This is a genomic window from Bremerella sp. P1 (assembly GCF_028748185.1).
Lineage (GTDB): Bacteria > Planctomycetota > Planctomycetia > Pirellulales > Pirellulaceae > Bremerella.
This window is the reverse complement of the sequence record NZ_CP118164.1, coordinates 5,649,821-5,880,506: the sequence shown is the minus strand read 5'-3', so window position 1 is coordinate 5,880,506 and position 230,686 is coordinate 5,649,821. Positions and strand designations below refer to the sequence as shown.

At 54.4% G+C, this 230,686-nt stretch carries 137 protein-coding genes, 2 tRNA genes and 5 pseudogenes (2 of these 144 cut by a window edge); 67 read left to right on the top strand and 77 right to left on the bottom strand.

What is annotated here, in order from left to right:
• Together PSR63_RS24080 and PSR63_RS24075 are read left to right on the top strand one after the other, a co-directional pair.
• Positions 1–1,844 carry the 3' portion of a serine/threonine-protein kinase gene (locus PSR63_RS24080; RefSeq protein WP_274328318.1) on the top strand. Its footprint begins 862 nt before the window's first position, so the window shows 1,844 of its 2,706 coding nt (coding positions 863–2,706); the start codon falls outside the window, past its left edge; it ends in the stop codon at positions 1,842–1,844.
• Positions 1,845–2,190: 346 nt separating this feature from the next.
• Positions 2,191–2,610, top strand: coding sequence for a PQQ-binding-like beta-propeller repeat protein (locus tag PSR63_RS24075; RefSeq protein WP_274328317.1), 420 nt, complete (start codon positions 2,191–2,193; stop codon positions 2,608–2,610).
• Positions 2,611–2,806: 196 nt separating this feature from the next.
• Here the strand turns inward: PSR63_RS24075 and PSR63_RS24070 are convergent, their stop codons facing one another.
• From PSR63_RS24070 to PSR63_RS24045, 6 genes are all read right to left on the bottom strand, one after another.
• Positions 2,807–3,139 carry a zinc ribbon domain-containing protein YjdM gene (locus PSR63_RS24070; protein WP_274328315.1) on the bottom strand — a complete coding sequence of 111 codons (333 nt, stop codon included), beginning with the start codon at positions 3,137–3,139 and terminating at the stop codon, positions 2,807–2,809.
• 65 nt (positions 3,140–3,204) lie between these two features.
• Positions 3,205–3,807 (bottom strand): carbonic anhydrase, encoded by a 603-nt coding sequence (locus PSR63_RS24065; protein ID WP_274328313.1) that lies wholly within the window; start codon positions 3,805–3,807, stop codon positions 3,205–3,207.
• Positions 3,808–3,841: 34 nt separating this feature from the next.
• Positions 3,842–5,776 carry a SulP family inorganic anion transporter gene (locus tag PSR63_RS24060; RefSeq protein ID WP_274328311.1) on the bottom strand — a complete coding sequence of 645 codons (1,935 nt, stop codon included), beginning with the start codon at positions 5,774–5,776 and terminating at the stop codon, positions 3,842–3,844.
• 20 nt (positions 5,777–5,796) lie between these two features.
• Positions 5,797–7,269, bottom strand: a complete 1,473-nt coding sequence (locus PSR63_RS24055; RefSeq protein WP_274328309.1) for a proton-conducting transporter transmembrane domain-containing protein — start codon at positions 7,267–7,269, stop codon at positions 5,797–5,799.
• Entirely contained in the window at positions 7,269–8,657 is a 1,389-nt protein-coding gene (locus tag PSR63_RS24050) for a proton-conducting transporter transmembrane domain-containing protein (RefSeq protein ID WP_274328307.1), read from the bottom strand. The genes PSR63_RS24055 and PSR63_RS24050 overlap by 1 nt, the downstream gene beginning before the upstream one ends.
• Positions 8,654–11,740, bottom strand: coding sequence for a DUF2309 domain-containing protein (locus PSR63_RS24045; RefSeq protein ID WP_274328306.1), 3,087 nt, complete (start codon positions 11,738–11,740; stop codon positions 8,654–8,656). Before PSR63_RS24045 ends, PSR63_RS24050 begins: the two co-directional genes overlap by 4 nt.
• Before the next feature lie 331 nt (positions 11,741–12,071).
• Between PSR63_RS24045 and PSR63_RS24040 the strand changes: the two genes are divergently transcribed.
• From PSR63_RS24040 to PSR63_RS24015, 6 genes are all read left to right on the top strand, one after another.
• Entirely contained in the window at positions 12,072–12,737 is a 666-nt protein-coding gene (locus tag PSR63_RS24040; protein WP_274328305.1) for a carbonic anhydrase, read from the top strand.
• 124 nt (positions 12,738–12,861) lie between these two features.
• On the top strand, positions 12,862–14,223 hold the full coding sequence (locus PSR63_RS24035; protein WP_274328303.1) for a sensor histidine kinase: 1,362 nt from the start codon (positions 12,862–12,864) through the stop codon (positions 14,221–14,223).
• Positions 14,224–14,227: 4 nt separating this feature from the next.
• Complete coding sequence (locus tag PSR63_RS24030; RefSeq protein ID WP_274328301.1) at positions 14,228–15,589, top strand: sigma-54-dependent transcriptional regulator; 1,362 nt, start codon at positions 14,228–14,230, stop codon at positions 15,587–15,589.
• Positions 15,590–16,681: 1,092 nt separating this feature from the next.
• On the top strand, positions 16,682–17,473 hold the full coding sequence (locus tag PSR63_RS24025; protein ID WP_274328299.1) for an IclR family transcriptional regulator: 792 nt from the start codon (positions 16,682–16,684) through the stop codon (positions 17,471–17,473).
• Positions 17,470–20,427 (top strand): PSD1 and planctomycete cytochrome C domain-containing protein, encoded by a 2,958-nt coding sequence (locus tag PSR63_RS24020; RefSeq protein ID WP_274328297.1) that lies wholly within the window; start codon positions 17,470–17,472, stop codon positions 20,425–20,427. Before PSR63_RS24025 ends, PSR63_RS24020 begins: the two co-directional genes overlap by 4 nt.
• A gap of 6 nt (positions 20,428–20,433) precedes the next feature.
• On the top strand, positions 20,434–21,855 hold the full coding sequence (locus tag PSR63_RS24015; RefSeq protein ID WP_274328295.1) for a DUF1501 domain-containing protein: 1,422 nt from the start codon (positions 20,434–20,436) through the stop codon (positions 21,853–21,855).
• Positions 21,856–22,126: 271 nt separating this feature from the next.
• Here PSR63_RS24015 and PSR63_RS24010 read toward each other — a convergent pair whose 3' ends face one another.
• Complete coding sequence (locus tag PSR63_RS24010) at positions 22,127–24,115, bottom strand: sulfatase (protein ID WP_274328293.1); 1,989 nt, start codon at positions 24,113–24,115, stop codon at positions 22,127–22,129.
• A gap of 483 nt (positions 24,116–24,598) precedes the next feature.
• Between PSR63_RS24010 and PSR63_RS24005 the strand changes: the two genes are divergently transcribed.
• From PSR63_RS24005 to PSR63_RS23995, 3 genes are all read left to right on the top strand, one after another.
• Positions 24,599–25,549, top strand: coding sequence for an NHL domain-containing protein (locus tag PSR63_RS24005; protein ID WP_274328292.1), 951 nt, complete (start codon positions 24,599–24,601; stop codon positions 25,547–25,549).
• A gap of 468 nt (positions 25,550–26,017) precedes the next feature.
• Positions 26,018–27,364: an SGNH/GDSL hydrolase family protein gene (locus PSR63_RS24000; RefSeq protein WP_274328291.1), complete on the top strand. Its 1,347-nt coding sequence runs from the start codon at positions 26,018–26,020 to the stop codon at positions 27,362–27,364.
• Between the two features lie 54 nt (positions 27,365–27,418).
• Positions 27,419–30,457, top strand: coding sequence for a PVC-type heme-binding CxxCH protein (locus tag PSR63_RS23995; RefSeq protein WP_274328289.1), 3,039 nt, complete (start codon positions 27,419–27,421; stop codon positions 30,455–30,457).
• A gap of 351 nt (positions 30,458–30,808) precedes the next feature.
• Here PSR63_RS23995 and PSR63_RS23990 read toward each other — a convergent pair whose 3' ends face one another.
• The 3 genes and pseudogenes from PSR63_RS23990 to PSR63_RS23980 all read right to left on the bottom strand — a co-directional run.
• A complete protein-coding gene (locus PSR63_RS23990; RefSeq protein WP_274328287.1) occupies positions 30,809–32,758 on the bottom strand; it encodes a GDSL-type esterase/lipase family protein in 1,950 nt (649 codons plus the stop codon).
• Positions 32,759–32,773: 15 nt separating this feature from the next.
• A complete protein-coding gene (locus PSR63_RS23985; RefSeq protein ID WP_274328285.1) occupies positions 32,774–34,855 on the bottom strand; it encodes a hypothetical protein in 2,082 nt (693 codons plus the stop codon).
• Positions 34,856–35,256: 401 nt separating this feature from the next.
• Positions 35,257–36,285 (bottom strand): annotated as a pseudogene (locus PSR63_RS23980) (DUF1501 domain-containing protein); the annotation flags it as partial.
• Between the two features lie 79 nt (positions 36,286–36,364).
• On the opposite strand from PSR63_RS23980, the gene PSR63_RS23975 reads away from it, so the two are divergent.
• A protein-coding gene (locus PSR63_RS23975) for an IS3 family transposase (RefSeq protein ID WP_274328283.1) occupies positions 36,365–37,539 on the top strand; the annotation gives its coding sequence in 2 pieces (ribosomal slippage) (positions 36,365–36,629 and positions 36,629–37,539; 1,176 coding nt in all).
• 9 nt (positions 37,540–37,548) lie between these two features.
• On the opposite strand, the gene PSR63_RS23970 is transcribed toward PSR63_RS23975, so the two are convergent.
• Positions 37,549–37,761: an RNA polymerase sigma factor gene (locus PSR63_RS23970; protein WP_274328282.1), complete on the bottom strand. Its 213-nt coding sequence runs from the start codon at positions 37,759–37,761 to the stop codon at positions 37,549–37,551.
• A 935-nt stretch (positions 37,762–38,696) separates the two neighbouring features.
• Between PSR63_RS23970 and PSR63_RS23965 the strand changes: the two genes are divergently transcribed.
• A complete protein-coding gene (locus PSR63_RS23965; RefSeq protein WP_274328280.1) occupies positions 38,697–46,688 on the top strand; it encodes a Calx-beta domain-containing protein in 7,992 nt (2,663 codons plus the stop codon).
• A 539-nt stretch (positions 46,689–47,227) separates the two neighbouring features.
• Here PSR63_RS23965 and PSR63_RS23960 read toward each other — a convergent pair.
• On the bottom strand, positions 47,228–47,563 hold the full coding sequence (locus tag PSR63_RS23960; protein WP_274328278.1) for a hypothetical protein: 336 nt from the start codon (positions 47,561–47,563) through the stop codon (positions 47,228–47,230).
• 234 nt (positions 47,564–47,797) lie between these two features.
• On the opposite strand from PSR63_RS23960, the gene PSR63_RS23955 reads away from it, so the two are divergent.
• A complete protein-coding gene (locus PSR63_RS23955; RefSeq protein WP_274328276.1) occupies positions 47,798–49,042 on the top strand; it encodes a hypothetical protein in 1,245 nt (414 codons plus the stop codon).
• A 17-nt stretch (positions 49,043–49,059) separates the two neighbouring features.
• Here PSR63_RS23955 and PSR63_RS23950 read toward each other — a convergent pair whose 3' ends face one another.
• From PSR63_RS23950 to PSR63_RS23910, 9 genes and pseudogenes are all read right to left on the bottom strand, one after another.
• Positions 49,060–52,524 (bottom strand): efflux RND transporter permease subunit, encoded by a 3,465-nt coding sequence (locus tag PSR63_RS23950; protein ID WP_274328274.1) that lies wholly within the window; start codon positions 52,522–52,524, stop codon positions 49,060–49,062.
• A 1-nt stretch (position 52,525) separates the two neighbouring features.
• The gene (locus PSR63_RS23945; RefSeq protein ID WP_274328272.1) at positions 52,526–54,577 is read right to left on the bottom strand and encodes an efflux RND transporter periplasmic adaptor subunit; all 2,052 of its coding nucleotides are present in this window, start codon (positions 54,575–54,577) and stop codon (positions 52,526–52,528) included.
• 122 nt (positions 54,578–54,699) lie between these two features.
• Positions 54,700–55,005 (bottom strand): hypothetical protein, encoded by a 306-nt coding sequence (locus PSR63_RS23940; protein WP_274328270.1) that lies wholly within the window; start codon positions 55,003–55,005, stop codon positions 54,700–54,702.
• Between the two features lie 115 nt (positions 55,006–55,120).
• Positions 55,121–55,576 carry a hypothetical protein gene (locus tag PSR63_RS23935; protein ID WP_274328268.1) on the bottom strand — a complete coding sequence of 152 codons (456 nt, stop codon included), beginning with the start codon at positions 55,574–55,576 and terminating at the stop codon, positions 55,121–55,123.
• A 113-nt stretch (positions 55,577–55,689) separates the two neighbouring features.
• Positions 55,690–57,144, bottom strand: coding sequence for a TolC family protein (locus PSR63_RS23930; protein WP_274328266.1), 1,455 nt, complete (start codon positions 57,142–57,144; stop codon positions 55,690–55,692).
• Between the two features lie 316 nt (positions 57,145–57,460).
• Positions 57,461–57,859: pseudogene (locus PSR63_RS23925) on the bottom strand (terminase TerL endonuclease subunit); the annotation flags it as partial.
• 15 nt (positions 57,860–57,874) lie between these two features.
• Positions 57,875–58,021 carry a hypothetical protein gene (locus PSR63_RS23920; RefSeq protein ID WP_274328264.1) on the bottom strand — a complete coding sequence of 49 codons (147 nt, stop codon included), beginning with the start codon at positions 58,019–58,021 and terminating at the stop codon, positions 57,875–57,877.
• A gap of 116 nt (positions 58,022–58,137) precedes the next feature.
• Positions 58,138–58,311 (bottom strand): hypothetical protein, encoded by a 174-nt coding sequence (locus PSR63_RS23915; protein ID WP_274328262.1) that lies wholly within the window; start codon positions 58,309–58,311, stop codon positions 58,138–58,140.
• Positions 58,304–58,795, bottom strand: a complete 492-nt coding sequence (locus PSR63_RS23910; protein WP_274328260.1) for an RNA polymerase sigma factor — start codon at positions 58,793–58,795, stop codon at positions 58,304–58,306. The genes PSR63_RS23915 and PSR63_RS23910 overlap by 8 nt, the downstream gene beginning before the upstream one ends.
• A gap of 1,184 nt (positions 58,796–59,979) precedes the next feature.
• Here PSR63_RS23910 and PSR63_RS23905 point away from each other — a divergent pair.
• The 3 genes from PSR63_RS23905 (at position 59,980) to PSR63_RS23900 (ending at position 63,235) form a co-directional block, all read left to right on the top strand.
• Entirely contained in the window at positions 59,980–61,344 is a 1,365-nt protein-coding gene (locus PSR63_RS23905) for a PQQ-binding-like beta-propeller repeat protein (RefSeq protein WP_274328258.1), read from the top strand.
• Between the two features lie 68 nt (positions 61,345–61,412).
• Entirely contained in the window at positions 61,413–61,967 is a 555-nt protein-coding gene (locus PSR63_RS28290; RefSeq protein ID WP_443111107.1) for a DUF427 domain-containing protein, read from the top strand.
• 8 nt (positions 61,968–61,975) lie between these two features.
• The gene (locus PSR63_RS23900; protein ID WP_274328256.1) at positions 61,976–63,235 is read left to right on the top strand and encodes an NAD(P)/FAD-dependent oxidoreductase; all 1,260 of its coding nucleotides are present in this window, start codon (positions 61,976–61,978) and stop codon (positions 63,233–63,235) included.
• Positions 63,236–63,278: 43 nt separating this feature from the next.
• On the opposite strand, the pseudogene PSR63_RS23895 reads toward PSR63_RS23900, so the two are convergent.
• From PSR63_RS23895 to PSR63_RS23870, 7 genes and pseudogenes are all read right to left on the bottom strand, one after another.
• Positions 63,279–64,871: pseudogene (locus tag PSR63_RS23895) on the bottom strand (MFS transporter).
• Between the two features lie 75 nt (positions 64,872–64,946).
• Entirely contained in the window at positions 64,947–65,972 is a 1,026-nt protein-coding gene (locus tag PSR63_RS23890) for a CBASS cGAMP-activated phospholipase (protein WP_274328254.1), read from the bottom strand.
• A gap of 56 nt (positions 65,973–66,028) precedes the next feature.
• Positions 66,029–67,069: an NAD(P)/FAD-dependent oxidoreductase gene (locus tag PSR63_RS23885; RefSeq protein WP_274328252.1), complete on the bottom strand. Its 1,041-nt coding sequence runs from the start codon at positions 67,067–67,069 to the stop codon at positions 66,029–66,031.
• Positions 67,070–67,351: 282 nt separating this feature from the next.
• Positions 67,352–67,627 (bottom strand): annotated as a pseudogene (locus PSR63_RS28285) (cyclic nucleotide-binding domain-containing protein); the annotation flags it as partial.
• A gap of 156 nt (positions 67,628–67,783) precedes the next feature.
• Entirely contained in the window at positions 67,784–68,392 is a 609-nt protein-coding gene (locus tag PSR63_RS23880; RefSeq protein WP_274328250.1) for a nitroreductase family protein, read from the bottom strand.
• 138 nt (positions 68,393–68,530) lie between these two features.
• Positions 68,531–70,312: an amidohydrolase gene (locus PSR63_RS23875; protein WP_274328248.1), complete on the bottom strand. Its 1,782-nt coding sequence runs from the start codon at positions 70,310–70,312 to the stop codon at positions 68,531–68,533.
• A gap of 148 nt (positions 70,313–70,460) precedes the next feature.
• Positions 70,461–71,186, bottom strand: a complete 726-nt coding sequence (locus PSR63_RS23870; RefSeq protein ID WP_274328246.1) for a hydrolase — start codon at positions 71,184–71,186, stop codon at positions 70,461–70,463.
• Between the two features lie 925 nt (positions 71,187–72,111).
• On the opposite strand from PSR63_RS23870, the gene PSR63_RS23865 reads away from it, so the two are divergent.
• Both PSR63_RS23865 and PSR63_RS23860 read left to right on the top strand, forming a co-directional pair.
• Positions 72,112–72,942: an AraC family transcriptional regulator gene (locus PSR63_RS23865; protein WP_274328244.1), complete on the top strand. Its 831-nt coding sequence runs from the start codon at positions 72,112–72,114 to the stop codon at positions 72,940–72,942.
• Positions 72,943–73,161: 219 nt separating this feature from the next.
• A complete protein-coding gene (locus PSR63_RS23860; RefSeq protein ID WP_274328242.1) occupies positions 73,162–74,466 on the top strand; it encodes an alginate export family protein in 1,305 nt (434 codons plus the stop codon).
• 63 nt (positions 74,467–74,529) lie between these two features.
• Here PSR63_RS23860 and PSR63_RS23855 read toward each other — a convergent pair whose 3' ends face one another.
• From PSR63_RS23855 to PSR63_RS23820, 8 genes are all read right to left on the bottom strand, one after another.
• Complete coding sequence (locus tag PSR63_RS23855; RefSeq protein ID WP_443111060.1) at positions 74,530–75,498, bottom strand: WD40 repeat domain-containing protein; 969 nt, start codon at positions 75,496–75,498, stop codon at positions 74,530–74,532.
• Between the two features lie 15 nt (positions 75,499–75,513).
• The gene (locus tag PSR63_RS23850; protein ID WP_274328238.1) at positions 75,514–76,848 is read right to left on the bottom strand and encodes a DUF1552 domain-containing protein; all 1,335 of its coding nucleotides are present in this window, start codon (positions 76,846–76,848) and stop codon (positions 75,514–75,516) included.
• 6 nt (positions 76,849–76,854) lie between these two features.
• On the bottom strand, positions 76,855–79,161 hold the full coding sequence (locus PSR63_RS23845; RefSeq protein ID WP_274328236.1) for a DUF1592 domain-containing protein: 2,307 nt from the start codon (positions 79,159–79,161) through the stop codon (positions 76,855–76,857).
• A gap of 455 nt (positions 79,162–79,616) precedes the next feature.
• Positions 79,617–80,177, bottom strand: a complete 561-nt coding sequence (locus PSR63_RS23840; RefSeq protein WP_274328234.1) for a hypothetical protein — start codon at positions 80,175–80,177, stop codon at positions 79,617–79,619.
• 46 nt (positions 80,178–80,223) lie between these two features.
• Positions 80,224–82,020 carry a sulfate adenylyltransferase subunit 1 gene (locus PSR63_RS23835; RefSeq protein ID WP_274328232.1) on the bottom strand — a complete coding sequence of 599 codons (1,797 nt, stop codon included), beginning with the start codon at positions 82,018–82,020 and terminating at the stop codon, positions 80,224–80,226.
• Positions 82,020–82,973, bottom strand: a complete 954-nt coding sequence (cysD, locus tag PSR63_RS23830) for a sulfate adenylyltransferase subunit CysD (protein WP_274328230.1) — start codon at positions 82,971–82,973, stop codon at positions 82,020–82,022. Before cysD ends, PSR63_RS23835 begins: the two co-directional genes overlap by 1 nt.
• 38 nt (positions 82,974–83,011) lie before the next feature.
• Entirely contained in the window at positions 83,012–85,501 is a 2,490-nt protein-coding gene (locus tag PSR63_RS23825) for a YbcC family protein (protein WP_274328228.1), read from the bottom strand.
• A gap of 44 nt (positions 85,502–85,545) precedes the next feature.
• The gene (locus PSR63_RS23820) at positions 85,546–87,141 is read right to left on the bottom strand and encodes a proton-conducting transporter transmembrane domain-containing protein (protein ID WP_274328226.1); all 1,596 of its coding nucleotides are present in this window, start codon (positions 87,139–87,141) and stop codon (positions 85,546–85,548) included.
• Between the two features lie 418 nt (positions 87,142–87,559).
• Between PSR63_RS23820 and PSR63_RS23815 the strand changes: the two genes are divergently transcribed.
• The 3 genes from PSR63_RS23815 to PSR63_RS23805 all read left to right on the top strand — a co-directional run bounded on the left by PSR63_RS23815 (position 87,560) and on the right by PSR63_RS23805 (position 91,671).
• Positions 87,560–87,820 (top strand): helix-turn-helix transcriptional regulator, encoded by a 261-nt coding sequence (locus tag PSR63_RS23815; protein WP_274334238.1) that lies wholly within the window; start codon positions 87,560–87,562, stop codon positions 87,818–87,820.
• Positions 87,821–88,210: 390 nt separating this feature from the next.
• A complete protein-coding gene (locus PSR63_RS23810) occupies positions 88,211–89,092 on the top strand; it encodes a hypothetical protein (RefSeq protein WP_274328224.1) in 882 nt (293 codons plus the stop codon).
• 278 nt (positions 89,093–89,370) lie between these two features.
• Entirely contained in the window at positions 89,371–91,671 is a 2,301-nt protein-coding gene (locus PSR63_RS23805; RefSeq protein WP_274328222.1) for a redoxin domain-containing protein, read from the top strand.
• A gap of 718 nt (positions 91,672–92,389) precedes the next feature.
• Here PSR63_RS23805 and PSR63_RS23800 read toward each other — a convergent pair.
• From PSR63_RS23800 to PSR63_RS23775, 6 genes are all read right to left on the bottom strand, one after another.
• Positions 92,390–93,472, bottom strand: coding sequence for a LacI family DNA-binding transcriptional regulator (locus PSR63_RS23800; protein ID WP_274328220.1), 1,083 nt, complete (start codon positions 93,470–93,472; stop codon positions 92,390–92,392).
• A 76-nt stretch (positions 93,473–93,548) separates the two neighbouring features.
• On the bottom strand, positions 93,549–95,417 hold the full coding sequence (locus PSR63_RS23795) for a sodium:solute symporter family transporter (protein WP_274328218.1): 1,869 nt from the start codon (positions 95,415–95,417) through the stop codon (positions 93,549–93,551).
• Positions 95,401–96,588 (bottom strand): AGE family epimerase/isomerase, encoded by a 1,188-nt coding sequence (locus PSR63_RS23790; RefSeq protein WP_274328217.1) that lies wholly within the window; start codon positions 96,586–96,588, stop codon positions 95,401–95,403. The genes PSR63_RS23795 and PSR63_RS23790 overlap by 17 nt, the downstream gene beginning before the upstream one ends.
• The gene (locus tag PSR63_RS23785; protein ID WP_274328216.1) at positions 96,585–99,137 is read right to left on the bottom strand and encodes a hypothetical protein; all 2,553 of its coding nucleotides are present in this window, start codon (positions 99,135–99,137) and stop codon (positions 96,585–96,587) included. The genes PSR63_RS23790 and PSR63_RS23785 overlap by 4 nt, the downstream gene beginning before the upstream one ends.
• Before the next feature lie 215 nt (positions 99,138–99,352).
• On the bottom strand, positions 99,353–99,757 hold the full coding sequence (locus PSR63_RS23780) for a hypothetical protein (protein WP_274328215.1): 405 nt from the start codon (positions 99,755–99,757) through the stop codon (positions 99,353–99,355).
• Positions 99,758–99,794: 37 nt separating this feature from the next.
• Entirely contained in the window at positions 99,795–100,781 is a 987-nt protein-coding gene (locus PSR63_RS23775; RefSeq protein ID WP_274328213.1) for a DUF1559 domain-containing protein, read from the bottom strand.
• Positions 100,782–102,135: 1,354 nt separating this feature from the next.
• Here PSR63_RS23775 and PSR63_RS28280 point away from each other — a divergent pair.
• Positions 102,136–102,606, top strand: a complete 471-nt coding sequence (locus tag PSR63_RS28280; protein WP_443111059.1) for a DUF3592 domain-containing protein — start codon at positions 102,136–102,138, stop codon at positions 102,604–102,606.
• Between the two features lie 16 nt (positions 102,607–102,622).
• On the opposite strand, the pseudogene PSR63_RS23770 reads toward PSR63_RS28280, so the two are convergent.
• Positions 102,623–102,859 (bottom strand): annotated as a pseudogene (locus PSR63_RS23770) (transposase); the annotation flags it as partial.
• A 580-nt stretch (positions 102,860–103,439) separates the two neighbouring features.
• Here PSR63_RS23770 and PSR63_RS23765 point away from each other — a divergent pair.
• A complete protein-coding gene (locus PSR63_RS23765) occupies positions 103,440–114,299 on the top strand; it encodes a Calx-beta domain-containing protein (protein ID WP_274328211.1) in 10,860 nt (3,619 codons plus the stop codon).
• A gap of 171 nt (positions 114,300–114,470) precedes the next feature.
• Here the strand turns inward: PSR63_RS23765 and PSR63_RS23760 are convergent, their stop codons facing one another.
• The 3 genes from PSR63_RS23760 to PSR63_RS28275 are packed head-to-tail and all read right to left on the bottom strand — an operon-like array spanning position 114,471 to position 117,020.
• Entirely contained in the window at positions 114,471–116,045 is a 1,575-nt protein-coding gene (locus PSR63_RS23760; protein ID WP_274328209.1) for a terminase large subunit, read from the bottom strand.
• Positions 116,046–116,065: 20 nt separating this feature from the next.
• Positions 116,066–116,530 (bottom strand): phage terminase small subunit P27 family, encoded by a 465-nt coding sequence (locus PSR63_RS23755; RefSeq protein WP_274328207.1) that lies wholly within the window; start codon positions 116,528–116,530, stop codon positions 116,066–116,068.
• Positions 116,517–117,020, bottom strand: coding sequence for an HNH endonuclease (locus PSR63_RS28275; RefSeq protein WP_443111058.1), 504 nt, complete (start codon positions 117,018–117,020; stop codon positions 116,517–116,519). The genes PSR63_RS23755 and PSR63_RS28275 overlap by 14 nt, the downstream gene beginning before the upstream one ends.
• Positions 117,021–117,122: 102 nt before the next feature.
• Here PSR63_RS28275 and PSR63_RS23750 point away from each other — a divergent pair, with 102 nt between their 5' ends.
• The 3 genes from PSR63_RS23750 (at position 117,123) to PSR63_RS23740 (ending at position 118,906) form a co-directional block, all read left to right on the top strand.
• Positions 117,123–117,956 (top strand): hypothetical protein, encoded by an 834-nt coding sequence (locus tag PSR63_RS23750; RefSeq protein WP_274328205.1) that lies wholly within the window; start codon positions 117,123–117,125, stop codon positions 117,954–117,956.
• Positions 117,957–118,081: 125 nt separating this feature from the next.
• Positions 118,082–118,441: a winged helix-turn-helix domain-containing protein gene (locus PSR63_RS23745; protein WP_274328203.1), complete on the top strand. Its 360-nt coding sequence runs from the start codon at positions 118,082–118,084 to the stop codon at positions 118,439–118,441.
• A 219-nt stretch (positions 118,442–118,660) separates the two neighbouring features.
• Positions 118,661–118,906, top strand: coding sequence for a hypothetical protein (locus PSR63_RS23740; protein WP_274328202.1), 246 nt, complete (start codon positions 118,661–118,663; stop codon positions 118,904–118,906).
• Between the two features lie 5 nt (positions 118,907–118,911).
• Here PSR63_RS23740 and PSR63_RS23735 read toward each other — a convergent pair whose 3' ends face one another.
• From PSR63_RS23735 to PSR63_RS23705, 7 genes are all read right to left on the bottom strand, one after another.
• Positions 118,912–120,225: a DNA modification methylase gene (locus tag PSR63_RS23735; protein WP_274328192.1), complete on the bottom strand. Its 1,314-nt coding sequence runs from the start codon at positions 120,223–120,225 to the stop codon at positions 118,912–118,914.
• 16 nt (positions 120,226–120,241) lie between these two features.
• Positions 120,242–120,376, bottom strand: a complete 135-nt coding sequence (locus tag PSR63_RS23730; protein ID WP_274328190.1) for a hypothetical protein — start codon at positions 120,374–120,376, stop codon at positions 120,242–120,244.
• Positions 120,377–120,759: 383 nt separating this feature from the next.
• Positions 120,760–123,429: a hypothetical protein gene (locus tag PSR63_RS23725; RefSeq protein WP_274328188.1), complete on the bottom strand. Its 2,670-nt coding sequence runs from the start codon at positions 123,427–123,429 to the stop codon at positions 120,760–120,762.
• A gap of 48 nt (positions 123,430–123,477) precedes the next feature.
• Complete coding sequence (locus PSR63_RS23720) at positions 123,478–123,771, bottom strand: hypothetical protein (RefSeq protein WP_274328186.1); 294 nt, start codon at positions 123,769–123,771, stop codon at positions 123,478–123,480.
• Between the two features lie 60 nt (positions 123,772–123,831).
• Positions 123,832–124,464 (bottom strand): hypothetical protein, encoded by a 633-nt coding sequence (locus tag PSR63_RS23715; RefSeq protein WP_274328185.1) that lies wholly within the window; start codon positions 124,462–124,464, stop codon positions 123,832–123,834.
• Between the two features lie 180 nt (positions 124,465–124,644).
• Positions 124,645–125,556, bottom strand: a complete 912-nt coding sequence (locus PSR63_RS23710) for a hypothetical protein (protein WP_274328184.1) — start codon at positions 125,554–125,556, stop codon at positions 124,645–124,647.
• Positions 125,510–126,724, bottom strand: coding sequence for a hypothetical protein (locus tag PSR63_RS23705; RefSeq protein WP_274328183.1), 1,215 nt, complete (start codon positions 126,722–126,724; stop codon positions 125,510–125,512). The genes PSR63_RS23710 and PSR63_RS23705 overlap by 47 nt, the downstream gene beginning before the upstream one ends.
• A gap of 667 nt (positions 126,725–127,391) precedes the next feature.
• Between PSR63_RS23705 and PSR63_RS23700 the strand changes: the two genes are divergently transcribed.
• The 3 genes from PSR63_RS23700 to PSR63_RS23690 are packed head-to-tail and all read left to right on the top strand — an operon-like array spanning position 127,392 to position 129,855.
• Positions 127,392–127,883 carry a DUF2924 domain-containing protein gene (locus PSR63_RS23700; RefSeq protein ID WP_274328181.1) on the top strand — a complete coding sequence of 164 codons (492 nt, stop codon included), beginning with the start codon at positions 127,392–127,394 and terminating at the stop codon, positions 127,881–127,883.
• The gene (locus PSR63_RS23695; protein WP_274328179.1) at positions 127,880–129,439 is read left to right on the top strand and encodes a recombinase family protein; all 1,560 of its coding nucleotides are present in this window, start codon (positions 127,880–127,882) and stop codon (positions 129,437–129,439) included. Before PSR63_RS23700 ends, PSR63_RS23695 begins: the two co-directional genes overlap by 4 nt.
• A complete protein-coding gene (locus tag PSR63_RS23690) occupies positions 129,433–129,855 on the top strand; it encodes a hypothetical protein (RefSeq protein ID WP_274328177.1) in 423 nt (140 codons plus the stop codon). Before PSR63_RS23695 ends, PSR63_RS23690 begins: the two co-directional genes overlap by 7 nt.
• Positions 129,856–129,937: 82 nt before the next feature.
• On the opposite strand, the gene PSR63_RS23685 is transcribed toward PSR63_RS23690, so the two are convergent.
• Together PSR63_RS23685 and PSR63_RS23680 are read right to left on the bottom strand one after the other, a co-directional pair.
• Positions 129,938–133,504, bottom strand: coding sequence for a WD40 repeat domain-containing serine/threonine protein kinase (locus tag PSR63_RS23685; RefSeq protein WP_274328175.1), 3,567 nt, complete (start codon positions 133,502–133,504; stop codon positions 129,938–129,940).
• 92 nt (positions 133,505–133,596) lie between these two features.
• The gene (locus tag PSR63_RS23680) at positions 133,597–135,894 is read right to left on the bottom strand and encodes a hypothetical protein (protein ID WP_274328173.1); all 2,298 of its coding nucleotides are present in this window, start codon (positions 135,892–135,894) and stop codon (positions 133,597–133,599) included.
• A 124-nt stretch (positions 135,895–136,018) separates the two neighbouring features.
• On the opposite strand from PSR63_RS23680, the gene PSR63_RS23675 reads away from it, so the two are divergent.
• Entirely contained in the window at positions 136,019–136,621 is a 603-nt protein-coding gene (locus tag PSR63_RS23675) for a sigma-70 family RNA polymerase sigma factor (RefSeq protein ID WP_274328172.1), read from the top strand.
• Positions 136,622–137,052: 431 nt separating this feature from the next.
• Here PSR63_RS23675 and PSR63_RS23670 read toward each other — a convergent pair.
• A tRNA-Met gene (locus PSR63_RS23670) sits at positions 137,053–137,126 on the bottom strand.
• Between the two features lie 294 nt (positions 137,127–137,420).
• Here PSR63_RS23670 and PSR63_RS23665 point away from each other — a divergent pair.
• Complete coding sequence (locus PSR63_RS23665) at positions 137,421–139,535, top strand: prenyltransferase/squalene oxidase repeat-containing protein (protein ID WP_274328170.1); 2,115 nt, start codon at positions 137,421–137,423, stop codon at positions 139,533–139,535.
• Between the two features lie 85 nt (positions 139,536–139,620).
• On the opposite strand, the gene PSR63_RS23660 is transcribed toward PSR63_RS23665, so the two are convergent.
• The 3 genes from PSR63_RS23660 to PSR63_RS23650 form a co-directional block, all read right to left on the bottom strand.
• Entirely contained in the window at positions 139,621–139,809 is a 189-nt protein-coding gene (locus tag PSR63_RS23660) for a YqaE/Pmp3 family membrane protein (RefSeq protein ID WP_274328168.1), read from the bottom strand.
• Positions 139,810–139,876: 67 nt separating this feature from the next.
• On the bottom strand, positions 139,877–140,347 hold the full coding sequence (locus PSR63_RS23655) for a PA2169 family four-helix-bundle protein (protein WP_274328166.1): 471 nt from the start codon (positions 140,345–140,347) through the stop codon (positions 139,877–139,879).
• Positions 140,348–140,633: 286 nt separating this feature from the next.
• Positions 140,634–141,062 carry a hypothetical protein gene (locus tag PSR63_RS23650; protein ID WP_274328164.1) on the bottom strand — a complete coding sequence of 143 codons (429 nt, stop codon included), beginning with the start codon at positions 141,060–141,062 and terminating at the stop codon, positions 140,634–140,636.
• Positions 141,063–141,431: 369 nt separating this feature from the next.
• On the opposite strand from PSR63_RS23650, the gene PSR63_RS23645 reads away from it, so the two are divergent.
• From PSR63_RS23645 to PSR63_RS23630, 4 genes are all read left to right on the top strand, one after another.
• Positions 141,432–141,587, top strand: coding sequence for a DUF3309 family protein (locus PSR63_RS23645; RefSeq protein WP_274328162.1), 156 nt, complete (start codon positions 141,432–141,434; stop codon positions 141,585–141,587).
• Between the two features lie 192 nt (positions 141,588–141,779).
• Positions 141,780–145,049 carry a response regulator gene (locus tag PSR63_RS23640; RefSeq protein ID WP_274328161.1) on the top strand — a complete coding sequence of 1,090 codons (3,270 nt, stop codon included), beginning with the start codon at positions 141,780–141,782 and terminating at the stop codon, positions 145,047–145,049.
• A 246-nt stretch (positions 145,050–145,295) separates the two neighbouring features.
• On the top strand, positions 145,296–145,466 hold the full coding sequence (locus PSR63_RS23635; RefSeq protein WP_274328160.1) for a DUF1328 domain-containing protein: 171 nt from the start codon (positions 145,296–145,298) through the stop codon (positions 145,464–145,466).
• Between the two features lie 164 nt (positions 145,467–145,630).
• Positions 145,631–146,131: a hypothetical protein gene (locus PSR63_RS23630; protein WP_274328159.1), complete on the top strand. Its 501-nt coding sequence runs from the start codon at positions 145,631–145,633 to the stop codon at positions 146,129–146,131.
• Here the strand turns inward: PSR63_RS23630 and PSR63_RS23625 are convergent.
• The gene (locus tag PSR63_RS23625; RefSeq protein WP_274328157.1) at positions 146,128–147,576 is read right to left on the bottom strand and encodes a sigma-54-dependent transcriptional regulator; all 1,449 of its coding nucleotides are present in this window, start codon (positions 147,574–147,576) and stop codon (positions 146,128–146,130) included. The two genes, PSR63_RS23630 and PSR63_RS23625, sit on opposite strands and share 4 nt — an antisense overlap.
• A 435-nt stretch (positions 147,577–148,011) precedes the next feature.
• Here PSR63_RS23625 and dps point away from each other — a divergent pair, with 435 nt between their 5' ends.
• Positions 148,012–148,482 (top strand): DNA starvation/stationary phase protection protein Dps, encoded by a 471-nt coding sequence (dps, locus tag PSR63_RS23620; protein ID WP_274328155.1) that lies wholly within the window; start codon positions 148,012–148,014, stop codon positions 148,480–148,482.
• A gap of 265 nt (positions 148,483–148,747) precedes the next feature.
• Positions 148,748–151,270, top strand: coding sequence for a WD40 repeat domain-containing serine/threonine protein kinase (locus PSR63_RS23615; protein ID WP_274328153.1), 2,523 nt, complete (start codon positions 148,748–148,750; stop codon positions 151,268–151,270).
• Between the two features lie 291 nt (positions 151,271–151,561).
• On the opposite strand, the gene PSR63_RS23610 is transcribed toward PSR63_RS23615, so the two are convergent.
• Positions 151,562–153,652, bottom strand: a complete 2,091-nt coding sequence (locus PSR63_RS23610; protein WP_274328151.1) for a vWA domain-containing protein — start codon at positions 153,650–153,652, stop codon at positions 151,562–151,564.
• Between the two features lie 106 nt (positions 153,653–153,758).
• Between PSR63_RS23610 and PSR63_RS23605 the strand changes: the two genes are divergently transcribed.
• Positions 153,759–157,391 (top strand): caspase family protein, encoded by a 3,633-nt coding sequence (locus tag PSR63_RS23605; protein WP_274328149.1) that lies wholly within the window; start codon positions 153,759–153,761, stop codon positions 157,389–157,391.
• A gap of 662 nt (positions 157,392–158,053) precedes the next feature.
• Here the strand turns inward: PSR63_RS23605 and PSR63_RS23600 are convergent.
• The 5 genes from PSR63_RS23600 to PSR63_RS23580 all read right to left on the bottom strand — a co-directional run bounded on the left by PSR63_RS23600 (position 158,054) and on the right by PSR63_RS23580 (position 163,799).
• Entirely contained in the window at positions 158,054–158,722 is a 669-nt protein-coding gene (locus PSR63_RS23600) for a transposase (protein WP_274326708.1), read from the bottom strand.
• A 37-nt stretch (positions 158,723–158,759) separates the two neighbouring features.
• Positions 158,760–158,930, bottom strand: coding sequence for a hypothetical protein (locus tag PSR63_RS23595; protein ID WP_274326707.1), 171 nt, complete (start codon positions 158,928–158,930; stop codon positions 158,760–158,762).
• Positions 158,931–159,041: 111 nt separating this feature from the next.
• On the bottom strand, positions 159,042–159,767 hold the full coding sequence (locus tag PSR63_RS23590) for a hypothetical protein (RefSeq protein WP_274328147.1): 726 nt from the start codon (positions 159,765–159,767) through the stop codon (positions 159,042–159,044).
• A 479-nt stretch (positions 159,768–160,246) separates the two neighbouring features.
• Complete coding sequence (gene recQ / locus PSR63_RS23585; RefSeq protein ID WP_274328146.1) at positions 160,247–162,439, bottom strand: DNA helicase RecQ; 2,193 nt, start codon at positions 162,437–162,439, stop codon at positions 160,247–160,249.
• A 199-nt stretch (positions 162,440–162,638) separates the two neighbouring features.
• Positions 162,639–163,799: an AraC family transcriptional regulator gene (locus tag PSR63_RS23580; RefSeq protein WP_274328145.1), complete on the bottom strand. Its 1,161-nt coding sequence runs from the start codon at positions 163,797–163,799 to the stop codon at positions 162,639–162,641.
• Positions 163,800–164,013: 214 nt separating this feature from the next.
• On the opposite strand from PSR63_RS23580, the gene PSR63_RS23575 reads away from it, so the two are divergent.
• A complete protein-coding gene (locus PSR63_RS23575) occupies positions 164,014–165,162 on the top strand; it encodes a Gfo/Idh/MocA family protein (RefSeq protein WP_274328144.1) in 1,149 nt (382 codons plus the stop codon).
• A 189-nt stretch (positions 165,163–165,351) separates the two neighbouring features.
• On the opposite strand, the gene PSR63_RS23570 is transcribed toward PSR63_RS23575, so the two are convergent.
• Positions 165,352–165,525, bottom strand: coding sequence for a hypothetical protein (locus PSR63_RS23570; protein WP_274328143.1), 174 nt, complete (start codon positions 165,523–165,525; stop codon positions 165,352–165,354).
• 241 nt (positions 165,526–165,766) lie between these two features.
• On the opposite strand from PSR63_RS23570, the gene PSR63_RS23565 reads away from it, so the two are divergent.
• From PSR63_RS23565 to PSR63_RS23555, 3 genes are all read left to right on the top strand, one after another.
• The gene (locus PSR63_RS23565) at positions 165,767–166,273 is read left to right on the top strand and encodes a shikimate kinase (protein ID WP_274328141.1); all 507 of its coding nucleotides are present in this window, start codon (positions 165,767–165,769) and stop codon (positions 166,271–166,273) included.
• A gap of 199 nt (positions 166,274–166,472) precedes the next feature.
• The gene (locus tag PSR63_RS23560) at positions 166,473–167,636 is read left to right on the top strand and encodes a TIGR03364 family FAD-dependent oxidoreductase (RefSeq protein ID WP_274328139.1); all 1,164 of its coding nucleotides are present in this window, start codon (positions 166,473–166,475) and stop codon (positions 167,634–167,636) included.
• 110 nt (positions 167,637–167,746) lie between these two features.
• The gene (locus PSR63_RS23555) at positions 167,747–169,609 is read left to right on the top strand and encodes a metallophosphoesterase (RefSeq protein WP_274328137.1); all 1,863 of its coding nucleotides are present in this window, start codon (positions 167,747–167,749) and stop codon (positions 169,607–169,609) included.
• On the opposite strand, the gene PSR63_RS23550 is transcribed toward PSR63_RS23555, so the two are convergent.
• The 3 genes from PSR63_RS23550 to PSR63_RS23540 are packed head-to-tail and all read right to left on the bottom strand — an operon-like array spanning position 169,600 to position 174,804.
• Positions 169,600–172,758 carry an efflux RND transporter permease subunit gene (locus PSR63_RS23550; RefSeq protein WP_274328135.1) on the bottom strand — a complete coding sequence of 1,053 codons (3,159 nt, stop codon included), beginning with the start codon at positions 172,756–172,758 and terminating at the stop codon, positions 169,600–169,602. The two genes, PSR63_RS23555 and PSR63_RS23550, sit on opposite strands and share 10 nt — an antisense overlap.
• An 8-nt stretch (positions 172,759–172,766) precedes the next feature.
• Entirely contained in the window at positions 172,767–174,101 is a 1,335-nt protein-coding gene (locus PSR63_RS23545) for an efflux RND transporter periplasmic adaptor subunit (protein WP_274328133.1), read from the bottom strand.
• Positions 174,070–174,804 (bottom strand): TetR/AcrR family transcriptional regulator, encoded by a 735-nt coding sequence (locus PSR63_RS23540; protein ID WP_274328132.1) that lies wholly within the window; start codon positions 174,802–174,804, stop codon positions 174,070–174,072. The genes PSR63_RS23545 and PSR63_RS23540 overlap by 32 nt, the downstream gene beginning before the upstream one ends.
• A 311-nt stretch (positions 174,805–175,115) precedes the next feature.
• Between PSR63_RS23540 and PSR63_RS23535 the strand changes: the two genes are divergently transcribed.
• On the top strand, positions 175,116–177,128 hold the full coding sequence (locus PSR63_RS23535) for an SHD1 domain-containing protein (RefSeq protein WP_274328130.1): 2,013 nt from the start codon (positions 175,116–175,118) through the stop codon (positions 177,126–177,128).
• Positions 177,129–177,134: 6 nt separating this feature from the next.
• On the opposite strand, the gene PSR63_RS23530 is transcribed toward PSR63_RS23535, so the two are convergent.
• Positions 177,135–177,872, bottom strand: coding sequence for an AraC family transcriptional regulator (locus PSR63_RS23530; protein WP_274328128.1), 738 nt, complete (start codon positions 177,870–177,872; stop codon positions 177,135–177,137).
• A 133-nt stretch (positions 177,873–178,005) separates the two neighbouring features.
• Here PSR63_RS23530 and PSR63_RS23525 point away from each other — a divergent pair, with 133 nt between their 5' ends.
• From PSR63_RS23525 to PSR63_RS23495, 7 genes are all read left to right on the top strand, one after another.
• Positions 178,006–178,953, top strand: coding sequence for a dihydrodipicolinate synthase family protein (locus PSR63_RS23525; RefSeq protein WP_274328126.1), 948 nt, complete (start codon positions 178,006–178,008; stop codon positions 178,951–178,953).
• 36 nt (positions 178,954–178,989) lie between these two features.
• A complete protein-coding gene (locus PSR63_RS23520; RefSeq protein WP_274328124.1) occupies positions 178,990–180,252 on the top strand; it encodes an NAD(P)/FAD-dependent oxidoreductase in 1,263 nt (420 codons plus the stop codon).
• 155 nt (positions 180,253–180,407) lie between these two features.
• Positions 180,408–181,919 (top strand): sulfatase family protein, encoded by a 1,512-nt coding sequence (locus tag PSR63_RS23515; protein ID WP_443111106.1) that lies wholly within the window; start codon positions 180,408–180,410, stop codon positions 181,917–181,919.
• Between the two features lie 225 nt (positions 181,920–182,144).
• Positions 182,145–184,766: a sodium:solute symporter family transporter gene (locus tag PSR63_RS23510; protein WP_274328122.1), complete on the top strand. Its 2,622-nt coding sequence runs from the start codon at positions 182,145–182,147 to the stop codon at positions 184,764–184,766.
• Positions 184,767–184,913: 147 nt separating this feature from the next.
• Positions 184,914–185,633: an AraC family transcriptional regulator gene (locus tag PSR63_RS23505; RefSeq protein WP_274328120.1), complete on the top strand. Its 720-nt coding sequence runs from the start codon at positions 184,914–184,916 to the stop codon at positions 185,631–185,633.
• Between the two features lie 139 nt (positions 185,634–185,772).
• Positions 185,773–189,330: a bifunctional proline dehydrogenase/L-glutamate gamma-semialdehyde dehydrogenase gene (locus PSR63_RS23500; RefSeq protein ID WP_274328118.1), complete on the top strand. Its 3,558-nt coding sequence runs from the start codon at positions 185,773–185,775 to the stop codon at positions 189,328–189,330.
• Between the two features lie 87 nt (positions 189,331–189,417).
• Positions 189,418–190,848, top strand: coding sequence for a sulfatase family protein (locus PSR63_RS23495; protein WP_274328117.1), 1,431 nt, complete (start codon positions 189,418–189,420; stop codon positions 190,846–190,848).
• 12 nt (positions 190,849–190,860) lie between these two features.
• Here the strand turns inward: PSR63_RS23495 and PSR63_RS23490 are convergent, their stop codons facing one another.
• A complete protein-coding gene (locus PSR63_RS23490) occupies positions 190,861–191,796 on the bottom strand; it encodes a GNAT family N-acetyltransferase (RefSeq protein ID WP_274328116.1) in 936 nt (311 codons plus the stop codon).
• 232 nt (positions 191,797–192,028) lie between these two features.
• On the opposite strand from PSR63_RS23490, the gene PSR63_RS23485 reads away from it, so the two are divergent.
• From PSR63_RS23485 to PSR63_RS23470, 4 genes are all read left to right on the top strand, one after another.
• A complete protein-coding gene (locus PSR63_RS23485) occupies positions 192,029–194,506 on the top strand; it encodes a PSD1 and planctomycete cytochrome C domain-containing protein (protein WP_274328115.1) in 2,478 nt (825 codons plus the stop codon).
• A gap of 9 nt (positions 194,507–194,515) precedes the next feature.
• Positions 194,516–195,922, top strand: a complete 1,407-nt coding sequence (locus PSR63_RS23480; RefSeq protein ID WP_274328113.1) for a DUF1501 domain-containing protein — start codon at positions 194,516–194,518, stop codon at positions 195,920–195,922.
• A gap of 193 nt (positions 195,923–196,115) precedes the next feature.
• Positions 196,116–200,159, top strand: coding sequence for a PVC-type heme-binding CxxCH protein (locus PSR63_RS23475; RefSeq protein WP_274328112.1), 4,044 nt, complete (start codon positions 196,116–196,118; stop codon positions 200,157–200,159).
• A gap of 153 nt (positions 200,160–200,312) precedes the next feature.
• On the top strand, positions 200,313–204,071 hold the full coding sequence (locus tag PSR63_RS23470; protein WP_274328110.1) for a family 16 glycoside hydrolase: 3,759 nt from the start codon (positions 200,313–200,315) through the stop codon (positions 204,069–204,071).
• Between the two features lie 11 nt (positions 204,072–204,082).
• On the opposite strand, the gene PSR63_RS23465 is transcribed toward PSR63_RS23470, so the two are convergent.
• Together PSR63_RS23465 and PSR63_RS23460 are read right to left on the bottom strand one after the other, a co-directional pair.
• The gene (locus tag PSR63_RS23465) at positions 204,083–204,511 is read right to left on the bottom strand and encodes a hypothetical protein (protein ID WP_274328108.1); all 429 of its coding nucleotides are present in this window, start codon (positions 204,509–204,511) and stop codon (positions 204,083–204,085) included.
• Between the two features lie 100 nt (positions 204,512–204,611).
• On the bottom strand, positions 204,612–205,541 hold the full coding sequence (locus tag PSR63_RS23460) for a DUF1559 domain-containing protein (protein ID WP_274328107.1): 930 nt from the start codon (positions 205,539–205,541) through the stop codon (positions 204,612–204,614).
• Between the two features lie 172 nt (positions 205,542–205,713).
• Between PSR63_RS23460 and PSR63_RS23455 the strand changes: the two genes are divergently transcribed.
• The 7 genes from PSR63_RS23455 to PSR63_RS23425 all read left to right on the top strand — a co-directional run bounded on the left by PSR63_RS23455 (position 205,714) and on the right by PSR63_RS23425 (position 219,926).
• Positions 205,714–206,286 carry a sigma-70 family RNA polymerase sigma factor gene (locus tag PSR63_RS23455; protein ID WP_274328106.1) on the top strand — a complete coding sequence of 191 codons (573 nt, stop codon included), beginning with the start codon at positions 205,714–205,716 and terminating at the stop codon, positions 206,284–206,286.
• On the top strand, positions 206,286–207,749 hold the full coding sequence (locus PSR63_RS23450) for a CBM96 family carbohydrate-binding protein (RefSeq protein ID WP_274328105.1): 1,464 nt from the start codon (positions 206,286–206,288) through the stop codon (positions 207,747–207,749). The genes PSR63_RS23455 and PSR63_RS23450 overlap by 1 nt, the downstream gene beginning before the upstream one ends.
• A 2-nt stretch (positions 207,750–207,751) precedes the next feature.
• Positions 207,752–210,265, top strand: coding sequence for a hypothetical protein (locus tag PSR63_RS23445; RefSeq protein ID WP_274328104.1), 2,514 nt, complete (start codon positions 207,752–207,754; stop codon positions 210,263–210,265).
• Positions 210,266–210,737: 472 nt separating this feature from the next.
• Entirely contained in the window at positions 210,738–213,491 is a 2,754-nt protein-coding gene (locus PSR63_RS23440) for a hybrid sensor histidine kinase/response regulator (protein ID WP_274328103.1), read from the top strand.
• Positions 213,492–213,696: 205 nt separating this feature from the next.
• Positions 213,697–216,432, top strand: coding sequence for an MGH1-like glycoside hydrolase domain-containing protein (locus PSR63_RS23435; RefSeq protein WP_274328102.1), 2,736 nt, complete (start codon positions 213,697–213,699; stop codon positions 216,430–216,432).
• A gap of 117 nt (positions 216,433–216,549) precedes the next feature.
• Positions 216,550–218,499: an MBL fold metallo-hydrolase gene (locus tag PSR63_RS23430; protein ID WP_274328101.1), complete on the top strand. Its 1,950-nt coding sequence runs from the start codon at positions 216,550–216,552 to the stop codon at positions 218,497–218,499.
• 47 nt (positions 218,500–218,546) lie between these two features.
• Positions 218,547–219,926, top strand: a complete 1,380-nt coding sequence (locus tag PSR63_RS23425) for a sulfatase-like hydrolase/transferase (RefSeq protein ID WP_274328100.1) — start codon at positions 218,547–218,549, stop codon at positions 219,924–219,926.
• 197 nt (positions 219,927–220,123) lie between these two features.
• Here the strand turns inward: PSR63_RS23425 and PSR63_RS23420 are convergent, their stop codons facing one another.
• Positions 220,124–222,592: a Calx-beta domain-containing protein gene (locus tag PSR63_RS23420; protein ID WP_274328099.1), complete on the bottom strand. Its 2,469-nt coding sequence runs from the start codon at positions 222,590–222,592 to the stop codon at positions 220,124–220,126.
• A gap of 258 nt (positions 222,593–222,850) precedes the next feature.
• Between PSR63_RS23420 and PSR63_RS23415 the strand changes: the two genes are divergently transcribed.
• Both PSR63_RS23415 and PSR63_RS23410 read left to right on the top strand, forming a co-directional pair.
• Positions 222,851–223,477 (top strand): tellurite resistance TerB family protein, encoded by a 627-nt coding sequence (locus PSR63_RS23415; protein ID WP_274328098.1) that lies wholly within the window; start codon positions 222,851–222,853, stop codon positions 223,475–223,477.
• Positions 223,477–224,079, top strand: a complete 603-nt coding sequence (locus PSR63_RS23410; RefSeq protein WP_274328097.1) for a methyltransferase — start codon at positions 223,477–223,479, stop codon at positions 224,077–224,079. Before PSR63_RS23415 ends, PSR63_RS23410 begins: the two co-directional genes overlap by 1 nt.
• A gap of 98 nt (positions 224,080–224,177) precedes the next feature.
• Here the strand turns inward: PSR63_RS23410 and PSR63_RS23405 are convergent.
• Positions 224,178–224,251, bottom strand: a tRNA-Met gene (locus PSR63_RS23405).
• Positions 224,252–224,509: 258 nt separating this feature from the next.
• Between PSR63_RS23405 and PSR63_RS23400 the strand changes: the two genes are divergently transcribed.
• Positions 224,510–227,035 carry a HEAT repeat domain-containing protein gene (locus PSR63_RS23400; protein WP_274328096.1) on the top strand — a complete coding sequence of 842 codons (2,526 nt, stop codon included), beginning with the start codon at positions 224,510–224,512 and terminating at the stop codon, positions 227,033–227,035.
• Between the two features lie 5 nt (positions 227,036–227,040).
• Here PSR63_RS23400 and PSR63_RS23395 read toward each other — a convergent pair whose 3' ends face one another.
• Positions 227,041–227,538, bottom strand: a complete 498-nt coding sequence (locus PSR63_RS23395; protein WP_274328095.1) for a DinB family protein — start codon at positions 227,536–227,538, stop codon at positions 227,041–227,043.
• Between the two features lie 202 nt (positions 227,539–227,740).
• On the opposite strand from PSR63_RS23395, the gene PSR63_RS23390 reads away from it, so the two are divergent.
• Positions 227,741–228,844 (top strand): glucose 1-dehydrogenase, encoded by a 1,104-nt coding sequence (locus PSR63_RS23390; protein ID WP_274328094.1) that lies wholly within the window; start codon positions 227,741–227,743, stop codon positions 228,842–228,844.
• Between the two features lie 215 nt (positions 228,845–229,059).
• Positions 229,060–230,686, top strand: the 5' portion of a protein-coding gene (locus PSR63_RS23385) for an FdhF/YdeP family oxidoreductase (RefSeq protein WP_274328093.1). Its footprint extends 557 nt past the window's final position; 1,627 of the gene's 2,184 nt are visible here — the first part of the coding sequence; the start codon lies at positions 229,060–229,062; the stop codon falls past the right edge of the window.

The window sequence follows — 230,686 nt, the reverse complement described above, 5'->3', positions numbered from 1 at the left end:
TGACGATGACAGGTGAGCTGATGGGTTCACCGATGTACATGTCTCCCGAGCAGATTACTGCCGGACGATTACCGTTGGATCATCGGACAGACATTTACTCAGTGGGGGCCTCACTTAACGAACTGTTGACGTTGCATCCTCCCTTTCCAGGACAACGGCGAGACCAAGTACTGTCGCAGGTGATCCACAAGGATCCACCCAGGCCACGCTCGATCAATCATCGAATCCCCAAAGACCTTGAGACGATCTGCCTGAAGGCGATGGAAAAGGACCCCGATCGCCGGTACCAAACCGCCGATTTGCTGGCCGAGGACCTGCGGAGGTTTGTCAATCGAAACGCTATTTTAGCGCGACGCACAACTCCCTTGGAGAAGGGAATTCGCTGGATTCGCAAGAACAAAGCGATTGCCATCTCGATCTGCGTGGCGTTCGCCATGTGTTTGGGATCCCTTACCTATGTCAAGCTCCATCAGCGGGCACATCAGCGTGAAGAGGCCCTCAATGCTGCACTCGAAAAAGCCTGGAGCGGACGGTTTGCCGAGGCAGGTACGGAGATCGATAAAGCGATCTCCTATGGCGCCGATCCAGAATGGCGGCCAGTGATCAATGCAATGGAAAGTCTGATGTTCGGCCAGACCTCGGACGCAGTCCGTCAACTTGAAACTATAGTCGATCGATCGGCCGATAATTACATCGCGAGATGGATGCTTGCCGACGCCTACTGGTACAACGGAGAAGGCGGGCCAACAGACGATCAACTCGAGCAACTTGAGGGTCGCGAACCTGACGACATTTGGGAACGCCTGTTTGCCGCCCAGGCTCTCGCTATGCATCAACCCGATCGTGCCGAGAATTTTCTGCGTGAAGCTCTTGACGAAAATCCCCAGTTCACCAGCGCGCGAATTTCGCTCGCAACCCTGCTCGTATTTCAGTCAATCGATTCGAATCAACCCAGTAAGGTTGACCAGGCCCTGAAGGAACTTAAGAAGGCCGATGTGTTTCTTGAAGATGAAAATTGGACATTGAGCTTTAGCCGATTGTATGCCCACAACACGGCAGCTCATTTTTGCCGACGCGACGGATTCCCTGGCTTAGCCAATCAACATTTGGAGCAAGCTAAAAAGGATGCTCTCTTCCTTGGCCAAGCTTACCCAGATGTGGTTGCCGCAAATGTGATGCGAATGAACTACTATCTTCTCATGGAAGATTTTGATGGCATGCATACCGTGATGCAGGACGTCATCGCGCACAAACACCGGGGCTGGGTTACCGATCCTTTTTGGGTAACGTGCTACACAGATCCTGACTGGGCACACCGGGAAGAGAAATGGCGGGGAGAAGATCTTTTCACTCTCGGCCTGAACACGCTGGAGCGAATGCCGATTCAGGGGGATGATCACGTAGCCTTTGCTCGAGTTCTATTTGACCTTGAGGCTGCAAAGAACCGCGAAGACGCGATCGAGGTGTACGATAACTATCTTGTTCGACGCACGAACGAATGGCCTTTTGATCCCGCGGCAATGATGTTGACCGGCCAAAACGCTCTAGTCCAGGGGAAGTATCAGCTCAGCCTGCGGAAGGCTGAACCAGCGGAGTTTCTGGAAAGAGTCACCCAGTCTCAGCGAGATCTCACAAGTGCCCGCATGGGATTAGGTCTTCATGAACTTTCCAAAGGCGACCGGCAAGCAGCCCTCAAGTTGTGGGAGGAAGCGACATCAGGAACGATGTATCATTGGACAACCTACCATTGGTCGGCCGCCTTCGCCAATCGATTGCGCGAAGACCCAGACTGGTTGCCCTGGCTACCGGCCAATGACCCGGTTTCGGTGGCATCTCCCGAGTGACCGAAGTCAGATATTTGTCTATCTCGCTCAAGCGAATCCAGCGCTCTCGCAAGCCGGCAGTCGGTTCTCTGCCATATTCAAGAGGATGCTGTTCGACGCATGTCCTCAACGGAGAACGAAAGAAGAAAAAGTCGCTCCTTGGCTTCAGGTTGACCCACCCCATATCGATCATTGTCCACAGTAAACTTAGGCTCGCCGGGGTAGATCGCCCCAATCAGTCTAATGGACCTGACCGTCTTGCCGGCTTCCAATGAAATCACCGCATCGTTAACCAGCCACGGTCCGTCGGGCAGAATGCAATCAGTTCTTAGCAATTTTTCCTTCCTCTTCCCTCGGAAGCCTACCCATGCCGCCAATTCGCTTACTTGCCGTATTCGCCTTAGCTCTTGTTTTCCCTGCCGAAAACATCGCCTCAGCCGAGAAGCTCGCCGATTGGCCGAAATGGCGGGGCCCAGACGATACGGGAAGTTCGCCGCTTGTCGGTTTGCCGATCGAGTGGAACGCTGAGAATGTGCTGTGGAAAACGGAGCTTTCCAGGAAAGGATGTTCAACCCCGATCGTTTGGCAAAACACGATTTATGTCAGCGCTCCGATCATCAGCAAAGACGCGCTGATTGCTCTGGACGCCAACGGCAAGCCATTATGGAATGTTCAGTTCGGTAGCGAGAACCTGCTTCAAGGCGCCGAAATATCTCCTTTAGATGCTCGACACCCTTGGTACGCATTCGATGATTCTTCCCATGGCAGGACCGATCAACTTGGCTAAGAATGCCATGCCCGACAAATAGGTCCACCTAGCGGTACCATTCGTCCTGAGGTACAGCACTATTGATCTCGCGCAAGCGCGAAGAGTCACAGCAAGTAGGGTTTTGTATTAGCATGGCCCTCACGGCACCACCGCATCAATCCTTTTCCTCTACTTGAGCTTTGACCACGACGCCAATGGCAGGCGAGGGAGAGGATCACGCTTTCTTGACGAACTCAGACTTCAAGGCCATCGCTCCAATACCATCGATCTTGCAGTCGATGTCGTGATCACCCTCGACGATACGGATGTTCTTTACCTTGGTACCGCCTTTTACTACGCCTCCCCTGAACTTCAGATCTTTAATAACGACTACGGTGTCACCAGTCTGAAGCACGTTTCCGTTTGCATCGCGTGTTTCATCGTTTTCAGTGGAAGCCGCCTCGTCGGGCTGCGACCACTCGTGGCCACAGGTGGGACACACGAGTAATGGACCGTCTTCGTATGTGAATTCGCCATCGCACTGAGGGCAGTTGGGGAGTTCGCTCATGAGCTGATTATTTGTTCATCCAAAAATGTTTTATCGATTTACACAACAACTGCGATAAAGATCGCTCAGATGATCGTGAAACAACTACGAGTAGGATCGTATGAACGAACACGTGCAGTGTCGTCATTGACGACCCAGGCGTGCAACCGCAACTTCCCTGCGTCAAGCTTGTTACGGATAAACGCATGAGAACAAAGATGCTCCAACTGAAACAGAGTGTGTTCACAGATCATGGTCTCAATAAGATCCTCGCCCAAATAGTCGGGATATGCTTGATTCACGGTCTTCAAAGTGGTCTGAAAGCAAGCTCGGATTCCACTTACGTCAGGAGTGTCAGGGTAGCGAATCCAGTTTCGGATCACGCCGCATTCAGTATGTCCACACACAATCACGTGTTTGATTTTGTATAGTGAAAATGCAAATTCGATGCTCGAAACTGATGAATTATCGCCAGCATCGCCTGCAGGACGAATCGACGCTGCTAAGTGCTGGACCACAAACAAACGACCTGGCTTCGCAAACGAAACATCATCGGGGCTACCTCCCTGATCTGCACAAGCAATCATCAATGTATCTCTCTCCGTGCTTTCCGCCGACGACAGAAAGTCATTCGCCGTGCCAAAATACTCGACCGGCAAATGGTGAACGGAGGAATCAAGCGGATTCATTACTGCATCCTATCGCATGATCCTAAATGAAGGGTCATGCTTCCCTCGATTCGTGTTGAGCAATTTCAATTGAATCTACGCAAGCATATATGTTTTTCTCGGTGAGCACTTCTTGCCGGATAAATTCGAGAAAGCTTTCGCAGAACTGTTGCGACAAAATGATTTCAATACGGATTAGCGAATTTCCTTCCGATGAATTGCATGGAACTATTGAAAAGATGCTCGCCCCAGATTGAGGAAGTCTCTCTTCGAGTCTAGGGAAGTACTCGGATTCCATCGTAAACGCAACACGTCGCATAATTTTAGGGCGTCGCTTTCGTGTCGCATGTACATTGTCGGAAAATGGTTCTAGAACGTTCAGCCCTCGAACTTCGAACTTCAGTCCTTCTTGCTCAAAATCTCGCTGGACCTCTTCCAGTTTCTCCATCACGCTATGGTCAATCAGCTTGGTCCCCGATACATCAACCACCAAGTTGCGTTGTTGAATCAGTCCAATCTGCTCAATCTGGCGTCGGAAGGGCAGCCAGTTGCTGAATACGGCGGATTCGCGAGCTACGATCACACTCGTGTTTTCGTCGATCTCCTGGACTTCGATATAGGGCTTGAACAATGATCGCAATGAGACGCCGTTGGCGATATGAATGACCATCTTGAGCAAGATCCCAACAGCGACACCTACCAGCAAGTCCGTAGCCAGAACGACCACCAAAGTCGTGACAAAGATGGCAAGTTGTTCCTTGCCGATTCGGTAAACATGTACGAATTCATTCGGGTGGGCTAGGCGATAGCCGGTGTAAATCAGCATCGCAGCCAAGGCCGCCAATGGAATCCTATGCAGATAGAAGGGAATCAAGGCAACACAAGCCAACAGAAACATTCCATGCCACATGTTGGCAAAACGTGTTCTTGCTCCATTATCGATGTTGGCCTTGGATCGAACGATCTCAGAAATCATTGGCAAACCGCCAATCAGAGACGCACATAGATTCCCAGCGCCTATCGCAATCAAGTCGCGATTCATCTTTGTCTTGCGTTTCCATGGGTCGAGTAGGTCGATCGCTTTCGCACTCAGCACCGATTCCAGGCTGCCGATAATGAAGAACATCAGAATCCACTTCCACGCCTTGCCTTGTGCCAGGACGGAGAACTCGGGAAACGTAATGTCATTGAACATCCCGAAGACTTTATCCGGCATCTTCACGAGGTACTGTTCACTAAGTTGGTATTTATGCCCCTGCAAGGTGTAGGAATGCTCGTGCAAGAGATCGAAACCCATGCCCATGGGTACGGCAACTAGAAGCACAACGACCGGTGCCGGAACCTTTTTCAAAAACGTTACGCGTTCGGTTACCAAGGGCCATAGGAACATAATCAGTAGACTAATGACACCGATCGCCGCGATGGCAGGATTTGCTTCCATTAGGTAATGCGGGATCTCACGAATCATTTCCATCGGCTCGCCTCCGGCCGAGACACCCAAGGCGACTGGAATCTGCTTGACGATGATGATGGCGCCAATTGCAGCCAACATGCCGTGAACAACGGAGACAGGGAAGAACTCGCCCAGGATTCCACCACGAAACAATCCGAACACAATTTGAAGCACACCTGCGGCAACCCCCACAGCGATGGCAGCCCGGTAGGCAGCCATGTCTGATTCTGTCCAACCGCCTGTCATACCATCACCACCGAAGTCCTGAACACAACCGATGGCGATCACGATCAATCCAGCCGCTGGCCCTTTGATCGTCAACTCGCTGTTACTGATAAACGGTGTTAGAACCGCGCCGACAATTGCAGTGAAGATGCCTGCAATGGGGGGAAATCCGCATGCGAGCGAGATCCCCAGACAAAGCGGAAGCGCAATCAGAAAGACCAAGAATCCCGAATTGAAGTCGTACTGTAAGTACTTGATGAACCCAGTCGCATTTCCGCGAGGAATTTCGTTGGCAGGTTTATCTTCAGGCATAATTCGACTCGAATAATTGATTAGGGAAGAGCGGAATGCACGGGAGAAACATGTTGTGAATTGTCGCTCGGGTTAACGCGCGCAGTAGGCGAGTGTTGTGTGAATTCATCGGTTCCTCGCAACTTGATCAATTCCGTCGCTGCGTGGTACCGAGATCGAACTCCGGGTTGAGGAAACACTCCCCCGCCGATGATCAATACCACCATGATCAAAATAGTTACGCGTTCGGCTGGCCGGCAGTTGAGTGACACCGTCGCCAAGTGACGTGTTCCGGTAAAGACGTGAAAGTAAGCCTTGACGACAGCAATGCCGTTCAGTGCGGCCACCAGAACCACCGCAAAACCGATCATCGGATAGATATCGACGACTCCCTCGACCAGCAACTCCGTTCCAATAAATCCAATCGTCCCGGGGAATCCAATCGATGCCAAGCCTGTCAGTAGAAACATGTTAGCCAGAAATGGAGTATGTTCGTAAAGCCCGTGAAATGCATCGAGCGAGAGGCGCCCCGTCCGTGCTTCGACGGATCGCAATGCCAGACCAAAGCCTAACAGCGAGATTCCCACGGAAAGCCAGACGCACAAAGCCCCTGTTAAGCCGATGGAGGTCGTCATTTCAAGCCCGACCAAGACTAGAGACGAATGGCTCAAAAACAGGTAGCAAAAGAATCGGCGCGAATCATGCTGAACCAAGGCCATGCCGGCAGCGTAAACGGCAGTCATCATGGACAAGATGGCGATACTTTGCAGAGCCCAGGCAGGGGCAATCGGAAACACCAGTCGCATCACAGCATAGGCACCTGCCATCGGAGTTACATACAGCAATGCCGTGCCAAAGGTTGCCTTCTCAAATAGGTCCGTCATCCAACAGTGCAACGGACAAATTCCGCTTCGAATCAAGGCCCCCGCAGTCAAAAGGCAACCGGCAAGAATGGGCGGATTGGCGGCGGATGCACTAGGTCCTACCAACGATTGCCCAACAACCAACAGGCCGACGAATAGCCCCATGTGTAGCGAGTATACTCGCGTCGATTGGTGGCGTTTGCGCAATTCAATCCAAGGCGGAACGACACCGACAGCCAGCAACAAAATTATCAACCAAGGATCGCGACAACCAAGCGTTGCGAGTAGCAAGGATTCCGAGAACAGCGTCCACCCGAAAGAAAAGCGATTCACCTTCGTTCGAAGGGTTGTCAGGATGGTCGTAAGATAGAGCAAAGCCCCCAGTGGGATAAGGGGCGCACTAAGTTCGTCCAATACAAACGCATCGCTTGCAAAGAACAATTGAAAGATATCCCAGTGATCGTGTGCTTCGAAGGAATGCAGCGTCGTAAAATCGATCCATTCACCGCAGGCACACAGGAGCGTTACGACAGCTATCGCAATGCTTACTTGCCGTGCGCGATCACGATCCTTCATCAACGACACCACAATCGCACCCACCAGCGGCAGCAGCACAGTCAAACCCAGCCAGGGCATGTGAAGTTCGGACATTACGCAACGTCCTCCAGCGAATCTCCGTATGGAGCTAGACGGTCCGACTCGCGTGATTCGCCACCGGAAAGGAAACTGGTCCAGCGTCGCTCCAGAGCATCGAAGGTGCGAAATGCGCTCATGAATGGAACGACGATCCAGCAATTAAGTAAAGCGTCGAGATAGCCACGTTCGAGAGCAAATCGATATAGCCAAATTTGACGAGAAGTCGCGACTGGAGACTCAACCGACCTATGGCCACTCAGGTGGCTACCTACGGCGTTTTCCAACATCCTGTAATCCTTCAGGACAGAAGGTGCGCGTAGCAGTTGCAGCGTTCTCAGACAGGCATGGCCAATCATATGGATCAGAGCTACATATTGTAGTCCGAGCCCAATCTCAACAGTGATGATGCCGACTTGGGTCAACGAAGCAAAGGCTAAGGCGTTCTTCACATCGCTTTGGGCACGGCTCGCAATGGCTCCAAAGATAGCCGTGGAGATTCCCAGCACGATGACCGCCACCCGCAGAGGAACTGAAACGTCCAATAGCGGACTCACACGCAGCAAAAGAAACACGCCCAGGTGAACCGACAATGCTCCGTAGAACACGGCACTCGATGGCGTAGGACCCTCCATCGCGCGGGGAATCCAGCCAGAAAACGGCACCATCCCCGACTTGCCAGCGGCAGCCAGTAGCAGGAGTAGACCAACCATGAGTGCCGACGTGGAATCGATTGCGGCGACACCGTCGGGCCAAGGGCCTGAGCCCATAAGCCCGTCAAAGTCGCCGGCTCCCGTCAAATGGTGCAGCGTCAATGCGGCAATCAAGAATGCAGCATCCGCAATACGATAGATTGCCCAGACCCGAAGTCCGTTGCGAACAGGAGCAGGACGCTCATGGAAGTACGCAACAAGTAACGCCGACGACAGACCAACCAGTTCCCAACCAAAGAACAATGTTTCGATGGTGCCAGCTAACGACGAGACGACCATTCCCAATAAGAATAGCGCATACAGCAAGAAGAAACGTCGATAGCCGCGATCTCGATGCAGATACACCGAAGCAAACGCACCAACCGTCCCACAAAGAACGAAGGACAAAATCGCAAACGGGACGGACAGCCTATCGAAGACAAACTTAAGATGAAAATGAAAATGTTCCTGCGGGATGGAAACCCAGTTTCCAAGTTCAATTGGCACATGACGCGATCCCGAGGCGAGCATGACTCCCAGAATGCCGACCGCAGCCAACAAGCCCGTGACGACACTGGTTTTGGTCAGTCTCGATTGGACGAACTCACTTAGTCGGATCCCCATCAGCAGAGGCAGCGCCAGGGCCGCAACTAATACCGTTGGACTGACGACGACCACAACTCCCAGGACAAATAGGACAAACTCAACGGTCATTGCCGCTCCACCACTTCCGCAATTGAATAAAACGGCAAGTTCTCGCGAAATCCTCGATAGCATTCTACGGAGGAGGATGCCTCAGGCAGGTAGCCACTGCCGGATTCATACGGTTCAAATTGCCCATCTCTATAGACTTGAACCATCGATTGTTTCGGGTCGATGACTGCCAAATTGATCCAACCGCCACGGCATAATCGCCCGATGGTCGAATTGCTTTGCATGATCGAAAGGAGAGCCTCGGGAGTTGATTCAATCACAAACAATATTCTCAGCGGTTCGTGAATCTCAACCATTTGACGGTAAAGACCGGTCCTCAAATCACTTGCCGTACCTTCCATGACCCCTAGCAGCGAAACAATGTTATGAGGCAACTTCGATCCAGAGCCGTAGACCTCATGATCAACACGCGAGAAGTAGTACTCCAGATTGATACCAGCACAAACGGGAATTGCCGCCGCCAGAATTCGCGCGAGAATGGAGTGATCGTCGTCGTCCTGGGCCGGATCGTAAGATGTGAGAAATGCTCGGCGATCTAGGAATAGTCCCCGTGACCACTCACGTCGCCCGACAACACAAAGCGCATTGGTGGCGTGATTGTATTCTGGCCGGGCCTGTGAAATATCTTGAGCACGGGCCTCAACGTGCCGAATGGCTTCTTTGGGAGAAACGGACAGAGGCACGGAAAAAAAACGTCGGCAGCGCTCGTGGGCATTTCGACTACGTGCTTCCTCAATAGCGTCTCGAGCGGTTTCGAAATCCTCATGATGCGATGCTGGCAGCGAATCCAAATCAAAAAACACAACCGAGTCATCACACGTATTGTGGTAAGCTCCGACGAATACCGTGTCGTCTGGAATCGATATTCCCGCCTGCCGGACTTTGGCACGTACTCGCCAATCGTTGGCCATCTTGGCAAACGCTCTGGCATTCGGACCGCCTCGTTTTCCCGCGCACGCCCCACAACAGTATGCGGACTCATGAGGATTGTTGAGACTCGAAGAACCATGTCCGCAAACAACGAACAGGCGGGAAAACGACTCCGGGGTCGTGACACCAATGTCCTGCATCAACCGAATGACAACATCGGCCATTTCGTCGCAGGTAAATCCAATATGACCGTTTTCCGGGCCGGGGTCCTTTTCATATCGTTCCAGTTGAAGTGTTGTCACCGGTGGCGGCTGGACCAAAGTCCCCAGGTGTTTGCGAATGCGTGCGGTAAGATGGGGAAACAGCACACCGGCCACGAGCGGAACGGTGGCCAAAGATCCGACGATGCCAGTAACGATTCCCCCCAGAAACGTTCGGCTACGAGTATGGAACGCGTGACTCGCCAACCCAATTCTTCTTCTCAACTCGGCCCGCTCTCGGTGCATTCCTTCAAACGTATAGCCAACATCTTCTTGAACATAGTGGCTGGGAGTGATTACGGCGGGGCAAAGCGGCTTGTAAAAACTGTCTGCTGCACCTTGATAATAGATAGCTACCGCAAAAAATCCCGCAGCACCAAATGTTTCACATGCAGGATGCACTTCTTCCAGATGCCGGCGGAACGACTCTTCTCGATCGTCGATACAGGTTAGGACTTGAAACTCCGGACGACGCGGTTCTCGTTCCGCCATAGATGCGTTAAGGGCACGTGTATGGTTCACAAAAGCATCGAGCGCTTCGTGTCGATACTTTCGCTCGAATGCCTCATGAAAAACGCGACGTCGTTCGACGGCTGAGAATGCGTCGGCTTCGTCATACAGTTCCTGCCATTGGATTTCAGTCAAGGCCAACAACTGCTGTGGCTGCCAGCCAAGTGTCTGGGCTACTTGAAACAAGAGAAACGCGCGGCGTTCTACACTCAGTGGTCGTGGCTCAGAAATTCTCGTACGAGCATACTGCAATACGTCTGAAGCACTGCTAACCTTCCCGGTTGTCTCTAGACCAACATTGATGATTGCAAATCGCTCTAGAATCAGTTGAACAGCCAATTGTCCAAGCAAAGATCCTTTCGCAATCGAATGAACAACCGGCCCCGCGCCTGACTCGAGTTGCCAGACCATTCCCGCCCAACCACGCAGGCTTAGTAGTGTTTGGATTATGAATTCTTCTCGGTCGTCGCTGGAGATCCCTAACGCTCCCAGTGATTCTTCGATGGATGCTTCTGGAGAAATGCCAGAACTCTGCAATCGACACAACTCTCCCTCGAGCCCGCGCAACCACCGATCCGAACACCAATTCGATTGCGAATACAATGTCAGAAATGCGTCATAGAACCCCTTGTCGCGACAAGGCAATTCCCAATCGGAATAGCCTTGATCGACGTACGCCGCGCAGAATCGGATTAACAGATCATGCACGTCGCGGTCGATGTCGACGCCAAGTGCATTGAGCAAAAGATCGCGTGGACGTACATAACGATTGGTGGAAACTTGAGGCGGAATGGATTGAATCCCGCTGCGACAGATTCGCCAGAGCAGATGTAACGAGAACGCTTCCCAGGCAGATTCATTCCATTCGGGATAGTTGCTACCGAACTTGGTAACAAGCTCGCCCAGATCCACCGCCTGGACGCTTTCAGATGCTTGCTCTTGTTGTAGCCACTGTCTCGTTCCAGCGATTACACGATCACGAAGGTCTTTGGGAACCTCCGTGCGAAACCGATCAAGGGCATCGGTTTCCGCCACGATCCATTTTAGTTCCGCATCGGGACCAACGTGGATTGGATGGCGAAGCATCGCCATACGAATTTGCCCTCGCGTTCCCAGACCGTTGATTTGCTCGTGAAAATGAGTGCCAAGCTCTTCTTGCAAGACTGCCTGGAGATCCTCATCCGTGATACGACCTTCCCGAAACAATTGCCGATACTCTTGCTCCGGTAAGTAGGGATGAGCGCCATACCGTGCCAGGCCCGTCTTCACCGCCTCATGAAAGGGCAAGTCCTCATACGCATGCAGTGTATTGTGATGGACAAAAACCTCGATCGGCCCCTGGGACGGCAACAGGTGCGCGGCATGCTCAACCAATTTGCGGATCGCATCCATTCTGCGATGGTCATCGACCGGCTCGTCCGAAGATTCAGTAGTGCATTCCAAAGCTAAATTGGCCCTGGCTAACGGTCAGACGAAATAGGCGGGGCTTATCGATCCCTGCTCGAGTGGGGAGGGACTATTCGTATAGATCACTGTTGCTCTATGCAATCTTCATGCCGGAAGGAGGTTTAAAGATCTTGAATCCGGGCATTCAAGTAAGAGTACACTTCCGGAAAGTTGGGCTAGGAACAAAACTTTTGTTCCCAAAAACTACAAACCAGGCAGCCAATCGGCCGGACAATGGATAGAATTTGGGAATACCAATCACGCAATTTTTTGCAGATGCCGTGCAGTCTTTTGCACAGACCATCTTTTTGAACCAAGGGATCAACCCATGCAGCAATTAGTTCAAGGAATCCATCGATTTCAAAGTGAGCAGTTCAGCAAGGATCAAAAGCTATTTGAAACACTGGTCGATGGGCAGCATCCTTTGGCGTTATTTATTACTTGTTCGGATTCACGTATCGACCCGAGTCGTCTCACGCAGACGAAACCTGGTGAATTGTTTATTCAACGTACTGCTGGAAATATTGTCCCTCCGTACGGGTCTATTCTTGGTGGTGAGGCTGCAACGATCGAGTATGCAGTGGCGGCATTGAAGGTCCGTGATATCGTCATTTGCGGACATTCTCACTGCGGAGCGATGGCCGGCCTCCTAACGCCGGAAATGGTCGAGAGTATGCCGGCGGTTCGCGCCTATCTCCAACACGCGGAAGCCACGAGGCGAATCGTCGAAGAAAACTATTCCCACTTAACGGATCCGGCAAAGAGACTAACCCTGACCGTGGAAGAGAATGTCCTGGTTCAATTGGAGAGCCTGAGAACCCACCCTGCGGTTGCTGCGGCAATTGGCCGTGGCGATTTGAAACTACATGGCTGGGTCTACAAATTTGAGACTGGCGACGTATTTGCCTTTGATCCGGATCAGAATCAGTTCTTACCACTGCAGGATGTCACTTCACCAGTAAGCGAGAAACAACGAACGCTTCCACCGATCTAAGATCTGGTGATACCAGAATCTCACGTTCGAGCGGATTGAGTGCGCACTCTGGTAACCTCGCAACTAGGGGAATCCGTGTGAATCGTTGGAGCAACCGCTTTAAATACCTTAATCTGCTGTTCCTATGTTTCGAACTCAACCTGTCGGTACCGGCAAGGGCTATCGGCTTTCCATTGCCGGACTGTTGCTGCTCAGTTTCGCGGCACTGGGTATAACAATTTGGACGATGGCTGACTTTCTGCGAGAACAAGCCATCGTCGAAGAACTGACGCCAAAACTACCCCGTGATTCAACAGCTACGGCCAAGGAGTTGGCTAGCGAATTACGTTGGCAGTTTCGACTTTCCATCCTTGTCGTTCTTAATCTTGTCGCGACTGGTCTGGCGCTCATATTGCTTTCTCGCGCCTATAGGTCATCGCAGGAATCCCTGCGGGACATCAAGGCGTTGGCCGGTCATATTCTCAGCAGCATGGATCAGACGGTAATCACAACCGATCAAAACAGCATCGTTACCAGCATCAATCGTCATGGCATGGATTTATTGGGAGCCACGCTCGACTGTATAGGCAAGCACGTTAACGAGCTCTCAAGAGACCTTGCCCTTGATCAGCTCTTAATTGAAGGGCAGACGGCAAAGTCATCGTCAATGACAAGAGATTTTCATCTTAGTACCGATGGAAGGACCATCCGGGCGACGTGTCAATCATTGAATGACTTCGAAGGGAAGGAAATCGGCCAAGTCTTGCAACTACGCAATGTAACGGAACGCGTCCTGATGGAAGAGAGAATGCGTCGAATGGAACGTTATATGGGACTTGGGTCTCTAGCAGCAGGGCTTCATCATGAAATCCGAAATCCACTGGCAGCTCTATCTCTACATGTCCAACTCCTGGAAGAACAACTTGAGGAAAACCGAGATTCCGAAGACGTGCAACCGATGATGGCGGTAATTAAGTCGGAAATGACGCGAATTGGGGAAGTGTTAGAGAGATTCCGTGAGTTTGCATCGATGGACAATTTAAGGCTCGAAGAGGTGAATCTTGTCAAGCTCATCCAGCGCCAAGTCGATCTGGCTATTCCTCAAGCGAATCAGCAGGGAATCGAGGTTCATTTCGTCCTGCCGGATTTTCCTTTGCCAAATTTAACAGCAGATCTTGTCCGATTGGAACAAACTTTGCTCAACCTGTTCGTCAACGCGATGCAAGCCATGCCCCACGGGGGCAAACTTTCCGTTGCGGTAACGGAGTCTTCCGACGCGGTTCGTGTCGAAATCTCGGATACGGGGACTGGAATTCCAGAGGATCTCCGTGATCAGGTATTCGATGCCTATTTCACAACCAAAAGCGAAGGAACAGGTTTAGGGCTAGCCATATGCGACAAAATCGTACGACAGCACAATGGCAGTCTTGACTTCTTTAGTAGCCAAGAAGGTACGACCTTCGTGATGACGTTGCCAATTCGACAAGTCACTTTACCTTCGGACTAAGGTCATGGACGAAGCTTTTCGCATTCTGATTGTTGATGACGAGCCGAACATTCGCTCCGGGTTGGCCAAAGGCCTTGAGAAAGAGGTCGATCACATCGACACGGCGAGTAGCGTAAACGAAGCACTCGACAAGTTCGATACGGAGAGCTTCCAGATTGTTATTGCCGATGTCCGGTTGCCGGGGGATCGTGATGGCCTCGAGTTGTTGTCGCTGATCCAGCAGCGCGAACCCAATACCACGATGATCATGATAACTGCCCACGGTACGGTTGAGATGGCAGTCGACGCGATGCGTCGTGGGGCATTCGACTTTATTACCAAGCCGGTTGATTTGAATTTAATCCGACAGCAAGTTGCCAAGGCAGTCGAACACCATCGGTTGCAGACCGAAAACCGCTTCTTGAAGGATCGGCTGGCTGAAGCAGGCGAATTGCCGAATATCATCGGAAATTGCCAAGCTCTAAACGATGTACTGCGACAGATTCGACAGGTTGCTGACACGGATGCCACCATCTTGATCCATGGCGAAAGTGGCACGGGGAAAGAGTTGATCGCCAGGGCAATTCACGACTTGAGCAAACGCTCCACATACCCGTTCATTCCCGTCAACCTCGGTGCATTGCCGGTGAACTTATTGGAAAGCGAGTTGTTTGGACATGAAAAGGGAGCATTTACAGGGGCCTCTCGACAAAGACCTGGATGCTTTGAACAGTCCATGCGAGGAACGTTATTCCTCGATGAAATCACCGAAATCCCCATGAAGAGCCAAGTAGATTTGCTTCGTGTCCTTGAAACAGGACAGTTCACAAGAGTGGGAGGTGAAGCAATCCTTACATCTGATGCTCGCATTGTGTCCGCCACGAACCGCGACATCCCGCAATTAGTAGAAGATGGGAGTTTTCGAGAGGACCTCTACTACCGACTGAACATCATCCCCATTGAAGTTCCACCACTTCGGCAGCGGCGTGAAGATATTGTTCTCTTGGTGGAGCATTTCCTGAATTACTTTTGCACGCGACACCATCGCTCACTCAAGACGGTAGACAACGAGGCCTTGCAGGTTCTCATTTCAGCAAATTGGCCAGGCAATGTGCGTCAATTACGTAATGTCATCGAACGCTTGGTCGTCACGGTAGGCAGCGACAATATATCCGCGGATGATTTGCCTGCGGAATTAAGCTCGGTTGCTAGAAACGCTTCCGCAAGCAAAGCACGCTCACTGGCAGAAGTAACAGAAGAGGCCGAGAAGGAAGCAATCCTGAATTCCCTTGCGGCCAATGATTTTCACCGTGAACAAACCGCGAAAGTGCTGGGGGTCAGCGTTCGCACATTGCACTATAAGATGAGCCGGTACGGACTGCATTGACCACCGTTTTGAAGAATACCTTACCGTAATCTCTTGAAGTCGCCTCGTGGAGTTGGCAAGACACAACGTCTGAGGTGAACTGTGACGCCGACTCAATCGATATTGACTACCTTTTCATCTGGTGTCGAAACAATCTCGGCGATCTTACCGCGGCCGCGACGGGCTGATTCCGATCCACCCCTCCCCTACGTCCCTGACGAAAGTTTCCGGCGAGGTTCTCACAACCATCGTAGACGAGTAGATCTTCTCCGGCAGTCGCTTGAACACTGGCCTCCAATTTCCGTACGAATTGGCGGTTCCCTAAAGCTATTCGAGCGTCTTGCCTCGATGCCCAAAATAAAAACGTCGGGCCTCCCCCTTCTCAATGATTTCCTTGTCTTCGGAAACTCTTGAATCTGGTTAACAAAGAAGGCACGAAAACACCTGGTTGAGCTTTATTTGCTACACCAGCGTTTAAGTGGCGGGGGCCGGATTTGAACCAACGACCTTGAGGTTGTAAGGCCGCCCAGGAAGCCCTGTCCTTTTGACCTGACACCGTGTGACAGAAGTAGTTTACGAAGATTCGTACAACAACGTTGTACATTGTTGTGTTCAATCGCGTTAACTCTCAGGAAATTTGTGTATTCGGGGTGCAAAGTGTGTATCGATGCCGAAGAAGCCAGAGTCCGATATCCTGTCGATCGGATCCGTAGCTTGCCGCGAACGACTTGGCGGCGTGGTGAAGCACTAGCATCGTCAAGTGGCGTGAATTTTTACGCGACGCTTCCTCTGCCCTCAATGATTCGCTGGCGAATCCTGCCGAGCGGTGCTGCACTCATCGTTGAACGGACGTAACAAGTCGTGATTGGCCCCTGACGAACTAACGTGACGCGAGACTCGGACTGACAGGGAATGGTTGATCCCAAGTGATTGCACACCGGTCTATTCTCGTACAATTTTCAATCGCACATGGCGGACCGCGACCGGGCAGCGGTGGCGTGTGATCACCTGGGATCGAAAGCGTCCTCTTCTGCTACTGTAGTCCTTGAAAAAATTGACATCAGGCGGGGCAGGCATTAGGATCGGATCCCATATAAGGAACGCATTCACAATATGGAACCTGTAAGCGATCAAGCGATTTTAAAGCCCGAGGTGGTATTGGCCCCTGCGCTGGAGCGTGGCATGAAGATCTTAGAGGGGCTGGCTGCACAGCCTCGCGGAGCGACTCTTGCGACAATTAGTGCCGAACTGGAAGCGCCGAAGAATTCGACGCTGCGATTGCTTCAGACCCTGGTTGCCCTTGGTTATGTCGTCCGGGAACAGTCTCCGTCCCGCTATCGCCTTACGGGCAAGCTTCTGAGTATCGCTCACCCGCGCGTGCACGGCGTCAGTTTGGTGCAATGCTCTCTTGATTCGATGCGAGCCCTGCGGGATCAGACTGGAGAGACCGTCCAACTCGGACTTCCAACAGGAGATGAAGGGGTGATTATCGAGAAGCAGGAAAGCACGTCGGCCATCCGAATTGGCGTGGAACTCGGGCTACGTTTCCTTCTTCATAACAATGCCCCGGGCAAGGTTTTGTTGGCTCATCGACCAAAGGCTGAGCGCGATGCGACAATCAAGCGGATCAAACTAAACCGTTTCACCGACCGGACAATCACCAGTCGAACCAAGCTGATGGAAGAGTGCGACCGAATCCTACATCAAGGATATGCAACCGACTGGGGCGAAGCGGATGAAGGGATTCACTGCGTCGCAGCGCCAATTCGTGATCCGCTGGGGACGTTGATCGCAACAATATGGGTCTCAGGCATAGCTGGCCGAATGCCCAAGAAGGTCTTTCCGGACGTTGGGAAAGAAGTGATCAAGGCGGCAGGCGAGATCCAAAGGAAGATGCAGCGATGATTCGTTCGCTCCCGATACTGCTTCTGGTGCTTTTGCCTACCAAGCTCTGGGCTGATGATTTCTTCTTGTCCAAGATCGAGCCGATCTTGCGAACTCATTGCTACGAGTGTCATTCGCATGACGAGTCCCTGGAAGGCGGGTTGGCGCTGGACTCGCGGTCAGGTTGGGAGCAAGGGGGCGATTCTGGCGCCGCCGTTATCGCCAGCAAGCCAGACGAGAGCCTGTTGATCCAGAAGGTTCGCTGGAGCGACGAAGAGCATCGAATGCCTCCTGAGGAGAAGTTGGCCGCGGCAGACATCGCTTTGTTGGAAAAGTGGGTCGAACAGGGCGCGCCCGATCCCAGAGTCCTTGACGCTCCGAAGTCCGATCCGCTCGACTGGTGGTCGCTGAAGCCGCTCCATCCGCCGCTTGTTCCGATCGGCGGCGCTAACCCGATTGATGCTTTTGTCGCTTCCAAACTGAAGGATAATGGTTTGGAGCCATCCGCCGAGGCAGATCGTCGGACTTTGGCTCGCCGGCTATATCTCGATCTATACGGCATGCTGCCGACGCCTGAGGAAGTCGATGCGTTTGAGAACGATCCCGATCCACAGGCCTGGGAGAGACTTGTCGACAAGCTGCTCGATTCGCCCCGGTATGGCGAACGATGGGCGCGACATTGGCTGGATGTGATTCACTATGCTGATTCGCATGGTTGCGAGCACGATGTGAAACGCCCCAATGCCTGGCGGTTTCGCGACTACGTCATCGAGCGACTTAATGCCGACGTGCCTTGGGAAAGATTCATTCGCGAACAGTTGGCGGCCGACGTGTTCTATCCCGATCAGCCGCAATTGACTCCAGCGTTGGGATTCATTTCGGCGGGTCCGCTCGAATTGAGTCGCGCATCGACGGCACCGGTGACGTTCGATTACCTCGATCGCGACGATATCGTTACGCAAACAATGGCGGCTTTTGCCAGCACGACCGCCAATTGCGCACGCTGTCACACCCACAAGTTCGATCCGATTACGCAAGAGGATTACTACTCGTTGCAAGCGGTCTTTGCCGGTGTTGGCAAAGGGGACATTGAATTCGATACCTCTTCCGAGGTAATGCATCGGCGGCAGGAAACGGAGGCCTTGCTTGCCGCCGTTCACGCGAAAGATGCCACTGTCTTGTTGAGGCCAGCGTACGCTCCGATCGTCGATCAGTGGACGGAACGCTGGGAGGAACGCCAAGCGAAGCCTGTTGAATGGAAGCCGCTTGAAGCAGATGTGTTTCTTTCCGCAGGCGGCGCGACACTGACCAAGCAGGATGACAACTCGATCTTCGTCGACGGCACTCTCGCCGATCAAGAGCAATACACGGTGACTTCGGCAGTCAATTTGAAAAGAATCACTGCGGTGCGACTCGATGTGTTGAAGGACGAGCGTCATCCTCAAGGTGGACCAGGTCGAGCCGACAACGGCAACCTCCACCTGTCGGAGGTCGAGATGCAGTGGTTTGCCGCAGGAGCCACCACGCCGGTCAAGCTGAAGATTGCTCAAGCCTCGGCAGATTTCGACCAGGTGGGCTGGACCTCGGCTCAGGCAATTGATGGAGATCTAAAGTCAGGTTGGGCAATTCACCCGAGGGTCAGCGAATCGCACGTCATCGTTTTCGAATTCGCCGAGCCGATCGATGCCGAGCAAGGTGGCAAACTGGCGATCACGCTGAAGCAGCTTTATCCTCCCAAGCATGTCATCGGGCGATTTCGTTTGTCGATCACCGATGCGGAAGGAACTTCCGCGCGGATTCTCCCGGAAGAAGTTCGACAGGCACTAAAAAAACCAGCGGACCAGCGAACGCCGGCAGAGAAAATCGAGATCGCGGCGATCGCGTTGGAACCGTATGCCAATGAAACGATTGCCAAGTTACCTACTAAACAACTGGTTTACGGGGTCTCACCACTCTGGTCGTATGCCGAGAAGCAGGAGAAGCCAATTCAGCCGAAAGTCGTTCACTTGCTCAAACGGGGCGATATCGACAAGCCGATTCGAGAAGTCGGGCCTGGGGCGATCTCGGCGATCAACCCGTTGCCGGCGCGGTTCGAACTTGCGGACCCCAAGCAGGAATCATTACGCCGGGCCGCTTTGGCTGATTGGCTGGCCCATCCCGACAATCCGCTGACTTGGCGAAGCATTGTGAACCGTGTGTGGCACTATCACTTTGGCCGTGGCATTTGCGAAACGCCGAATGATTTTGGCCGCATGGGCGGCGAGCCGTCTCATCCAGAAATGCTTGATTGGCTTGCGGTCTGGTTTCGTGACGACGCTCAGGGATCGCTCAGAAAGTTACATCGGTTGATTTTGACCAGCAAGACCTGGAAGCAGGCCAGCGTCATCGACCCGATGCCTGCGCATGCGATCCAGGTAGATCGCGACAATCGCTTGCTCTGGCGCATGAACCGCGTACGCCTGGACGCCGATGCAATTCGCGATTCCACGCTGCGAATCTCCGGTCGCTTGGACCTGACGATGGGCGGAGAAGGGGTTGAACAGTTCACCAAAACGAAAGGCCCCCAAGCGACGCCTGTTCTTGATTACACGAAATACGACTGGAACAGCGACTCGGCCGCACGCCGTAGCATTTACCGAGTGGTTTGGCGTGGCATTCCCGATCCGTTTATGGAATCGTTGGACTTCCCAGATTTAGGGCTATTAACCCCCAAGCGAAACTTCTCGGTCTCCGCTCTGCAATCGCTCACGCTTTACAACAACGACTTCATCCTGCATGCTTCGACTTGGATTGCCGATCGCGTTAAACGTGAAATGCCCGAAGATCAACAGATTCGACGCGCCGTGGAACTTTGTTGGCAGCGAGCGCCGACAGTGACTGAAGAGAAAGCGTTTCAGTCATACGCCCAATCGCACGGATTAGAAGCACTTTGCCGTGTTTTGCTCAATAGTAACGAATACTTGTTTGTCGATTAGGCCAACATGGAATCAACATATCAAACCGATCGACGCAATTTCCTTTGGACTATTGGAGGAGGTCTGGGCGGTATCGCTATGACGCAGATGATGGCCCGCGATGCCGACGCCGAGACGTCGCCGGCGGTAGCCGAAGGGCTGCACCATGCACCGAAAGCCCGACGGATCATTCAACTGTTCATGACGGGCGGTGCCAGCCCAATGGATACGTTTGATTACAAACCGGAGCTAGAGAAACTGCACGGTCAGAAGCTTGGTCCATCGGAAAAGCCGGAAGGCTTCACCGCTGCCCCAGGCGCGCTGATGAAGAGTCCCTTCAAATTCAAGCAGTACGGCGAAAGCGGACGCTGGGTAAGCAATGTGTTTCCGCATCAGGCGAAATGGGTCGACGAGATGGCGTTTCTCATGGCGATGGCCTCGAAGACCAACGTTCACGGGCCTGGTACTTACATGATGAACTCCGGCTTTCTGTTGCCTGGTTTTCCGTGCATGGGGGCGTGGATCTCATACGCGCTGGGTAATCTCACCGATAACCTACCTACGTTCGTTGTTCTGCCCGATGCCAAAGGATTGCCCTACAACCAGCGAGGGCCGTTCTCTTCTGGTTTTCTACCGGCGATTCACCAAGGCACCGTCATCAATGCCGCTTCGCCGCAGCCGGTTCCTAATCTTTTCGCCAAAGAAGCGTACAAATTCGCGACCAGCTCGGCCGATCGCGATGGTTTGCACTTATTGGATCAAATCAATAATGCGCACGCCGCACGAAGGTCGAACGACACGCGGCTCGATGCGCGGATCAAGTCTTACGAGTTGGCTGCAAAGATGCAGCTCTCTGCGCCGGAGGCGTTCGACCTTTCGCTGGAAACCAAACAGACCCACCAGGCATATGGTCTGGATCAAAGCGTCACCCAGGATTTCGGTCGACGCTGTTTGCTTGCTCGTCGGCTAATCGAACGTGGCACGCGGTTCGTTCAGGTTTGGAGTGGTCCGCAAGGTGCAACCGGCAACTGGGACAATCATAGCAGTATCCCGAAAGAACTTCCGCCGATCGCTCAGAGCGTCGATCAACCGATCGCCGCCCTGATTGGCGATCTGAAGGCCCGGGGATTGTTGGAAGATACCTTGCTGATCTGGACGACCGAGTTCGGACGAACTCCTTTTGCCCAGGGTGGCGATGGCCGCGATCATAACGGCGGTAGCTTTGTTACCTGGTTAGTGGGGGCCGGGGTTAAAGCCGGGGTGGCTCATGGCAAGAGTGACGATTGGGGGTACAAGGCCGAAGAAGGCAAGACCTACTGTTACGACTTCCATGCAACCGTTTTGCACCTGCTAGGTATCGACCATACCCGGCTGACGTTCCGGCAGAATGGAATCGATCGCCGACTCACGGACGTTCATGGCCATGTCGTCCACGAGATCTTGCAATAGAGGACTTCTCGTTTCGCACGGTCCGAAACGGACTCTCCTAACGCTATACTTCATCGCATGTGCGGCACGGGCATTCTTCGAAATCCCAGTTGCTGCTGCCGCCGGTTTGTCGGGCGATCACCAGATCCACGCTTGGCACGAACGCCAAAAGCTATCCGCTGCTCCCAGGCGGACGGGCAGCCATATCCAGCGAGAACGCTCACTCCGTCGACCGCCTTTAGTGTCTACTCGTCCCCCTCATTCCAGACATCGTCAAAGTCCTTGTGGTTGATCATGGCGATACCTCGGAAAAATCCCATGCCTTCTCACGACCTTGAGCATCTTGGAAACGTATCGAACGAATTTGCACGGGTGATATATCCGCTGGTAGGTACAACCGCACGACCTGCGTTTGGCCTTTGACTGGAAGCTCGACGATGACCTTCTGCCACGATTCTCCTGAGGGGAGCTCGTAGTCGACGCTCTGACCTGTCTTCGAAAAGTCATCTTGCCCATTGGTTTTCCAATGGATGCGTCCCTTGCCGCCCGACTCGCTTCGAGCGATCAGAGTCACCTTGAGCGGACCGCTTAGCTTGACTCGAGCCGTGCCGAGAAACGGCAGCCGTCCATCTCCCACCACTTGAATCGCGCCACCAGTTTCGACGAGCTTACAGCTCCGTGCTACAAGTCCATCGGTCACGTCGGCCGTCTTGGTTGTCGCAGTGTAGGCTGGGTTTGGTTTTGGGTACCGCGCGTGGGTGTCTTTGACAAACTGGTCGATGAGGGAATCGAGCCGCTTGACTTTTTCAGGCATCTGCGTGGCAAGATTGTGTTTTTCACCGATGTCCTCCCTGAGGTTGTAAAGCTCGTACAATTCGGGATAGCTCGGATGTGACTCGAAGCGGCGAATTAGCTTCCAATCGCCTTGCCTAACCGACACAGCAGGCACCAAATGTGGGAACCAAGTAAAATAGGCTTCACGCTTAAAGTTGCCGGTTTGCTTGAGAACCGGCATTAAAGATTCCCCATCGATGATGTGATTGCGGGGTTTCTCTAGACCGACCGCATCCAGAATAGTTGGGTAAAGATCGATTGGCCCCATGATTGCATCACTGATGGTGCCCGGTTCGATTCGACCTGGCCAGCGAACCATCAACGGAACTCGTTGGCCGCCCTCGTAGATGCGTCCCTTTCCTTCTCGAAGCGGAGCATTGTTTGTCGGCGGTTCGCCCCCAGCCCATTTTCGCCAGTCCTGAATTGCCTCGAACTGCGGATGACCTTCTTTGACTTTCGCGATCTTGCTATCGTCGTAGGTACGACTGTGGACGTTGCCGCCGTTGTCCGAATAAAAAATGAACAGCGTGTTGTCCGCCAAGCCCAGTTCATCCAGACGATTCATCAACCGACCAAGACTCTCGTCCACGCTCTTGAGCATGGACGCCATGATTGGATTGCGCTGCTGGCCGCGGGGATCGGTCTTCTTCGCATACTCCGCGGTATACTCTTCCTTGTGACCCCAGGGACCGTGCACGCCATAGTGCCAGAAATTGAGGAAGAATGGTCGGTCCTTGTTCGCCTCGACAAACTTGATTGCTTCGTCCGTTAGACGATCGGTGATGTACTCTCCATCCGGACCGTCAGTGATCGTCCCCACATGATGCCGCCCGGAAGGACTGCCATCTTTATGAACTCCGTAGGGCGAGAAATAGCTTGGCGGGCCGGGACTCGGCTGAGCGTGAAAGGCGATATCAAAGCCGTGCTTGTCCGGCCAATGCTCCTGACTCAAGCCTAGGTGCCACTTGCCGAAGTGGCCCGTTCGATAGCCGGCCTTCTGCAACACTTCGGCAAGTGTGGGCAGATCGAGGTCGAGGTAATTCTGGCTACTGGCGTAGATGAATTTTCTGTTCGGTGGCGCTTTATCGGGATACGGAGAAGCATCCTGCGGGGCTGCAGGCTGATGTCCACTCGCGGACGTCACGCCATGTCTCGATGAGTATTGACCACTGAGAATTGAGGCTCGCGTGGGCGAGCAGAGCGGTAACGCGTAAGCATCCGTAAATCGCATAGACTGCTGGGCCAGTCCTTGCATGTTGGGAGTCTCGTAGTATTGCGAACCGTAGGGAGTACTATCCATCCATCCCATGTCGTCCACGAGAAAGAGCACGATGTTGGGCGCGCGATCAGTTTCCGCCGATTTTGCCAGTCGAGCTGTGAACGCTGGGAGCAAGGTGAAAGATACGACAAAGAGGAGTCGGGCATAACGGTATCGTGCATGAATCATGGTTCTAGAACCAACAAAAGACTTTATGCAGGGCGAGATAGGCGATAAGTGCCTTTAGTATCGTCCGCTGCGAGGTGAAGGTCAAACCATGAAGATTATCAGTTCAAAACTGGTTACATTCGCGCGGGCCGGTCACAGAGCACCAAGGTCGGCAACGGATTCATCCGGTCGCATGAAACAAGTGCAATTTAGGCGCACAGTGTATAGTCGACTTCTTCTATGCTAAGAAGGACAATCTTGCTCGCAGCAAGTACCGAACTACCGACTTATCAAGCGAATTCGTTTACGATTAACCATACCGACATTGCCACTAGCTCTCGTGTTCGTGACAGTTGAGTCGAGCAACGGCCAGTGGAAAAGATCAGTTAAAGGAAATATATGCGAACCCTCATCACGCTTTGTTTGCTGACAATCCCCTTCAGCGGCGCTTCACTTCTGGCCGTAGAACCTCTAAATAAAGGGAACCTGTTCGCTCCCTTTAGTGTGGCCATCGACGATGCCGGGCTGATCTATGGCGTCGAGTATTTGGCACCCCAACGCGTATTTCAGATTGCTCCAAATGGGAATCTAAGCTTCATCGCAGGCGCTCCTGGCACAGAGATAAAAAAAGGCCCCGAACGTGCACGGGAAGAGGCGGATCCGCTGAAGGCCACATTCACAGAGATGCATGACATCGTGCTCGGACTGAAAGGAAGCCTGTACATTGCCGATACCCACAACTACCGTGTGCGTAAACTGGACATGGCGACAGGCCAACTCTCGACAGTCGCGGGAACTGGCGTGAAAGGCTTTTCTGGCGACGGTGGTCCGGCGGTCGAGGCCAAATTGGGCGGCATCTTCTCGATCTCCTTCGGTCCGGATTTCAAATGCTTGTATCTGGTCGATCTGGCAAACCGTCGAATCCGTGTCGTGGACATGGAAACAGGTCGAATCGACACCTTTGCCGGCAATGGCGAGAACGCCACACCTGAGGAAGGCGCGCTGGCAAACCAGTCCTCGCTCAAGGACCCACGAGCCGTGTTGGCCGATCGCAAGGGCAATGTCTACATCCTCTCGCGAAACGGGCACTCACTTGCCGTGGTGGATGCGAAGGGGCACATCCGTACCGTAGTGAATGCGTCCGGAAAGAAAGGCTATTCCGGAGACGGTGGTCGAGCGATCGAGGCGACGCTGAACGGCCCGAAACATCTGGCGCTTGACCCGAAGGGTCGCGTGATCATCGCAGATACAGAGAATCACGTGATTCGCCGCTACAATCCAGAGACCGGATTGCTTGAATTACTGGCGGGAACTCCTGAGAAACAAGGGTCTGCCCTCACGGATGATCCATTGAGATCACAACTAGCGCGACCCCACGGCGTAAGGGTGAAGGATGGCTGGCTCTATATCGCCGACAGCTACAACAACCGTGTTCTTCGGTTTCCTTACAAGTAACCAGAATCATTACGATTACACCTAAAGTGGGAATCCAGAACGAAGGTATTGCGACAGGCCTAGTCGTCCATTTGCAACTTAGCCCTTGGCTCGCAAGTAAATCGCCCTTGGAGTATCAATAGCAGGCAGTATTCTAGCAGGGTGAGGGCGAATCTCTTCGGCCGTGGCACGACAGAAGGTGACCGATGAGCCCTCCCCACCGGTGACTATAAATTCCCAGGAACCGACCGACACCACAACGAGATTCCTAAGCCTATCTGAGTTGAGCCTTACCGAAGCAGGCCCACACAACATTACCTTGGCTTGTATTGTCGGCAATCGACTCCCGAAATTACCCCCTTAATGCAGGTCAGCTTTAGTCTATATTTAACATTGCCCGCCAGATTAGCATTTCGCACCATAGCCGAGACAATCTCGGTTCCTACCCCGATTCGCTCAGAATCATGCATTTCATTCAGGAGAATCGCCGTGCTTCGTACCCATGTGTTAGCGTTGTTTATCAGTGGGCTAGCGACATCAGTTACTTCAGCCGCGGAGCCTGCGGCCCACGTTGCCTTGGTTGGGGACTGGGCAATAAAAGTTGACGTCGCCGACGGTAAGAACCATCCGAAAGTGTCAGCGTTAGTCGCGGTCGATGCACCGCGGCTGTTTACGGTGACGGCCGAACGCCATGCGAGTTTGCCAATTTACGATCCCGCGGGGCCGCAGTATCGACGCGGGGCTCGCCTAGCGGCGTTGATCGCCGAATCGCTAACGGCTCCAGACTTGTTAGATCCGGCGAGCGTAGTCGTTCGTAGCGGGCCGAATGAGACGGACGAGACTTTTGTCCGTGGCCGCGATTATGAATTTGAAAATCGTTGGGGAGGGATCGGTCGCGTCGCCGGCGGGCGGATAGCCGAGGGGAGCCCGGTATTTATCAGTTATCAACATTACCTCTCGCGGATTGATTCGATCGTATTGACCGGCGCGGGGGAACTCGAATATCGAGTCGGCAAACCAGCGGCTGAGACTCCGAAGGCACCACAGGTCATCGCGACGGAACGTCGTTTGGCGAACGTTTGGATACCGGGCCAGATTGAGCGGCTGACCAAGAAGAATTTGTTTCCCATTATGGAGACCGCATATCCCAAGCCGGCGATGACCTCTCTTTCACCGGCGGAGCAGAAAATTCCGCGTGCACTGGCCAAGTTGCGATCCGGTGAACGGCTCCGCATATTGGCCTGGGGAGACAGCGTGACCGAAGGCGCCTACTTGGCCCAACCAGAGCGTGAGCACTGGCAACAGCAATTTGTCGTAAGGCTGCGGCAGCGTTTTCCCCAAGCCAAGATCGAACTGGTCACCGAAGCTTGGGGCGGTCGGACAACCGGTTCCTACCTGGCGGTTCCGCCGGGTGAGCCTCACAACTATCAGGAAACCGTATTAGGTGCCAAGCCGGACCTAGCAATCAGCGAGTTTGTGAACGACGCCGGTCTGAACCCCGAGATGGTTGAGAATCGATACGGCAAATTATTGACCGATTTTCAGGGAATTGACGCAGAGTGGATCATTCTGACACCTCACTATGTGCGACCAGACTGGATGGGCTTGGATCGACAGAATGACATCGATGAGGACCCACGTCCTTACGTGAAGGGGCTGCGTGAATTCGCAGCCAGGCATCCAGTAGCGCTTGCCGATGCGTCCCTCCGTTATGGACGACTATGGCGACAAGGGATTCCATACAACAGCCTCATGGTGAACTGCATCAATCATCCAGGACCCGAGGGGCTCAGCATCTTCGCCGACGCACTCATGGAGCTTTTTCCACAAAAGTAGAAGCTCGCCAAGGTCGATTTCGCTGTCTTACTATAAGCGTGGAAAACAGAAAAGATGAAACTCGCAATGCAGGCGTTGATCGCCGTCGTAGGTCTTATCACGCTCGGCAATACGTCGGTCGGTGAAGAGTTTCCCGTCCCTCCGGATACCGAACGGGCGGTCGCAACACCGATGGCCCCCAGCGACGTAATCGCCAAGACGAAGTTGCCTCCGGGATTTCGCCTTTCGTTGGTTGCAGCGGAGCCCGATGTCCGCAACCCTATCGCGATGACATTCGACGAGCGAGGCAGGCTGTGGGTCGCCGAAAACTTCAGTTGGGCCGGGGGCGGATTTGGTGGGTTCAAAGCCGATGTGCGCGATCGGATCTTGATTTTTGAAGACGCCGATGGAGATGGGACGTTTGAGAAGCGGACCGTTTTTTGGGATCAGGCGAGCAAGTTGACCAGCATCGAAGTGGGAGACGGTGGAATCTGGGCGATCTGTCTTCCCCAGTTGCTATTCATACCTGACAAAGACGGGGACGACGTACCCGATGGCGCCCCGGTCGTTGTACTCGATGGTTTTGTCGACGGGAGCAGCATATCGCATACGCCTGCCAATGGACTGAAGTGGGGCCCCGATGGTTGGCTCTACGGACGGCATGGCATCTTAGGTACAAGTTTGGTCGGCAAACCAGGCGCGAGCGACTCCCAGCGATTTGCAATCAACACCGGAGTTTGGCGTTACCATCCGACGCGTGAGGTCGCCGAACCCGTCATGCACGGCATGACGAACTCGTGGGGATTTGACTTTGATTCGCATGGCGAGATGTTTGTCATCAACACGGTGATAGGGCATTTGTGGCAGGTAATCCCCAGTGCCCATACGGAACGGATGTTCGGTATCGACATCAATCCTCATTCGTACCAATTAATTAAGCAGGTCGCCGATCACGTTCATTGGGACGAAGGAGAAGGCTGGTCCGACGTTCGTAAAGGTGTCACCGACAGCACGAGCGAAGCGGGAGGTGGGCACGCCCATATCGGGCTGATGATCTATCAGGGAGATAATTGGCCGGATGAATATCGCGATCGTATCTACACGCTCAATTTGCATGGCCGGCGGCTCAACACCGACCTGCTCAAACGGGACGGCGCGGGGTACGTCGCGACGCACGGCGCCGACTTTTGCTTTATCGAAGATCCCTGGTACCGAGGAATGGAATTGATCACCGGTCCCGATGGTAGCGTCTTCATCGCCGACTGGAGTGATACCGGCGAATGCCACGATCACGATGGCGTTCACTACGGTAGCGGGCGCATCTACAAGTTGTCCTACGGCGATCAGCAAACGCTTGCGGCGTTCGATCTGAAAGATAAAGCTAGTGCTGAGTTGGTATCGCTTCTGGCGCATCGCAACACATGGTGGGCTCGGCAATCGCGGCGTCTGTTGACCCAGCGCACCGCAACAAAGGCCGAATCGACGGCAATTCATCACCTACTGAAAGAACGCCTGCGGGAGACCAGCGATCCCATAGCCCGAATTCGCCTACTAGAGACAATTGCGACGACCGGTGCGGCGGACGAAGCGTGGTGGATTTCGGCTTTAGCCACCGAAGATGAATACCAGCGGGCCGCCGTGCTCAAATTCTTTGTCGATCTGACAACGCAAGCAGGAAAAGCCCCTTCCAGCGAAGCATTGCAAACACTCGAGAATCTAGCAGCCAAAGATCCATCTGGGATCGTGCAGCTGCACCTGGCGTCTTCTCTACAGCGGCTGCCGGTCGATCTACGATGGAGGATCGCCGAGCGGTTGGCGGTTCGCCCGGAGTTCGCGAAGGATGGGCGATTGCCGCTTATGGTCTGGTATGGGATTGAGCCAGCGGTTCCACGAGACCTAGCGAAAGCGATCGCGCTCGCGGAAAAATCAGAGATGCCCTTATTGACCGAATTGATCGTGCGACGCGTAACGCAGGAAATCGAGCGCGAACCGACAGCTGTGGATCGCATGCTGCAATTAGCTACGGCTGGAAAATGCAGCCACGGAGAAAGTGTCATTCGCGGAATAGCCTTGGGGCTGAGCGGTTGGCAGAAAGTTGCGGCGCCCGCGCATTGGGGAGAGGCGGCGAAGAAGTTTGGGCAGTCATCAGATGAAGAGATTCGTACTCTGGTGCAAAACCTGAGTGTCGTGTTTGGGGATGGCCGCGCTATGGATGAGATCCGCGCGATCGTGACCGATAAAGAGCGACCGACCGATGCACGCCGATCGGCACTTCGTTCTCTGTTGGTAAGTCCACCGGCTGACTATGGCTCAACGTTAGTGGCTCTTTTGGACGAACCGGGTATGACGGTCGACGCCCTGAAGGGATTGACGCATTACGACGATCCTACGATTCCCGCGAAGATCCTGCAGCGGGCAGGTAAGTTCGATGCGATAGCTCGTACTGAAATGATTCAGACATTGGTGTCACGAACAGATTCCGCTCGAGCGCTGCTTGACGCGGTCGAGGCGAAGAGCATTTCAGCGAGCGAGATTTCTGCATTTCAAGCCAGACAGATCGCCTCACTGGAAGACGAAACGCTGACACGCGACTTGACACGACTCTGGGGAGACTTGCGAGTTAGTGCCGCCGAGAAGCGTACCCAGATCGATGCCTATCGCGCGAAGCTATCGCCTGACGTCTTATCGCGAGCCGATCTGACGGCAGGACGCGTGTTGTTTCAAAACACCTGCGCTAGTTGCCATGTATTGTTCGGGCAAGGGACCCTGCTGGGACCTGACCTGACCGGCTCTAATCGCAAGAATCTTGACTACCTTCTGGAGAATGTCATCGACCCAAGCGCGAGCGTTGGTGCCGATTTCCGGACCGTACTGGTAGCAATGGACGATGGTCGCGTCCTCAATGGCGTCATCAGCCAAATGAATGAGCGGACTATCACACTGCAATCGCCAAACGAGACAGTCACGATCGACCGACAAGAAATAGAGGAGATGAAAACGAGCCAAGTCTCGCTGATGCCGGAAGGTCAATTGCAAAAACTGAGCGATGACGAGACCCGTGACCTGATTGCTTACCTCATGTCAAGCGTTCAGGCTCCTTTGCCGTCGGAGTAATGGGAATCGCCTTTGCTGAAGACAATAGAACAAGCTCACGAGTCAACTCGCACGGCAGAAGCCTGTTCGCCCTCGCAATTGCTCTCTCTGCCGTAAACATCGCCTCAGCCGAGAAGATCACCGATTGGTCGAAATGGCGAGTCTCGCCTCGTCTGGGAGATGGTTAAACGGGGCAGGTCAATTGAATACGCCTTGGGCCGCCCGCTCGGCTTCACCAACGAGGACCTGGAAGCGGAGCGGTTGAAGCGGTTGTCAGTGAGAACGAGCCTCCTCGTTCTTCGGAATTTTCAACAGACGTCCCGTTCAAAACAGCATTTGCAATTCGTCTTCAAGGTACGGCGAGGTGATCTCTCAATCTTTGTCGAGCACTTGGAAGTAAATCTGTCTGAGGACCAGGAAATTTATCCAGTTGCGCAGGGCGTAGCCGCAATTACGCATGTTGTCCTCGGTGTACTCGTTCGACTTGCCGCCGCTGGGATGGACGCCGTCGCGGGAGATCACCGTACCGTCCCATGAATCGGCGGGACGAAGTCGCACACATTCGGAGTGAAAGTCCGCCAGCGGCACGTGCATCTCCGTTGCGACGTTGCGGATCGTCTCGTTCGCGGCGGCCACCGCCTCGTCGCGGCCTCGGCGAGGAGGAATCGTGTTTAGTATCGGAACGCATTTCGCATCAAGGCATTTCTGCACGACCTGTTCCAACCCGACACGATACGCCGCGGGCAGCTTGCCGCCCGAGATGTCGTTGGTGCCGATCATGATGATCGCCACTTCCGGTTTGTCGCGGGCTAGAACTTCATCCACTGCTCTATTTAATTGCCCGACGGTCCAACCGGAGTAGTTGGCATGCTTGGGCCCTTTGTCTTTCGTTCCCTTCACATAGTCGCGCCAACGGGTGTTCTTGGGCGCTTTGGGCATCCCGTCGTCGTGCATCAGGAATCGATCCGGATCATCCCAGCCGATCGGCGTCCAGAACGCCATTGAATAAGTGATTGAATCGCCGAACTGCGCGACATAGCCTTGCTGGCCATTGAATCCCTGATGAACTTTCCGCATCGCCTCGATGACGTCTTTTGGTTGCACGCCTGGCTTCAATAGCGAGGCTTGCTGTTGCGCCTGCTGCTTTGCGTACTCTTTCGGTAGTTCGATAGCATCGGACATTTGAGTTAAAGAAAGAGTCTTTTGTCCCGCCGTTCCATTCGCGGTGCGGGCTTCTGCCAGTGACGAATAGACGGTGTTACCTTTCTGCTGAATCCGGCTGTCGCTAGTGGTAAGGACGGGCCGCCCGACGAGCAAGTTGTTGACGATGCTTAGCCCGTCGTTCGCGTTCAGCACCCAGACGAGCCTTCCCAGCCGGCTATTGGGATCGTGGATTGAGTTGTTGGCAATCTCGCAATCCTTGGTGTAACAAGACAGGATTCCCGTCTCTGGGCAATCCGAAATGAAATTGCCCCTGACCGTGCAATCGACCGCGTGGTGCTTCGAGTATTCCAACGACGGGTTTCCCAAAGCAATCGCAATGTCGCAGTTCAGAAAGATGTTCCGCTCAATCACGCATTTGCGGCCGTTCTCCGAGATGTAGATGCATCCGCGTCCTTCACGCGTCCGTCCTTGGATGCCCATAAAGACGTTATCCGTGATCTTCCAGTCGGTCGTATTCTTAACGTCAATGCCGCCGATGTAATTGCCGTTGAACGTCTTTGCCGTGTCGGTTTGGTCGTCAGCAAATTGTTTCGCCCGGTCGTTGTAGAACAAACAAAACTGAACTCGACAATCGCGCGGGCGCCGCCTTGGGTCGTCGTCGCGGATACCCGGCGCCTTGATACCACGCTGCCAGATGTTGTGCAGCACGCAGTTGTGTACCGTCACGCGCTGAGCGCCACGATCGGAGTTAATCTTGATGCCGTTGAACTTGACGTTTTGAATCGTCAAATCCGCGATCGTTACTCCTTCGCAGCCGGTAACGCCGAGCAGTTCGCCATGGCGGCTTCCGGCGGCATCGAGCACGACCTTGTCGCGATTCCCCGAGACGCCGCGCACAGTGACATTGTCGGTCGCGATCTCAAAGTACCGAGGCATTCGGTAATGCCCGTCCGCGATCAGAACCGTACCGCCCGGCTTCACATCGCGAGCGGCGGCAAACAATTCTTCGACCGTCGCGGCTTGAATCACTTCGCCTGTCGGTTTTGGCAGCGGCGTCGCCTTGGGAAACCAATCAGCGTGCGGCGGCGCAGCCAGGCTGGTCGCTGTGAGGAAAAGGAGCAGACAACCGGATAGAACCGCTTGCAGTTGTGAAAACATGCCTAATCCTTTTATTTATGGTACCTGAATACGCACGAACTCATCGACGTCTATCTTGCCGGTCGGCACTTCGAATACGTGCTCACGCGCCGCTGTAGGAATCCGTTCGGTATGTCGCTTTAACTCGCCGGCTTCCTTCCAGCCGTAGGTTACGATCGCGCTGGGCGGAGGCGCACTTCGGTAAACTCCATAGAACTGAGCGTCGATCATTCCCGCCTGGTATCCGCCCTGGTAGAGCTGGATCCGCACCAACACCTCGTTCGTATCGCTTTCTGCAACGTCCGCTTTTCCATACATCCAACCGCTGGAAAATTCGTTGTCAGCGGGGATGTCGGCTCGGGCGAGCGGCCGCCATGATTCGCCATCGTCGGTGGAGATCTCGATGCGATAATCGCAGTTGCCCGACGGCGGCACACGCACGCCATATCGTACCGCCGCATACACCTCGAGTAGTTCACGCTCGCCTGCGTTCACGCGGAACACGACATGCCCAGGCCTGTTGTTCGTGGTGCGATAGGCAAGGCGCGACTGGGAACTTCTAGGCTGGTAAACCACGTTGTCAGACCTCATATCCCTCTGCTCAACCGTCCGGAGCGTTGCCTCGTCCGATCCGAAGTTCGGCAACACCGGTGTGACGCCACGCATGGCGCAGCGATAAGCAACGCGGCAACCGCCGTCCGTCAAACGAGGATAGATGGCCTGACAGACCTGCGTAGTCGTCGTAAACTTTAGTGCGTCGAGGCCGGCTTTGTCTTGGAAGCCGAACCGCAACTGCCAGCCATAGCGTCCTTTTACGTGTTCAGTTAAATCGTGTGAAAAGTTGCCCGTCACGGAATTCAGTCGGTGCCAGGTTTGTCCTTGATCGACGGAGATTTCCACGCTAACGTTCCCCACGGCAGTTCCCTCGACAATCAGTCCGTCCGTTGCCGTTCCGGACATCGGGTTGGCGTCGTCAACCGGATCGCCGCAAATGACATAGGGCGAGAAGTGTTCAAACGTCACGATCGCCGGTTTGCCATCTTGGCTTCGCAACTTCGGCTGATCCATCGACGGCACGACGTTCGCCGACTGATCGACGACGCCGTCTCGATACGCAACGGAAGTAAGGTCCGGCTGATAGACGAACTCGCCATTGCAGTAGCGTGCGTTGCCGCGGCAATTGGCCTCGGCGCCGCGATGCTCTGGTGTGCCCTGATTGGCAAACGTCCAGTTGCGAAAAGGCCCGTTGTCCTGGTGATGCCAGAACCGCCGCTTGTCCTTGCCGCCATAGTGACCCGGATCGAACCACCGCGTAAACGTTTCGCCTCGCCGCACATGTACGATCGGAGGGTGTGCAACGTAGCCGCTGTTATACATTTTGTGCCAATTGCCGCCTCGGGCGATTTTCTCCCAGCCCTTTTTCATCGACTTAAAGTCGCTGGGCCAGGCAAACGGATAGCAAGGCAACGGAGCGTGTGTTTGCTCGACAAGCGATGGATCGGCGATGATGTCCTCATAGCCGGCTACAGCTCCGTCTTTGCCAAACACAATGCCGGCCATATCCGTATCGAACGCATGCCAGCGTCCGCCGTAACGCACTTCGCTGTTCACGTGGCCGGGAAACTCGCGCCGGCGGACCTGCATTCCCAGGGCTTTCCAGTACGGCTCGTTCCAGGAATGAACCGTTCCGCACAAGCCGTAGCCGTAGGAGAACCGCGCCCGATTGGCGTCGTACACGACCATGTCGTCGCGCCAGATGTTTGTGTCGGGCGTCTCGCCTGGGACATTCCACTCCTGCGGCGAAGCAAGGTGCCACTGGTGCGTCAGCATCCAGAGATAAAGCGCAATGGCCTTTTCCTGATCGCCTGCTTTCCCATCGGTTGCAAAACGGATGCAATCGTCGACCGATTGAAATACACCTTCACCTGGATAGTGCGGATGATCGGTCCGTAGCGTTACATCGCCGGCCCCATCCGCGAAAGTGGTTACGGCTGAGCACAACGCTGCGAGAAGGACGATCAAACGCGAAAAGTTTTGTGCGATCATTTCGAGCTTTCCGTTCATGAGCAACCGACTGGTGGTACGTTCGCTACGTGGCAAGCTACTATGATAGTCCATCTGCGATACCATTGAGATCACATAATTTATCAAACGCCCTGTTTACTGTCGTGAAGGCACAGCATGGATGTATCTCCCTTCGAATGGGCATGCATTCAGCAAGAACTAATTTACCGAGGGGATGAGGTTGAAGGGGGCAGGTCACATCCGCATCGGACTGAAGAGCACGGTTAGGGGTCTGCATCGTTGTAACCATGCGAATACCCTCTCAATCAACAAAGAATGGAAACCCCCTTAAAAACTTGCCGGTGACGGACTACCCCAGGATACGCTCCCCCGTAGCTGGTAAGATGCAGCATCGTGGAACAGTTCAAATACCGTTTCCCCGACTTGAATTTCTTTACTTTTCAACTGCATGCAAAATCCGCTGAGGATCGGCATTCTCACCAGTCGACGCGTGGCTAGGCCAGAAGCTTTTTGGCAACTTTCCCAGCAACGTTAGTCAGGCGGAAGTCTCGACCAGCGTATCGATAAGTTAGTTGCTCGTGATCCAAACCAAGCAGATGCAGAATGGTTGCGTGCCAGTCGTTGGTATGCATCTTGTCGATTGCTGCTTCGTAGCCATGTTCGTCGGTCGATCCGTAGCTGAAGCCACCTTTGACTTCGCCGCCGGCCATCCACGTGGTGTAGCCTTTGGCGTTGTGGTCACGGCCATTGCCCCCTTGGCCGTGTGGTGTGCGGCCGAATTCGCCGGCCCAAATCACGAGCGTGTCTTTCAGCATGTCGCGGCGTTTCAGGTCTTTTAATAGCCCGGCGATTGGCCGGTCGACCTGCCGACAGCTTTCCGATAGCCGGGCCTTCAGGTCGCTGTGCGTGTCCCATGCACCGGTGTGACTCAGTTCGATGAAACGGACGCCTGACTCAGCTAATCTTCGGGCCAAGAGACACTTGCGGCCGAACTCGTCGGTCTCTGGGTTGCCAATCCCATACAAATTCAGCGTTTCCTGTGATTCGCCAGAAGTATCAATAACCGAGGGCAACGAGTCTTGCATGCGGAACGCGAGTTCGAATGATTCGATGATGCCATCGACCGCCGGCTGTTGTTCTTCCCGTTTCAGCTTCTCTTGATTGAGCGCTTGAACGTAGTCGAGCTGTTTGCGCTGTAGCGCCGGACTTAGCCTGGAATTCTTGATGTTGGCGACGCCTTCGATTGATTCTTCTCGGCGGCGTCTGCGTTGTTGCCCGGTACTCGCTGGTGGCATCGAGATGTCCGAACCCTGATAGACGCCCGGCAGGAAACTGCTGGAGAGAATATGCTTGCTGCCTCGGGCCGCTTCGATCCAGACATACCCAGGCAAGTTTTCAGAAACCGAACCCAAACCATAGAGCGACCACACTCCTAGCGAAGGTCGTGGAAACTGAAAGTTGCCGGTGTGCATCTGCATCTGGGCACGAGCATGGTCCGGCACGTCTGTATGCATGCTACGCAGCTGACCTGCCCCCTTCAACCGCGTCCATTCGGTAAATTAGTTTTTGCTGAATGCATGCCCATTTGAAGGGAGATTTCTTATGCCTAGAAGAAGATTCACGCCCGAGCAGATCATTCAGCATCTCCGCGAAGCGGAGGTGCTTCTTTCGCAGGACAAGACAATTGCCCAGGCCTGCAAGGCCATCGGCGTCACAGAGCAGACGTACTACCGCTGGCGGAAGGAGTATGGTGGTGTTCGTACCGATCAGGCCAAGCGTTTGAAAGAGCTCGAGAAAGAGAACGCTCGCCTGAAGCGACTGCTGGCTGATGCCGAACTCGACAAGGCGATCCTGAAGGAGGCCGCTTCGGGAAACTTCTGAGCCCGGACAAGCGACGGCGATTCGTCGAGCACGTGCGAGATACCTTGGGACGCGAGCGAGTCTCAGAACGGAGGGCCTGCCGGGTGCTGGGACAGCCTCGTTCCACGCAGCGCCGTGTTCGCTGGGTTCCCGATGACGAGCCTCGCCTGGTCCGGGAGATGATTGAACTTGCTGAACAGTACGGCCGTTATGGCTATCGGCGAATTACCGAGATGCTACGACGGAAAGGTTGGCAGGTGAACCATAAACGCATTGAACGCCTGTGGCGTCGTGAAGGCCTGAAAGTGCCGAAAAGGCAGCCTAAACGACGTCGCCTGTGGCTTAATGATGGTTCGTGTGTTCGCTTGCGGCCGAGTCAACGCGATGAGGTCTGGAGCTATGACTTCGTGCATCACCGAACGCACGATGGTCGAGCCTTCCGGATGCTGACACTGATCGATGAATACACACGTGAGTGCCTGGCGATCGACGTGGCCCGACAACTAACCAGTGAGGACGTCTTGGAGCGGCTTAGTGACCTGTTTGTTCGCCGAGGCGTGCCGGACTTCATCCGGAGCGACAACGGCTCAGAGTTCACCGCCACAAAGGTGCGTGACTGGCTGGAACGAGTCGAGGTGAACACCTTGTACATTGAACCAGGCAGCCCGTGGGAGAATGGCTATATCGAATCCTTCAACGGGAAGTTACGCGATGAACTGCTCGATCGAGAGCTCTTAGACACGCTCCTGGAGGCAAAAGTGTTGATCGAACGATGGCGCGTCGAGTACAACACGGTACGCCCGCACAGTTCGCTGGGGTACCGTCCACCGGCACCGGAGGCAATTCTTCCAGGGGAAGCTGCTTCCGCTACGCTCCAGCACCTTCCCCTGGAAGAATCCTTGAAAACTACAACTTAAAGACTGGTTTCATTCGTGGGGGCAGGTCACCAATGCCCACGGAAGAAAGGGCTGAGTATCGTCGTACTCTGGATACTTCCGCAGCAGAATCATGGAAGTATTCTGAACGACATCTCGAACCGCCCACTGGTCCCGAATCAGTGATGCCACATACTGACTCACACTCGGCTGAGCGTCGGTCCAAAAAGCAGTAAATCGAACTTGTTGGTCTTCCGAAAGCATATCAATACAAACCCTGTAAAGCAGTGTCGGTATTGTTACTTTCCACAAGCGGTGCTTAGTGTGGCAAGAATTTCAAAGTTATTTGAGCACGCCTGGCACGAGAGCCCTAATGCCAGGCTATTTTCGACTAGGATGTGCCTCGCTACTCCGAACCCAACACTCTATTAACCCAGAGGTAGTGTCTATGCCAAATTGGTGAGACAAACGCCAAATTGAGCGACTGAGAGGACTAGCTTAGATGGCCCGGGTTATGTCTCTCTTTGACAGAGAGACTCGCGTAAAGAAGACACGCCATCGCAACTCGTTGCGTGTTAATGGGATAAAACAACGCACTTCTATCCCAGCCTCAAAGGAGGCACGAAAAAACCCTGGTTGAGCACTATTCGCTAAACCAGGGTTTTAGTGGAGCGAGGCTGACTGTCTTCGGAATAAAAGAGAGACCTACCGCAGAATATGCTCGGCAACCAATGGAGACGATATCAAGCCACCTCGTGAAGCGACCTTTTTGCGAACCATGAACGCGCGATTTCTATAAGCAACTTCGTTTGCGACACACGTTACCGAGCGTTGCTTCGTATTCCTTGCGTTGCTCGCTCAATGACGAGATCCACACGTGAATCCTCAAATGTGCAGTGGACTGCTTCCAAATATTCCACGGCCCACTATTCGCAACCTAAGTGGCAATGTGGATTTCTTACAAATACTTGTGCGACCGCTAAATTGCTTTTCTGACTGAAGTTACGTGCTAACCACCTCTTTGGACAAAAGATCAAGTTTTTCTTATCTGTTCCGGTTTCGTTCCTGTCAAAACCCGCACAATTATTACAATATTCCCTAACACTGCACGCGTGAGAAGAGAGGCCTCACTGGTGCCATTTGATTCCACACCTTTGTTTTGTATGCCGCGTTCCCGATGCGCATTGGATGGCCAGCCAATGACTAGCAAGCTACGTGCCCGTCAACGTCGACAGCAGTCTAAAAAAACAGCCCGTAACCGTGGCAATTCTCGCCGACTCGCAGCAGAGTTCTTAGAAGAACGGCGGATGCTGGCTACGACGGTGTTCTCAGAAAGTTTTGAGTCCGGTGCTTTTGGCTCTAACTGGGCGTGGACGTCTTGGTCATCAGTACAGCGTGAAAACGAGTCGACTTCAACATTCGATTCATACGCGCATCCTCAAAATGCGGATGGGAGCTACGCTGCAAACCTAACCGGCGGGTACAAATTTGCTTCTTTCGTCCAGACAGGAATTCAAACCAAGGACCTCAACCTTTCGTCCTATAGGTCAGCGACTCTCACCTTTAAGGTACAACAAGGCGGAACGGGCGACTCGCCAGAAGCGGGCGATGATCTCGTAATTCGTTATCGCAAAGCGGATGGAAGTTTCGTAACGCTATCGACGCTCAACTACGCAACCATCCCGAGCTCGAGTTTTAAGGCAATAACTCTTACTTTGCCTCCTGCCGCAATTCACTCGAATACCGCTATCTTTTTCGATTCAACTGCATCAGACACACGATACTACTTCAGCTCCTATCGTCAACAAGACAACTGGTTCATCGATAACGTTAAGATAGTTGCCAATCGACGCCCTGATATATCGATCTCGGGACCAAGCGGATATTTCGAAGACGACGGACTCCCATACAATATCGGCTGGTCGGCTTCCGATCCAGATGGAGATTCGGTAAGTGTATCGGCGACGCTTCGTCTCGATGGCGCTGTTATCGCTACTTCAAATAGTCAAAACGGCTCTTTTCTCATTGATGGATCACAAGGCATAGGCTATTACCAATTGGATGTCTCCGCGACCGACGGGACGGATAGCGCCAGTGTCATTGTCGGCCGCACAATTAACGACGACGATGAAGACGGTCCAACAATCGAGATCACTGGATCGTCTGGTTCGGAAACCGCTGGTCTCGAACAAAACTTTTCCTGGTCGATTGACGACACATCTGGTAGCGAATCAACCGTTTCGATCACCCGAAATGGCGAACTAATCTTCACACGCTCTTACGACGCTAACGTCTCGTCTGACTCTTTCAACTTCGATTCGTACGGAATCGGTAGCTACCAGATCAACATCGAAGCGACCGATCAAGACAACGATCGGACCAGCGATCAATCTTCTTCGGCCAAATCGCGGGTGGTGAATGTCCTTAATACGTTGCCGGTCGGCGATATCGAGATTGTGACTGCGGAGAGTGCATGGTTGGAAGGCAACCAGATTGAGTTCTCTGCTACGGGATCGAGCGACGCTGACGGCGACCCACTCACCTACCTATGGGACTTTGGAAACGGACAACTAGTCACGGGGGAAAAAGTTAAACACACGTTTGTTGATGACGGCGTATTCGACGTGAAGGTTATCGTGGTCGATGCCTATGGTGGCGTGGCGGAGCAGACGAAATCAATCACGATCGCCAATGTGATTCCCGAGCTGACCGTCGGTTCGTTCAATAGCCCGGTCGAAGCGGCTACCTTCCTGTTGCCGGTCAACCTGAGCGACCCTGGTACCGATAGCACGACAGCCCGGATCGACTGGGGAGACGGCACCCAATCGATCGCGACCCAAACGGGCTCAGTCGAGCATATTTACTCCGTCGGCGGCAGCTTGCATACGATTGTGATTACGCTCGAAGATGAAGATGGCAATTACGGAGAAGTATTCCGGCAAGACATTATGGTTCACGATGCGGCGCCGGTTCTCCGTGCTGATAACACATTCGTCACCGGTGAAGCCAACCAGCAACTGACATTCGAAGTCATGGCATTAGACGGAGTCTCCGACACACTCACCTACCAGTGGGATTTTGGCGACGGCACCGTTCTCAGTGGGCCCGATCTTCATACGATTGATCACGCTTACAGCAACGATGGGTTCTATGCCGTCCTGTTGACGGTTACCGACAGTGACTCACTGGTATCGACACTCGAATACACTGCTGCAGTCGGCGTGCCAGTTTCGTTTGCCACAGAGATTACTCAGGTAAGCGAAAACACCGGGGAAGTACAAATCATTGTTGAATTGGAAAATGGTACCCCGGCGGAAAGTGACCTAACCATCCCGTTCAACGTCGCAGGAGACCTTGATAGTTCGGAATTCGCGATCACGCAAACCAGCGTTGTGATCCCCGAAGGGAAGACGCAGGGTGTCATCTCAGTTTCTCTGAATGAGGATGACCTATCCGAGGGCGTTGAAAATCTTGTTTTGAGTTTGGCGGGTACCAATGCGACCAGCGTCGGAATCAAGTCGACGCATACGATTGAAGTTGCGGACAACGATCCTCTACCGACAGTCTTCTTCACATCGAAGGCCCAGATTGTGGAAGAGGATGCTGGAACCGTTACGATTTGGGCATCGCTAGATAAGGTCTCCGGGCAGGATGTCAGCATTCCGTTGATCTATTCTGGGAAGACCGACGAAAACGACTTCTCATCGCCGGTGCCATCCCAGTTGATCGTTCCTGCCGGCTCTATGACAGGTTCATTTGACATTCAGATCAAAGACGACAATGTGACCGAACTGGCGGAATCCATCATTGTTACGATGGGCCAGCCGATTGGGGCAGTAACATCGCTGGAATCCTCGGAACCGTCGGTTGCAACGGTAATCATCTCTCAGAATGACGCTCCGGTCATATTTCTCGATTCAGCATATCGTGTCACTTCGGAAGACGTTGAAACCTTATTCGTAAGGGCACGACTCTCCAGAATCTCCGATACGGAAATCAGCATCCCTTACGTTGTCGCAGGGACAGCAACCAATGGTGCTGACTACCACCTGCTGAGTGGGAGTTTATTATTCTCGCCTGGTCGATTGGAAGCTTCCATTCAGGTGAATATTGTGGACGATAACATTCGCGAAGACATCGAGAATTTTATCGTCACGTTACAACCAACGGATGGTGTCCAACTGGGGACTACACAGTCCGTTTTGACTGACATTCTCGATAATGATATCTCGCGGGTATCCTTTGACGTCGAAAAGGCGAAGGCATACGAAGGCGAAGTCTACCAAGTTAGCGTTTCGTTGGATAAACCGTCGGACAGTGAAGTGACCGTTCCTTTTGTCGTGACCGGCACTAGCAATGATGGCTCCGATTACACGATTTCCGAGTCGATCATCACATTTGCTCCGCTGCAGACATCATTCACATTCGACATCACTCTGAACGAAGACGAAGTCAATGAGCCCCCGGAACAGCTTTTTATTGATCTAGGCACGCCTGTTGGAGCAGAACGAGGCGACCTAACCTCTTTCGCCTTAGATGTTGCTGATAACGATCCGCTGATCGACCTGCTTCAAGATGAAAAGAGCATTAGTGAATCGGACGGGACAACCAAGCTGTTAATCACTCTTTCCGCACCCTCAAATAAGCCGATCGTCGTTCCCATTACTTACTCGGGCACGGCCAAGCGAAATAGTGACTTTACTGCTCCGACGCAGGTTATCATTCCCGCATTTGCTACGTCGGCTACCCTTCTTGTGTCGATCACAGACGATCAGGAAGTCGAGGCGACGGAAAGTCTTTACGTCAGGCTTTCAAGTCCAACAAGCGGCGGAGGTATTCTCGAAGGGACGCCTTTCGCGTCTCTTTCGGTGAGGGACAATGACGAATTGCCTCGCGTGTTCTGGAAGAACACTTCACAGCTTGTTGGCGAGGGAAGTGATAACGCGAAGCTTAAGTTGTATTTGTCGCATGCATCGACGGATCCGATCGTGGTGGGCCTTGGCTACTCGCAGGAATCGGCCCGGATAGGTATAGACTTCCGTCCAGTTTTCAACTCAGTCACGTTTGCTCCAGGTCAGACCTCCTTAGATGTCTTAGTGCCACTCATTGACGATGATCTCAAGGAGGCCCTCAAACGGTTTTCTGTCAATCTCGACTCGGCTTCCAATGCGCTTCTTCCAGTCGACCCGGCCCTGAGACGTTCTCAAGTGCGACTAATCGACAACGATCAACTTAGTAGCACTGCAATTGCGAATCTCAACACGCAGGTTGAGAATGAGATCAACAACGGACAATTCTCGCACGCAGCAAACGAACTCGACAAGTTACTAACTCGTAGTGGTGCCAATCGTGATATCGACGAAATCATCCAAGCGGTGGAAATTGCTTCCACATTCCTGCCCCCCCCCTTCAACGTCATCACCAACATAACGGCCCACACGATCAACTACTTGGGCGATAAGTACCCAGATCCGAATGCTGTTTTGGGAATTGATGGCCCTGCGGTGAACGCTGATTTTAATAGCGATCCTTGGAAGTTCTCGCGAGAACTCTTAAAGGAGATTGGCAAGGACCTCATTCTTGACAATCTGGGCAGCCATCTTGAAAAGCTCTTTGGAACGGGCATTGAGTTTCTGGGGGCAAAATTAGATTCAATTCTGGCAGGCGGGACAGTCGCCATTGGCGATCTAATCGGCGAAAACGTCACGCTCGATGACGTCAAAAGGGAACTTCAAAACGCAGGAGAGTGGATCGAAGATGTTGGCGAGAGCCTTAAGGCTTCCGTTCCTGAGCAGGTTAAGAAGCTCACCTGGAAGAAAGTCTTTGGCGGCTACCCAGAGGGAACAACAGTCTTCTTTGACGTGGATTTCAACGGCATTCGCACGGAACACGAGCCGCTTGGATCAGCCGATTCGGACGGAAACGTTTTGGTGTTTGGTAGCGAAATCGCTGACGTGAACGGGAATGATATTCTGGATCCGAACGAAGGTCAGTGGGTGACGATAGGAGGGATCGATACGTCGGTTAACCTGCCATTTAAGATTCCCTTCACCTCTCCGTCGAACTTCGTGACGACAACCCCAACCTCCACGTTAATCACAAAGCTAGTTGTCGACGGTCATTTTCCACTCGACTTGGAAGGCGTGCGGGATTCGGAGGCGCGGTACCTTGATGCCATCGGTGTTACGGACGTATCCAGTGTCGATTTCGACTTTCTCTCTCAGGCAATCAATGGGAACGTGGCGGCAGGAAGAATGTTCCTGCTGGATACTGAGGTCTACAACACCGTAATCGAACTGGCCAGCCTGTTTCACGGCGCTGAGTCGACTCTTTCGCTCTCGCTATTTGCCGATTTGGCTTTCTCGGACATTGCGGAGAAAATCGCTTCGGAAAGTTCGAATCTTGATCTAACGAAAACAAGTGTGATTCGAAGCGTGATCCAGGGCGTCTCCGTTCGCTCTGGCGTGAATCTGAGCACGGAAGTCATTGAAGCTTCCACTGCAGTTATTGCCGATCTCAATGGCCTTGCTCGCGAGATCGCAGTGCCCGTGGGTGTCAGTTATGTCGAAGGCATCGTTACCATTCAAAAGGTCTTGCAAACAAAAGTTTCTGACGACTTGGCGGACTTTGCGTCAGGGTTGATCACTGCCGAAGACTTTAGTGCCAGAACAACTCGCACCGAGATCGAATCAGTCGTTAGTAACGCGACGATTGGAAACATCCTGCCGGTCTATGTGATGGTTTCCGATGCCTTTGTAGAAGAAGGTGATGGGATCACTCAACTTGTCTTTGACGTCACGCCTCTGACAATCGCGTCGAGCAATTTACCCATCACTGTCAACTATCGTACCGATGGTCTTACCGCCCTGGCTGGGCTCGACTATGAGGAAAATGTTGGACAACTCCAATGGGATCCGGGCGACTTGGAATCGAAGCAGATCACTGTTAATGTTTTCAGCGATACGATACCTGAAGGAACGGAATCGATATCGCTCATTTTAGATTCCGTAACAAACGCCGTCCTGTACCGAGACTTGGCATTGGGGACCATCGAGGACCGGGACCTCCCAGAGATTGATGTGACGAGCAATTCCCTGGAAGATATCGTGTACGTGTCGGTGACGAGCGAGGGAATCCTGGTCAACAACGGCGAGGATCTTTTCGGAGGCTATCTGCCAGCAGACTCATCAATAACGATCCTGGGAGATCCGCAGGATCAGGTGGCTTTCTTCGCAAGTGACTCCACGGACTTTGTCTGGACCGAAGATGCGGCCGGCATGAGAACGCTTCAAATTGACAATGCTACTTTCCATCTAGGCCAGAATATTCAGACTGTCGGATCGATTATCGCCGACCTTATTCTTCCTAAGGGTATCTTGGCCGGCACCGAAGAATATTTCGGAATCGATATACCTGACACCTTCGACGACGGAAACTTAAGCTTTCAATGGAAGGTCACGCAAGGTGATGCGACGCTCATTGATTCGACAGAATCATCGTTCGATCTGACAATCAACGAGGCTGGCTTCGTAACGGTCGACTTACAGATCACGGACGGACTTCAAAGCTTTCACCTATCCCGAGTCATTGCCGTTGACGAAATGACAGTTGACGCCTCGACCGTTTGGTCCTACGAATCGGAAACGGTGGTAAACTCCGGTAGGTATAATCCCTCCGCAAACGCTGAATTGCAGGCTTCCATCGGAGAGGTCACTGACAACGGCGATGGTACGTGGAGTTGGTCATTTGCTCCCTCCGATGGTCCGGTGGACTCGGATGTGGTTCAAATTTCTTTACTTGTCGACGGCACACAGACATCTCTGGTCAGCTTTCAGATGATCGTCGCCAACGCATCGCCGGCCCCGACAATCGAATCCATAAGCGATGTGAGAGTCGTCGGAAACGAAATTGTTGTCATGACGTCAGCGACAGATCTGGCGGGTGTGAATGACGAGCTGACCTTTTCGTATCAAGTCTTTGCACTAGGCAATCAGGACGTAGTCGCAGAAGGCAGCGGAGTTGAAATGACCGAGTTTCGCTTCACGCCTCCTGCGGCCGATCAATACGCAGTCCGACTCACAGTCTCGGATGAAGATGGTGGATCAAGTTCAACTGAACAGCGAATATTTGTCATTGGAGCTTCCTATTCTGAATTGCGATTAGTTTCGGAAACCAATCTACCTGTGGGAACAAGCCAGCAAACGGCGGACGATGAGCAGGCCATTTTCAATGAATGGCAAGATGTTCCTGCTCAGTTGTGGATCACGATCAATGAAGATCTATTCGAGCAAATCATTGATCTTGAGTTCACGCTTACTACGAAGAGCGGTTGGTTCGAAGAGCCGATATTTCTGTCAAGCTTAGGTAGTGGTAGTTCCGTTTTGACGGAAGCTCAATCCAGCGAGACCATCTTCCGCCTGAGCTTGACTGGTGTCGATTTTACTGGGTTTCAGCTGGGCGAACGCGTTTTGATTGCCAACCTGCTAGTTCCTGTAGATCGTGAAAACGGCGTTGGCGTCCCCATGGAAATCATCGGCGAGTACCCGTCGCCTGGTAGCGCAGATGCCATCCTGCTTAAAGAGACCAAGAGAGTAAACAATGAACAACATCTGCTAATAGTATCGGACCATCGAGGATCATTTTTGCCGGTTATTTATGACACAAATGACGATGGCCGTATTGGGCTCGGCGACTTCGCTGGACTGATCAGAAACTACGGCAAACAACCGGGCGTTGATGAACCCGACGCATACCGATTCGACTACGACCAAAGTGGCAGGATAGATCTTTCCGATTTCGCTTTGTTTGTTAGGAACTACGGCAGACGTAAAGACTCCTCGAGTGGTGATATCCTCCAAGCCAGGGTATTAGCCGAATCACGGATTAGCGCCCCACGTCTTACCTTTGAGGGAGAACCGGAACAAGATTCAGCAACCAGCGTTCTCTCATACGCTCATGTGTCCGAGTACTTCAACGCTGATGTCTACGATTATGATTCACAACCGAATATCGAAGAAATAGAACTCGTGTCCGATTCGTCTGAACAACTCGACAGAGTTCCTTTGACCACCACTAATCTTGACCCTCGGATCATCGACGCCGTGTTCTCAGATGACGATTTGCCAGTGAATGCTGAAATTGAGGACGACCACCAATTTGACGCGTTATCCATCGACTGGTTTTTTGATTAAACCTTATTTCCCCCGGGATATGTAGAATCATGTCGTAGCTTAGAACCTGCCGAACCCACCGGTAGCGTCTCAGCCGACTTGGTGGACAACGGCAGAATTCAGGCTTAGATCGCTCTCATTGAGATAAGCCGGTTTGTGTCTGCTCCCCTTGCAGAACCCTCTTAGTGAGAGTTCTCTGTTTACTGAAAACTTGGAAAGCTTGATGCAGCAATGCTTTGCTGATTTCGAGTCCTTTTCGGCCTACCGCTGAGCGAACGGAACCCTTTACTGAATTGCGGAGGGTTGGCTTTGCACCCCGAACTGAGTCTTTCGCGAACCGAGAACATTGACATTTGGCAAGAGCCGGATTTGCGAGAAAAACCGATCTATTTCTGAATAGCTATCGCCTTAGGCGGCCTGTGCGTGCAATCACGCTCGATAGATGCCTCACTAACTTTCAACACACTATCGCAAGACTACTCAAGACAGATCCTCCTGGGGAAAAGTTGAATCAACTAACAAACACCACGGATTAAGTTTTCACGCCAAGTCCGGTCGATCTAGTTCTCAATTTTCGGCCCGAACGCAAACCACAAACCAATTGTTGCCGAGACTAAAGCTAGGTCGAGAACGAATGCGGCCAGAAGCCTAGCCCGAGGCGTTCTGATAATGCCAGCGGCACGAAGAACGGTAGTCCCCAAGGGGACGAGTATCAGCGTCTCACGGGCCAGCTTCGAGATGTTCCAAAGCTCTTGATCTTTCCACCAGACGGTCACAAACGCCACGATGCTGACCACGGGCAGGGTCAGCAGTATGCCTCCGATCCGCGGGAAACGGTGGGCAATCAGCGAGACGGCGGCGACAACCAAGCCGGCGATGATAGCGCGAAAGATCATTCGCAAGCCTTTCCTGATGGCAAATTCGCTCGGAGTTAGTGGACTCCAGAAGCGTTTTTCTTACTTTGCTTTTGCACCAGAAGACAAGTCAGATATGCTGACATCATTGTTCACGATTTGCTATTCTCTCACACCCTTCGGTTTATCAATCCGAAGAGACTATCTTAAGTTGCTAATCCAACGAATCCTTCCGAGTAAAAACACTTCTACCATTGGAACCGGGGAGCTCTTCCCATGACAAACGGCCGCATGTTTCTACTCGTGGTGCTACTACTGGGATCGGGCGAGGTGAATTTCGCGTCGCGTCACCTACGGGGCGAGGATCTGGGATCCAGCTCGTCACAGCAAATCTTCAAGCGGCGAATCCTTCCCATCTTTCAGGCGGCAAAACCATCGAGCTGTACCGAGTGTCATCTCAGTGGTGTCGACCTGAAGCAGTACATTCGCCCGAACCAGGCCGATACGTTTGCGGCCCTGCGGCAAGCCAGATTGATTGATGTCGACAATCCAGAGGCGTCGAAGATCCTGACGTTCATCGAGCGAGCCCCAGACGACCCGAACCCGGTGACGCAGGAGATTCGCGAGAAGGAACTGTCGGCGTTCAGGGCTTGGATTCTGGCGGCCGTGAAGGACTCGTCGCTGTTGTCGAACGAGGGAAAACCACAGCCGGCTGGCCCCACACTGCCGGTTGAGGTCATTCGTCATGCTCGAAAAGACCGGGTCATGGCTTCGTTCATCGACAACATCTGGACCGAGGTGGGCCGCTGTGCGGCGTGTCACTCGCCCGATCGCAATCAGAAGCAAGTCGCCGAGCATGGCGAAGAGGTCTCGTGGATCGTCCTGAATGATCCGCAAGCGACGCTGAAGTATATGCTCGATGCCGACTTGATCAACCCGAAGCAGCCACGGCAAAGTCTGCTGCTGACCAAGCCGACGCTTCAGGTCGAGCACGGTGGCGGGCAAAAGATGCTTGTGGGGGATCGTTCGTACAAGCAGTTCCGCCGCTTCCTCGACGACTACGCCGCGACCGTCAGGGGAACGTACCAGACGGCAGACCAGTTGCCTCGCGCCAGTGACGAAGTTTCCAACGTCACCGAGATCTGGCTCAAGCTCGATGGTATCCCGGCTAAGTACGATAAGAAGCTATTGCAGGTAGACCTCTATCGCGAAACGGACGCCGGATGGTCCGAGCACCGCGTCGCCACTTCCGACCGGGCCGTGTTCGGCGCGAAGGGGCTCTGGCAGCATTCGCTCAGCGTGACAGCCCCCAGAGATTCTGCCCAGGCCAAGAGGCTGAGCGACGGCAAACTGCCCCCTGGCAAGTACCTGATGCGAATCTATATCGACGCGGCCGACAAGCTGCAGAGCGATCCTTCGGCCGAACTTGGCAAAGACGAATTGGTCGGCGAGGTCGAGATAAACAGCCGCTGGCCGGCCGGGTATGGCAAGATGACAAAGGCTCGTTTCCCAGTGGATTGATCAGGGACCTTTCCGTATTACGAGTCTTCGGTTCCTACCCAGTGCCGATCGTGCATGCCCAGGTTCATCTTGAATTCCTTGAACGCGGCGAAGACAACCGGCACGACGAACAGTGTCAGCAGCTCGACCGTCATGCCGCCGACAACCGGCCAGGCCATTGCCTTGGCCACATCACTGCCGCGCCCCGTTGATATGATGACCGGTACCAGGGCGATGATCGTCGTGAAGGTGGTCATCAAGCAGGGACGAATCCGCTTCATGCCCGCCTCGACGGTCGCATTGCGGATGTCTTCGATCGTGCTTAAGCGTTTCCGCGTGAAGACCTGATCTAAGTACGTTGCCATCACCACGCCATCGTCGACGGCAATACCAAACAAGGCAATGAACCCCACCCACACGGCCGTGTTGATCTCGACCGAGTTGATCGCCAGGCACAACATCCCCCCAGCAAATGCCACGGGTATGCCAGCGAAGACCGCCACCGAGATTGGTATGTGACGAAACTGCAAATAAATAATGAATAGGTTGATCAACATCACCAGTGGAATCACCCACAGCAGTCGCTGGTTCGCTTCGATCTGGTTTTGAAACGACCCGACTGGTTCAAGAGAATACCCCTTGGGCAACTCAAGACTTTTATCTTGCTGTGCAGAAAGCAAACTTTGCTTCACTGACGCAGCCGTTTCCAGGTCGCCCATCGAGCCGGACGGCTGAAAGGACACGTGTGCTACTAAGCGGGCGTCTTCGCTGTTGATCACGCCTGGCCCCCAGGTCGTGTTCATCGTCGCCAGATTGGAAAGGGGAACCACCTCGCCGGAATGCGTGACGACCGGCAGGTTCGTTAGCTCATAGAGTTGCTCGCGCAGATGACGCTCGTACCGAACCCGCACGGGGTAACGCTCGCGTCCTTCGACCGTCTTCGTTACGTTCGAACCGCCCAGGGCCGTTTCGATCACCTGGTTGACCATCGCCGTCGACATTCCATAGCGCGCCGCCGCATCGCGGTTGACGTCGAACTCGACGTAGGGCTTGCCCAGCACGATGTCGGGGTTCACCGTCGCTCCATTGACCTGAGGAAGCGTCTTGAGATGCTCGGCAACTTTCATCGAAGCATCGGCCAGGCCATCCAGGCTATCACCATAAATCCGGATTGCCATCGACGCTTTAATACCGCTTTGCAGCATCACCACGCGACCTTCAATCGGCTGAAGTGGGGACGCAGGCGTCACGCCGGGCAACGTCGCCAAGGCGTTGATCTGTTCCCAGATATCTTGAGTCGTGATACCTTCCCGCCATTGGTCTACCGGCTTGAGCATGACGTACGTTTCGATCATCGCAGCTGGGGCCGGATCGAGAGCCGATTCGACGCGGCCGATCTTGCCCAATACGTTTTCGACTTCCGGGATCTCCCGGATCAATGCGTCCTGCGTTTGCAACACCTCCATGGCTTGCGAGAAACTGGCGGCCGGGTAGAGCGTCGGCATGTAGAACCAACTCCCTTCGTCGAGCGCGATCCAGTCATCCGATTCCAGACCGGTGAACGTATGCTTTAGGTCGACATAGCCTGGCACTTCATCAAGGTTCGCCCCCAGCAGCTTCGATCCTTCTTCCACCGGTTTCAGAATGGTTGGCAGGCCGATCCAAGCCCCCAGCCCAAGTGCGATCACCACGCTTGGAACCACCAGGAAGGCACCCTTTCGGGCCAAGAAAAGCCGCAATAATGGTTCGTACCCCCAGAGTATGAACCGGCTGACAGGATTCTCGTCGACCGGCCGCAGACGTTCACCAAGCATCCAATAGCCGGCCGCAGCAAAGATGCCTGTCATCGCCAGAACCACGACCGTGAAGGGCATGCCGGTGGCTGCCTGAATCACATTTCCGAGCGTCCATCCCAGCATGAAGCCGGTACTGGCAAAGCAGCCAGCGGCAAAGAGACGGGTTCGCTTTTTTTGCTCGGAAGATTGAAGAAGGAAACGACTCAGCACCGGCACGAGTGTCACGGCGACGATCAATGCCGCCAGCAGTGAAAACGTTTTTGTCCAGGCCAGCGGTGCGAATAGCTTGTAGTCGCGTCCCGTTAACATGAACACCGGCAGAAAACTGACCACCGTCGTCATCACGGCGGTAACCACCGCCGGGGCGACTTCACTGGCCGCCTCTTGTATTACCTCCAACCGTCGAGCGCGTCCGCCAGGGCAGCCTTCCCGTTCCCAGTCGGCCAATTGGTCGTAGATGGTCTCGGAAACGATGATCCCCATGTCGACCATCGTACCGATCGCGATCGCAATGCCGGCCAGCGACATAATGTTGGCATCGATGCCAAACACGTACATCGCCACGAACGCAAGAAGCACGGCAATGGGCAAGGTAACCGCGACAACGATGCTCGCCCGGATATGCAGCAGGAACAACAGGATCACCACCGCCGTAATGAGAACCTCCTGGGTCAGCGCCGAGGTCAACGTGGCGATCGTTTCATCGATCAGGCCAGTACGGTCGTAGACAATGTTGACCTTCACGCCATGCAGGCTAGGTTCGATTTGCTCGATCTTCTGCTTCACGCGGTCGATCACCGCCCGTGGGTTTTCGCCGTAGCGCATCACCACGACGCCCCCGACCGCCTCGGTGCCGTTGAGGTCGATCGCACCGCGCCGGAACTCCGGCCCCAGTTGCACATGCCCCAGGTCGCGAATGCGCAATGGTATGCCGTCGCGGGAACGGACTACCGTCTTTTCAATATCGGCAATCGCCTCGTCGCTGTCCTGATTAGCGCCGATGAACCCGCGTCCGCGGATGATGAACTCCATGCCGCCTGATTCGATCGTCTTGGCTCCGACGTCAATGTTCGACTTGCGGACTGCATCGACCAGTTGGTCGAGCGGCACGTTGTGGAAACGCAGGCGATCGGGATCGATTTCAATCTGATACTGCCGCACATACCCGCCCACGCTGGCGACTTCGCTCACTCCGGGGACCGATTGAAGTTCGTACTTCACTACGAAATCCTGCAGCGAGCGCAGCTGGGCCAAATTCATCCCTTCAGGCGGATCGAGCGTGTAGTACAGAACCTGGCCGAGCCCGGTGGCGTCGGGACCGAGCGTCGGAACCACCCCGTCCGGCAACATGGCCGTGGCCGTTCCCAGTTGCTCCATCACCCGCGACCGCGCCCAGTAAAAGTCGGTACTGTCGTGAAACGTGACCTGCACGAAGCTATACCCGAACAGGCTTTTCCCACGCACCGACTCTGCATTCGGCACCGCCAACATGGCGACCGAAAGGGGGTAGGTGATCTGGTCTTCGACATCCTTGGGAGATCGCCCCGGCCAGGCCGTGAAGACAATCACCTGATTCTCGCCGATGTTAGGTATCGCATCGATGGGGACGTTCCGCATGGCGAACCATCCGGAAACGATCACGACCGTCGTCACGACCAACATCACCAGGGGTTCACGAACACAGAACGAGATGATTGCACGCATCATGCTATTGGTCTCCTTCTGTCATGTCAGGCTTTGCTTCAGGGGGATGAACATGATCCGCCACCGCATCGGGCTGGATCGTCCTGACATGCTCGCCACAGCGGAGCATCTGGCTGCCATAGTAGGGGTTCAACAATCGATCGTTGGCCTGAAGCCAGTCTCCTTCACCTCCTTTGACCATTGGGCAGAAGAACTGGTGGAACGGCTGCGATGCTCCTTGCCCGCGAATGGTCGTCGCCAGGTTCAACACGGCATGACTGATCGGCTTGAAGTTCTTGCGGGCCTCTTCAAGCGACATATGGTGCAGGTGCTCGGCATTCTTGGCGATCGTCGCCAGTTGCTCGCGGAGCGACTCGCTAAGCTGAGGGTGCTGCGAGAGATTCGTGGCCAACTGAAACAGCTGCTGCGCGTCTTCTGCCTTGGGCTTCTTGTCCGCCGCAAGCTGGCTTTGAATCTTGAAGTAGACCTGGTACAACGCTTCCAGATCCTGGCCACCGAGACCCTCGAGCTGGGTGATGTCGATCGAGTTGAACTCCATCGGTGTATTGCGGTTCTGCTTCATGACGTAACGGGACGGATCGATCAGGCTCGGTTTGCCGGCCAGCTGCATTTGCGAATCGATCAGGAAGTTACCAGAGGTCGCGACCATTTCGCCTGGCTTGACCCCTTCCAGCACGACGGCCTCATCCTTCAAGATCGGGCCCAGCTTTATGGTGCGGATCTCGAAGCGGCCCGGGTCGGTCTCGACATACACCACGCTATTCTTCCCGGCCATCAGAAGCGCCGACCGGGGAATGACCGTCGAGGCCTTCCGGTCGATCGGTTCGTCGGCGTAGCCGTATCGCGATGTCGGCACCAGGTCCATGCCGCAGATAGGGCACGGGCCCGGCTCGTCGCGAATGACCTGGGGATGCATCGGGCTGATCCACTTGCCGGCCAGTTGCTCGTCGTAAACCGTTCCTTGAGGCCCGATCGGTATTTCAATTTGTGCCTCGGCGTAGTCGCCTGGGCGTAAACGTCCCGCATCATTCTTGAACTCGACACGCACGCCGACCGTACGGTTCTTCACGTTCACTTCCGGATCGATGAAGGCCACCCGCCCGGTAAGCGTCTCGCCGGGAAGCGATGTCAGCTCGGCTTTTACCTGCTGACCGAAGCGAATCTGCGAGGCATCTTCGGGATAGAGTTCCAGCATGAGCCACACCGTCGACAGGTTGGCAATGCGATAAATCGGCTCGCCCGCTTTGATGTACTTCCCTTCTTCGGCCAGCTTCTCGATCACCGTTCCGCCCATCGGGGCGTAGATGGTGAGCCGAGACTCGGCCTTGCCGCTCGTTTCCAGTTGCTGAACTTGCTCTTCGGTCATTCCCAATTCAATGAGCTTCTGCCGGGCGTTCTCCATCAGCTTTTGCTGCGCCTCGCGAATGGCGGCCAGCGACGTGTTACTCATCCGCTGGACCGTGTTGCGGGCTTCCAGGTACTCGGCCTGGGCCGCGTACAACTGTGGGCTGTAGACAACCGCCAGGTGATCCCCCTTCGCGACAACCACCCCGGTGTAGTCGGCAAACAAACGTTCCACGCGTCCATCGATATAGGCGGAGATCGTTGCCTGACGGCTCTCGTCGATCTCGATCGCGCCGATCGTTTCGATCGTGGTCGAAACTGGTTTCGACGTGACCGGGGCCGTTTCGATCTGGGCCAAGCGACGCTGGGCAGGCTCGATCGTCACGGCGAACTCATCCAGATCGGCGCTGCCTGAAGCAGCCGGTACCAACGCCATCCCACAGATCGGACAACGCCCCGGTCCAGGCTGACGTATCTGCGGATGCATTGGACACGTGTAGATCTGCTGCGAGTCGCCGCCTGACGTCGCCTGCGGGCCGCCATCGGTTCCGATCCAGCCAACACGCTGAGCAACGCCCAGCAGCACAATCAGCAGGATGCCAGCTAGAAGGAATAGTCCAATGGGAGCAAGACGTGCGATCCACCAACTTGCCGTGTGCCTGGGTGGCTGGGGCGTCGCTTGCTGACCGGAAGAGTGAGATGACGTCGACATGGCAACGTTCCTGTCACGAAAATCGAAAGGTAAAGAGCGGCTGGACCGAAACGCCTGCCTGGCGTTTGGACCGCGCCGGGAATGGTATCGACCAGCCGCTCACGTATCAGCAACCTGGCCAACTACGAGTGGTCGTGGTCGCCGTGATCGTGCATGCCTTCGTCGGCATGCTCAGCAGCAGCCAGCTTCTCTACCTTTTCCTCGTCGGAAAGGGCCTCCCATTTCTCATCGCAGCCATCGCAGCAGAACCCAATTGTTTTCCCGTTCCACTCAACCGTGCCGCCTTCCGGCGTAATGTCGCCACCCATGATCGGGCAGTGATCATTCACCGTGGCCACGGCAGTGGTTTCCGGAGTTGAGGAAGAAGGTCCCTGAGTGCAACCAACGACAAGTCCCAACAAAGCAATGGAGGCAAACAAATAGCGCATGACAAACCTTTTCAGATTGGAAGAATGAATGACGTAAGAACACAATTCACCGGTTCGACGAAAGCATCAGAACGTACCGGTAAACGCGGAGCGACTTAGAGAAATCGCAACGTCGTTAGGTCAACCAAACGCAAAGCATGATCTGTCGGAATCTTGGCTCGGGTGAGGGAAGAGAGTTCCCATCCTCGAGCGGCTGTCGGTCACGGCTGCAAACCGTAACATACGGAGCCAAGTCGGCTTCAAGCGCCAGAGCAATCAACCCATCGGCTACCGAACCGTCCCCAGTGAAAAGAGAAACGGACGGAGGTAATGCCGCTGCTTCACAGTGACAAATGGAATCGGCAGCGACTGAATCACCACGGTCGTCCGTTGTCGGCTTCGACTTCGTGCAGCAGTGGGGGCAGCCTGCGGTGAGCGAGGACGCTTGTGCCATGCAGCAGCACTGGCAAGCTGAGGCCGCATTGCCACTATCGGAACAAGCACAATTGCCGACTGAGCCCAGACAAAACGACGGCAGCAGCAACGCGACAATTGCCGTGAGAACGGTCGTTTTGCGGAGAATATCGGACACGAGACCTTCCAGGGTTAATTCAACTAGTACAAGGAAGTCTAGGCCGAGATCCATCGAACGTCAACGTCGGTTCATGAGAGCAAACCCGCTGAGTGTAAAGACTTTGGCACGAATCAAGGCTGTGGTGGAACCAGCAATGTGACATCCGTTCCGCTCGTCTGGGACAGTTTGGCAACTGCGGTCGCCAGATCGCCCATGGCCTGGTGGTAGCCCACTTCCAGGGTCAGCAGACTGCGATAGTCGCGAATCACCCGATCGAACTCGACCGCCCCGTTGGCATAGGCCTGCTGGTCGGCATCCAGCGTCTGACGGGCCTGGGGAAGGATCGTCGACTCGTAAAGCGATGCCGTTTCCTGGGCACGCCGCGCCTCGGCCAACAGGTCGACGATCATCGCTTCGTACCGATCCGCGAGTTCTTCGACAGAACTATGCGCGGCCTGATGCTTCCACTTCGCTTCGATCTCCATGGCATCGTATTTGTTATGCCAGATCGGAATACTGACCTGAGCACCCAACGCCCATGGGTCTTGCCCGACATCCACAACGGTGCTCGGTGGACGATTGTCGTCGGTCGGGTAGTAACTGGCCGAAAGGACGAACTCAGGCCGGCGCATCAGCCGGACAACCTCCACGCCCCAGCGAGTGGCATGGGCTTTCATCTGCGCGGCCTCAATCTCTGGCTGATTCTGAATCGCAATGTGCGCTAGTTCATCAGCACTTACTGTTGGCAAACTCGGCTGAATTGTTTTCGGCGAGCCGATCGGCGTTTCCGTATCGCGAGCCACCAGCCGGTTGAGCTCGGCCTGCACGCCGAGGCGTTGACGCCGGTAGGTGAGCAGCCGTTCTTCTAGTTGCGAAAGCTCCAGCGTCCCCAGCAGGACATCCCCCTGCGAAGCGGCCCCTGTCGCGATCCTGGCATTGGCAACATCGATCAGCGATTGAAGCAGCTGCTGATTCGCTTGAGCAATCTCGATCTGCTGATCGAGCACATACAAGCGGTACCAATTCGTCCGAACGGCCGCTTCGACCCGCAGCGTTTCCGCTTCAAGCTCTGCAGCGATGGCATACGCCTCGAATATTGCCCGCTGCTCATCGGCTCGTAGGCGTGAAAGCCAGGGAATTGCCTGGCTGAAGGTCATGTTGGCCCGCTGTGATCCGGCGGCCGTCTCAATGGCGTTGCCAAACACGTTGGCTCCGAAACGAGGATCGGGCAACTTGTCGGCATACTGCGACTTGGCCAACGAACCTTGATACTCCTGATAGAGCCGCGTCAGCCGTGGATTTCGGTTCCGCGCCATCTGCTCGAGTCCGGCGAGCGTTTCTGATGAATCTTCCCCTTGGTAGGCAGTCAATTGAACGACCGGCTCGTCAATCGGTTCCGCCGGAAGGTCGACCACAGAGGGCACAACCGCGACGTCAACCTCAGCGTCAGGCAAACGAGCTGCCGCATGCAGACTCGGATCAGCCAACGCCGGCTTCGCACTGGGCGACGGGGCAGTCGTAGCGCAGCCGCCAACCAGCAGCAAAAGAGATAGGCAACAATAGGTTTTGGAATCAAGTGCCAGCATTCGGCAATCTCACCATGCATAGGCGCAGGCCTGGGCACGCGTGATAGCAAGCTCAGGCATCGCATTAGGAGGTCGAATTGGGCACGGTCCAGAACTGAGATCGGACTCTCATAGACATGAACGACTGCGGAACATGCGGATCGTACGCATATTTCCAGTGCTGGTGGTCTGGTTGTTCGGATTAGGTAATACGGATGGCAGTTCGCTAAAGCGCCTAATCGAGACTCGCTGGCTGAGGTTTAGTAGCATGCAAGAAACTACCGATTAAACGAGTTCGCTATATTAACCAGGACACGTTGGGCGTGGCACTACACAGTTAAAGAAACAACATCCCCCGCTTGCTATAGGGACTTTCATACTCCACGTGCCGAGTCGCCAGATCCGCCGCCATCACCAGAGCGACAATTCCATCAATCCGCTCCTGACTCTTCTTCTTCGACGGCTTCCAGTTATCGGCTGCGTCCTGCTCGATCGCCACGTTGCCTGCCATCCAACGCAACACAGGATGACCGGAATGGCGTAGCTTCCGAGACAACACCAACTCTTCCAGCTTCTTCGTCGGCGCCGATATACTTGCGTAGCCTTGGCCGAAGGACACGATCTCGAATCCATCATCATCGAGCTGCGTAGCCAATTGTGTCGCATTCCAACGGTCGATCGCGACCTGCTCGATCTCGAACCGTTTTCCTAGTTCGTTGATCCGTGCACGAATACGTTCGTAGTCGACGACTTAACCGGGTGAGGCTTCGATGTACCTTTGCTGGATCCAGGGTATGTACGGAGCATGATCGCGTTTCTCGCGCCGCTTGGCACCTTCCTCTGGCACCCAGAAGAACGGCAGCACGTCGTATTGGTCATCTTGCTCGAATACGAGCACGATCGAATCACCAACAGCAAACGCTTCCTTTCCGCTACGTGAATCAATCGTCTGTTCATAGGCCGAGATCGTAACTCGCGAGGGCTCAACATCTCCGAAGCCGGAGGCAACCTGCTCTAGAAGCTGCCTGTCCTGGAGAAACTTGCCGATCTCAGCGGCATACTTCGAAAGTCTTTGGCGAGAGCCTGGCGATCAATCGTCTCTTCACGTTGTAGCGATTCCAGGCAGCCAACCAAGAGCGATTGGAATTCGGGATCATCCAGAAATTTGGAGTTGTAGGAATCAGACATCAGGATTGTCCTGCTGGTTAGTCAAAAGTTCACGCAGGTTCGATGTGCCTCTGAAGATCAATGCGGCAACGGCGCCTTTGGTCTTGTTCATTCGTTGACTGATATGATCAAGCGGCAAGCCCTTGAGATGATGTAGTTCGATTGCCACTCGCTGTGCATCAGGCAGGCATGCAAGCGCGATTGCCAGCCGCAACTCTTCTTCCGCCATCATGGCTTTCCTGCTCGGAGTGGACTGTTCGCTCGCGAGCCATTGATTCAGCCGGGAGGCCGATTGCTCAATCGAGTGCTCTCGAGTGACATCACGCGTCTGGGAACGGAACTTGCGAATCTCGTCCAGTAGGTTGTGGGCAAATATTCGTCGTATCCACGGAAGCCGATCATCTTCGGTACGCTCTTCCCATCCACTGCGGCTTGCTTCGAATAGTGTCAATTGAACTACACCTGACAGGTCCACTTTCCCAGCCAACTGATCGTCAAGTTGCATACGCCCCAGGACCCCGAGATACTCGCGGTACTTCTCGAATTGTTCAGCAATGTCATCCGGCAACTTGTTGTCCCTCTAAATGAGTTAGCGTGGCCGAAGCTTGAAGATTACGGACATTTTCAAGGTATTCACGGGAATTTGCCAGTTTTCTTCGTCGGTACTATTCTTGGACGATTGATGTCGATAGCCCAAGGACGAACCGTCCCGCGTTTGCGAGTGCTGCTTAGAAGTCAGACTACTCAAATTTGCTTAAGCCCAAGTTCGCGTATGCCTCACTCTACCGAGCCCAACACCCTATTAACCCGGCGGTAGTGTCTCTGCCAAATTGGTGAGACAAACGCCAAATTGAGCCGTTGAGATTGGTCAAAGAGATCGGCCGGGTTATGTCTCACTTAGACAGAGACAACCAAGAAGAGAAAACGCGGCCACGCAACTCGTTGCGAGATAGTGGGATAAAACGAACCGATTCTATCCCAACCTCAGAGGAGGCACGAAAAAACCCTGGTTGAGCTTTATTTGCTAAACCAGGGTCTAAGTGGCGGGGGCCGGATTTGAACCGACGACCTCGAGGTTATGAGGCCGCCCAGAAAGCCCTGCTCTTTTAGCCTGAAACCGTATAACAGGAGTAGTTTACGATGATTCGCAAAACGTTGCAAATCGTCTTATTCAATCGCAATAATTCTCGGGAAATGCGCGTATTCGGGGTGCAAAGTGTGTAGAAGTGTGTAGTTGAGTTCGCGCACATTTGAGTGTTATGCGCTTTCTCAAATTACTCACGCTTCGGAATCGGATTCATTGGTTCAAGTCTGAAGGAATTCAGCTCCCACCAACAACCAATGGTTGCATCATCTTAACTTCAGACAGTGTCGGACACCGCTTGGGAAAGCCCTCGTGATACACTTCTTCCAGGGGAAAGAATTCTTGAAGAGTAGCTCTTAAAGACTGGTTTCATTCGTGAGGGCAGGTTAGTTCGAGTTCCTGTTTCGCAAAGTAAGGACCTGAACGTAAGGCCACTTTTCTCACATCTACTGTTGTCACACTGGCTAATTTACGGTGTTCGCTCGCAGGAGCGTGTGAAATCGCTTGCATCTTCTACCAAAACTCGTTCGATTTGATTTCAACAGCTTCATGCTGCAGCTAAGACCGCGAGGCCAATACAAGACACTATGTGGAAGGATGGGGACATGAAACTTCGGATATTAGCGGCGTTGTTCGTTCTCGTTTCGCTGTCGCAGTTTTGCATCGCCGAAAACTACCCTCAGTTTCGCGGTGCAGATTCGAACGCAATTTCGGCTGCGCCGCTCCCAATTACCTGGTCAGATGAAGACGGAACTCAAACCAATATCCGTTGGAAGATTCCTCTCCAAGGTGAAGGCTGGTCTCAGCCGATAGTTTGGGACAATCGCGTGTTCCTGACAGCTGCGGTTCCTTCTGATCCGAACAAAGGTGACGCAACTCGACCAGAGTCAAACAATGGCGGTTATGGGCGTGATCGCAACGACCTGGTAAATGTCAATTACCACTTTGATGTGGTTTGCATCAATGGAAATGAGGGAGATGTCGTCTGGCGTAAAACTGTGAAGACAGGGAAGCCGACACTATCAAGACACAGCACAAATACTTATTCGACCGAGACCCCTGTCACTGACGGCCGACGGATCTACGTATACTTCGGCATGAATGGAGTCTTCTGCCTGGATATGGAAGGTAATTTGCTGTGGCAAAAGGACCTAGGCGTTTACGAAATGCGTGCCGGATGGGGTACGGCAAGTTCTCCGACACTTCTCAACGATCGTTTGTTTGTTCAGGTCGACAATCAGGAACAATCGTTCCTGGTTGCCTTGGATACGAAGACTGGCAACGAAGTCTGGCGAGTCAATCGCGATGAGTCTTCCCAATACAGCAGTCCTTTCATCTGGAAGAACTCCCTAAGGAACGAATTGATTGTCGGTGGAATGATTTATCGCTCTTATGATCCATCGAGTGGAAAGCTGCTTTGGCAAATTGATATGAATAAAGGGCGATCGTCCGCAACACCAGTCGCGATTGGCGATCGACTCTTCATCGGAAATGAGTTCCGCAATCGAGGCGGCGACGATGACGGAGGGGGTCGACTTTATGCTATCAAGCCAGGCGGAAGTGGTGACATTACTCCTCCCGACGACGGTAACATCGGTGAGTTTGTTCAGTGGAGGATGGATGAATCTGGCATCCAAATGGCATCCCCCACTTACCTGAACGGCAATCTGTACTTCTTTGAACGTCGTCTTGGAGTCGTTCGCTGTGTAGATGCTGAAAGTGGGAAGTTGAAGTATCGAAGTCGGGTTGGTCGTGCTCCTGCATTCTGGGCTTCACCGTGGTCGGATGGTCAATATGTTTATGCGATGGATTCCAATGGAAACACATATGTCATCTCGGCAGGTGACGAACTTGAAGTGGTCTCAGTGAATGAACTTGATCAACAAGCCTGGGGAACGCCTGCCTTAGCCGACGGTCGAATCTATCTTCGCACAGTTGATCACTTGTATTGCATTTCTAAGGAAGACTGACGTCGATCCTGCGAAGTGTGTCGAGCATAGAGCAAGAACAACAGTTACTTTCGAATAGTCTTCAAATCATGGAACACTCGGAGAGGATTAAGCTTGCCAGGGGTCAGTGGAAGAATACGGGGCAACGTCGCCCGGCGTTTGCGATAGAACCTAAGGAAGGGCAGGAATCGGTCTGGGATTACCCGAGACCTCCAGCGATTGTGGAGGATAATCGCGAGGTAATTATCCGTTCTGGCGAGACCATTATTGCACGCACGGCACGGAGCTTGCGCGTCTGTGAAACGGCTAGTCCGCCAACGTTCTACCTACCACTGACGGATGTAGATCAACAGTATCTCAGCCGATCCGAAAGCCGAACCTTCTGTGAGTGGAAGGGACAGGCGAGTTATTGGTCATTGGAGATACCGGGGCGGGCAGCACAACTAGATATTGGTTGGTCGTATGATCAGCCATCTGTCCAATTCGAACCAATCAAGGGATTCTTTTCGTTTTATCCAGGTCGAATTGATTGCTTTGTTGATGGCCATCCTGTTCTGCCACAAGCCGGGAATTTCTACGGTGGGTGGATCACTCCGGAAATAGTTGGGCCGTTCAAGGGCGAGTCGGGTACGTTTGGTTGGTGAGAAATATTATGGCGGAATGGGACGTAATCATCGTTGGAGCCGGCATCGCTGGATTGACCTGTGCGGAAGAACTCTGTTCGAAGGGACTCAAGTTATTGGTGCTTGAATCTAGCGATTCAGCCGGAGGAAGGATCGCAACCGATGAGTACGAGGGCTTTCTTCTTGATCGAGGTTTTCAAGTCTTTTTGACGGCATATCCAGAGGCAAAAAGAATTCTCAACTATCCCGAGCTTAAGCTAAACCGCTTTGCACCGGGGGCCCTTATCTGGCACGACGGCAAGTTTCGCCGTTTTTCCGATCCATGGCGAAAACCCGGCGACTTACTCGCTACTGCGCTGTCACCAGTTGCCTCTGCTATGGACAAGATACGTATCGCCAAGTTCCGTCACGATACGACAACTGCTGACCTGCGCCGGCTCTACAAGAGTCCTGAGATCACAACAATTGAGATGCTTCAGCAACGAGGTTTTTCTCCAACTGTCATCGAAAGGTTCTTCCGCCCGTTTCTGGGTGGCATATTCCTGGAACAGGATTTAAATACTTCGCGTCGAATGTGTGAATTCGTGTTCCGGATGTTCTCAACGGGTGACGCTGCGTTGCCGTCGGATGGAATGCGGGCGATACCTAACCAGTTGGCCAGTCGACTACCGGAGGGCGTTCTAAGACTAAATTCACCAGTAAAAGCGGTACGCGCGGGGGGCGTGGAACTGTCATCTGGTCTCCAATTAACCGCAAAGCACATTGTAGTCGCGACTGACGAACCAACTGCGAGAAAGCTTACCGGGAACTCTCCTGAAAGCGAAGCCAATCGCGTCGTGTGCATGTACTTTGCTGCGGATGAACCGCCAATTGAAGAGCCTATTCTCATGCTCAATGGACAAGGGCTTGGTCCGATTAATAACGTTTGTGTACCGAGCCAACTAGCAGCCAACTATGCTCCACCAGGACAATCGTTAATCTCTGTCACAGCTCTACTTAAGGCCAAACAGGAACCGCAAGTAGATGCCGTCTCGAGTCAACTCCGCGAGTGGTTTGGTTCGACAGTCTACGGCTGGCGACATTTGAGAACGTATCCCATTCACTACGCGTTGCCTCGGCAGGTTGCTCCGGCACTCGAACCTGTCGAGAAAAGTTCTCGTCTCTCAACCGGCGTATATCGTTGCGGTGATTACTGCGACACGGCTTCCATCAACGGAGCCATGGCCTCAGGGCGACGTGCTGCCGAGGCTGTGGTCAATGATTTTGAAGAATTGCGCACAGCAGATTGATACAGGCGATCGACAAAGCCGTTCCGTCGATCACTCTCAACTGCTAGGCATACCTGATAATCTGATGACTAACCCGAGGCGGATTATCGTCAACAAGTAGTTCTGCAATCTGTGATTGAATCAAGGCGTCTTCATTAGAGACACGATGGTGCTGACGTTCATGTTCCGCCCAGGAGGCGACAAAGAAGGTCTCTATCCAGCGTTCATGGTTCGCGACGTCCTGTGAAAGAAACCAGCGATAGGCGCCAGTTCGGAGCCGAGCTTGACTTAGCTTCTTCATCAGTTCAAGATAGCCTTCCTGGTCTTCGATGGCGACTTGGTAGTCGATTGTCACAATCACGGGACTCGAATCGTCCACGGAATTGAGTGCAACGTAAGGAACTGGCCAATGTAAAGAAGGCAGCAGTCCTTGCTTCTCGACCTTTCTTAGTGGGAAAGGTAAAGTTGCAATCGTTGTCACAATCATTCCCGAAGCGGCCAAGACAAGGGAATTCTGAATTCCCAACTGGCTAGCGATCACTCCCCAAAAAATAGCACCGCTCGACATTCCACCGAAAAACACTAACAAGTACACGGCAAGTGCACGTGCTTTCACCCATTGAGCGATCGTCGTTTGCGCAGAAACATTCAAGCTCGACAGGTTGGCTACCCAGAATGCTCCGACAGGGAGTAGAACGATACACATCAATGGAAGACTAGGGACGAAGCCCATTGCGACGAAAGCAGCCGCAAGGCCTACTGTCGATCCCGTCACGATCGAGTTGCTCGAGATTCTTTTCCTAAGTCTTGGAAGTAAGAATGCTGTTCCCACCGCACCGATTCAAATCGTTCCAAGTAGCAAACCGTATCCTCCAGCTTCCGTGCCCAGCTGATCTTTGGCGATAAGCGGTAAATGCGCCCAGAGTGCACTTCCGAAGAAGATGAATGCCAGCGTTCGCAGAAGAACGATTTGAAAGACAGGATTGTGGCTTACATAGCGGACACCAATGGCTATCGCTCCACCGATGCTTTCCTTCGGCGTCCGTTCGCCCGTTGGTACAGGCTGCCACCGATACAGCACAAATAAAACGCCCAGATAGCTTACTGAATTAAAGAGAAACGCGGCCTCCGGGCCGGCACGTGCAACCAGCACCCCACCAATTGCTGGCCCAATCGCTCGTGCTACATTGATTCCGACGCCAGTCAACGTGACGGCACTGTCCAGTTGCTGCGAAGGTACAAGATCGGGAACAATAGCTTGCCAGGCAGGTGAATTCAAGGCAAACCCAACACCGAGAGCGAATGTAATTGCAAGCAATACGAATGGGGTAACACTTTCAGTAAAGGTAAGAACGGTAAGACTTGCCGCGGCAATCAGCATCCACAGTTGGGCAAGCAGAATCAGTTTTCGTCGATCAACAATGTCTGCAAGCGCCCCAGCCGGTAAAGCCAAAACAAACATCGGCGCGGTTGCCGCTGCCTGCACGAGCGCGACCATCATGGGGGAAGGCGCCAAGGTCGTCATGAGCCAGGCGGTACCAACGTCCTGGACCCATGTACCAATATTAGAAGCAACACTGGCAATCCAGATTGCTCGAAAAACAGGATTCGCGAGAGGTGATTGGTTCGCGATTGCATCTTCTGCCTCGTTTGCCATCTTATCCATTTCCGTGGTCAAGGCGTCGTGCGTAGGTTGGTGGTTCGATCATTCGTCTCAGCCTCTAACGGAGATCTATTGATTGAAGGGGACAAAGGGGGTTGTTGGCTCAGAGAAATAGGGATCGCGGATTTCACTGAACAACTCACTTGCACGGTCATGACCAAGTTGAAACAGGTCACGAGTGACGGCTGTGTTGTCCAAAGTCCATGTCGGATCGTTAAGGTCGAAGTCTACCTGGCGATATCGCGACTCTAAAACAAAACGCAAAGGCAACTGTGTTCCTTGCACTTGAGATATGCTCATGACTTCCGCGATGTGCCGACTCCAATACAACATGCCTGCGTCCGCGTTGGGTGGCGAGAGGGAATAGCTTGATTGCCCCGTGCCAAGGGACAGCATCCAAATATCGGAGAGATTAAAAGGGATGTCCTCTTCTCGACGGCACTGCTCGGTGATGCGAACTGTTTCTGAGATAGCTGCTAATCCGGGATCGTTCGCCCAGAGCCCTCCATCGACATAACTCTTGCCATCAGGCATCGTTTTGTGGGGAAAATAGGTCGGGGCAGCCGCTGAAGCGATGATCACATCAACGACGCGCCAGTCATGAGAATCGCTTCGGCGCGGAAGATGCGGGGTCCGAAACACTCTTGTCTTGCCATCGCTTAGATTCACGGAAGGAACAAGCAGTCGGCTTTTGGAAAGTTCAGAAAGTCGACAATCACCAAAGCCAGCCTCCAACGCATCGTTCAGACTGAAAGGGCAATAGCGAGACTGAAAGAAGTGATCGAGATCAATAGAAGTTCTGGTCGCTAAAATCGATCTAAGAAGCGAATAAATTGGTCGAAATGCCCGGTTGGGAGTATAGCGTTCCCGAGGCCGAAAGATTTGTTCCGAGTAGTCGTTGTAAAAGTCCTCTAGGGCTTTGGCCGTCATTCCATGACATAACGCACTTGCGGTAATGGAACCGGTTGAAGTGCCCGCAATTAGGTCAAAGTACTCGCCGATTGGGTGTTCAAGACATTGCTCTATCTCTGCCAGAAAACCGATGGCAAACGCTCCCCGAAGGCCACCACCGGGAAGAGATAGAATTCGAAACATGCTTGCCATTCCCCCCGGATTAGCAGTCGTCGGTTTCCTTCGGACACTCCCGAGGATTAAGTCAATCCATTGAGATATCGGTGCACACATGCCACCGCAAGCGACCCATCCCCGACGGCAAAGCCACAACGCTTGGTCGAACCTGACCTCACATCCCCTCCGGCCAAGATGCCGGGCCTTGTCGTCTCCAGATCACAAGGTGGACGGTCAATTGGCCAGTGACCGCGAAGTCTCTCATCAGAAAAGAAACTCGTCCCCGTCAGTACGAATCCTTTTTCATCAAGCAAGACGTCTTCGGGTAACCACTGGGTATGCGGACGCGCCCCGATGAATATGAATAGGCCGGAGCACTCAATGTTGGTGACCGCACCGGTTGCATTATTCCGCATGCGAATCAATTCGACGCAATCACCTCCACATACTTCATCAACTTCAGTATTGCGATGCACTTCGATCCGCGGGTGATTTCCGATTCTATCGCATAGATAGGCTGACATGCTTTTGGCCAAATCATCTCCACGGATCAACAAGTGAACGTGCTCCGATGAATTTGCCAGAAACATCGCAGCTTGCCCTGCGGAGTTTCCTCCACCAACGACCACCGCGTGGGCATCAGCACACGCCCTCGATTCGACCGAGGTCGCGGCATAGTAGACTCCTGCTCCTTCAAACCTGGTACATCCCGGGATACCAAGTTGGCGATACGTTACACCACTGGTAACCAAGACACATCTTGCATGGACGATCTGTCCGCTTTCCAGCCGTAGACGATGTCCTTCTTCGTCGTCTGACTCCAGGCCTGTCACGACTTCCGGCGCGATAAACGTCGCACCAAACTTAAGTGCCTGTAGATAGCTACGACTGGCGAGTTCATTTCCCGAAATCCCGGAAGGGAAGCCGATAAAGTTTTCGATCTTGGAACTGCTCCCAGCTTGCCCTCCCGGACCGACCTTATCAATGACAAGCACATCTAGGGCTTCGCTAGCCGCGTAGACCGCCGCAGCAAGTCCGGCCGGTCCACCACCGACAATCGCTAAATCGAAAGTTTCTCCTTCAACCGACTTATCAATGCCTAAGCATCGTGCGAATTCCCGCATTGAGGGATTCCCAATCGTGTGCCCGTTGCATCGTACGATTGGAAGCTCGAGAGAGTCTGCGTTGAGGATACGCCTCTGCTGTTTACCTTCGGACGACTCCACTTCGATGAAGGTGTGCGGCACATGGTTTTTGTACAGGAATTCCCTCAACCGCGAAGTGTTCGCATTATTCGATTTGCCGATCACTCTTACGCCTAGAAAAGGCAGTCTGTCCAAGAGTTTTCTGCGAGACTGAAATGCCTCGAGCAGCAATTCACTCAGATGGGGACAGGAAGCAAGCAGCCTACGAAGTTGCTCTGCGGGAAACGTATAAACGACAGAGTCCTCAGCGGCTCTGGCCGTGAAAATTGAAGACCTCCCAGTCAGCATGTCGACGTCGCCCGTAAACGCCCTAGCGCCATGCGTCGCGATCAACGTCTCGTGGTCCTCATCTATTTCAAGGATTTTCACTTTGCCGCTTTCGATAACAAAGAATGGGTAATCCTTTTGCCCAGCAGGAATCAGTACCGATTCGGCCCTAACTTCCAGCCTTTCTCCCAAACGCTGCACCTCACGCATTTGGTCATCGTCGAGCGTGGGAAATGCCAATTCAACTGTCATCGATCATCTCACTACGAAAAAGCCTTGCATCGATCGGCGGCGCCAAACCTTCTATCGTAGATCCGGACAACCCGCGAGAACGAATTTCTCTCTATTCTCGCTGATTGGATCGATTTAGGTGAAGCTATTTTCGAAGCAAATCTCGTCCAAAGTCAGTTGACCAGGCTTGGGCCATGCGTCTTTCGTTCCTTTGCCAATGGCAATCATCGGTCCCATGACGTGATCTTCTGGCAACTTAATAAGTTCCGCAACTTTCTCGATATCAAAGCCAATCATAGGACATGACTCGTAGCCCATCCCTTTGGCGACAAGCATCAACGTTTGCATTGCCATTCCGATCGAACGCTGGGCTTCATCCCGTTGAAGCCATTCCCGCCCTTCATGAAAGGGCCCCATCCAATTCACGAGTAAATCGGCGACTTCCTGGGGTGCATTTTTCCAATACCGATGCGGTTCCTTCTCCCAAGCTTTCATATCTGCTGTAAACAAAACGAGTAAAGAAGCGTCGGTCATCTGCGCCTGATCATTCCCTAATTCAGTTCGGATCTTTGACCGCAGTTGGGGATCCCGCAGAATGACGAATCGCCAATGCTGGATATTGAAACTGGTCGGGGATTGAATCGTTGCTTCGAGCAGCTTTCGCTCTTCATCCGCGGAGATTTCATGATTCGGTTCAAAGTGCTTGATGGCACGTCGTTGGTAGGCAGCGTCAATAACATTCATTTACTTGTCTCAGGTTGTTGAAATAAAGTCTTTATTGAGAAAACTAGCGCGACGGTACGGAAGTGTCGGATTCTTGAAGCATGAAGTCAGGTCTCAAAGTAATTTCGGATGATCCCGCATTTGAAATGAAAGTGAGGCCTAGACGCCGCAGCCACAACCAGTCGTCCATACACGACCGTCGGCGGCCATGATGGGTGCATGTTCATGACTCGGCGGAATGGTATTCGTGTTGTTGTAGCCCCCGTAGTGAGCAACTGGGGACCAATCGGGACTCACCGGCGGTAGCTCCGGCGCAAGATTCGCGTACTCCTGTTTTCCATAGACGACCTTGCCTCCAACAAGTGTCAGTAGGCTTTCCAAACTACGTATTCGATCAGGCTCAATGGAGAAGTAGTCTTCGCTCAACACCGCCAAGTCAGCAAAACTACCTGGAGACAATGTCCCCTTATGGTCATCTTCTCCACTGAACCAGGCACTTCCCTGTGTGTACAGGCGAAGCGCCTCTTCTCGAGAAAGACAATCTTCACTAGCGTGAAGTACTGTCCCACCAACGGTTTTGCCCGTCACTAGCCACCAGAGACAGGTCCACGGATGATAGCTTGCAACACGCGTTCCATCCGTGCCGGCACCCACGGGAAGGCCCATCTTCAGCATCTCACGAATCGGTGGATGTCGTTTGACTTCTTCCGCGCCGTAACGACGAATGAAGTACTCTCCTTGGTAGGCCATCCGATGTTGAATCGCGACGCCACCACCCAACCGTTTAATCCGTTCGAGGTTTCGGGTGGTCACTGTCTCCGCATGGTCAATAAACCAGCGTAGACCATCGATTGGGTGCTCTTGGTGGACCCGCTCGAATATGTTCAAGAATCGGTCTATCGTCTCATCGTATGTTGCATGAATACGCCACGGCCATTTTGCTTCGGCCAGTTTGAAAACAATCGCCTCAAGTTCCGATTCCATCACCGGCTTAAGATCTGGTCGCGGCTGTAGGAAGTTTTCAAAGTCGGCGGCACTCCAAACCAGGTTCTCCCCTGCCCCGTTAACGCGCAACATATCAGAGCCATCGCCCGGATGGGTCATGTCAAGCCAGCGAAGGTAGTCACTTAGTTCCTCACCCGGTTTCTGGGCGAAAAGACTATAAGCAATCCTTAACGTCAAGTGACCGTCTTTTTCGAGTTGGCTGATGACGTCATAGTCATTGGGATAATTCTGCCCTCCACCGCCTGCGTCGGCGACACTTGTTACACCAAATCGATTCAACTCCCTCATAAAGTGACGCGTTGAGTTGAGTTGGTCTTCTCGCGAGAGCTTTGGAGCGTTGGCTATTGTCGAGTAAAGAATCAACGCATTAGGTTCAGCGATGAGTAGCCCCGTCGGCTTTCCTCGATGGTCACGAGCGAAAAGACCACCAGGCGGGTTCTTCGTATTTTCGTCGAGGCCGAGCGCCCGAATGGCGGCCTTGTTTAACATCGCTGAATCGTAGAGATGAAGAAGAAACACCGGAGTATCAGGAGCCGCTTCATTTATCTCCTCAAAAGTCGGCATCCGTCCTTCAGCAAACTGAAACTCGTTCCACCCACCAATTACGCGAACCCATTGTGGAGGAGGCGTTCTTTGGGCTTGGTCCTTCAGTTGTCGCATCGCTTCGGCGATCGTGGGAATCCCATCCCAGCGGAGTTCGAGATTTGCGAAGAGTCCAGCGCGAATCACGTGTAAGTGGGAATCGTTTAGTCCCGGAATTACCCGGCGATTCTCAAGGTCGATGACCTCGGTCGACGCGATGGCACTTGCAAGTATCTCATCGTTACTCCCGATCGCAACAACCCGTCCACCTTCAATCGACAGTGCTGTCACCTCGGGTTTAGAAGGATTCTGAGTGGTGATACGTCCGCCGAAGAGAATCGTTTCGGGGGCCATGTTTTCCTATTCCTACACTGGGGATCTCATCGAGCGCCTATGGACTCGACAACTGTTAGTACCCATGTTGCCACTGCCGCGAAAAACTCTTCGGTTGCGCAAACATTTGGGCGTAGGCGTTTTGCAATTCGCAGCCGACGGCCTGGAACTACGAACTTGGTACCTTACGAGCAGGCGGGGCTTTGTGCACCATGGTGTAGCAATACTCAATACCAATGCCGTATGCACCGCCGTGATCGCGAAAGAGCTGCATAAGCGCGTCGTAATGCTCGCGATTCGCCCAATCTCTTTGGAACTCGAGAACGGTTCCGACCGTCGTCATACGAACCGCACCAGCCTGTACCATGCGTGAAAGAGCCGCATCATGAGCTGCCGGCGACGTCCCCCCGCACGCATCTTCCACGACGAAGATGTTGTACCCTTCTCCGATCATGTTGAGTGTCGGCCAGGTGATGCAGACCTCAGTCCAAAGCCCAGACATGATGATGTTTTTCTTTCCAGTTGCCTTGACAGCTTCCCGGAAAGCGGGCGTATCCCACGAATTCATGCCTGTCCGTTCAATCGGATCCTGATCGGGAAATACATCAAGCAACTCCGGCCACATAGGACCACTAAACGATTCGGTTTCGACCGTCGTCAAGATGGTAGGCACGCCGAATTCTTTTGCCCCTTTGGCAAGTAGTAGGACATTGTTCACCAGAAGTTGCCGATCAATTCCGCTTGCCACACCGAATGCCATCTGAGGCTGATGATCGATGAAGACTAAAGCGCAATTATCTTTGGTGAGCAATCCACCATCAGTATTGGGAAGAACGCTTGCCATTAAACTCTCTCCATCCATTGAAAATGGGAAGCAATAGGTCACCGAGATCACTAACCAAGCGACTCGGAAACCATCGCGCCTCTAAGTGAAAGCCTGAAAACTCTTCGCTTAAAAACCACTAAACCACATGCGTGCAACGCAAAACTTTTCAATTGACAACACGCCTTTCGGCGACAGATCGAAATCGCAAAGCTGGTTGTAGGTTGTCTACGCTCATCGAAATGATGAAGACTTCTTAACAATCCGAGCGATCACAATCGGATGCCGCGGCGACACGCCCATCGCTTGAATCGGTGTTGCACAGCTTGAGGGACTCAGCACGAAACGACACCAATTCTGCCCCGATACGAGGGCGTGTCGGCCGACATCGAGGACCATTCGCGGTAGCATAATGGCGACCTGTGAAGACTAAGTATTGAACGATCTTGCTCAAAACACAGCCGACAGGAGTAGGTTGCTGACCCTCTTTATTTAGGCGCGCAATTTTTTTGATATCACATGAGAAATGACAAAATTGTTTCGACCGCGATTTGCCATCTTTAAGAGACTTCGCAAACACCAAGCAAATCGCCCATAGGGACTTTCCAGTGAATGCCTGGGCTCCCAAGGGATACCATCGAAGAAAGTTCGCCAAGCTAATCAATGCGCGGCTGTTCCTCTTTTCTACTGCAGTTCGTTTACTGCTAATCTAGTTCAGCTTTTTCTTAAGAGGGGAATGAGCGTAGTCAGTTTTGTTATTCCACAGCGACAAGAATACGAGTAGCTTCTAGTCCAGCGGTAACTTTCTCTGAAATGCTTTGAGCGCGGTCCGAGTAGTCGCCAGAACTTGACCAACATAATCGATCGTTACTCGGCCTCCGGCTGATCACGTTTCGTGCTCAAGCGTTCTCTACTTTGTAGATCTGGGTAGGCATCAAGCATGGTGTACGATAGCTTCGCCACGTGGGCACGAAGTCGCGAATGGCAGAATCGTTGCATGGCTTCCGAAGTCCGCGAAGTCTCGGGGACACCAGTCTCTATATGTCGCGCACGAATTCGAGAGGCATTTGGCAGCCCCCCCACGCCTGACTTTCATATCCAGATGATAAGTCGTGGTTGGTCCAGGGCGGATATCGACCTGGGACAAGGCAAGTTTTCGGTCAAAGGAGCACCTGGGCGATTTATCGTTACTCCCGCAAACCTACAGTCTGAGATCGAGGGAGATGGCGTCTTTGAACTGCTTAGCTTGAGTCTTCCAGCCGAAGAACTTTGCAAAGCAGCTGATATCACTTCAGTTCAACTAAAAGATGATCTGAACGGGATCTTTCGTGGTGATCGTCACGATACTTACCTGCATGGTCTTATCGAATCGGTTTGGATTGAGGCGAATAGCGGCAGTCCCAATGGGCGACTCTATGTCGACGTCGCAGTCAGAGCGATCGTAAGTCGCCTGTTAGACCATGCTTCAATTCTGAAGCAAGCCGACAATCATATCCCGGCGTTGGATGTCGCCGCACTGCGACGAGTCACTGAGATTCTGAACGATCGATTTAACCAAAGTATCTCGCTTGATGAATTGGCCAACGCGGCAGGCGTGAGTTCCTTCTATTTTTCAAGGCTTTTCAAACACGCGACCGGTCACCCTCCCTACTTCTATCTAACAAAGATCCGAATCGAACGCTCGCAAGAGCTTATGCGAAGTGTGCCTGACTTGTCGCTGGCTAGTGTCGCTTCGGCTTGTGGATTTGCAGACCAGGCTCACTTCAGTCGCCACTTTAAAAAGATCGTCGGTCTTTCTCCGGGACGATGGAGATCTGAGCTAGGATGACATTATTCAGATGCTCTCGACTCACCAAGATCAAATGGCATCTAGAGCAAGATCGTTCAATACTCATAGCTCACGAATCTGATATCAGTCCTCCACTTACTGATTTCGTGGCGTAACCTTAAGCTTCCGATGTATCGAAATGGAATTCTTAGCATTGGTTTACTTCTTGTCTTATGGACGACATCATCGGCTCAGCAGACTGAGAAAGCTAGCGGTCCATTGCGATACAACGAAGACTGGTCCTTCCTGGAATCAACGGACCTGCCTCAAGGCCAATGGTGGGTTCCACTCAAGTACATTTCAACTGCCAGTGGTTACGTTACAACGGGCACGGAACTACGTGCGAGGTATGAAAAGCTTGAAAACGCAAACTGGGGGATGAATGCGGGAGATCGAGATGGCTATCTCTGGCTGAGGGCATTGCCAACACTCGACTGGCATCCCATGCAGAACACTCGCTTCTTCGGCGAACTCATTGTCGCACCTGCGGTCGATGTCGAGCCGATGCCTTCGCCTATTGATGAAGACATCTCCGACATCTTGCAGGCATTCGTTGATATCGAACTGGACAGCGAAGATGTATGGCGTTTCCGTCTCGGGCGGCAACTCACCGAATTCGGTTCGGGACGTCTCATCTCTACCCGCTACGGCACGAATGTACTTCGTTCATTCGATACCATCGAACTCCGACAAATTCGCGACCAATCGCAGACCTTCATCTTCTACGGACGTCCCGTCCGAGCGGAAGTTGGAGCCTTCGACGACCAATGGAGCCGCACACAACAGCTTTGGAGTTTATACGCCACGATCGACCTAATTGAATGCACCGACGATGCCTCCGAGTCTGTTGGGGTGGATCTTTACTATATCGGTTCGGAGAACACGCAAGCCGTATTTGACGAAGGAACCGGCAGAGAACTTCGCCATACGTTTGGTACTCGCCTATACGGCACATGGAATTCTTGGAGTTGGAATCCCGAGTTGTTCATCCAACTTGGTGAGTTTGGCGAGAAACGAATTGAGGCTTGGTCACTCGCGATGCAGATAGGCTATCAGATGCATGATCTTGTCTTCGAGCCTGGATTCGACCTCAAGGTTGATTTCATTAGTGGCGACACCGATCCCAACGACGCCAAACTTGGAACCTTCAACCCGCTGTATCCTAAGCTCAAGTATTTTGGCGAATCAGGAGTCATCGCTCCCTACAATTTGATAGACATTCATCCCTCTCTAAGCCTAGATCTCTCGCCTCAGGTCAACTTGACCTTCGACGTCGACTTCCTCTGGCGATATAGTCGCGATGATGCCTTGTATGGTGCTGGCGGTTCAATCCTTCGTCCCAGTTCCGCTAGTAGCAGTCGCTACGTGACGACTCAGTATGAAGGAATTCTCGAAGTCGTATTCACCGATAACCTAGCAGGAACCGCCTCATACACGCTGATGCCACCAGGGGCATTTATCCAAGAAAGTGGCGAAGCAGAAACAATGCACTTCTTCGGCTGTGAATTGCTTTACATCTACTGATGTTCTATCAGTACGCTCTCCGGTTGGGAGCGAATCGACAAGCTTTCTATCGTTAGCCTTAGGTCATTGGAGCAATGTCCAGACGCCTATCACTTCCTTACTGCCCGAGACAAGTAGTCGACCATTGGAACTGATTGCCAGACAGATCACCGGATCATTATGAGCAGGGATGGTCGTTTGCAACTGGTGGGTTTCAGCATTCCAAATACGGATCGTTTTGTCATCCCCGGCCGAGACGATGTAAGAATCATCAGGAGAAAACATGACCGATGTGATATCGGCTGTATGTCCTCGTAGGACATGAACCTCTTCACCCGTGCGAGCATCCCACACGCGTAAAGTATCGTCCCAACTCGCGGATACGAGGTGCTTGCCTGACGGACTGTAGGCGAGTGCCGTTACCGTTTCGGTGTGACCGCGAAGCGTTTCGACTTCCTCTCCGTTGGTCGTACTCCAGACTTTAATCTCACTCTCGCCGTCCCCTGTTACAATTCGCCCCCCGTCAGGGCTGAAGGCTAATGCGGTAACGTCATATTCGTTGCCCTGGTGGATAGTGAGTAACTCATCCCCTTGGTTCGCGTCCCACAAAACTAACGAGTCGTCGGCGCTGCCCGATGCCAGGTACTTCCCGCTCGGATCGAAACGCACGACTGTAACTGCTACGTCGTGCCCATCGAAGGACTTCAATACGTTTCCATTTTGAGCATTGAGAACTTGAAGTGTGCCATCGTAAGCACCGACGGCAACTCGCTTTCCGTCAGAGTGATAGGCTACAGTGGTGATGGCACTCTCGAAGCGTCGAAGAATTCGTACGAGCTTGCCTGTTCTCAAGTCCCATCGCCTCAGAATCTGATCGTCCCCACAAGACACCAGCCATTTACTATCGGGACTAATCGCGACGGCGAGGACCCACCGATCGTGGCCATCGAGCAAATCAATTTGCTTGGGGCGATCAGTCGCAACACCAGACCGGCAAGAACAGAATATGCTTACCCCGAGCAAGAATCCGATAAGTGAATGGTTCCAAGGCATCGTACAAAACATCCATCATACTAGTACTTCGGTGATCGGGCTCTTGCTTTCCTTAAATGAGTCGATCGGACAGCGCAATTGCTGCAAGATCGTCAAATAGAGGTCTGATGCCGATCGCTCATTGCTCTTCCACTTTAGGTGCTGCCCGTGACGGAATCCAAGTAGTTTGCCACCGGCCAACAACAGAGGGAAGCTGCTGCCTGAATGGCTGCTGATCTGAGAGCCTCCCATAAGCAACACGGTGTGGTCGAGCAAGGTGCCTTCACTTGCTTCAATCGCAGAAAGCTTATCCATTAAGTTCGCCACACACTCGCAGTACATCCGATCGCGAAGACCAATAAGTTTCGTGTCTGGATTGTCGGCGCCCCGATTTCCGGAACCCTTGTGATGATAGTCATGCACGCCACGAGTCGGCGCGCCGGTAGCCTTCGACCAATCTTTGTATTCGGTGTAGACCGGCCCTGCTTCGCCACCAAGGCTTTGGGTAACAACACGGGTCATGTCGGTTTGAAAAGCGAGCACAATCAAATCCATCATCAACTCTATATGCTCTCGCATGCTCGACTCATAATTGGGTTCTGTCCTCACGCTCTTCTCGTCGAACTTGGGGCGTCCCTTCTGCAAAATGGCATCGCGGTCGTCCAGCCGCTTTTCCACTTCGCGAATCGATGTCAGATACTGTTCTATGCGCTGCTTGTCCGTCCTACCGAGCTGACGCTGTAGCTGCTTTGCATCGCTCACGGCGGTGTCAAGGATGCTGCGATTGAGGGCGATACGTGCCTTGGCTTGTTTAAGCTGCGATGGGTCGGCTGGTGGAAAGAGGTTTTCAAAGACGTAGCGGTAGTCACTGGTGGCGGGGATATCAACGCCCAACTCATTGCGTGACAGCGTTGCGGCACCCACTCCAGAGGTCCAAGACAATGCCAACGAAGGCAGGTACGTCGGCCCAATATGCTTGGCGGCTACCTGATCCATGGATACCGTATTGGTCATTACTCCTGGAGTTATATTGATGTTGTGACCCGTCAAAAAGTTGTAGGGATGAGGGTGCCCGCTAATCCGACCTTCGATATGCGAAAGGCTTGTGAGAACAGTAAACTTGTCTCGGTGATGGGAAAGCGGCTGATGCGAAGGAGAGATTGTGTAGTCAAAACCGGTGTCTTCGGGAAACCAGTTGTATTGATTGATGCACCCGGGAATATAGAAACAGGCAAGCCGAGAAGGATCTCTTTGTCCCTGCGAAGCAGCCCTTGTCTTACCTGACATAATTTCCAGGCAAGGCAATGCGATGGTCGCTCCAAGACCGCGAAGGACCGTTCGACGCGTGATCGGATTGGCTTTTCGATTCATGGCACTTTATCCATTGCTAGGGCTGGTAGACGACTCGCAAAAGATTTTGGAGCGAATTAAAGCTTTGAGCAGATCACGCATTGGGTACTGCTGTTCCGCCTGCTCTTTCATGATAGCCTGTATCGTTATGATATCGACGACGTTGGCCGTGCGTCCGGTACCATAGAGTGTCAACTTCTTCAGCATTCCCTTGACGATGTCATCGAGATACGCTTCAGCAAGCAATTGCTTGAATTCGTGATAATCTGCGAACTCTTCGCCGCGAGGCAAAGATCCCTTCCCATCAACGGGACGCGTCTCTCCTTGCCCGCGCCATTCGATTTTCCCGTCAAGTTCGGCACGATGATAACGGTCATGTTCAACTTCCCGCCAACGACCGCTTAGGTCGAAATTCTGAAAAGCGAATCCTAAGGGATCAATCTTTTTGTGACACACATTGCACTTGCTATCCGCCTGATGTTGGACAAGTAGCTCGCGAAAGTGTTTTCCCTGGTTCTGTTTATCAAAGGGTAATAGCTCGGGGACTTCCAGTGGCGGTGGTGGCGGCGGATCGTCCAGGATGTGATTGAGGGCCCAAGCGCCTCGATAGATCACCCAGTTGTCGCCCATCCAACACAGCATCGACTGGATTCCAGCGTGCCCCAAAATACCCCCACCTCGCGGATCGCATTCATCCGGCCGCAAAATCACTTTGCGAAATTCGGCTCCCTCAACTCCAGCGACTCCATAATGAAATGCCAAGATATCGTTCATCATCGTCCAGTCACTAGCAACCAATTCGACAGCCGGCCGGTTTTCCGCGAAGAGCCGAGCGACATATTGAACGGTTTCCGCGTTCATCGAGTCCTTAAGATTTCGCCCAAACTTGAAGTCTTGCTTCTTGAAGTGAGACATCGTCAACGTAATAGGCTGATCCATGTTCAACCATTGCGTTACAAAGCAACGATAGAATTCCATGCTTCGGGGATCGGATAGAAGACGGTCGACCTGAGCATCGACGACAGAGGGAATGCGGAGTTTGCCTGCGGCTGCCAAGTGCCGTAGCTCTTCATCTGGTGGTGATCCGACCAGCATAAAACTCAGCCGCGAAGCAATGGCATGTTGCGCAACAACTGGATCAGAGTCTGAAGGAGATGCCAGGTAGCGAAATGGACCTCCCATCAGCACCGATTGAAATACGCCGCGCAGAGCTTCATCAAAGGAGAGTCCTTCTCCACGAAGGTAGCGATAAAGAGCAATGAATTTCTCCCGTTCGTCATCCGGCACGGGTCGTCGCCAAGCCCGATCCATCCAGAGCTTCAACAATGCAAGAGCGTATTGTTCATTATCTTGGCGATCTTCAATCGCCTCATTCCAATGCGTAGGTGGCCACTGGATTCGATGATCGTAGTCGACTTCAACCGACTCTATCACGATAGTCGGAACAGGCTGCAGTTCCGGATCACGCAGCACTTTGCGATCAAACGCTGGTCGATATATGCCAATTCCACCCGGAATCTTATCTTCTGGCTTACTGCGGTCATCGTTCGCAAAACCGGCTACGCTGTAAGGAACTTCAACAAAGGATCGGAGCATGATTTTGACGACATCATCTTCAACCAAGCAGTCCTCCATCCGAACTGCGTAGGTCAACGTCTGCGGCTCTTCATTAATGGGCCGATAGTCGATATAGCTGCCACCTACCTTGACCCACAACATCGGGTTCGGCAGCCCAGGCATTGGTCGCCTGGCTACCACACTAAGGCTCACTTTCAAGACGGTGGACTTGTCCTTAGGCACAGGCAAAGCAAGAAAGGAATCACCACGATCGCCAGTCCATTGTGTCGGCAGATAGAGTCCAATCTCCTTTTTACATGTTAGTCGTTTGGAGCGAGTGAATACGCCTTCATCACCCCAATTGGCCTCGACGAACTTACGGAAGTCGGTGAACTCGTGGTCCCGGAAATCAATACGAATGACTCGCTCTTGGATAGGTTCCAGAAAGCGAATACTGTCGACGGCCCGCCGGGTTACTTCGAGCCACTGGGCCACCGAATCGGCCCCATCCTGCAGTGCGGTGGCCCCGGTATCGAAACCATCGACTTTGGCATCCTCCGGAATACCCACGGCAAAGTCGATTGGCAGTCCTGTTAGATCTTGCAGTGCGGCCGAGAACTCACGACGATTCAACCTGCGCTGGGTTCCATATATCTCGTTGGCGTTTTGGGCTGCCTGTTGGACAATCCACGTTAAGATCTGCCGTTTTTCTGCCTCGGTCGGCTGAAGTTCCTCCTTAGGCGGCATGTCACCGCTAGTCAATGCCTCATGCACCATCGTCCACAGATGTTGGTCCGAATAGTCAAAACCCTTAAGACGATCAAAGCGGACATGCGCGTTCTGCTCGTGAGCTCCATGGCATCCAACGCAGTATTTAGAAAGCAGTGGGCGAATCGTTTCGAAAGAATCCGCGCACGCCACATTCGGAAGGAGAAGAAGCAACAGCAAGAAGACGCCAACAGGAGACCATTGGGAGAGGTCTATGATTTTCACGAGGGAGACCCAGCAAAGGAGGATTAGGTGGGACTACAGGAACTCCAGCGTTGCGCTAAGAATCGCCTTAAAACTCGTAAGCTCTAGACGTATCTCTAAATGTTAATGCGAACTGTGAAAAGTGGCAATTACTTTTCCACTACCACGTAATGTGCAAGCTAACGAATTCTTCGTATCACAAGGCCCAAAAAGCAGAACAATGCTATCGGGAATTCAAGAGACATCGATGACCCGGGGATTTAAGAGCCAGTCCCCAAGGCCTCGAATTGCATCGTTCTTTCGTTGTAGCAACAGACTGCATGTGATTCGACGCGAAAGAATAGTGACGTCACCTGGATTTCGGCAATGAGCGGATGCTTGTTAAGTGCACACAATTGTGCCAATTCAAGATTCACGCCAAGTAATCTTTGTTCGGCCAGTTTGTTAGCTTCCTGTCGTTTGGCCATTCGTTGCAGCAGATTAGTTGATTCCGAAGCGGAATCGCCTGGTCTAAAACTCTCGAATGCCTGGCCGGATGGCAAGAAGTAAGAGTGACCTAGAATCACAACTTCGCCAATCGCATAGTCTCCAAGGCTTTCCTCAATCACTGAGACAAGATACTCTGGCGATTCAAATAGTTCGCCAGAAACACGAACGATCGGATCACCATACGCTTTCTCAATCTTTGTCAGCAGCCGGTTCACACAACGATCTTGATCGGTAAGCCAAAGAGTCGGCTTGCGTTGCGGCCGAAGCGAGGCAGAAGAATTCTGAGATGGTTCTTTGTCCATCCACCAGAAAGATCCCTGCGAAGATACCATCTCACTCTCTCCTTTTGAGTTAACTCAGCTAGATTGAACTTTTGAATTACAGCTGTCTTGCTACGCTTGAGACGACTTCGTTGTACAAGCTCTCAACGATGTCTTCTGTTTCGGAACTGCTCTGAGAGTCGAGATCAAAATACAGAATTCCCTTCTGTGAACACTCTTGACCAATCGCGATCTTGAGATCTCGGTCACCAGCTTCATATACTGATATGCAAATCAGACCCAATTCACTAATCGATTGAGTAAGCTGTATCCCTCGCCCAAGATCATCAACCTTTCCGGTCGCCGAATATGAGCGGTTGTCTTTGCGTTCTCCGTGAAGGACCTCTGCATCAAGTACGCCAACATGAAACCCCTCATTGAAGAGGCGGAGTTCCAGGTCATACGCGACCCGCAAGAGTTCGTCGCTCCGTCGACCGCTAATCACAACCGCATGTGAATCATGTCCCACTCGGGATTTCCGTTGGGCAGCCGTTACTTGGCTGATTTGCTTCTTGTTAGCAATCGGCGTCGACTTTGCGCTACTTTTGTTCCCTTCGTTTGAAATGATTCCTGCCGCGACCGTCTCATGGGAAATCTTATCCACGAGGATAAATGACCCCATCTCACGGATGCCGTTGTAACTTTCATGAACAACAGGCTCGTGAAGTAGGAGATGGCATTGGCCAATTTCGTTTAGCACTAGTGTGGACGCAGCTTTGCTACTTCCAGTTTCGATACAAATCTTTGATTGCACCGAAGCAACTTCAGCCATGACCGTTTTCGTACCGCACTTTAGCCAATAGGTTTTCCCGATGGCTAGTGCGTCCGTTGACATCCAAACCAGCTTTGCATTGAGCTCGGCACTCACCCCTGGCGAAACGTCAGGGGATACGATCCAGTCCCCCCGCCCAATATCAATCTCATCTTCCAACGTGATCGTTACCGCTTGTCCAGCAGAAGCAGATTCATATTCTCCGTCCATCGTAACTATCGATCGAATCCGTGATTTTCTTCCTTGTGGAAGGATTTCGATCGGATCATGGACCTTGACTTTGCCTGTAACAATGGTTCCGCTCACACCGCGAAATTTGGAATCAGGGCGTACGATGCGCTGCACTGGGAAACGAAAGCCATCCGCCGGATTGCCACGAGACGCCTGACATAACTCCAAGGCATCAAGAAGCGTTGGCCCCTGATACCATTCCATCCTGTCACTTCGTCGACATACGTTATCACCACACAGTCCCGAGAGAGGAATCGAAGTGATTTCAAGGCCACTGAACGTCTTTGCGAAGTGTTGAAACTCGTCGACAATCTTATGAAAGACGCTGCTTTGGTAGTCAACGAGGTCCATCTTGTTAATCGCCAAGATAAATCGTTCAATACCTAACATCGAGGCAATGAGAGCATGACGCCTTGTCTGTTGAACAATTCCTTTCCTCGCATCGACCAGTATTAAGGCTACATCTGCACGTGAGGCAGCTGTGACCATATTCCTGGTGTACTGCTCATGACCGGGGCTATCCGCAATAATGATCTTTCGACGAGGCGATCGAAGGTAGCGATAGGCGACATCGATCGTAATTCCCTGGGCTCTTTCATCTTCCAGACCATCGACGATCAGAGCAGGATCAATTGCTAGCTCGGTCGTTCCGTGCCGCTTGGTCTCAAGCTGCAGCGTTTGCAGATGATCTTCGTAAACTGCACCGGTTTCGAGTAAGAGTCGTCCGATCAGGGTACTTTTGCCATCATCCACGCTACCACATGTAAGTAGACGAAGTATTCCGAAACGACTTGCAATGGTTTCGCCCGTTTGAGTATTAGGTTCGATTGTATTGTTCTTATGAGTGATCATCAGAAATATCCTTGTCGCTTCTTGCGTTCCATTGCTGATTCTTCGTCCTTATCAATCGCCCGCCCTGCTCGTTCAGACAGACGAGTCGACCGCAACTCTTGAACAATCTGACTGACAGATGCTGCCTCGGACTCGATTGCGCCCGTGACTGGATAGCATCCCAACGTCCTAAAACGAACCTTACGCATCTCCGGCTCCTCGCCAGGCTCAAGAGGCATTCGATCGTCATCAACCATGATCAGATTGCCGTCACGGTGAACGACTGGCCGTTCTTTGGCAAAATACAGCGGAACGAGTGGAATGTTCTCCAGCAGTATGTACTGCCAGATCTCTTCTTCCGTCCAATCCGAGAGCGGAAAAACACGCATGCTTTGACCACGATGAACCCACGTGTTGTAGAGTCGCCAAAGCTCGGGCCGCTGGTTACGTGGATCCCATCGATGATGTTTATCTCGAAAGGAGAAGACTCTCTCTTTCGCACGCGACCGTTCCTCCTCCCGACGTCCCCCACCTATCGCCGCATCAAAGCGATACCTTGTGAGGGCGTTCTTCAGTGGTTCCGTTCGCATCACATCCGTGTAAACCGGACTAGGAAAGTCGAAAGGGTTGATGCCTTGGCGAACTCCCTCATGATTAATTTCCACGAGAACCTCCATTCCGAGCGTTCCCCGAACGTAATGCTCACGGAATTCAATCATTTCTCGAAACTCCCATGTCGAATCGATATGGAGTAGCGGGAATGGAGGCTTCTCGGGATAAAAGGCCTTCCTGGCCAGGTGCAAAAGCACGCTGGAGTCCTTCCCGATGGAGTAAAGTAAGACGGGGTTGTCAAACGACTCGGCGACTTCCCTGAAAATGTAGATGCTCTCTTCCTCGAGCATTCTCAGGTGTGCGTTCAAGTCGCCTGAGACGACATTCTGCCGCTCTTCTCTATTCACTATCGACGTATTCATGAGGCTCATCCTCTTGTGCAAAAGTCACCTAGTCACCATTAGCTAGTAGATTGATCATCCCAAGGTTCCCAAGTGCCGCAGTCGTTCCATCGGGAGAATCGATCCTCTTCCAAGCAGAGCAGTGTGATCCATCCATTTGAAACTAGCTCTCGGACGTTAGCATGAGCACGAACAATTCGCTCGATCCGTTCCTTCGGCGCTTCAATGATCACAGTCAACCGCAGTGGCTGATGCTGCCATTGTTTGCCGTTGTGAACAGACTGCCACGGAAGTCCTGTTTTAAGGTCACCTCCGTTGCCTTCCAGAACACCGAACTTGCCCAAGGCATTGTGGATGAGCTTGTTTCCACTTCCGTACTTGTTCGCATCAACGGTTGACGCGAAATACTGCAGGTTGATCCAGCTGGTAACGATCATCGGAGCGGTGATGATGAGCTCAAGCACGCTTCCGTCGCGGTCTTTCTCCGCCTCGTAGCTATGCAGAAATACACGGCCTTTCAGATCCAACGATTGTGTCCGAGAACGAGGTGCGACAACGAAAGCGGCATTCCCAGCGAGTCCCCACTCCGGCCGTACGTCACTCCAGTCCTGGGCCTTACGCGTCAAATCCTCTTTCTGCGACGTACCATATCTTTCAGAACGGTTCTCTGCACAGCGTTGACTCGCTTCTTTACAAATTGAGATCAACTGAGCGAACTCGTCTTGAAACTCCTCAGGTATATGAGTTTTCTCGGTGAACACAATTTGTTCCGTCGTCGTGTTATGAACAGCCGGCACAAACCAGGTGCTATCAGGAATCACAATCCCCTGCGTCGCTAGTCCAGCCCGAACATCCGGGCTGTTCAACCACCAACTCGCGATACGTGCGTTGGGCTCTCCCGAATGTCCTCCGCAGGCACCACAGTCCAGGCCCGATTGAAACAAGTTGTTTTGCACGTCCGCTGCATGCCCACACACAACAACAAAGCGAGCAAATTCTTCGGTTAAGCCAAGGTTTGTAAGAAAGCTTTTGCAAAAACTGATTCGGCTTTCCAGAGAAAGCTCTTCGCGGTGCTCTATGTGCGATTCGTTCTCAGGATACACCTGTGGCTTGCTGTCAAACGGCTGTTGCTGAAATCGTGTTTTGACCCATCCGTAAGAATCGGACAGCAACTTACCGGCAGTAAGCCAGCCCAAAGTCTCGACGAATCCCAGGCTCGATATCGGGCCGGAACGGAAGGCTTTCCAAGCGTGTCGCCAACTTTTTTGACTAGAGCGGACATGCTCTTCCGGACTCCAGTTGACCTGGAACGCGGGTTTGAGAAGCACAGGGCAGTGCGCGCTGCCAACTGAGTCTTCCCCCGTCGTATGACGCAACGGCATGCCGAAGAACCCAGCGAAACCGAATGTTTCTACTCGCTCATCGACAAGTTCTAAATGGCGGCGAATTGGTTCGGAACGAACGTCGATGCAGAACACCATCTGGGCAAGAGCGTCCACATCGCCTGTTTTATCGATATCTCGATCCAACAGACCGGAAGCAAGGATCTGCTGGAATTTCATTTCCTGAGCGACAAGCAGCACATACCGCACGACACTGGTGCGACTAGGCGTCAACATCTGCTGAATGTAGTCACGGTTGTTCCAAACGTCTTCATGAAAACATGATGAGATACTTTGTCGACTAGACTCAATTAGAAATACGTCGTGGGCCAACCGAATCGCAAGTAAATCCTTCAGGCAAGAATCCGGGTTCTCTGATTGTCCTAATTGGTTCCGAGCATACGATGCCCAACCCGAAATGGAGGCGAGCTGGCAAATACAAAACAAGAAGAGAAGTCGATTCGGTACGTCAGCTTTCTTCAATAACAGGGCAATCGCTCGATCAGAATCTTCTGGCAAGCTACGGACGAAATTCCTGAAGCCCCGCATACCGAGCAGATCCATGCGATAGCTTGTCGAGCTCACCTGCTTCCAGGCTTTGTAGGGCGCGTCATCCTGCCAGGGCATCGACCAGGAAGCCTCGCCTTCGTCGAAGTATCCAGATAGGAATCGTGTCATATCATTAATGATTTGATTGCTTCGTTCTCCTCTGCTCTCGCGATCTAACACCTCGGCCATCGTCCAGATTCGACGTCGACTATGGTTTGCTGGCTTAATGTCGCTCTGTAGCCAGTCCATTACCTCGGCCAGGGACACATCGGCAAGACTCGCCGAATTATCTCGAGCGACCTGTTGGTAAGCGTTTGCCACATCATCCGTCGAAATCGAACCATCTCGATAGACTTCTCGGCAGTATTCCAGCGACGGAAGAAGGTCGACATCACTAATCGTTTTCAGAAGTGAATCAGTTTCGAGAAGAGTTTTGCCAGTGAATCCGAGAAATGGATTCACGGCGACAAAGTCTTTCAGCGGCCAAAGGGGAGCAATAGACTCGTATAGTTTCTCGATGACTTGCTGAATGTCTTGCGATTTGTTTTCGATGATCGGCCGAACTGGCTTGGGAGAATTCTTCAGCAAGCTATTCGATGATTCTAGCGATGAAATCATGTCAGAATTCCTTGATAACCCTGCTTTATGAGTGAATGAACAAACTAAGGCGTTGGAGCAGATCGCCCCCACAGCAATCCGGTCACACGACGTGCAGCAATGTCCAGGTAGAACCCGTTTAACGCATGAACATAAACTGCTTGCACAAACGATGAGTTCCGGTATTTGACCCTTGCAATTTGAAACCCCGCCAGGCCAACAAACCCCAAAGTTACGATTCCCACGACAATCCACATCGCCGGACTGAACACTGGCAAATCCCCCGTTGTATTTTCAAATGCGAGTCGGTGCATTGCTTCGTGGCTTAACAGGTACATAGCAGCCATCAGCATCACAACAGCTACGCCGAGCAACACGGCTTTGGTTGAGCGAGCACGGATTACTTCCGCAAGTATTTGAGCCAGGGAAAGAGCTAGAATCAGTCCGAGCAGTACTCGCCCGTCTGCTTTCACAACATCAATGCCCAGCAACCAACCAGTGCCTGCTAGAACCCCGAACGAAGCTGCCGCACCGAGAGCTATTGCCCAACTATTTTCTGTAAGTGAGATCTGATCTTCCGGATCTCTGCCTTTGTGATTTGCAACTGCACTGCCAGATCGAAGAAATGCATGAGACTTGTAGAGCGAGTGAAAGATGATGTGAACAAAAGCTGCCGAGAATGCCCCCACCCCGCATTGCATCATCATGAAGCCCATTTGCGACATCGTGCTGTAAGCCAGCTTCTTTTTAATGCTGGACTGGGTTGTCATGATAATTCCACCCAAGAGGCACGTAATTCCTCCGATCAGCAAGCAGAGAGATAGGGCGATCCCAGATTGACCGACAATGGGATACAGGCGGATGAGCAGAAAGCCCCCAGCGTTAATGATGCCGGCATGCATCAACGCAGATACGGGAGTTGGGGTCTCTAAGGTATCTGGCAACCAGGTATGAAACGGAAACTGAGCCGATTTTGTTAAGGCACTTAGAACGAACAGCACGGACACAATCGTTACTCTTGGGTCATGCATGCCCAGGCTTGCTGTCGCCTGAACGTTCGAGAAAAGCATTTTAAGCTCGACCGTTCCCCAGATTTGATATGTCAGAAAGATAGCCGTGGCCAGGAACACGTCGCCGAGTCGGCTGATCAGAAACTTCTTACGAGCCGTCCAAATTGCCCAAGGTCGATGGCTGTAGTGGATAAGTAGCTGGTGCAACGCGAGGCTGGTCAGTATCCAGAAACCAAATAGCTGAATGAGATTCCCACTCACCACGAGACCTAGAATTGCTCCCAGACACACCAAAAGCCACTTGTAGTAGCGTCCCTCGTTTGAATCGCCGTTTAGGTACTTGATTGAGAACCGCGTAATAATCCAGGCAACATAGGCAATCAGCAGTGACATCATCGCCGAAAGTGGATCAAAGAATATGGCAAACATCCAAAGATCGCTTGCTGATGAGAAGGAGATGCTTCCAGTGATGATTTCTCGTTGCAACAGCATCAGTGATCCGACGAAGTAGAACCCTCCCGCAGCTATAACAGCAACTTGAGCAAAGCGTCTTATTTCCAGCGGATGCCGATTCGCCCACGAAGTGGGTATCACCATCGCCAATACAAGACAAAGAGGCACGACTAATAAAAGTACGGCTGCGTCCAACATTGCGAATTCCTACTTTGGTCTGGCTTAACCGGTCACGATCACAACGCACGAAGTCTAAAGCACGACTTTCTTGTCGTCAATCCTGCGTCGCATAACTTTTCGGCAGTTTTTCTTGTTTCGGTTGAGCAAAAACGAATGAAACTAAAAGACGACACAGAATTCCGGATTGCTGAATCACGACAAGCGAGCTAAGATAAGTTCTTTCGCAGTACGGCCTTACGCGCCCCACTGAAATCCCCAATGGGCCATTTTCTGCAAAGGTGAATTCATGGCGGTGAAACGCAAAAAAACTTCGCGTGCCAGCAAATCTTCAAACTCTTCTAATAAGGCACAGCCCCGCCAAAAAACAGTCGAATCAAGCACGGTTCAGGAGCAGTCCCACGCGCGGTGGACCTTTTTAACCAATCATTCCCACGTCTTGATCCTGCTATCTAGAAACCCAAACATGGTACTTAGGCAGGTTGCCATCGAAGTTGGCATTACGGAACGTGCCGTTCAGAGAATCATTGCTGACCTGGAAGAAAGCGAAGTCATCCGAAAAGAGAAAGTCGGACGTCAGAATCACTACTTCATCCTGGGAGATCAACCGCTAAGACACCCAGTCGAAGCACATAGATCGATCAACGATCTGTTGGAACTGCTGGCCGATGACACAGACTCTGGGGATGCAAATCGATAAGTTGCAATTCTCTCGCGGCTTCCTGACAACTAGAATTTTCAGCCTAAAGCGAGCTTGTTCTACTCCCGGGATGACAGAGATTCGTCGTGTTGCACAAAAACCTGCAGCTACTTGACCTGCACCCGCGCATGAAACCAGTTTTCAACTGGTAGTCTTTCATGACCTATGTGCTAACTGCGATCCTAACGAATGCTCCACTTTAGTAGCCCAGGACGAACCGCCATTGGCTCAAGTCGGCACCAAAAGCAGGCTCACGTATCTAACCAGACAAACATCGAGACTTACGCGGTAGGCAAGCAACGCGGAAGCAGTGCTTGAATCGCTCACAATATGGCAATGAGCGCAGTATGCGTATAGCATAGCGTGACCTGCTTAGGCGGGATCTGTTTTGTGCCTTATGCTCTTGTCGAGGCGGCAGCGATGGCCAAGTATTTGCGATATCTAGCACACGAATACACACCGGAACTCGGTCGCCGGTTGGTCGAGCATGGACCGGTACGTGCGGGCTACATCTTCGACCTATTCCAACTCGAATTGAAAAAAACGCCGTCACGCGAGATCGCGAAGCTGGTGGTGAGCTTCACGGAAGTTGCCTCGCAGCACCTCGTTAAAGTTGAAATGCTCGACGTGCTCGATGTAGGTTATTATCTAAATCTGAACCAATATGTGACGCAGGTCGACCACCAGCGGAAGCAGTTTTTTCTTTCGAGTATCCATGAGACACTACTGGCCTTCGCCGAAGATTACGGTTGGGACCGGTCGCAATGCACCCAAGTGTATGAGCGAATTCTCGCGAATGGTATCGTCTTTGATCGCTGGTGGGAAAAACCTGTCAAACACCGCGGCAGCGGACGAACTGCGCAGTGTCATGTGTCCTACGAAGACAATGTCGTATTGTCGATAGGAGTTCGCGATAAAAATGGCGAACTTCTGCACAAGACCCGTCTCGCTACCCTGCCGGGAACCATGGGTGCCGTTACTTCAGCTTGCGCTAAGTTGGAATGGCTGGACGAGGCCCACCTGAGGCTATGGCAGGAAAACCAGCGCGACTACTGGGACTACGATGTTGAGGCCGATGAGGTGGCGTACCACTACGTCCGTGCTGAGCGCGGCGATCCGCACGGCCAGTACGATTTTGCCCAGATGTACTTCAGAGGATACATCGTCGATCGCGATGACGGGAAGGCTCTGTTCTGGCTGACGAAGTCAGCCGAGCAAAACTTCGGACGGGCGATAAAGTTGCTCGCTAAAATAAATGCGGGTGCCGAATGAAAAATCGCTCACTCGTGCATAATGTCGAACCGTCATTGGAGAACAACTGCCACCGATAATACGAGACAAATTGATGAAGCTTATACGCGGTTCGCGTCTGCCTCACTCTACCAAGCCCAACACCCTACTAACCGGCAACTGCAGCTGTCGCAGCTTGAAACAACGCATTTGTGTTTGCTAAGCTTTATCCTGAATACCTCTTTTACCCCCCCTTCGATCGGTCCGGACTTTCATTGTTTGATGGATGTGCGTTCCGGTCCTCAGTGACCGTGGAATTTATGCTGCGTTCTAACTTCATTCGAGATTCAGTTTGGCCATTTCTGTTCATTCTATTGGCTTGTCCCCTGGCCGCGGAGCAAGCGAATGTCCCCGAAGACAACCGTGACGAGCCAACGGACAAAGTCGACAAGATTCTCGAGGGACACTCATTCCACGGTGACGTGTTCAATGAGGGGCCTCGTCAAAAGGCTTATCTCATGGGTGGGACGGGGCAGGTTCAATTTCCGATTAGCACGGACGATCCCGTGGTGCAAAAGTTCTTCGACCAAGGCCTAGGTCAGTTTTACGGGTTCTGGTATCTCGAAGCCGAACGTTCCTTTCGACACGCGGCATCACTTGATCCCGACTGCGCCATGGCATACTGGGGAGCCGCGATGGCCAACCTCAAAAACTTGGATCGTGCGAAAGGCTTCATAGAAGAAGCGGTCGCGCGCAAAGACAACGCTAATGAACGCGAAAAGATGTACATCGACGCGCTCGACGCCTACGTCAAATTCGACAGCAAAGAAAAAGAGAAGAGAAATGATTCCTACACCAAGTCGCTCGAGAACATTCTCCTGAAGTACCCAGATGATCTCGAGGCGAAGGCCCTGTTGGCATGGCACTTGTATGAAGCGAAGTCGTCGAGTACGAGTTATTTCGCCGCCAATGCGCTGCTCGAGGACATCTTTGAAGTCGAGCCGATGCACTCCGCGCATCACTTCCGTATCCACCTGTGGGACAGGCGGGAACCGGAGATGGCTATTGGTTCTGCAGCCCTTTGTGGTCAGTCCTCACCAAGCATCGCTCACATGTGGCACATGCCTGGGCACATCTATTCCCGATTGCAGCGTTATCATGATGCGGCTTGGCAGCAAGAGGCTTCGGCGAGGGTCGACCATGCCCATATGATTCGCGATCAGGTCATGCCGGATGAGATTCACAATTTTGCCCACAACAACGAGTGGCTCATTCGCAACTTGATTCATATTGGACGGGTTCACGATGCGATTGATTTGGCCAAGAACATGATCGAACTTCCACGTCATCCTCGATACAACACCCTCGCCAAGAATGGCAGCACAACTTACGGCAGACGCAGATTGTTTCAAGTTGTCCGAACCTATGAGCTATGGGATGATCTGATCGACTTAGCAAATTCCTCCTACCTGGAGCCTACCGACGACGAGAGTGAACAAATTAAACGTCTTCGCTACCTCGGCTTGGCGTATTTTCAAACAGGAAATACGGAAGCTGGCAAGGCTCAAATCGCAGAGCTCGAGCGCCGCTTGGAAGCGTTAAAGGCCAAGGCAGATTCGGTTACGAAAAGTCCAGGTGAAGACACCGATAAGGAAGACGCCAAGAAATTGGCAGAAAAGGCTCGCAAGGAACTTCAGTCGAAAACCAAGAATCTCGAAACAACCATCAAAGCTCTGAAAGGGCACGAGGCGATCGCGTATCAGGATTTTCAGAAGGGCTATGAACTTCTCAAAGATGCCAGCGACGTCGATTCGGTCTACCTTGCAAAAGTTCAATGGCAGTCCGGTGACCATGACGCTGCGATAAAAGCCTTACGAAAGATTGTGGACTCCAGCAAGAACGAAGTTTATCCACTTGCTGCACTCGTCGAGAGTTTGTGGTTGTCCGGAAAGAAGGTTGAATGCAAGTCAGCGTTCGACCAATTGCGACAGCTCTCCGCCCAGATTGATCTTGATATTCCGCAATTCGCTCGCCTGACTCCCATTTCTGAAGAACTCGGCTACATGGACGATTGGCGGATTCGACGGCAAACTGCCGAAGACGTCGGGGAGCGACCATCTCTTGATTCCCTAGGTCCATTCCGCTGGTCTCCTTCCCAGGCTCCCGACTGGGCATTAAACGATGTTCAAGGTAAACAGCATGCATCAACGGATTTTCAGGGAAAGCCATACGTAGTTATTTTCTATCTTGGCTCCGGATGTCTTCATTGTGCCGAACAGTTGCAGGCCTTTGCGCCGCGGATCACTGAATTCGAGGAAGCAGGTCTCGGCATGATAGCGATCAGTACCGACGATCCGAAAACGTTGAAGCAATCGATAGAGAATTACGATGAAGTGGGGCTTCCAATTCCACTTGTTTCTGATGAGCCATTAAATGTGTTCAAAGCGTTTCGGGTTTACGACGACTTTGAAGCTCAGCCTCTCCATGGGACCTTTTTAATTGACGGCAATGGAAAGGTGCGTTGGCAGGACATAAGCTACGAACCATTCATGGATCCTGGTTTCGTGCTGGCGGAAGCGAAACGACTTCTATCGCAAGATTCCGATCCAAGGGCGAATTAACATCCTGTTCTTAGCTCTTCCCGTGCTGAACTCGGGCCTTTGACTGGAATCTTAGCGAACATTCCATGTATGTGCCCCCGGACGAGCCGTCCTTGGCTGGATACTAGGAACAATTCACAGAATGTGATCGCAATCAGCCCGCTGAATGAATGTGTGTAAAACTACACACTTTCAAGCGTCCTCAAACGCCACTTTAAGCAGAGGAGCCTCTTCGTAAGATATTGCAAAGTCACACCTTAGAGCGAGCAGCAATTTTGAGCTTCAGATTTCGGTCTCAGGCTTATGAGGCCGCCCAGGAAGCCCTGCTCTTTTCACCTGAAACCGTGTGACAGAAGTAGTTTACGAAGATTTGCAAAACGTTGCAAAGCGTCTTATTCAATCGCAATAACTCTCTGGAAATGCGCGTATTTGGGTACGAAGTGTGTAGTTGAATTCGCGCACATTTGGCCATCGTGCGCTTTCTCAAAAGTCCCGCAACTCGGAGTCAATTTTTCAACTTGGAGTCGGAACGAATTTGGATCCAGACTGTAGCGAGGGAATTAAACGATTTGACTAAAGGCTATGTCCGAATCCACTCAGGACACGCCCTCCTAACTCCTATAGAGTTCTGTATGGGCGAAATCTCAATCACCCAGTTTTTGACTTGTTCATTTGTTTTTAATAACTCGGACGCACATGTCTGAGCAAATCGGGCACGTATCCTGCTCGGGGAGCAAGGCTACGCCGATTCTCGAACAATCAACCGTGGTTTAATCAATATTTGCCTCTGATCTGCAGGCAATTCCTCACTACCAATCATTCTTTCGAGCATTGAGACCATTTCTTTAGCAGCCGTCATATGGTCTAGGTCGATGGTAGTCAGAGGTGGATCCGTAAAATCCGCCAAATAGTGGTTCAGGTAGCCAACAACCGCGACATCGTCCGGCACCCGAACTCCGCGGTAACGCAATCGTTTGATAAGGGTGGCAGCCCAATAGTCGTCGTGGGCGATGATGGCGTCCGCGCCTTCGCCAACAACAAGTCGTTCGATCAGGTCGTCAATCACCGCCTCAGGAAAGCTCCACTTTACGGTATCGACATCGTGCCAAGCGTGGGCGTCTTTGTACTTCGGAGACGCGTAGAACAGAAAATTTGGCGAGAACGTTTGACCGCCACTTTTCTGAGCTTCCTTGAAACCTCGCAGACGGTCTTTCTCACTCTTCTTGGATTTCATCGTAAGGGCTAATCCGATTCGTTCTCTCCCTTGCTCGATGAGGTAATCGGTGGCTTGCCGTACTGCGTCCACACGATCCACGGTTACGAAACATGCGTTGGGGATCCCTGGATCTTCATAGAAGACGGTGCAAGGGTGTTGGTTTAAAAGAGCAGTCCGATCACCTGGCAGCCAATTGTGAACCGCACACAGAACACCGTCGACGCCGCTGTTGGTGAACAGTTGCACGTTCTTATCGAAACGATCTGGTGCGATGACTGTGTTTCCGATCAGCGTACGGTTGCCGTGCGCAGCAGCCTCTTCATCCAGATACTGAATAAGAAACGATCGCAAGGGATCGCCTGCCGATGCGACCAACAATCCAAACGTGTGCGAGCGTTTTCCCACCAATTGGCGTGCCGCGAGGTTAGGCTGGTATCCCATCGAATTGGCGACTCGCTGGATCTCCTTCGCCTTTTCTTCTCCGACGGTAACACGACTGCCGCCCGTTCCCAGCAATACAGCCGATACGGCTCGCCTGGAAACACCAACTTTCTCAGCGATATCCACCAAGCGAACGCGTTTCGGACGGCCGAATTCAACAGTCATATAGTTAGCTCAAAAGAGATACAAAGAGGAGCAACAGGAAATCATATTTCTGTTTCCTGAAATTATGCAATCCCGATTAGGAGTTCTCAACAAACTGAGGTTCCACAGTTTCGCGTGGGTGAGACTCCGCAGCGTTGGATTCCGATTCCAACGAACTTTGAGGCTGAATGAGCTTGCTGAAGCCGAAAAAGAATAGGGTCCCGGAAATAAGCATCACGCCTGCCGCAATCCCGGCCCCACTCCACCGCCCCAAGTAAACCAGCGAGAGCGTGAGAATGCCGGTCGCAGCCATAAGGGTTCCAAACGGTGCCACGGCAAAACCAAAAGCAATGCGGCCTCGCGGGGGTAGCGATTCGCCAGCGGCTTTGGCTACGGGTCCCCATAGTCCATAGGGGCGTGCACGCCGGTAGAAGTCCACTAAATGCGACATAGGCTCTGGTGGGGTTAGCCAAGCAACGGTGACCCAGGCGATCAGCGTTATGCCCATCGAAACGAAGATGATCATATAGTCGTTGTGAGGGCCGAAGTCGAGTAGGTTCGGAAAAGCAAACCACGGATTTGGGAACACAAACAGCTTATTAAGAAGAAAGATCAATGGACCACCGAGCGATGCCGTTAATCGGGCCCAGCCATTGAATCGCCACCACCACCATTGTGCCCAGTTCGCCGTCAATTCGGCTGACGACAATCCGAGCATGAAGATTGAGATCTGGATGACGTTTGTCGCGGCAACCGCCACCAGAATTCCCAGGATCAATATGCCTGCCGAAAACACTTTCCCCATCAACAGGTAGTGCTGCAGGGACGCCTTCTTAACCAGCGAGCGCTGATAGACGTCGTTCACAAGTACCTGGGCCCCAAAATTCATATTGGAGCTAACGGTACTCATGATCGAGGCCAGGACGGCACTCAAGGCCAGGCCTAGCAGACCTGGTGGCAAATATCTCGCCATCAGCATTCCGTAGGCGAGTTCCTTCTGATCGGCGGTCCTAACCTCCGGCCAATGAATCATTGCAGCCAGAGCAGGCAACGTGAGCGTGGCCAGCAGCAAGAAGAGGATGATCGTTGTCCAGACATACATCTTGGACGCTTCTCGTTCATTACGACATGAAAGAATGCGCTGTCCTTCCATGGCACCAGCCATGGGAGCAGCGTCGCCTCCATACCCGATCGCGGTTCCCATGGTCCAAGCGGCTATCGCGACTAAACCGAGCACCTCGTGTCCTATCGGTGGGAACACACTGGCCGCCTCCGTGCCGACTGATTGCTCCAACGCCGTATAAAGTTGCGTCGGTCCTCCAAAGTCGACTAACACGATAATCATTAGCAGTACGGAGCTACCAATGATGATCAGGGTTTGAAAGAAGTCGGAAGTTACGACTCCGACGTACCCAGATGCCAGCACATAGAACAGAATCACCGGAATGACAATGGCAAGCGTCGTGAACATCGACCATTCAAGTAGTGGTGATGAGATCTTGTGCAACCCCAACAACCCCGCTCCCGTCCAGGCAGGCAAGGCGATCAGTGCGCTTCGCAATGCCACCCAACTACGCATCGTTAAAGCAGCTGATCCGCTGAAACGCAGTTCGTAAAACTCGGGAGACGTACGCAGGTTTAGTCTTCGCCAAAGTCCCGCAAACAGCAAAGCTGCAATCATCAGGGCCAAGCCAAACCGAGCGAAGTAAAACCAGCAGATGAATACCCCAGTAACTACGGTCATACCACAATAGGCCGGAGCGACATCAGCATTCATGCACGTCGCCGCATACGAGAATCCATTCAGCCAGCCTGGGATTTTTCGGCCAGCTAAGAAGTAGCCTTCCAAATCGTCTCCACTCTGTTTGCGGAGAACGAACCCCAGTACGAGCAAGCCACCGAAATACAGCCCCAACACACTCCAGTCGAGCCAGCTAAGTTGTGTTGAATCAAACAGGCTGGGCATGTATTACTTCCTCAAGCAGTTGCCAGCAGTAGAACTGCATCCGTGGTAGATGGAACGGCCCCTTCCATTGGTTGCCCTTGATCGTACTCGAGAGCGTTCCGTCACGATGCAAGTAGCCGAACCATTCTCCAAACTCGGGGTCGGCGAAATGCTGATAAGACCAACTGTAAATCTTATGATGCCAACTCCAGTAGCGTTCTTCCCCTGTCAGTCTCCATGCGAGGAGCGTCGCTATGATCGCCTCCGCATGCGGCCACCAGAATTTCATATCATGCCAATACTCGGCACACGGGAACCCGTGACAATCTCGGAAGTAGTACAAGCCACCGTACTGCTTGTCCCAGCCCAACTTGAGTGACCAATCGAGAATCTGTATTCCCAATGCGGTCAACTCAGGCAAGTCCCTTTGTCTAGCCTCTTCCATCAGAAACCACGCCAACTCGATCGAATGCCCCGGGTTGATCAGACGGCCATCGAACGTTTCGATCACCTCACCCTGTTTGCCGACATTCTCCAGAACACATGCTAAGTCACCTTTGACGAAGTCAGTGCGTATTTCATCGATGCATTGCTCAATCACCTCCGTACACTCGACCAATCCAGTTGCTTTGCGAATCTCTTGAGCAACACCAATGAGAATCATCGGGCTGGCCAACGATTTCATGGGGCGTACGCCAGGATTCACCTTGGGTTCCAGAAAGGAGTTGGGGCCTAAATGTGATCGGAGGTCTCGAAACAGCTCGATTGCCATTTGGCAGTGGTCTTCGCTACCAGCCGATTTTCCGTAGGCAGCATAGGCCATGGCCGCAAAGCATTCCGAGAAAACATACCGGCGTTTTCGCAGTGGTTGCCCATCACGGGTTACCAGGAAGAAGTACCTTCCATCGCGATCAACGCAGTAACGCTGCAGGAAGTCGATGCCGTGCTTAGCACGCTCTAGCCAATAATTACGAGGCTCGACCGTTTCAGCGATAGTTGCCAACATCCAAGCAAAACGCCCTTGGAACCATACCGCTTTATCTGTTTCAAGTCGCCTACCATCACGATCAAAGGCAGTGAAGTATCCGCCATACTCGCGATCAATACTACGATCCAGCCAAAAAGGAAGTGTATCGTTGAGCAGGTCATCTCGAAATTTAGCAGATGCTACTCGAATCTCACCGGGTATCACATTGCTTCCTTCTTTTCTGAGTTACTGCGATTGAGTGCTATCTCGCTCACGAATAGCCAGGTCGGTTTGCCTGCCGAATGGTGACCACCAGGTATCGTTCCTCGGTTTTCCAGTATGACCCTAATCCGCTTGATAGAGCTCGGTTCGCCAGAAAGCCGAATCCATTTCACTTGTTTGTCATGGGAATCATCCGGCTCACACTGCAGGTATCCCCATGGCAGAAACTCTCCATCGTCATTGGCAACTAAAACGCGCATGCTGCGTGGATAGTAAATTCCAACTTTTGTTCCCTGGAGTACGTTTACATCAATCGTCTTTAGCGCTTTCTGGTCCTCAAATTCAAGTTCAGCGACAAGTGCCTCCCCTTCAATCCCAATCCACTGTGCGTCTTGATGCGAGATTGGACCGGCCAGTCCATTGGTGAGTGTTTCGGCACCCAAGACACTATATTGCGGGGCAGGCGAATTGATCAATTTGACAGAGGCATTGACTCCATCGTGCCGGATGGGATCTTGCTTGACCTCGTGAACAGTATTCTGAGGCAGCATTTCTTCGCGATACCTGGCATAGTCGCTACTTGCGTCAAGTCGCTGTGTCATCTCCCACAGGCTCTTGTTGGCTTGTCGCATACCGAGCACCGCGACAATCCACCCTTGCGTCCAGCCGGATTCAATCGACCATGCCCCCCAACCAGCATCACCATTGGATCCCCAGAACTCCCAGCGATGGAAATCAAATGCACGCATCCAAGCGCCGTCAAGTTCAGGGTGGGCCTCGCTTTTCGTTTGAATACGACACAGGAAAGCTGCGAGCTTATCTTCAGCATCTCGATAGAATTCATCGCCGGTCGCGGCAGCAGCTTCATGAAGGCCCAGAAACGCAAAGTTCGTTGTATATAGCAAATCACAAATTGGTTCACCGTTTTCATGAATCAATGGCGCTTCGTGAGCACCAAACGATTCGTTATTGCGATGGGGCGGGTAGGCACCCCGATCGAGTCGCCCTAGTTCCTCGCGAATCGCTCCAGACGCATCTTGACAGGCAATCAGATCCTCGGCGATTTGCCGTAACCAACGACGATGTTCCGGCCGATCGTCTACACGAATTAGCCACGCCAGTGGTAGAAGCATTCGGGCTCTTTCCTGCTGAATGCCGTTCGTCCATCTCCACTCATCAGGATATCGCGACATCATAATTCGCATGCCCGTGCGAGCCCGCTCTAATAGCAGCTCATCCCCAGACTGCTCGTAGGCCCACAGGTAACAAGCCCACAAGTAACACTGAAAGTGAGGCGAAGGGTAGATGCTCGCCTGCTTCAAGTAATGCTGCCAGCCGTTGCTTGCCAGTTGATTTTGATCAATCCTTCCTGGCTTGAACCCCAGTGGCCCGGTTGTGCGTAAGCCAGCAACAACCGCGCGAGATATATAGGGGTTCCACCGATGGTCGTCCGTAGCGGCTTCGGTGGCCATCGATGCCAATAAGACCCGCGCGATGTCGTCCCCGTAGTTGGCTCGCTTCCACGCATCGTTTGAGACCCCCCAGGCAATCATTCCGTACGAAGGATGGCTGGGGTCGCCTCGCTCTCCGTGCACAGCACCGGACCGAAGATAGAGGTATTCTTGAAGATTCTTAGCGATCGTCGACAACTGCTCATTGTTGATTACATCACCAGCAATACCAAGCCCCATCGCCGTCTCACTGATACAGTCGCTTCGCTGGATAACACGAACGCGCTGGCTTCCATCGGGAAGAATACCTGAGTCAAACCCCTCTAACATGCCAAAGCGTCCATCGCCAAGTTCGTTGCGAAATGCCTTCGAATGGGCAACCTCGGAGATCGCAATCTTTTCACGACTTGTCTCCAGAGACTTCTCGGTAAGCAAGAGACCCGATTTAACGAACCAGTCAGCACCACGCCGAAGAGCTTCCCTTTCGGCGTTCTCAGGAAGCACCTCTTGGGCCAAGTAGCTAGGACGTACTGTAGGTTCCCAGGCAAGGCGAATTCCGGCCAAAGATGGATCAAGCTTTTCTAAGAGTCCGCTCCAAACGTTTGCCCAGGCCTTCGCGGGGGCATAACGGGCGGTTACAAAGTCGCTCATTTTGCTCGTCGCAATATACATCTCTGGTGTCACATCCGTGGCCGCACGATGCACTAAGAGAGGTACGGCCGTATCAGGAATTCCATAGACGGCGGTGTCCAAGCCCGCGACGCGTGCTAGGACAAGAAGTGGATCATTTGATTGAACGGGCACATAACGGCAACGATTCATGGAGAGAATCTGGTTCGATTTGAGATGCGAACCTAGATCGTCCGAGGCAACAACCACGCGTTCCCAACGGACCCCTGTCGGGGATCCAATGGAAACGTTAGGAATTTCCGTGGGATACTCTAGGTAGACTCGAAGCTTCTTGTTGGTAGCCTGCGACAGAAACGAACGAGGAACGTCGGTTGTTTCATCGGGGTACTTGTCGGCCAAAATGGCAATGGTTCCCCGGTCGCTTACCTGCGAAAGTGCATGGTCCACGTCGGAAGCCGTTGCAAATTTCACATCGTGCTTTCTCAACACCTGGCACAAACCGCAGTCTTGGCTGCCGACAATTACGAACGACGCTTTTTCTAATGCATCGAGTCTTCCGGCACCCCCTAGAAAGAGAAGTAAACCGGCCAGAAAATAGACGTACCGCCCCGCTAGGTTAGCTGCCAATGTTGTAATACGCATGTTGCTCTCAAACAAAGTTTCTAACACCACTTCTGGCTGGGCTACTATTTGGATTGGACATCTAGATCTAGAGAGTTCTTCCCTGGCGTGATTTCGATCTCCAGCCCGCTTGTTGCCGCGACGGTTAAATGACGGGGGAATTTAACATTGACCCGTTTTATCCCTGTTTCATGTGGCGCCGGCGGTGGTGGCGGTTGGAGAGCAACCGCGTACTTGCCTGGAGGTAAAGGTGTCGAGAACTTGAAACTTCCGTCCTCAACAATCGCACTCCCTCCTGTGCCATTGAAATCATCTTGAAAGAGGATAACCCCAGTCGATACGGGTGATCCGTCCAAAGCGATCTTACCGTCGACTTCAGCACCAGTCGGCTTTTCCGAACAGCCAACCAACCCTGTGCAAAGTATGCAAAGCATCAGCATGGCCAGTTTCGTAGTTACTTGACAAATCATTGATATGGCTTTCTCAATTACTATTGCGGTGAGCGAATTAAAGCGAAGCCGTCAGTCCATCGTCGCATGCGCTTAGACGCCGCAGCGTTTCCATATCAATGGTCTCTGGAATGAACCTTGTCGATCCATCCCCCAACAACCCTAAGATTCCACCCGGATGAAATGAATTGAGAATGGTGTTGTTTTCGTAGGGTTGGCTACTGGATGAAGAGGTTTTGGTGTCGTAATTGATCTGCCAACGAACCGTGGAAAGTCCCGTGTAATAGTAGTTGTCAGAACTGCTAGAGATCGAACTTACGGGATAGTTCGCTAACTGACCTGTCCATCCACCCCCGTAATTGGCGGCAATCACCTCTTTGCCAACCATCCCAGACTGTTCGGCGACTGCCAAGCTGTTCGATGTTCCGTCGGTTGCATCCCGAAACTTGGTCACCTGTCCTGGGCGAAGCATGCCGGTCCCGGCAGCATAACCTCGTGAAGTTTGCTTTACGACGTCCGTTCGTCCGGCGGGGTCAGGGTAGGCACCAGCGATCCCGACATAGTGATGCATCATTCCTGCTTTGTCTCCGGCGGCAGGATTGTTCAGTCCTCCTGGTGCGGCGATTAGCGGGTCAATCGGGCTAGATGGACAAATGTAGCCTTCAACAACCAGCCCTTCCAAAACTAAGTTGCCGCCTGCGAAGGGAAAACTGCTGTATCCGCTAAAGCTACCCGTTTCAAAATCAAGTTGATCAAACAGGGCATTCTGCTCGAGAAACGGCAGGATTGAAGTTCTCCAGTTGACCCCTGATAGATTTGGGTAGCTAACTGTACCGGCTCGTGCACCGTAGGGAAACGAGCCAAATGTGTCATGATAGTTGTGCAGTGCCAATCCCATTTGCTTGAAGTTATTGGAACATTGCATCCTCCGCGCTGCCTCTCGGGCTTGCTGCACGGCCGGCAAAAGCAGCGCGATAAGGACACCAATGATGGCGATGACTACTAGAAGCTCTACCAGAGTGAAAGCATTGCGACTGTTTCTCATAACAGTGAACCTGAAAAAGTAAGTGCAGAATGTCAGATAACGGATTGGGAAAACGCATTCTGGGGCACAAAGCATCCCTCGTGGGATGCCCGCAGTATATTCGTATTTCACGTAGCGTCAATGTATTTTTTAAATTCTTGAATTGCCGATCGATCCCCTGGAGACGTGTAAGTCCGCTTTTCAAAAGGCTTTGCCTTGGCAGGCTATAAGTACATTCCCATGACTAACAGCGAGAAAGAATCTCCGCGGAAAAGAAGAGTTGCTCCACTCGAACACGTCGCGGTTTTGGTGGGAAGTTATGCGACAACCGAGTTGGGATTCATCGCTTAGATGGAACGAACACGACCGCTCAGCGCATTTCAAATTCCTCCGGCTAGACCGCAACGCGAGCTGCCACGAATTGTGTTCATGGGATAAAACGCCACACTTCTATCCCAGCCTCAGCGAGCGCACGAAAAAACCCTGGTTGAGCACTATTTGCTAAACCAGGGTTTAAGTGGAGCGAGACTGACGGGCTTCGGAATAAAAGTGAGACCATTGCCCCGATAGAGACGAACCAGAATTGTCGTGTTAATCGGAGAACTTTCCGCGAGTTCCCATCAAGCCGCGACACCATACCATGTTCTCCCGTACGACAACACGCCCAGAGCTTTCACTCTCGGCGTTTGTCGTTAACTGGTTTGTCGGCGGAAAATCCGCTGCAAAGAAAGGCTCCCTGTTCAGAACCCTTTTCGTGAATGTTCTCTGTTTTAGACTTTCGCTATCTGATGCGGAGAGAACGGTTTAGTGATTCCGAGTCCTGTTCGGTCGACCCCTGAGCGAACCGAATCCTTTACTGAATATTTGAGGGATTGATCGTGGGGTCTGGTTGGAGTGAGACGGGCAGGCCGATCCCAACGAGAAGGTGAAGAAAAGCTGCCTGAGTCGCTATCGGGCCATTCTTGATTCGTGTAAGCCGAATGCCATGACAACCCCTCAGGCGTGTCGCTCTACCGAATGAAGGATACGCCGATCCTTGAGACTATCTAAAGGTCACCCGAATCATATTGGTACCTTCCGACCGCTGCAAACGCAGAAGGAAAACGCTTCACCCTCTCAGCTGGTCGTGGCGACTGGCAGTATCAGTACAATCCGTGTAGATTCCATCTACGGTATTGCATCGAAGTCATGACCAACAAGGTTGTGCCAAAACACTCGTGAGCGCTGCGCCAGGGTTGGACTTGCTTTTGGTCATGTACGACAGGGGAGTGATCATCGTGCTGCCGTCATTCAATACCTAAGAAGTTCACCGGATGATTGACCATCAGGAGGGCGTACCAGTCACCATGTCAAAGAGGTCTCGGGGAGCACTACGATGATAGCGTGGTTGGTGGATTGGTGCCTGGATCACGGGCGGTCGCTGGCGACTGGCTTCGCTGGCCTTGTCATCGTGGCTTTGATATTGTTCGCTGCTTACTCCTCTTACGAACATCTCGTGCTAGGCCTGCGTGGGGAACGAGCGACTGCCACCTGCACTAGCTACGAAGTGAAGACCTCCGGCACGAGTAGCGAGCGTCGCAGGGTGTGGACCTATTACTTCCGCTTTCAAACCGCGTCTGGAGAGCCGGTTGAGGGCAGCTTGGTCAGTTCTAAACAGAATATCGCAGCGAATGATCGCGTTGATATTCTGTATGATCCACAACAACCGACGCGGATATGCCTTGATTCGCTCATCAGTGTGTGGGGATTTCCGGTATTCTTTGGATGTGTCGGGCTATTGCTCGTTTGGCTATTCTACAAAGCCAAAGCATTACGAAAACTCGATCGGCAGCTTGATCGGAGATAGCACGCACAACGAATACTAGACGAATAGCCGCCAACAAACGCTTGAGCCGAGCGTTCTCCTTCTCGCGCTCTTTCGACCGCTTGGCCTGATCGTTGCGAACACCACCGTATTCCTTTCGCCAGCGGTAGTGAGTCTGCTCCGTGACGCCGATCGCCTTGCAGGCCTGGGCAATTGTCTTGTTCTGAGAAAGAAGCACCTCCGCTTCGCGGAGCTGTTGGATGATCTGCTCCGGCGTGAATCGTCTTCTTGGCATAAGACATCTCCCTTCAAATGGGCATGCATTCAGCAAGTAACTAATTTACCGAATGGACGCGGTCGAAGGGGGCAGGTCATGCTTATCCCTCCCCGAAAGGAACCGTCTTCGTGAATGAAGAGGGGCAACGGCATAACTCCGTAACACCGACTATCGAACGGCTCAAAGCAGAGACGCGACCAACCTCCCACTCCTCCTAGCTGCCTCATGAATTATTTAACTCGGGTTCATTTGGTTAGCCAATTTCTCACAGCTTGTATCAATTTCCCAACTAGAACGTTAGTTGGTTTGTTGGATCTTGGCGGTCAGATAGTTTATTCTTAACACGCCCCACTTAAGTGTGGCCGCGTAGCATTCCTTAGACAGGTGAGCAAGGCGCCGTCAGGATGTGTAAAGTTCGCGATTTGGCCAGATGTCTATAGGCTCGATCCCTATGCCCTTCCCGTACTCCTCTCGATCGCAAAACTCCCACCGTAGCAAACGCCACCGAAAACTGCTGCGGCCATTGACATTCTGTGAGAAACTCGAAGAGAGAACAGTATTGTCTGGCACGCCGCTGACTCCCAACAATGGACTTGGAATGGAAAGCCCAGTCGTCCAGTCGGCAATGGCTACCCTTCCTGAGTTGACCCTGGCAAATGCTATCCAAGACGAAGATTCATCTGGGGGTAACGGCTTGGTGTTCAACATCGAATTGTCCACGGCTGCTGAAACGGCGTTAGTTCTTAACTTCGCCACGCGATCCGGCACAGCTTTAGAGGACGTCGATTTTCAGTTCGATGCTGGCACAGTAACCATTCCCGCGGGAACAACATCTTGGTCGATTCATATCGATCCGTATAGTGATAGCGACGTAGCCGAACCGGATGAGTGGTTCTACCTGGAACTGATGAACCTTACCGGCGCGGTCTTCGCGAACGAGCAGCTGCGTGTCTCAGCCACCGGCCTGATCCTCGATACCGATGGCGGCGATGAAGACCGATCCCTGTTCGTCTCCAACGCCGAACTACTGGAAGGCGACAGCGGTACTCAGCTGATGGCCTTCACCGTTCAGCTCTCCCAGCCTGCCACCCAGGAGATCCTCGTCGACTACCAGACGGTCGATGATTCGGCGATCGCCGGGGTCGACTACACGGCCACCACCGGGACCCTTACCTTCCTCGCCGGGCAGACAACCGCTACCGTGTTTGTGCCGATCTCAGGAGACACCGACGTCGAGACCGATGAGACCTTCTCTCTCCTGGTAACGCCACAGGCTGGAAGTGCGTCCCTGCTGTCGACCAGCCCTGATGGCCTGGCGGGTCTCGGCCGGATCATGGATGACGACTCGGGAGATGGTACTGATCCCGTGGTGGCGATCCGTGGTACCCGAAGGGTCGAGCAGGATTCGTCGGGTGATGAGGCCTACTTCGAGATCACTCTCTCGAAGCCTGCCGCTACCGAAGTAACCTTCGACTACTTCACACGGCCAGGCACCGCCCTGGAGGATGTCGACTTCGCCTTCGAGTCTGGATCGGTGACGATTCCAGCAGGCAGTACGACGTGGAACATTCATATCGATCCGTATAGTGATAGCGACGTAGCCGAACCGGATGAGTGGTTCTACCTGGAACTGATGAACCTTACCGGCGCGGTCTTCGCGAACGAGCAGCTGCGTGTCTCAGCCACCGGCCTGATCCTCGATACCGATGGCGGCGATGAAGACCGATCCCTGTTCGTCTCCAACGCCGAACTACTGGAAGGCGACAGCGGTACTCAGCTGATGGCCTTCACCGTTCAGCTCTCCCAGCCTGCCACCCAGGAGATCCTCGTCGACTACCAGACGGTCGATGATTCGGCGATCGCCGGGGTCGACTACACGGCCACCACCGGGACCCTTACCTTCCTCGCCGGGCAGACAACCGCTACCGTGTTTGTGCCGATCTCAGGAGACACCGACGTCGAGACCGATGAGACCTTCTCTCTCCTGGTAACGCCACAGGCTGGAAGTGCGTCCCTGCTGTCGACCAGCCCTGATGGCCTGGCGGGTCTCGGCCGGATCATGGATGACGACTCGGGAGATGGTACTGATCCCGTGGTGGCGATCCGTGGTACCCGAAGGGTCGAGCAGGATTCGTCGGGTGATGAGGCCTACTTCGAGATCACTCTCTCGAAGCCTGCCGCTACCGAAGTAACCTTCGACTACTTCACACGGCCAGGCACCGCCCTGGAGGATGTCGACTTCGCCTTCGAGTCTGGATCGGTGACGATTCCAGCAGGCAGTACGACGTGGAACATTCATATCGATCCGTATAGTGATAGCGACGTAGCCGAACCGGATGAGTGGTTCTACCTGGAACTGATGAACCTTACCGGCGCGGTCTTCGCGAACGAGCAGCTGCGTGTCTCAGCCACCGGCCTGATCCTCGATACCGATGGCGGCGATGAAGACCGATCCCTGTTCGTCTCCAACGCCGAACTACTGGAAGGCGACAGCGGTACTCAGCTGATGGCCTTCACCGTTCAGCTCTCCCAGCCTGCCACCCAGGAGATCCTCGTCGACTACCAGACGGTCGATGATTCGGCGATCGCCGGGGTCGACTACACGGCCACCACCGGGACCCTTACCTTCCTCGCCGGGCAGACAACCGCTACCGTGTTTGTGCCGATCTCAGGAGACACCGACGTCGAGACCGATGAGACCTTCTCTCTCCTGGTAACGCCACAGGCTGGAAGTGCGTCCCTGCTGTCGACCAGCCCTGATGGCCTGGCGGGTCTCGGCCGGATCATGGATGACGACTCGGGAGATGGTACTGATCCCGTGGTGGCGATCCGTGGTACCCGAAGGGTCGAGCAGGATTCGTCGGGTGATGAGGCCTACTTCGAGATCACTCTCTCGAAGCCTGCCGCTACCGAAGTAACCTTCGACTACTTCACACGGCCAGGCACCGCCCTGGAGGATGTCGACTTCGCCTTCGAGTCTGGATCGGTGACGATTCCAGCAGGCAGTACGACGTGGAACATTCATATCGATCCGTATAGTGATAGCGACGTAGCCGAACCGGATGAGTGGTTCTACCTGGAACTGATGAACCTTACCGGCGCGGTCTTCGCGAACGAGCAGCTGCGTGTCTCAGCCACCGGCCTGATCCTCGATACCGATGGCGGCGATGAAGACCGATCCCTGTTCGTCTCCAACGCCGAACTACTGGAAGGCGACAGCGGTACTCAGCTGATGGCCTTCACCGTTCAGCTCTCCCAGCCTGCCACCCAGGAGATCCTCGTCGACTACCAGACGGTCGATGATTCGGCGATCGCCGGGGTCGACTACACGGCCACCACCGGGACCCTTACCTTCCTCGCCGGGCAGACAACCGCTACCGTGTTTGTGCCGATCTCAGGAGACACCGACGTCGAGACCGATGAGACCTTTCTTCTAAGCATCTCACCGCAACTGGGAAGCGCAACGCTACTTACCAGCAGCCTAGCTGGCCATCAGGCCATTGGCGCACTCCTCGACGACGACAGTCCACTGCCAGACCTTATTATCTCCGAAGTTATCGCATCATCCACTTTTAATCTGGGATTTAACGATATCTCATGGACGGTTACGAATATTGGTGAACTTGAGGTCGATAGTCCTGCATGGTACGACTATGTTTATCTCTCGACCGACATGCAGATCGATTCGCAGGACGATCGGCTTTTTTCCATATTCATCAACGGTCAGTCGCCATTACCGGTATTGGGTTCTTATCAACAACAACGCAGCTTCTTTCTGAATACCAGCGTAAGTCCCGGTGATTATTACCTGCTGTTTTCAACCGACTCTGACAGAGACATTGAGGAATCGGATGAGACGAACAATACTTTTGTCCAACCGGTTCAGATCGTACGGCCAGACCTAGAAGTAGAGACTGCCTCAACAGATACAACAGCTCTCTTTGGTAGCGAAATTCCGGTTTCTTGGACCGTCCGTAATATTGGGACAGGCGCGGTCCAACAGACTGTGACCGAGGCGATTTGGCTTTCTTCCGACGATCAACTCGATTCATCGGATGCACGGCTGGAATTGCTCTACCAGACTGACGCGTTACCGCTTACGCCTGGGCAAAGTTATAACACGACGCTTAATGTCACCTTGCCACTAAATGAGAGCATTCGACCTGGTGAATACTATTTGATCGTCGAAACCAATCAAGGCAATTCGAATAACGAGTTGAACGCAAACAACAATACATTGGCCACGCTGCCAATTTCCATCGACTATCCACCCTTGCCGGATCTCGTGGTCACCAGTATCTCTGCTCCGCTGGAAGCCATTTCCGGCCAAAGTATTCCCATAACCTGGACAATTACTAACCAAGGAGATGGAGACTTTCAGGGAAGTTTTCGCGATTGGGTTGCAATCTCGATCGATGATACGATTGGTGTTGACGACCTCAATCGTAGCTATGATTTCACAGGAACCATTGCGGCCGGAGAGTCGATCACCCGAACGCAAATGTTCGACCTGCCTGATATCTTTGAAGGTGACGATCTGAGGGTAATTGTCCAAACAGATCGCCTGGACAATGTCCTCGAGATCGACGGCGAAGACAATAACATCTTAATCAACGAAACGTGGATCGACGTACTACTTGCTGCGTTTCCCAATTTGGTCGTCGATGAGGTGATCGTCCCGCCGACAGCGTCTTCCGAACAGGAGATTGTCGTCGAATGGGTTGTCTCGAACACGGGCACCGGCCCTACCAATGCAACCTACTGGGACGACCAAGTTTATTTGTCAACCGATCCATTCTGGGATGCTACCGATTATCGTCTGGGGACCGTTCAAAACCCTTCCTACCTCCAAGTTGGTGACAGCTATCGAGGGTCGCTGGCCGCTACGCTCCCTCGTGGGATCGATGGCACCTACTACGTGATCGTTTTGACAGATGCATTTGATCGCGTATGGGAGTATGGGAACGAAGAAGACAATGATCGATCCAGCACTTCATTTGACATTGAATTGACTCCACCGCCAGACCTAAGGGTCACCAGCGTCACAGCTCCCACATCAGCATTCTCCGGCCAGGAGGTTCAAGTAAGCTGGACTGTCACGAATAACGGTATTCAGACAACCGATGCAACACGCTGGCGAGACCGTGTCTATGTCTCGACGGACAATATCCTCAGCGAGGATGATACTCTGCTAACCACCGTTACGCATGACGGAGTACTAGCCTCAGGAGAGAGCTACGCGGCAACTGGCTTCGGAAATCTGCCTATCGGAGTCACCGGCGAATTCTTTTTCCTCATAGAAACAGATGCGTTCGACAATGTCTACGAACACCTATTCGAGGATAACAACGTTGGTACTGAAGACCAGTCAACCAATGTCCTTTTAACCCCACCACCTGACCTCGAGGTCGTTTCGATCACGGCTCCGTCAACGATCTCGGCAAACCGCGATTTTACTGTTAGCTACCGCGTAGAAAACAATGGTTCGACGGCAACCCCCAACGGTACATGGACTGATCGTGTTTACCTTTCCAGCGACTCAAGCTTTGATCCTTCTGGCGATGTCTTGCTCAAATCACAGAGATGTTATGGCGGTCTGGCAACTGGCGAGGGATACGACCTAACGTTCGCCACCACTTTGAATGAAGACTACATTGGCGACCAGTACATTTATGTCGTTACGGACTACTCAGACGATGTCTTCGAGTTAGACAACCTGAATAACTTGACCGCCCTAGAGGTCCCCTCAGACGTTGTCTCCCAGCCAGGCGATCTGACAGTCTCATTCTTCGGCACTCCCACGCAGGCAGAAGCTGGCGATGCCTTTCTGTTGGATTGGTCCGTTACCAACAGTAGCCAATGGGATACTGCCACAACATCCTGGTATGACCGTGTGGTGCTTTCCACTGACACGACGATTAGCGGAGACGATATCACACTTACGTCTCTACCTCATTCGGGACTACTTCAGCCGGGCGATTCGTACCGCGTTGCGGATCGTCGTGTTCAGTTGCCAAGTGATATGTCTCCGGGGACTTACTATCTGCTTTTGACAACCGATGCTGGCGATCGCGTTCCAGAATTGGACGAGGCGAACAATATCTCGGTCGCCATGGCTTTGGAGGTCTCCCGGATTGCGTCGGACCTTCGCATCACCACTGTGACGGCAACTAATAATCCTCAACCAGGCCAGCCCATCACTGTAGATTGGACGGTTCGGAATGATTCCCCCGTCCCCACGAACTCGACAATCTGGTTTGACGAGGTATATCTTTCCACCGACTATCAAATCGATCCATTCGATACGTTGTTGACAACTGTTCAGCGTGGTAATCCTCTGGGGCCAAATGAGGAATATTCAGTCTCTCGTAGCGTGACCCTTCCCGAAGATCTTAGTGGCCGATTCTTCATTCTTGTTCGCACTGACTCAACCGATCTCGTCGTTGAAGGAGACTTCGAAGGAAATAATCTTCGTGTTACCTCAGCGACAATCCCGGAAGGTGTCGATCCGAGCGAAGACCCTGTCGATCCGGGGGACCCTGACCCTCCTGATCCCCCCGTAGGCAACATCGAAATCATTGAATTAGATCCTCCTGATCTAACTGTCACCAGCGTAGATGCTCCAGCCAGCGTAAAAAGTGGCCAAGATTTCTCAGTCAGTTGGATGGTACAAAATGTCGGAAGTGGGGACGCCGATGGATCATGGTATGACTCGGTATATCTCTCCCTCGATCAAGTTTTCGACCGTTCATCCGATATCTTCCTTGGCTATGCCACTCGCCCTACTACTTTGGCTGCTGGCGAAAGCTATACGCAAACCGGGGAGCTTGACATTCCCGCAGGCCTTGCAGGGCCCTATTACGTTTTCGTTGCCGCTAATCCAAATGGTGGATTGAACGAACGAGGGGAGGTCTTCAACAACTCCGGTCACGATCCACTTTCGATGCAGGTCAACCTGGCAGCACCCGCAGACTTTGTCGTGGGAAGCATCAATGTACCGGCCAATGGAGAATCTGGAGCTGACGTAACTGTCAGCTATACGGTCGAGAATCAAGGTAGTAATTCAGCCGTAGGCAATTGGACCGATTCCATTTATCTCTCTGCGGATGAAACCTGGGATATCAACGATCGATTGCTGGGGCGCGTATATCCCAACCTGCGCATACTTGCCAACGGTGCTTCCTACAACGAAAGCCTGACGACTGCGCTTCCAGGCGTGATCCCCGGTTCCTACCACATCATCATCCGCAGCGACATCCTTAACCAAGTAACGGAAGCAGACGAAGCCAACAACATCGGTGTCTCACTCGACCAGGCGGAAATTATCTTCCCCGAACTTGAGTTGGGAGTCGCCACGGCGGGAACGCTCGATGTAGAACAAAATGTTTACTACCGAGTAACGGTGCCTGCGGGGGAAACGCTCTCGTTCGAGCTTGATAGTGATGCTGTTGACGGGGACAATGAAATCTATGTGGCCTTCAATCGTATTCCGACGCGGAGCGATTTTGATTTTACCGGCAACGAACCGTTCGCCGTGGATCAAAACGTGATCGTACCTGAAACACTAGAGGGTACGTACTATGTACTACTTCGATCCAGGGCTTCGGCCGGTATAGCTCAGCAATACGATGTGACTGCATCACTACTTCCATTTGCGATCGACGGTAGTGATACGACACACACTGGAAGGGGAATTGTGACCCTACTGCTTTCAGGCAGTCGATTTAGCGAAACCACAGAGTTCACGGTCGTCGATTCCGCTGGAAATAAATTCATTGGCGACACGATTTCTGTCTACAATCCGACGAGAGCCCTGGTCACATTTGAACTTACCCAAGCTTCAGCAGGGCCCGCAGACATTCTTGCGAAGGATGGAATTCTATCCGACACCATTGACGATGCACTGGGAATTCGGGATTCATTCCAAGCGGATTTGAATGTCTCCATCGAGGGACCATCTGCCCTGCGCCCAGGCCAGATTGGTTCCTGGACAATCAGGTTCGCCAATGCCGGAGGAACGGACCTGGAGACGCCCGTACTTTCTGTTTCTCTTCCTGGGGTGACAGATCTGCAAATTGCCGCGTTAGAATCAATCGTTCCTTCGGACGGTCCATTGCTCATCCTAGCGATCGAGCAAGAAACACTGCATACATCGCTCCGTCCTGGTGCTCAAGGATCGATCACCTTATTCGGACAAGTAAGTGGCGACGTTCCGGCTTCCGTGTTTCCCGTTCCGCGTGATGTTTTGGCCCAGGTAGAAATTGACTATGCGCAGTTCCTCTCAACGCAGAGTGAACCTGATCCATTGCCAATTGGACCATACGAAGAGTACGTACAGCGTCTCGGTTTGACGCTCGAAGAAGTGTATGGCAATTTCAGAAATACATTGGCAAGTTTGCGCGAGAATCAGAACGAGTACACACACTTACAGAACGTCAACGGAAAGTGGCACTTCCAACAGAAAGACAGTGAACTCGTAGACGTTTTACCTCCGATTCCGTATGAGCCCGTCGAAGACATTGTTGGTGTGATGCTTCGCCAAACATCGGTACAGTTATCCGTGGAGAATGTCGGACTACCCCCTTCCCAAACGCAGCGTACACCAGCGGCAGGTGACGGGATTCATGATACTCATGTGGTCATTGTGGGCATAAGCGACTTCACTTCCGTCGATCCGAGCGGGAAGACAAACTTGAAAAGCTCCGTTCGCAGTGCAAAACAATGGAAGAATACATATGAGAATTCGTTCGGTGTGAATCCAGCCAATATCACAGTGATCACCGATACCACTTTGGATGGCACATCCGTCACCAAGGCGACCGTCCTGGACGCGATTCGTAATTCAGGAGCTGACGCAGATGATACATTTGTCTTTATCGCTGAAACTCATGGTGCCGACAACGCAGGCGAATTGGCGATGAATGCCCTAGGCGAATACATTACTGCGACTGAGTTAGCCGCTGCTATTAATTCTCTTAATCCCAGCGAAACTCATGTATTCCTCGGAAGCTGTTATTCGGGACAGATGATTGCTGACCTTAATAGCAAGATCAATGACTTCGCCGGATATTCTTCAACCGACAGCAATTCTGTCTCATATTCAAATCTGTTCGCGCAGCTCATGAACAAGTATATTCGGAAGGGACTGTCAATCGAGGATGCTTTCGCGAAGACCAGGACTGAGATCGCTCAAAGATTCACCAAACCAGTCCTCGATAGATTAGAGAAAGAAGCAATAAGCAACGGATCCCCTTTTTCATCACGTGATGAAGCGACTCAGAACCCAACCAAAGTTCGAAATGGCGACCCCAAAACAGAACTCTATGACTACAAGTCATACTCAGAGAGACTAAAGGAGTGGATAGAAGACAGCGGAGAAATCGTAAAGGACTGGTCAAATCAATTTGGTGACTGGCTAAACGAAACCCGCAAGGATGCGGGAGACTCGGCTGAAGACTTGAATGATTGGTTGAAGCAGCGATTCAAAGACTTTGCGGAACACTTTACGCAACTTGTTCAATCTCTTGACCCCAACGACATCCTTGGCCCTGAAGGGTTTGGGCCTGAAAACTTCATTGCCGCTTCCAAACCGCTTGACTATACCATTCGCTTTGAAAACGATCCCGTTTTCGCGACAGCTCCGGGTCAGACGGTTCGGATAACTCAGCAACTGGATACGGACTTGGATTTTCGTTCGTTTCGACTGGGCGACTTCGGGATAGGTACTTCCGTATTTGAAGTGCCGGACAATCGCGCGTTCTATACGAATCGCCTCGACTTCACGTCCGACTTTGGAGTCTATGTTGATGTATTGGCAGGTATCAACGTCGCAACGGGCGAAGCATTCTGGGAGTTTACTTCCATCGATCCAGAGACTGGCGATGCTCCGACGAATGCTCTCGCCGGTTTCCTGCCACCTAACTTGGTGTCGCCCGAAGGCGAAGGTTTTGTCACGTATTCGATCCAGGTCAGTCCAGATGCGGTGACTGGTGATGTAATCGATGCGGAGGCGCGAATCATCTTCGATACCAATGAACCGATCGATACGCCTCCTATCTTTAACACGCTCGATACGGAGGCCCCGGCCAGCAGTATCGATCCTCTGCCCACGTCTTTCGATAAGTCAAAGTTTGAGATTTCCTGGTCAGGTCAAGATACCGCCGGCGGATCAGGTGTGGCGAAATACGACATCTACTTTTCAGAAGACGCAGGTAACTATCAGCCTTTTTTACTTGGAACCACGCTCACCGCCGCGACATTCGTCGGGAAGCCCGGTAAGCAATATGATTTCTACAGTATCGCCTATGACTATGCTGGAAACGTTGAGGCAGCTCCAGGTGTTGCCGATAGCACAACAACCATTACCGAAGGCGTCGCCACAATTGGCAACGAAGAACTCCTAATATCTTTGACGCGAACCGATGACACTTTGCCAGTGGGTACATCACTTGGCAACTCACCGATAGGCAACGTCGTTTTCCATGAGTGGGAATCGATCGTTGCTCAGATATGGATCACGGTTACTCCGGAGATGACCAGCGGTCCGATCAGCTTGGAAGCCGGAATGTCTTGGGAAAAAGTACTGTTCCTAAACCCCGAGGTCTTGGAACATCTCGGCACCAACTTGGATATTTCCAGCGACGACGGCGTGACGAATATCTGGTGGGACAACCTGGACTTGACTGGATACCAGCCTGGCGATCGGGTTCTAATTACCAATTTGCTGTTTCCTGTAGATCGGCAGAATGTCGTTGGCATCTCCTCCCAAGTCGATGGTCAATATCCCACGGCAACGCAGCACGACGCGTTTCGTTTATCCAATGGAAAGCTTGGACGAGATGGGCAAGTTTTGAATTCCTATCCTCACATCGATGTGCCAATCGCTCCTGTCGTATATGATTCCGACGACAGTGGTGACGTCGGATTGGGAGACTTTGCTCAGTTCATCCGAAACTACGGTAAGACCGCTGACGTAGTTGAGTTCCCCGAAGCATTTCGCTTTGATTTCAACCGAGATGGTCGTGTCGGTCTCGGCGATTTTACTAAGTTCGTTCAACACTATGGTCAAAACAAGGATTCCGATAGCGTTTCTATCAGAATGCCCGAATTGATCCCCGAGGCGTTCGCGAAAAGCAATCGCCTTGTGTTGGAATCTGAACCCCCCGCGGTCGAAGCGTTGTTTGATGACGTGGAAGAGATGCCGCTGGAAACATTCCATATGAATGTCAAATCTGAATCTAATTTCAGATTCGACGGCGCGGAGGACATCACGGATGCTCTTCACGATTCGCCAGACATTCTGCCACCGCACTTCAAGGAACACGCAGACGCTCGAATAATCGATGCATTGTTTGGGGCTTTAGAATCTGAGTACGCGGCGAATGAACAAGAGAAGCTCTTAATAGAGATCGACGCTTCCCTGCTTTCAGACCTAACCGATGAACTAAGTCAGGAGTAAATTCACCAATTAGGCGTTAACGCCTGTGAAAGTTTCATTGCATTTTCGCTTGCACTTGTGTTTATACACCGGCTTAGTTGGAGCCGTCTTAGTTACATAGATCTTGAAATTGCATTTTCTCAACTGACGTAATTTCTATGCGTTGCAACCGTGAATCAGCGTGGCACACTTCTACAGAAAAAGCATCCCTCGCTCGCTATACGGACTCGTAAACTCCACATGCCGAGTCGCCAAATCCACCGCCATGACGAGCGCCACAATCCCATCGATCCGCTCCTGACTCTTCTTCTTCGACGGCTTCCAGTTGTCGGCCGCATCCTGCTCGATCGCTACGTTTCCCGCCATCCACCGGAGTACTGGATGACCCGCGTGGCGCAATTTCCGGGATAGCACGAGCTCTTCCAACTTCTTCGTCGGCGCCGACATACTCGCGTAGCCCTGGCCGAAAGACACAATCTCGAATCCATCATCATCTAGCTGGGTGGCCAACTGCGTCGCGTTCCAACGGTCGATCGCGATCTGCTCGATCTTAAATCGCTTTCCTAGCTCGTTGATCCGCGCCCGAATGCGTTCGTAGTCGACGACTTCCCCAGGTGACGCTTCGATGTACCTTTGCTGAATCCACGGTACATACGGGGCATGGTCCCGCTTCTCACGTCGCCTGGCACCTTCCTCTGGTACCCAGAAGAACGGCAGTACGTCGTATTGGTCGTCTTCCTCGAATACGAGCACCAGGGCCGAGATGTCGGTCGTGGAAGACAAGTCCAGGCCTGCGAAACATGTGCGACCATCCAGTTCCGCCAGAGCATCATCACACGCGTCCCACTTATCCATGTTCAGCCAACGCGATTCCTGCTGCGTCCATTGATTGAGCCGATAGCGACGAAACGAGTTTTCCTTGGCGGGCGATTCCTGGGCTTCACGGCAATCCTCGGCGAACTGCTCCGCGTCGATCGTGATGCCGAAACTGGGGTTCGCCTTCCGCCACACCTCAGGCGTGGTCCAGTCCTCTTCAACGTCGGCAGCAGAGATGTAGGGAAAGAACGCTGTGTCTTCAACAGTTCCTTCCAGCACTTGGCGAGCGTACTCGTGCTGTTCCCAACAGATGCTCAATCGGTCGAACCCGGCGGTTGTAATAGCCAGCATGAGTGGTTGTCGTCGTGAGGCACCGGCGTAGCGAAGCGTGTCCCATAGTTCCCGTGACTTTTGTGCATGTAGTTCGTCCATCAGCACTGCATGGGCGTTGAGGCCTTCCTTGGTGGGCACCTCAGCCGAGAGGGCACGATAAATGGATCGACTACGATGGTCCACGATCCGTTTGGTGGAACGGACGACTTTCAGACGCGATGCCAGATGAGGCGAGTGGTCCACCATATTGGCCGCTTCGTTGAACACGATTGACGCCTGATCCCGATCCGAGGCTGCACTGTAGATTTCGGCCCCCGGTTCGCCATCACATGTCAGCAGATACAAGCTCAGCCCCGCGAATAACGTGCTCTTGCCATTCTTCTTCGGAACCTCGATATAACCGCGGCGAAATCGACGAGTCCCATCAGCACGCTTCCAACCGAATAATGGCGCCACCACGTCTGTCCATTGCCAATCTAATAGCTCAAACGGTTTCCTAGCCCATTGGCCTTTCGAGTGCTTCAGGAACCGCAGGAAAAACTCACGCACACGCTGGGCCGCTTCTTCATCGAACCAACAGCCATTCTCGACGGCACGCTCATCGTTTGAACTTCTCACCCACTGCTGCGTCACGTCCACTACCCTGCCCCCACAAATGCATCGAACTCATCCTCAGCAGACTTCTTGGTTTCCACACGGATGCGACTGCGGCTCGATGGCGTCAGTCCAAACTCCACCAGGAACTTCCGCATCGATTCCATCGCCTGGTCGGCCACCGTCAGATATGGCGACTTCATCGGAAAGCCTTTCTCGGGCGACTTCACGATCGTTCCGAACTTCTTTACCTGTTCTTCCGCGTGAACCCAGCGGCTGTACACGGTGCAATATGCGGCCAGTGCAGCACGATCAGCTGTACTAAGCAGTCCCATTTCGGTGAGGATTCCAGAGATACGATCCCATTCCTCCTGAGCCACTTCATCCAGGAAATCAGGGCACGTAGGCACATCGCCAGGAGCATTTGGTTCGGCCTTGTTCAGCGACCGTTTGCCAGGATTCCCTTCGCGAATCTTTAGTACCGTTGGCTTTGGTTTACGACCTCTCATTTAACACCCCCTGGGGTACAATATCGCGGGCGCAAGTGTGTTTGGGGGCACGCGTTCCCATGTCGACCCGCGTCACTATTTGACTAGCCCCCGCCCCTCTCGGCGGCTCCTGGAGCCTTCTAGCGGCATCTCTGCAGGTTTGCTGAATGGCACTCACATTTGCCTCCGTACTCGACCCGTAAAGCTCGTTATCTTGTTCGGTTTTGGCTCGATGATGCATACGGCAGAGCACCTGCGTGTTGCCTATCTCGAGTCGCCAATCGAGTCGGACGTGAAGTGGAATGATGTGGTCGACATCTTTGGCCGAGGTGGATAGACCACGCTTCAAACACTCTTGGCAAAGGTAGTAATCGAGTTGGCGCCGACGCTGGGCGATCCGTTCCCAGTTGGAATCGTAGCCCTGCGATGAAGACGAGCCTCGCCGCGCTTCGTAGATGTCCCGACCGACACGTCGCTTCGTATCGCTTCGCCTTTTGACTCGCTTTGGCATTCAATTCCCCTTACGCTATCTCAAGTGTGAGTTACTTCTGAACCGCTTCACCACTCCTCTTCATTCTCTCCTTGCCTATCTCTTCACGATGGTCACATCGCCATGAGCACTGTTTTGCCCTTTCATTTGGAAGCGACCGATAGCTCCGTACGCTTCTGGTCGAACACACGACTGCCATTTGAGCCGAAAGGAACCATGCTTGACGCTCGCAATTTGCTTCGGCAGGCGCTCACCGGATTGTCGCCACACCCCGACCGAATTCTTGCTGCCAAATACCAGTCTTCGACGAATGGCTTCTGTGACGTTGAGAATGTGCTGTTCCACAACGTCGGAGCTGCGTCGTTCCGAACCACTGCCCGCAATGGACTTCGTTTTGAGCGAGTGCACGCCGAAGCTCCGCTGAGCGCAACTGGCGAGCAATTCCAGCACTATCACGAATACAGCCTGAATGAATCTCCTAAGTCTCCAGCGATGACACCTGAGAGTTCGTTGCACTTCAATTTGCCGTCTCTGGCGTCTGCCACGAAGCCGCACGAAATCTGGCAATTTGCCTCCGCTGCGACCGCCACTCGCAGTGAGGAAATCAGCGGTCCGTTCGAGATGAGTGTCGTTTTGGAACTGGCCACACCCATTGGCAATTTGGCCTCCGTCATTAAGCCGCTGTTGGATGGAATAATCTCTGCCCTTCATTTTGACCCCAACCCTGATCTTGTCGCTGTCGATCGACTTGCTAACAAAACTAGCTGGTCGACGGAAGAAGTCCTTCAACATCTAAAGTCTCCTGCCGTTCCCGCCTTAGGTTCGCGTCGCCTTCTCGATGCGTACCGAGAATTCATCAAGTGGAATCCGGCGGACGACCTCTGTGAGGTGTGCACCGTGCTTCGCCGTTCATCAGATACGCCAAGCTGCCACGTGGACCTTTGGTCGTTGCGATAATCTAAGCCGCCAAAAGAATCTTCTGAATTGCTGCTGGATGCGCTTGATGTGTTTCCAGTTGCATGGCTCATGTGTGTCAACGCGACACGGTTCGCGACCAACCAATCACCATTTGGAGAAGACCCATGACCACGAAGAAGACCACTCGCAAGACCACCGCTACTAAGAAGGCCACCACCAAGGGCACCACGAAAGGACGGTCCACCAAGGCGACCAAGCCAGCCGAAGCAAAGCCCGCTAAACAACCCGCCACCAAACGTCTGTCGGCCCTTGACGCGGCAGCCAAGGTTCTTGCGGAATCGAAGGAGCCGCTCAACGCCAAACAGATGATCGACGCGATGGCCGAGAAGAAATACTGGTCCAGCCCAGGCGGTAAGACACCGCATGCCACGCTCTATTCGGCGATCCTTCGGGAGATCAACACCAAGGGCAAAGACGCCCGGTTCAAGAAGACCGAACGAGGCAAGTTCACGACCAACGGCTAGGGCACCCGTTAACTCGCCACACAACGCCCGACGTTCGCCACGTTTGGGCGTTTTTTTGTTCTTGGCGTCGTTAGGGCAGTTGTTCGTTTCGGCGCCACACGGCCCAACCTCGCGGCCCAAAAGAAAGCTGCTGAATCGCTGCGAACGAAGCTTGATGTTTTCAGCTTTCCATGGCTCATGTGTGTCATACGAAACGCAACCCACACCGGAGACCGAATCATGCCCGCCGACGCCCACGAAACCAAACTTCGCGATGCCTTCCAGAAGATGGCCCCACACCAATACCAGGAGATCCGCGACGCGTATTTCAAGGCGGTTGAGGGATTGCAGAGCCTGGCCCAATCGCTTGAGTTCGCCGACATCGGGGTTGGAGAGGCCAACGACCACGCGCTCATCGAAGAGCACCTGATTGCCTGCGAAGCATTCGAGGCGATGAACAAGAGCCTGCTGGGGAAGATTCTTTAGAACGCTCACCGCATCGCCTCCTCTCGCGCCTTCATCGGGATGGGCGAATCTCCCGTTCGTTCGAGCACAGCTGGCTTGCCGGTGAATCTTTGGAAGCGGTCGGCAATAGTGTCACAGTAGTACGTGTCGAGTTCCATGAGATAGGCCTTACGCCCCGTCTGTTCAGCGCCGATAAGCGTCGACCCACTGCCACCAAATAGGTCTAGAACGTTCTCTCCGGCGACCGTGGAGTATTGCATGGCTCGCACAGCGAGTTCGGCAGGCTTGGCCGTTAAGTGTTCCATTTGCTGTGGCGGGATCTTCTTGACGTGCCATAGGTCAGGCACATTGTGCGGTCCGTAGAACTTGTGGGCGGAACCCTCTTTCCAACCGTAGAATGCAATCTCAAAACACCCGAGGAAGTCTTTTCGCGTAAGCACTGGGTGGAGTTTGTCCCACACGATCGCCTGGCTGAAATACAAACCATGCTTCTTCAGAACGGGTGGATAGTTGCCGAGGTTCGCGTAGCCGCCCCAGATATAAAATCCTCGCCCCGGTGCCAGCACGCGAGTCATATTGCCGAACCACGCGTCGAGCAATCGGTTGAACTCTTCATCCGACACAAAGTCGTTTGCCAAGGGTCGATCTTTGGCCCGCATCTTCTTGGGATTGTTGTCCGGTTTGCGTTTACTCGGATCGGCGAAGCTACTGTTGCCAGCAGCAATGGCATTCTTTGACCGTGGCTGAACCCGGACCCCATATGGCGGATCGGAATTGATCAGGTGGATGACAGCACCGTCGAGCAATCGATCAACGTCCTCAGCCTTTGAGCTATCCCCACACAACAATCGATGGTCGCCGAGGATCCACAAGTCGCCAGGCTGCGTGATAGGATCGTCTGGTGGCTCAGGCACATCGTCGGGATCGTTCAGCCCGTCCTTCACGTCGCCACTGAGCATCTTGGCCAGTTCGTCGTCCTTGAAACCAAGCAGCCCTAGTTCGTAGTCGGCGTCCTTGAGGGCACTCAGTTCGATCGGCAAGAGATCCAAGTCCCATTCGGCAATGGTCGCCGTTTGATTATCCGCGATCCGGTAAGCACGAATCTGTTCATCGCTCATCCCCTCGGCAACATGAACCGGCACTTGGGTCATGCCTAGCTTCTGAGCCGCCTTTAGTCTCGTGTGGCCTACGATAACCACGCCCGCTTCGTCCACCACAATCGGCTGACGAAATCCAAACTCCGCGAGCGACTTCGCTACGGCATCGACTGCACCGTCGTTCACACGCGGGTTGCTTGGATAGGGCGTGACGTCCGCGATGTTCCACTGATCGATCTTCATGAGTACCTCCGTGAGTTCACAGGTTGATAAAGAACTGAATCCAAATTGCGGCGGACAAGATCACCATGAAAACGAAGAACGCGTCTAGCGCCAGAACCACACTGCCTCGTCGCGTCACCATCCGCTCGATTCGCTTCTTCCATTGCCACATGATTTGCCTCCAATCCCTTCAAAGACCGAGCTGCGGAACGTTTGCGGTACGTTGAGATAGCACGTAAGTCGTGTCACACAATCGCTTTAGCACATAGCCCCTATCACCACTGCGGAACGTTGTGCGGTACGTTGACCTCTCCACAAGTCATTGTTTCATTGGGACTTATAACAATCTGCGGAACGTGCGGAACGTTTGTCGGTAAAGCCCCTATACGTGTGTGTGTATGCGTGCATATGCGTGTGTTTTCTCTTACGCGTGTGTGAGTTACCTGAACACGTTCCTCACGTTCCGCACTCAACTTGTATCTCCTAATTTCATCAACACTTAAGGTGCGGAACGTTTGCCAATTCACACGTTCCGCAGACGTTCCGCAAAGGCCTCTAACGTTCCGCACTTTCCGTGATTCCCACCCGATAGGAGTTCCCATTGCGCTGCTCGAAGCGAAGGAATGTGGCCACGCGTCCCGCCGACAGGTCGAAACACTCCGACACATACCGACCGGCGATCTTCCCCAGACGGGTCGCTTTGGATCGCGAGGAACCATCACCGAGCTCGTCCTGAAGTAGATCGTGCTTGTCGCAAAGCTCCACAAGTTCATTCGCGGTCCAGTTCCCCTGACTGTGCTCAGCGAGGGTCACAACCAAGTCACTGAACTCACGCCGTGTGTCGTCCAGTTGTGTCGCTGCCTCTTCGCTGTTAGCCAGGAAGTCGGGGTCGCCATTGGCCTCGAGGATGCCACCCACGATGTCCCCCCAGCCACGTTTGTTGAACCTTGAGTCGGTGTTGGCCTTGGGCATTCGAGACGCCTTCCAGCGTTCGACCATGCCAATCAACTCACCGAGGATCTCGAGTCGATGTTCCTGGGCGTAACCTTCGGGGTCCGTAATCGAGAACTTCCGTCGCTCCGGATTCCCTTCATGGAACAGATTGACCACCACACTGCGCGTCATCAGGTCACGACTGACATCGGGCGAATTGGCCGTCAAACAAAAGATGTGCGAGTTCTCAGCCCGGATATCTTGCGACTGGCCCAAGAGGCGAAACGAAAGAATCGGATCGGTGATCGACCTTTCCAGACACGCCGAATCGATGCGTGGACTGCGACCTTTCCCCTTCGCGTTATCGATAATGATCGTATTGGCGCCCCGACGGACAATAGATCCAAGACGCTTCTCGAACTCTTCGTCGTTCGGGTTGTAGCTGGCCGTTTCGACCGATTGACCATCGCGCAGAATCGAGATGATCTGCCCCAGAACCGTTTTACCGAGGCCTGGCTGGTTCCCGTTGAAAAGCACTGCAGGCTTCGAGCCAATGAATCTAGGAACCAGGACCGCCGTCAGGAGAATCCCTATGTAGTTTGTGCGGTCGCCAGACGTCTTGAAGCAGAAATCGCGGAGCAGTCGATCAAGGTGATGCGTGCCCTCGCGTGTGGCGATCTCAGGCCCCGCGTAGTAGATTTGGGAAGCGGGATCGTAACCTGGCGTGGTCAGCCGCCAGTCGTCCGTATAGACAGGATTCCGCGTAAATAGCTTGATGTTCGGAAGCCGTTTCCGTTCGCCGGGATGGTGAAGCCAGGTGTTACCGTAGGATGATGGGAGCGGCTTGTATTCGCCCTCCTTATCTTTCACGAAGTAGAACTCGGCATGATGGTTGAGCAGCCCACCGAGTTCGGCACAAGACAGAACTGGGGCGATGGTCTCATCACGGATGATCACCAGTTGCTCAACGCGGCTATAACAGCCACCAACCTTCAACAGCAGATTGGTGATCTGTTGCATCGTTTCCCCAACCGGTGTGCAGGCAGGGTTCACGCGTATGGTCGGACGTGCCTTTTCATGCGGTGGAGTTTCATATCCACCTCCATCGCCTGGAGGCGTGTCATCGAAGTATACTGCCGGAGGATTTTCATCGCCATTTGCCTTCTTCTGCAGCTTCTCGTAGACCTCTAGGCGCGCTGTATCCTCGGCATTCGTCCACGTGTGGTCGAAATACCTGCGTCCCTGCTCGGCGAACTTGCCCACCGACTCAACCTGCCGCCAGACCTCTTCCCGATCGATACCTTGACGCACGGCATAGCAGCACAACGAGAAATCGGCCTCGGATCGACGTCCTGCTTCAGCCAGGCTACACGCGGCAATGAGTTCTGCCAGCTTGTCCGACTTCGACGCGGTCATCTTCCGCGGCTGCGGTAGCGGCATCGATTCGATCTGTTTGGCCCGCTGTGAATCAGGCGAAGCAACTTTCAGTCGTTCAAATGTCGAGAGTGGATATCTGCGTGTCGGATCGCATTCGATGAGTTGAGTAGGAACGGGCTCGCGGCCGTTGCGCTGGTCCTTCCGATTTATGGAACCGGGGATTCGGAGCAGTCTCGAAATGTCGATCGTGTGGTCGCCACCGACCTGTTGGGCCACGCCTGAGAGAATGTCCTGAATATGCTGTGCTTTGGGACTCAGCTTGGATATCTGCCGGTCGATGTCGAGATAAACACGCTCGCCATCCAGCACCACATATTTGCGAGGTTTTTTACTTCCTTCTTGCCATTCAAGCTGTACCGCGGGCGGATCACCGGCGTCGTCGACTAGATAAGGCTGCTCAAGCAGCCAGTAAAGATGAACTCCATTTCCAGAGTGAACCACGATAGACGGATCAGGCAGCGATGACTCTTTCAAACGTGCGCGAACCTCGTCGAAGGTGGCATGATCGATATCACACCACAACGACCGAACGGTCCTGATCTGCCAAGCCAGATCGTACTTGCCGTCACCGCCTAATCGTGGACAAACTCCGAAGAACAAGTTTAAACGGCTCGCCGCAGACTTACGAAATAGCTGCAGCAAGGTTTCTTTCAACTGAATGGGATCAGCTTCTCGATAGCACGTGTTGTGATAATCGACGCTGCTGCGTTTCTTTCCCTCTTCAGTCCAGGTCTCAATGGGCCGGAACAGAATCTTGTCTTGCTCATCGAACAGTGTGGTCAGAAATCGACTGGCGATTTCGACGTTTTCGAGCATATCGCTTGGAGGATGATCTCCCTGCGTGTTTGACTCCATTCAATCGGCCCTCCTGAACCTGGCATCCGAGCGTTTGATTTGCGACGACTAAGCGGCAACGGCCTCCACGGGCTTCTTCACCCGTTCAACACGAAACGCATCTGGGCCGATCTCGCGGGTCAGAAACCCAACGAACAGCCGATTGAAATCCATGCCGATGTCTGTCCCTGCGTCGATCACGCAGCTCATTTCATCGGTGTCGAAGAAGTGCGTGGCGTCCATCCGGGTTTGCGACTCGCCGCGGAGAGACTCACACGCCCAGATCGATAGCAGAATCGCGGCCTCAACATCTTCACTGGAAACACCTTCGCCAAAACGATATCGATATACTTCAGTCTTCATAGTTCTTTCCTCAGGTACGTATTGATCCCTATCTATTAACAACCCAACTCCGTCGCGAAATTACGAAGGAATCTGCAAATATTCCGAAAGTCCCATCTCTTCGAATCGGTGGCGGATCTTTGGGAGCCACGCATCGATCGTTGATCGAGGAACATCCATGTTTCGTGCGGCTTGAGCGATGGTCCCATTCATCAGATGCCTACAAAGTTCACGAAAGCGTGGATCACGCAATCGTTCAATACAGGTAGCCACATCTTCCCGAAGCTCGGCAAGCTCCTGCTCACAGCGAAGCTCTTGGCTACGACGTGAGGGCTTCTCATGGTCCTGCAGCACGTTGGCCAGCTCCATCGGTCCTTCCTCGTCGGTCGTCACTTGAACGTGGATCGAGATCGTGCGACGGTGATCCCGCTTGGGAGCCTTCCGGTCTCGGATCACGCTCGCGATGTGACGACTAACGGTCTTCGCCACAAAAGCCTTCCAATGCGGATCGTCGGGATTGGCCTGGTCGAATTTGCCTGCCAGTTTCAGAAAGAGTGTCTGCTCGAGTTCAGCGCGGTCAGAGTCGGTGAAGCCATGGCGACCAATCAGCTGGCGAGCACATTTCTGCACATAGCCCTGCGTGAACGAATCGAGAGGCTTGTGCTCCGAGGTGATGGACTCAGGTGAGTCCGTCGACGTGTGTCGGTCCTTCATTTCTGCAATCTCCATGTCGAGGGTGATTGCCACCGCGAAACTTGCGATGACAACCCCCGGCGGAATTGCAGCAAATCGAACAAAAAAGCCTGCGGCTCGACCTAAGTCGCTATTCCGCAGGCATTTGCAGTGTCGCATTGTTCGAATTGCAGTTGCACGAAATCAAGCAAACTGCAATTTCTAGGTTTTGCGTCCTCGAGTAATGGGCCCTTTGAGCGACATGATCTGGTCCACATCCAATGCAAGTTCCCAGTAGATTCTGAGCTCTACCGCATCGGCATCCTTTAGGGCTCGATTGACATCTGACGTCGTCATGTCGAGCTGTTTGGCGAGTTCCTTCTGCTGAGGACGTGGCAGCAACCTTGGCGTCCCGGTAATTTCCTTCGTGGAATATGCGTGCTCCCGAGCGTTAAAAACGTGCTCAATCAAGGCCTTTCGCAACTTGGCGATACTATTGAGACGGGATCCTCGTCTTTTGGGTGTTGCGTTCTTCGACTCTTTCGACGCTGGCCAAGCGTCTTTGACCCACCCTTCAATCTCCTCGACATCGATCACCAGTTTTCCGGCCTCGAACGAAATGATTCCCTCGAGGGGAATGAGCAAACTCCCAGTCGCATCATGCCATTGGTCCGAACGATCTTTCGTTGGCGCGAACACGATTGCCTTCGGGTTCTTCTTCAAGATCTCCACGGCATCACCATGTTGACCAAGAAATGACCGAACGAACCACACTCGACGCGAAGATCCCGCCCAATTGGCTCGCCCGACCTTCCAAAGGTAATTCGGTACCTGCTCTTCCAGAGAAAGCTTCAGATCACCAAACAAGACCTGGAGTAAGGAAGTCGTATCAATCTCCCATCGCTTGAGCCGATCCGGATCGACGCGTTCCAACCCGCAGTCTTCGCAGTTGATGTAGCCATTGAGACCGCCACCGCGTTCGGAGATGTACTCCACCTCGTAGCGGCGACTACAGTCACTGCAATTGGCGAAACCTGAAGGCTCGATTTCACGCAGGAGCTGATACTCTTCAATGACCGCCCAGTCGTCACTCTTCCAGCGGATCGTCTCGGAGGCCTGAAAAACTGGCGTCACACTCTCCCACCGAGACAGCAGCGTATTTAGGAGGTTTTGCAAGGTCGATATCCCACTCAGTAAGGTACTTCTGGATTAACTCGACGCGTTCGGGGCGGGCATTCCTTAGAGAGCAAGAGCGTGGATACCCAATGTCAAAACTCTGTCGGCCATGCTTGCGACCGTCTAAGGGGTGAAAGATGAAGCAGAAACAGGCTCGCGTCACACGCCACTGATCCAACGGCTTCTCCTCGACCTGGATTACCTCTTGAATCGCCTTGCCGATGGTGTCGTTTGGGTCGGCGTCATCGATCTTGATTTCGACTTCCCTCCCGTCGACCAGGCTCGAAAGACGAAGCTTGCGGATCCTCACGCTCACCCTATCTGCAGGCTCAACTTTAAGTCCGTCGAAAGCATATTTCAGTCGATCGAGCTCGTAGGCCGCGTCTGGGTCATAATCATTGAGCTTCCAGCGCAATATCGTACCTGCAAAGATCTTCTCCAAGTGTTCTTTGACTGGCTTGTGCAATCCTTTCGCGAATAGCTCGAGCGAGCTGTGCTTCGGATCGTAGGCGAATACGATTGATAGAGTCGTGCGAATCGACTTAGGGGCGAGGTGCCCTTCCTTGTCGTGAACCAAGACACTGGAGACAAAATCGTCGGGATATGCGAAGAAGTAAAACACGTCGCCACGTTTGAGCCAGTCGACGGTGCAGTCTTTGCCGCGGCCCTGCTCTCGAAGAAGGTCCGATATCTCCTCCTTCAGATTTTCGATCGCCGGGTCGGAAGTATCTGGACTATCGTTACTGGGTAAGTCGGTGCGTTTGCGCCAGAACGACATCTGATCGATCTGAAAAAGGATCTGACCTTTGTCGAAGATGCCTGGATAATGCAACCAGATCCACATGGTCCGGCCCCATATACCAAGTTCTTCGGCCGCTTCGTTCACAAGATCAGGAAGCCCATAATCCCTTGCCGCTTGGAAAAGAGCTGTCAGTCCAGCATCGGAGGCAAGATCAGACACGCTGTGCAAACCGCTCTCAATCTCATCTCTCTCTCGGTCATCAAGTAACTGAATGTACTCAAAGACCGAACCAATGTCTTTTTCTTTCTCACCGTCCCATTCGGTCACGAACTCAGCGTGTCCATGTCTTACAAAGTACTCGCGAAGTAGACAGTTCGGAACCATTCGCAAAGTTGTTAGCAATGAAAAGGGTCGTGTAGCCATGGTGCATTTTACCCTCATTCCATCGACACAGGCTTTCCTTGCCTAAGCGCGTATTGTCCCAGCGCGCAACGAAGATGCCCTCAAGAACATCACCTACGCAGTGTGACTAAATCGAATTGATCAGGCAAAGAAAGCAGCGCAGAAGCACGTGCCATGGATGCGTGCGGCATTGAAACGGGGAGAGCCGCAGATATCCCCGGAGCCCGTTCGTCCCGGCACCGGATAACCTTTAGAGTGGACGAATGTCCACGTAGCGAGTCCTATCATATCAACGCCGCTAGCAGGCACAACCCTATTTATCTGAAAAGTTCCGCGTCGATTTTTTGAGGCCTTCTTTCGTCATTTCTAACCGCGACTGGGTTGTTAAGAGGTAGAGGAAATCTATCTATCGCCCTGTCAGCTCTGAAATGGAGGTCATCGTGCGGTCGCGAATATCGTCGGAAGAATCGACACCAGAACAGCGTCGAGAAGAGATCGTTTGCCTCTTCGCCCGAGCCGTCTTGCGGTACCGAAAGTCTCTGCGAACGAATCCCAAAACTTCTCCCCATGACCGCTTGAGTTCCTCGCCAGAATCTTGCTCTCTGGACACACGTGTTAAATCTACGAGTCTCAACCCAGGAGAAGATGAATGTCGTTAAACATCGACAAAGAGGTCGCCTCAATGGAAGGGATGACCGTCAACGAGCTTCGCGAGAAGTTTGCGGCGGTATTCGGCGAAGCGACCAACGGAAGAAACAAACGCTGGCTCATTCGGAGAATCGCCTGGCGGCTCCAAGCCAATGAGTTCGGAGGTCTATCGCAACGTGCCAAGGATCGAGCGGCGGAGTTGGTGAACGTCGCCGATGTCCGTGTGACGCCTCCCAGAAATTCACAGCTGGAAAGTCCTGCCCCAACAACCACTAAGACCAAACGGATCAAGCCTCCCTCCGATCCACGTTTACCACCAGCTGGAACCTCAATCATCCGTACCTACAAAGGTAAGTCGCTCGAGGTTCGTATCTTGGACGATGGCTTGGAATACGACGGGGTTCGTTACAAATCCCTCTCGGCGGTCGCCAAGGCGATTACAGGAAGCCACTGCAACGGTTATCGCTTCTTTCGGTTGGAGGACCAAGGATGAGCTCGAAGAAAAACAACACCGACACCATTCGATGTGCCATCTACACGCGCAAGTCGTCCGAAGAAGGACTCGACTCGGAATTCAACTCGCTGGATGCCCAACGCGAGTCGGCGGAATCATTTATCGCCAGCCAGAAGTCGGCGGGTTGGGTCTGTCTGCCGGAACAATACAACGACGGCGGATTCTCAGGCGGCAACGTCGAACGACCTGGCCTGAAACGGCTCATCGCGGATATCGAAGCAGGCAACATTGATTGTGTGGTCGTCTACAAGGTCGACCGTCTATCTCGTTCCTTGATGGATTTTGCTCGGATGATGGAGACCTTCGAGCAATACGACATCTCCTTTGTTTCGGTCACCCAGCAGTTCAACACGACCCATTCGATGGGCCGCCTAACCCTCAACATCCTTCTCAGCTTCGCCCAATTCGAGCGGGAGATCATTGGGGAGCGAATCCGGGACAAGATCGCCGCGCAACGCCGTAAAGGTAAATGGGCTGGTGGCACGCCAGTGCTCGGATACGACGTCGATCGTTCTGGCGGTAGTCCCAAACTTATCATCAATCAGTCCGAAGCCATTCAGGTCAGACAGATTTACGAGCTCTATCTCGAACTTGGCTCCCTGCTTCCGGTAGTCGACGAACTGAAAGCTCTCGGATTACCCAACAAGACCTGGCACACGCGACGAGGCAAACCCAAGGGTGGCAAATCATTCGACAAGTGCAGTCTCCATGCCCTGCTTACCAACCCGATCTACATTGGCAAGGTGAAGCATAAGGCTGACGTGTTCGACGGAGAGCACAAACCGATCGTTGAAGCAGAACTCTTCGACGATGTGCAGACCCAGCTGAAAGCGAATGGTCGCACGCCTGGAGGCCAGGTTCGTAACAAGCACAACGCCTTAATCCGGGGTCTCCTATTCTGCAAACACTGCAACAGCGCGATGGTCCACACGTTCACCAACAAACGCAACAGGCAGTACCGCTACTACCGCTGTGCCCAATTGATCAAGCAGGGGCGCACCTCCTGTCCTACCCCTTCGCTACCTGCGACCGAGATTGAACGGGCCGTTGTCGATGAGATTCGGTTGATCGCCCAGGACCAGGATCTCCAAACGGAAGTATTCAACCGAGCTAAGTTGCTCCTTAAGGAAAACCAGGAGAGCCTCACTCGGTCTATTGGAAACCTCACCCGTCAGCTGAGCAAAGACCACAACGAACTGCAGCGGCTGTCGGAGTCACCAGATCCTTCGAATGCGATCGCCAACTGTGTAACAGGACTTCATGAACGTATTCATCAGAACGAGACGGAGTTGAATCGACTCCAACGAAAAGCAACCGAGCAAACGGAACGGTCAATCGAATTGGACGAAGTCATCGCTGCATTCAAGGACTTTGACCAGCTCTGGGATACGCTTCGACCACGCGAACAACAACGTGTCCTTGCCTTACTCGTCAGCCGAATTGAATTTGATGCCACCGACAACTCGATCAAGATCGACTTTATCGATACCACACCTGCATCCAACTTACCCGATCAGAGTCTTGCCCCATGTTGAGCACAAAACGAGTTCTTCACTTCAATACCGATAGCCGCGGCCGGAAGCGGATCGACCGGGAGCCCAAGCCGAAAGCTACCGCACCGGTGGGTCGCATATCACGCATATCCAAGCTCATGGCGCTCGCCATTCACTTTCAACAGCTGTTGGACGATGGTGTCGTGGAAGATCAGTCCGACATCGCCCGACTGTCGCACGTCACCCAACCGCGGATCACGCAGATCATGAATCTGCTCTTGTTGGCACCAGTGATTCAGGAAGATCTTCTGCACTTGCCCAAGGTTTCGGAAGGGAAAGATCAGGTTCATGAGAAGTTACTTCGGCCTATTGCGGCAGAGGTTTGTTTTCAGAAGCAGCAGGAGATGTGGACTCGGATATGCACGGACAACTTCACACGGACCGATGATCGACCTTGAGAATGGGACTACGCTGTTCACAAATGACAGGACACTTCCTGGTCGACTGTCTCTTCAATCTCTGGCGAGTCTCACCATCACTTCAGTCGACGGACGACAGGTTAAACCAGCGATACCCGTGTTCGTCGGTACTCACGCAAAATGCGAGGGATTCACCATCTTCACTTGGTCTAAGAAAAATAAATTCGCCCTCAACAACAAACTCCTCGAAAACGAGACTCCACGTTTCCGTCTCATACATTTCCAACCGTCCGTCATCCCGCCCAACGACGAGAATTGGCTCGCGAGGATGAAACATAACCTTCGTTTCGCGAGCGTCAGTTGGAACACGAGCAATCTCCTGGCGCGTGTCGGCTTCTAGAATAGTGACGTTGCCAGCGCCGTCACCATAGGCAAACATCCGTCCATCTGGAGAGACTGATCCAACTTCGCCGTGGTGGAACGTATCAAACTGATTTGGTCTAAAAACTCTCCAAACTACGTTGCCGGACTCCAGATCTATCAGAGAATCGTGTTTATCGCATCGAATCACGATTCGCTTAGAAGGAACTGCGATATTCGGCGGTAGATCAACTTGTTTGGTAGCTTCGTCAATTACTTGATGAGCTTCCTCTTCTTCGCGTTCGACATTCCAGGTCAGCACGCCGGAAGGAGTGGCGAAAAGAATGTGGCTGCCGTCTTTCGTAATTGCGACTGGACGACAGCCTGACGGCATCTTACCACGTTCTAAAATCTCCCCCGTACTACGAGACGCTTTAAGTAGGTTGCCAGTATTCGTCATGCTGTAAACATGATCTCCATCTGGAACGACAAGAATGGAATGAAACGGCCATCGCGTAACATCATCATTTTTCCAGTACAAGACTTTTTCCGCAGCGACAGAATTCTGAGGCCTACCCCCTGATGTAAAGCTGAAAGCCCAAGGTTCGTTCCGCCAATAGAATATGTCAGGCCACGTCTGTTTCAGGGTCAATTGCCGAGATACCTGCCATTGAGCCAATAACTGTTCGATCGAGGGCGAAGAAAAACGACGCAGCTGAATAGGAGCGCGGCGAATAACGACTTCATCTTCATCAATTGTGGAATACATCATTCCAGAGGGGCTGACAGATGTGGCAATCGCCTGTCCTAAGTACTCTCCAGAGAAGGCATTCCACCAGATTAGCTTCTGCTTTCTGGCTGTGTAGTTCGTTGCTCCAATTGTGCAATGGAACACATACCTGTCATCCGCGGAGAATCGGAACCCGTTTGGCTTATAGGTTCCGACTGGATTGTAAGACCTCTCTCCTAAATTAAGAATCGCTTGGGAAACGTCGGGATGGGGCTCTAAGACGCACCGGAGGGTTCGCGGCAAATCCAGAACTACCGCGTGTCCTGGCGGCACCTTTTTTCTACGCTTCAGCCAGTCCCACATGACATGAAGTTGCCCAACCGCGGACTTACCATCACTTGACTGATTCCAATGAATTGCTCGGATAGTTTCCAGATACGGCTGTTCGATTTGACTATCATCTTCTGATTTTGAGTAGGCTATACGATCTCTTCTGCGGATAGCGAACTGAGAAAGATCTCGATTGACGCTGAAGTCATCATCAAGCAGATTCCAAGCGCCACCTATTTCCTTCTCTGATGCTTCCAGGAAATTCCACGAAAGGTAGATACGATCGCGTCGTTTATCATCTGACTTGGGTCGTCCCAAGATCAACTCGTCATCACGATATGGGCTGATCGTTACGCGTTCAACATTCTCATAGGTGGCGATTATGTTTTTTGTGACGGTATCGTAGACGCCAACGGTATAAGTAAAGTTGGGCGGATAACGCACGAGTTTCAGAATTAAGTATCGACCAGACTTAGTGAATCCGCGACTAACTGGCGTGACCACATCGTATGGCAAGTCTAAGGTGTCAAGTTTCTTCCCCGACACAAGATCGTAAGTCGTCGTCGTAAATGCTGGATGATTATTTTCACGCTTCACAACCGTTGCGACCGCTATCCGCCGTTGCTCTTCGGCAAAGAATACCCCACCACGATGAGATGTTGACGAATTCGGAAGGTTGATTCGGGCGACCACCTCTGGAATTCTCGTTTCTTGGAGTCTCCAGATCCAATTGCGGTCAACTTCTGGTATAGCATCCAAGCGTCTTTCCGCTTCGGAGAATCGACCGGCCTGGATATCATGACCTGCCAATAATAAAAGCGATCGGGAAGATTCCACCTGTGCCTTGCGTGCTGCGATTTCAGCCGCAGCGCGTTGCTCTTGAGCAATTGCCTCTTGCCTTCTTGCCTCGTCGGCATTTTCTTCAGCAACTACAAGATTATCTTCGGCCTTCTTTTTCGACGCAGCTGTCTGGGCAAGTGCCGTACTGATCGAAACGATACTTACCATCACGACCGCAGCGATGGTGCCTAAAAGGGATGAAGTGACAGGGTGCCGTCGGCACCATTTCCAGGTTCGTTCCAGTCCAGTTATGGGTCTCGCCTCGACAGGCTGGCCGCTAAGCCATCTCCCAATATCTCTAGCCGCTTCCTGGCAGGATGCATATCGCTCCGACGACTTGGGCTGCATCATTTTCTGACAGATCGCAATCAGATCTCGTGGAATATTCTTAGTAACATTTGCAATCTCAGGCGGACTAGGAAGTTCGTGAAGCTTCCGGATGATATCGTGGGCATCACCTCGCCAGGGAACATCACCGCTCAACATGCGAAAGAACACCACGCCAAGCGAATATTGATCCGTTTGGGCGTCGATCTCTGACAAGCGTCCCCGTGCCTGTTCCGGTGACATATAGGCAGGTGTTCCCATAATTAGGCCATCTGACGTCAAATCAGACGCCTGGTCCATTCTCTTAGCCAAACCAAAATCCATGATCATCGGTACGCCCAATTCATTGATCATGATATTGGCGGGTTTAATGTCACGGTGGATCGTGTGATGCTGGTGCGCGTAGAAAAGTGCTTCGGCGAGAGCATGAATCCACTCCGCCATTTGACGCCAATCTGGTTCGTCATTCTTCAAAAACTTGTCGAGCGTTTGACCTTTGACGAAACCGGTGGAAATGTAGTATTGATCACCGATGCGATTTCGCTCCCAAACGGCCACGATATTAGGATGCTGTAGCTGAGCAGCTATCTGGGCCTCATTCAAAAACCGATCGACGAGTAATTTTTGATGATCACCAAATCGAGGAAGCTTCAACGCGACCTCTCTCGCAAGCGTTGGGTCATATGCTCGATAGACAGTACCGAAAGAGCCATGTCCCAGTTCTTCGCATAGTTCGAAACGCCCGAACGTGCCAAGTGAATCGTTTTCAGGCTTCCATTCGGCAGTCTCGACCGCGGTACTATCGTCCGTATTGGGAAGCGCCAGGGTGTCTCCATTTTCGATAGTCAATCGTGCCTGGATGTGATCTGAGTAGTCTGGAAATGCTGCCAAGTACTCGGCTTTACCTAGTTTGCAATCTTGACGAACTCGAATCTCAACATCGATTTTTAACAATTCGAGCAATGCTTCCGGCCGTATTGTTGGCGGACACTGTAAAATCAACTCCTCAATGGCCGCAATGGAGTCAGTCGACCAAGAGGACTCAAATTGATCACACAACTGATCAATTTCTCGCAATTGCTGAAATGTCAAGATGCGCATAACACGACACAAAGTGGTGGAGAGTTAGGAAACAGCCGAAATATGAATCCGACTTTTGCAGCCCATGATAAGCCATAAAGGCTGGCCGAACCTTATTCCTTAAGAATCAAATATTCAAAATCTCCATAACTTACCGAGCGACCAACTAATGATTTGTCATCGGGTGCCAAGCGAAATTGAATCTGAGCATCCTTCCAGTGGCTTCCCAACAGCGTGCTAGATCCAACACCTCCTTTCGTCTTTTTTAATGTCAATGCATAGCCATTGATGGCTTCATCTGATCGATCTAGACTTCCTTTATAAATAGCCTCACTAGTGGGCATACTTTTAATTCGCAGTTTGACTTCGACCTCGTCACCCATTCTCTCGAAAGAGACGATATCTAGAATCACCTCTGCTTTCTGATCCTGCTTCTCATTGACAATCTCTCCATTCCAGCTTTTTCCGACTTGCAAGGCTGTTTTCCAGGTCTCAACGAACGCGGCCGTACTCAGTGAATCCTTTGGAGTGTAATTTCCACTGCGTGTGAAGGCTGCTGTTTCACCTTCCGGAGTAATTACGTAGAGCGTATTGCCATCGGGAGTTAGTCGAAACGACTTTGCGAGTTCATCTTCCCACGTGCTGAAAAGAACACCATAGTACTCGCCCGTATCATTGTGGGTTGCCGTTCCTTTCTGGAATCCTAGAAAGCCGTAGCCGTCCGCCTGGGCTCCTTGCTGAACCGATCCTTCGAGCACAGCGAATTGCGTTGGATCGCTGTTTCTTTCCAACATCAAGCGTACGTATTGTCCGCCGTTACGATTCTCCGCAACTCGCAATGTTACGTCTACCGACGCCTCGCTCTTCCACTTGCTGGTCCCTTTCCAAATTAACCCTGGCTGGAGGGCATCATTCCATCGATCATTCGAAGGCTTGATAATCGACTGGTTATTCTTGATCGGCCTTAGCTCTATACTTGCCGAACCTATCTTGCCCACTGGCAGTTCTTTATGATCAAGGATGAAAAACAGTGCGTTCTTCGGCGATCTACTAAAGAGTTCTGTTTCCTGACTTTTTGAAACGACCATTTGTCCCATCGCAACTTGTTGAAACCTAATGGGAAGCCCCAGATGTTGCGGGGGAGTATCATTCAAGGAGCCCTCAAAAACGTTAAATTTGTGCGGTTCGTTAGGCACTTCCACAACAAGTCTGGCTGAATGATCGTCTCTATTCCAGTGAGTTAGCGTGGCTGTAAATCTCTGTGAGGCTCGTCCTGACACCAGTTCTATTCCATCAAAGGTGGCTCCCATATCAAAGACACCGGTATTGACGCTAGTTAGAGATATAGATTCATCCGAGGGTTCTAAAGCTGAATCCGTCCTGTTGTAGGACCATCGTATCGCCCTTGATTCAGTATCATAAAAAAGAGTCGACGTATTCCGTAGTTTACGCGCAAGTTCACTCAGCTGTGGATCTGCATTCTCAAAGCTGATGACCCAGCCATCATGTGGCAAGTTTGCAGTCGCTGAGGTGGTATTGGGGACGAGGTGGAAATCACCACGTAATACACATCGCGAGAACGAATCTTGCGGATCAACGAGAACACCACTGACTACGTCAGCACCCGATGATGGTTCCGTATACAGCAAGACTTTTGTTTCACCGGCACGCGTGGCGTATGTTGACTTATCGTGGAGGAGCGCGGTCAACTGCTCTTTCTCTACCGTAAGACGCTCGTTCATCGAAGTCTCAAGCGACGCGATCTCTTGTTCATACTGCTCGACCAACGAACGATATTTAACGATGGGATCTTTCGGTCCGCCATTGAGAATGGGCGGATTTTGCCCTGCCGCTGAAAGCTCCATCACCTCTAAAGGTGAGTAGCCACTTTCACACCTTATCGCAGAAAGCCTAAGATTGTCTTTCCCCTTCAGGCGATGGTAGATGCCTTCGCATCGCCAAACTATGCTTTTGGAGTCATCCGTCACAACGGCAAAGGTCCTAGGAAGACGACGATCTCCAAGTTGTTCTTTGGCCGTTCTGAGTTTCTTACGTTCCGGTTGCCTAAGCTTGATCACTCGAGAATCGGCTACTTCGACCCGCTGAACAATTGCTTGCCAATCCGAATCGATGTTTGCTGGAACCACCCAGGGCGATAGTGCGTCTTCATGGCAGTCGAAAGTGACGTGCCACTTTCCTTCTCCTTTTGGTGACGCCTCTAAGTTGATAACTTCACGATCAGAAACCAACAGAGCGTGGGGCGGGTTCTCGTCCAGGCACCGGGATATCTCATCCGAGTTAGGAGCAGAAGAACAGCCAACAAGTACACCTATGAAGAACAACCAAGACGCCCACACAATTGGTGTTTCAGATTTGGTTATGCAAACAATTGGCATGACACCACTTTCCATTTCATAAAATGTCCATAAGCCAAGACGAGATGTGCAAGAATTGTCCTGGTCACTTTGAAAATGGTAAGTTGATGCTCAGTCCCGCCAAACATTCCGCATTATTTTTGAATCGCAAACTCAGCCAATGCATAGCGACGAACCAGAAGCCACGCGTGACTTCCAGCCGGCGGGCCACAATGCCGAAGAACCTTTGGTCCTCACCGATACCGACTTCTTGCTCGTTTGGGAACGTTTTCAAGGTCGTTTGCGTCGGTTTCTAGAAAGACGTATGCCGAATAATCTGCAGGTACACACAAATGCGAGCGACGTCATGCAGAGCGCGTTTCTCAGTCTGTGGCGATATCTTGAGAAGCAAGAAGGGACGATCTCACTTGGTGACGAAGAGCTATGGAGAATTCTTGTTACGATCGCGAAGAGGAAATTATCCGACAAATGGCGAAAGCTACATGCAAAAAAGCGAGGCGAAGGTCGCGTTGTCACGGCAACGGATCTCGAAATTGAACGACAAGCATCTTTCGATCAGTTTGTCCTAAAAGAGATGGATCACGAAGTTTCAGACATACTGGACGAGATCACCGGTAAGTTAGAAGAAGAATGCCAAGTCATCGCATCCATGCGCCTCGCCGGTATGACCAACGCCGAGATTGCCTCTGCTTTAAACTGTAGCCTTCGTCGCATCGAAAGAAAACTTCACCTGATTCGATCTGCTCTTGGAGAGATGTCATAAGAGTCGATCAAATCATTTCCTTTAAAGCACCGCCGTCATGAACTGATTCATGACTGTACATTCCCATTGTTGTGTCAGCAGTTCCAGCCAGTCGCGAGCGTCAAACCACTCTGCGGACGAAACACCATAAAACACAGATCGCTTTGGTCACCGGGTTCGCGTCTGCCTCACTCTACCAAGCCCAACACCCTATTAACCCGACGGTAGTGTCTCTGCCAAATCGGTGAGACAAACGCCAACTTCAGCCGCAGATGGCTCTCGAAGAGATAGGCCGGGTTATGTCTCTCTTTGACAGAGAGACTCGCGTAAAGAAAACACGCCATCGCAACTCGTTGCGTGTCAATGGGATAGAACAACGCACTTCTATCCCAGCCTCAGAGGAGGCACGAAAAAACCCTGGTTGAGCGTTATTTGCTAAACCAGGGTTTAAGTGGCGGGGGCCGGATTTGAACCGACGACCTCGAGGTTATGAGCCTCGCGAGCTACCTAGCTGCTCCACCCCGCGTCAATGAGTACAAACGGCTTGTGACGTCGTTTGTGAGATGTTGAATTTTAGGTATAGACCATTCTTTGTCCAGGGGGCCAATCGGCTTTTCTGGTCGTTTTGCCGTGGTAGGCTCGCCTTGCGTCGATTTTCCCCGGAATTCCTGGCACAATCGTTATATTCGCCGACGACGACTGTGTCCTAAATACGGGAAAGGGATATCATTGCTTTGGCGCGAGGACAATTGGCACCTAAATTCTCCTAAGCGCTACCATTGCAAGGGATTGCGGCATTTAACACGGAGTTCACGATTACGTGACCGGAGACGACAAAACTTCGCCGAACAACTCGCAGGACGCCGGCAAGTCTGGTGAAGATAAGACTCCTGGCGGGCAAGGCCCCAAGAAGGCGCCGATTTCCTTCGGTAGTGCCCCAGCGAGCACCGACGCCTGGAATGTCGTTCCCACTTCTTCTCCTCCGGCAAGCAATCCCAATGCGCAGCCGCTGAATACGCCTGCCCCCAAGAAGACCAATAAGGCACCGCTGTCGCCACAGGCCCCGCAGGCACCTTCCTCCCCTGCACCGAAGCCAGAAGCGTCTCCCAAGCCGGTAGAGACAACCGCCCAGCCACCAGCGGCTAAGAAGCCCAAGCCGGTCGAAGGCATTCCGGCTGCTCCTCCGGCAAAGAAGCCAGCTCCGAAAGCGGAACAGAAGCCGACACCCAAGCCAGCCGAGAAGAAGCCTAAGGCGAAGCCTGTCGCCAAAGAAGCGACCGCGGCCGCATCAACGGAGGCCCAATCGCCCAGCAAACCGGTCGAGTCGAAGGCTCCTGCCAAGAAACCACAAGAGCCAAAGCCCAAGCCGAAACAGCCTGCCCCGCAGCCGGCAGCTGAGGCCCCTCACGCCGAAGAGCATGGCAAGAAGCACCGTTGGCATCCCGACATTCCCGTTGTTGAGAAACCGGTCGAGGCCGAGCCGATGGTCGAAATGGACTCGACCGAGGATGAGCCACTGGTCGACAAGATTCGCGGTCTGGCGATCCATGAGACTCCCGCCTGGGCGGTGAGCCTGGTCATTCATTTCGCCATCGTCATCTTGCTGGCTCTTTTCACAGTGGCAACGTATCACGAGGAAACGCACACGGTCGAAGCTACCTATTCCGAGGAACTGGGCGAGCAACTCGAACACGATATCCTGGTGCTGGATACCGAAGAGTTTGAAGTCGATGCCAATTCCGGGGCGCTCGAGACGCTGATCGATTCTAACGAGATGCCGATGCCGAAGTCGCTGATGAACGTCGAGCTGATCGGTACCGAGGCTGCCAAACTGGACGAGCGAGACACGCCTGGCGTCGACTTGAAAGCTCGGGGCGACGGGGCCACGCGACGCGTCCTGCTGAAAGCGTATGGTGGCAACGCCACGACCGAGCAGGCCGTCGCCGACGCGCTCGATTGGCTGAAGCGCCACCAGATGAAGGACGGTTCGTGGAGCTTGAAGGGCGACTACGAAGATGGCTCGAGTATCGAGAACAAGGTTTCCGCCACCGCGATGGCGCTGCTCGCTTTCCAAGGTGCCGGTCACACCGATCGAGCTGGCACGCATGCCGCGACGGTCGAAAAGGGTTGGAAATATCTGTTTCGACAGCTTGATGCCGACGGAAGCTTTCTGCAGGGAGGTTCGATTCCGAATCAACATCGGCCGTACACCCAGGCTCAAGCGACGATCGCTCTCTGCGAACTTTACGCGATGACGGCCGATCCCGAGCTGAAACCGAAGGCCCAAGCGGCGATCAACTATTGCCTTCAGTGGCAAGCTCCCGAAGGGGGTTGGCGGTACACGCCTGGTATTGAGTCCGATCTATCGGTCACCGGTTGGTTCCTCATGGCCCTGCAAAGTGCTCGCATGGGAAAGCTCGATGTTCCTGAAGATGCACTGGTGAACGTCGACAAGTTTCTCGGGACGGTCGCCTCGAAGCCGATGGAGGGGCAAGAGTTTGCCCTCGGAAGTCGCTATCAATATCGCGACTCTCGTGCTGAGAAAGCAACGCCGACAATGACCGCCGAAGGACTTCTCTGTCGGCAGTATCGAGGCTGGAACCAGGACGACCCGCGACTGGTCGAGGGAATGGATTACCTGCTGGATAATCCCATTAAGTGGGAAGAGCCGGACGTCTATTACTGGTACTACGCCACCCAGGTAGCCCATCACCTGGAAGGCGATGCGTGGCGGAACTGGAACAAGGACATGCGGCAGATCATTCCCGAAAACCAAGAGAAACGGGGCCGTGAGAAAGGAAGCTGGGATCCGGCGCGCGATGATAACGGGGTGAAAGCAGGCCGCCTGTTCATGACTTGCCTGTGCACGTACATGCTGGAAGTCTACTACCGCCATCTGCCGATCTACAGCAAGCAGTATTTCACCGGCGGTTAGTCTTCGCTCTCAAGAAATAGAAACGCCCATGCCTCGGCTGCGGATGTTCAGCGAAGCATGGGCGTTGTCCGTTTTGTCTCAGCGATTATTTACGCAAGATTACCCAGACGGCGTGGATGATACCGGGGATATAACCGAACAGCGTCAGCAAGATGTTCAGCCAGAAGTGCAGGCCCAGCCCCACTTCAAAGAAGACACCAACTGGCGGGAGGATGATGGCCAACAAAATACGAATAATGTCAGCTGTACCTTCGTTCTTAGCAACTGCAGTCATTGGTAAAAGTCCTTCGTAAAAAGGTCGATTTCAAGGTAATTACACGCGGGAATTCCGATCCCCAGTTTTAGGTTGCTCGGCGGTGTGCATCCCGGATGGCACGCACTCGATCATGAGCCGCTCGAACAGCACTGTATTGGCGCTGAAGAATGTCGCTGACTGCCGAGCCAGGCTCGCGTTTCAGGACCTCTTCATATTTGTTTTGAATCTTGTCTTCGGCCGATTCGGCTTCGCTCAGCATGGTGGCGGTACCTGCTCCGAGCGCACTTCGCAGACCGATCACAATACGATGGTAAGTCGCGGCGACGCTGGCCGACTCGTCAGGCTTTTCACGATTGAAATTCAATAGCGACTCAAGCTCGGCCACATTTCGATTTCGCTCACTGGCAAGCTCACGAAACATGATTGCGACGGAAGCGTTTCCCGTTGCGTCGGCTAGTTCCTGAAACGTGTCTCGACTGTCGACGTTAATCTTGACCAGTTCCTGTACGATCGAGATCGTCTCGGACGTTAGTTTTGTTTTGGTTTCCAGTGACATGTCTCTCTCCCTCTTAAGCACCGATAATTTGGCTATTCGCCGATCGGCGACTCTTCTTGGACAATCCGAGAAGTACTTCTCACTAATGCAATCAGCATGCCAGTCGAAGAATTCGTACGCGATTGCTTCGCATTCAGAGAGTAGCTGATCGTGTGTTGAACGGGTTGGTCGCAAGAAGGCAACCACATAACAAAAATGGGGTATCGATTTGGTAATCGATACCCCACATAAATGTCATCCAGCGGCGTCAGCCGTTATGGAATAGACCTACTTGGCAAGGCCTGCACTACGAAGCGTCTTCTTCCGAATCAACGGGCTTCGATTCCGTTTCTTCAGCTGGAGGGCTTACCTCTTTCTGCTTATCTTCTTCAGGTGCTTTGTCGGCAGCCTTATCGGTTTCTTCCTCTACGGTGTCGGCGGCTTCTTCAAGATTGTCAGCCGCTTCTTCCGATCCTTCCTGGATGCTTTCCGCAGCATCCTGCGTTGCCTCTTCGACCGACTCAGCCGAATCCTTGATGAACTTCTCGGTAGCCTCTACCGCCTTGTCGGTGTCTTCTTTCAACTCGGTCTTGTTGAGCTCGATGGTGCTCTTGTCAGGCGAGTCACTCATGGTGACCCAGCCAAACGTCACACCGAGACCGGCGAACAAGATAGCGAGGACAGCGATCACAGCCAGGACTCCAGCAACAGCATTACCTTTATTCCGATTCTTCATCGTTTTGGTTCCTTAAATACGTGGTTGACTCATTTGCCCTGATTGGTCGTTGGCATTGCCAAAACGAAGCCAATCGCAAGCATGGCACCCAACAGTAACGCAGGTCGCATGCCAAAGCCGCGGTTTAGAACCAAAATGGGAATCTGTTCCTATATACCGACCAGCAAATCGACCCGAACGATTTGTTTCGAGCCAGTCTGATTTCTATTCGATCAATTGAGCCCCTTTTGGTGTGATTTATCTCACCAAGTGCCCTGACAAACCGTTGAATCACGGGTATTTACGGAGGACCACGGGGTTTTGGTACACCTTTTGCTTTACGTATTTAACCCTGTCCAAATTAACACCAAACATGCAGGAGATGCCGCTATGGGTCTGCTAGAAATAGTCCTTTTGATTGTTTTGATCATGATTCTTCTCGGAGCGATTCCGTACTGGCCTCACAGCCGAAGTTGGGGTTACGCACCAAGCGGCGGCATTGCCACCATCCTGGTCATTGTGCTTCTTCTCATCTTGTTGTTCTGATAGGACGCATCACTCTAGACAACATTTCCCTTGCTGTGAGTCCATTCAGTCATGGTTTCAAAGACGAGCGGAAATGGTAAGGTCATGCGACTGAGAATGAACAACTAGCAAGCCTGTCCCATCGACGGAACGATCCATCAGGATATTGGATAGCTAGTGTTGGACACTAAAAGAGTTAGGTCAGAGGCCCCGATGTCGTTAAACACTCCCACCGGAAGACTATGGGACGAACGGCTGAGGTCTATTCTTGACGCATCCCCCGATGCCATCATTGCCATCGACGATGCCGGCGCGATCGTCGATTGGAATGCCCAAGCCAACATTACGTTTCTCTGGCCTGAACAGCTTTCGCGTCTTCGCCTGACCGACCTCTTCAAGACAGAAGACTTGCAAGAGATCATCTCGAGTCTTCGGACGCTTACCGACACAGAAAGTAGCGGGCAGCGTATTGAACTCGTTGCTCGCCGGGCAGACGGCAAACTGTTGCCGGTCGAACTCTCGCTCAGTCGTGTTTCGATCGGTGGCCAAATCTATTTCAACGCCTTCGTTCGCGATATTACCGAGTGGCGACAGGAAGAAGAGATTCACAGTAAGAAGTTGCTGGAAGCTGAACTCCTTACCCAAGCGACTTCGCACGCCGTTACCTCAGAAACATTCGTCGAATCGCTGCAACGGCTCTTGAACCTGATCTGTACTCAGATCAAGTGGCCCTTTGGCCATGTCTGGATGCCTTACGATTCGGGACTGATGCTTTCGTCGTCCCATATCTGGCATACCGATTCCGAGCACGATATCTCGGACTTCGTCGAAAAGACTCAAGCGACTCATTTTCGTTACGGCGAAGGGCTGCCAGGCACCATCTGGAAACGACGCGAACCAGTCTGGATGGAAGAAGCCGAGATCTCAGCGATGATCCGCATGCGATCGTACGAAGGCATTCCGATCCGCAGTGCGTTTGGCTTCCCTGTGATTGCCGACGGGGATGTCGTCACCATTCTCGAGTTCTTCCACACCGAAAAGGTTGAGCAAGACCAGGCCCTACTCGACATCGTGCGGCGCGTCGGCGTCGAGATGGGTAAGATCGCCCAATCACGGCGGTTTGAACAGCAGCGGGCCCGGCTGGCCGCGATTGTTGACTCGTCGTACGACGCGATCATCGGCAAGTCGCTTGGCGGACGCATCACCAGTTGGAATTACGGTGCGGAACTCGTCTATGGTTACTCGGCCGAAGAGGCGGTCGGTCAAACAACCGGAATCATCCTCCCCGAAGACCAGGAAGATGAAGAACCAGAGATCCTGGAAGCCATCACACTGGGACGACGCCTGGAAGAGTTCGAAACGGTCCGTGTCCGCAAGGATGGCCGTAAGATCGCCGTGAGCGTGACCATGTCTCCGGTCGTCGACTCGACAGGCCAGGTCGTTGGTTCCTCGACCATCGAACGCGACATTACCGAGCGTCGCCGTGCCGAAGAAGAACTACAGCGTGCCCGCGACTCGGCCATTCGTGCCAGTCGCACGCGAGCGGAGTTCCTCGCCAATGTCAGCCACGAACTTCGCACCCCGATGAATGCCATCATCGGGATGACCTCGATGGCCTTGGACGAAGAGCTGACACCGCAGCTACGCGACTATTTGACAACGGCCAACGATTCGGCCCATTCGCTGCTGACTCTGTTGAACGACATCCTCGATTTCTCGAAGCTCGAGTCCGGCAAGTTCTCGATCGTCAAAGAGAATTTCAACCTGGCCGACATCGTCGAAGAATCGATCAAGACACTCTCTAGCCAGGCGTTCGCCAAAGGGTTGGAACTGGTATGCCGTATTCCGCGTGATCTTCCGCGCGAAGTGATCGGGGATGGTATCCGACTACGGCAGGTCCTCACCAACTTGATTAGCAATGCGATCAAATTCACCGAACAAGGTGAAGTGGTCGTGGCGGTCGAGGTCGTGCGGATCTGGCCCGATGAAGCACGCTTCCGCTTTTCGATCCGAGACACCGGCATTGGCATTCCGGTCGAAGAACAACAGCGCATCCTTGAACCGTTCACGCAGGTCGATTCATCTTCGACACGTGTGCACGGTGGTACCGGCCTGGGTTTGGCGATCAGCTCGGAATTACTGCGAATGATGGGTGGCCGACTCTCTCTGCAAAGTGAGCTCGGCGAGGGAAGCCACTTTTCGTTCCGTCTTTCGTTCGATCTGCCTGTTAGCCAGAACATGGATACGATCGATTCGCTGCCGTTTGATAAGCTGCGCGACTTGCCGGTACTGGTGGTCGATGACAACGCGACCAATCGCAAGATCATTGCCGAAACGTTGACGACTTGGGGCATGAAACCGCTCACGGCGAACGATGCCCAGCAAGCGATCGGGATTCTGCAGCAGAACCTCGACAACAACATGTCGTTTCCCTTGATCATTGTCGATGCCCTGATGCCTGGCATGGACGGGTACGAGCTTTCGCGCGAGGTTCGCAAGCTTCGTCCCGATTCTGAGTCGCCGGTCATCTTGATGGTCTCTTCGGCAGACCGTCGCGAGTTTAAAGAGAACGAGGCATCGACCGAGATTGCGGCATTTGTTCAGAAGCCGGTCACGCAGACCGACCTGATTCGTTCGATCTTGCGGGCCATGCGACTCACCACGCCGCAATCGGCCGCGCCAGCACCTCCGGCAGGAAGTGGAGTACCGCTGGCTTCCCTGTCGGTGCTTTTGGCCGAAGATACGCCGGCCAATCAAAAGGTCGTCACGACGATGCTCAAGAAGCGAGGGCACAGCGTCACCGTCGCTCAGAATGGGCGCGAGGCGGTCGAGTTGTTCAAGCAGCAACCGTTTGATGTTGTGCTGATGGACGTGCAGATGCCCATCCTGGACGGCTTTCAGGCGACCAGCGTGATTCGAGCACTCGAACGCGGCGCGGACAGCAACACGCCGATCATCGCAATGACCGCGCATGCCATGCGAGGCGACCGCGAAAAGTGCCTCGAAGCCGGCATGGACGCGTACGTCGCCAAGCCGCTCGACGTCAAGCAATTGCTAGGGCTAATCGAAAGCGTGGCCGAAGATCGATACTCTCCCAAATCGGATGATCCGGAAGAGGAACGCGAAGAGAGCTTCGGTACCCGTTCGACGCCGATCATCGACTACGCAGGTGCGATGAAACGCCTGGGGGACGATGCCGAGCTCTTCCAGGAATTCATCGTCTACTACGACGAAGACGCCAAGCAGCTTCTCCTGCAAATTGAAGAAGCCATTCAAAGCCAATCAACCGGCGATCTTCATCGTGCGGCCCATAACCTGAAAGGGCTGGCCTCGAATCTCGGAGCCCAGCGGGTTGTCAACGCTTCGCACAGCCTGGAACGGATTGGCAAGAACCAAGAGCTTGCCAAAGCTGCCGACGCGTTAAAGCTTCTCAAGAGCGAGATGGAGTGTCTCGACACGGCGTTGCAGAACTATCGCCCGTAACGCTTTGGTTTGTCCCAGACCATTCTGAGCGCATTTTTGGCGCCTTCTCGACCACCTGAGGTGTATAATTACCAGCTAGAACAGTCTCATCGTGGATTTGCCCCGGTTTTCAAGGGCGATCCGGCTCATGAAACATCTTTGGCACGCTATCTGCAATTAGTGTTTGGCAGAACTAAGTCGGAATGAGAATCACAAGCTCGCCGGCTTACAAAGAACAAACACTTCTTCCCTATAAGGAATTGAGCCATGTTAAGTTGGGCCATTATGTTTCTCGTGATCGCACTGATTGCTGCTGTCCTTGGTTTCGGTGGTGTTGCCGGTGCGGCCACTGGTATCGCGAAGATTCTGTTCTTCGTCTTTCTCGTTTTGTTCCTGATCAGCTTGGTTTCGGGTGCCGTCCGTCGCCCGGTATCCTAACGTAAAATCGGTCGGGAGGGTTGGTGTTACAACCCTCCCGGTTCAACCGGTTCTACATTTGGACGGAACACACTTTCTAGGAGTCAACAACCCCCACCCCATTACGAATGTTCGTCGTATTAGGTGGTCCTCATCAGCAACAGACCTAAGTCATTGAGAATATCATGGACGCGCACGCTACTGATCGAAACAACGTTCCGCCTATCGTGGCGGAGGTGATTCAAGGGCTGCACGAGTTTCAGATGGTGCTCGTTGACTCGGCCGGCAAGGTAACTGACACGGATGTCGCTCGAAAGCTCTACACGCTTGCCAGCGAACATGGTGCCGTCGAGACGCAACTCAGGGCAATGTCCGGCTCCTCGTCGCAGGAAACGGAAAGCCAACCCTCTCCCTTCTTGAATCAGATCTATTCGCTGGGAGCACGCCTGCGGAAGTTCGGCGATTTCTCGAAGTCTCAGCTACTTCTCTGTGAAATTATTCAGATCGAAGACCGCATGATTCGTCGCTTTCGGGTTCTGATTGATCAAGTCACCGACATCAGATGGCGACGCCGCCTGGCACGTCAGCTTGATCATTTGCTGGACGTGCGCGAAAGCTTGAGCCGCTTCGGAAAGTGCTCGGCGACGAAGAACGAAAGCCGGGCATCGCAGATGCCGTTTAGCTAGTCATCTGAATTGATGACGTGATCGATCGAAATATTGAGCGATCGGATCTTATTACGCAGGCTACCTCGGGTAATCCCCAACTTCTCAGCCGCTTTCGACTGATTTCCTTCGGTCACCGTAAGCACCCGCGTGAGGAGCTGTCGCTCCATCCACTCCAATGCTTCGGCATACATCTCGGTCGAGTCCGAGGCCTCAAGCGTTCGCAGGAACCTGCGAAAATCAGAGCCGGAGTCAGACTCGGTCGATTCCGCACTGATCGGTGCTTCCGCCGAGCCATTCTCATGCAGTTCAGCTGGGAAGAACTCAGGCACCAAGACTGGCCCCATCGCCATCAGCATGGCCTTCCGCAGAACCGCCTGAAGTTCGCGAATGTTACCCGGCCACGAGTACCCCAACAGCAAATTGACCGCATCGTCCGAGATGCCTGAGACCTGCTTGTTGAGCGCCTTGTTGAAACGTGACAGGAAATGTTCCAAGAGCAGCCGGACGTCGTCTCCCCGCTCGCGTAGCGGAGGCAAATTGATTTGGAACGTATTGAGCCGGTGATAAAGGTCGAGTCGGAACTCGCCATCTTCGATCATCTGCTCCAGGTCGCGATTGGTTGCCGAGATGATCCGCACGTCGGTCTCGATTGTTTCGGTACCACCCACACGCTCAAACTTCTGCTCTTGCAGCAGCCGCAGCACCTTACTCTGGGTCGACGGAGACATGTCTCCAATTTCGTCCAGGAAGATCGTGCCGCCGTTGCACTGCTCGAACTTACCGATATGACGCCGATCGGCCCCGGTAAACGCTCCCTTTTCGTGACCGAACAGTTCGCTTTCCAGCAAGGTATCCGACAGGGCCGCACAGTTGATCGCCATGAAGCATTCGTTGCGGCGGCTACTGTGGTGATAAATGGCCCGGGCAATGAGCTCTTTACCGGTACCACTTTCGCCCAGGATCAGCACGGCGACATCCTGGGGAGCCACGCGACCGATCTTCTTGTACACGTCCAGCATGCCCTGGCTGCGACCAACCAGCAAGTCACCCTTCTCGGCGGTCGGAGCCGCTTCCTGCATGTGCACAGGCGACTGCATCAGCCGGCGGGTATCGAAGGCCCGCTCGACCAGGTCCTGAACGTCTTGTTTGTTCAGCGGTTTGAGCAGGTAATCGTACGCCCCTCGCGACATGGCCTGAATAGCCGTATCGCTGTCGTTCATGGCGGTAATAAAGATGATCGGCAGCTTCGGGTCGAGGTGGCGAATCTGGGTAGCTAGTTCCAGCCCGTTCGCCTCATGAAGCATGATATCCAACAGCAGCGCATCGGGGTCTTCGCTGCGAATCATTTCGAGACCGTCTTCGGCCGTACCACAAGAGAGTACGGAGACGTCCATATCCTCGAACGTCTTTTCGACCAAACGATGGACCGTTCGGTCGTCATCGATCACTAGCAATTTTGGCATTAAGGGGGCTCCTGGCCTTGGCTTTGCCTAACTGAAGGTGAAAGATCACACTGCTGGAGAACCGCTTTTAATTAAAGCGATCAACCCATGATCCATCAACTGCTTAGGCGCAACATCGATGCTCATCATGTCCGAGGGGAAGGGTCGCTAACCTACCATCGCGATCGGTCGGCGGTCAGCCCATCCCCGTTTGGGCCATGTCCCCGAAAACATCATTTTCCGTGGGCTAGTTGAAAGAACACGCAATTACGTGTTCGTAACTAGCTAATTCATTATTTCTTCATGACGATCATATCGTAGGAATCTGCGGTTATCCACGTCCCCTCCCTCGATTCCTGATCGCTTGGCATGAAATTTTCTCTCTATTCTCATCGTTCCGGCACGATGCCCGGGATATTCGATTCCTGCCCCCAACAACCAGGAGATTAACAACCCATGGAATTTAAACGACACGTACTCGTCGAAGAAAAAGCAAAGCCAACCGCCAAGGAACTGCAGAAGAACTTGATCGCCCTGATCGATCTCTCGCTGGTGCTGAAACAAGCCCACTGGAACGTCGTCGGAAAGAACTTCCGCGCGGTCCATCTCCAGCTCGATGAGATCTTGGTGACGACCCGTGACGGGGCTGATGAACTAGCCGAACGGATGGTCATGATCGGTTTCTCGCCAGATGGTCGCAGCGAGACGGTCGCCAACGAGACACCCCTCGCCCAATATGCGACCGGCTTTGTCGGCATCGACGACACCATTCAGTCGGTGGCCGATGCCCTGGCCACGACGATTGGCGAGCTTCGTGAATCGATCGAAAAGCTCGACGACCTGGACCTGATCAGCCAAGACATGCTGATCGCCATTTCCAGCCAGCTGGAGAAACACCTTTGGATGGTTCAGGCTCAGGAAGTGTAATTCCCGATCCGAGAAAAGCCAAAGCCTCGAGCACGCCGGCACTGCATCTCCCTCGCACGCGCCGGCGTGCTTTTTTTCTTGGGGTTATAGCCGTGAAGGGATCACGCGGTGGACGATCTGATGGAGAATCTGCCCTCATAATCTCAACCAATCCGCGAAAACTTCGCGATTGGACTTGCCTCTTCTGGTGGGGTGGGTCCAAACTTCAGGCTATGTTAGAACTCACCCAGTAGCCCTCTTCGTCCATGCAACCAGGAATCTGGCGATGTTTAACAAGGGAGATAAGCCGATCCCCGGTTATCGGCTTGAGCGTTTTCTCGGCCGCGGACAATTTGGCGAGGTCTGGGCCGCCGATGGCCCTGGCGGAACGCTCGTCGCTCTGAAGTTCATCGCCCTGCAGCAGAAGACAGGCATACGCGAGTTAAAATCGATACAAGCCGTAAAACGGATCAAGCACGCCAATCTATGCAGCGTGAACGGCATGTGGCTGTTGGGCCACGATGGCGACGTTCTCGACGACCACGAAATTGAGCTGCTGATCCGCAATCAGGCCAAAGAAAAAGAGGCCGCGTCGCAAACCCTCGCGATTGAACAAACCCAGGTTCTCAATAACCCTCAGTACCTGGTCGTCAGCATGTCGCTGGCCGAAGGTAGTCTCGAAGAGCTTCTCAAAAGCTTCAACGAAGGCGGCATCCCTCGCCAGGTGTTGATGGACTACATGCTTCAGGCAGCTCGCGGGATCGACTATCTGAACTCGCCCGTTCATGACGTCGGCGGCACCAGGGTCGGTATTCAGCATCGCGACATCAAACCAGCCAATCTGCTGTTCGCCGGCGATTCGGTTCTGGTCGGCGACTTCGGCGTGGCTGGCGCGTTCGGTGAGTACGACACCGAGGCCACCAGCGTCGTAGGCAGCTTGTGCTACATGTCGCCTGAGTCGATCAAGCGAATGCCCTCCTCGAGTTCCGACCAGTACGCTCTGGCGATTACCTACTATCAACTGCGAACCGGCACCCTGCCCTTCGAGCCGACCGTTTCGTTTGCCGAATTGGTCGACATTCATGTCCGCGGGAAGCTTCAGTTCCCCCTGGTATCGGATCACGAACGGGCCGTCCTCGGCAAGGCGACGGCCACCGATCCCAAGCAGCGATATTCCAACTGTGTCGAGTTCGCCAAGGCCCTGGTCCCTCCCGTCGAAGCTGCCGACAGCGGGAAGAAGTCGGCACTCCCGTGGCCTGCCATCGTCGGCGCTGCCGTTGCCGCGGTCGTGCTGATTGCTGCTCTGCTTTGGGGAGTCTTAGGCGGTGGGTCCGATCCGAACACCGGCCCACAGTTGTCCCCCCAAACGATCGTCTTCTCGCCTGCGGAAACGAACTACGAGATCGAAATCATTCCGGAAGAGCCGCGCGAAGACATCACATCGACCGGCACCTCCGCAGCTGACCTGGCCCTGCTTCCTTCCGATAAGGTGCACATCACGGCCCAATCGGATGATCCGCTTTATCAGCCACTCGACAAGGAACTCACGTTTGAGGAGTTGATTCGAGCCGACTGGAAAATATCGCTGGAACCGATCGCCGCCGAAGCGATGCTTACCCAAGTTGGTGCGTTGGCCGCCAAGGGTAACTGGGAAGAAGCGTCCCAACTGTTCCATCAAGCGGCAGCCCTGCACCCCAAACTCAAAGACAAGCCCGCTGCTGGCTCGATGGAGCTTCAAGGGACACCGGCCGTGGTCGGCCATCCGATCGCTGAGCGGAGTTTGCTGACCGCCATCAGTGTCGACGGCGCCAGCGAACTGAGTGTCGTCGAGTACGACGAAAAGCGACAAACGGTCAAGCGCATCGCGATCAATTCGCTCCCCTATGCCATTCATTGGCCAGGCAACACTCCGTGGGCTGTCTTGATCAACGACAGTACCGCCTCGGTCGTCTCACTCGATACTTCCGCCAAGCCTTATGAGATCGCCCTCGGGAAGTCTGACGAAGCGCTCTTCCGCGAAGTGACCGCTTCGGCCATGTCCCCCGACGGCCAGGCCATCCTGGTCGGACAAGACCACCAGATGGCAACCCTGCTGACGACCACCGCAGGAGATCAACCGGTCACGAAATCAGCCGAAGCGCCGTTCCCAACCCGCGTCGACGCCGTGGGCTTTTCGCCGGATGGCAAGTTCTGTTTCGCGATGGGCATCGACGGAGATGGTTGTCGCTGGTCGGTCGAAGGATTTGGTGAGTCATCGGCCCAAGCATTCCAGGTGGAAGACATCGACGAGGAAGTGCTGGCCATTCATCCCATCTCCGACAGCCGCCTGTTCGCCTTCACGGAAACGAAGCTATTGGACATTCAGCTTTCCGATACGGATACGGCTGCCCAGTCCAAGCAGGTCGCCGATCTTCGATCGGGCCTGGTTGTCAGTCGGTTGACCGAGGATCAGAAGTTTCTGGTTTACATCACCCAGGGGCAGTCACAGCCGTTGTCGATTCTTGCGATCGAGACCGGCGAAGTCGCCAGCGTTCTTCCACCTGACATCAAAGGGCTCGTCGAAGACTTCGATCTTTCCACCGACAGCCGATGGGCCGTCTACGTCGATACCGAAGGTTCCCTGTTTGCCGTTGACCTGACCAGCGAGTCGCCGATGCCGCTACCACTGCTCGACTCGCCCGGCGAACGCATCAAGTTCGTTCGCATCGCGTCCGGCAACAAGGAAGTCGTCACCCTCGCCGAAGATGGCACAACCAACTGGTGGAACCTCCCCCAGCTCCTGCTGGCCGCCCAGGCCAAAGCGAAGTAAACGGCCAAGCAAGCCTTCCTTGCTCTTGTCCCCTCGCCCTCGCAGGGAGAGGGCTAGGGTGAGGGTTTATTGAGCGACCTTTACCTAACATCGCCAGACCGAAGTTCAATATCGACGCTGAACCTTGCTCGCGCATCCGCTGCCAACTGCGTTCCGCCCCCTCACCCTAACCCTCTCCCCCGCAGACGGTGGAGAGGGGACTGGATAATCCCGGAACAGGGGCTCGCACCCCTGGCTATATTCGGCCGGGCCTCCGGCCCTGAGGATTCAAAGAGCCGTTAGGCCAACAGACTAATTCGCCGTCAGCAGCAGGTCCCCTTCCTTTGGGAAGTATGGCGTGCCGGTCTTGCCGTCGTTGGAGTCCCAACGCATGTACTTCTGGATGACGCGGGCCTCTTCCGATTCGGGCCAGAACGCCAGGATGTGAATCAGGTGCTGGCGGGCCTGCTGCGGATCGGGCGTGAAGCCGTCAGCCGTGCTCGCTCCCCAGTCACCACACTCGATACCGGCCAGCATCCAGTGGGCTCGAAGCGCCATCTTCAATAGCGAAGATTCGCTGAACTCGGTGATCGATTGATAACGTCGTACGGCAGCCGGGAAATCCTTTCGCACTAACAAGGCATGATCGGCTTCGATCTCGGCTTGTAGCAGGCGATCGTTCAATTGACGGCGGCCATCGAACGCCTTGGTCAAGTAACCGATCGCATTCTGCATGTTCGACTTCGCCTCGACGGCAAGCCCCTGCTCTTCGTGCGTTTTGGCGAGGTTGTAGTTCGCGCTGGCCATCAATGCGTGGATGAATGCATTGGCGTCCGGCTTAGTCGCCATCGGCTTGAGCAGGCTAATTGCCGAATCGAGGTCCTGAACTCGCAGTGCGGGATCGACCGAGATGTCGACCGACTTTTCGATCAGGTCCATCGCCGAGAGCAAGTTGCCTTGCTCGGCGGAATCCATCTGCCCCAGAATACCGGGCCAGAACTCGCGGAGATCGCTGGCCTGTTCACTGCCGATGGCATTGGCCAACAACACCATTGGCCCGGTGGTGGGACGCGTCTCAGGAATCGCCTTGAGGTACGATGCCATGAGAATGTCTTCCGAGCCACTCGCCGAGATCGAAGCAATAGGCTTCGCCGAGTTCGCGGCATAGACCTTCGACTGGACGTCGAGCAAATCGCGGTTGGCTCGCAGGTCACCGATGATCAAAACGTCGGCTCGCAATCGCAAACACAGGGCTTGCGGCCACTGCGACTGATCGACCGGACCTGACTTGAGTCGCAGAAATTCCGATTCGATCTGGCGACTGGAAATGGTCTTCACGCCTGGTAGGCGACCCAGCGTATACCTAAGCTGCGAAGCAAATCGGACGCCTGGGTCTTCGTGATAGAACGTCATCGCATTCCAGGGCACATGCGGCAAGATGGCCACGCGAACCGAGGTCAGGTCACCAAATTGTTTCTGGGCATCCTCTTTCGCCTGGGTGATGTCCTCATCGGTAATCGCCCCCACGAAGGCAAAGTCTGCCCGTGGACGCTTGGCGGCACTGGCTACCTTTTCCTTGATCTGCGAGAACGAAAGATCCAACATCAAGCCGCCCGTGCGAGAGGTCAATTGACCCATGAAATTGCGGGTTTTGTCGACGGTGGCCGCGAATGCTTCATGTTCTTCCGGGCGACTTTCGCACAACAGGCCATGAATATTGATACCGCGCTGATTGGCGACGTTCACCAACGCATCGTTCTCGTACCATCGGCGCGATTGGGTCTTCGGTTCGTCAAACGAAGTATCGTACGGAGGAGCATCCGTGATCAGCATCAGCCACTTAGTCGCTTTCTCGTCTTCCGACCAAGGCAGCTCTTGAATCGTTTTGAAAACGGCCAGGTCGACCGCTTCCGGGAAGTAAGGCTTACCCGACTTGGGCTCGAGTGAATCGATCATCTTTTGCACGGCCGCGTCATCGCCGGAGAACCCGTTCGAGATGCCCACCAGCGGCTTATTGCTCTTGCCACTATCGGCGAAGGAAACGATGGCCACTTCGACCTTCGTCCCACTGGCTCGCTTCAAGTCGGCGATCACTTGGGGCACTTTCGCACGAATGCCTGGCAGCTCTTGAGCCATGCTCTCGGTCGTGTCGACGAGAAACGCGATTTGAATGCTCGGCGTCTCCGGGCGGATCGCATCGAGAAAGCTTCCTTGGAAGATCCCCATGCTCTTCGCGTCGGGCGCGGTTCGGACGTTGAAGATCGAGTCGAGAGCCGATGCGGCCGTAGTTTGGGTATCTTGCGCAAAAAGCGTGGAAACGGTTAGCGTGTTTCCAATTAGTACGCAACACAACCAACCAGCGAGCGTTAATCCAAAGCGTCGAAGCAATTCCGGTTGACGCACGTTTCGTTCCTCCTGCGGTTGATTCGACGAAAATTCGCTGGCAAAAATTTCGCCAGTCATTGTAAACTGCCTCACACGGCTCTGAAAACGGCTTTTGCAAATGTGCATGATGATACAACTCCTGCGATCTTGGTTCTCTGTTCTAGTAGTGGTTATCGCTCCACTACCCCTGACGGTTGCCCAAGAAATCCTTCCATCGGAAAGTATTTTGCCAGGTCAAAATGAGCCGCCTAAGTTTTCACACGAAGGTTTGGCGGACGAATCGGTCGTGCCTGGCCTGCCCATAAAACCTGCCGAATCGGAACAAACCGAACCACCACAGCTTTCACCGAGCGATGAAATACCTTTGGCCGGTGAAGACGTACTGCCGAATGTTGAGGTCGTTCAACAGGTCGCCTTGCCGGAAGATCCCCCGTGGCTTCGGCTCAATCTGGGTGGTCCTACCGCACCGGTGCAAACGCTTACTTTCTCGCGCGACGGCACCCGCTTGCTGGCTGCCGGTAACGATAAAATGGTGCATAGCTGGATCGCCGCGGCCCCGCAGCCTGGGATGCCGCAGCGCTGGATCTACGAGACCCCGGTACGATGGCAGGTGCAACGCGCCACCCGCGGTGACATTCATGCGCTGGCCGCCATGGGTGGCAAATTCGCTTTCGCCGGTATCGGGGCTTCGGCGCTGACCGGAGAAATTGTTCTCGCCGATCAAGGCCGCATGGCTTACGAGCGGACGCTATTCGATGTCGAAAAGGGACCGCGCTCGCAGATCCTCGATCTGGCTGCGCTGCCTGAGGGGCTCTTCTCGCTCGATTCCGAAGGAGCCGTGCAGTACTGGTCGTCTGACCCGGCCACCGGCAAATGGTCTTTCGCCACCGGTGCCAGTCCGAATGAAGCCCTCAAGGCCGACCCGGCCCAGCTTCGTTCGTGGCGACTTCGCGGCAGCCGGATGGCCTCCAGCGGCGACGATACGTTGATCTTCCCAGTTCCAGTTCGCAGTGAGCAAGGCATTCCGTACTGGCGGATCGGTCGCTGGAAAGCGAACGACGCCGACGCCACACTCGTTGGTGCCATCACCCAGGAGTTTCCCGGCGGCATCGGTGCGATGGCCTGTAGTGCCAATGGAAGTCGCCTGGCCGCGGCCGACATCAGCGACTCCGGCACGCTCGTTCTAGCCGACCTGACCAATCCCCGCAGCACCGCTACGATCGCCACGGGCGCTAACGTACGAAGTGTTTGCCTGCCCAACGATGGCAGCCAGGTTGCCGCCGTTGTGGCGAAGTCACCACGTGGTCCGTTTGAAATTCGTCTTTGGAATTGGCCCGCTGGCGGTGCGCCACAAGCGGCCGCCAGCCTTCCCTTGGCAACGATCGCCACCGATGCGGCCTTCAGCCCCGATGGCAAGTTTCTGGCCGTCACGCAGGAAAGCGCCGTCGTGATGTACGACCTGGCCGACCTGCAAAACCCGGTCATCCTCAACACGCCGATCATCACGCCTGAGAACGTCGCGTTTGGCCTGGACGCCGACTACCGCATTATCATTCGACAACCAGCTGCCGAAGGCCAGCCGGAAGTCGCCATTCAATTCGAAACCGCTCAGCGGAAGTACTCGGTCATTCAGCCGCCGCCACCGACCGTGCCTACGAACCCTTGGAAGGGAACCTGGTCGCTCAAACAAAAGGCCGTCGATCGGGGTACTCGGTTGATCTACGAGATCTTCCAAGAGGATCAGCCTTACTGCGAGATTCCAGAGACGATCCTGGGCACCTCGCGCATTACCTCCGTGTGTTGGCTGGGGATGGAGGAAATTCTCAATACGCCAACGCATGTCGTCATCGGCACGGTCGGTCGCAATCATGCGTACCTCTTGGATATCACCAACCCGCAGAACGTCCGCGTCGTTCGCGAGTTCCGTGGGCACTCGTCCGCCGTCCGCAGCGTGGGTGTTTCGGTCGATTTTCGTTACCTGGTCACCGGCAGCGATGACGGACTGGTCAATATCTGGAAGCTCACCGAAGACCCGGTCGCGTCGCCATCGCAGAACGCCTGGGGGGCGAACTTCGAGATCGTCGACAACCAAGTCGTTGCTCGGAGTGTGATCGAGGACGGGCCGCTGTACTATCGGGGTGTTCGCAGTGGCGACGTGATTCAGTCGCTGGCCCAGCGTGTGGAGGCCAATCCTGACGCTCCCCTCGACGAGAACGACCGCAACGAAAAGACCATCGACGAGGCCAATGCGATCGTCCAAACGCTGGAAACCACCACTGGCGACACGATGCTTCGTTTTCAAGTCGCCCGCAATGGAGCTCGACAGAAGCCGTTTTACCTACATCCTGCCTGGCAGCCGTTGGCATCGTTAGTCACAACCAGCGATCGCGAGTGGGCCTTCTGGACGCCGTATGGTTACTACGATACATCGTTCAATGGTCACAAGATCTTCGGCTGGCAGATCAATCGCGGGATCGATCAGGCACCCGATTTCTTCCTGGCCGCGGAACTGAAAGAGCAACTCGAAAAGCCCCGCGTGATGGAGCGTCTGCTCGACGCCGGAAGTCTTTCCGCCGCGATGCAGGTCGCTAAGAGCACCGTCCCGTTCAATTTGCATAACCGCCTGGAGGCGCTGGCATCGCTGCGACCGCAGATCACGATCGATTCGCCCACCAGTGACGAGTCACTCACCGATTCGCAAGTTGTCGTCGAAGCTACCATCCATGTGCCGGCGGGGTCCGAACTCGTTTCGTCGAAGGTCTTCGCCAACGGCGTGCCGGCCGTCGAGAAGTTGGATGAAGAGGTAAGCGTGAGCCAACGGGTCAACGGGCACGAGCACAAGCTTCGCTGGCGGGTCGCCCTGCCACCGGACCAACGGATTCGCCTCGATGTAATTGCCGCGACCGATGATGGCATTTCGGCAACCGAATCGCTGACGTTTGCCCAACCTGTTCGAGACCAAGCCGCGCCGCCACGGTTGTTCGTCATCGCCGCCGGCATTAGTCAGTATGCCGATCAGCAGATTCCGCAGCTCGACTTCGCCGCCGAAAACGCCAAGGCATTCACCAACACCTTGAAGCAGCACGCGGCCCAGATGGATGTCGAGACGATCGTGCTGACCGATGCCAACGTCACGCAGCCCCTATGGAATGTGGCGGCCGATACGATGTGGCAGCAGCTGCACAACACGGCCCGGCCGCAGGATGTTGTTTTGTTCTTCCTGTCTGGCCACGGGGTTCGCGATGTCGAGTCCGAACGTTACTTCTTTTTGACGAGCGACAGCAGCTTTACCGATGTGGCTGGCCGCCGTTACGAACGCTGCATCTCATCCGATGCGTTTCAGGATTACTTTGCTGGCCTGCCGTGCCGCAAGGTGGCCATCCTGGATACCTGCCATAGTGGAGCGATTCAGCCGCTGCGTCAGGATGACTTGAAGGTGATGCTGCGGGACATGGAAGACGACGTCATCCTCACGATCACCGCCAGCGAAGGAGACGAAGAAGCGTTTGAAGAACGCGACAAGCGTCTGGGCCGCTTCACGGCTCGCTTGGTCGAAGGCCTTTCCGGTAGCGCCGATCGTCGCGAGTACGCCGGCAACGGCGACGGCCAGGTAAGCTTGAACGAGGTGGCCCAGTACGTTCAAGCAACGGTCCCCAGCGATGCGGCCGCGGTCGGCCAGTCGCAGCACCCCACGATCTTCCCGCGAGATTTGTTCCCGCTAGTTGACGTCCCTTTAGCCACGAGCGAGACCAAGTAATTTGCTGTCGATTCCACCGTTCAGCTCGAAAGCAAACCCGCAGCAAGACTGCCTGGCCCACGGCCCGCGAACCCTTTTCGCCTGCCGTGGGTCTTTTTTTGGCAGTACGCCAGACGCCGGCCGTTTCCATGGTTGGCTGGCAACGCTATTCGCATTCACTCAAACCTTTTTCTCCATTTCACCGCCTGCACAGGAGAACGCAATGCCGTGTGATTGGAAGGCAACCCTTCGCCATTTTACGTCGCTGATCACGCATGCTTCCGATGATTGGAACAATGCAGCACGATCTTTCACCCCGCACTTTGCTGGTGCGATCAGCCGACAAAAACACGCCCCCAGCGTGACCCCGCCCCCCTGGCTTGCCCGCAGACATAAGTGCCCGGCGCAGCGTGGAGGTCCACGCGTCTAACGGCGTGGTGAGAATCCCAAAGCCCAAATCGCACTGGACGTAGCAGCGATCGACGAGTGCGTACCGTCAAGGTGCGCGCACCCGCGCTCCGATCCCCTCGCCCCTATGGGGAGAGGGTTAGGGTGAGGGGCAGTTCGCTGGTTCGTAGCGCATGCGTGAATAATGTTTCAAGTTAGATCGGAACTTCGGTCTGGCGTTGTTGGGTCAAGGTCGCTCAGGAAACCCTCACCCTAGCCCTCTCCCTGCGACAACATTATTCACCAGCTAGCGGTGGAGGATGAAGGTTGAGGAGCATGTACATGGCATGGATCAGAAGTTTGGCTTGAACCCACTCGCGGACGCGGTGTATTCGTCGAGCCCAGTTGGGTAGTGGTTCGAGGCCTCCGGCGTGATTGCCAAGCCAGGCGAATCTTCGTTCGACCTGGTTCCGGAACCGTATTAGGGCGCGACCGAACTCCTGCTCTAGTAGGGCGAAACAGCGAATTCGTCCTGGGCTGTGGCGGCAATGCCCCAAGCCTTTTCCTGGTCGCAGTTTTTCGGCCACCAGTTGATAACCGGCTTCCATCGCCGCGTCGTGGAGCTGGTTGCTGTCGTATCCACGATCAGCCACTAGATAGCCTCCGCCTCTCCCTAGGATCGGGAGAAGCCGAACTGCAACCGGCGTTTCGGCCACGTTGAGCGGTTCGACATCCCAGGCCAGCGGCATGCTGCTCGAGCCGTAGATCGCGTGGACCTTGTAGCCCTTGCCGTAGCCGCGTCGTGCGCGGCCCCAACGGGCATCGGGATCCTTGCTGCAATGACTCACCATTTGCGGCTTGCCATCAACGAGCATGACAAAACCGAAATCGTCCACCGCGATCATGCACCGTTCCATTTGAGCGAGCAGTGCCTGAACTTCCGTGGTTGGCAAGCGTCGGCTCATCGTCGGTTGAGACGGTAATTTCCGAGGCCTGAGATCGTCAGGCCAGTTGCCCGGCTCGCATGCCCAGCAGGTTGGTCGATCGTGAATAACCGCCCACAAGTAGACGCTCACGATCTCCCAATCGAAAAAACTTTGTCATCGCCCACCAGGGATTGGCGTCGCACTGGCGAGCCAATTTGTATAATGCAATCCAGAGTTCACGTTCCATGGCTTGGCTCCCAATTTGGGAATTCGTACACAACTACCTAGCCTAGTACGTGAACTCCTTTTATTGCTAGCTGGTGAATAATGTTGTGCGAGGGAGAGGGGACAGGATTTTTTAGGGCGGTCCGCGTTCATGGGCTTCACTCGTTTCCTTTGTCTTCTCGACCGCGATGCTCATGCTCGCTTCGTGAACTCGTCCGAGGGCCACGCCCAAGTCTGCTTGGGCGTGTCTTTGAAGCGCGTGGCGAACACGTTGACGTCTTGTTGGTGTGATCATCTTCTTAGGCTCGCCATAAAGACGAACCTTTACCTGCTTCTCGCGTTGCGAACGTTCTCCGTGCGAAGGCGTTTCCTTCAGGCCATCCAGTTCCTGCTGCAACGTGTCAATTTCTTCCTGCTTCTCGCAGATTTCGCGGTGCAGTTGCCGGTCGAGGGCCTGTAGGCGGTAGTACGTGTACGCGAACAGTCGGGCAGCCTCGTAGGTGAGCGGCTCTCGTAACGGCCGCTTGAGCCGGTAGAGTTCTCGTTCGCGAGCCCGCGTGGCTTCGTCTCTCTCGCGAGGTTCGCGTTGGTCGAATGAATCCAGCCGAACGCTGGTGGTTCGCCGGGTCGGCATTGGCGGAGGGGGATCTGCAGGGAACTCGTGTGCGGCGGTCTCTGGATCGATGTCAACGACCTGGCGATTGGCTCCATAGGAAGGAGGCGTCTCCGGCAGCACCATCAACACTTCCCCACAACAGGGACACAGCAGCCGGTTCCCATCGCGCACGGCAACCTGCGGAGCGTGGCCTTTTGAGCCAGCTCCGTGGTTTTCAGATTGTGCCGCGTGGTGATGGGACATGATGCTTTTGTGTGTTGATGAATCGTGTGCCACTGCCGCCCTCGGCAGTGCGAAGTGAGAACATGGTGAGCCATTCCCATTGGCTGTAAGAGCACTGGCCAGAGGCCAGCGGCACATTGAGGTTGGGATTGGCACGTGTGAAGGAGGTCGCCTGTTTAGGATGGTGACCTCTTGGCACGCCCAAGAAGACTTGGGCGTGGCACCCGGAAGCGAGAGTGCTTCGATGGATGTACGTGTAATTTACAGGCAGGACGCATCAGTAGGATAGTGCGCCTAGAAGATTTCTGTAGGGCACGCGTGTCGCGGGTCGCGAAGCGGGTACCAGGGTGCCGACCCGCGACACGCGGGCCCTACTTATCTGCGGTTGGTCTTCTCTTTCAGAATTCAAGAGCGGGTACCAGGTTCGCCCCTCACCCTAGCTCTCTCCCCGAAGGGACGAGGGGACAAGAAATGTTGTTGTCGCGGGAAGAGGCGGCGTGCTACGGCGATTCGCGGTTTTGCAGGCAGGCGACGACGATGCGGATCTCTTCGTAGGTCACCTCTTCGCCCAGGTGTTCGTATACCGGACGTAAGGCTCGCGGCCCGCACTCTTCGATGGCGGCCTCAATGCGGCGGGCCGTTTCTCCGGTGACCCAGGCTGTGGGGTCGTCCACCTTTTGCTCTTTGATGAACTGTTCGAGATAGCCTTGGACGGTGGAGTTGGCTCGCTCGATAATCGCGGCCACTTCGTCGACGGTCTTCCCCTTCGCGAACAGTGCGAACGCGTCGGCCAGTTTGGGCGATTGGTTTTTCGGTGCTTCGCGGCGGGGTGCGGCGATGACCTGCGTCTCCATCGCGTCGACTTCCAGGCTTTCGTCTTGGCAATACGCCGCGATGTGCTGGGTGAAGACCTCGCCGTAGTCTTGGCACTTCTTATCCCCCACCCCTTTGATCAGGCGGAAGCTTTCAATCGTGGAAGGACGCTGCCGAGCCATGTCACGCAGCGAACTATCGCCGAAGACGATATACGCCGGGATGCCTGCCTCTTCGGCCTTGTCTCGGCGAAGCGTTCGCAGCGACTCGAACAGGCCTCGGTCGACTCCTTCCCAGTCGTCTCCCTTCCGCTTGCGCTTCGGCTTGTCATCGGGTCCGCCGTCAGGCTTGGTCAGCTTGGGCGTGACTTCGCCGCGGAGAAGCTCGCGACCGCTCTCGGTGATCTTCAGTACGTTGAATTCGCCGGTCTTCACCAGAAACCGCTGGCCGGCGAGTTGTTCGATCCAGGTTCGTACCGAGCGAATGCTTTGATCTTGCAGCAAACCATAGGTGCTCAGCTCGTCGTGCCCCAGTTCCAGGACGCGTTTGTCGCGCGAACCACACAAAACCTTGGCGTTGTGATCGGCTCCGAAGCGTTCGCCAGTGCGGACAATGCACGAGAGAATCTTCTGCCCTAGCACCAAACCATCTTCCACCAGGTCGACCGTGCCCAAACAGACGTCGCACGCTTCGCACTCCGCTTCTTCCAAGTCCTGGCCGAAGTAGCTGACGAGCATCCGATGGCGACACTCGGTGCCAATGCAGAAATGATCGAGCGCTTCGAGCGAATGGAACGCGGCTTGTTGGGCCGTATCCGGCAGGTCGCCCAGCATTCGCTTCCAGGTCACCAGGTCGCCGCTGGAATAGAGCAGAACGCATTCGGCCTCTAACCCATCACGACCGGCTCGACCACTTTCCTGCTGGTAGCTTTCCAAGGACTTCGGCATGCCGGCATGCACCACGTACCGAACGTTCGACTTGTCGATGCCCATCCCGAACGCAACGGTCGCGACCACGACGTCGACGCGTTCCTGAATGAAGTCTTCTTGATGCTGTTGGCGTTGTTCATCGCTGAGGCCGGCGTGATACGGCAAGGCCTTGATCCCGACTTCGTTCAACTGCTCGGCAATCGATTCGACATCGGCCCGACGAATGCAGTAGACGATGCCAGACTCGTTGGCATGTCGAGAAACGACTGCTTGAATCTGCTCGAAGCGATCTTTGCGGCGCTGAATGCGATAGACGAGGTTAGGGCGATCAAACGAACCGACTAACATCTCGGGATTGACCAGGCCCAACTGCTGAGCGATATCACTACGGACGCGTTCGGTGGCGGTGGCGGTGTAGGCGTGAACGCCAACGCCTGGGAAGCGATCTTTCAGCATTCGCATCATGCGGTACTCAGGCCGGAAGTCGTGTCCCCATTCGCTGATGCAGTGCGACTCGTCGATAGCAAAGAACGACACGTCGACGCTGCTCAAAAAGTCGAGCGTGCGATCGGTCAGCAGTCGTTCGGGTGCCAGGTACAACAGCTTCGTATCACCACTGCGAACGTCGGCCGCGATCGACCGCCGCTCGGCCGGCGTGACGGTGCTGTTAATGCAGGCCGCGCGAATGCCACACGCGGTGAGGGCATCGACCTGGTCTTTCATCAACGAAATCAGCGGAGACGCAATGACCGCGACGCCAGGCTTACAGAGGGCCGGTACCTGGTAACAGAGCGACTTACCGCCGCCGGTAGGCATGACCACAACCGAGTCGCGATCTTCCAGGACCGACTCCATCGCCTCGCGCTGAAGGGGACGGAACTCCTCGTAGCCCCAGTACTTATGCATGGTCGCCAGCAGATCTTCGGCAGTGGCTGGCGACGTTGAATCCATGTTTTGTGCCTAAAGCGCGAGAACCAAGAATTGCCCCGCGCGATCCGTCCTTCGCATCGCCATCAGCGAGGAACGTTTAGTGTAGAGGTGTTCATTCTAAGTGGCAACCGTGGTGGATGCCGGGCACCTGGTTCGCCCCTCAACCTAACCCTCTCCCCTCAGGGCGAAGGGACAGGAAAGTTGACGAGTCACCACGTCGTTAGCTTGGCTGAACTTTGCGGCGATAGGCGGTTGGCGAGAGGCCTGTCTTCTTGCGGAAGGTGGCGCTCATGTACTCGACGTGCTCGAAGCCGGCGCGGTCGGCGACGTCACCGATGCTCAGATCGGTGTCATGCAGCAGTTGGCGCACCTTGTCGAGTCGTTGATGTACGATCGCTTCGTGAGGCGTCTGCCCAGTGATCTGCTTGAAGCGGTACTCAAGAATTCGCCGTGTGCTATCGACGGCCTTCAAGACATCACCCACGTTGATGCCGTCGCACGCATGCTCGCGAATGAACTGCATCGCCATACCAACCAAGGGATCTTCGGTCGCCAGCACATCAGTCGAGCGGCGCGTGGCGATGCCCAGTGGTGGAATCAGCTTCTTCAATTCGTTGGGCGTTTCCTTCTTCATCATTTGATCAAGAAGCTTGGCGGCCTCGAAACCAGTACGGCGGCTGTCAGGGATCACACTTGATAGTGGTGGCGAGCAAAGATCGCACAGCAGTCGATCGTTATCGACGCCGATGACGGCAACCTGTCGCGGAACGTCGATATCTAGTTCTCGACATGCTTCCAACAGCAACTGGCCGCGAATATCGAAGCAGGCCATGATGCCGATGGGTTGCGGTAAACGTTCGATCCAGCGGTCGAGCTTTTGCACGTTTTTCGGTGACGAATTCTTCCCGTCTTCACCGGTCGGCAGATCAAGTACATGACAACCGTGACCATGTTCGGCGAGCGCTTCGACGAAATACTTTTCACGCAGCTTGCTCCACGCGAAGGTACTATCGCCACAGAACGCGAAGTTCGAAAAACCGCGCTGCAAAAGATGTTCGACCGCCATCTGCGAGATCGCACGGTCGTCCGTTTCGACCCATGGTAGTTCCGGCATCAACCGCGCGGCGCTGACGTCGACGATCGGAATCTTCAAGGGCTTAAGCGCGGCCGCGATTTCAGGCGTCTCGACGCGCGCAATGATCCCGTCACCATTCCACTGTTTAAGCCATTTTGGAGGCTTCGCACCACGACCTTGTTCAGGCAGAAAGATCGACCATCGCTGATACTCTTCCATGTATCTCACAACGCCATCCAAGAGACCGCGGGCATACTCATTGGAGGTCTCGATCAATAGCGCGACCTCTTTGCGAGGTTGAATCATATCGTCCTCAGAGTTGAAAGCAGCTGATGTGAAATTTCGAAAAGGGAACGGAGGGTCTTTATGATAGCCGATTTATGGACGGCATTCCTCCCATTTTGTGAAATAGCTATTGTTTGGTGCAAGTTTTCTCATAGCAATTCCTCGGCGTTTCTGTTCTGCTAAATGAAGTAAGGCACGGCCATTCACCTCGTCTAGTCCCCTCCAGGTAATTCCAATGAGCGAAAAAACTATTAATGTCGCAATGATCGGTTTAGGGTTTGGAGCAGAGTTCATTCCCATTTACCAGGCTCATCCTAATGCCAACGTCTATGCCCTCTGCCGTCGTGATGAAGCGGCCCTGCAGAAGTCGGGCGAAATGTTCGGCATTGAAAAGCTCTACACTGAATACGATGACGTTTTGGCTGACCCGAACGTCGACTTCGTGCACATCAACTCCCCGATTCCAGATCACGCCTGGATGTCGCTCAAGGCACTCGATGCCGGCAAGCACGTCATGTGCACCGTTCCGATGGCAACCACCATCGACGAGTGCCGTCAGATCGTCGAGAAGGTCGCTGAGACCGGCTTGAAGTACATGATGGCCGAAACGGTTGTGTACAGCCGCGAATACCTGTACATCAAGCAACTGTACGAATCGGGCGAACTCGGCAAGATCCAGTACATGCAGGCCTCGCACCCGCAAGACATGGAAGGCTGGCCGGAATACTGGGAACGCATGATCCCAATGCACTACGCCACCCACGTTGTCAGCCCGGTATTGGGTCTGGTCGACGGCCTGGCTGAATATGTCAGCTGCTTTGGCTCGGGTAGCATCAGCAACGAACTGGCTGCCAAGTCCGGCAACCCATACGCGGTTGAATCGTGCCATATCAAGATCAAAGACAGCGACGTCTCCGCTCAGATCTGGCGATTCCTGTTCGATACGGCACGCCAGTATCGCGAAAGCTTCGACGTTTACGGCTCGAAGAAGAGCTTCGAATGGTCGCTTGTCGAAGGCGAACCGCACGTGCTGCACACGGCCAAGTTGCCTGAACCAGAAATCGCTTCGCACGTCGAGATTCCAGACTTCGCTCACCTGCTGCCAGAACCGATCCAGAAGTTCACGCAGTCGATCGAAGACGCAGCTCACCTTTCGTTCATCCAAGGTGGCGGTCACGGTGGTTCGCACCCGCACCTGGTGAACGAAATGATCAGCTCGTTGATCGAAGATCGCGATCCGATGCCAAACGCAGTGACTTCGGCCAACTGGACTTGCGTGGGCATTTGTGCTCACGAGTCGGCCATGAAGGGTGGCGAGATCGTTCGCCTGCCGGAATTCACGCTGCAGAAGCCAAAGGCCCGTAAAGCGGTCGCCGCTTCCTAAGACGCGATTGCGTTCTCAAACCAATCCGCTAAGCGGACAGGAGAAGCCGACACGGTTTTTGCTGTCCGCTTTTTTTATTTCGAACCGCGGGAAAGAGAGGAACGCTTTGAAACCGATGTGGGGAGTGCAAAGCGTTCCAAGTTCATTCGCATTGTCGAGCAGTTCTCGACAACGAAGGCCGGCCTAGGCTTAGGCGGCCAGAGTCTTACCGATCACGCCAGCTTGACGCTGGAAACATTCGCTGCGGCGAAGAAACTTGGCTTTCGCCGGTACGCTGTGGGTCAGCGTCGCCAGGTGGCGGTACTTCGCGGCGAGGGCCAATTTGATGGCAACTTTGTTTTCGATCTCGGTCTTCTTGCTCATATAGAACGATGCCTCAGGGACATACTTAATGGATTCACGCGAATCCGAACCAGCTGATTTTAATCTCGCCGATGGCAAAGCTCCTATCCCTCTTTGAATGTCAGGAGCGAATTTCGGGAAGTCCGCGAATTCTCTGCCGAATCGGTCTCAATTCCTGCACCCAAGGGTTGGCAAAACGGCTCGGATGGCGTGAGATAAAAGGAACGATTTTACGCAAGCACCTCCCCCAAGATGAGTCTTTATGACAGTTGAAGCTGGAACCAACGTCACGTTGATCGGGATGCCTGGGTCAGGCAAAAGCACGATCGGGGTCGTTCTGGCCAAGCGGATCAATCTGCAGTTTGTCGATACCGACCTCATTATCCAGACCAGCCAACAGCGGACGTTGCAGCAGATCATGGACACCGACGGCTTCGACCAGTTTTGTCAGATCGAGGAAGACGCCGTCTTGAGCCTGGACGTCGACCACCACGTGATCGCGACCGGCGGAAGTGTTTGTTACGGTCCGGAAGGAATGGCGCACCTTCAAAAGCTGGGCCGGATCGTCTTTCTCAAGACCAGCCTGAAAACGCTCGAAGAGCGTTTGTCGAACATGGCCACGCGGGGAATCGCGCTCAAGCCGGGCCAAAGCCTGGAACATCTTCTGCACGAGCGCAACGCCCTGTACGAAAAGTACGCCCAGATCACCATCGACTGCGACGGCCTGAACGTGGAACGCATCTGCGAACTGATCGAAGCGGCACTCTAACGAGTGGTTCTTTCCGCTGCGAAACAAGGATTGGTGAAGCGCAGGGGAAAAAGCTCAATCAGTTTGACGCAAATCGTCATCGTCTTCCCAGGGGACCACTGGGCATAATGGAATGTTCCATCGGCAGCTTCGTGCCCTTCCCTTGGTGGGCCAGGCTGCCTGGCGATGATCTCTGTTAGCAGAAACGAAAGACGCTTAAATGCATTACGATCTGATCGTGGTTGGCGGCGGCATTGTCGGTTTGGGCCATGCCTGGGCAGCCGCGAAACAGGGCCAGACGGTGGCCGTATTCGATAACAACTCCCGCGCCGAAGGAGCGAGCATTCGCAACTTCGGCATGATTTGGCCGATCGGCCAGCCGGCAGGACCGCAGCGCGATCTCGCGTTTCGCAGTCGTGAACTCTGGCTCGAGATGGGTGCCGCGGCAGGCTTTCCCGTGCGCAAGTGTGGCTCACTTCACCTGGCCCATCACGAGGACGAGCTGGCCGTGCTCCAGGAATTCGCCGCTTCGACAGCCGCGGATGGTCTCGATGTCGAACTGGTAACGCCGGAGAGAATCGCCGAGCTGACCCCGGCCGCAAATCCCAGTGGCCTTCAGGGCGGCCTCTATTCGCGGACCGAACTGCGGGTCACACCTCCGACAGCCGTCAGTTCGATCTCGGCCTACCTGGCCGCTGGGCACGACGTGAAGTTTCACTTCGACACTCCCATCACCAGGGTCGACTCCGGTGAGGTAACCGCTTCCAACGGACAGACCTGGACGGCCGAGCGGATCGTCATCGCCAACGGCGCCTACTTCCAGCACCTGTTTCCCGAAGCCCATCAAGCCGAACGGCTGCGGCTTTGCAAGTTGCAGATGATGCTCACCGACGCGCAACCTGCCGGCTGGAATCTGGGGCCGCATATCGCCAGTGGGCTGACCCTGCGTCACTATCCTTCGTTTAGCAGCTGCCCTTCCCTGGCGGCTGTGAAGCAGCGTTTTGCGCAAGACTCGCCCGAGCTCGATCGATTCGGCATCCACGTGATGGCCTCGCAGGCCGACAACGGTAGTCTGATCCTGGGTGACTCGCACGAGTACGACGACGATATCGAACCGGTCGACAAGGCCGAGATCGACGCGCTGATGCTTCGCGAACTGCAAAAGATCATGGACGTCCCGACCTGGAACATCACCCGGCGCTGGCACGGCTTGTACGCCAAGCACCCGGCGCAGATGTGCTTTGTCCGCGAAGTTCGCCCGGAAGTTCTGGTCGTCAACGGCTTCGGAGGCAACGGGATGACCCTGGCTTTGGCTTTCTCAGAATCGGTCATCCATCGCTGGCAAGATTCGGCCCAGTGGGAACTGCTTCACGAAACCCATTAGCACCGCCCCCGTCTCACCGCTGGAACCATCGTCAACCTGATCGACCGGCCATCTATCCTCAGTCCCATTTGAACCTTGCCATGACGAGTTTGATCCAACGCACTTTCCTGATGTCCGCCGCAATACTAGCGACCGCGCCCTCTTTCTGCCTGGCACATGAAGGCCCCGACCCGTTGGCTCGCTGGCGGTTCGATTCGCAAGGGATCGCGACAGAGGGGGAAACTACCACGCTTCGCGCTCGTCGCGGACCCAATGGGACCGTACTTGGCAAGCATCAGATCATTGGGGAGAAGTACGAAGAGGCCATCTTCCTGCCGGGCGATCGCTCGGGCATCGTCCTGGCCGACGATCACAACCAGGTCGCGGCCTTTCTGCCAGGCGAAGCCCTTACGGTGTCGGCCGTTGTTTCCGTCGACCGTCCTGAAAAATGGGGTGGCCTGGTCGGCGTGATCCAGGATAACGGCTCCCACGAGGCCGGCTGGCTGTTGGGCTACGATCAAACGACGTTCACCTTCGCCCTGCGCGGCGAGAACGGCCCTGGTAGCCTGACCTACCTGAAGGGGAGCACCAAGTACGAAGCTGGCAAACTGTATCACGTGGTCGCCGTTTACGATGGCAAGACGATGCAGATCTATGTCAATGGAAAGCTGGATGCCGAGAGTACCGCTCAGTCCGGCCCGATTCATTACCCGAGCAAAGCCCCGTTTATGCTCGGAGCCTACCGGGATGACAACGAGTTCCATGGGCATCGGGGACGAATTCGCGATATCGTGCTGTACGATCTGGCTGCGAAGAAGGCCTGGGTCGAGCACGATTACGAGCACAATGCCGACCTGGCGAAGCTTCCGCCGGTTGCGATTCATGATCCGCTCGACTTCGTCATCGACCCTTACCTGCAGTTCGGCACGCAAACCACCATGACCGTCATGTGGCGATCGAATCGCCCTGCCATGGGCACGCTCTGCTACGGTGAGACGGCCGACTGCTCGCAGCGGATCGATGTGAGTGACCTGAAGACGATTCATGAGATCCGCATCGAGAACCTTCTGCCCGAGACGCAGTACTTCTATCGCACCGAAACACGTTTGTCGGAAGAGGAAGAGCCACTGCGCAGCGAGGTCGCCACTTTTCAGACAGCGGTGAAGGAAGAGACACCGTTCGCGTTTGCCGTGATCAGCGACACCCAGGGGAATCCGGCTGTGAGTGGAAAGTTAGCTGGCTTTGCCTGGGAACAGCGTCCGAGCTTTTTGCTTCACCCAGGTGACCTGGTTTCCAACGGCCCGGATGATTCGCACTGGACACAGCACTTCTTTCCCAGCATGAACCCGCTAATTCGCCACGTCCCCTTTTACCCGGTGCTCGGGAATCACGAACGCAACGCCCAGTACTATTACGACTACGTCTCGCTACCAACTCCCGAGTACTACTACACCTATCGATTCGGCAACGCCCAGTTCTTCATGATCGACACGAATCGCAACGTCGATCCCGAGTCCGAGCAGTACCAATGGTTGGAAAAGGAACTTGCCCAGTCCGACGCTACCTGGAAGTTTGTTTGCCATCATCACCCGCCGTACTCTTCGGACGAGAACGATTACGGCAATTTATGGAAGACAAACAAGGGGACCCGCGGCGACACCAAGGCGCGGCAGTTAGTCCCACTGTATGAAAAGCATCACGTCGACATCGTCTGGAATGGGCACATTCATTCCTACGAACGGACCTGGCCGATTCTTCAGAACAAGGCTGTCGATACGGGAGCACCGATCTACATGATCACCGGCGGAGGTGGCGGCCACTTGGAAACGCCAGGCCCGGTGCGTCCCTTCTTCATGAATACCGTCCGCCGCGGCCATCATTACGCGATGGTACGGATCAACGGTTCGAAGCTGGAGTTTCAGGCCTACGATCTCGACAACCGCTTGTTCGATCAAATGGTGATCGAAAAGAAAGCAGGCCGCGATCAAGAGTAGACGGCCGCACCCTCGTGCTGAAAGCATTCAGGCGACGCGTTCGTTTCGCCTCGCTTCGACCGTTTGCATGGCAGTCGAAGCACTGCGGGGTTGGCCATCACCATGTGAGCCGTTGGCACGAAGGTCAATGCCAACATCGTTGCACCGACCACGCCGCCCGCGATCGAAACGGCCAGGGGTGGCCAGAATCCGCCGCCTGACAACACCAGCGGCAGAAAGCCCACCACGGTCGTCGCCGTTGTTGCGACGACGTGACGGGTCGCTCGCATCACAACTTCGCGTACAGCGATCGGATCGCCGGCCTTGGCTTTCTCATTATCCCGCAGTGCGGCCAATACCACGATCGAGTCGTTAATCGCAATCCCGACCAGCCCCATCGTTCCGACGATGGCCATGAAGCCGAAGGGATAGCCAAAGATCCATAGCGCCGCGAGACCCAGGCCCACCGAGAAGAAGCCGACGCCACCAATGAGCGAGGCAGCCCGGAACGAGCTGAACGACAGGACCAGTGTCGCGACCATCAATACCATGAGCACGCCCACGCTCGACATCAAGTTTCCGACCGCCTGATTCCGTCCATTGGCTTCGCCCCCCAGCCCCATGCGGTAGCCGGCAGGGAATTCAAAACCGGAAGCCGCGAGGCGGTCTTCGAGTTTGGTCAAGACGACCGAGGGAAGCACGCCTGCTTTGACGTACGCTTTGACCTCGTTCATCCGTAGGTTGTTCAGCCGCGTGACGGCCGAAATCTCTGGCTTCAGTTCCAGGGAACCGACTGCGGAGAACGGAACGGTATTCAGCTTTCCTTCGCCAACATTACCCGGGACGACCAAGTCCAGCGAGGCGATATCGGCCAGGCTCGCTCGATACGATTCTGGCACGCGTACACGCACCGGCAGCTCTTCCGTTTCTTCGAGGATCGTGCCCCCCAAGGCCCCTTCGGTGGAAGCCGCCAACTGCTGGGCGACCTGTGTATGGCTTAGCCCAGCCAAGCGGGTCTTCTCTTCGTCCAGCACCAAAGCGAACTTGGGAAGGTCGTCCCCCAGATCGCTGCGCGTGTGCGTTACCTCAGGAATCAGTGCGAGTTCCGCGCGAACGCGTTCGCCGAGCTGCCGGAGGACCTGCAAGTCAGGACCAAATAGCTGAAGCTCAACCGGTGCATCAAAGGGTGGACCTTGCTCCAACTGACGGGCCAGTACGCGGGCCTCAGGCACACTCTGATCAAACTCTCGTTGCAGCGTGTTGATCACTGCTGCGGCCCCTTCAGCCGATTTCAACTGCACGATCGCCTGACCATAGGGTGCGTTGTTCTCGCGACGACGCACGATGTTGTAGTAGAACGACGGAGCGCTTTCCCCCAGGATCCAATCGACGCCCGTGACTTCGGGGTGTGTCTTGGCAATCTGGCTGATCTTGCGCGCCGTCTTCGCCGTGTGATAGATCGAAGCTTGCGGCGGCAATTCCAGTTCGATCTGAAATTGATTTCGATCGGCCGGTGGAAAGAACTGCTCTGGCAAAAGCCTTGCCTGAACAAAGCCGAACAGCGGCAACACCACCGACAGCCCGATGCTTAACAGGGGCCGAGCGAATAGGAAATCGAGCGTGTTACGCCACGCAGCAGCCAGCTTGGGGCTTTCAAACCCGATGGTCCACCAGTGGCGACCTCCATCGTGCTTCCAGTCGGCAAACATAGCGGCCAAGGCTGGGGTGACGGTCATCGCCAGCAGAAACGAACTGCCAATCGCGAGCATCACGCTGATCGCGATCGTGCCCACGAATTCGCCGGCGGGGCCCGGCATCAATGCGATGGGGGCGAACGCCAGGCCGGTCGTTAAAGTACTTCCCAACAGCGGAATCGCCAGGTGGCGTGTACTGCTGGCAACGGCATGGCCTGCGCCGTCTCCTTCTTCCATCCGCGTCTTGACTTCGTCGACCATCACGATGGCGTTGTCGATCAGAAGGCCCAGCGCGATGATGAGCCCGGTGATCGACATCTGGTGCATGGGGATCTCCATGAACCGCATGCCGGCGAGCACCATGAAGGCCGAAAGCGGCAATGCGGTGCCCACCACGATGGCACTTCGCCACCCCATGAGAAAGAAAATGACGCTCACCACCGCCGCGCCGCCGATGGCCAGGTTCCACAGCAAGTTGGTCAGGCGGGCCTCGACGTAGGGGCTTTGCTCAAACATGCGGGCCAGCTCGACCCCTTTGGGCAGATCGGCCTCAAACTCGTTAATGACTTGCTGCGCGTCGGCATTCCAAACGTCGAGACGGTAGTCGCTACGCACGAGAGTTCCGACCGTGACGGCCGCTTGATCGTCGACAATGGCCATCTGGCGAGGTGGCTGGGCAATGCCTTTGGAGACGGTGGCAATGTCGCCCAGGCGAACGAACTTTCCATCTGCCCCATACTGCACCGGCGTTTCGGCAATACGGTTGATCGAATCCAATTCGCTATCGACTTCCATCAGAAAGTTGGACTGCGAGGAGCGGATCTGTCCGGCGGACAGTTTGGCATCGCTCGCGGAAAGCTGCTGGGCCACGTCCGCCGCGGTGAGCCCAATACTGGCCAGCTGCGCGGGATGAACTTCCACCGAGATCTCTTCTTCCGGCTCACCAAACATCTCGACATCTTCGGTGCCTGGCACACCTCTGAGGCGATCTTCCAGTTGCTCGGCCAGCCGCAGCAGGATGGCATAGCTGGGATCGGTATCTTGTGTCCACTTGAGCGCGACGATCGAAGCGTATGCTTTGGTGGTGATTAGCTCGATATCCGGCTCGCCGACTCCCTCGGGGAAAGTCACCTGGGCGTCGTCAAGCTTGTCGCGAACCCGCGACCAGATCTCACCGACCTCGTACACATCGTCGCGCAGTTCGATCACCATCGACGAAGCACCGGCACGGCTGGTCGAGCGAATCTCTTTGATTTCTTCGATCTCTTGAAGCTCTTCTTCCAGGGGATCCGTGACCAGGACCTCGACGCGATCGCCACGGGCTCCCGGAAACAACGTCGTCACGATGGCAAAGCGCGGCGTGAGCGTCGGATCTTCCAGACGAGGAAGCACAAAGTACGAGGACAGGCCAGCCACAATGATGACCGCAATGGTCAGGACCAGCATCCGTTTGTCGCGATAAAAAGCGTTGAACATAGACTGGCTCAATTGTGTGATTCACTTGTGGACTGAACGAGAACGTGCATTTCCGGCACCAGGCGATTCACACCGCTGGCAACGACCTGCTCGCTGGCGGTCAACGTGCCTCGCACGAACGAACGCTCACTTTCGCTATAAATGATTTCGACCTGGCGGCGAGCGATGCGGTCGTCCTCGTCCACGACGTACACCGACCACAAGCCACGCGATCCTTGTAGCAGTGCCGAATTGGGAAGCCAGAAGCCTTCTTCGCTGCGCTGGCTGACCATTGCCACGCGGGCAACCTGAGCCGGTACCCATCCGCGTGAAGCCTCTTCATCCAGCGTCAGTACCACGGTCTGCGTACGGGTTGTCGTATCGAGCTCGGGGACAATCCCGGTGACTTTCGCCTGGCGTGTTTGCCCATTGACCGTTACCGGCAACGGATGCCCCAGCGACAAGGTCGTCGCTGCTTCGGGTGGCAAGCCAAACCAGGCCTCGAGCGGTTCGTGCTGTACGAGTCGAAACACGGACTGACCAGCGCTGATCACGGCGCCTTCGTCGAAGTTCCGCTTCGCGATCGTGCCTGAGAAGGGAGCAACGAGTCGCGTGTCTTGTTGTTCGTGTTCCAGGTCCACCAGCTGAGCTTGCAGACCGGCGACCCTGGCTTTCTGTGCATCGATCTGCTCGACACGCGTTCCCTTGCGTAGTTCCTCCAAGCGACTCTTGGCCGCATCGAGTCTGCCTTGGGCGGCCTCGGCACCAAAGACGGCATCTTCCAAGGTCTCGCGCGAGATAGCGCTTCGCTCGATGAGCTGTTCGCGTCGTTTCTTATTGGACAATTGAAGCTGAAGCTCGGCATTCAATTGGCGAACTTCAGCCTCGGCAGCTTCAATGACTTCCCGTCGCGGCCCGGCTTTCAGTTCTTCTAGAATGGCCAGTTGCTGGGCGTGCTCGGCCTTGGTCTGGGCGATCCGCGCGCTCAAGTGACGATTATCGAGCACGGCCAGCTCTTCGCCGGCCTGAACGTGATCCCCTTCATCGACCGAAAGGTGCGTGATCTTGCCGGGCAGCTCGAAGCTCAGCTCGCTCGTCTTGGCGGCGACCAGGACGCCGGTGTAGGTACGCTGGGCCGCGTAGCTTCCTTGCTGCTCAAGCTGCACGACCTCGACCGGCAGCGGCTGAGCCTGGGGCGTGGGGAGCGGTCCGGCACTGGCAAACGGGTAGTTCCAGGAGACGACGCCAATGACCAACAAACTGATGCCGATCACCATTGCAGCACGAATCGTCCAAAGTTGACGCTTCGTCCACTTTTGGCCAAAAAAAGACTCACTGCTGGGCGAGTAGTTGCTGATGCTCATCGGCAAAGGTCTCCGTGAGGGCCTTGTGAAAGACAGCCTCGTAGTCGTGTTCGGTCGATAGCGCTTTCCATCCGAAACCGTCCAACATGTGGTTAATGCAACCGCGAATTGCCAGGGTCGGGTCTTCAATTCCGATTTCATCGAGGGCACCGCTGGTCGACATGATCGAAAACGACCCGAAATTGATCGCCCACATGCCGAATACCATGTCTTCGGGAGTCATCTCGCCAGGCAGCGTTAAATCTCCCTGAGCCACGGCGTCCCGGACAATTCCGGCCACGATTCCCATGCAGGCCTGCTCGCACGTACGCATCACATTCTGTCGCTTTTCCGAGGTTTTCTCCCAGATCGACGACAATCTTACGACCTGTTCGACATGGAAATGACTCGGATAAAGCCGCACGAACAACTCACAGGCAACTGCTACCGCCGTGAGCCGCTCTCGTGATGCCCCGCGAAACAGCGATGCCCTTTGAAACAGGGAGGTGCGTTTCTTCTGGGTTTCCACGGCCAGCGCCAAGATAATGTCTTCTTTGTTCGGAAAATGGCGGTAAACGGTCCCTTTTCCGTACTCCACCGCTTCGGCAATACGATCCATGCTGAGACCCAGATAACCATCTTTGAGCAGCATTTCGCGTGCTACGGATAGAATCTGCGTTTCGCGGTCCTGAATTTCTCGCTGTTTACGGCTTAGTGCTGGCATCTGGGATCATTGTGGACGGTTCGTCCACTTTTGGCAAGAGAAATTTACTACTGTCCTAACGAAATCGGTCTCTCAGGGGCAAATCTTTCGACAGATTTAACGAAAACGGGCCCTTAGAGCTCGCTTCCTTGAATAGTACGCCTTTACCAGCAGTTCGCCCACCCCTGGCCAATCCCCCACAACAGCCAGTTGGCAAATAGATATTCGTGTGGGAATCTGCTAGAGTCCGCATGTCAAACTGGTAAACTAGCTCTCGACTCTTTGCCATTTCCTCTTTCTTTTCCTACCTGTGCAATTTGAGGATGCTTGGAATGAATCCGGCCCGCTTCTTATTCCATCGCTATGCGTTGATTCTAGCCATTTGCGGCGTGTCGTTTCCGACCATCGCGTGGTCTGGTGAGCCGACAGGGGCGTTATCGAAGTACGCCGAAACGCGCACCTGGGTCGACGGCACCGGCAATTTTCAGATTGGTGGAACCCTGAAGTTCGCCGACGACAAGCAGGTGCAGATTCTTAAGGCGGATGGACGAGTCGTCACCGTCCCGCTCGACAAGTTGAGTGAGAAGGACCAGAAATTTATCGACGAGTTTCTGAAAGCCGAAGCGGCCCAGAATGATCCCAACAATCCTTTTGCTGGGGGTCAGCCAGAAAATCCGTTTGCCGGTGGTCAACCGGCCGCGGCGATGCCAGCGACTCCGAAAGTCGACCCGCTGCAAGCCGCCCGAAACAGCAAGGTTAACAAGGTGAACGTCACCACGGGTGGCGCTCGTCCATTGAACCTTGCGCCCAGTCGAGAGTTCTGGTCGGTGAAAGCGCCGGTCGCGTTGCCGGAGATCTCGCTGCAAGATTCGATCATCCCGGTTTCGTTGGCCAAGCCTTTCTTCGGCAAGATGGCCATGGGCATTGCCGGTCGAACACCGACGGTGATTCTCAACGTTTACCAGGAAGGCCGCAAGGCAGACGACAACTACGGTCGTTTCGTCATTGTGGATCCCAACACGCAGCAGACCTCGCCGGTTGCCGAGTTTGAAAACCCTTATCGCATTGTCGCCATGGCTCCTAATGCCGCGATGTTCGCAGCCGTTCGTATCGAAGGATGGGACACCGGTAATGATCTCGCCTTGTTTAACATCGACGGCCAAACGATCACGCCCCTGTACGAGTTCACCGTAGGTGGCGGCGACTGGAAGGAATTTGTCTCGGCAGAGTTCCTCCCCAATAACCGACTTGCCGTCATCACCAAGGATAAAAAGCTGACGTTCTGGGATCTGAGCGGATCGGTGCCGCGAGCAGTGCAACAAGCCGAACTGGGCCATTCGCTGCACGTCAGCTTTTCGCCGGCCGGCGAGCTCATGGCGTTTCCTGCCGAGAAGTATGTCGGCTTTTTGGACACGACCAACGGCAACATCGTCGGAAGTATCGCCCCGGAATCCAATGTCGAACGAGCCGCTCTTTCGCCTGACGGGAAACGAGTTGCCGTGAAGTTGTGGGACAAGTTAGTCATCTACAGCATGGACGACGGCTCGCATCTCAAGACCATCCCTGTGTCGGAAACAGGCGACGGCGAGCTGAGTTGGCTGGGTGATTACGTCAAACTGAAGGAGACCATCTACGATATCGAGAAGGGCCTGCCCCTGTGGACCTACAACACCCGGGCTTCGACCAAGCAGATCTATGCCGGTCGTATGTTTGCCTGTTTCGGCGATAAGCAAACAAGCCAGTTGACCATCACCAAGTTGCCCCACGAGGCAGCCATTCGTTCGGCGGAAACGGTCGATCCCAAGTCGCTGTACGCGGTGTCACCCGGAAGTGCGGTTCGCGTGAATTATCAGTTCGCCAATGTACCGGCCGACGATCAGCGGCAGATCGAAGATGCCGTCAATGCCAAGCTTCAAGAGGTTGGCTGGGTGAATAACAACAACGCGAGCATCGTGCTAGACATCAGCGTGAAGGAAGGAGAAGAAAAGGAAGAAGAGTACTACACCGAGAAGGCCCGGACGCTTGGTGGCATTACCCTTCCTCCCAGACCTCGACCCTTTGGTGGTCGTCCGACCGGTCCTACCGAGAAAGTAAAGTTCCGTCCCTGGATCCATAGCTTCGTGCTAAAGACGGGCAACGATGTGGTCTTCAAAAGCGAGTACGCACGCGGAGCACCTAGCAATTTCCAAAGTGAAGAAGATGAAACGATTCAAGCCGCCGTGCTCAAGCACATTCATCCTGATCCGAAGTGGTTCTCGCGCATCAAGATGCCGTCCCATATCCTGAAGCCAGACATCAAAGAAGGCCTGGGCAAGTCGAACTTGTCGGCTTCCGGTTTGAACTAGGTCTCGTTAGCTGCGTCGCGCGTTGCGGTAGTCGCGAGGTGACATGCCGGTCGCGCGACGAAACTGCCGCGTGAAGGCGCTTTGGTCGGAGTAGCCAGCTTCCATCGCGATGCTGGAAATCGACTCGTCCGAAGTCCTCAGGCGGCGCTGGGCCAGGTCAATGCGGAGCTTCAATAGCCATTGCCCGGTCGTCAGACCAAACACGCGTCGCATGCGGCGGTCGAGTTGGTAAGGGGACATTTCGGCAATGCTCGCCAGGTCTGCCACACTGGGTGGATCATGCAAGTTGGCTTCGGCAAAGTTGATCGCGGCGATCACGTGCTGGTATTCGTCGGTCGATAGATCGGGAAGACGAAGATCCTGCGAAACGCCCACCAGGCCGACCACCTCGCCCTCTCGATTTCGCAGCGGCAACTTACTGGTCAGGCACCAGCCCACATCGCGGGTTGCGTAGAAATGAAGTTCCAATTGCCCCACCAACGGCTGGCCCGTTTCGAGCACCTTGCGGTCCTGGTCTTCGAAGCTTTGCGCCAGCGGCGGGCGCAGCACCTCGCCTGGCAAACGCCCCAGCAGATCGCCCTTACTGTGCGCTCCGCAACGCTGAACCAGCGTATTATTCACAACCAGGTACTGTCCCTTGGTGTTTTTGATAAAAAATACAATATCTGGCAGGTGATCGAACAGCTCTTCACCCGTGAAAGGCTTGTCCAATTGACCGAGAATTTGCTGAATTTCCGAGATCATGGGTCTCCTCGTGTAGTATGCGCAAATTCAAGTCGCAATTCGGTCGTTTGTCAAGACAAATCAGAGCCCGTAAGGGTAATATCAGGGAAACATCAAAACTGACTCAGGCCATTCCATTTTTCCGAGTAGCACTGTGAACGATAAATCGCAAGTTTTCCGTGGCTGTATTCCAGCACTCATGACACCGTGCCAGAAGGATGGTACGCCCAACTTCGAGGCGTTGGTCGCCAAAGGAAAAGAGCTGATCGACGTCGGTATGTCGGCGGTCGTCTACTGTGGCTCGATGGGAGACTGGCCTCTGCTGACCGATGAGCAGCGTCAAGAAGGCGTTCGCCAACTCACCGAGGCTGGCGTTCCCGTGGTGGTTGGAACCGGTGCTCAAAACCCTAAGCTGGCGGCGGCCCACGCAGCCCATGCCAAGGAAGTGGGTGCGGCCGGGCTGATGGTCATTCCTCGGGTCCTTTCGCGAGGGATTTCATCCGTTGCCCAGCGCGACCACTTCTCGGCGATTCTCACCGCAGCAGGCGATCTGCCGGCGGTGATCTATAACAGCCCCTACTACGGTTTCGAGACGAAGGCCGACCTGTTCTTTGATCTCCGCCGCGAGTTTTCCAACCTGGTCGGCTTCAAGGAATTTGGCGGAGCCACTTCGCTGACCTATGCGGCCGAGCACATCACCGGCACCAATCCTGATTTGGTGTTGATGGTGGGTGTCGACACCCAGGTCTATCACGGTTTTCTCCGCTGCAACGCCAAGGGGGCGATCACCGGGGTTGGCAATGCCCTGCCGAAGGAGATTCTGCGACTGGTCGAGCTGTGCGAGAAAGGCGCGGCCGGTTGTGCCCAGTCACGCAAGTTGGCCTGGGAACTCAACGAGGCGTTGACCGTTCTGTCGACCTTCGATGAAGGCCCCGACCTGGTGCTCTACTACAAGTACCTGATGGTCCTCGAAGGCAATCCCGAGTACGAGCATCACTTCAACGAAACCGACAAGCTGAGCCCGAGCCAGCGCGACTACTTGAAGGCTCAGTGGGAACTCTTCCGCAAGTGGTGGGATTCGTGGCCCGGTTCCAAAGGCTAGTTCCCACCCCGTTTCTGCTTCGTTGGACTGTGCTCAATGATTACGGCCTCGCACCCTGAAAGCGTCTTGATTGTCGGTTCCGGTATCGTCGGAATCGCTTGTGCGCATTACCTCTCGAAACAGGGGTTAAAAGTAACGGTCATCGACCGCGGGACAATCGCCGGGGCCTGCTCGCATGGTAACTGCGGGTACATTTGCCCCAGCCACGTACTGCCGCTGACCGAGCCAGAAGCCGTTCGCACGGCAGCCAAGTCGCTTCTTCAGCCAAATGCTCCCTTCCGTGTGAAGCCACGTTTCAGCCCTGCGATGTGGAATTGGATGTGGCAGTTCGCTCGCCGCTGCAATCATCGCCAAATGCTGACCGCCGGCGCCGCATTGAAAGCGATCCTCGATGCATCGATGACCGAGTACCGACGACTCGTCAAGGAAGAGTCGCTCGACTGCGAATGGAAAGAGACCGGCCTTTTGTATGTCCTGCAAACCGAAAAGGGCATGCGATCGTTCGCCGAGACCGATCAATTTCTGACCGATCACTTCGGTGTATCTGCCCAACAGATCGATGGCTCGGAGCTTTCCAAGTTCGATCCAGCTCTGAACGACAACCTGGCCGGGGCGTTTCATTACTCGGGCGATGCTTCGGTTCGCCCCGATCGATTGAATGCCGACTGGGTAGCCAAGCTGAAACAGCGCGGGGTCACGTTCCTGGAAAACTGCGAACTGCAGCACATCGAAAAAGAAAACGGCCGAATCGTTTGCTTGCACACATCGCACGGCCAGTTGGATGCCGATCAGTTTGTGATCGCGACCGGAGCCTGGAGCACGAAGCTGGGCAAGTCGCTGGAGTGCCGCATTCCGATCGAACCCGGCAAGGGTTATTCGGTGACGATGTCGCGGCCGGCCCCTTGCCCCAAGTACCCCATGCTTCTGCCCGAACACAAAGTGGGTGTTTCGCCATTTGAAGGGGGCTATCGTTTGGGATCGATGATGGAGTTCTGCGGCTACGACGAGTCGATTCCCGAGAAGCGAATCGAGCAGCTTCGCCAGTCGGCCAAGCCGTATCTGCGCATGCCATCCACCAACGAGACGCAGTCAACCTGGTACGGCTGGCGGCCCATGACTTGGGACAGTTTGCCGATCATCGGACAGGTTCCGCGACTCAACAACGCCTACCTGGCAACCGGCCACAATATGCTCGGCCTGAGCATGGCCACGGCGACGGGACGACTGGTCAGCGAAATGATGACCAATTTGACGCCACATATCGATCCCGAGCCCTTCTCACCCCTGCGATTTGCTTAGTTCCGGCCGCACAAGTACATTTCTAGGGAAGTTCTTCCTGCTTCGGCCCGTTTTTTGATTAGAATGGGACGAACCCCATTCCCCCACCCCTCCTTATAATGCTCCACTGTTTGAGGTGTCCCTTGAAACAAACAGTCCTATCTCTTGTTCTCTCGCTGGTATTTTTGTCGTCCCTGGCCACCCTGACTCAGGCAGCGGATGACGCGAAGCGGCCTGATCGCAACGTCATCTTCTTCATCACAGACGACGAAAGCCCGACGCTAGGTTGTTACGGGGACAAAGTCGCCGTCACGCCAACTATCGATGCGTTGGCCAAAGATGGAACGGTGTTCCGGAATGCGTTCGCCACCACGGCCAGTTGCAGTGCCAGTCGTTCTGTCGTGATGTCCGGCCTGCACAACCATATGAACGGACAGTATGGGCACACGCATCACTTCCATAAGTTCTCGTCGTACCACGATGTCGTCAGCCTGGCCCTTCCACGACTGATGGCGCAGGCCGGCTATCGCACCGGTCAGTGCGGCAAATACCACGTCGCTCCGGAAGCCGTCTTCCACTTCGAAACGTACATTAAGGGCAACACGCGTTCCCCAGTCGAGATGGCGAACAACTGCGAGGACTTTATCACCGAAGCCAGCGACAAGCCTTTCTTCTTGTACTTCGCCACAAGCGATCCGCACCGAGGTGGTGGCGTTGACAAGAATTCCAGTTTAGAGCTGAAGCCGGACCTCTTCGGTAACAAGCCGAATAAGAAAGCCTATCCTGGTATCGAAGAAGTCTTCTACGATCCCGCAAAGGTGCCCATCCCCGCGTTCCTTCCCGATACGCCTGATACCCGCGAAGAGCTGGCTCAGTATTACCAGTCGGTTTCGCGGATCGATCAAGGGCTGCAGCGGTTGGTCGACATCTTGAAAGAGAATGGCCTGTACGACAAGACGATGATCGTCTTCACGGCCGACCACGGGATGGCGTTCTCTGGCGGCAAGACGACCGTTTATGAAGGGGGCCTGCGTGTTCCTTTCGTCGTACGAGATCCTTACCAGGAAAATCGCGGCGTGGAAACGGATGCGATGATCAGCCACGTCGACATTACCCCTTCGATCCTGGATTTCGCTGGTGCGTTGGATCGCGAGGCATCACGACCCAAGAACCCGATCAACGCCAATGCGTTCTGGAAGGAGCGTAACGAAGACTTGAAAGAGAATCGCAGCGGTGGTAACAAGTTCGATCAATACCACGGCAAGTCTTGGATTCCGCTGCTGGGCGATCCGGAAGCAACCACGCACGATTCGATCTTTGCGTCGCACACGTTCCACGAGATCCAGATGTACTACCCAATGCGAGTCTATCGCGACAAGCATTTCAAGTTGATCTGGAACATTGCCCATAAGCTCGACTACCCGTTCGCCTCGGACCTGTGGGCCGCATCCAGTTGGCAGGCTCAGTTCCGCAAGGGTGAAGATGCTCCTTACGGCACCAAGACCGTCGGCGAGTACATTCATCGCCCGAAGTTCGAGTTCTACAACATCGAAACCGATCCGCATGAGTCGCTGAACCTGGCCGATGACCCGGCCTACGCAAAGCAGCTTGAAGCGTACAAAGCCAAGCTCAAAGCCAAGCAGAAAGAGCTGCACGATCCTTGGATCATGAAGTGGGACTACGAATAACGTCGCCGATTTTCATTGATATGACCGCACCAAGGCCCTTCAAAAACGGATTGAAGGGCCTATTTTATGCGCCCAATCGCGCGGATTTTAAACGAATCGCAGAAATAAACGCCAGAAATATTTCTGCCGATTGAGTTTCATTGGTATGTCTGCCAACATGATCCCCCACCCGCGTCCCCACCGTGGTCGAACATCATCATCTGCGAATCATTCAGAAGGTCTCCGATGCGTTTTCGACGGAAACTTTTCCGGCCTGTTTCTCTCGTCGTTACGGCAACATTGCTGTTGATCTCTTTCGTACGCGTTGGCTCTGCAGAAACGCATCTCGATTGGCAAAAGCTGCCTGACTTGCCCAACGAGCTGGGTGTCGCCGGGCCATTCGCAGGCATCGATAGCGACGCGTTGATTGTGGCCGGCGGAGCTAACTTCCCGCGACCGGTCTGGGAGTCCAACAAGCAGTGGGTCGACGCGATCCACGTGCTCGTGTCGACCGACGAAGGTTACGCCTGGAAAGACGGGGGCACCCTGCCTCGCGCGACCGCCTATGGCGCGTGCGTATCGACCAAGCTGGGTGTGCTTTGCCTGGGCGGCAACAACGCCGACGAGGTCTTCGCGGATACGTACTTCTTGAAATGGAATGGCCAAACCGTCGAGACGATTCCCTGTGCTCCCCTGCCCCAGCCCACGGTCTACGCTCAGGCGGCCGTGATCGGCGATACGGTCTACCTTGCCTGCGGACAAACCAACGCAGAGCTTTCCAGCGCGACCAGTTCCCTTTGGAGTCTCGATCTGTCGCAGCCTGGTCCAGCGAAGGACTTCCAGTGGCAGGAGTTACCGCCGCTGCCGGGGCCAACGCGGGCATTCGCGATGGTGGCCGCTCAGCACGATGGATTCAACGATGCGATCTACGTCATTGGTGGGCGACGTGACGCGGTCGGCAAAACCGAGTTCCTGCAAGACGTCTGGCAGTTCGTACCCAAGACCAACACCTGGCGTCAGCGAAAGGATGCGCCGCGAGTGATGATGGCCGGTGAAGCGATCGGCGTCGGCCAGAGCCATATCTTCGTCCTCAGTAGTGCTAACGAAAGCAATTGGGGCAAAGAAGACGAGCTCAAGGACAACCACCCAGGCTTCCCTAAGGAAGCATTCGCCTACCATACGATCACCGACTCGTGGACGCGCGTCGGTGAGACGCCAGCCAGTCCCGTGACAACCAATGCGGTTCGCTGGGGCGATTCGATCATCTTGCCCAGCGGAGAAATCCGGCCGCGCGTGCGATCACCTCATATCTGGAGGATCACCCCCAGCACGCCACCAAAGAGTTTTGGCATCTTGAACTACATCGTGCTGTTTGGTTACTTGCTGGCCATGGTCGGTATCGGTGTTTACTTCACGCAGAAGAACAAGAACACCGACGACTACTTTCGCGGCGGAAAGCAGATTCCTTGGTGGGCCGCCGGATGCAGTATCTTCGCCACGATGCTTAGCTCGTTGACTTTCACCGGGCTTCCTTCCAAGGCGTTCGCTCAAGACTGGGTCTACGCGATCTCCAACTTTACGATCCCCGTGGTCGCGATCCTGGCCGTTTTCGTCGCCCTTCCCTTCTACCGACGTATCGATGCAACCAGCGCCTACGAATACCTGGAAATGCGTTTCGGACGTTTCACGCGGATGTTTGCCAGCATGAGCTTTGTCTTCTTCCATCTCTTTCGGATGGCGATCGTGATGTCGCTGACCGCCTTGGCTCTGGCCGTGGCTACTCCGCTCACCCCGGTGCAGTCGGTCCTCTTGATGGGCGTATTGAGCATTGTCTACTGCACCATGGGCGGTATCGAAGCGGTGATCTGGACCGATACGATCCAAACGTTCGTTTTGCTTGGTGGAGCCATCCTGGCCCTTGCCCTCTTGATCGGTGGCGTCGACGGAGGCTTCGCTGGATTTTGGGACATTGCCCAGACGGCGGACAAGTTCAACATGGTTAACGCCAACTGGGATGTCACCCACGCCCAGGTCGCATTGTGGGTTATCCTGGCAGGTGCCGTCGCCCAGAACATCTCCTCGTACACCGCTGATCAGGCTGTCGTTCAGCGATACGTGACGACCTCGACCGAAAAGCTCGCGGCACGATCGATTTGGATGAGCGCCTTCCTGACGATCCCGGCGACGATTCTTTTCTTTGGCATTGGTACAGCGCTGTTCGCCTATTACCAAAGCCAACCGGAGAAGCTTGATCCCATGATCACGACCGATCAGATCTTTCCCCTGTTCATCGCACGGGAGATCCCCGTGGGACTGGCCGGCCTGATCGTGGCCGGCGTGTTCGCCGCCGCCCAGTCGACTGTTTCAACAAGCATGAACTCATCGGCAACGACGATCATCGTCGACTTCCTTCGTCCGCTGAACTTCTGCACGACCGAACGTGGCTACCTGAACGCTGCCAGGGTCTGCACCTTTACCGTGGGTGCCATTGGTACGCTGCTCGGGTTGTTGTTTGTAAACCCTGATATTCGTTCGCTGTTTGATGCATTCATTATGATCCTGGGCATCTTCATGGGAATCCTCGGTGGTTTGTTTCTGCTGGGGGCGTTCACGCGACGCACAAATCAATTTGGCGCGCTATGCGGTGCGATGATCGGAGCCGCGACGATGCTCGCGTTATGGAGGTTCACCAAGGTCAACGGCTTCGTCTACCCCGCAGCGGGACTCTCGGTCTGCTTCGTTGTGGGGTACGTAGCCAGCTTCCTCACCGGCAAATCACCGCGGAATCTTGCGGGGCTGACCATCTACGACGCGCCGGTAACCGATTGCTCACAATCTCACGCCCAAGCCACGAACCAAGCAAGCTGATTCTCGTTCGCAGCTTGAGTGAATGCGATCGCACTCGATGGAAGCGATCTACCCGGGTAGCGAATTTCTCTCGCTACCGATATGAATACATAGAAGGGAAGGTGTTCTACCGGATAGGGCGAAAGAACTCGCCAAGAAAGAAGTTGCATGAGATACGAGTTTCAAGAGGGACTACTCGAGCAGATTTTCGACTGCCTGGGCGACGTGGTGTACTGCGTGAAGGATCTCGCAGGACGGTACACGTTCGTCAACCATGCCTTCGCCGAACGGATCGGTGTGGCCGATCCTGCTGAGCTCATTGGCAAGCAGGCAGCTCAATACTTTCCCGCGGAACTGGCCAAGGTATACGACGACCAGGACCGTGAAGTGATCCGCACCGGTCAACCTCTGAAAGATCAGTTAGAGCTGATCTCGCAGGCAGATGGTTCGCGGGGATGGTACTTATCGAATAAGTTCCCCCTTCTTAGCAGCAGCGGAGAAACGATCGGCCTGGTCGGCGTTTCGCAGGACCTGAAACAACCCAGCGACAGCGATCTGGAACTGGCCGACCTCAAGGTTGTTGTCGACTATATTCGGCAGCACATTGCCCAGCCGCTGAAGACCGAAGAGCTGGCCGAGCAAGTCAGTCTTTCCGTAACGCAGCTCGATCGACGAATGCGACGCGTGTTCCGTCTTTCGACGAAGAAGTTCGTGATGAAATACCGCCTGGACTTGGCGCAGCAACTGCTCGTCTCAAGCGAAAAGTCCTTGTCCGAGATCGCTCTCGAGTGCGGTTTTAGCGACCAAAGCGCCTTCACCCGACACTTTGGCGCCGCAGCGAATCAAACCCCACTAGCCTACCGAAAGTCGCACCAGAAGCCGGGTTAGGAAAATCAGTAATTTTTCTCCCACCAGATTTATGCGGAAACGGTCGCGCGTGGCGCTGGAAATGCTCAATACCGCATCGGGCAGTGATTCCTAGAATTCAGACAACTGAATTTGTAGGCTTACTCTCGAAGGTATTCTCGTGTCTATCGTCACGCATTCGCAGCGAAAAATGGATCATTCGGTGTTTGATGTCGTCGCTCAGGAGGCGATTCCACTCGCGGCCGAGATTCTTCAGGCATCGAAGGCCCGCGAAACGGCCGAAGACCGCGCGAACCTGGCCAAGGTCGCCGGATTGATCAACGATCATGACGGCAAAGAGCTCACCGTCGCCATGGCCGACCAGGTGCTACGCATCAAAAACCCGCGGCGTTCGGCACATCATTTACGATCGCTCGTGCAGCAGTATGGCCTGCCGAAATACTTCAGCCCACTGGATCGCTGCTTACTGCAACTAGGCGTTTGGGCTGCCCAGGTCGCACCCAGTCTGGTGATGCCGTTGATTCGTAAACGCATTCAGGCCGACTCGTCCCACGTGATCATTTCGGCCGAGCCGCAGCCCTTCGCGCGCTACCTCGAAAAGCGTGAGCAAGATGGAATTCGCATTAACTTGAACCAGCTTGGCGAAGCGGTTCTCGGTGAGAAAGAAGCCCAGCGCCGACTTCAGCTCTACCTGGAGCGCATTCAGGATCCGGCGATCCAATACGTCTCGGTGAAACTATCTTCGGTGGCGGCCCACATCAGCTTGACCGGCTACCAGGAAACACTGGCCGAGTTGAAAGAGCGGCTACGGATTCTTTACCGCGCGGCCATGTCCGCCGGCGAGGGGAAACACAAGTTCGTCAATCTCGACATGGAAGAATATCGCGACCTTTACCTGACGGTCGACGTCTTCCGCTCGGTACTCGACGAGCCGGAATTCCAGGATCTTTCAGCCGGGATCGTGCTGCAAGCGTACCTGCCAGATTCACATGCAGTGCAGCAATCGCTCACGCAGTGGGCGAAACAGCGCGTCGCACGTGGTGGAGCCGACATCAAGATCCGCCTGGTCAAAGGAGCGAACCTGGCCATGGAGCAGGTCGAAGCCTCGCTCAATGGGTGGCCGCAAGCTCCCTATCACACCAAGCACGAAACCGACGCAAACTACAAGCGAATGGTCGAGTTCGCCTTTCGGCCTGAGAACGCCAAGGCGGTACGCATCGGGCTGGCCAGCCACAACCTGTTTGATATTGCGTTCGCGCTTCGCTTGGCTCAACACCGCGAGGTCGCCCATCGTGTCGACTTCGAGATGCTGGAAGGGATGGCCAACGCCCAGGCCCACGAGATGCGTGACCGCACAGGCGACTTGCTCGTCTACTCCCCCATTTGCTACGACGCGGACTTCGACTCGGCAGTCGCCTATCTGGTTCGCCGCTTTGATGAAAACACCCAGCCAGGAAGCTTTCTGGGGTCGCTCTTTGCCATGGAATTCGATTCGCCGGCCTGGCACGAGCAAAGTCAGCGATTCCTCGCTGCCTGCCAGTTGGCTCAATCCGACGATCTGGCAACCACCCCCAATCGCCAGCAAGACCGCGGTACCGAACACTTCACGCCAACCGCGGCAGACCAGCCATTCGAGAACGCTGCCAACACCGACTTCGCCATCCCAGCAAATCGCCAGTGGATCGATGAGCTGGTCGATGTGTGGAAGGACAAGTCGTTCGGCACCATTCCTTTGCAGGTCGGCGGTAACGAGGAGACGACCGAAACGCTTTCCGATGGCCTCGACCCATCGCGTCCCGGCAAGGTTCTGTACCGCTACGCCAATGGGGATGCTTCGCACGTGGAACGGGCGCTCGATACGGCGACCATCGCTCAGCCGAAGTGGGAGCAGCACGGCGTCGAGCATCGTGCCCAGATCCTGCGGCAATTCGCGTCCGTAGCCGCCCAACAGCGTACCGAAACGATTGGCGTCATGATGGGGGACGCTGGTAAGGCCGTGCTCGAAAGCGATGCCGAGATCAGCGAAGCGATCGACTTCGCCGAGTACTACAGCCGCTCGCTCGACACCGAAGGTTGGGACGACGGTACGACCTCGTCGCCCGCTGGGGTTGTTGTGGTCACGCCGCCCTGGAACTTCCCGTATGCGATTCCCGCTGGCGGATGTCTCGCCGCGCTGATGGCAGGTAACAGCGTCATCCTGAAGCCAGCCCCGGAGACCGTACTTACGGCCTGGCACCTGGCCTGTCAGCTGTGGGAAGCAGGCGTCCCCCGCGACGTCCTTCAGTTCCTGCCACTGATCGACGGCGACGACGGCAAGGCGCTGTTGAGTGATCCACGTACTTCGATCGTCGTGCTGACCGGTGCCTACTCGACCGCGCAGCTCTTTCAATCGTGGCGTCCCGAGATGCGTCTGTATGCCGAGACCAGCGGCAAGAACAGCATGATCATCTCGTCGGCGGCCGACCTCGACCTGGCGATCAAAGACCTGGTGCGAAGTGCCTTTGGCCACGCAGGCCAGAAGTGCTCGGCGGCCAGCCTGGCGATTGTGCTGCGTGACGTCTACCAAAGCGATCAGTTCCGCAACCAGCTGCGTGACGCGGCAGCAAGCTTGCATGTCGCGCCGGCTTGGGACCTGTCAGCGGACGTTACTCCAATCATCCGACCTCCGCATGCCGAACTGGCACGCGGCCTGACGCAGCTCGACGCTGGCGAGTCTTGGCTGTTGGAGCCCAAGATGCTCGATAATAATCCGTGCCTGTGGAGCCCTGGAATTCGCCTGGGTGTGAAACCTGGCAGCTGGTATCACCGCACCGAATGCTTCGGCCCGGTGCTAGGGATCATTTGCGTGGACAGCTTCGAGGAAGCGATCCGTATTCAGAATAATAATGAGTTCGGCCTGACTGGCGGTTTGTACTCGCTGGATGTCGATGAAATCGAAACCTGGCGCGAGTCGGTCGAAGTGGGCAATGCCTACATCAATCGAACAACGACCGGCGCCATCGTTCAGCGGCAACCATTCGGCGGTTGGAAGCATTCCGCCGTCGGCCCTGGCGCGAAAGCTGGCGGCCCGAACTACGTGGCCGCTTTCCGAGACTGGACCGAAACCGCCCTGCCCCAGACGGCACAGCCGCTTTCAACCGAAGTGAACGCCCTAGTTGCGAAGGTTGGTGAAGGCCTTGCCTCGGACGAAGATCGACAGGAACTCAATGCTGCCGCGACCAGCTACGCCTATTGGTGGGACCACTACTTCTCGCAGGAACACGATCCATCGGCATTGCATGGCGAAAACAATGACTTCCGCTACCGCCCACTACCGTCGCATGTGGTGCGAGTCGCCGGTGAGGAGGTATCGACGGTCGACCTGGCGAAGAGTTTTGTGCTGTGCCACATGGCCGGTATTCCCTGGGAATTGAGCGTCGACACGCAAGGCGATTGGTTCAACTTGCTGCCTTCAGAAATGAAGCAGTTTGCCCGCGAGGAGACGCAGGAAGAGTTCGTTCAGCGATTGTCTGACACGGAACCTGGCAGCCTTCGAGTTTTCGGAACGTTGGCACTTGTCCACATCGATCGGTTGAAGCGTCGCGGCTATCGCGTCCTTCCTGCCCAATGCTTCGCCAACGGTCGGCTGGAATGGCTGGGCTACCTGCGTGAGCAATCGGTGACGGAAATCGTCCATCGGCACGGAAATACGACCTCGCGAGAACACCACCCGCAATAAGCCTGCTTGATAGAACGCCTGCCGAGCCGATGGTATGATAGAAGATCTGGAATTCCCACCTGACCTTCCCTATCGACACACGTTCTTATGCACATCCTCCGCACGCTGGTACTGATTGCTGTCTCCTCGCTGAGCACGGCCGCCTGGGCAGCCGATCGCCCCAATATCGTCTGTATTATCGCCGATGACCTCAGTCCCGAGTTGGGCTGTTACGGTTACCAGGGCGTGAGCACGCCAAACATCGATCGCCTGGCGAGCGAAGGGCAGCGTTATACGGCGGCTTTTTCTACTGCGCCGGTCTGCTCGTCTTCGCGTTCTGCATTCATCACAGGCGTCTATCAAACGGCCACTGGGACACATCACCACCGGACGGAAGTCAAACGATCGCTGCCTGAGCCGATCGTTCCGATTCTTACGCTGCTGAAAGATGCCGGGTACTATCTGAGCAACAGCAACAACACGATGACCCGCGCCGGCAAAACCGACTATAACTTCACCACCGAAGGCAAACTGTTCGACGGCATCGACTGGTCGAAGCGCGCAAAAGGACAGCCCTTCTTCGCCCAGATTCAGATCCACGAACCTCACCGAGGCTTTGTTCAGGCGAAGGACATCACCCGCGCTGCGGATGTTGAGATCCCTCCGTATTATCCCGAACATCCGGTCATCCGCGCGGATTGGGCGAACTACCTTGCCAGCATCGAAACGCTCGATCAGCATGTCGGATCCGTTCTCAAACGGCTCGAGCAAGAAGGGGAACTCGATAACACGGTGATCTTCTTCTTTGGCGATCACGGGCGGCCACACTATCGTGACAAGCAGTGGCTTTATGACGGCGGTCTACGCGTGCCCCTTCTAGTACGCTGGCCAGGACATTTGCAGGCGGGCGTCGTCAAGAAGGAGATGGTCAGTCTGATCGATGTTAGCGCGGCGACCGTTGCCGCGGCCGGTCTCCCCGTGCCGAAGTGGATGGACGGGCAGAATTTCCTGGACAGTGACTTCCCAGGACGAGAAATGATCTTCGCAGCGCGGGATCGGTGCGGCGATGCCGTGGATCGGATTCGCTGTGTGCGAACCGATTCATTCAAGTACATTCGCAACGACTTCCCCGAGCGTCCCTACACCCAGACGAGCAGTTACAAAGACCTTCAGTATCCAGGGATGACGGTCGCGCGCGTGCTTAAGCAACGAGGCAAGCTCGAAGGACCACCAGCAGCTTTCTGGACCGATACTCGCCCGGCCGAAGAACTGTATGACCTGAATGCGGACCCGGACGAAACCAATAACGTGGCTGGTGACCCGAAGTACGCCAAGGTCTTGAATAGCCTTCGCAATGATCTTGACCAATGGATTGCTGATACAAACGACCAAGGGTATCAGCCGGAACCCAGTCTTCAGGAAACGCTGAAGGCCAGCCTACGATGGTCTGGCAAGGCGTACGATCGCCGCGGCATGTCGCGGGATGTCAATCCGGAAGAGTATCTCCAATGGTGGGAAAAAGAACTGGGCCTTAAGTAACGACGCCACGACCTAGCTGGTCTCGGGCATGAACGTGGGCATGACGATGCCGTCAGGCTTGGTCCACTTGCCGCGAACTTGCGAAAAGTGAAGTTCGCAGTTTCTCGCTCCCCAGCTGTACAGTTTCTGGACTAGTTGGCTCGCTTCGACCGGCACAAGCCATACCGGCGTTCGTCCGGCGTGATGTTCTAGTTCGCTGTAGATGAGCGCGGCGGCATCCTCCTGGGTGCGCATCGCCCCTGGACCTAACATGTTCGAGCCTGGGTGAAACACCGAAGCCAGAAAGCCATTTATGCCGCCGCTTGGATTCTCGATGACCGACATGTGCCACAGACCGGACTCGTTTTCCAGGAAGTGGCGGTAATCACCGCGGCGCCGGATGTGATGTAATTCTTCTTCGAGTGCGACGATGGCATCCAGGTCATCGATCGTGGCCTGGCGAACACATTCTAGTTTCTCAGGCGGTGCGCCTCTTTGAATTCCATCTTCGGGAACCTCCAGGTACATGTCCTGAAACGTTGCCCGGGGCACAAAACCGGCTCGATTGTAGAGCGAAAACGAATCGAGGTTCAAAGCACTCGACACCAAGCGGACTGGCCTATCATCCTTCTCGGCCAGATCAATAATGAACTGCAACAGCTTCCGCGCGATGCCTCCACCGAAATGATCGGGATGAACGTTCATGATTCCCAGCGACACATGGGTGGGACGAGGATGGTAGAAGCAGGATCCAGCGATCGTGCCGCTCTCGTCGCACTGGGCCACGACGCAGCATCCTGGATCGAGTGCTTCGTACACTTCACAAAAGACGCTCGCAACCGATACCTCGCCGGTGAAGATGGGTGGTCGGGCATGCGATTGATACCAGGCGTTCGTCGAATGATAAATCAACGACGTTACTTCGTTCTGATCGTCAATCGTCATCGATCGTATCGTGTAGCTCGACATGTTTCGTCCTGAACAGTGGCTCTCGGCTGACTGGAAAACTGCCGATATTCTGCAACGATTGCGACCTCGCTGCCACATCTTGGCTGGTCAGACACGATTTTTCGGCCAGAAAAGACTCGCGTAATTTCAGACAATCCATTAGAATGGCAATTCGGGCATTGCGGTATTATTCCCTGCCCCTCCTCCAATTTCTGTCGACTTCCCTCCTTCCCTATTCGAGTGTGGCTACCGTATGTCCCAGCTGCCTCATCATTTCATCCTCGTTCGACTCTGGACGGTTTGCGCGGCTATTGTCGCGTTTGGACTGCTGCACGCTTTGACGTTCGCAGCGGATGATGCATCGGTTCGCTTTGAGAAGGAAATCTATCCGCTTCTGCATAAGGCTTGCTTTGAATGCCACGGTGCCGATGCGCAAGAGGGCGGATTGCGCGTTGACGAGCGGACGGCGCTGTTCGATTCCGGCAGTATTGTGCCGGGGCATCCGGAAGATAGCGAACTCTTACGTCGCGTCACGTTGCCAAAGGGACATGACGAGATCATGCCTGCGGTGGGGGATCCCCTCTCGCCCGGTGAGGTCCGTTCTCTTCGCCGCTGGATTTCCGACGGGGCACCTTGGCCCGAAGGCTTCACTCCACCCAAGCACTGGGCGTACGTGAAACCAGATCGACCAAAACTTCCGCCGGTGAAGGAGAAGCAGTGGGCACAGTCGCCGATCGATCACTTCGTTCTTGCGAAGCTGGAATCGTTGGAACTGGAACCATCTCCGGCGGCGACCCCAGAGAAGCTGCTTCGCCGAGTTCACTTTGATTTGATTGGCCTCCCGCCGACGCCTGCGGAGGTAGATGCCTTCGTCGCCGATCCATCCCCCGAGCACTATCGTCAAATCGTCGACGAGCTTCTGGCACGTCCGCAATTTGGTGAACGCTGGGCACGCCCCTGGCTCGACCTGGCACGTTATGCCGACTCGCATGGATTCCAGCGCGACGACCTCCGCGATATCTGGGCGTATCGTGACTGGGTCATTCAAGCGATGAACGACGACCTGCCCTTCGATCGTTTTACGCTCGAGCAGATCGCTGGCGACCTGCTGCCCGATGCGACTGAGAAGACGCGGATTGCGACCGGCTTTCATCGCTGCGCCCCCACCAATGTCGAAGCAGGCTCCCTCCCCGAAGAAACCCGCACGGAACAAATCATCGACCGCGTGAACACGACCGGTGCCGTCTGGCTGGGCACCACACTCGAATGCTGTCAGTGCCACGACCACAAGTACGATCCTTTCCCCATGAAGGATTACTACCGAATGCTGGCCTTCTTCAACAGCACCAAGCGCGAGGCGGATCGTACCGATCCAAAGAAGCCAAGCTCGATTGCATTTCAGGGTCCCTCGATGGATCTGGCCGATCCCGAGCGAGCGCAGCGACGCAAACAGCTTCAGTCGAAACAGGCAGAAGTCAAGAAGCAGCAAACGGAGCGACGCGGCGAACTCGAAGCCGATTTGAAGACTTGGGTCACCAGCATTGAAGTCGATCAGATGAAATCAATGCCCGAACCAGTGAAGAAGGTGATCGCTAAAGGTCCCGAAAAGTGGACCGACAAAGAAGAGAAGACGCTACTCGATTTCTGCGTCGAACAAGACAGCTCGAGCCAGAAGCTTGATAAGCAACTCACCAAGATCCAGCGTGATCTGAAAGCGACTGAGCCTGACACGACGCTGGTGATGATCGAGCTTGAAGAAATGCGGCCGACGCACATCTTCGAACGTGGAAACTACCAGAGCCCTGGCGAGTTGGTTCAGCCCGGCACGCCGGAATCATTGCACCCGATGCCGGAAGGTCCTGCCAATCGACTGACCCTAGGGCGTTGGTTAGCGTCGCAGGAGAATCCACTGGTTGCCCGGGTGGTCGTCAATCGCTGGTGGGCCGAACTCTTCGGCCAGGGCATCGTCGCAACCGAAGAAGACTTTGGCATCAAAGGCGAACTGCCCACCCATCCCCAGTTGTTGGACTGGCTGGCGGTCGAGCTGATGGAGAACGGTTGGTCGCGGAAGCAACTGCTTCGCGAAATTGTCCTTTCCGCCACTTATCAGCAGTCCTCCAAGATGACCGAGAAGCTGCTGGAGGTCGATGACCAGAACAAGCTGCTTGCCCGTGGTCCTCGCCTGCGGATGGATGCTGAAATGATCCGGGACAACGCCCTGGCGATCTCAGGCCTGTTAAGCCTCAAGCAGTTTGGACCTCCGATTCGTCCTTACCAGCCCAATGGTATTTGGACCAAGGTGGGTGGTCAGAAGTACAACTACCAGGTCAGCCCCGGTAACGAGCAACATCGTCGCGGGATCTACGTGGTCCTGAAACGAGGGTCCCCTTATCCCAGCTTCCTGAATTTTGATGCGACGGCTCGTCTCGCATGTACCGTTCAGCGATCCCGGACGAACACGCCTCTGCAGGCCCTTACGCTGTTGAATGATCCCGTGTACGTCGAAGCGGCTACCGCGCTGGCCAAACGAGTCCAAACCGAAGCGAAAGACAAGCCGCTTGACCAGCAGTTGACGTACGCCTTCCAGCTATGCACCGCTCGTAAACCTAGCGATACGGAATTGGAAACCCTGCGCAACCTGTTTGAGCTTTACCCTGACGATGCCGACAAAGCGTGGTTCAACGTTTCGACCGCCTTGTTGAACCTGCACGAAACCATCACCAAGGACTAGCGTGACGCGATGAGCATTGAAAACAACCAATCCGCCATGACGCGCCGTGGGTTTCTGCAAAACTCAGGCATCGGATTTGGCAGCATCGCGCTTGCTTCGCTACTGCAACAGGAAAGTAGCGCCGGGACCTTTGCTCCGCACATGATGCCGCGAGCCAAGCATGTGATCTACCTGCACATGATTGGTGCCCCTTCGCAGTTGGATCTGTTCGAACCGAAGCCGGAGCTGGTCAAACGTCATAATCAGCCCTGCCCTGCGGAAGTCACCAAGGATCGCGACTTCGCTTTCATTGGCAAGACCTCCACGCTCGCCGGTTCCCCATTTAAATACACCCAGCATGGATCGAGCGGACACAGCTTTTCGGAGCTGCTGCCCAACCTGGCCGGTGTCTCGGATGAGATCGCGATGATCCATTCGATTCACACAGAAGAGATCAACCATGCCCCGGCGCAGATGTTCCTCCATTCCGGATTCGGACGGGGTGGTCGACCTAGTTTTGGGTCGTGGGTTTCCTATGGCCTTGGTTCCGAGAACGAAAACCTGCCAGGCTACATCGTCCTGCTAAGCGGCCCCAAGGGTGGTGCCGGTACAAGTCTGTGGTCGAGTGGTTTCCTGCCCAGTATTCACCAGGGCATCCAGTTCCGTTCGGAAGGAGACCCGGTCCTCTTCCTATCGAGCCCGAAGGATCACACCGCTAAGGACCGCCGCCACGTGTTGGACGCGGTATCGGACCTCAACCGGCAGCAGTTCGCTGCGACCGGCGATCCTGAGATTGAAACGCGGATCGAACAGTATGAGATGGCCTTCCGCATGCAGGCCTCGGTGCCGGACCTGATGAACCTGGAAGGGGAAACCAAGGAGACGCTCGCTCTGTACGGTGCTGAGCCAGGCAAAGCATCGTTTGCCAACAACTGTTTGCTTGCTCGGCGATTAGTTGAACGCGGCGTGCGATTGATCGAACTTTACGATGCCGACTGGGACCATCACAGCGGTCTCGACAAGCGTCTGCCAGCCAAGTGCAAACAAACCGATCGGCCGATTGCCGCGCTGATCACGGACCTCAAGCGACGAGGACTGCTGGACGATACGCTCATCGTGTGGGGTTCCGAGTTTGGCCGAACACCGCTTCGCCAAGGAGGCAGTACCAAAGGGACTTCCGTCGCAGGCCGCGACCACCATAAAGACGCGTTCACCATGTGGCTGGCCGGAGGCGGCGTGAAAGGTGGCGTTAGCCACGGTCGCACCGATGACTTCGGCATGGACATCGTTGAGAACGGCGTCCATGTTCACGACCTCAATGCGACCATTCTGCACCTCTTGGGCATCGATCACGAGCGGCTCACCTACCGCTACCAGGGTCGCGAATTCCGTTTGACCGATGTGCACGGGAATCTTATCCGCCCGATTCTTGCCTAAACGCCTGTGGCAAATTTCTCAGATCATTGGACATTATCTACAAGGAAACCACCTTCGGTTGGCTGGTAGACTAGACTGCCCTTGGCAGCCAGTCGTGGTTGTCATGGTTCACCTTACGGGGCACGAAGCCCTTGCCATGCCCTCCTAGTACCCTCCTCGCGTCTTGCCTTTTGCCCGACAAAGGATCCCGACCATGCGAACGATCGTGATCTCCGCCTGCGCTATCTGCTTTTTGAGTTGCCTCGCCACCAACCTATCTGCCGCCCCTCCGGAAGGTCATCTTCCGAAGGGAAATGATGGTCGGCAGTTAAACCTCGACTTCGAGACCGGCACGCTCCAGGACTGGACCGTCCAGGGCGAAGCATTCGAGCAGCAACCGATCGAGGGTGATACGGTCAGTCCCCGCCGCGGCGACATGAAGAGCCAGCACCAAGGCAAGTTCTGGATCGGCGGTTACGAACGCAAAGAAGACCAGCCGGTGGGCACGCTCACCTCGGCTGCTTTCCAGGTTACCCATCCGTGGGCCGCATTTCTGCACAACGGAGGCTCCGACGGAAAGACACGTGTTGAGTTGGTCAACGCAGAAGATGACAAGGTCTTCTATTCGACCGTCGGCGAGCAGCGTGAAAACATGCGACTGGTCGTGGTCGACTTGAAAAAGGTCGCCGGCAAGAAGATCTACATTCGCCTGGTCGATGAACATCGCGGCGGATGGGGACACTTGAACTTCGACAACTTTCGTTTCTACGACGAAGCACCCGCCAAGCCAAAGCCTCCTCGAAAGCCGCTGGTCGCCGACGATTACCCGCACGCAGGCCTATCGGCCGAAGAAGCGGCCGCGGCCATGCAGCTGCCGGAAGGGTTTTCGGCCATCGTGAGTGCCGCCGAGCCAGACGTTACACAGCCGATCGCCATGGCGGTGGACGATCGGGGACGGCTCTGGGTTGCGGAAGCATTTGAATACCCCCTGCGTGCCAAAGATGGACAAGGGCGTGATCGCATCCTGATCTTTGAAGACGACGACGGAGACGGCAAGTTCGATAGCCGAAAGGTCTTTTACGAGGGCCTGAATCTCGTGAGTGGCCTGGAAGTCGGATTCGGTGGGGTCTGGGTTGGTGCGGCCCCGTACCTTCTGTTCATTCCCGACCAGGACGGCGACGGTGTTCCCGATGGCGAGCCCAAGGTGCTTCTCGACGGTTGGGGATATCAGGACACGCACGAAACGTTAAACGCATTCATTTGGGGTCCCGATGGCTGGCTCTACGGTTGCCATGGGGTGTTTACGCATTCGAATGTTGGCAAGCCTGGGTCACCTGACTCGGAGCGACAACGGATCAACGCCGGCATCTGGCGCTATCATCCTCTGCGGCATGAGTTTGACGTCTTCTGTCACGGCACGAGCAACCCTTGGGGCGTTGACTTCAACGACTACGGCCAGGCGTTTGCCACCGCGTGTGTGATTCCGCACCTGTACCACATGATCCAAGGGGCACGGTACCAACGCCAGGCCGGTTCCCACTTCAATCCGCATACCTACAACGACATCAAGACTATCGCTGATCACCTCCATTACCTGGGGTCCACGCCACATAGCGGAAACAACAAGTCAGACGAGGCAGGCGGTGGGCATGCTCACGCCGGCGCGATGATCTACCTGGGCGATCGCTGGCCCAACCAATACCGCGGCCAGATCTTCATGAATAACATTCATGGACAGCGTCTGAATGTCGACATCCTGAAGCCCGAAGGCTCAGGCTACGTCGGTAGCCATGGACCAGACTTCCTGCTGACCCGTGATCGAGCTTCGCAGATCTTGAATATCCGCTACCTGCCGGATGGGAACGCCTACATGATCGACTGGTACGACATGCAGGCCTGTCACAGCCGAAACGCCGATGTTCACGATCGCAGCAACGGCCGCGTCTACAAGATCTGCTACGGCGAGAGTGAATCGGTCAAAGTGAACCTGCCTGGCAAGAGCGATCTGGAACTTGCAGAACTGACCCTGCATCCCAATGACTGGTACGTTCGCCACGCTCGAAAAGTGCTTCAGCACCGAACAAGTGGTGTCGATATCGCCCCGGATGCGATCGCTCGTCTGCAGGAGATCGCCGCTACGCATGCCGATCCGGCGCGGCGTTTGAGGGCCTACTGGGCATTGCACGCCATCGGCAAGCTCGACGCCAAGCAAATCGAGCAGATGACAGGCGATGCCGATGCTTACGTTCGCGCCTGGGCTTTTCAGTTGGCGCTAGAAACCGAACACCAGCCTTCCAAGTCACTTGAGCGAATTATGGTACGCATGGCGAAAGAAGATCCTTCGCCAGTCGTTCGGTTGTACCTGGCATCGGCAGCACAGCGAATGTCGCTTGACTCGCGCTGGAACCTGCTTTCGGCGCTGACCTCACACGCCGAAGATGCCCAGGACCATAACCTTCCGCTGATGTACTGGTACGCAGCCGAACCTCTGGCCGATGCTGAGCCTGAACGTGCGTTGGCATTGGGTTTGGCAGCGAGCCAGTCGATTCCGCAGCTGGGTCAGTTCATGCTTCGCCGCATCGGCAGTGGCGACTCAAAGAGTTCGCTGGCGACGCTCGTCAAAGGACTTTCCACCGTTGAAGATCCGGCCACCCAGCTCACATTTCTGAAAGCCATGCGAACGGCCCTGGCTGGCCAGCGAAAAGTTGCCATGCCTCCGGGATGGGAGAAAGTGGGCAGCAAGCTAATGTCTGGAAGCCATGGCGAGGTCGCCGTCGAAGCGACCGCGCTGGGCGTTACCTTTGGTGACGCGTCGGCCCTGAAGCGAATGCGTCAGCTCGCTCAAGACGAAAACGCCGACCAGCCAACGCGAACGGCGGCAATTGAAGCACTGCTTGCTGCCGCCGATCCGAATCTTCCGAGCACGCTTCAAGCGCTACTTAACAATCCTGTCTACCGTGAAACGGCACTGAAGGGACTCGCCCAGTACGATGATCCACAGACCGCAGACAAGGTACTGGCCGTTTATGGACAGATGTCCCCCACGGCCAAACGCCTGGCCCTGGCAACGTTGTGTTCGCGACCGGTCTACGGCAAAGCGTTGCTCGCGACAATCGCCAAGGGAGACATCCCGAATAGCGATTTAACGGCCGATCTGGTTCGCCAGTTGTCGAACCTGCAAGACAAAGAGATCGACGCACAGCTGGGTTCTGTCTGGGGTTCCATCCGAGACACACCGGAAGAGAAAGCCAAGCTGATCGAACAATACAAAAAGTTAGTCACTCAAAAGAATCAGCCCAAGGCCGATCTAGAATTTGGCCGCGCGATCTTTGCCAAGACCTGCCAGCGTTGTCACACGCTGTACGGTCTTGGGGGCAAGGTCGGTCCCGATCTGACCGGATCGAACCGTGCAAACCTCGACTATCTTCTCAGTAACATCGTTGATCCTAGTGCCGTGATGGCGAAGGAATATCAACCTTCGATCATCCTGTTAGATTCGGGTCGAGTTCTCACAGGCATCGTCCGCAAGGAAGACAACAAAACGGTCGTCCTGGAAACGGCTGAAGATGTGGTGACCCTTCCCAAGGAAGAAATTGAAGAGCGTCGACTTAGCGATAAGTCGATGATGCCCGATGACCAGTTGCGACCATTTTCCGAGCACGACGTCCGTTCGCTGATCGCCTATCTGCAAGGAAAGGGTCAAACGGCCCTTTTGGCAACGCCCGAGAACGCGGTCGAACTTTTCAACGGAACCGATCTGCAAGGCTGGTCCGGTGACCCCGCGTTGTGGTCCGTTGAAGAGGGTGAGATTGTCGGCAAGACGACGAAAGGGATTCCCAAGAACAGCTTCCTGATCAGTGACCTAAGCGCCGAGAACTTTCGCCTGACGATGGAGGTTCGTCTCGTGAAGAACGAAGGAAACAGCGGCGTGCAGTTCCGCAGCCAACCGCTGGACGGCGGCTCGGTCAAAGGATACCAGGCCGATATCGGGGCCGGTTGGTGGGGCAAGCTGTATGAAGAGCACGGTCGCGGTCTGCTTTGGGAGAAGTCAGGCGAAGCGCACTTGAAACCAGATCAGTGGAACACCTATGAAATCGTTGCCCAAGGCTCTGATATCAAGACACTGCTCAATGGTCAACCGTGTGTGCAGCTACACGACGACCAGGGGGCCAAGCGTGGTGTCTTCGCGTTGCAACTTCACTCCGGAGGTCCCACCGAGGTCCGATTCCGCAATTTGAAGTTGGAAATTCTGCCCTAAAATGCCTTCGGGCTCCTTCTCCTTCTGAAAAACTGCCTCGCTGGTGCACCTTCAACTTGCCAGCGAGGTAAGATAAAGCATACGCTATGCGGTTCTCAGGCTTGCCTGCGCGACCTTCCTACCCGTTTATCTCTCCTCCCAGAAACAACATCCATGACGACATTCTATTGCCGCCTGTTTCTTTCCCTGACGTTTGCCGTGGCCCTGGTAACTTCTTCGCATGCGGCGGAAGAGCAGTTCCAGGTCTTGTTCAACGGCAAGGACCTTTCCGGTTGGAAAGGACATGACCAGTTCTGGTCAGTCCAAGACGGAACGATCGTCGGTGAGACGACTTCCGAGAACCCAACCAAGGGCAACACGTTCCTCGTGTGGCAAGGCGCCGACGTGGGCGACTTAGAGTTTCGCTGCAAGGTCCGTTTCCAGGGCAACAACTCGGGCGTCCAGTACCGAAGCGAAATTGCCGATGCGGATAACTATGTCCTCAAAGGATATCAGGCCGACCTGCATCCTAAGCAGGAATACTTCGGCATGCTCTACGGTGAGAAAACAGGCCGGGGCATCATTGCTACTCGCGGACAGCAGGTAGTGATCGACGCTGACGGCAAGAAGGAAGTCACCGGCCAGGTCGGCGATGGCACCCAACTGATCGACGATGAGTGGAACGACCTGCGAATTGTCGCTGTCGGTAATCGTCTTATCCATCAAGTCAATGGCGTCACCACGGTCGATATCACCGACGGAAGCAAAGATGCGATGCTCAAAGGTGCCCTTGGTTTGCAGCTGCATGCCGGGGCTCCGATGAAGGTCGAATTCCGCAACGTTCTTCTTCGCGAACTCAAAGGAGACGAAGCCAAGGCCGTCCTCTCCGATGCCATCGCCACCGGCACACCCAGCGAGAAGACCGCATCCGATACACCAACCGATTTGGCTCCCCAGTCCAACGAAGCATGGCTCAAAGCCAAGCCCGTCGCCAAGTGGATCTGGGCACAGGAATCCCCAGACGGTCACAAGCTTAACTTGCGTAAGTCGTTCGAGATTGGCGGCGACGTGAAAGTGGCTCGTCTGTATGCCACGTGTGACAACAGCATGAAGCTGTTCCTGAACGGCAAGGCCGTCAAGAGTAGCCCCAAATGGGAATCGCCGATCGAGCTCAACGTCGCCAAGTCGCTCAAGCCTGGCAAGAACGTTCTGGCAGTTGCCGGAGAGAACGAAGGTGGCGTAGCGGCGTTGGTGCTGAAGCTTGTCGTGGAGCTTGCCGACGGCACCAAGCAATCGATCGTCACCGACGAGAGCTGGAAGATCAGCGACGCCAAAGCAGCTGGCTGGGAGCAGGTCGCTTTCGACGACTCCAGCTGGAAAAAGCCCACCATCAAAGGAACGTTAGGCGATGGCCCTTGGGGCATTCCCAATTACACTTCGCAACCGCAACAGAGTGGATCAAAGGATCCCCTGGACCCGAAGAACATTTTGACCGCACCAGGATTCGCCGTCGATCACATCTACACGGTCCCTAAGGAACAAGGCAGTTGGGTTTCGCTCACCGTTGATCCGAAGGGTCGTTTTTACGCTTGCGATCAAGGCGGAGCTGGCCTGTACCGAATCACCGTTCGCGGAAACGAACAACCGCTGATCGAGCCGGTCTCGGTCGATGCCCTCAAGTCGATCTCGGGTATCCAAGGGATGATCTGGGCCTTCGATAGCTTGTGGGTCCACCGCAACGGTGGGCACCTCTATCGCTTGACCGACACCAACGGCGACGACAAGCTCGACACAGCCGAGGAAATCCCCGGCGGAACAGGCGGCGGCGAGCACGGCAACCACGCGGTGATCGTGACCGAAGATGGACGTGAACTCTATCTCGACGGCGGTAACCATGCAGCACTGGCCGAACACAAAAAGTCGCACGTCGCGACTTGGGACGAAGATTTGCTCCTGCCACGGATGTGGGATGCCAACGGACATGCTCGCGGTCGACTCGCCCCAGGCGGTTGGGTCACACGTCTGAATCCCGAAACGAAAGAACAAACCGTCTACACGATTGGATTCCGTAATCAGTACGACATCGACAGGAACCGCTTCGGCGACGTCTTCACCTACGACGCCGACATGGAGTGGGACTTGGGTCTGCCGTGGTACCGACCTACCCGTATCTGCCATGTGGCCAGTGGTGCCGACTACGGCTGGCGTAGTGGTTCCGGCAAGTGGCCAGCGTACTACGAAGACAGCCTTCCACCGGTTGTCGATATCGGCCCTGGTTCCCCGACGGGTGTTGTAAGTGGCAAGGGAACTGCTTTCCCGACTCGCTACCAAGATGCCCTTTACGCCCTCGACTGGACGTTCGGCACGATTTACGCGATTCACATGAAACCGCACGGAGCCGGCTACAAAGGCGAGGCCGAACCGTTCACCTTTGGTTCGCCTCTTCCTGTGACGGATGCGATCGTCGGCAACGATGGTGCTTTGTACTTCACGATCGGTGGTCGTGGCACCCAGTCGGCCATGTTCCGCGTTCGCTACATCGGTGATGAATCGTTGGACGCTCCTACCGAAGTCGATCCGGCCGCGGCCGAAGCCCGCATGAAGCGACGTCACTTGGAAGCGTTCCACGGAACGAAAGCTCCGGCAGCCGTCGAGTTTGCCTGGCCGTTTCTTTCCAGCGAAGACCGCTTCCTGAGAAATGCCGCGCGAGCTGCGATTGAAAGCCAACCAGTCGACACGTGGGCGGATGCGGTGTTCACCGAACAAGACCCACAAGCACACGTGACGGCAGCGGTTGCGTTGGCACGTATGGGCAGCGAAGATCATCGCGCCGCTCAATTGGCAAGCCTCGCCAAGATGGATGCCAAGTCGTTGGACAAGGGTCAGCTCCTTGGTCTGCTGCGTGCCTATGCTCTTACCTTCATTCGGCTGGGTGCTCCGACCGAGTCGGAACGAACCCAGGTTATCGCCCAGCTCGATCCGCTGCTTCCCAGCAAGGATGCAGACATCAACACGGAACTCATTCGTGTCCTCACGTATCTGCGTGCCAACAGCGTGGTGGCTAAGACCATGACACTGATCGAGCAGCGTTCGACTCCCGAGACCCCTGATTGGTCGACGCTTGCCTCACGCAACGCCCGGTACGGCGGTACGGTGAATGCCCTGCTGAACAACCATCCTCCGACTCGCGAACTTGGTTACGCATTCATCCTGCGTAACATGCGTAGCGGTTGGACGATTGATCAGCGCAAGGCTTACTTCACCTTCCTGAACGAAGCGGCCAAGGCCTCCGGCGGTGCCAGCTACCCAGGCTACCTCACGCGTATTCGTGACGAAGCACTGGGCAACTGCAGCGACGCCGAGCGCAAAGCCCTCGAAGGCATCACCGGAGAAGACTTCAACCCGGTTCCCGATTTCCCGATCGCCAAGATCGAGGGCCCCGGTAAGGAGTACACGCTCGATTCGGCCATGGCAGCTGTTCGTGGCAAGCCTGACTTTGAGCGTGGCCGCTCGCTCTTCTTCAGTTCCACGTGCGGCAAGTGCCATCGCCTCGGAACCCTTGGCGGCAGCATCGGACCGGACCTGACCAGTATTCCTCACAAGTTCGACCAGCGTTACCTGGTCGAAGCGATCGTCGACCCGAGTAAGAATATCTCGGATCAATACGGATCGTCGGTGGTGCTGCTGGATAGCGGTCGTGTGGTGACTGGGCTGGTCGTCGAAAACGACGACGAAGTTACCATCTACCCGAACGAGCCGAATGCCGAGCCTGTGAAGGTCTCGAAGGAAGAAATCGAAGACGTTCAACCGTCTCCTGTTTCGCAAATGCCTAAGGACCTGCTCAACCCGCTGAGCCCCGAAGAAGTTCGCGACCTGGTGAACTACTTGATGGCATCTGGTAATCCCAACGACAAGCGATACCGCGGCAAATAATCGCTTGCCAATCAGACCTTACCACGCGATCCGCCGGCACTCGGCTTGCGGGTCGCGGTGGCAGGGATATCAAAATCATTCTGCGTATCTGCGTCTGGCAGGTTCACGTCGGTCTCGTACGGATCGAACAGCGCGCTACCCATGGGTAGTTCGTTCGCTGGATTTGTCTTTCCGTCATATCCTTGAATGACGACGTGATGCGGTCCGCCCGTTGGCCCTTGGCCTCCTTCTGCCGTATCGAACTTGCCGTCACGAATCTCGGCGTAGCCACCAGGCCCCGTGTTGCCCGGGGAAGGCGTCAGCATGATCGTGCCGGCCGGCACAGGCTTGCCGTCAAATGTCACCGTTCCCTGGATGTCGAATCGCTGAACATCCGACGAATCTTGGCAACCGCAAAAGACGGCAAGTGAGAGCACAGCGATCGAGAAACGAATATTCATTGTCGTTGGGTCTAGAAAAGCATCGAATGGGTAGATGGATTGCTCGACAAGCATGATGCACTTGCCGAGCCTCCGACAAAAGCGGCGCGGTTATCGCAAGCTAGTTCCGCACGACAGGCTCACCGCCATCGCGACTGGCGTTGGAGAGCAGCACACCGAAATCGATCGTTTCAGGTAGAAACGCAACCGAGCCGTCGACATTCAGGAACATGGCTCCGCCCGGGTGCTCGCTGCCGAATGAGATATCATTGAACTGGGTGACGTGCTGCGAGTTGATCGGGTAGGCCAAGTTCTTCACGCCAGATGCCCAGCATCCACCGCCTGTCCCTGCCGAGCCGCGTGTCCAGGGACGGTAACGAGCAAAGTCGGTCCCACCAGAGGGCTTCGCCCATGACTTCTCACCCACCATCACGGTGTTGGAAGTTCCATCGGTCACATCTCGGAAAGCTCGATTCTGATTCGTGCGAAGCATGCCTTGATCGGAAAGACCGCCATGGGAGCTGACCGGGCAGGTCCCACCGGTGGAAGAATAGTTTCCGACATAGGCGCTGCTGGAAGTAGGGTTCGTCCCCTTAGGCCCCATCACGCCGTAGTAGTGCGTCGTGTATTTATCGGTGTGTGCCGAGTCCGTGGCATTTTCGATACTGCCGCTCGGGCAAAGATAACCATCAACGCGGTTGGTGGCGTGTTGCACCTTGTTGGTCTGGGCATATCCACCGGTCGTAAAGGCAAACTGGTCATAGAGTGCCGGCTGCTCCATGAATGGAAGAATCGACACGTGCCAACTCAGCTCGGTCTCTTGGTGCCCCCCGGATGGCAGTTTTCCGAAGGTATCGTGGTAGTTATGCAGGGCAAGTCCCAACTGCTTCAGGTTATTACTGCACTGCATTCGCCGCGCGGCTTCACGTGCCTGCTGCACGGCCGGCAAAAGCAAGGCAATCAGCACACCAATAATTGCGATCACCACAAGTAGCTCAACGAGCGTGAACCCTTGGTGTTTCCCGTGGGACAAGTCCATTCGAAGCGTCATGAAATCACTCCACCATGTAGAAAAGATGAGAAGAAAATGAGGAATATTGCCTCTCCTCTAACGGGAAAGAGCACTTCTACGCAGAATTGGACATTCCTCCGCAGTTTTTTCTGACGAAGTTTTTCTGTCCAAAATCGGCGTGTTAGGCTCTAACCATTAGGAGACCCAATTCATGCCTGATTCCGACGATCCACTCGAAAGCCAAATGCCTGCCCCCGCCAGCCGTCCCAATGGTCGGGACGAGGAGTTTGTGCAGCTGTTTACGCTGAATCAGCATCGAATCTATATCTACCTGGTGAGCCTGGTCCACGATCAGAACGCCGCCGACGATATCTTCCAAGAGACGATGCTGGTTCTATGGCGCGAGTTTGAGCGGTTCGAGCCGGGCACCAACTTCATGGCCTGGTCTTGCACCGTGGCCCTAAATCAAGTCCGCGCCTGGCGCAAGAAGCAACAGCGCGATCGACTCCAGTTTTCTGATGAGTTTCTCGATGCCCTCAGCCAGGAACTCGATTCCAGTGCGGACTACCTCCAGCAACGGTACGACATGCTGCGTGACTGTATCGCCAAGCTTCCGCAACATCATCGTCAGCTGATTGCCTACCGTTACTCGTCTGGTCACGCAATCGACGAGATCGCCGAGCAGACCCAACGCAGTATCGACGCCGTTTATCGCCTGCTGAGTCGCATACGACGCAGTCTGCAGGAATGCGTTACCGATCAACTTAGCCTTGAGGACGCGTGATGAACGCCCCAGAACACCTAGAAGAGTTCCGCGAGTTGTGCGAAAAGCTTCTCGAAGGCCGCATCACAGCCGAAGAGATGACGCGACTGGAGATGCTGTTCCTTTCTTCGCAACCGCTCCGGCGCGAGTTCGTCGAGCTTTCACACTTGCATGCCTCTTTGGCTTCGATGGCTCGCAAAGCGGGTTGGCAGGCCATCCTGGATGGTGAGGCTCCACTTGCTGCGAAGCAATCCGCCGAGCCGGCCACTCCCTCACGAGCGGCTGGCAACAAAACGCGAATCTGGACCGCGGTCGCGGCGACGTTGGCCTTGGCACTTTCACTAATGATGATCCTTCGCCCCGGTCCCGAGCCTCCCAAGAACCTGACCTTCGCAACCATTTCCACCACCGATGGAAGCCGGTGGGTCTCGGCTTCCATTCCTACGGCCAACGACACCCGCATCGGATCGGGACGTGTTCAGCTTTCCGATGGCATCGCCAAGTTTGTCTTCGATAACGGTGCCAAGGTCGAGATTGAAGGGCCTGCCGATTTCGAGATCTTCGATGACATGCACTGCCAGCTATACAACGGAAAGCTGGTCGCCACGATGAGCCCAACCTCGCAAGGTTTTTCGATTGAAACCCCCGATGCGTTGCTCATCGATCAAGGGACCAGTTTCGGTGTGAATGTGACCGACCAAGGCAAGTCGAGCCTGCAAGTCTTTGACGGCCTGGTTGATATCGAACATCACAGCAGCGGCACCAAGCTTTCGATTCGCGAGCAGGAAGCTGCGGAGATCTCGGAAGAAGGGGTCGCGAAGTATGCCAATTTCACAGAAGCATTTCGCAGCGGATTCAGCCAGAGGGACACCGAAGAGGAACGTCGCCAGGTCCAACTCACCACCGCCACTGGGGCCGGCCAAGACCAATGGATTATTCGCGATCCAAACGAACGCTATGGTCCGGACGACTTACTGATGATCAAGCTCGCCAAACGCGACTACAAGGAGTTCGATCGCAAGATCTATCTTCAGTTTGATCTGACGAAAATCGATCTCACGCGGATCGAAGAGGCTTCGCTAACGATGACCGCCTCGCCGACCGGTATTGGCTATGCGTCGCGGATGCCCGATGCCACCTTCGAGGTCTTCGCCCTGATCGATGACAGCCTCGATGATTGGGGCATGGACAATCTGACTTGGGAGAACGCACCGGCCAACGTACCGGAAGGTGACCAACTGGACGACATCAAGACCCAATCCTTGGGAACATTTACTATACCGCGCGGGCAAAAACAGGGCACCTATTCGCTCTCAGGCGCACCACTACTGGATCTCATTAAATCAGACGCGAACCGCCAAGTTACCCTGATTATTGTCCCCAAAACGCGCGAAGCCATCAGCGGAGCGCTTGTCCACGGTTTTGCTGCCGGCAACCACTTAAGCTTGCCCCCACCTACCCTTCGACTCATCATGGAGAAATAGGCTTGTCCATTTTCAAGTTCCCACCTAACGTGATCGGCAATATGATTCATCTACGACCTACCTTCCTCGCGGTATTCCTATCGGTTGGTCTATGCAGCAGTCTGCTGGCCGACGAACAGAAGACCGAGGCCAAACCGCGTAGTATCAGCGGTATTTATCCCCACTTGGCGTACTGGAACGATCACGGCGAGTGCGGAACCGGGGCCGTTGTGCCGTGGGCAGGCAAGCTGTGGGTCATCACCTACGGGCCGCACTACCCGAAAGGTTCTTCGGACCAACTCTATTCCATCACGCCAGACATGCAGATCGAAGCCTTCGAAGGCAGCGTGGGGGGTACTCCGGCCAATCGCATGATTCATAAGGAGACCAATCAACTTCTAATTGGCCCCTATGTGATCGACGAGAAATCCAATATTCGGGTCATCACTCCTGAAGCCATGCCTGGTCGACTGACCGGCAATGCTCGGCACTTGTTCGATCCGGCTGGTAAGGTCTATTACGCAACCATGGAAGAAGGCTTCTATGAAGTCGATATGAAGACGCTCGAAGTGACCGAACTCTTCCAAGACGATCAGTCGCACGGCAAGAAGGTCGGACCGGACCCAACTGCCCACAAGGTACCCTTCGCCGCATTGCCTGGGTATCACGGCAAAGGTCTGTACTCGGGACAGCATCGTTTGATCTATGCCAACAACGGCGAAGCTTCGGGACTCGCCCGATCTCGTCCCGACATCCCTTCCGGCTGCCTGGCCCAGTGGGACGGCAAGAGCAAAACGTGGCAGGTCATTCGCCGCAATCAGTTTACCGATGTCCGCGGTCCTGGCGACCTGCTCGGCAATCCCAATCCCGAGACCGATCCCGTTTGGGCGATCGGCTGGGATCACCGTTCGCTGCTGCTGATGCTGCTAGACGAAGACAAATGGACTACTTACCGCCTTCCCAAAGCTTCGCATTGTTACGACGGTGCCCACGGCTGGAACACCGAATGGCCTCGAATTCACGATATTGGCGAAGAAGACTTCGCCATGAACATGCACGGTATGTTTTGGCACTTCCCCAAAACGTTTACGCGGGCCAATTCCGCAGGCATTGCTCCACGTTCGACCTACTTGAAAGTGATCGGCGACTACTGCCGCTGGAACGATCAGCTTGTCTTCGGTTGCGATGACGCTGCTCAAAGTGAGTTCCTGAATACCCGCCGCGCAAAAGGCAAAGTAGCCGGGCCAGGTCAATCGCACTCGAACCTGTGGTTCACCTCGACCGACATCCTTGACAAGTTGGGGGTACCCATCGGCCGCGGCAGCGTTTGGCTGAACGACAAAGTGCAGTCAGGCGTAGCATCCGATCCTTATCTCTTCTCAGGCTTCCAGCGACGTAGCCTCTGCCTGTTCCATGACTCGAAGACGCCGGTGACTTTCAGCCTGGAAGTTGACCGCGATGGTAACGATCAATGGACCGAATTGACGACCATTACGGTGCCTGCCGGTGAAACCATCTGGCATGCGTTCCCCCAAGATGAAGCGGGCGTCTGGCTGCGTGTTGCCGCCGATCAAAACTGCTCGGCGACGGCTCAGTTTCATTACGCCAATGAAGATGTCCGAGACTCGGAAGCCGCAGCAATCTTTCAAGGTCTACGAAAACCGGGCTCGAAGCGTTATTCGGAAGGTGTCGTACGTGTCCGCGGAAATCGCCTGCAAACGATGTCGTTTGCGGCCACCCAAATCGTCGATGGCAAGCCGATCCATGAAGGCCTTTACGAGTTGGACGCCGACCTGAATCTTACCGACATCAAAGATCGAACCGCCTTCGAGTGGACGCACGACAACACCCCGATTCCGGAAGGGGTTCTGACGTTTGACGAGGCGTCGATTCTTTACGTCGACGACGAAGGAAATCGCTGGCGTCTGCCCAGAAGCACTGAAACGGACATCACCGAGTTTGGTCCACTGCGAATCTCGCGGGAAGTGGCTACCGAACGCGATCTGTTTAACTGCGGTGGCACGTTCTACGAACTGCCTGCCCGCAACGCGGATGGCATTGCCAAGATTCGTCCGGTGTGCAGTCACCCATTCGCAATCAACGACTATTGCAGCTACCGTGGGATGATGATCTTGACGGGTGTCGATGCCGACGCCACCGGCGAGCATATCATTCGCTCGGATGATGGCCGCGTCGCGGTCTGGGCAGGCGTGATCGACGATCTGTGGAAGCTCGGCAAGCCGGTTGGCGCCGGAGGCCCTTGGAAGAACAGCCAGGTCGCCGGTGGTACGCCTTCCGATCCTTACCTGATGACCGGGTATGATAAGAAAACTTTGTCTGTTTCCACCGATGCCGCAACCGACATCACGGTCGAAGTCGACATCGACGGTACCGGCACCTGGCGAACCTACAAGACGCTGAGTCTTGGTGAGGGAGAAAGCAAGTCTCTTGCCTTCCCCGAGGAGTTTCAGGCCTACTGGGTGCGTCTGGTTTCATCCAACGACGCGACCGTCACCGGTCAATTAACCTACCAGTAGCTGTCCATTCTTGAGCTAATACGCCAGCGGCCTTCCCGGTAGTGCCGCTGGCGATTGGCTCAATCTCTCTTCACTCATCTTCGGCGGCATTCGGGTCGCCAACCGGGCGAAGTCACGCTCTTCTGCTCTGCCCAATCGTATTGCGGATAGGTTCGACGTTGTGTTAGGTGGCAAAGACCTGGCGGAATTCGCCGAATCCGCAACCGACAAATAGTAGCTCATTGGCACAACCTACCAGGATTGGCCCAGCATCGTAATCGTTCGCAGCATCTCACCGAACTATCTACCGAACTATTGGTTTGTCTGTAAAAGATTAGAACAAAAGTCTTTTCGCGAGATTTCGCTTTCTTAGAATAGAGGGGTAGGCGGAGCTGCCCCATTTGCCAGTTTCGCTTCCCTTTTCACACCATCACCACATCAGTCGATTGCCACCAGGACGGATGGCAACCCTTGGGGAAGGATGCGCTGCGCGATGCCTGAAAATATCCGCATTCTCCTAATCGAAGACTCACCCAAAGAAGCTGGGCTGGTCGAGCGTTACCTCCGCGAAGCTGAAGAGAACTTCTCGGTTGTGCACGAGGATCGTCTGGATTCAGGTCTCGCGAGACTAGCCGAGGGGCAGATCGATGTCATTTTGCTTGATCTCGATTTACCAGACAGCCACGGCTTGGAAACCATCCGGTCGCTGCATGCCAAGTCACCTCATCTGCCGGTCGTGGTGCTTTCCGACCGAGTCGATCGCGACTTAGCTGCCAAGGCCATTAAGGATGGGGCGCAAGACTGCCTCCCCAAATCGAATGTCGACCCTGATTCTCTTACGCGGTGTGTCCGCTACGCGATTGAACGTACCCATCGTCAATTGGTCGAATCGACGCTCGAGAACTCGGAGGCCCGCTACCGTGGTCTCGTCAATTCACTTCCCGTTTGCGTCCTGCAGAAAGACCTCGACGGAAGGTTCATCTTTGCTAACGAGGCGTACAGCGAATTCACCGGCCACGTGGTCGAAGACATTCTGGGCAAAACCGACTTCGACCTCTCGCCGCCCGACGTTGCAGAAAAGTTTCGTGAAGACGACCGCAAGGTATCCGAGTCCGGAAAACAGTTCCGCGATATCGAAGTCAACACGACCGATGGTCACACTTCGTGGGTCGAGGTCATCAAGTCTCCCATCCGCGATGCTCACGGCAAAATTGTCGGTACCCAGGCCATCTTTTGGGATGTCACCGAACGCCAAATGGCCGTCGAAGCGCTTTTGAAGGCGAAGGACGCCGCCGAAGAGGCCAACCGTGCCAAGAGCGAGTTTCTCGCGAATATGAGTCACGAGATTCGTACGCCGCTTAATGCGGTCATTGGTATGGCCGAACTGTTGCTCGATACGTCTCTCACGCAGACGCAGCGTGACTATTTGAAGATGGTGCACGAGTCAGGCGAGTCGCTGCTGTCGGTCATTAATGACATTCTCGACTTCTCTAAGATCGAAGCCGGTAAGCTTGACCTGGTCAGCAAACCGTTCGATCTTCGCGAAACAGTTGGCGACATGATGAAGCCACTCGGCGTCCGAGCCGGCGGCAACGGCTTGGAACTGACCTGCCACTTTGAATCGGATGTACCGGCCGTGATCGAAGGAGACCCGCACCGCCTTCGACAGATTATCGTGAACCTGGTTGGCAATGCGATCAAGTTCACCGAACAGGGTGAAATTGACTTCGACGTGTCGGTCGATTCGAGAGATAACGGCAACGTTGATCTCCACTTCGAAATCCGTGACACCGGCATCGGTATCCCAGATCACAAGCTGGGCACGATCTTCGAAGCCTTTGAACAGGCCGACACCGGTTCGACTCGCCAGTACGGTGGAACGGGACTGGGGCTGGCCATTTGTGCCCGACTCGTCGATCTCATGGGTGGAAAGATTTGGGTTGAAAGTAACGTCGGCGAAGGTAGTTCGTTCCACTTTACCGCTCCCTTCCCGGTCACTCGAGCCGATCGGATTCCGCACCCTCGGGCAGCGGCCCGCATTCAAGGTACGCGTGTGTTGATCGTGGACGACAACGCGACCAACCGCACTATTCTGGACGAGATCGCACGAAGCTGGGGCATGCGAACGCAGCTTGCTGCCGATGCGGAAGAAGGTCTCATGCTTCTGAAAGAAGCGTATTCCGTTGGCGATCCACACGCACTGCTGCTGACCGATGTCGAGATGCCTGGCAAGGATGGCATCGACCTGATCGCGGCAACGCGTGATATTCCCAACTTGAAAGACATTCTCGTCATCGTCTTAAGTTCTTCCGAACGCCCCACCACGCGCAAGCGGTGCGAAGACCTGCGAATCAGTTCGTTCCTGATGAAGCCGGTGAAACAATCCGAGTTGTTCGATGCCATCATCGTGGCCCTCGGCGTTGCCTCGCCTGAGGATGAGAACGAAGTCAAATCGATCGGCGGCCTGCCGAAGATTCGCCCCCTGAAAGTCTTGTTGGCAGAAGACAACCGAGCCAATCAACGTCTGGCCATTGCCCTGCTGCAGAAGTGGGGACACGACGTAACGCTCGCTGAATCGGGCAAGCAAGCCGTAGAGCACTGGGAGCGCGGAGATTTCGATTTGATTGTGATGGATGTGCAGATGCCTGAGATGGACGGCCTCCAGGCAACGCAGGCCATCCGAGAACGTGAAAAAGAAGAGGGCGGACACGTTCCGATCATCGCCATGACTGCCCATGCACTGGCTGGTGATCGCGAAAAATGCCTGGAATCCGGCATGGATGGCTACACATCCAAACCGCTACGGATTCAGGAGCTGCATCAGGCCATTGCCGAGTTCTTTTCCGCAGAAGAGCCCGCCAAGGCTCAGGTAGACTCTAATCCTTCCGCGACTGAACCGCAGATCGACTGGTCGCACGCGCTACGAGCGTGTGACGGTGACAAGGACCTGTTCTTCGATCTGCTACACCTCTTCCTGGAAGAAACGCCTGAACTGTTGAATTCCCTGGACAAGGCGATCGAGGAAAGCAATACCGAAGCGATTCATCGGTCTGCTCATACGGTGGTCGGATCACTACGCATTATTGGGCCTACAGAGGCGGGTGAAACTGCCTTGCAAATTGAAAAGGCAGCCCAACACAATGCTATCGAGCAGGCGACGAAACTCTCTCAGCAGCTGCGAAACCAGATCGATACGCTCTTCGGGGAAGCATCTCAGATCGTCGAAGGTCGCCAAACACTCCCCTAGCGGGCCCACCTGCTGCTATCCGCAATCTCTTATGTCATCCAGAAATTCGCCGATCTTTCGGTAAATTGGGAATAGGATTCGCATATTAATTTTCGACATTGATAAGATACGGTCGACGACCGTCAGGATGACGGCGATCAGCATTATTTGTGCGCACGTTTAGCAACTTTTGTAGGCATATTGGTGCCTACTCGATGGGAGATTTATGCCTGAAGCGGAATGGGAGCGGCTTACTGCAGAGGCTCGTCGAGAAAAAGGAGCGAATTGGCGTCGCTGGGGGCCTTACCTCGCGGAACGGCAATGGGGCACCGTGCGAGAAAGCACCGTCGAAGCTGAACCCTGGCTGAACTTTACCCACGAAGAGGCGCGATGGCGAGCCTATCGGTGGGGTGAAGATGGCCTGTTGGGCATTTCCGATCGTCAATGTCGACTTTGCTTCGCATTGGCCCTATGGAATGAAAAAGACCCTATTCTCAAAGAACGTCTGTTCGGGCTGACCGGCCCCGAGGGCAATCATGGCGAAGACGTCAAAGAGGCCTACTACTACCTTGATTCCACGCCTACCCACTCGTATCTGAAGGCCCTCTATAAGTATCCTCAGGCCGAATTCCCCTACCGGCAACTGCGCGAAGAAAACGGTCGGCGAAACCGGCATGAGCCTGAGTTTGAACTGACCGATACCTGTATCTTCGACGAAGGTCGCTACTTCGACGTACAAGCCGAATACGCCAAGGCCTCTCCCGACGACATTCTCATCCGAATCACCATCTTCAATCGTGGTCCGGAAGACGCACCGGTTCACCTGCTACCGACGTGGTGGTTCCGCAATACGTGGGCCTGGGGACCGACGCTGGAGAAACCCGAAGCCAAGCCGTCTCTTTCGGAAATCAGCCCCGACCAACTGAAGGTTACTCACGAGACACTGGGCGATTATCAGATCTTCGTCGACGAAGGCCCCGATGGCGAAACGCCTCCTTGGCTGTTTACCGAGAACGAAACCAACACCTGGCGTTTCGAAGACGGTAAAAGTCGACGTCCGTCATGCAAGGATGCCTTCCACCTGGCAGTCGTCGATGGCATGGAAGGGGTCGTTAATCCTAAGCATAGCGGTACGAAAGCCGCGGCACACTTTCAGTGCATTGTCCCAGCCGGCCAATCGGTTCAATTCCGTTTGAGGATCGCGCCAACTAGTGACCTTCCGGTGACTCCCTTTGGTGCCGAGTTCGACGACATCTTTGCTCAACGTATCGACGAAGCCGACGAATACGCGAAGTCGAGGGTTTCTCCTGGGTTAACGGAAGACGAGCAGACCGTGCTGCGTCAGGCCGACGCTGGCCTTTTATGGACCAAGCAGTTCTATCACTACGTCATCCCGCGCTGGCTGGAAAACAACGGCAATCCCAAGAAGAAAGATGAGCCCCCTATGCCTGGGGCGCCCAGTCCACGCAATGCCGACTGGGGGCACTTGTACAACAAGAACATCATCTCAATGCCGGACAAATGGGAGTATCCCTGGTACGCGGCATGGGATTCGGCGTTTCACTTGATTCCCTTTGCCAAGATCGATCCGTTCTTTGCCAAGGATCAGGCGATCTTATTCCTTCGCGAATGGTACATGCATCCCAACGGCCAGTTGCCGGCCTACGAGTGGAATTTCAGCGATGTGAACCCTCCGGTTCATGCCTGGGCATGCTGGCGCGTCTACCAGATGACCGCTTCCAACGGAGACCGCGATCGCATCTTCCTGGAACGCGTCTTCCAGAAGCTGCTACTCAACTTCACCTGGTGGGTGAACCGCAAAGACATTCGCGGCAAACACGTCTTCAGCGGCGGGTTCCTTGGCCTCGATAACATCGGGATTTTCGACCGCTCGAAGCCTCTTCCAACCGGCGGTCACCTGGAACAAGCCGACGGTACCGCCTGGATGGCGTTCTATAGTTCGAGCATGCTCTCGATCGCGTTTGAGCTGGCCGATGGCAATCCGGCTTACGAAGACATGGCCTCGAAGTTCTTCGAGCACTATGTCTCGATCGCCGAGGCAATGAACAGCTTGGATGGTACGGGCCTGTGGGACGAAGAAGACGGCTTCTACTACGACCACCTGCATCTCGACGGCAAGAGCATTCCCTTAAAGATCCGTTCGATCGTCGGGCTGATTCCGTTGCTGACGGTTGACGTGCTCTTTGAGAAAACGATTGCCAAACTTCCCGCGTTCCGTAAACGCATGGACTGGTTCCTCAACTTCCGCCCGGAATTGACGAAGTTCATGACCTACATGGAGAAAGAACCGGAAGGCGAACATGACGGGCATCGACTGCTGGCGATTCCGACGAAGGATCGCCTGATGCGGATGCTGCGATACTTGTTGGATGAAGATGAGTTTCTCTCTCCGTACGGCATTCGTTCCCTTTCGAAATACCACGAGGAACATCCGTTCGAGTACGAACTGCACGGCGAGCGTCTCTGCGTGAAGTACTTGCCGGCCGAATCCGATAGTGGGCTTTTCGGTGGCAACTCGAATTGGCGCGGACCGATCTGGTTCCCACTCAATTACCTGATCATCGAAGCACTGGAACGGTATCACCAATTCTACGGCAAGTCATTGCGGGTTGAATGTCCGGCCAGAAGCGGCAAGTACATGGACCTGCAACAGGTCGCTGACGAGATCCGAAAACGGCTATCCAAGCTTTTCCTGGCCGATTCCGAAGGGGACCGACCAAGTTATGCCCGTACCGAGATGCTGTTGAACGATCCGAACTGGCGCGACCTCGTGTTGTTCTACGAATACTTCGATGCGGAAACAGGCAAAGGCCTGGGAGCAAGCCATCAGACCGGTTGGACTGCTTTGATTTCGCCGATCTTAGGGACGCTCGCTTCACGCCGCAACGAAGCAGCATCTGGAGCGGAAAGCGAGCCTAAGACGCTCAGCAAGCAAACCTGAGTGAATACTTCTTCGCTCTAGCTCTCAGACAAGTTTGGACAGCCAGGAACCAGTTCTGCTAAAACAAGATGCAAGCAGAACTGGTTTTTGCGTTTGTTCCTGCAAGTGAGCTGCATCATGAAGAAGCTTCTGGGTCTCCTGCTTTCCTTTTGGTTGACGGCATCCTGCCTGGCCGTTCCTCTACCGCAGGGGTTATCACAGCCGCTACCGGAGATGTTTCCGGACCTCTACCAATCCTCCGATACGTGCAACGTTTACATCCTCAAGCACGGCGGCAGCGCCTTGCTGATCAACGTCGGCAACGGCCAGGTCTTCGATCTTCTCCCGCAGATCGGCGTTGGGCGCGTTGAGAAGATTCTTCTGAACAATCACCACCGCGAAACCCTGCAAGGGTTTGCTCGCGTTGACACCGACGTGACCAAAGTCGCCACTTCTGAGATCGAAGCGGAAATTCTTCAGTCACCCACGAGCTTTCGCAAGTGGTATCCAAAATTAGGTGACCAGTATTCTGTCTACGGTGCCAGTTACGCTCGCCCGCCGCAACGCCCGATACCTATGGCACAACCTCTGGAAGACAACGCCGAGTTCATCTGGCACGGCTACCACATTCGGTGCCTCGTGACACCAGGGCATTCCCCTGGCGAGATGACCTATCTCGTCACGAAAGGAGATCACACGGTCGCGGTAACTGGGGGACTCATGCATGACAGCTCTCGTTTTACCACCTGGTTTGACTCCGAGTGGGATTACGGCTTCGCGAAAGGGATCGACGCCCTGGCAACGTCCGTCGATCGCCTCCTCGAGGAAGAAATCCATGTCATGCTTCCAATCCAGGGCCCGGTCATTCACCATGCGACCACTCAGCTGAAAACGTATCGAGAACGAATCGAAACCTTTCGCGCTGCCTACATTCGTGGTTATCCCGTCTTCGACAAAGACCCGGACAAACGTGACCGCATCTCCAAGCCGACTGAGATTCCTCACCTGAATCAAGTCACGCCCCATCTGTACAAGCTGAATGATGAGTTCCAGGGCCGAAACTTCTACATGATTGTTTCCGATAGCGGGCATGGGCTGATTCTCGACTGCGGGCTATTTCCCAAGGCGGTACTCGAAGAAGTTATCCTTGGCCTCCGGCAGCACAAGGGCCTGAAGCAAGTCGACGCGTTCTGGATTTCCCACATGCACGGCGATCACTTCCTGCATGGTCCGCTGCTTAAGGAAAAGTATGGAGCCAAGGCCTGGACGCTCGATAAGATCGTTGATCGCTGTGAGAACCCACGGAAGTACGACTACGCGGCCTTGGTGTCCGCCTATGGCGACGGCTTCGACGGGATGCCCATCGACAAAGGCTTTACTGACGGCGAAGTGATCGACTGGGAAGGCTACAAGATTCAAGTCGACTGGCTGCCTGGCCAAACCGAATTCGGCTGTTGCCTATGGTTGGATATTGATGGCAAGCGTATCGCGTTTACCGGTGACAACCTTTTTGGCGACCCGCGAGACGAAAGCCAAACCGCACACGACTGCGTTGTGGCGCGGAACAGCGCCATTCTCGAGGAAGGTCACATCCTGGGCAGCAAGTACCTGATCGACTTGAAGCCGGATATCGTCTTGGCCGCCCATGGCTACGTGATGCCTGAACCGCAGGGAATTCTTCAGCGGTACCACAACTGGGCAAAAGAGATGGCTGCCCTCTACCATGAGATGTTGCCGGAAAAGGACTACGAATACCTGTTCGATCCCTACTGGGTATCGGCTTATCCCTACCGAGTGAACCTGGGTGAAGGTAGCCCGCAGAAAGTCACGATCACGGTGCGCAACTTTCGAGATCAACCACAACAGCACCGCGTGAAGCTGATCCTTCCAGATGGAATAGCGGCTGAGCCAGCCATCTTGAAAGGAACGGTCCCTGCAAAAAGCCGGCAGTCGTACGAAGTGACCATCTCGGGCACTCTATCGGACGACAAAGCCGACCTTCAGATCGTCCCCTTGGATATCGAACTGGACGGGAAACACTACGGCCAGTGGTTTGACTTCCTGGTTGGTCGAGAGCCTACCGAGTAGCCGAAGATCGCTAGTGCTTTATAGCGACTCGCAATCGAGGAAAAGAGATGGAAATATTGAATACTGCAGTACGTCAACAATTGCTCTACTTCGGTGTGATTCTGCTTGTGGCTTTCGCTAACCATGGAACACTTCGCCTCGCCGTTGCAGACCAGACTTTATCAGCCAAGGTGCGTCCCAATGTTTTGTTGATGATGGCCGACGACATCGGCTATGGCGACCTTTCCTGCTATGGCAGCGAGACCATCGAAACCCCCAACCTCGATCAGCTGGCCGAAGACGGCATGCGCCTGACAAGTTTCTATGCTGGCGCTTCCGTTTGCACTCCCTCACGGATGGCCCTCTTGTCAGGTTCTTACCCCAGCCGACTCGGTTGGAATGGAGGTGTCCTGGGGCACCGCATCAAATGGTCGCTGGGTATGTCCCCCCAGGTTTACACCATGGCGGAAGCTTTTCAGGCGGCCGGGTATCGCACGGCGATGACAGGCAAGTGGCACATCGGCGGTGGCAAGCTACGTCCCATGCATCAAGGGTTTGACGAGTCGTACTATATCGAAGCCAGTAACAATCAGGGTCGCGACATGTATCGAGGCGGCCAACTCGTGCAGAAGGATTTCGACAATCGGCGGCTAACCGAAACGTTCACCCAGGAGGCGATTCGAATTATCAACACCGAGTCAGATGAGCCCTGGTTCCTATATCTCCCGTTCACGGCCCCACACTTCCCTGCCGAGGCGCACCCAGATTGGGAAAAGCGCACCGATGCTCCCTCTTACGTGAAAGTGGTGGAAGAACTCGATCACCGCATCGGCGAAATCCTTGCCGCCCTCGAACAGCGCGGAATACAGGAAAACACGATCGTCATATTCATCTCCGACAATGGTCCTGAAGGACTGCAAAAGAAAGATGCCAGCGCTGGGCCCTTTGCTGGTCGCAAATGGTCCGCCTTGGAGGGAGGTACCCGCGTGCCTGGCATCATTAGCTACCCAGGCGTTATCAAGGCAGGGCAAACATGCGATGCCATCGTGTCGGCAATCGACCTCTTTCCGACGCTCACCCAGGCTTGCGGCATTGAGCTGAACGTGCCTGACGAGGCCCAAAAGATCGATGGCGAAAACTTATGGAATACCTTGGTCGATCCCTCAGTCGAGCAGGGACGCAGCCAACTACTCTACTGGCATGGCTGGGGCCAACCGCGGGCCATTCGCAGCGGGAACTGGAAACTGCAATTTGGGGGCGACCAGCTGGATGGCAAGGCCGACGTAACGATGGACAACCCACTGCTGTTTGATCTGGAAAACGATCAGGGCGAAACGAGCGACGTTAGCGATTCCCATCCGCGGGTCGTTGACCGTCTACGGCAGCAAGCAAAGTCCACACTGGCAGATATCGACGAGCATCGACTGAAGCTGGGCTCCACGAATTAAACCAGTTCTTAAGCGACCGATTTCAAGTATTCGTCCAGCGAAAGTTACTTCCGATCGCGATCATGGAATGGGATAGCAAAGACCACAGCCAGTGGTAACAACATAGCAGCCTAACCGCGTTAACTGGCTAGGCTGCTCATGTCGAAATCGAGTTCATGAGACGAATCCAAGATATCTTGAAGCCCATTCTCACGAACTTACAATCCGCCTTCTAAGATCTCGCAAAGTGCCTGATCAAGTAAGTCAGACGACGATGGACCGCTGGCAGTTGGGTTTCCTGTTGCAGACGACCGTTGATGAGCGGTTGCTAGAATCTCGATGAGATCTTCGTTGGTTGGACGGTTCACCGCCAGTTCATGGACAACGTCAGGACGGTGTTCCTCCCATTTCGCATGGTCCTCGCCACCAGTTTGGTGAGTGCCCTGCTCTGCTGTGGCGCTGTTAGGCACCAAAATCCAACCCTCAGTCTCTTCGGTGTTCGAGTCGGTACTCGTGAGATCCGATGCGAGCATAATCCCAAGGGCTTCAATATTGGCATTCCCCTTACCAGGCTTCGTACCTCCTCCCTTGCCGCCGCCTTTACCTCCACCGCCTCCGCCACCGCCGCCTCCCTTGGTACCGGAGTTTCCTTTGCCTTTGCTCTCGTTGTCGTCATTGGTCACAGTTACATCGTCGACGTCGAGGCCGTCGTAGGAATTGTCACTGCTCGATGCGACACTTAAGGAAATCATGTAAGTCTGCTGATTGTCCTGTTCGGCATCATCGACACCTGTAACGGTAACGACTTGTGCCTGATCCCAGTTAGATGGTGTAAACGTTAGCGTCGATTTATCAACCGTTCCTTCCGTGGTATCCAACGATGTCACGGTAATGACAACATCGGCCGTTGGTTGCGTATCCAAAACAACCGAGAACGAGGCCGAGTCGCCATTCTCACTGGTCGTCAATCCACTGGTCGGTGAAACGGTAACTCCCGGTGGCACATCATCGTTCAGAATCGTGGCCGAAGCGGAACTGGCTGCGAGCAGTGTTCCCGTCGATGCCCCCGAGAGTTGAACGCTAAACGACTCGTTGCCCTCGACATCGGTGTCTCCTTGAACCGACACGGTGATCGTCTTAACCGTTTCGCCCTCAGCGAACTGAAGAGTACCACCCGGGTAGACGCCTCCGACGAAATCAGAAGCGTCGGCTCCAATGCCCACGACGTTCCAATTGACACTGCTCACAGTAGAAGCATCACCGCTACGCGTCACTTGGAACGAAAACTCAGTCGTGCCACTATCGCCTTCTACCTTCTGCGGGGTAACTGCAGCGATGGACAGGCTATCGCTACCTGTGACGCCCACGACCGAGCCACTAATCGTGTACTGCCCGAGACTGCCGTAGTCGCTGTAGCCGGTACTCAGCGGATCTCCCTCACCGACACCACTGACATGCAGAAAGTACTGCCCTGCGTCAACTGCGAGGCTAAGTTGACTCGATAGCGATGAAAGTGGATTGCTACTTGCGACTAGCTCTCCGAACGAGTCATACAATTCTGCCAAGACGTCAAGATTTGCCCCTCGTGCCGCAGGCAGAATAGAAAGATCGATCTGCCCCGTACCTGAGAAAAAAGTAAAGACGTCGACATCGGTGTTCGTTTCGATGATTCCGGATCCACTCACCGAATCTCCGGTGACAGTGATTTCCGTCGCTGCACCGGACGCATCGCCATGGTCGTCAGCGCGATACCCAAATCCATTCGAGCCTGTGATGATTGCCAAGTCATCTTGCAGGTTGTTGGCTCCGGAGTATTCGCCCTGACTCCATTGCGTTAAGTTCCTGTAGTAGCCGACCCCCATGATCGGAGCCCAACCCGTTTCGCCACTTCCGTGGCCTTGGTAATAGGCACTTGAAGTGTTTCCATCGTGCGAAAGTCCCAGGGCGTGGCCAGCTTCATGGCTAATCGCTTCGGCGGTGTACTTTTCGTGTCCGTTGCCAAGATTATTTTCGAAGACGTAAACAGGCGTGTCGCTGCTCCAATTAAAAGAGTTGAGATAAGCCACACCGCCAACACCTGACTTGTACCATGTGCCATCTCCACCGATCACCACGCGGACACCCCAAGCGGTATCGCCCGAACCGCTACGAATCAATGCATCGGTGCCAGGGTCTTGGGTGGTCACGTTCACGTCAAACGGGGCGAAGTCTTCGGCGACGCGCTGCCAAATGTATTGAATACGTTGCAATTCAGCGTCGCTGAATCCGGCATCGCCACTGAAGTCGTACTCCGGTGTCACGAAGTCATTGCCGCCTTCAAAAGCATTATTCCAAGATGTCCCACTGGTCGTATGCCCATCGAAATCGAGATAGATGGTATGGGCAGCTCCAGGATTGCTGTTCAGGAGGAACGTTTCCGAAAGGGGAGCGTCCGCAGCAATCGGAGCACTCGATTCATTCGTTCCAGGTGCCGTTGCATCAGCGACGCTGAATTCGAGACTGGGCATCGGCAGGGCATGCAGCTCGTTACCAAAGCAATCGTAATCTTCGTCATGGCCAGGATCTTCCAAAGCAGATAATCCATCAACCAAGCCCATGCCGCTAAGTACTTGGCGTTCCTCGAGGCGGTCAAATTTCGGCTTATAGCCACGAAAGCGTTTGATGGATCCGAAGCGCGGTTTTGACATTGAAAGACTTCCTTGGAATCAGCCCCTGCAGACGAGTACGGGGCGAGATCCTAGCAGATATCGGGCAATGACTAGAAGAGAAGTTCTTCGGGTTTTCACCTCGCATTAATCCGCCCAGAATTGCTTGACGTGCCCCTCTCCAGAAGGTCTAATAAGCACCACTTTTTGGCACCCCACTTATCCTCACGGCCGACTAGTCTGATCTCCCATTGGCGACCCATTCCTATCCTCCTCTTCGCTTCATAAAGGACTCTGTCCATGATCATCTTTGGTACCCGGGGAATTGCTTCGACGGAAGAAAGCAATCATTTCAATTGCCCGCAGTGCCGTACCAAACGCGACGGCAGCCTGAAGAATGTCCGCACGTTCTTCACCCTCTATTTCATCCCCTTGATTCCCATGGGATCTCGCGGACGCTACGTCGAGTGTCATTCGTGTGGCGGGAACTTTGCCGAAGAAGTCTGGAACTACGACCCGGAACAAGAAAAGGCCCAGACCATGCAGCAGATGCTGCGGGTGATGATCGTCGCAGCCCTTGCCGACGAGGAAGTCGATCGCTTCGAACGAGCCGAAATCAAAAAGCAATACATGGAACTCACAGGGCTGCCGGTCGCGGACTCGACTCTCGACCAGGAAATCAAAATGGCCGCAGAATCGCGGGTTACGCTAAGTATGTTCGTCGGTGGCCTGGTCGAAGGACTTTCGGGACATGGCCGCGCCTTGGTTCTTAAACTGGCCTACAAGGTGATGACCGCCGCCGGCGAGATGACGCCTTCCCAAGATCGAGCATTTAATCACCTCGCCGATACCCTGGCGATACCAAAAGCTCAAGTCCAGGAATTGATCAAGCACTTCCAGGATTCGCAAACCGAGGAATTGATCTGATGCCGCACTCATCGCCCCGCAGTGTTGCAACATTCGCTATGGGGCACTTGCTACATCTGATCATCATCCTTCTGCCGACGCTACTATTATCTGGGAGCGATGTTGTTCAGGCCTCGGTCCTAGTGTTCGCGGCACTTGTCGGAGCAGCAGGCCTGATCGAAAGTCTCCTCGTCACGCTCCCGGAGCGAGAAAGCGAACGCGACCCGCGCGCCCTGCAAGTTGCAGCCCTGGTCGGACTGACGCTCCTCGTGATGTTCTGGGGAGCTCAACTGGAACACTGGCTGACCCAGCGTCAGTCTTGGCTTCTATCGACATGTGGCGTCGGCCTCCTGGCCGCAGGCATCTTCCTTCGCGGTTCGGCCATTTATGCTTTGGGACCTAGATTTGTATCCGACATCTGCTGCGACGCCCCGCCTGTTTCGGCGGGAATCTACCGGTATCTTCGCCATCCGTCGGAAGTCGGCCTGCTGGCGATTGCCATCGGCGGCCCACTTGTTCTTCAGGCTCCCTGGTCGGCTCTTATCGCAGGCTGCATCCTGCTACCAATCTCAGCATGGCGGATCCGGCGAGAAGACAAAGTCCTGTTCGAGGCGACGAACTAAGCAAAAAGAAATGTAGCCGAACCCCATGAAAAAACGCCTCACAAAACCTTGCAAGGCGTTTACATAAAGCGTGTCTCAACAATGACTTATCGCAAAAGTAGCGGCAGAGGGACTCGAACCCCCGACACGCGGATTATGATTCCGCTGCTCTAACCAACTGAGCTATGCCGCCATGGAAACCCTAGACATTAAGTTTTCCCGTTAGGTTCGTCAACGGGGGAAACATCTCGTCTGCGGTAAACTTCGTGCGGAAAACACGGATCATTGTTATAGATAGGATAGGTCGACCTATTGGCCCAGTCAGGCGGTCGAATTGGGGGAATTGTTTTCATAAGTGACTCGGCATGTTCCCTTCTCGGGGACACACTCGTAATAATGGTATGTTTCCTGCCGCACTTATCCTGAAATAAGATCTCTTCCCTCATCATCCATGGCATCACGCAAGCAAAAACGCAAGCAATCGTCCGCCACCTCCAAGACCATGCCTCGCTCGGTCCTTCTGGCCGGTGGAAGTTTGATTTTCATTCTATTGGCTGTCTCTTTGGTCACGGCCGACTGGTACTACGCCATGCCGTCAGACACCAAGCTGACCTACGTCGGGCGGAATTCGTGTATCGAATGCCATCAGTCCGAGCACGCCAAGTGGGAAGGCTCGTACCACGACCTGGCCATGGACCTGGCAACCGAAGAAACGGTGCTGGCTGATTTCGATGGCCAAGAGATCGAACATTACGGCATCACGTCGAAAATGTTCCGCCGCGACGGAAAGTACATGATCAATACCGAAGGCCCTGACGGCGAGCTGCAAGACTTCGAGATCAAGTACGTTTTCGGCGTGAGCCCACTTCAGCAATACATGGTCGAGATCGAACCGCCAACGCCTGGCTCCGAAGAAGATTCCATTGGCCGCGTGCAGGTGCTCCGTGTTTCGTGGGATACCGAAAAGAAAGAGTGGTTCTACCTGTCGCCGCCCGACGTGCACGAGAAGCTGGAAGTCGACGATCCGCTGCACTGGACTGGTCGCACTCAGAACTGGAATCATTACTGTGCTGACTGCCATTCGACCAATCTGCAGAAGAACCACGACCTGGCCACCGATACGTTCCACACCACGTTTTCGGAAATTGACGTCAGCTGTGAAACGTGCCATGGTCCCGGCAGTGCCCACGTTAAGCTTGCCAAGTCGACCAGCCTGTTCTGGGATCGCAACCTGGGCTATGGACTGAAGAAGCTGAAGGGGGATACGACCGAAGCTCAGCTCAACCAGGTCGAAACATGCGGAACGTGCCATTCGCGTCGGCAGGTTATCTGCCCCGACTATCAACGCGGCAACAACTATTACGACCAATACAGCAACGAGCTGATTTCCGAGCACACCTACTACTGCGACGGCCAGATCATGGACGAGGACTACGTCTATGGTTCGTTCCTGCAAAGCAAGATGTTCCACAAGGGCATCCGCTGCACCGATTGTCACGACCCGCACTCGACCAAGATCAAGTTTGAAGGGAATCTGCTGTGCACGTCGTGCCATCAGCATCCCGCCGGTAAGTACGATACGCCTGCCCATCACTTCCACAAAACAGGCTCGACAGGTGCTTCCTGTGTCGAATGCCACATGCCCGAGACAACGTACATGGAAGTCGATCCGCGGCGAGATCACAGCATTCGCATTCCACGACCGGATCTTTCGGTCAACCTGGGTACGCCCAACGCTTGCACCAAATGCCATCTCGACAAGGCTGAGCTTCCCACCGAAGAGCATCCCGAAGTCAAAAGGTACGACCAATGGATGGCGCTTGCCCGTGGCGGTGACGAGAAGGTTCGCGAAGCGTTGGCCAAAGTCGACAAGTGGGCCCTCGATGCCGTCGACCAGTGGTACGGCGAGACGTCGAAGATTCCTAAGGGAGAACACTTCGCTTACAAGCTGAAAAAGGCCTGGGACAATCATCCCAATGCCGGCAAAGACCTGATCGAATTGGTTCGCGATACCCAGCAGCCAGGCATCGTTCGGGCCAGTGGCATGATGTACCTAGCCAACTACCTGAACGAGGACGGTGTCCGCACCGCGCTGCGTTATCTTTCCGACGATGATCCCCAAGTGCGGATCGCTGCGATTGAAACACTGCGCGACTTACCGGCGGTCGCCCCTGATGTTCAAGGTCAGGTGCTCGATGCCCTGCTTACTCGCCTTTCCGACGAAGACCGTGCCGTACGTACCGAGGCGGCCTGGTCGCTGGCTAACCAAGATGCCGAAGCCCTTCGCCTGCGTGGCAAAAGCGAGGCTTTCCAGAGGGCCCTCAACGAAGCAATCGTCCAGCTAGAACGTGATAGCGATCAGCCGTCTGCGCACCTTTCTCTGGGTGTGCTGTATGAACGCATGGGCGACGTTGCCAAGGCCGAAAAGGCCTACCGCACCGCCATCCGAATCGGACCGAACTTCACCGGACCGCGTTCCAACCTGATCAGCTTGCTCCAGCAGCGGCAAGACATGGAAGAGCAGCGTATGCGGCAACTGGTCGTTCAAGGCAATCGCCCGGCGGCTGAAGCAATGACGACTGACCTCGCCAAGCGAGCCGTCGAGATTGCCCGCTTCCGCCTGGAAGAACTCGACAACTTGAAGCGTGACGTCAGCCAACAGCCAAACTTTGCGCCACTGCAGTATCAGTTCGGATCGGCCCTTTACCTGGCCGCTCGCAATACAACCCCAGATAGCGCAGCGCCGTTCTATGACGAGGCCTTCGAGGCCTACAAGAAGGCGAAAGAACTGGAACCCAACAGCGTGCAGTACGCCTACATGTACACCTTGATCGCGCAATACCTCGAGCGATGGGACGACGCCGATCAAGCTATTGCCGATTTGCTGGAGATCGACCCCAACAATCCTGACTTCCGAGGCCTAAAGCAGCAGATTGACGCACGCTACTCACCGCGTCAGGCACAGCAACGGCAGTAGACATACTACGCTGCGCTGACCCGTCGCTGCACAATCTCCAGGTGATGCCTCATATGCCCCACGCAGCAGCGGCCCAGATTGCGGACCGTCCAGGAAAAGCCGCTGGCGGTGCCTTCTCGCTCGAACGCATCCGATGGCAACGTGTGAAACAACTCAACGGTTGTCTGGCGTACCCAATTCAGTTCCTGGACCAGTTCTTCATACGACCGCTCGTTGAAATTGGCCGTCAGCATGTACGCGTCCTGATCGAAACCAGGCAGCGGTGTCGTGTCGCCACGTGCAAAGCGAAGGGCGCGATACGCGAAAACACGTTCCGTATCGCTTAAATGTCCCACGACTTCTTTGATGGTCCACTGATACGGGGGATGGACGATACTGGCTTGCTCTTCGGTAGCGAGCTGGAATTTGGGGAATTCTTGCTCGTGTTGAATCTGCAAAGCGATCGCGCAGTTCTCTTCCGGAGCCAAGTCCAAATAACGCTGAAACGGTGCAGGTTCCGTCATAATTCCCCCGAGAAGTAGAAGATATTTTAATTCCGGCCGTCACCAAGCAGGACAATTTTCCAACGTACAAAGTTCATTAACGGAATTGAACTTCATGCGGTCGCCCCGATTCCTCTAAGGTGGGCATTATGGTAAATTACGCTGCTTTAATGCGTAAACCCGTCCAAACACTCACCCTACTATCCTGAAGAGTCGGCTCCTTATGAAGGCGATTGCGGTTAAACCCGGGACCCCCAACAGCGTTCATCTTCGTGATATTCCTGAACCCTCCCTCGATAAGTTCCCCAACGGCAAGGGCGTGCTGGTCAAGGTGCTTAAAGTTGGGGTTGATGCGACCGACAAAGAAATCAACGAAGCCCTTTACGGAAACGCGCCTCCAGGGGACGACTTCATGGTGATCGGTCACGAGTCATTCGGCATCGTCGAAGCCGTCGGCCCGAACGTGACGCGGTTCAAGCCAGGTGACTATGTGACCGCCACGGTTCGTCGTCCCGGTGGTTCGATCTACGACAAGATCGGCACCTACGACATGACCAGCGAGGAAACCTACTACGAGCGCGGTATCAACCTGCTGCACGGTTACCTCACTGAGAAGTTCGTCGACGAAGAAGACTACATTATTCGCGTCCCGCAAGGTTTGACTCACCTGCACGTCTTGATGGAGCCCATGAGCTGTGCTGCTAAGGCCGTGCATCAGGCTTATGAAGTGCAGCGTCGTATGAAGGTCTGGAGCCCTAAGGTTGCCTGGGTGATGGGTGCCGGCCAGATTGGCTTGCTCACCACGCTTTGCCTACGCCTTCGTAGTCTGCAGGTCAGCACGATTGCCCGCTCCCCTGGCCCGCATCTCAAGCAAGAGATCACCGAGGGAATGGAAGCGAACTACGTCAGCACCAAGAACACCGACCTGGACGAATTGGTCAAGAAGACTGGTCGCCCGGACATCATCGTCGACGCCACCGGTAGCAGCATCATCGCTTTCGAGAGCATGAAGTACCTGGGGCTTAACGGCGTGCTGGTCTTCACCAGTGTGACCGGCGACAGCGACAAGCACGAGCTGCCGACCTCGAAGATTAACCTGGAATGGGTTTTGGGTAACAAGCTGCTCTTGGGTAGTGTGAACGCCAACCGCGACCACTTCGAGATGGGTATCAAGGACCTGGCCCTGGGCGAAATGATGTACCCTGGCGTCACGGAAAAGATCCTGACCAACCCGGTCGACGGCTTGGACAACTACGCTGAAATGATGCGACTGCTGGTCGAGGACAGCTCGGCGCTCAAGGTTTACGTGAACGTCGCTTCCGAATAACCATTGATTGAACAATTGGAAGAGGGCCCGCTATGGGGTCTGGGATATCAGCGAGCAACGTCTTGGCGTGCTCGCTTGCATCTCGGACAATCATGCGGGCCTGAGATTTGCGCTTCCACATTTCGCATCTCGCCCGATCTGCTAGAATGACGGTTCTCAGGAGAACGTCGAAAGAACTGCCCTCTTCAACTCTTACTCATTCAGGATGACCCGATATGAAAAAGCCAACCAGTGGCGGCGGCTGGCAAGCGATCCGGTACACCTTTCAGAAAGCTCGCGAGTCGGGCGGGTACTGGAAGTTCTGGAAAGCCATGCGGAGTAAGAATGCGTGCAAGACCTGCGCACTGGGCATGGGCGGCCAAAAGGGAGGCATGGTCAACGAGGAAGGCTCGTTCCCGGAAGTCTGTAAGAAGTCGATGCAGGCCATGGCCGCCGACATGCAGGGTGCCATTCCGGAAGACTTCTGGAAGACCTACAGCATCGCTCAACTCAAGAAGTTCACTCCTTACCAGATGGAGCATGCGGGCCGCCTTACGCAGCCGATGCTATGGGAGGAAGGCACCCAGAACTATCGCCCTATCTCATGGGAAGATGCCCTGGGTAGGGTCGTGAACAAACTGAAGTCGCTGGCCGCCGACGAAACCTTTTGGTACTTCAGTGGCCGCAGCAGCATGGAAGCAGGATTTCTGCTGCAGCTTTTCGCGCGTCTATATGGCACCAATAACGTCAATAACTGCAGCTACTACTGCCACCAGGCCAGCGGTGTCGGACTGGCCAATACCGTCGGTAGTGGCACCGCCACGATCGTGCTTGATGACGTGGAGCACGCCGACCTTGTGTTTCTGATCGGTGGTAACCCGGCCAGCAATCACCCGCGGCTCATGTCGACACTCAAACAAGTTCGTCGGCGTGGTGGCGAGGTGATCGTCATCAATCCCGTCATTGAAACAGGCTTGGTCAACTTCCGCGTGCCGAGCGATCCAATCAGCCTGTTGTTTGGCACCAAGATCGCGACACTCTACGTTCAACCCGACATCGGTGGAGACCTCGCCCTGCTCTACGGCATCGCCAAGCGCGTGCTGGAATTGGGGGGACAAGACCAAGAGTTCCTCGACAACCACTGCGAGAATACGGCCGAGTGGATCGAGTTTTTGAAGAACCTCCCGTGGGAAGAAATCGAAGCGAAGTCCGGCGTCGGCAAGCTGAAGATCGAGGACATCGCCCAGCGCTACATCAAAGCGAAACGTGTCATCTTCAGCTGGACGATGGGCATCACCCATCATGCCCACGGCGTGAACAATGTTCAGGCCATTGCCGGGCTGGCCGCCGTGCGTGGCATGGTCGGCAAGCCTGGTTGCGGCTTGATGCCAATCCGCGGGCACTCCAACGTGCAAGGGATTGGTTCAGTCGGTGTTACGCCGACGCTGAAACAAGCCATCTTCGATGGGCTCGAAAAGGAATACGGCGTTCAGCTTCCCACTACGCCGGGCCTTGATACGCTGGGCTGCATGGAAGATGCCCACTCGGGCAAGCTGAAAATGGGCTTCTGCCTGGGTGGCAATCTCTACGGCAGTAACCCCGACCTGGCCTTCGCGGCAGAGTCGATCCAAAGCCTCGATACGATGGTCTACTTGAGCACGACGCTGAACACCGGACACGCGCATGGCCTGGCCAAGGAGACGATCATCCTGCCGGTGTTGGCTCGCGATGAAGAGCCTTACCAGTCGACCCAGGAATCGATGTTCAATTACGTCCGCATGTCGGACGGCGGACCACGCCGACTGGACGGCCCACGGGGTGAAGTCGACGTGATTGCTTCGATTGGGGAAGGAGTTCTTGAGG

What these genes read in the sequence shown, in the direction of transcription:
- PSR63_RS23615 (WP_274328153.1), top strand. Translation starts at nt 148,748, where the DNA reads ATGTTTAACAAGGGAGATAAGCCGATCCCCGGTTATCGGCTTGAGCGT.
- PSR63_RS24055 (WP_274328309.1), bottom strand. Translation starts at nt 7,269, where the DNA reads ATGTCCGAACTTCACATGCCCTGGCTGGGTTTGACTGTGCTGCTGCCG.
- PSR63_RS23630 (WP_274328159.1), top strand. Translation starts at nt 145,631, where the DNA reads ATGGACGCGCACGCTACTGATCGAAACAACGTTCCGCCTATCGTGGCG.
- PSR63_RS23595 (WP_274326707.1), bottom strand. Translation starts at nt 158,930, where the DNA reads ATGGAACGTGAACTCTGGATTGCATTATACAAATTGGCTCGCCAGTGC.
- PSR63_RS23570 (WP_274328143.1), bottom strand. Translation starts at nt 165,525, where the DNA reads ATGAGCAAGAAGACCGAGATCGAAAACAAAGTTGCCATCAAATTGGCC.
- PSR63_RS23555 (WP_274328137.1), top strand. Translation starts at nt 167,747, where the DNA reads ATGTCCGCCGCAATACTAGCGACCGCGCCCTCTTTCTGCCTGGCACAT.
- PSR63_RS23655 (WP_274328166.1), bottom strand. Translation starts at nt 140,347, where the DNA reads ATGTCACTGGAAACCAAAACAAAACTAACGTCCGAGACGATCTCGATC.
- PSR63_RS23915 (WP_274328262.1), bottom strand. Translation starts at nt 58,311, where the DNA reads ATGTCTGATTCCTACAACTCCAAATTTCTGGATGATCCCGAATTCCAA.
- PSR63_RS23965 (WP_274328280.1), top strand. Translation starts at nt 38,697, where the DNA reads ATGACTAGCAAGCTACGTGCCCGTCAACGTCGACAGCAGTCTAAAAAA.
- PSR63_RS23700 (WP_274328181.1), top strand. Translation starts at nt 127,392, where the DNA reads ATGTCGTTAAACATCGACAAAGAGGTCGCCTCAATGGAAGGGATGACC.
- PSR63_RS23705 (WP_274328183.1), bottom strand. Translation starts at nt 126,724, where the DNA reads ATGGTTCCGAACTGTCTACTTCGCGAGTACTTTGTAAGACATGGACAC.
- PSR63_RS23460 (WP_274328107.1), bottom strand. Translation starts at nt 205,541, where the DNA reads ATGACGCTTCGAATGGACTTGTCCCACGGGAAACACCAAGGGTTCACG.
- PSR63_RS23675 (WP_274328172.1), top strand. Translation starts at nt 136,019, where the DNA reads ATGCATAGCGACGAACCAGAAGCCACGCGTGACTTCCAGCCGGCGGGC.
- PSR63_RS23715 (WP_274328185.1), bottom strand. Translation starts at nt 124,464, where the DNA reads ATGAAGGACCGACACACGTCGACGGACTCACCTGAGTCCATCACCTCG.
- PSR63_RS23690 (WP_274328177.1), top strand. Translation starts at nt 129,433, where the DNA reads ATGTTGAGCACAAAACGAGTTCTTCACTTCAATACCGATAGCCGCGGC.
- PSR63_RS23890 (WP_274328254.1), bottom strand. Translation starts at nt 65,972, where the DNA reads ATGTTTCGAATTCTATCTCTTCCCGGTGGTGGCCTTCGGGGAGCGTTT.
- PSR63_RS23475 (WP_274328112.1), top strand. Translation starts at nt 196,116, where the DNA reads ATGCGAACGATCGTGATCTCCGCCTGCGCTATCTGCTTTTTGAGTTGC.
- PSR63_RS23840 (WP_274328234.1), bottom strand. Translation starts at nt 80,177, where the DNA reads ATGGTATCTTCGCAGGGATCTTTCTGGTGGATGGACAAAGAACCATCT.
- PSR63_RS23455 (WP_274328106.1), top strand. Translation starts at nt 205,714, where the DNA reads ATGCCTGATTCCGACGATCCACTCGAAAGCCAAATGCCTGCCCCCGCC.
- PSR63_RS23480 (WP_274328113.1), top strand. Translation starts at nt 194,516, where the DNA reads ATGAGCATTGAAAACAACCAATCCGCCATGACGCGCCGTGGGTTTCTG.
- PSR63_RS24010 (WP_274328293.1), bottom strand. Translation starts at nt 24,115, where the DNA reads ATGATTCATGCACGATACCGTTATGCCCGACTCCTCTTTGTCGTATCT.
- PSR63_RS24050 (WP_274328307.1), bottom strand. Translation starts at nt 8,657, where the DNA reads ATGACCGTTGAGTTTGTCCTATTTGTCCTGGGAGTTGTGGTCGTCGTC.
- PSR63_RS24040 (WP_274328305.1), top strand. Translation starts at nt 12,072, where the DNA reads ATGCAGCAATTAGTTCAAGGAATCCATCGATTTCAAAGTGAGCAGTTC.
- PSR63_RS28275 (WP_443111058.1), bottom strand. Translation starts at nt 117,020, where the DNA reads ATGCCAAAGCGAGTCAAAAGGCGAAGCGATACGAAGCGACGTGTCGGT.
- PSR63_RS23410 (WP_274328097.1), top strand. Translation starts at nt 223,477, where the DNA reads ATGCCGCACTCATCGCCCCGCAGTGTTGCAACATTCGCTATGGGGCAC.
- PSR63_RS24075 (WP_274328317.1), top strand. Translation starts at nt 2,191, where the DNA reads ATGCCGCCAATTCGCTTACTTGCCGTATTCGCCTTAGCTCTTGTTTTC.
- PSR63_RS23950 (WP_274328274.1), bottom strand. Translation starts at nt 52,524, where the DNA reads ATGATGCGTGCAATCATCTCGTTCTGTGTTCGTGAACCCCTGGTGATG.
- PSR63_RS23530 (WP_274328128.1), bottom strand. Translation starts at nt 177,872, where the DNA reads ATGATCTCGGAAATTCAGCAAATTCTCGGTCAATTGGACAAGCCTTTC.
- PSR63_RS23565 (WP_274328141.1), top strand. Translation starts at nt 165,767, where the DNA reads ATGACAGTTGAAGCTGGAACCAACGTCACGTTGATCGGGATGCCTGGG.
- PSR63_RS24030 (WP_274328301.1), top strand. Translation starts at nt 14,228, where the DNA reads ATGGACGAAGCTTTTCGCATTCTGATTGTTGATGACGAGCCGAACATT.
- PSR63_RS23575 (WP_274328144.1), top strand. Translation starts at nt 164,014, where the DNA reads ATGAGCGAAAAAACTATTAATGTCGCAATGATCGGTTTAGGGTTTGGA.
- PSR63_RS23420 (WP_274328099.1), bottom strand. Translation starts at nt 222,592, where the DNA reads ATGTCAAAACCGCGCTTCGGATCCATCAAACGCTTTCGTGGCTATAAG.
- PSR63_RS23910 (WP_274328260.1), bottom strand. Translation starts at nt 58,795, where the DNA reads ATGCAACTTGACGATCAGTTGGCTGGGAAAGTGGACCTGTCAGGTGTA.
- PSR63_RS23970 (WP_274328282.1), bottom strand. Translation starts at nt 37,761, where the DNA reads ATGCTTTCGGAAGACCAACAAGTTCGATTTACTGCTTTTTGGACCGAC.
- PSR63_RS23600 (WP_274326708.1), bottom strand. Translation starts at nt 158,722, where the DNA reads ATGAGCCGACGCTTGCCAACCACGGAAGTTCAGGCACTGCTCGCTCAA.
- PSR63_RS23960 (WP_274328278.1), bottom strand. Translation starts at nt 47,563, where the DNA reads ATGATCTTTCGCGCTATCATCGCCGGCTTGGTTGTCGCCGCCGTCTCG.
- PSR63_RS23590 (WP_274328147.1), bottom strand. Translation starts at nt 159,767, where the DNA reads ATGTCCCATCACCACGCGGCACAATCTGAAAACCACGGAGCTGGCTCA.
- PSR63_RS23995 (WP_274328289.1), top strand. Translation starts at nt 27,419, where the DNA reads ATGAAACTCGCAATGCAGGCGTTGATCGCCGTCGTAGGTCTTATCACG.
- PSR63_RS24025 (WP_274328299.1), top strand. Translation starts at nt 16,682, where the DNA reads ATGGAACCTGTAAGCGATCAAGCGATTTTAAAGCCCGAGGTGGTATTG.
- PSR63_RS23885 (WP_274328252.1), bottom strand. Translation starts at nt 67,069, where the DNA reads ATGCGGGAATTCGCACGATGCTTAGGCATTGATAAGTCGGTTGAAGGA.
- PSR63_RS23805 (WP_274328222.1), top strand. Translation starts at nt 89,371, where the DNA reads ATGCTGCGTTCTAACTTCATTCGAGATTCAGTTTGGCCATTTCTGTTC.
- PSR63_RS23730 (WP_274328190.1), bottom strand. Translation starts at nt 120,376, where the DNA reads ATGTGGCAATGGAAGAAGCGAATCGAGCGGATGGTGACGCGACGAGGC.
- PSR63_RS23875 (WP_274328248.1), bottom strand. Translation starts at nt 70,312, where the DNA reads ATGGCCCCCGAAACGATTCTCTTCGGCGGACGTATCACCACTCAGAAT.
- PSR63_RS23505 (WP_274328120.1), top strand. Translation starts at nt 184,914, where the DNA reads ATGAGATACGAGTTTCAAGAGGGACTACTCGAGCAGATTTTCGACTGC.
- PSR63_RS23395 (WP_274328095.1), bottom strand. Translation starts at nt 227,538, where the DNA reads ATGACGGAACCTGCACCGTTTCAGCGTTATTTGGACTTGGCTCCGGAA.
- PSR63_RS23425 (WP_274328100.1), top strand. Translation starts at nt 218,547, where the DNA reads ATGGAAATATTGAATACTGCAGTACGTCAACAATTGCTCTACTTCGGT.
- cysD (WP_274328230.1), bottom strand. Translation starts at nt 82,973, where the DNA reads ATGAATACGTCGATAGTGAATAGAGAAGAGCGGCAGAATGTCGTCTCA.
- PSR63_RS23775 (WP_274328213.1), bottom strand. Translation starts at nt 100,781, where the DNA reads ATGAGAAACAGTCGCAATGCTTTCACTCTGGTAGAGCTTCTAGTAGTC.
- PSR63_RS23750 (WP_274328205.1), top strand. Translation starts at nt 117,123, where the DNA reads ATGAGCACTGTTTTGCCCTTTCATTTGGAAGCGACCGATAGCTCCGTA.
- PSR63_RS23520 (WP_274328124.1), top strand. Translation starts at nt 178,990, where the DNA reads ATGATTACGGCCTCGCACCCTGAAAGCGTCTTGATTGTCGGTTCCGGT.
- PSR63_RS23660 (WP_274328168.1), bottom strand. Translation starts at nt 139,809, where the DNA reads ATGACTGCAGTTGCTAAGAACGAAGGTACAGCTGACATTATTCGTATT.
- PSR63_RS24020 (WP_274328297.1), top strand. Translation starts at nt 17,470, where the DNA reads ATGATTCGTTCGCTCCCGATACTGCTTCTGGTGCTTTTGCCTACCAAG.
- PSR63_RS23490 (WP_274328116.1), bottom strand. Translation starts at nt 191,796, where the DNA reads ATGTCGAGCTACACGATACGATCGATGACGATTGACGATCAGAACGAA.
- PSR63_RS23835 (WP_274328232.1), bottom strand. Translation starts at nt 82,020, where the DNA reads ATGATCACTCATAAGAACAATACAATCGAACCTAATACTCAAACGGGC.
- PSR63_RS23905 (WP_274328258.1), top strand. Translation starts at nt 59,980, where the DNA reads ATGAAACTTCGGATATTAGCGGCGTTGTTCGTTCTCGTTTCGCTGTCG.
- PSR63_RS28290 (WP_443111107.1), top strand. Translation starts at nt 61,413, where the DNA reads ATGGAACACTCGGAGAGGATTAAGCTTGCCAGGGGTCAGTGGAAGAAT.
- PSR63_RS23945 (WP_274328272.1), bottom strand. Translation starts at nt 54,577, where the DNA reads ATGTCGACGTCATCTCACTCTTCCGGTCAGCAAGCGACGCCCCAGCCA.
- PSR63_RS23880 (WP_274328250.1), bottom strand. Translation starts at nt 68,392, where the DNA reads ATGAATGTTATTGACGCTGCCTACCAACGACGTGCCATCAAGCACTTT.
- PSR63_RS23430 (WP_274328101.1), top strand. Translation starts at nt 216,550, where the DNA reads ATGAAGAAGCTTCTGGGTCTCCTGCTTTCCTTTTGGTTGACGGCATCC.
- PSR63_RS23695 (WP_274328179.1), top strand. Translation starts at nt 127,880, where the DNA reads ATGAGCTCGAAGAAAAACAACACCGACACCATTCGATGTGCCATCTAC.
- PSR63_RS23795 (WP_274328218.1), bottom strand. Translation starts at nt 95,417, where the DNA reads ATGCCCAGCCTGTTTGATTCAACACAACTTAGCTGGCTCGACTGGAGT.
- PSR63_RS23450 (WP_274328105.1), top strand. Translation starts at nt 206,286, where the DNA reads ATGAACGCCCCAGAACACCTAGAAGAGTTCCGCGAGTTGTGCGAAAAG.
- dps (WP_274328155.1), top strand. Translation starts at nt 148,012, where the DNA reads ATGGAATTTAAACGACACGTACTCGTCGAAGAAAAAGCAAAGCCAACC.
- PSR63_RS23755 (WP_274328207.1), bottom strand. Translation starts at nt 116,530, where the DNA reads ATGAGAGGTCGTAAACCAAAGCCAACGGTACTAAAGATTCGCGAAGGG.
- PSR63_RS23940 (WP_274328270.1), bottom strand. Translation starts at nt 55,005, where the DNA reads ATGCGCTATTTGTTTGCCTCCATTGCTTTGTTGGGACTTGTCGTTGGT.
- PSR63_RS23985 (WP_274328285.1), bottom strand. Translation starts at nt 34,855, where the DNA reads ATGGACTATCATAGTAGCTTGCCACGTAGCGAACGTACCACCAGTCGG.
- PSR63_RS23680 (WP_274328173.1), bottom strand. Translation starts at nt 135,894, where the DNA reads ATGGAAAGTGGTGTCATGCCAATTGTTTGCATAACCAAATCTGAAACA.
- PSR63_RS23645 (WP_274328162.1), top strand. Translation starts at nt 141,432, where the DNA reads ATGGGTCTGCTAGAAATAGTCCTTTTGATTGTTTTGATCATGATTCTT.
- PSR63_RS23545 (WP_274328133.1), bottom strand. Translation starts at nt 174,101, where the DNA reads ATGAGCATCAGCAACTACTCGCCCAGCAGTGAGTCTTTTTTTGGCCAA.
- PSR63_RS23865 (WP_274328244.1), top strand. Translation starts at nt 72,112, where the DNA reads ATGGCTTCCGAAGTCCGCGAAGTCTCGGGGACACCAGTCTCTATATGT.
- PSR63_RS23900 (WP_274328256.1), top strand. Translation starts at nt 61,976, where the DNA reads ATGGCGGAATGGGACGTAATCATCGTTGGAGCCGGCATCGCTGGATTG.
- PSR63_RS23550 (WP_274328135.1), bottom strand. Translation starts at nt 172,758, where the DNA reads ATGTTCAACGCTTTTTATCGCGACAAACGGATGCTGGTCCTGACCATT.
- PSR63_RS23930 (WP_274328266.1), bottom strand. Translation starts at nt 57,144, where the DNA reads ATGCTGGCACTTGATTCCAAAACCTATTGTTGCCTATCTCTTTTGCTG.
- PSR63_RS23855 (WP_443111060.1), bottom strand. Translation starts at nt 75,498, where the DNA reads ATGCCTTGGAACCATTCACTTATCGGATTCTTGCTCGGGGTAAGCATA.
- PSR63_RS24060 (WP_274328311.1), bottom strand. Translation starts at nt 5,776, where the DNA reads ATGCCTGAAGATAAACCTGCCAACGAAATTCCTCGCGGAAATGCGACT.
- PSR63_RS23650 (WP_274328164.1), bottom strand. Translation starts at nt 141,062, where the DNA reads ATGAAGAATCGGAATAAAGGTAATGCTGTTGCTGGAGTCCTGGCTGTG.
- PSR63_RS24065 (WP_274328313.1), bottom strand. Translation starts at nt 3,807, where the DNA reads ATGAATCCGCTTGATTCCTCCGTTCACCATTTGCCGGTCGAGTATTTT.
- PSR63_RS24070 (WP_274328315.1), bottom strand. Translation starts at nt 3,139, where the DNA reads ATGAGCGAACTCCCCAACTGCCCTCAGTGCGATGGCGAATTCACATAC.
- PSR63_RS23850 (WP_274328238.1), bottom strand. Translation starts at nt 76,848, where the DNA reads ATGAATCGAAAAGCCAATCCGATCACGCGTCGAACGGTCCTTCGCGGT.
- PSR63_RS23740 (WP_274328202.1), top strand. Translation starts at nt 118,661, where the DNA reads ATGCCCGCCGACGCCCACGAAACCAAACTTCGCGATGCCTTCCAGAAG.
- PSR63_RS23510 (WP_274328122.1), top strand. Translation starts at nt 182,145, where the DNA reads ATGCGTTTTCGACGGAAACTTTTCCGGCCTGTTTCTCTCGTCGTTACG.
- recQ (WP_274328146.1), bottom strand. Translation starts at nt 162,439, where the DNA reads ATGGATTCAACGTCGCCAGCCACTGCCGAAGATCTGCTGGCGACCATG.
- PSR63_RS23605 (WP_274328149.1), top strand. Translation starts at nt 153,759, where the DNA reads ATGATGATACAACTCCTGCGATCTTGGTTCTCTGTTCTAGTAGTGGTT.
- PSR63_RS23780 (WP_274328215.1), bottom strand. Translation starts at nt 99,757, where the DNA reads ATGATTTGTCAAGTAACTACGAAACTGGCCATGCTGATGCTTTGCATA.
- PSR63_RS23640 (WP_274328161.1), top strand. Translation starts at nt 141,780, where the DNA reads ATGTCGTTAAACACTCCCACCGGAAGACTATGGGACGAACGGCTGAGG.
- PSR63_RS23580 (WP_274328145.1), bottom strand. Translation starts at nt 163,799, where the DNA reads ATGATTCAACCTCGCAAAGAGGTCGCGCTATTGATCGAGACCTCCAAT.
- PSR63_RS23685 (WP_274328175.1), bottom strand. Translation starts at nt 133,504, where the DNA reads ATGCGCATCTTGACATTTCAGCAATTGCGAGAAATTGATCAGTTGTGT.
- PSR63_RS24035 (WP_274328303.1), top strand. Translation starts at nt 12,862, where the DNA reads ATGTTTCGAACTCAACCTGTCGGTACCGGCAAGGGCTATCGGCTTTCC.
- PSR63_RS23825 (WP_274328228.1), bottom strand. Translation starts at nt 85,501, where the DNA reads ATGATTTCATCGCTAGAATCATCGAATAGCTTGCTGAAGAATTCTCCC.
- PSR63_RS23440 (WP_274328103.1), top strand. Translation starts at nt 210,738, where the DNA reads ATGCCTGAAAATATCCGCATTCTCCTAATCGAAGACTCACCCAAAGAA.
- PSR63_RS23495 (WP_274328117.1), top strand. Translation starts at nt 189,418, where the DNA reads ATGCACATCCTCCGCACGCTGGTACTGATTGCTGTCTCCTCGCTGAGC.
- PSR63_RS23725 (WP_274328188.1), bottom strand. Translation starts at nt 123,429, where the DNA reads ATGGAGTCAAACACGCAGGGAGATCATCCTCCAAGCGATATGCTCGAA.
- PSR63_RS23485 (WP_274328115.1), top strand. Translation starts at nt 192,029, where the DNA reads ATGTCCCAGCTGCCTCATCATTTCATCCTCGTTCGACTCTGGACGGTT.
- PSR63_RS28280 (WP_443111059.1), top strand. Translation starts at nt 102,136, where the DNA reads ATGATAGCGTGGTTGGTGGATTGGTGCCTGGATCACGGGCGGTCGCTG.
- PSR63_RS23955 (WP_274328276.1), top strand. Translation starts at nt 47,798, where the DNA reads ATGACAAACGGCCGCATGTTTCTACTCGTGGTGCTACTACTGGGATCG.
- PSR63_RS23465 (WP_274328108.1), bottom strand. Translation starts at nt 204,511, where the DNA reads ATGAATATTCGTTTCTCGATCGCTGTGCTCTCACTTGCCGTCTTTTGC.
- PSR63_RS23820 (WP_274328226.1), bottom strand. Translation starts at nt 87,141, where the DNA reads ATGTTGGACGCAGCCGTACTTTTATTAGTCGTGCCTCTTTGTCTTGTA.
- PSR63_RS23635 (WP_274328160.1), top strand. Translation starts at nt 145,296, where the DNA reads ATGTTAAGTTGGGCCATTATGTTTCTCGTGATCGCACTGATTGCTGCT.
- PSR63_RS23540 (WP_274328132.1), bottom strand. Translation starts at nt 174,804, where the DNA reads ATGCCAGCACTAAGCCGTAAACAGCGAGAAATTCAGGACCGCGAAACG.
- PSR63_RS23990 (WP_274328287.1), bottom strand. Translation starts at nt 32,758, where the DNA reads ATGTTTTCACAACTGCAAGCGGTTCTATCCGGTTGTCTGCTCCTTTTC.
- PSR63_RS23745 (WP_274328203.1), top strand. Translation starts at nt 118,082, where the DNA reads ATGACCACGAAGAAGACCACTCGCAAGACCACCGCTACTAAGAAGGCC.
- PSR63_RS23390 (WP_274328094.1), top strand. Translation starts at nt 227,741, where the DNA reads ATGAAGGCGATTGCGGTTAAACCCGGGACCCCCAACAGCGTTCATCTT.
- PSR63_RS23720 (WP_274328186.1), bottom strand. Translation starts at nt 123,771, where the DNA reads ATGAAGACTGAAGTATATCGATATCGTTTTGGCGAAGGTGTTTCCAGT.
- PSR63_RS23535 (WP_274328130.1), top strand. Translation starts at nt 175,116, where the DNA reads ATGAATCCGGCCCGCTTCTTATTCCATCGCTATGCGTTGATTCTAGCC.
- PSR63_RS23800 (WP_274328220.1), bottom strand. Translation starts at nt 93,472, where the DNA reads ATGACTGTTGAATTCGGCCGTCCGAAACGCGTTCGCTTGGTGGATATC.
- PSR63_RS23470 (WP_274328110.1), top strand. Translation starts at nt 200,313, where the DNA reads ATGACGACATTCTATTGCCGCCTGTTTCTTTCCCTGACGTTTGCCGTG.
- PSR63_RS23765 (WP_274328211.1), top strand. Translation starts at nt 103,440, where the DNA reads ATGGAAAGCCCAGTCGTCCAGTCGGCAATGGCTACCCTTCCTGAGTTG.
- PSR63_RS23625 (WP_274328157.1), bottom strand. Translation starts at nt 147,576, where the DNA reads ATGCCAAAATTGCTAGTGATCGATGACGACCGAACGGTCCATCGTTTG.
- PSR63_RS23735 (WP_274328192.1), bottom strand. Translation starts at nt 120,225, where the DNA reads ATGAAGATCGATCAGTGGAACATCGCGGACGTCACGCCCTATCCAAGC.
- PSR63_RS24015 (WP_274328295.1), top strand. Translation starts at nt 20,434, where the DNA reads ATGGAATCAACATATCAAACCGATCGACGCAATTTCCTTTGGACTATT.
- PSR63_RS23560 (WP_274328139.1), top strand. Translation starts at nt 166,473, where the DNA reads ATGCATTACGATCTGATCGTGGTTGGCGGCGGCATTGTCGGTTTGGGC.
- PSR63_RS23400 (WP_274328096.1), top strand. Translation starts at nt 224,510, where the DNA reads ATGGCATCACGCAAGCAAAAACGCAAGCAATCGTCCGCCACCTCCAAG.
- PSR63_RS23435 (WP_274328102.1), top strand. Translation starts at nt 213,697, where the DNA reads ATGCCTGAAGCGGAATGGGAGCGGCTTACTGCAGAGGCTCGTCGAGAA.
- PSR63_RS23845 (WP_274328236.1), bottom strand. Translation starts at nt 79,161, where the DNA reads ATGGTGCATGAGGCATTGACTAGCGGTGACATGCCGCCTAAGGAGGAA.
- PSR63_RS23415 (WP_274328098.1), top strand. Translation starts at nt 222,851, where the DNA reads ATGATCATCTTTGGTACCCGGGGAATTGCTTCGACGGAAGAAAGCAAT.